This is a genomic window from Metallosphaera sedula DSM 5348, from assembly GCF_000016605.1.
Taxonomy (GTDB): Archaea; Thermoproteota; Thermoprotei_A; order Sulfolobales; family Sulfolobaceae; genus Metallosphaera; species Metallosphaera sedula.
Window position 1 is genome coordinate 1,305,817 of record NC_009440.1, and the last position, 224,399, is coordinate 1,530,215.

Sequence of the window (224,399 nt, forward strand, 5' to 3'; positions counted from 1 at the left end):
ATATCCGTCATCCGACCTTCTGCTAAGGGCATGGATGAAAATTAAATCGGATACCTTGTAGATTATATTGAAAACCTTAGACCCCTTATACCTAGATGGATCGTCTACTATTTCTGGTCTCTCCTCGAGTCCATTTATGTAACTCTGGAGGTACTCACTCATGGTCAAGCCCTCGACAAAGTTAGTGGAACCACTTTGATTCCTAAGCTTGGATCTACATCAAATGAAATAGAATCAGAACCGAAGGTACTTTCGCTAGTTTTTATCTTCTCAATAACCTTAACTCTCCTATTTCCAATTGACGCAGATGATGTTCTAAAGTAGACATCCGCTTCGCTCCTCACTCTAGTCACCATATCCTCACTAAACGCGTTTGGATGAACAGTAATGATGATCTCCTTGCCGTTTGAGACTGCTACACGCAATCCTTTAAGGAATTCCATAAGATCCTCTCCCCTTGCAAAGGTAGAGATAACAGTGAAGCTATCAATTAGTACGAAGTCCTTCACTCTCCTTATGAACTCGAGGATGAAATACAGAAGCTTCTTTGCGAGAGATGAATTCCAACTAAATCTACTGGTGTTAAGTGGGGCCATCCCTAGTTTCCCTCTTAAGAAAAAGGGGATAAGGTCTATCTTAACCTCCCTCATTTTCTTGAGGTAACCGTAAGTTGATTGTTCCGTTGTGATAATATAACCAGACTTTCCTGCAGAAAGCAGACCGTACACAAATTGGGCGCCCATTACGCTTTTTCCCGTCCCATGATCTCCTTCGATCATGATAAGGGCAGGGAATGGTATTCCTCCCAACCTTCTATCTAATTCCTCGTTTGTGGTGGGGATAATCATAGGGTACCCCTCCACACTGCCGAAGTACCATAATTCGTGGATATCACTGCAACCGCAGGGGTATTGGGATATGGTGGATAGGGAAGAACTATCTGAAATTCTGAGCTACCGTCAGGTTCTAGAATCTGAGAGGAAGTCCATTGATAAGAGGAGGGAGAGTTTGAGAAATTATAAAGGGAGACCAGGAGAGTAGATTTATTACTTATATTGGCATAATATTGTATAATTACAGCAAAATGTTGAAAGTCCCAGAGGGGAATTGAGCCGTTATTGGTCACCATGAGGATTAGGTCATTTCCAGATAGGGAGACGCTCCCTATTGATATCTTAGAATTCAACTGATCTAGATAGAGCGATTGCCTTACGCTCTCAGATTTCTCGACAGTACCCACAACGTTCGTTACAACTAGAAATATGGAACCAAAAGTGGCCAAGCCTATGAATATAGTTAGCGAGAATGCTATAACGTTGGAAACCCCCATTACATCACCTCAAACACGTAATCTGTCTCATATCCGTTCTGTGCCACAAACATAGCCTCATAGTACTGATACTGCTGAAGTGGAGCTGGAAGAGTTAGCGTTATCTTTGCAGTACTGCCCGGAGACAGAACCGCGACAGATGAGGTCCAGTTTGGTGGAGAAGAGGTAGAGTATCCTGTTGGTTGAAGTTGATATACCTTGCCAAAATACAGAGTGGATGAGGACATGAAGATGTCCGTTTCTCCCGTATTCTGAATATATATTACCACTGTGGTAGAGGAAACATTGGTTGCATAAACTATCTTCAGATCAGTGGTGAGTTTCTGCGACAAGGAGAGGGACATAGAACTCATACCAGAGCTAATGCTAGTCAGTGAAAAATAGACTCCAGCCACTAAAACCCCTACGAGAGTTATGCTGGCTATAACCAGGATGGACTCACTGATTATCTCTCCTGCCATTTCCATCACCTATCAGGACCGACATGAATTTAACCAGCTCTGAATCCACCGAGTTGTAACTCTTTGCTATATCATAGGCTATTAGGGCAAGTTCTGCAGCATCTACTTTTGGACGGTTCTTATGGATGATGTCCTCTATTTTAGATATCATCTCCAAGTCTTGAGGGGAGATAAGGCCTAAGTTAAGGAGAGCCCTAATCTTCACCTTATCATAGTCTAGAATTGCTAGAAGGATTGATAGCTGTATGAGTTTTTTTAAATTTATATTTGGAAGCTCATTTTGAGAAATATCCTGCGTGATGGACGAGCTACTGTTCGGAATATTCAAACCAGTGAACTTAGCATCCACGCTGTCCCTTGAGGTCTTAGGATCTTGCTCATTTAATTGAATCAAATTGAATGGAGATTCTGCATCGCTTTTAGTAGCTTTAATAGCCAGGGCCAGATCCTCAAGGTTTTTGCCCAGATTTTCTACAGACTGTCTAAGCTCTGTTGAGGTATCAGAGATCATCTTTGCTAAGTCTGCTTCCATCTTGTCCACACGTGATGTTATTTTAGAGATGTCTTGTTGAGGTTGAGGTGTAGAAGTTTGAGTAGGTTGTTGAGGTGGAGGAGGTATAGGTGAAGGAATTGCAGATTGAGCAGAACTGTTTGTGCCAGTTGGCCTTCTGAAATTTATTCTACCTGGTCTTAAAACAAAAAAGAACAATAAAACAAAGAATATAGAAAGAGGGACTCCTACGGAGAAGAAAACAATAAAAAATTGACTTGAAAAAAGGTCGGTCATTTAACTTACCTCGTTGTGCTATTATCCAATCGCGGTAACAGTGCCTTCAGGTTGATATATGTATTCGGATAAAGTCAGTGGCGAACCGATATTTGGCGTTATTTGAATATTGATGGTCTGATATTCGAATACATGCTGTCCCAGATTAGGGCCGAATAATATCATGAAGCCTACTGTAGATCCGGCAGGGGCAATGGCACTTCCAACTAGTGGATCTCCAGCAACAGGATATGAGAACGCGAATGTTTGATTAATGAACACATAGTACAATACTTTTTGCCCAGCTATAGTTAAAGTGAAAGTAAAATTATTATCATTTTTAAGCCATGAAGGCTCTGGGTTGGTGCTGGAGAACGAGGTGTAATTGATATAAATTGGTGAATGTCCGCTAACTTTGGATAGAGATTGATTTAAAGCTAATAATGCTAAATACGGGCTTGAGAAATAATAGTAAGTATTACCTCCGCTAGTTAAATTACTTTCAAGAGTCAGAGAATAGCCACTTGCAGATACAGGAGTTAAATGGGTATCAGTAAGTAGTGTATATTTGTAAATATTAGAAAGTGTAATGCCCTCCTCTGTGGCTATAAATGAAAGTCCAGTTGTGGCAGGATCTAATTCTACGCTAGAAACTCCGGAGGTCGGACTTACTGTGAAATAAATCCAGTAGCTCTTTGTATTACTTGGATAGTTCACTGCATAAAGCACCGAACTAGATACTGTTAGAGCCGTAGAAGCCGTCTCTTCACCCTTATTTATAGTAGTTTTAGCTTTTTGCGTAACGAATAGGCCCATATTTATAGCTACGAAGGCTAGCACGGAGGCGGTTATTATAAATGCTATTAATATTATTGCTGTATCCAATCCAGCTAGCCCTCTTCGCCTTACCAATTTATTATATTTTTGGACCAGACCTCTAATTTTTCCCATTTGGATCTCACTTTCTGATGAACCTCCAACGGACCATCATTTTAAATATGCCCTAGGATTTCGACCCAAAGTCGATGATTTTACCGACGCGGATCACACAATAAAAGGTAGTTTCAAGATTTTATCTTAAATAATATCTAGCTTTAACAATATTTCCACGAAATAAAACATGGTGTCGTCATGTCAGCATAAATGAGTCCGCATGAAGATAGAATCAGGAATCCAATCACGAACCATGAAAATTGTGCCACTGTAATGACATCATGAAATAAAACAAAGAGTGTATATATTTTTAAAAAGAGTGTATATATTTTTAAGATGAGATCCGTAAGAGCTTTCTTAATCCCTGCATACTTCACAGATTAATATCCAGGAAATCAACGGAGAACTTGAAACAATAATGCTCGATCCTTAACAAATATCATCTTCATGCCCAATTGCGACTTAGAGTCGAAACCACAACTTCTCTTTAAATAAACGCTTTACCACAGACTATCATGCCTTACTTTCTAGGATACGAAGTGTTCACAAATGCTAGCAATCCAATTTACATTTTCTATATCTTTAACTTTACAAATCATAGTGTATTAATCAGTACAGTCAATCCTGTTACCCACACTATCCTAAACTATACGTCTGCTATTCCTAGCTTTCTTCTAGTTACTTCCGTAAACGGGACCCCTGTCTCATTTCATCTCCAAGGCCTCTCTATCCCTGCATTTGAGGTAATGAGAAACGGAATTTACATCTATTCCACAAAGGGAGTGCTGCTAGAACAAGTAAATAACAACGGAAACATGACGCTGATTTACGCAAATTTTCCTGGACTTACCAGTCAATCCCTCCCCAGTCTGCACGGGTTAGCTGGGAATATCGTTCTCTTCCCTGTCAATATTATAACCCTTCTTGGGATTGTTCTCTCGCTCCAGCTGTTTTTGATACTTAAAAAGGTGATTAGATGATAGTTGTTAAACGGGATTTCGCGTGGTTTTCAGCTGGTCTGGCCTTCTTGGCAATAGTGTTCTCCCAAGGGATTGACATCACACTAGGTAGAACAACATTTCTGAACGTTTACGAACTACCGATGTATTCCATTATACTTAATATTCTTGCTTCTATTTTCTTGGCATTTAACAAGGGTTACTATATTTACGCGATTCCAATTTCATTTCTGAGCTATTTGATTCATCCTGAATTAATTAGTATAATTATTTTCGGATTAGCGCTGACAGCCGTGAAGGGAATTCCAACTTTCGCTAGGGACGTTCTCCTTGGAATAGATGCCTTTGGGATAATATATGTATTACTAGCCCTCATGTCTATAAAAATAAATTTTCTCCTTCTACCAATCATGGCAATTCAAGCTGGAACCCCCATTCTAATTCCTTTGGTCCTAATCTTCGGGATACTCTACGGGCTAAAGAGAGATACTATAACGGAAACAATGAAATTCCCCATAACCTTAACAGTACTCATTACATTATTAATTACCACCTTACCGCTCACCGCCATCAATTCTCTTGGAAAATCAGAGACTGTGGACTGGATATACTATGCCAGTTGGATATCCTCCCCCTCAGTAGGATGGTTCTTCTTTTCTAGGCCACTATACTTGGTTCTGCTATATCCCTTCGGAAAATTAATTGGCCCTGATATAGTCTCACAGTGGCAAATTCCTGTTCTTTCCTTGATTTTCATCTTTTCAGCCTATTAGCTAGGGAATTCGGTCAAGGAGGGATTAGGTCCCCTAGCAGCTCTCTTAGCTGGAGTGTCTCCTACACTTCTAACATTCCTTTATTCAGGTTTGCAAGCAAATTTCTTCTCATTATCCATGATATATCTGTCCCTGGCCTATCTCCTAAGGCAGGAGACGGGAAGGGCAATACTATTTTCTTACCTATCTTTGCTATCCCACGTGTATGCTTGGGCCCAGCTAGAGGGAGGAATTGTTATCTTTATAATTACCTACTACCTCATGAAACGCGAATTACCAGCCCATTTTAGGAGATACACACTTTTTACAGGACTTCCACTGGTCCTAGGTCTGGTGGTGATGTTTATGGGAATACTTCCTGTCCCACTAGGTTTCTCGGTTAATAGCTACATGAGTCAAATAACTGTGTTAAGTTGGGGAACAATAAACGCATTTCTATACTACGCCATCTCGGTTTATGGTCTAACTAAGTCTCCAAGACTAATTTACGTAATTTTTGCGTCCTCTGTTCTGGCAACCTTGGTTCTTGGGGTGGTCCAGAACTTGATAATCGACATCCCGTTATTCATACCCGCATCCCTGGGAGTACTCAAGTTGAATTCCAAACTGAGGATTCCGGTTCTCGTCCTTTTCGTGATATGGGCGCTAATCATGTCCCTCAACAGCTTCCCCTATCTGTATAATGGGGTGACCATATGATGAGAAAGATCATTATAACGGGGGTAAAGGGAGGTACTGGAAAGTCGCTTATATCTTTTCTCCTACTGAGAGAATTGGTAAATACAAAGAGAGTACTTTTCATTGATCTAGATAATACCCTGACAGTTACTAGATTATTGGGAATTCTTCATCTTGATGACATATTTAATAATGACTATAACGTTAGTTCTTGGACCTACAAAAATGTTAGCATAATACCACTAGGTGTTGCAAATCAAGGAAAATTGCAGGAATTTCCTAAAGCATATATGGATCTCGTAGAAGATAAAGATATTATCATGATAGATTCCTCCAACATCACTAATCCAGTCCTTAGCCTTGAAGCCAAATTGAGCCCCCAAAGCGAATTAGATCTTATCTTGGTTACTACGCCCCAATCTATTTCACTAAAGAGAACCATTGATACCTTACTATCCTTTAAGACGATTTACCCCATAGCACCTTCACAGAAGCTCGTGGTTTTAAACATGACTAAGGAGGAGGTTCAGGAGCTTCAGAACGATATTCCTTTTGTAAAAATACCCTTCATTAAGGAACTATTTCTTAAAGGAATCTCAGCAGAATCATGTGAATATCCATCTATTCTAGCCTCCATAAGAGATATTTTGTATATTTTGGACCTGACCAAGATATTAGGTGATAATAATGGAAATAAAAGAGTTTATTGAGGGGAACAAAAAGACGATAATTCTAGATGAGGACCTTCACAGAATCATTACATTCAGGATCGATAGGGAGACCAACAAACGACTAGAGGAATTATCTGCAAAGCTCAATGTTACTAAAACAAAACTAATATTGAACATGATAATGAAATTTCTTGCTGAAGATGAGCAGAGGAGAATCCTCATTCTTCAATATCCGGTAACCATAAATTCAAACTCCATAATTGGAGTAAGGGTCACTGAGTCGTTACTCTCCATGTTCATAGAAAAAGTACCTACGGAATATCCCTACACAGTAGCTCTAAGAAAAATTGTAACATTCTATACTAATGATATTCGCGAAAATATTTTATGACTTTCTATCATTTCCTCAAGAGGGTTGTTAGCAAAGAGTTTTTAAATTGTATGAAACCAACCTTCTTATATGAGAATAGTTGTAATACTGCCTACGATAGTCTTCTCAATCATGACAGCTGCTGCGTTCTATTTTAACGATATTCTACTAGTACTATTGGCTTTACCATTATTATTTATACAATATTTTGTAACTAAGAGCCATGAAATAGTTGATCAAGAAAGCCTTAATGCATACATAAAACATGCATATGGTATCTCCTGCGAAGGGATCATCTCCTTCACTGAAGACCTTGAGCTATATCTTTACTTCCCTTCTAAAATGAAGGATAATACGGCCATGGTAAGCAGAGATAAATGTGTGATTAAGATCAACGGAACTGTAAAATCAATGGAGGTTTATGAGGGAATAGAGGAAGCTGTCACAAAATTATGTAAACCGAGGATAAATAAGATCTCAAGCTTAAATTAAGATCTCACATTATATTCTCCACTATTTCAACTAATTCGTACAATTCCTTTGGTGGTTCACAATTCTGAAAGCCATTATATAGTAGGTCCCTGTAGAAAGGTACTTTGATAACCCTTATTCCAGGAACTTCTATATCCTGGTTTTTCACCATATTAGCCACAAGAGCCAGTATCTCGAGAGATATTATTTTTGGAATCATCTGCTTAAGTATTTTTCTATATTCCTCTACAAAGGCCAAAGCTCGGTCTAGTTGAAGGGCTGGAGTAGTGACAGGGATGAAATAAGAGTCCGATCCCTCCACGGTCTTATAATAGGCCTTATACTCCATTAGTTCTATCTCGCCTATCCCGCCAGGCGAATTATCAGTTATTACGATATCTGCACCCTTCAAGATATTACCATAGATGGGATAAAATTTCTCCAGAGATGGAATATTACTAGGTTGAAATCTAGCCAGCGATACAACCTTGAGGTTACGATCTTCGTAAACAAATTCGCCACTTATATCATCTGCCAAATAATTGAATAACCCAATTTTTATTCCGAAAATAGAACTTATAGTTGCTGTTAAATCGCGATCTATAAGTACAACTTTATATTTATTACTAAGCAATTTAGATAGATAGTAAGCAATAGTAGATTTACCTACTCCTCCCTTAGGACTCACAACAGCAATACGAATCATGATATAATAATACCGTCTTATTTTTATAAAAGGACTTAGTAGTTTCGACTACCTATCCTCATTTCCTTGTTCCAAGAAATGCCATTATACTAGAAAGAGTGTAAAATACTAGAAAATAGAGCCATATGGTAGCAGCTATATGGTCTATGGGGCTTTTGTAGAAATAGAAAATAATTGGAGATATTATAGCAAATATTATTAAAAGTTTAAAAATAGCGTAATCCAGCCTAGTACTGAGAGTGGAGCGCAAAATGAATTTAAGGAAAATATTGTTTCTCATTTTGTGAATGCCGGGAATCTTTCCCAGAACTTTCTTTCCCTCGTCTGTAATCAGCCATTCTACCTTTAAACCTGAGACACTTTTTCTATTTATTCTCTTAAAGAATTTATAGCGCACAGATAACACTTCTAAGTAATTTATGATAGTTCTTTTAGAGACGCCCAGTTCTTTGGAAAGTGCGGTAACGGGGACTTTACCATCGTTTATCATTGCAGCTTTACCAATTTCTACAAAATAGTAGTAATGATTCAGGTTATGCATTATATCCATTTCTCCATCTATAGTGTTCCGGTCCTGAACAAAATTTGAGTATGAGCTAATATCCTTAGGATTACCGTTGGAACCGTTAAGAGGTTCCCTTAAATATGATAGCGTGGAAAGCTTCTCAAGTAAACTCCTGCCTGTGGCTGACAGGTCATATATATCATATTTAACTCTTTCAACGAGGCCTTTAGCGATAAGCTTCCTAATGGAGTCTATCGAAGCCTTCTTGTTAACGCCTATACCCTTTGATATTTCTGATATTGAGGATGCTCCCTTCTCTGACAAGAAGAGCATTATTTTCCATTGAATCTCGCCCTTAGCAAAATCAATACTTTCGTCCAGCTCCCTCAATATATCCATAAGGTCGTTAGTCCCCATTATCTTCTATATTAAAGAAAATGAGGAATATAAAATATTAAGGTCGTTTTCCGGGAATAATCACGTTAAGTTTTCAAACGATGTTACGCTAAAATCATTTATGAGGGTTAGTATATTACTTTACCGTAATATTTAAACATATTCATGTAATTCACTATTCTCGATCATAAAAATTTAAATATAATCAATTGGAAAAGGAGTTTATGTGCGCTGAATATAGCCAAGCGATCGAAATTTCTGGAGATTCTTAATATTGTTGATACCTATAAACACAATCATGGATTTAATTAATCAGACATTACTTTATGCTGTTAGCACATCTGGCCATCTAGCATACTTCCTGTTGATAAAAATAGTCGCAGTTTCCAATGGATCAATAACGGTAAACGCTACAAACATCCAACCTAATGGTGTTATTTTAAATTACACAACGGGTATGCCCCTATTCCTTGTGATCTATAATGGTAGTGGACAGCCTTCTGGGGAGATATTCAATGTTCCAGTGGATAGGGTATCTGTTCCAGGCTACACGTTATATGTGGATCAATACAACGGCCTCGTTCTCTCCTATATTTCAGCTAATCAAAATTTTACCCTAAACGGCTCCACCATACCCATAGGACCAGGAAAGACTTTACCCATTATTTTGCCTTTTCAAAAACAGACAAACTATACCTATGAGGTTCTTTTGCTAAGTTCTGTTCTTGTTTTATCCTTCTATCTCCTGTTTAGGAGAGGATCGTCTCATGATTAGATACGAGTTAACTTATTTAGGAAGGGCCTTCGTTGCCTCATCTATCATTCTCCTTCTTCTATCTGCTATTTTCTTTATGAGTGATCAAGACTTATCCAATACCATGGGAGACTTTACTTATTTCTTTCTTGTCATAGGAGTGTTATTAGTAGGAGCAGGGAAATTGCCAGACGATGACGAGTCAGAGGATCAGGAACATGAAGATTCTGATAAAATTCCCCAAAAGAGCTAAGTAGTCTATAAGGAAAAATAAATATTGAAACTGAGAGTAGAAGAGATTAGCAATGAGAATCCCAGTACTGAGCGTTAAGGGAGGTATAGGAAAATCAACAATTTCCGTTCTATTGGCCAAAGAACTAGCCTTAAGGGGAGAAAAAGTAATAATTCTAGACAGGGATCAGTTAGGATTTATATCCTCACTTGTAGGAATTGAAAGCAAAGGAATGATAGCAAGTGTAGTTGATGGAGAAAGTTGTGAATGTCATACCCATATCAAAATGGGAAAGGGTCAAGTTCACATCATAAAATTTTACGGTGATGGACCTAGACTAGAATCTGATCTGAATATCATAAAAAGCGACGAGAAACTGACCCGCGAATTAACCGAAAGTTACACCTTGATGTTAAAGTCTATAGAGCATTCATACATGATTCTTGATAATCCAGCATTATCGCTCCCTAACGAAATCGGCAACATGTTGGAGACAACTTCTTATCTTTCACTATATCCAGGTACCCGATCACTACGAGTCATGGTTTCGGATATCACTACACATCACTTTGAGAACACATTGAAATATATCGAAGCATTGAACTTGGGAAGTAGAGAGATACCTCTGGCAAACGTTGTAGGGCAATTCTTAGTAATTAACATGGCCCCACCAGGATGGAATTATAGAGTTGAATTACCGAACCTCGTCACGGAGGTAAAACGAGGGAAATTTTTAGGCGCATATATATTACCTTTTTCTGACGATCTTTTCCAGTTTTCCGGTCAAATTGATGATATGCCTAGAATAAAACAAGTTGAAATTTTGGCTAACCATGTTCTTAAAGATATCACTACAAAGGACGTCATAGAATGAGTCGAGCTCTCCCTCAACGATCCTCCGATTATATATTTGAAACAGAACGTATCAGCTTTAGTTCAGGCACTACGACAAATGGGTATACACTATGGACAAATAATAAATTCTCAATCACCCCCCCCCCCCCGTCACTATCTCCTCAACCACGGATATTAACTCGCTCATATCCGGAATAGTCGATATTCTATTAAATCCTTGAAACAGAAGATCCCTATAGAATGGTATTCCCACAACCCTAACCCCTGGAACTCTAAGTCTTATATTGTCAAGGACTTCTGATATATTTCCTCGTATCATGTTGATTATCAGTGCCGCAGTACGGAAATAGGTAATCCGAGGAACAAGATTCCTCATGGTTCTCCCTATGTCACCTAAATGATTGAGAGTTAGGTCCAAAGCTATCCCAGGAGCAGTTACGTAGAAACCATTACAGTGAACTTCACCTACTGCCTCATAGTATCCCTTAAACTCTAGCCCTGCGATATCATCTATCCCAGGAGGATTATCCGTTATGACAACCTCCATTCCCTTTAATATCTCAGAGTAAACCCCTGCTAACTCTTTGACGGATGGAAGAGATGAGGGAAAATAGGAGACCAGAGATAAGACCCTCAGATTACCCTCATCTGTTATGAACCTACCTTCAGCTCCGTCAGAAATAACGTTGATTAGACCGGTCTCTAGCCCAAAAATCTTACCTATAGTATTTGTATAGTCTCTATCAACAAGGAGTACGCGATACTTCTCCGACAGGTTCCTTGCTAGGAAATACGCAATAGTTGATTTCCCCACACCTCCTTTGAAGCTAAAGATGGAGAACCTGACCTGTTTACTCATCGAATATATATTAATAATATAAAGCCTTAAAAACTTTGAACGTACATGAATAATATTATCTGTCTCGAATAGGAAAAATGATTTAGATGACGTTGAAGTAATGATGTAAAGAGATTCATCCTTTCTGGAATAGACTTCCTTTCTGGAATAGACTTCCTTTCTGGAATAGACTTCATGACATGCCTTTCATACCTGACTCCGCAACCTGAAACCAGTATCATGACTTCATTTTTGACAAAGAGATAATCAATAAAGTGTATAGATTCCATGGCTTTGACATTCAACCTATTTAGGAGCGATTAAAGATAAATTCATTGTTTATATTATTGTTATGTAACTATGAATGCGTCCAACAAGATTTTTATATTTAATCTTCTCCTCCAATATAATATGAGATTTTCAGTTATGAGTATAAAGGGTGGAGTTGGAAAATCTACAATCTCTATATTACTTTCCATAGAATTAAATAGGCTAGGGAAGAGACTTATCTTAGTGGACATGGACCTATCCGGCTATACATCGTTTCTCGCAGGAATAAGAGAGCCGGGGATTTTTTTCGTCCATCGTCGATGGAACGTTGAATAGGGTAGAGTCCTACCGAGACATTGAAAATATTCGAATAATCAAGCTTGCAGGAGATGGCCCAAGAACGAAACTTGACGTTTCTAAAATCCGCAGCAACTCAACTTTTCTTACCCAGTTTCAGAAGGCATATCTTTCCGCGATTTCAATTCCCCATGATTACAGTATAATTGATAACTTTCCATTGTCCAGTTCCATGGATGAGGAGAGCCGTTTAGAAAGGGAAATTTATACAAATGTTCGTAATGATATATGTTACAGTATTCTAGTTACAGATTCAAGCGATTTTGATTTAAATGAAACCTTGGTCTATTCAACTTATTTACGGAAAAACAATGATCCATGCGTGCCCTTTGCTCTAGTTACTAACATGATACCTTCGTCTAGAAAGCAGGCACTTGAGAAAAGGATTATCGAATTAATGAACAGAATAAATACGCATATTGGAATTCTAATTCCATTTATTGATGATCTTTTTGAATATAATGGCCCCATAAATGGGATGCCCAGACTAAGTCAATTGGCGGAACTTGCCAAAATAGTAGTCAACGAATCAGAGAGCAGAGAAAATGTAATTTTGTCCTTCTAATATATAATAAACCCAACAGGACATCCGTATCATGAAATTGTAATTCTATGGCGCTATGAAACTGAGTCTACTATTGCCACGAATTCTCTACCTACATAATCCTAATCAACATATGATAGGAAAAGAAGCTTATTATGACACCGGATTCTTACTGATTATGACCCACGAATTCGTGTTTGAAGACACTGTGAGAATATACGACACGGATGCCCAAGACATTGCACACTACGCGTCTTACTATCGCTTCTTCACCAATACTATTGAGAAATACATGAAGGATAAGGCCGGGATTCCCTACCCTAACGTGAGTGACGAGTTGTGGTTTGTTATGGTAGAGACTCACGCCGTTTACAGGAGGCCGGTAAGATTGGGAGACGAGTTGACCGTGATCATCTCTCCCCAGGTTGTGTCCAAGAAGGTTATCAGATTTGATTTGAAGATTTTGGTCAAGGGCACGGTCACCACAGAGGGTTACGTAACCCAGGTAGCAATAAATCCAAAGGTCTGGAAGTCGGTGGAGATACCAGAGGATATTCTGAAGAGGATAGTTGAGGTTTAGTCACTTCATGTTTCCCTGATTGCCGTGCTGACCCATCACCCTTTGACCAGTTCTAATCCTAGGAATAACAGGAATCAAGGCAAGCACCCCCACAAGGCTTCCGAGAACTAAATAAATCTCAGATGTGGTCACGTTTAACGTATAAAGATAGGCGAAAACGAAACTGCCCAGAACCCCACCAAGTGCCTTTCCCGTATACAGGATACCGCTATTAACCGTGGAGAACCTAGTACCAAAGATCTCTCCTGCAACGTTAAAGTACAAGGTGATCATGGACCCGCCAGCAAATCCCACCAGAACCGTCGTTGGGATCAATTGGCCGACCAGGAGAGTCAAGGAGCCCACCAGCAGGATCGCGTTAAGTATAAGGGTAGTCCTCACTATTCCAACTTTGTCAGCTATCCTTCCCATGATTGGCCTCATCCCACCACTGAGTAAGGGAAAAATCGAGATAAGGATCGTAAGTTCCTCCTGTGAGAGGTTTTTACCTAGAACAGCAAGTTGAGAGGAGATGGCAGTCAGTGGAATAACTGCGCCCACGAAGGAGACGTAGATTAGCCAGAACTTGGTAGTGAAGATCACCTGCCCTGGTGGTCTTCCTTTACTTGATGCGGGATAACTAATAAGGGACATCAGGACCGTGACCACTACGAGTTCAGAGAGACCTATTGTTAGCGTGACTATCTTGTAATTATCCACGTGAAGTATTAGGGGGTTAGCCACCACCGAGCCTAGTCCAAATCCCATGGATACGATACCCGTGGCAAAACCCATTCTGTCGATAAACCATTTCATGGCGAGGTTTGCTGCTATCCCGTAAAGTATTCCCTCACCAATACTTCCAAGGGACCAGAATACGTAGAAGTAGAGAATGTTAGGCGAGAGGTAAGTTCCAAGAAACCCCAGTGAGGCCAGGACCGATGCCACGATGCCCACGTTCCTAGGACCATCCCTATCAGCGAAATGACCTCCCAGGGGCTGGAAGAAGGAGGAGAACACACTGAATAGGGTGAAGCCAAGGGCTATCTGCACCACGGAAACAGAGAAGCCTGTCCTCAGGAGAGGCTCCAGAGCATTCCATGAATACTGATATAAGGAGTTGAAGCACATCACAATGAAACCAATTGCTAGGAAGGTCTCTCTTTTCATTGATTTATGAAACCTGTACGTTTTAAAAAGATTTCTTTCAATTAAGCTTAAATAACATAAACATTACTAAATTATTGATATTAAAAATGATCAATAGGGTGATTGGATCCCCCAAGCTTGACAGAGATGTGGGATCCACGCGATAGATGGAATCACATACACTGTAGAGGTGATATTACTGAGTAGAAGTCCTTATCCATCCATCCCTAGTCTTCCTCAACCCATTGATCCTTCTTAGCACCATTTCCCGATACCGCGTAAATATCGAGAGGTTGTCGCACTGAACCACTCCCTCATAAAACGCATCTATCACCACCGTGTTAAATTCCTGGATTTCTCTTTCAACCGACTCCGCATCAACGAAGTGCAGATCGATCTGCCCTGGTGGAGTGGTAGGTCTGTCTTTTCCCACAACAAGAAGGTCCCAGTCGCTGTAGATCTTGTGGTCACCACGGGCTCTTGAGCCGAAAAGAATCACTGTGTATCCCCTTGTGCATAGGGAAGAGACGTATTCCCTGACCTCTTCCCTCTCCCTTGCGTATATCTCTAGCAAATCAGACGCTATTGAGTAGTCTTTCCATGCATTTGACACATCTCTCACCCTCCTGTCTGTCTAGGTCCACCAGACTCTCTTCCGGGTATCTGGATCCGGTATACAACATTGAGAGAAAGTTTGCACAATCCAGCAATTCCTCGCTCACTTTAACCTCGTTTAATTTCGCGATTTCCTGGAGTAATCTTTTCAGGGAATGAGTGTACATAACTGAACCCGTACGTTGAAGAATGTATCCCTTGAGTTTCAGCTCCACAGCCATATGCGAATGAAAACACGCCTCAGGAAAATAACCCCTTTCCATCAAGAGAATAGCAACCTCTCTTTCCTTCTCGCTCCTTTCAAACCACTTTGCCATAAATGGTTTCCGTGAAACGCGTTATAAAGATTCCACGATGCAAGCGTTTAGGGAATTGGAAATACCATTTCCCTTTCAACGTGAATCGAGGACGGCATTGCAATCCCCTCTAGATTCACCATGCAGAATTCGGGAGATGGACCCAGCGCTAGCAACCTTCTCCAAAGGGATCCCTTAACTTGCAAAGAGGCATAAAACTTCTCATACGGGACTCCACGTGGCTTAGGAAACCAGGTTACAACATCTCGTCTCTGTTTGATGAATTGACCTGCCTTCAGTGCGAGGAGGGTTCCCTTTCCCTCCAAGGAGAGGGAAGCCACCTCATCATGGACGGAGCGAGTATCCCTCTCAACCGCCTCTATTAACCTGTCTAGGGCTCCAGAATCCTCAATGAAGTACCAATCTTCATACACATCACCAGGAGGCATCCATGTAACTCCAGAGACCCTATAGCTAGTAGAGAAGAGAAACCCGTGAACCTTGACCCGATGAAAGCTCTCGTGGAACCTAACCAAGTACTTCTCGTACTCCTCCCTTTCCACTCGCGGATCCCTTCTATGCCAGAAGACGTAAGCCTCCACGTTAAGTCGCCAACTTCTTTATGAGTTCGTAGAAGTTCTCATAGGGATGAATCGGGTAAACCTCTATCTCGACTCCGTACCCCATCTCCTTCATGATGGGAAGATTCTCCAGAATTTCGTCCAGTTGCTCGTGTGTATTCACGTCAAGGACCGCGACAACTTCTCTTTTTCCTGACACCTTCCATAACCCCTTGATCACACCTTGCTTCACCCCAGGTAGGGCTGCCTCTGCCTCCCTTTGCCAGATCTGCATTAGATGCCTCTGAGTGAGAGATTCGGGCTGACGAATCTTAAACCAAACTAGGTATAACATATTGCAATTTCATTATCTAAGTAAATAAACATTCATTGTATTCCTCTGTGGGTGGATACGTGAGTTATTGCATTACTCCAGTTGCCAGGCTGTGAGGGAGCAGGTTAGGTAATTATTGAGCTTCCAGTGACGCCTCGACAGGTGACCTTGTCACATACTCTCTACCAACGATAAATTACTTATTAACTGGGTAATCTAGTATCAGCCATGGCTAGACACGAAAAGTTTTGGGCCTCAATTCACGACGTAATCCAGGAGATTGAGGAACATCCCTTCATTAGAGGGCTTGTTGACGGGTCCCTCCCCATGGAGAGCTTCCAACACTACATAGTTCAGGATGCCCTATACCTCAAAGAGTTTGGGAAAGTGTTGCTCATGGCCTCCGTGAAGGCTGAGAACAACGAGCAGAGGGTTAATTTCCTCACTCACGTCCTCGATTCCATAAGGGTTGAGGAGGGACTTCACTCATCCTTTCTTAGAAAGTGGGGCATAGACCTAGAGGCCCAGGAAATGTCTCCCGTGAACAGGGCATACACCTCTTTCCTTCTAAGTGTTGGCTACTCCTCCCCTTTTCCTGAAGTTCTAGCTGCAGTCCTACCGTGCTACTGGATATACATGCATGTGGGCAAGTCGCTGGTGAAGCTGGGATCTCCCGTGGAGGAGTACAGGAGATGGATAAATACGTATGGGGGCGAAGAGTATGAGAAGGGAGTTACGTGGGCTATTAGCCAACTTGATAAGCTTGATGTGGATGCGAGGACAGAAAAGCAAATGATGGAGAATTTCAGACTTGCGTCGATTTATGAATACATGTTCTGGGACTCTGCGTACAGAAAGGAACGTTTCCCATTTTCAGTCAGAAGAGATGGAAAAAATCTTATATCTTAACTAAACCCCATAGATCATCAAGACATTGGGGCCCTTCCCAGAGGAGCTTTAGCGCCCAGTGCCTCAGCCACAACCTGAGCCAATCCCGTGTACCACGCAGCAATGGCCGTCAAAATACCTACATATCCTCCAGCATGAAATGCCCCCTCGTTCCCTGTCATGGCGCCTATTCCTAGGAGGAAGAAAGTTATCCATAACAACAGGAAAGTCGCAAATAATCCCATGTTCGATTTGAAGGTTCCTAACCACATTACAAAGGTGAATATGCCAAATGCTACCAGTACATATCCTATACCCACTGCAGTAACTCCTCCGTAAATTCCCAACGAGGTAAGGAAGAACCACTCCCAGAAAGCTCCGTATGTAAAGAAGGCCACATAACCGAACGTATTCCCTGCTCTCCACTCCAGTATCCCTGCAAGGAGCTGGGCTAATCCTCCGTAAAAAGCTGCAAGCCCAAGAACGGCATTAACGCCGCTCGAAAGTAGCCCTGCATTATATGTACTTAAAACAAGGGTGGTTAAGGCGAAACCAGATAGACCTAGGGGTGCGGGGTTTGCTCTTTTTTGTTCTGTCATGTGAATTCCCTCTTTCCTGTCTTTTATAAAATTTAAATCTTTTCTAAGACTACCATACTGCAACAAGTTTATAATATAAATTTCGAACTTTATTTGTATGTCTCAACCAGAAAATGAATCAGGTCTACCTTTTCAAGAGAAAGTTGTACCTGAGTTACTCAAACACAGGTTAGTGACACCTGAGGAATACCTAAGAATTCACAAGAAGACCGTAGAGAACTACCAAGAGTACTGGGAATCCGTAGCTAAGGAACTGGACTGGTTCAAGCCATGGGAAAAGGCGCTTGACGATTCGCATCCTCCTTTCTATAAGTGGTTTGTTGGAGGAGAGCTGAACGCGTCTTATCTTGCAGTGGATAGGCACGCCAACTCATGGAGGAGAAATAAGGTAGCTATAATCTGGGAGGGAGAGCCGTGGGAAAACGGTCCCAAGGAAGTCAGGAAATTGACGTACCTTGACCTATACCGTGAGGTAAATAGGGCAGCCTATCTCCTCAAGGAAGTTTACGGCCTAAAGAAGGGCGATACCATAGGGATTTACCTTCCCATGATTCCAGAGCTTCCAATATTCATGCTTGCTGCCGCCAGACTAGGCGTAGCTTTCACTGTAGTCTTCTCGGGATTCAGTGCACAGGCGGTAGCTGATAGGATGAACGATGCCGACACCAAGTTGCTTATCACAGCTGATGGTGGTTGGAGAAGGGGGAAAGTGATACCCCTCAAGGAGATCGTGGATAAGGCGCTTGAGACAGCCACCACAGTGAAGAACGTGTTGGTGGTCAGGAGAACCGGAACAGAGATTAGCATGAAACCCGGAAGAGATGCCTACTTACACGACGTGATGAGTAAGGTTCCGATTAAGGCCTACGTGGAGCCGGAGAGGGTGAAAAGTGAGGATCCTCTTTACATTCTTTACACCTCTGGCACCACGGGGAAGCCTAAGGGCATAATTCACGACACAGGCGGATACATGACTCTCCTTCATAACACCATGAAACTTGTGTTTGACATTAGGGATACAGACGTTTTTTGGTGCACCGCAGACATAGGATGGGTAACTGGTCACTCCTACATCGTGTTCGGGCCCCTTCAGGAAGGAGCGACTGAGGTCATGTACGAGGGAGCCTTGGACTTCCCTGAACCTGACAGGTGGGTCTCGATCATAGAGAGACATCAGGTCTCAATACTTTACACTTCACCCACGGCGATAAGGACGTTCATGAAGCAGGGAGAGCAATGGATAAAGAAGCACGACGTTAGCAGCGTAAGGCTAATGCACTCAGTGGGAGAGCCAATTAACCCTGAGGCGTGGAGATGGTTCCACAAACTAGTGGGGAGAGGACAAGTTCCCTTTGGTAGCACTTGGTGGATGACTGAAACTGGTGGAATAATGATATCACACATGCCTGGTGGATACCTAGTGCCCATGAAACCTGGAACCAATGGTCCTCCTCTTCTTGGCATAGAGACTAACGTATTTGACGAGGAAGGAAAACCCATGCCAGAGGAGCAGAAGGGTTACCTAGTGATTACCAAGCCGTGGCCTGGCATGCCACTCACTATCAACAAGGATCCAGAAAGGTACGTTAAGGTATACTGGAACAAGTTTCCCAACGTTTTCTACGCCGGAGATTACGCGATCAAGGATAGGGATGGTTACTTCTGGATACTGGGGAGAGCCGACGAGGTAATGAAGATTGCCGGACACAGGATTGGAACGTATGAGCTGGAGTCGGCCCTCGTGCAACATCCAGCGATAGCCGAAGCAGCAGTAGTTGGTGTTCCAGATCCTGTCAGGGGAGAGGTGGCTGAGGCCTTCGTCATCCTCAGATCTGGAGTGGAGCCTAGCGCTAAGCTAAGGGAGGAGATTGTGAAGTTCGTGAGAGAAAACTTCGGTCCCATAGCGGTGTTCAGGGAAATCCACTTCGTCTCGAAGCTACCCAAGACCAGAAGCGGAAAGATCATGAGGAGGGTAATCAAGGCGGTTGCAACTAACTCTCCCGTGGGCGACGTCACCACGCTAGAGGATGAGGCCTCTGTGGAGGAGGTAAAGAAAGCCTTCCAGGAGCTCAAGGAACAGGTCGGGAAGTGAAATAAGAGAAATAGATTTTGCCTGCAGTATTGCATATAGCTAAGACATTCTTTTTTAGGAAGTCCTTAACCTCTTTCTTTACTCCATAATACGCCAGGGTGATCTTAGGATAGACAGTGATACCGTTTATTGACGCGTTTAACTGAACGTTGAAGCTGATGGAACTGTTCTTCTCATTTACGTTGCTCTGAAGGGAAATACCGAAACCTGGGTTCTCGAAAGTGATTTCCATTCTTTTCTCCACATCCGTCAGCTTGTCAGGTGGGAACAACACCATGAAGTACCTCAAAAGGTCCTTTCTAGTGAGCTTATACTGTTTGCTTCTCCCAAGTACCATGATGTCCAGATCACATAAACCCTGGCACTGGGAACCATAACATAGTTGGCAATACTTGGAGAGCAATATCTTGGCAAACAGGTCTCCCATTCCCTCTACGTCATAGTAGTACATGAGATCTCCATCCATGATTGCCCTATCGACGAAGTCAGAATATGGAATATCCTGTTCCTTGGCGTTAAGGAACTGAGTGACGTTGGACTTTCCTCTTACCATTATGTAGTCCTTCAGGTCATATTCCATCTCCAGTAGCTTCATGAGGGGAACCTCCCCTCCCTTCTCCTTAACCTGATCCAGTATTCTAGATGTGGATCCCTTCCCCGACTTCCTCTCCACAATGTAACTCACGTCAACACCCTCCCTGTGAAGCGATCGCAAAGCCTCATCCAGATCATCGTACTCGGGAGTCTTGGGAGTTAAGGTCACGACCAGATACTTTACGCCCTTGGATTCGCTCTTCCTTATTAGTCTGCCGAGTCTCTGATAGAACCTGAGTGGACTCTTAGGTACATCTGTCATTATGAGGAGCCTAGCCTCGGGGATATCAATCCCCTCCTCACCCACGTGCGTAGAGATGATCACGTCCACATTACCGCTCTTAGCCTCATTAACTATCTGAAGGCGTTCCTCCTTGTTTAACTCCCCGGTTAAAGTCTTAACTCGGTTCACCCCCATGTTATGGAGTATTACCTCAAACTCGTGGGCCGTGGAACGCCTCGCAGTGAAAATCAAGACCGGCCGATGTTCCTCGACGTCGTAGGCCTCGAGTATCTCCTTAAGACTTCGAGCCTTATGTCCCATACCCTCTGAACTGCAGAGAGTCCTCAACGTAACGTTATCTGAAACCTTATCTCTCACGTTTTCCAGACTTTCGCAGAAGGCCGTCTTTCCGTGACTATACAGGGTAAACCTTAGAAAGCTTAACGTCCTCTCGTCCCCTGGAATCTTCCCCTTGAGGAGGGCATCGTACGCCACGTTCTCAACACCGTCCATCTCCGCATCAAAAACATCCGCGATCGCCTTGGGTAAGGTAAAGGAAGGATCTATTTCGGAGAGCTTCTTGAAGTCATAGGCCAGAAGAGAGGGCACCCCAAAGGCCTCCACGAACCTCGAGTCCATGCTATACCTCTTGGAACTGGGTAGGAGGGCAGTGAAGCCTATCACTATCCTCGGCTTCATGGAAATTAGGCCGGACATGTACCTCGGATCTCCAAAGGCGTGGTGTACCTCGTCCACGATGACCGCATCAACCTTTGGCATACACTTGGAGGAGGTGAATGGAGTTGACACGATCACGCCCTTTCCTTCCTCGAAACTGGTGCAATTTCCCTCATACTCTTCCCCCACATCATCAAAGACTTTGACCCAAAAGTTATGATACATTTGATCGCAGAGAAGTCTCGTGGGTTCCAGGACCAGGACTTTCATCCCCTTCCCTCTTAGGTAGTCAGCTAGGGCAAGCTCCACTAGGGTTTTACCCGATCCCGTGGGCATGGAAACCACAATGAAACGGCTCTTCCTCAAGTTGTCCAGAACGTCCTGCACGACCTTTTCCTGGTAGGGATAGGGCGCGAAACCAAGGGAATCTCTAAGTTTCTCGACGAAGGTCTCGGAAATACTCACAAAAACTAAGCCAGCTGTAGGGTTAATATTATTGATCCGTTATACTAGAGGAGTACCACAGTAGAGGCAAGTAGATCTTCCAGCTGGATTCGACCTTGAACACTTGGGACATATCTTCACCTGAAGAGCGCCAAACCTATTGGGGAGAGTAGCACCACATCTCCTACAGTTGGTAAGAATGTCTGGGTTCATCTCTCCACAGTTGACACACTTAACTTTTCCCATTCGTATCTAATAAAATTCAAGAGAACGGACTTTTAAATTTTTTTGTCATTAAACTATAGAATTTATATAAGACAGACCACCAATCACGAAATTAGGATCTAACTTCCCTGAGCTTAAGGTACCAGAAGGAGGTTATCAGCCTTAAAACGGCCGAGGTTAGTAGAAGTGTCTTTATATCCACAACTAGTCCCAGGAAAGGTATGAGAAGGTTGAGAACAAAACTGGATAACACGGCTCCAGCTAGAGCTCCCAAACCCTGAAGGACAGAGTAAAACCCTAGCGCTACCTTCATGTCCTCTTTGCTGGAGCTGTCGTATAAGTAACTTATGTAAGCTGTGGAGCCTATCATGCTTGTGAACCCTGCGACCACCTCAGCAAGATAAATGAAGTAAACGCTTGGAGCTAAGGCGTACGACAATGGAAAAACCGTGAGGAGTGCCCTTCCTAGGAACATGGCCATTCTCCTGTTTCTAGTTATTAGCCTAGCCACCCATCTTCTCATGACAAGGGAGGAGATGCCCGCGACGACGGAGATTATTGCTATGTTTACGTAGTTCATGTGGAAAATGTATATCTGGGCCAGGGGAAAGAGAGGCCAGGCAAAGGACCAGAAGAAGGTAAAAACCGTGGTCAGGGAAAAGAAGCCCCATATCCCACGCGGTATGTGAAACTTCCTCGCGGGGTCCTCATAATCGACATCAGAGTATCTGAGGACAAGAATGGTGGACAGGGTGATTATTCCGCTTAGGATAAAGGGCACCTTAATGAGCTGTGTCGAGGAACCTGCGAATAACCCAGCCCCAATAGTCGCAATTAACCCTCCAACGTTCGCGTATGCCGTATACTGGGTTAGAATTTCTCCCCTTGATGTGGAGCTAAGCTTCTCCATCACCAGGTTCCATCCCATTAAGGACATCCCGAGACCCAGTTCCGCGATACAGTAGGTCAGGGTAATGTAGGGTCCAGTAAAGGGTAAGAGTGACATAACTATCCAAGCCATCCCCGAGACGAGGTTTCCCCACATCAGCATCATTAACGCTCTGACCCTGAACAGTGCAGTTATGAACTCGGACACGGAAGTTAACACTGTAGAGGCAGAACTTATGATACCTAGATACTCATTCACAACTCCTGAGGACGCTGCAGTGAAGGTAATGAAGGGCTGTGATAGATCATTAGCTAGACTCTTTAGCACGGCGTACGTTCTCAATGGCTTCAAGGTTGGATTCAGATTGGATACAAGGTATTAATTTTCTGTTCTACTTCTAAAGAATCTCAAGATTACATGTAAGTGTGAGGTCTTCCCAGTTTCCACGATTGTATGAGCATTGCGTCCCGAGGATCCACGAGATTCAGGGACAGGTTGTGAGCGAAGCTGTTCTCCCCAAATTTTTCATTGACCATTTCGAGCGTGATCCTTCTGACCTCCCTCTCGTCTGCTATCCCTAGGAGATGGAGATACTCATGAAGAATGACAACATAGAAATATTCGGACAAATTCGATTGGGGCACTTGACTGAGAGGTACCGTATTTACGTAGATCACGTCCTGACCTGCTCTGACAAAGCCTAGAATTGACGGGTTGAACGGTGCCAGCTCTATCTCGGCCTTAGCAGATTTTCCGCTTCTTCTAAGCACATCCCTCATAACCTCGTTTAGAACAGAATAGGGTGTTTCTAAGGTTGGCATAACTTACCTTTCTCATCTACCTTTTTATACCAATGTTAAGATGTAGATCCAGGATAGTTAATTTACTAAATATTGTAATATTTAAATCTTGGCCCATATATGTTCCAAATTAAACCCCGTCAAAATGAACTATAATTATAGACCTAGGTACTACACTGATCATAATTTATTTTAGTTTTCTTTGTAACTTGAAATGTTTAATCACTAATCTTATATATATGATTGATACAATATAAAGTAGATAAACATGTCAGAGTCGCAGAAACTGGAAAGACTCATGAAACTAAAGGGAGCAGTGGCAGCAGGTAAGTATACCATGGATGGGAAACTCGCAGAGTATAAGGGGAATCTGCCCAAGGAGATGGCCGAGATGGTAGCCATGATGTGCGCTGCGAACACAATGATGGGGAGGATGCAGGCCGAGGGATTCAGTAAGTTCTCTGGGATGAAGTGGTCCCCGTTCCACGGCTGGGCGGTAGCTGCTGGAGATTATGCCGTATGCGTAATGGGACAGTACGGAGTTTTCGTGGAGATGGCCAAGGCAGACTTCAACGAGATATTCAAGACCCTAATGGAAGTGGCCAAGTAACCTTTCACTTGGTTCAAGTAAGGTTTTTTTCCTTCCCCTTGTAAGAGCGTATATGAGGCTCTTTACCTTCCTAAAATTCGGTGAAACTAGGGTTGGCCTGGAGAGGGATTCCAGGAGACTCGACCTATACGAGGCCTATAGGCTGGTGTATGGGACCAGGGAAGCTCCGGGTTTTCTTCTAGACATGAAGAAGTTGATAATGTTGGGCAAGCCAGTGATGGACGTACTACACGAACTGGAGAGAGAGTGGCCTAGGGAGGCCGAACTTTCAGGTCAACTGGAGTGGTCTCCCCCTGTACCCTTCCCTGAGAAGATCCTCTGCCCCGCAGTTAACTATAAGGCGCACGGCCAGGAGGCTGGAACTCCGCCTCCACCTAAACCCTACTTTTTCACCAAGTTTGCAAGCTCCCTTGTGGGCCACGAAATGCCAGTTGTTAAACCCAAGGTTACTGAGAAGCTAGATTGGGAAGTTGAGCTGGGGATAGTCATAGGGAAACCTGGGAAGTACGTGGAGCCTGAACGTGCCCTGGATCACGTTTTCGGGTTTACAGTGTTTAACGACGTGTCTGTTAGGGATTGGCAATTCCCTGAGGGATGGCCAAAGATCTTGAACCCATATGGCCAAAACTGGGTTTGGGGAAAGGCAATGGATAGGACTACGCCAGTGGGACCTGTAATTGTGACTAGAGATGAGATAAGAGACCCCAACTCCCTCTCCATGATCCTCAAGGTAAATGGCAACGTGGAGCAGAACGGAAACACTAGGGATCTCATCTTTAATGTCCAGGAACTTGTGAGTTGGGCGTCAAGGGGCATAACCCTTTCCCCTGGTGACATAATCTCCACGGGAACCCCACCAGGAGTCGGTTTTGCAAAGGGGAAGTACCTCAAGCCTGGGGATGTGATGGAGGCGACCATAGAGGGTATTGGAACACTAAGAAATAAAGTGGAACAGGAATAGAATACTTGGTGGATTTTTTGGACTCGTTCAACTGGCTACTTCTTTCTAGAGCTCTTAGAAGCATAGGCATAATGTTCGTGACCATATCGAGTTCCCTTTACCTTTCCACGCTCGGTCTCTCACCCGTGATAATAGGGTTGGTATTCCTGGGAATGACCGGCTATATAGCGGGGTTCTCCCTTTCCCTGGGCATGTTAGGGGACAGGGTAGGTTACAAGAAGTCCCTCATTCTAGGAGACCTAATTCCAGCGATTGCCCTAATACTCCTTATCTCCACCAGGAATCCCCTCGTGGTAATTCCGTCAGCGATAATCACAGGTTTAGGCGGAACCGCAGGGGGAGCTAGGGGGGCCTTCTCCCCTGGATTAACTGCCCTAGTGGCGAGGAACTGGAAGGAAGACCAAGAAAGGGTAAGGAGATTGGGAAAGCTAACCTCAATCTCCGCTTTAGCTGGAGCAGGTGGTGGTATACTGCTGAGCTTTCACGATTACCTGCCCTTCGGAAACGTGAATGACTTTCGATTCCTCTTTGGGGTAGCTTCTGGTCTTCTTTTCGCCTCTGCCTTATGTATTCTTAAGGTAGAGGAAAGGAGAGGAGAGAAGAAGAGTACAAAGTTCATGAGAAAGGGAAGTCTGAGGTACATCTCTAAGGTAATAGTCTCTAACACCTTATCAGGTGCAGGTGTTGGATTGGCTATTCCCCTTCTTCCTCTCTGGTTCAATCTACGCTTTCATGCATCTCCCTTGATAATAGGGGTTATCTTCACGGGGGCGTCCTTGAGCACCTCCTTAGGGTCCTATATTGCCACTCGTATCTCGAGAAATCCCCTTAGGTTGGCATCCCTAACCAGGATAATGAACGGTGGATTTCTCCTGGCCATGGCAATCTCCCCGTTCCTTCCCCTGGCGGGAGCGCTTTACGTAGTGAGGGGGTTTAACGCTGGTGTAGGTATGCCCAATAGGACCGCAATAAACGTAAGAGGGGTCTCAGAGGACGATTTCGGTACCGCGTCAAGTCTTCAAGGAGTCGCCACACGTCTGTCGCAAATGAGTTCAGGATTAAGTGGATACCTTCTTGAGGAAAGCTTTGCATTACCGCTTGAGGTTGGAGGAGTGATGCAAGCTCTAGGTGGGATTTTATACTACACATTGTTAAGGGGAAAGGAGGAGAGAAGGGAGGAGAAACCTAAGACCGTTTAGTTTCCTATTGAAAGGCTTTAACCAGTCTCCTTAACATACTATCATGGAAAGGATATGGATAGTTAGCTATGCCTATCTAGTGTACCTTTTCCTAGCCACGCTTCCTCAACTAACGAATCTTCCAGGATTCAATCTGGGCATACCCATCCTGGTTCTGATTGCGACCTACTTCTATCATTCCTACGTGAAACTGGGGAGAAGATCGGTCATCTTCTTCGTGATAGGATTCTCCATTGGTTTCCTCTTCGAGTTCTTAGGGGTACATACTGGATTTCCCTTCGGGAGATATTACTATACCTCAGGGCTAGGGTATGAGGTGTTGGGAGTTCCAATCATTATTCCCTTCCTCTGGGCAACCTTGGCTTACTTCTCATTTCTCCCTTCAGGGAATCCCTTCATCTCCTCATGGATAATGGTAATAATAGACTTAACGGTGGATCCCCTGTTCTCCAAGTTTGACTGGCACTGGATAACTCCTGGACAATATTTTGGCGTACCCATCTCAAACTTCGTCTCCTGGTATTTCATTTCCCTCCTGATCTACGTAACGTGGAGCAGGAGGGTGACGCTAATATACGACCCCAAGGCATCACTCTTCGCGTACGGACTGATCCTAGATCTAGCTCTTCAGGATTATTTCGCAGGACTTGGACTACCAGCATTAATCTCCTTCGGGGTGGCCTCATTCTCTTTTCTGACTTTACATGTACTTGCTCGTAGGTTGAGGTACACCAAATCTGTCGGCGAACATAAAAATAACTAGAGTCCCCGCATTTCTGACCTTATACATGACATTCATCACGTCATTCTCGGTGAGATCCTCGTCGAGCATTACCCTGCTCACAAACACAAGTTGAGGAACTTCATCGTCAGGAGGAGTGAATCCCACATCTATCTTCATCCTAAGTAATCTGTACCTCATGCTAGTGAGGAACTCCTTTCTTTCGTTAGGAGGAAGGGACTTCAACTGGGATTGATGATACTGATGAATTCCCACGGCCATACCCAGTACGTAGACCTTCGAGTCCTTCTCTGGTTTCACTAGCTCCAGTTGGGGTCCACCCTGCTGAGGGGATATTGCCAGGTGTAGAAACTCCTTGGCCTGGGGGACCTCTCTTACGTTCAATCCCAGGGATTTAAACACCTTAACTGGGTCCATGATCTCACCCATACATTGTGCTGGGTCTATTTTCCCCAGCTCCAAATGCATCCAAGAATCTCATAATCACGTAGGTTCCTGCGTTCCTCACTGAGTAGAAAGTATCGAGGAAGTCGTTTGCCCTAAGACCGTCCTGATAAACCACCTTGCTCACGTTTATTAGCTGTGGAATCTCTTGACCTGGCGGAAGGAAGGCCACGTCAACCTCCATCTCCATGAGGTAATACTTTATCTCGTCAATGAAAGCTTTCCTGCTCGACGTGCTCATTTTCCTGAGCGTGTCCTGGTGAGCCTGATGTACTGCTATGCCCATTCCCACAATGTAGAACGGTGTCATGTTAGTTGGACGAACCACGTCGACCACAGGGGCTCCCTGAGGAGGTGAAGCGCTTACATGAAAGTATTCCTTAGCTCCATCTGGGGTCCAAACCTTCATTCCAAGCGAGGTCAGCCACTCCTTAATCTTGTTCTCCATAGGGGAAGATAAATCCAGGAATTAAAAACCCTGTTGAAGATCCTCTTCCACAGCCAAGGCCACATTGTAACCTGGTATTCCTGTAACTTGTCCTCCGGGGTAGGTTCCTGCCCCTGAGAGGTATAATCCCTTAACTGGCGTCCTATAACCCCATCCCTTTACGGGTCTACCATCAAAGAGGTAGGGATACCTCATGGGCAGATGATTGAGGTTCCCACCCGGTGCATGATAGTACCTCAACGCATAGTCTGCAGTTATCTTCTCCTCATACAGGATCTCCCCGCTAAACATGGACAAGACCTCCTCCCTATCTCCCATGAACTCTAGGACTGGGGCTCCTCTCGTCTCATCTAAGACTGAGGGCATTATAATTTCGCCCACCTCTAGGTCAATTATACCCTGCAAGTATGGCTTGAGATCGTCCCTAACCTTGACTCCATCCCTAAATACCACGTTGTACTTGACCCATCCTCCTTTCCCCGGATCCAGTTTCAGGTCCATCAACGGCTCTGTCATCGAGAAAGTAGCAACGGGGCTAATTGCAGACACGACCAAGTCTGCCTTCAATTCCCTATCTCCAACTTTCACTCCTGTTACCTTGCCGTTCCTAATCACGATTTGATCCACCTTGCTCCTAGTCTTGATCTCCACACCCAGGGATCTAGCTTTCTTCTCTATGAGGCTTGGAATTGTGCCCATTCCGCTTGGAACAAGGGACCACTCGTTATAGAAGTAAGCCACCATATAGGCTGGGGCGTCCTCCATGGAAGGGTATATGAAGTACCTGTGCACCTCCCTTGGGAGATATTCTTTCAGAAAGTGAGCTGAGGTGTCCTTAACCATTTCTGGTACGCCCTCCCTCTCTGCTACCTCGAGAATTTTTTCCCTTGAAGGAGGGCTTGAGGTAAAGGTAAACCATGACATAATCTCTTTCATCTTGAAGAGTTTATCCTCAAACTCGGAGAACTTAGGAAAATATTTACCAAGAACCTCTCTTCTCCTCCTTGGCTCACGATAAAACGGTATGAGTTCTCCGTCATATTCAATGGTCTGAAAGATCTCGCTCTCAATTATGGGTATCTCAAATTCCCTTCGTAGAGACTCAGGCATAATCCCTAGGACGTATGAGGCCCTACTTATCACAGCCTTGGCCTCTACCGCGCTCTCAGTCATTCCACCGATCCTGTGAGATGCCTCAAGAACCGTTACGTCTAGACCTAGTTTTCTGAGGTAATAAGAGGCTATCAGTCCGTTATGTCCAGCCCCTATCACTAGAGCTTTCATTTGAACCCAATACTAGGGTAAAGTAAAATCGCTTTTGGAGAAGAATCAGGAAGGGTATGAGCTTAAAATCCCTTAATCTTCTGGTAAAATGTGAAGATAGGACTCATCTACTTCGGTGGTCAATACAACCACCTCATCCTGAAAAACGTGAAGTATCTAGGGGGAAACATTGAAACCATTGATCCCTCCCTACCCCTGGAGAAGGTTAAGGAGTATGATTGTCTCATCTTCAGTGGGGGTCCCCAATCCGTGAAGGAGGAGCTACACAGGATGGGAAATTCACCCCTGTTCGTCAGAGAGGTAAGCGTTCCGAAGCTGGGTATTTGCCTGGGACATCAACTTATAGCCCATGTACTAGGTGGCGTGGTAGACAAGGCAAGTACCCCTGAGTTTGGACTCGTGAGAATTAAGGTAGAGGATCACGACACAATCCTGAATGGGGTACCCTCCGAGTTTAACGCGTGGGAGAGTCACAACGATGAAGTTAAGACCCCACCTCCGGGGTTCAGGGTACTCGCAAGCAGTGAGACCACGAGGATACAATCCATGGTGAACTCCGATAACTCCATCTTCACAGTTCAGTTCCATCCTGAGGTAAAACACACGGAGCACGGAATACAGGTACTTAAAAACTTCCTTGAAGTATGTAAAGGTAGATGAAGAACAGCGGATCACCTGAGGTGAAAGATTGTACTGGGTGAGGAGAAACAGAATTGGCGGATCCCATATGCCCTCTCACCTGGAGGAGATTCGTGATTGGAAAAGGAAGGGCGTGAGGAAAATACTTGTCCTGGCAGAGGACTGGGAAATAGAGGAAGCATGGGGAAACCCGGAGTACTATTTCTCTCAACTTAGGGAGGAGGGGTTCCAGTTCCTACATGTTCCAGTTCCAGACGGATATGCACCAACCATGGAGCAGTTTCAGGAAATAATGAAATGGTTAGACACGGGAAGTAACGTGGTTCATTGCGTTGCGGGCATGGGAAGAACAGGTACCGTTCTCGCAGGCTACCTGGTCCTGAGAGAGGCGATGAGCCCTGATCAGGCAGTGGAGGAGGTCAGGAGGTACAGGCCAGGAGCCGTCCAAACAATGCAACAGTTCATGTTTCTTCATGAGTTGACCAAGTCTTGAAACTGGAACAGGATTACCTGGTGAATTTTCTCTACCTGGTTCAGAACGTAATAGCGAGACAGGTTAACCTAGCGAAGCTGGAGGGAGAACCAAGAGAGATATGCGGTGTCGATGTGGCATACAAGGGGGAGGTGGGGGTTGCAGTGGTCGTGTGTGATGGCGAAAACCAGCTAGTAAAGAAGGCTACAGGGAGGGTAGGTTTCCCCTACATTCCAGGTTTACTCTTCATGAGAGAGGCTCCCCTCATGATAAGGGCACTACAAGACCTTAAACCAGACCTCCTTCTCGTGGACGGACACGGGATAGCTCATCCCAGGAGGAGCGGTATTGCCACGGTACTTGGGGTTCTCCTGAACATCCCCACGATAGGTGTTGCGAAGTCGAGACTTGTGGGAGAGGTTATAGAGGAGAATGGGATTAACTACGTTGTCCTCAACGGCGAGAAGGTGGGGGTCAAGGTAGGGAAATACTACTATAGTCCAGGCAACCTGGTTAGCCTAGATGACGTAATCAACTTGAGCAGGATGGGTTATCCCAGAGTGCTTAGGGAGGCTGACAGGCTCTCTAAGGTCTATAGAAATGACCTTAAACTCAGCTAAACCCTCGTCGTCACCGATCGGTCGGGCAAGTTTTCATCCCAAAAGGATTAAAGTGTCTGGACTTTAATTGTTAGTCATGAAACGAGTCCTCAGAATACCTAGATTTAACAAGGAGGGAAAGCCTAAGACGCTAGAACTACTGGTGGATTCCCCGATAATGAATGATAAGGGGTTTCCGCAAGAGGGTAAACTGCTTCTGGTGATAGATGACGGTAAGAATAGGGTTGGCTTTCAACTGAGTACCGCAGAGGCTGCCCTGCTCTATCAAAGGTTAAGCTACGTGCTTAATGAGTCCGCTAAGGAATACATCCAGATAGAGGAAAAAAGTAAGAGGAACTACCAGTCGTCTAAAAAGGGGAGGGATGTGGAAGAAGAGCAAAGCGAGGAAGTTCCGCCAGAATACTTCGATGATATGCCACCAGATGATCTACAGTAAGATGATCTTCAGTGAAGCTTACAACTTCCTGGTAGGCAGGGTCAGTTAGTGGTGTAAAACTCCTCTGTATTTTCAGGTAGTAGCCCGTAGCATTCACGGAGCTGTTCTGTCCGGCCATGGCGAAGAAGTTTTCCCTGAACTCGGTTACACCCGGTTCCTGATAGATGAAGGTGAGGTACTTTTGAGTTAGGGCGTTATTGGACGTGAGCTTAACGAGAACGGCTCCGCCATAACTATTGATCACCTCAATTATCCCAGAGAAACCTCCCTGAGCGGTCAAGTTCTCTTGAAGGGATTGCCTCGTGACGTAACCGTTAAGGCTAAATGAGTACAGGTAATTCGCACCCAGTTGAATGGATCCGTTCTGCGCATATGACAGATTGAAGGGTATCACGTTAGGTGAGGTTATTGGAGTGGCAAACGCTGAAATCTGCAGTGTCACGGGGTAGTTGCCCGCCAGATACATGGAGGAGGAGTAGAACCCGGTCTCATTTGCAATTTCCTTGAAGGTTTCGTCCAGATATGCGAATTGATAGATGTTGTTGAAGGTCTGGGAGGCGTAGAATCTTCCTGTCTGGGAGACTGTTGCCATCTCGGTACCGTGAAGGAACCTTAGAATTGAGGAGTAAGTGAGGGTGTAGCTACCTCCCTCCTGATAATGAACCCCTGAGAAACCGCCAACAAAGATGGGCGAGGAGTCAATAAACCTAGTATAGGCCTTCACTACCTGCCCAGAGATTAGAGGATTGCTCTGATTTACCCACAGAGCCAGGAACCCTGATAGGTCCCAGTCGAAGGAGGAACTACCCGTTAGTTCCTTCGCAGTTCCTAAGTTAGAGACTGTCACTGTGACGTTAGCATTAGATCCCAGCGCCAGAAGAGGAGTAAGATCCACCTGATAGGGCGTGTGAAATGCCAGCGTGTTAATGCTGGAAAGTGGCTTCCACCAGAACAGATCAATACCACCAGTGTATATTGTTTCGTAAGGAGGAACTACTCCTCCGAGGAGACCGTCATAGTAGAGCAGGATGTCCCTGGTGGCCGGCTCGTTACTGTACCAGAACTCGTCTAGTCCTCCGCCTTCCTCGTAAAGGAAAGCTGACATCCTATACGTGCCGTTAGGTAACTTAACCGAAGAAGTAATAGTGTCCTGATTAGGGTTAAGAATGACGTACGAGTAGTTGTAGTTGAAAGTCCCATTCACGAAGAGAGGTATGAACTCGTTGGGCAAGTTACTCGGGGCCTGTCCTGGGTAGAGGGACAGAGTTATGTTGACTAGATAGATCCCTGTTATGTTCACCTTTGCGTCGTAGAAATTCACGAGGACAGGTTCAAAGGTTACGTTTCCGTGTAGGAGGTTTTCAAACATGGTTAGGTCTACAGAGGCACTCGAGTTCTGAATCTCCTGTGTAGATCCCCAGAACACCGGTATGCCGTTCACGAAAATGTAGAAGGGGCGATCAAACTGGGTTCCATTCTCTTCCTTCACGCTAACGTTCATGAGGATGAAGCTGTAGGATCCATTGGGAATGTGAACGTTCAAGTAGTAGGGTTTCCACGCCGTATCGTTGAATATTAGGTTCTTGGCTACCGTGACAGTGACAGGAGTCTCGTTGGGTGGGAGATACCCTACAGCCTCGAAGGAGTAGTACTTCGGATCTAGACCCTGCATCGCCGTTATGTTGTATAGGGTGAAGTTGTGAGGCATGGTTGGTGAAGAAAAAGCCCCTACACCTGGGAGTAACCCCAAGACCAGAACAATCAGGAGAATCCAGGACTTCATTTTCTCACCCTCAGAACAAGGATCAACAGGATAACCACCACGATAGCCAGGGCTATTATGCCCACTTCCAGGTAAGTTATTTCCTGATGAAGTACGGCCTCCGGATAAAGATTGTTCACGGTAAAGGAGACGTTGTACTCGAGTCCATTCTTCAGGACTGCTACGTAATGGTAGATTCCGGCGGGCAGAGAGGAGGCATGGAATGGAATATGCAGTGTTAAGGAATTATTGCTCTCGGAGTAGGTAAAGTTCTGAGCCTGTCCGTTCAAGTACACTGAGATTGGCTTAAGGGTAGGCGAGATTGTAACATTCACTACCTCGAAAGACGACGTGACGTTGCTTGTTAGCTCTACAATCCTTGGTGGAGAGCTAGTCGAGAGGTGGGACGAGACTATGGTTGAGCCCTGTAAAACCACATTTCCACCTGTCACGTTGAAGGCGTAGGTCGAGTTAACTAAAGACGAGATCAGGTTCACGTCAGAATTTATCAAGGTAAGGGCAACGTTAGGGTTCCTGACGCTAGAGCTCACAATGGTCAAGGTGGAGTTAATCGCGTATATCTGTCCTATCTCAGATGACGACACCGTGACGTTGGAGTTTATCACCCTCAGCTCACTCACGGTCGATCCCACTATGTTAACCGAGGTTCCGTAAACTGTGAGGTTTGGCGAATACACCTGGTAAAGGGAGTAGGTGTTTCCGTCCTGTACTGCGTAAGGTAATGACGAGTTTCCTCGGATAGTCATTGGTCCCATATAGGTTTGGTCGGTGACGTATAGGTTCTCTGTCGAGAAAGTTGGAGAGCCTAGGGCAGAGCTTCCCTGAACTACCGCAACCCAAGGACCCTGGATGACCCCTGGCTGGCTCCCCCTGAATTGGGCACTGCCTGAGAAGTAGGGAACAGTGAAGTTCCCAACCCACTCACCCAGACTCGCGTTATACTGCAGAGGTACCTCGTAGTTCACCTCATTCAGAAGAGATTCGAACGTGGTCCCAGAGGGCATTAGGGTCAGGGTAAACATTCCTTGGGTGACGGGAGTCCCATTCTGGTAGGTTATCTTGACCTTAATGGGCACGTTTTCACCCTGATATAGGTAAGTTGGCATCAGGATGGTGGATTTAACGGAAGGTGATACGTAAAACCAGGTAGTGAAGTTCCCATCCTCTAGACCCACGGATGTGTTAACCACAGCATGATATACGACCTTGTACACTCCAGGCGTGAAATTGCTAGGTATCGTGAAGTTAGCCTCCTTTAACCCGAAAAGTATGAACACACCATATTGTGCCGTATCAGGGGCAGAGATCATGGGAACTTGAGCAACTAACCTATTCCCTTGGTACACGTATGCCGTTACGTTTGAGGAGAATAGACCTAGCCCGAAGCTACTTATGGTCTCAGCGAAGAAAGTCACGTTCTCGCCAGGGGATACACCTGGCATTCCTGAGATTGTCGATGGATATACTGTCCCGTAAACTGCGTCCCCAAAGTAAAGGTATGTATAAGTTGACCCGCCCGTGGTATTGACCACTAAGAGATATATCCCCTGAGGCATGTTAGGAAGTAGGGAGAACTGACCGTTATAGATGCCAGGCATTTGCGATTGTAGTAGGGTGAAGTTAAGCAGAGCCTTCCCGTTCTTTATGAGATAACCTGTTACGGACATATTCGAAAGCGGTGTCCCATTAGGTGCCGTTACCTGAACCTGGACAGGTACAGGTTCGTTGGGAGGTATGGGGAGGGAGTAGGGGAAGGGAATCGGTTGCGAGATAACCACTGAATCACCCACGTCTACATCGGTTTGTGCTACGCCTGAAATACCGTTAGACGACCCCTTAACCACAATGGACCAGATGTTGGGTGGACCTCCTTGCACCTCAAACATACCGTTCCAGTAAGTCCCGTTAAACTGCAGGGGAACTTTCATGAGTAGGCCATTAGTCGTATAGATGTAGGCAGTAAAGTTTCCGGAGTTCACAATGTCACCGCTCTCATTGGTGATGTATGAAACTATCCTCACTGTGGAATTATAGGGATACCATGGGTAGGTTTGATTGGTAGAGAAGGTGGATACTGAGATCTTGAGCTGTGGCTGTTTCAGATATTCCTTGACAGCTTTGAGAAGTCCCGGATAGTTGGGGGTACCAAGACCTGTCACCATGTTATAACCTGAGGTTGCGGTGTAAATTCCGTTGAAGCCCACCGTCACCTGATGGAAGGCCTGGGAATACAGAGTTGAAGTTGAATTGGAATATATCCAGTATAGTATGGGGTTGAGAAGACCGAGGGACTCATTAAGTTGAGAATCTAGGTCTGCTGTCACGCCAGCCCAGAGAGGAGAGGCTAAGCTTGTTCCACCAATAACCTCCTCGACACCCTCAGCGTAAATCACCAATCCAGTGTAGGGATTTGCATCTGCACTCACGTCAGGGACCTCCCTATAGGAGGCGTTTAGATACTGATTCTGATACCAAGGTGCTGGGAAAAGGGTACTCATCCCCCCTCCTGATGAAACGCTGGTTACTCCTGGCTCAAAGTACTGTGGAAGGACTCCCCAGGCAGTTTCAAATCCATAGGTCACATTCGCATCCTTGTTTTCTAAGGAACCGGACGTGGAGTTAACGTAAAGTGATGTACCTCCCACCGCAGTGACAAAGGGTGAAGATGCTGGAAAGTTAACTCCACCGTAACTTGTTAAGGTTCCGCCATAGGCCCCATTATCACCGGAAGAGGCGAAGAACGAAATCCCCTCTGCAGTCCCAAGTGCGAAGTAGTAGTCTAGGTAAGGATAATTGGGAGTACTACCCTGAAAATACGCGTAAAATCCTGATGCGCCGATCAGGTTCTCGGGGAGACCCCAGCTCATGGATACCACCTGGGCAAGGTCCTGAGACACCACAAGATCTACAGCCTCAAACAGGGCTGACCCAGAGTTGGATGCTACCACTGCTATCACATGGGCGTAAGGAGCCATCGCGTGAACTGCCTCCACATCGAGAGCCGTCTCGACATCCCAGGAGGTGAAAATTCCATAGATAGGGTGATATGGACCCACAGGCAGTATCGTGAGATTTATGGGGGGAAGACCATTCTGCATATCGAATGCCTTAAGGTCCTGAGTTAACTCGGGATCTCCATAGGCATCAATGACAGCTACAGTTACGTTCTTACCTCCTGGCATTGCTCCATAGGCCTGTGAGATCTCCCTTCCCGTATAATATGTCGCGGAGAACTGGAACCCATAGTAGCCTGAAGGTGAGGATAGCCTAAGTCCTCCATTGCTTATGTTTCCCAGGACTACCAGGTCTGGCTTTATCAAGGTGTAATTGGTGAGTCCCATTATGAGAGAGTTACTAAGAGCTCCGGGAATCACTGGCGACGTAGCTGGCCTGTAATAAAGGAGACCTCCAGTTTTATAGATCGAGAGAGAGGTACCGAAGACCCTTTCCACGTTAGATGCGTTAGAGACTGCCATTACAGAGAATGGACTGCTGTACACGACCTGGAAGCCGTGAGCTTCCAGATAGCTCATGATCTGTTTCTCCTTTTGAACGTTACCGAACATGGATATGATCCCTGACCTGTTTAAAGGATGTATCTGATGATTACCTATCTCCTGCACCAGTAGGTACAGGTAGTTCATGTTCTTTGGAGGTATGAAAATAGAAATGCAGACTTGAGCTGTTGAGGGTAACTGTCCTTGAAGGATACCCTGATACTGGGGTCCGTAATATGTAGCATATGATTTCGCTTGAATGGGAACTAATTGGGCAAGAACAATCACGAGCACCAACAATAACGCAAGTTTCATGCGTTAAATAAGTTAAGGACAATATATTAACTTTTTGAAAATATCAACTCAATTCTTGATTTAGGCCCAATAAAGGGTTAAAATCAAACAAGTTCTTCAAAAAAATTACAGTTGACTTAGAAGGCTCTGTAGGTAGGAGAGAAGTAGGGATTGACTGGCAACGTGAGCGTAATTGGTTTCCATCACCAGGTACTGTCCTGACACTGACTCTAATACCAAGGTATTATTGTTGATTGGATTTGGGTTCGCGATAAAGTATGGTGCTCCGTTAAGGTTACCTTGAGCTATCACCGAGTTCATTCCGGTGTATTCCTTAAGGTTTTCATAGAAAGTGAGAGATTCGTTGTATTGTGCCTGTGCCTGAGAGGGGGTATTGAATTGGGTTACCTGGACAGCCAAGACTGAGGAACTATTGGCGTAGATAGCCAAATAACCAGTGCTAACGTTAAGTTTCCATTGCTTGAACATCTGATACTTTGACTGAACGTTACTCATGTTGAAGTTTCCAAACTTGGTCTGGAATTTACCCAGGAATCCACTACCCGCTCCATTGGAAAGATTAAGGGAATCCAATGCCGTATAGTTAACGTAAGACCAGTAGGCCAACTTCATCCCGTTTACGCTTCCAAATATAGATGGTGGCTGTACAAGGGCGGATTGCGAGTTCTGAATGTCTTGGTACTGGTTCATGAACAGGTTGAGGGATGCTGAAGAGGGATCATTCACGCCTGTTACAATCACGCCCACTAGATGTTGTCCGTCATAGCCTAGTGCAATGCCATAACTGGAAATGTTACCGTATACGTACTCCAGGTTCCCGCTCTTATTAACGTTGAAGTTATACCCAGCAACTAGAATGAGAGCAAGTTTCCTGAAGTCCTGGGTGATGTTCGGCGAATTTACCTTAGACACGAAGGTTATGGCAGTAGAAGTACTATTGTGTACCAAGACTTCCGCGAAAGTAGTTCCTACCATCTGGGAGAAATTGCCAAGGTATTGGGAAGTTAAGGTATTCATAGGGGCTAATCCCGATAGATTATTCAGTTCCATCCACGCTCCCACAGTGTACCCAGAGATTCCTGTTGATGCCTGAGCCTGAACTGGGGAAAGTAGAATAGTGCTACTGGGTGCACTCGCTAGATTCACCTTAGCTTGCTGAACCGCTGAATGCTGTGATGTCATCTGCAGAAAACCTACTACTGCGACCGCTATTACAAGGATCGCTATTACTCCTGTCACTAAAGCTTTGTTCATGATAGAGATGTCCTTAGGGTTGTTTAAAAAGATTGTCAAAATAGGTTAGAATTTACGTCCTAGTAAACAGCCGAGTTGTTGTCTCAATTTCACTAAACAATATTCAATCTAAGCTTTGAATAATCATTCTATCCCTTTAATTTCTCAAAGTTCTCTCGTGATGGTCAGAGCCAAAAAGATTTATATCTGTAATCCGATATCGATATTTAGATAGGAAATGTTTCACCACGGATTTGGTCATAGGGGTCATAGGAGAGGACTGAGATTCGTGATCCTATTCTCCCTGAACGAGTCACCCAAGAACGGAATAGAGATAATGAAAGAAATTGAAAGCATGACGAAGGGATGGTGGAGACCCTCGCCCGGCTCCCTGTATCCCATGCTCGCAAAAATGTCCCAAGAGGGGTTCATAAGGAGGAGAGAGGACGGAAAATACGAGTTAACTGAAATAGGTAAGGAGGAAATAGAGATAATTAGACAGAGAATGGCCATGATGTCCAGTTTCAAGGAAAGCATGAGACATGAGGCCTCATCTCCCGAGGAAATTCTAGAGGAGATGGAATTTTATGTGGATTATCTGGAGGATCTAAAGAAGAACGACCCAACCAAGATCAGCAACCTGACAGATAGAATTAAAAGACTTAGCGAGAGATTAATGAAGGTGGTATCATGAAGGTAGCAATTCCTGTGACAAATGGAATGGTTGACGGACCTGGAGAGGGCCTCAAGGTAAGAATTTACGAGGTGGATAAGGAGGTCAAGCTGTTAGAGGAGTACGATAACCCTGCACTTACGGCAATGGCTGCTAGGGGGATATACATGCTTAGGTCTGCTCTGGATAAGGGAGTGACTGCCTTTATCGTCGCCGAGATTGGCCCACCAGGGGTTAGGTTTCTGGAGGGAAAAGCCAAGATATACCTGGCAGAGGGCAAAGTCGAGGGTGTCCTCAACAAATTAATCAAGGGAGAACTAAAGGAAACGCATGAGCCTACACATGGGGAACACCACAGTCACGGACATCACTAACTAGGTTACCTCCTCGCCGTCCGACCTTTTCACCCTGATTTTTCCATTGACCTGCTGCTTTTCATGATGATTGGCTTGGTCATGACTCCCCTGTTGATTTGCCTGTGAATTCCTCTCTGGATAGTCCTCTTCCTTTCCTGATTCGCTCATTTCTATTATTTCAGCAGCTAGGAATCCTAGGATAATGGTTCCCATAAAGAAGTAGACTATCACTGGTGACGAGGTCCTTATTGACTGAAGTAGTTCGTATGATGAGAACGCTATACCTCCCAATGAAAGCACTAACCAGCTTATTCTTTTGTTTATTTTAGAAAGTGAGATCTTGAAGAGAGAGAAATCTGAGGCCAAGTGAACAAATATGTTTGCCAGTAGTGAGACTAAACCAGTTATTGAAAAGGCAAGGAAGGCATTAAAACCCGTAATCAGAATTCCGCCTAGAACTATGATCACGAAACTTACCACAGTGACTATGACCGCATAAAGCGGACCTCTTCCCGTTTCAAGTCTTCCAAGTATCTCTGGTAAAAATCCTCCCCTAGACATAGCGAAAATGGTTCTAGAGGTTGCCATAATATACGTTAAAGTGGCTAGTATACCGTCGTTGGCAGCTGCGAACAGGACAAACGCGAGAGTCAATAGACCGAATCTGTCCTCAATAAGCTGAATTAAATTCAATTGATTAGCCACTAAATGGAAATAGATCACGTGATCCGTTATTCCATAAATGTCAAATGCGGCCAGTAGCCCGCCTAACAATATGACAGTTATTATAGCCCTTGGAACACTCTTTTCTGGATTCTTAACTTCCCCTGATAAGGGAGTTATGGAACCGTAACCTGTGGGAATAGAAGAGCCGAAAAGAATTGCCAAGGCAAGAGTGGACAGATTAATGTTGGACGGAATTGGGTTGTAAAGGTAGAAATGCGTGGAGGCCATAAATAGCACAGCTAGGGCAGCCATCATACCTATCTCTATCAGGCTTGCAACTATGGCGTACTTGGCTGTGGGTTTTATTCCCAAAATTGCAAATATGCTGGAAATAGTGAGGATTATTGCTGCAACCGCGATGGCAGGAACAGGGATTATTGTGGAAAGAATGTAGGAGGCGCCTAATACGTATGCCGAACCGTACATGGAGGAGTAGAGGAGATACAGCCAGCCTGTCTCAAAGCCAAGCCTCTTCGTTAGGGAATAATATGCGTAGGTGTAATACCCTCCAGTTTTAGTAAATTTCCTAGATAAGATATAAACTGACATTCCGTTAACTAGAACCAGGATAGTACCTAGTATAATGGCCAGTGACGCTCCCGTACCCGCGAGAAGGTACGCCTCTACACCGTAGGTTAACACACTGAGGAAAGGCGATTGTCCACCCAAGGAGATAAATATTAAGTCAAGGATTCCTATGACCCGTTTAGGCTCTTCATTTCGCTGCTCTTGAGATCCCTTTGACATTCAGGAAGAAAGATACTATCGTTTAGATTTTAAAATCTTCTTGTAATACACAAATAAAATTGGTGTAACGATACTATAACAGATTATCTCACAAATACTCCTACATTTTTAAGGAAAACCGTCTTTTGATGCCTTTTTAATTAGTGGAAACGAGTTTTCTTCTATGAAAATAATCAGCGTCGAAGACCTACCCATGGATGCTAAGGTGAAGGAGGTCCTGAAAAGAAGAGGGATAGTTACCTTAAATCCTGTGCAATCTGAGGCAGTGGAAAAGGGGCTACTGGAGGGAAGAAGATTACTTCTGACCTCTCCCACGGGCTCTGGAAAAACGCTCATAGCAGAGCTAGGAATGATATCTCATCTTCTCCGTGGAGGTAAGAGAGCAATTTACGTTACTCCCTTGAGAGCACTCACTTCTGAAAAATATGTTACCTTCAAGGATTGGGAGATCTTAGGTTACAAGGTAGGGATGACTTCCGGGGATTACGATACAGATGACGCGTTTCTGAGCAGGTATGACATTGTGGTCACGACTTATGAGAAGCTGGATTCCCTGTGGAGACATAACCCCTCTTGGTTGAAGGAATCGGACTACTTCATCCTTGACGAATTTCACTATCTAAATGATGGAAAGAGGGGTCCGGTGGTGGAAAGCGTGGCCGTGAGATCCAAGAGGAGGAACTTACTGGGGCTTAGCGCAACTGTAAGCAACGCCGACGCCATTGCGGAGTGGTTAAACGCCACACCCGTGAAAACTAACTGGAGACCTGTCCCCCTCAAGGAAGGTATACTTGTAAATGACAGAAAGATAGTCCTAACCTACACTGACGGGGTAAGCATACAGCTCAAGGGAAATGACGGTATCCTAGCATACACCAAGAAGATTGTGGAGGAGGGTGGTCAGGTTCTAGTATTCAGGAACTCTAGGAAGATGGCTGAGACAACTGCAAGGAAGATAGCGGAGCTGAATTTCCCCCTGAAGAAAAAGGAGGTTGAGGATATAGTCTCTAGGCTCAGAGAAGTTGAGGACGCTGGATCTGAGGAGAGGAACACCCTAGCTGAGCTAATGAGTAGGGGGGTTGCCTTCCATCACGCTGGTCTATCTAAGGGATTGAGAGACTTGATTGAGGAGGGGTTCAGGAGGAGAGTGATCAAGGTGATAACGGCAACTCCTACGCTGGCTGCTGGCGTAAACTTACCAGCAAGGGCAGTTGTGGTAGGGGATATTTACAGGTTCAACAGGAAGATCCTAGGTTTTCAAGAGGAAATCTCTGTGATGGAGTACAAGCAAATGAGTGGAAGGGCAGGAAGACCGGGTTATGATAGTGAAGGCGAGGCAGTCATAGTTGTGAGGAACAGGAAGGACTCCGAGAGGATAGCGAAGAAGTACATTCTTTCCCCACCTGAACCACTTGAATCCAGGCTAGGTAACGAGTCCGCGTTTTACTCCTTTCTGCTGGGGTTAGCGTCAGAGGACGGAGCAAACGAGGAGTTCGTAAGAACTATGGCTCAAGAGACCTTTCTAGATCACGAGCTCGTGAAGACATACCTTGAGACGGGGCTGAACTGGTTGAGAGAGAACGAGTTCCTCAGCGATGGCGTCAAACTGACCAAGTTCGGAAGAAGGGTTGCAGATCTTTACATCAATCCATTCACAGCGAAGTTAATCAAGGATACCCTATCCATGAGTGAGGCCGAAAACTGCGACATTCCATACCTTCACATGTTAGCATTAACGCCCGATGGACCCATAGCTAACGTGAGTAAACCTGAGGAGGATGATCTCTTGGAGTGGGCGCCTTGTCCTCCCTTCACGGATGTGCCAGATGACGAGGATGAAGCCTTTCAATATTTCTCCGCCCTTAAGATCGCGCTCATAGTTCACGACTGGATAGAGGAAGTGGATGAGGATGCGATTCTATCAAAGTACGGAATTGGGTCTGGTGACCTCAGGTCCATAGTCGAAACCATGGAGTGGCTAACCTACTCGGGATATCAAGTGAGCAAGGCCCTAGAGTGGGAGTCGCATGCTGATATCATGTTCCTGCTCAACAGGAGAGTATCAGACGGCGTTAAGGAGGATCTGCTAGACCTAGTGAGAGTTCCTGGAATTGGAAGGAAGAGGGGAAGGTTACTGTATCAGAACGGCTTAACTAAGCCGGAGGACCTAGTCATGAACCCGGAGAAAGTTAAGGCACTCATAGGAGAGAAGGTAGGTGAGAAGGTTGTCAAGGACGCTGCAAGAGTTATTGGAGGAGTTCTTTAGGGCTAAGGACGGAGAGGAACTTGTGTTTGAGGGAGATCAGGATACCCTGAAAAAGCTGGAGCTGGTGTTAAGGGTCTTAGCCCAAGAAACTAGAATTGAGGGAAATAGGCTCTTGGTAAAGAAAAGAAGGCCTTAGAGGGGTATATTTCCATGCTTCTTGGGGTACCTGAACTCCCTCTTGTTCTTTAACATCTTCAAGGCTGACGCTATTACCTTCCTCGTATCCTTGGGCTCTATTACGTCGTCAATCAATCCCTTCTCAGCTGCCCAATAGGGGTTGGCGAACAACTTCTTGTACTCAGCTATTCTCTCCTTGATGAGATCGTCAGGAGACTTGCTGTTCTGAATTTCTCTCCTGTACAGGATCCTCACGGCCCCCTCAGGCCCAGTCACCGCTATCTCTGCAGAGGGCCAAGCATATATGAGATCCGCTCCAAGGCTCTTTATGCTCATGGCGATGTGAGCGCCACCGTAGGACCTTCTAACCACCACAGTGACCTTGGGAACTGTTGCCTCAGCAAAGGCGTACAACATCTTTGCTCCGTGCCTAATGATGCCCTTATATTCCTGGTCTGTTCCCGGCATGTAACCAGGAGTGTCCACCAAGCTAATCAAGGGAATATTAAAAGCGTCACAGAACCTTATGAACCTGGCCGCCTTGTCTGAGGCGTCTATATCTATGGCTGCCCCCAGATGGGCGGAGTTATTTGCTACTATACCTACCACGTTCCCGGCTACCCTTCCAAATCCAACCACCATGTTCTGAGCCCAATGCTTCTGCACCTCCATGAACTCGCCGTTGTCCACAGTCCTGTATATTACCTCTCTCATATCAAAGGGCTTGACGGTGTCAGTTGGAACAACGCTCTCCACGTCCTTCATTTCCCTGTCCGCAGGGTCTCCCGTGTCCATGAAGGGTGGCTCCTCCATGTTGTTAGAGGGTAGGTAAGAGAGCAACCTCTTGGTTATGTTAATGGAATCTTGTTCGTTCTCCGCAATGAAGTGAACCACGCCTGATTTAGTTGCGTGAATTACGGCTCCACCTAGGTCTTGGAATGAAACGTCCTCACCCAACACCACCTTTGTGATCTCTGGACCGGTCACAAACATGTAGTAGGCGTCGCCCTTTATCATGATTATGAAGTCAGTGAGGGCTGGTGAGTAAACTGCACCTCCCGCAGCTGGACCAGCCATTATGGTTATCTGGGGAACTACGCCAGATGCCATCACGTTGGCCTTAAAGACCGTACCGTAACCCTCTAGTGCGACTGCGCCCTCTTGTATTCTGGCTCCTCCAGAATCATTTATCCCAACTACAGGTGCTCCAACCTTTAATGCGAGCTCATAAACCTTAGCTATTTTAGACGCGTGAGTCTCCCCTAGCGTGCCTCCTATAGACGTGAAGTCCTGGGCAAATGCAAATACAGTCCTTCCCTCGACCTGTCCCCATCCAGTTACTACGCCGTCTCCGTAGACCTTGCTTTTATCCAATCCAAACTCAGTAGCCTTTGTCGTGGCAAAGGTCATGACCTCGTTAAAGGTCCCCTCATCGAATAGGAGATTTAACCTCTCCCTCGCTGTCAGCTTGCCCTTAGCATGTTGAGCCTGTACTCTCTCCTCTCCTCCACCCATGTAAGCCTTGGCCTTTAGGGCTCTCAATTCCTCAACTAGTTTTGACATATCCGGTTTTTCAAAAGTTGCAGTCATGTCTAATCAAGACCTATTGTAAGTTCTCTCTTAAAATTTTTATCATTTAAACTTTAGTTAATATTGACATACTGATATTTTATAATTATAACGGACTTTTTACTACACCCTCAGAGTTCGCGTATGGGCCCTCACAGATCGGATCCCGGATTCCTCATCACTGGTGAGAACAAGATGTAAAGTAGCGTTAAAAGTGTGAGCCTTGGCATGAAGGGTTAGGCAGCGTATATCCCTTCCTCAGCCACGTATTTCTGTCTAGCTAGATCCATGAGCTTCCTAGTGAAGAAGAGGGAGTATATAACCACAACAATGGCGAAAAGGATTGAAAGCCAACCCACTAGAGCAAGTTTGCCCTGACTATCTGCTAGTGCCAGCTCCCTCATTAGTCCCTGATGTACCTCGAGGGTTCTCCCGTCATATATATCTGGCCAGTACTCTCCTATGGCCAGGCCTCCCCATGCACTGTTCACCGTACTCGTTAACCCTGCCACTATGTATGGCATGGCTGAGGGGATTACCACCCTTCTCAACCTTTGCCAAAAGGTTAAGTTCAAGTTATCCATCACTTCCCAGTACTCCTTGGGCATGTTCTTTATCCCCATCCAGTAACTATAAAAGACGTAATAGAAGGTGGAGATGAAGCCCAGCAGGAGGACGTAAAACTCGCTGGTGAAACCGCCTAAAACCGGTCTCAGGATTGGGTATGTTGCCCCGTATAGAAGAGGGAAATATGCTGGTGCCGGGAAGGAGGCCACGGTCTGAATCATTGGGATGACCACTCTCTCGGTTCTCTCGTGGACAGAGAGCCAGTATCCCACAAAGATGGCGATCAACAAGGAAACGACAGATATTACCCCGACTCTCATGTAATCTATTCCTATTAGGACTAGGTCGTACGGAGTTGAAGAAATTAAGAAGCTCCAGGTTTGAGGAGATACGCTTCGTATCACTGTGAACACGGAGTATGATATTCCTAGGAGGAAGAGAGCCGCAATCACTATCCCGATCTTTCCCCATTGGCGTACTTTCTCCTCCTCTTCATCTACATCTACAGGAACTGTTTTGCTCCTTGTTACATATCTAGCTAATTTGCTTACAGGGGCTATGGCATTGCTTACCTTCGCAGAATATCTAATCCTAAACCTCCCTCTCCTCAAGGCCTTGTTGGAGGATTCCGTATCAAGGCCATATCTTTGAACCGAGAAGGAGGCAAATTCCCTAAGGCCAAAGGTAATGAAAACTACAACCACCGCTAGAATTCCCAGGGCGTAAAGGGCCTGGTTGTAGAGTCCAAGCGTGGTTAGCCTAGAGATCAGGGACCCAATACCGAATACTGCGTAATTACTATTGCCTACACTGAAGACCTCACTCACGGTTATGTAGAACATTGCGTCCGCAAAACTGGGGATCAGGTTAGCTGCAATCCTAGGAATCGAGAAGGGGATGTATAGTTTGGACATCTTGCCAAGAAACCCAAGCCTTAAGTTCTCAGCTACCTCGTTCAGGTTCTCAGGAACGGTCTTGAAGGCTTGATAAATTCCCATCCATATGTTCCAGACTACGGCAGTGAATACGAGGAATATTACAGCTAGTTGAGTACCGAGAAACCCTCCTATATCCGAGACAAAGAAGATGAGTACAACGGGGAAGAAGGAGATAACGGGGACTGACTCCAGGACCTCTGACAGGGAAATATACACGTTCTCGAAGGCCCTATTCTTTAAGGCCAGATAACCTAGGAGCCATCCAGTTACAATGGAGAGAATGATCGTGATAAATACTCTCCCCACCGTAACTCCAACGGCGAGTAATGCTAGAAGCGGAAAAATCAACTCTCCTTCACCCTTTTCTTAACGGGGGTGAGAAGTTTATACAACGTGTCCAGATATTCCTGGAATCTCGGATCCTTAGGGTTTCTAGGCCTCTCCAGGTCTATGATCACCTCTCCCACGACTGTAGCTGGGCTTCCATTCAATACGTAAACCTTGTCTGATAGCTCCACAACCTCATTCATGTTGTGGGAAACCATGACAGCGGTCTTGAGAGAGGTGTCCTCACTGAATATGGTGGAGTAAATCTCCTGCCTCAGACCTTCGGCAGTCAATTCGTCCAAATGAGCAAAGGGCTCATCCATGAGAAGAACATAGGGATCGGCTGCCAGGGCCCTAGCTATGGCTACCCTCTGCCTCATTCCTCCACTCATCTGCTTAGGGTAAAAGTCCTCAAATCCCTGAAGCCCAACGAGCTCAAGCATCTTTCTGGCTATCTTCTCTTCCTCCTCCTTCGGAAGTTTCCTGTACTTCAGACCAAGCTTAACGTTTTCCAAAGCGGTTAACCAGGGGAAGGTTGCTATGGACTGGTGAATGAGGGCTATCCTGGGGGTAGGATGTAGAACCTTCTTTCCCATTAGCCTTACTTCCCCTTCGGAGGGTCTTATGAACCCACCTAGTATCCTAAGCAGAGTCGATTTTCCCACTCCAGACGGTCCAACTATGGCGGTAAGTTGATTCTCCTCCGTCCTAATAGAGACGTTCTCAAAGACCCTGTAATTGTTGGGATACTGAAATGCTAAATTGATTCCCTCTAGGATTGTTCCATCTGACCATCCCCGATCAACGTTAAATTCAATTCTTAAAAGCTTATTCTATCATAAAGTAATATTTTGTGCTCGAGAGTTTGACTTATCCCGTGGTGTCACGTTCCAGATCTCGTATTATGTACTTATCCCCTCTCTTCCTTAGAACTCGCAACCTCACCATCTCTCTCAGAACATCCTCTCCAAACTTGGAGGATACCTCCCTGAGACTAAATTCCCTTTGCCGAAATTCCTGTATTGCCCTCCTAACATCAAAGGTTAGGGGGTCTTGGGAGTAGACGCTCCTGCATAGCACCTCGATCTGAACATTGGACCTTCTCAGTTCGTCCCTGAGCTCCCTGTAACCTACCTTCATGCACAGTTCCCTCAGATCCTTGACGTCCAGGGAGATCAAGCTCATCACGGCATCTCTAGGTAAACCTGATCTAGCCAGTTTCACGCCCTCCGAGGGCACTCCGTACTTGAGGCTGTCGTGAATTTCCAGAGCCTTGCGATACCTGTCATCCCCTAGAGCCCTCAAAACACGAAACAGGGCAAAGGAAATCCATTTGGCATTGGAGATCACCTCCATGAGATCCTTCGACGTCAGTTTCTCGCAAATTCCATCTAGACTATTTCCATTCATCCATCTGTTGAGAAGCTCCCTTCCCTCTTTGCATCCCCTCAAGGCCTGTGCAACCGCAGGGGAACCTGCTATCACGGACACTAGGTCGGCGTCCTTGTTATCTATGGGAAAGCCTGACAGGGCCTTTACATCAATGTAGCTCACTGCTACTGCCCTTCCCAAAGGCGTTACTGTAACTCCTCGGTCCGTCATGACCAGCTTCATATCCCTTAGTCTCGAGATCGAGGACTCGACGAGAGTGTACCCTACCCCCCTGAAGTTGAAGGTAGAGTTTATTGATCTTCCAAGTTCATCCATTTCAACGCCGTCATTCCAGGACACAAAGGCCAAGGAAAGAGTGTCCAGATCCGGTTTCACTCCCTCACCCCTAGTACTCCCACGGTAGTACCTCTCCTCTAGTTGGGTCGCAAACTTATCGGAGTTGGCTATGATGATAACCATTCCCTCCTTGTCATACCTGGGCCTCCCTGCCCTTCCAGCCATCTGCCTGAACTCGGATGGGGAAATGTCTTTCCAGCCCTTGAATTCTCCCCTCTCATCAACGTTTGGCAACTTTAGCTCGTAAAAGACGACGGCATAAACTGGGAGATTGACCCCCTGACCCAGAGCGGTGGTGGATACCACGACGTTGAGGTTTCCCTCCAATAACATGTCGAGAACCTTCTTTCTGTCCTCGTGAGGCATTCCGCTATGGTAGTGATGAGCCCTGAAGTCCCTCCTCTGAAGCTCCTGTGCCAGGGTTTCTGCAGACCTCCTGCTCTTCACGAAGACCAGAGCATTCTTTCCCATGGAGACTATCCTCTGGAGAACTAACACCAACAACTCAAATCTGGGACGAGTGAGCCTGGACGGTTTCAGGTTCTCCTGCCAATTACCGCACTTGAGAACGTAGGGATAGGCCACGCACTCGTGGAGGGGAACTACCCTCTTCTCGTGCGAAATTAGCTTTGCATTTAACCAAGTCACGTATCTCTCAGGGTCGCTAAGGGTCGCGCTCAGGGCAATCACGGGGACTCTCCTGGACTTGGCCCAGAGGACAAGGTTCTCAAGTGCCAGCCCCCTGTCGGTCTCGACGTTATGAACCTCATCTATGACGATTCTCGAGACGTCGTTGAGCCAGGTGTAGTTATGGCGTATTGCACTGTCAAACTTTTCATAGGTAGCGAGGAGGACGTCTCCCTTCATCTTTCTTAGGTCGTCCTCATAAACGTCCGAGTCAGCCATCACGGCGTTGGTTCTGTCCCTAACTGAGAGATATACCTCCCTGGACAAGGCCTTCAAGGGAGAGACGTAAACAGATATTCCCTCGTCTTCGACTAGAACCCTCTTGGCAATGTGAGTCTTCCCACTACCGGTGGGCGCGGAAATCAGGTAATTGATATCCCTGTTGCTCTCGTACTCCCTGAAGAACCTCTCGGCCAGTGGAAAGTCCATTCACAGGAGTTGAACCAGACTAAAAATAACGTTTTCCTTAACTATTACCTCTCCTAGTTTCTCTTAACGTAGTCCCAACACTTCACCTGCGCGTCTTCTACCTGGACCATGGGAGGCTTCTGTAATCTGCATAGCCTCTGCAATTCCTTTTTCCTTCTCATTACCTCACAGTAATCGTGGAATCTGCACCCGCTGAGGCTCCCTCGTCCAACTTCACTCACCCCAACCTTTTCGCCCCTTTTACCAAGGCGTATTGCGGAGTTTGCTAGGACCATTGAGTAGGGATGAATTAGACGAGCCCCCGTCTCAACTACTTCATCCTCATACATCACTGTGACGGAGGTGCAAGGTGATATCAGGTCCACCGAACTTACGAAGAACAATGAGTCTAGTCTTCTGGACCTGATGATCTTGGCTAGGAGCCTCTCCACCTTGAGCCTCCCTTGCTCCTCAACTTCCTGGAAGAAGTCCTCAACTATTACGAATCTTGTCTTCTCCATGAAGAGAGGAGCAAGGTAAACCTTAACCAGGTTCAGGTCGCTCAGGTTATCCAGAAAATCGTCCGAAATTCCTAGGAGGAACATGATCTCCTGTGCTCTCTTGCTCGTCTTCAGCCATGCAGAAAGTAGATCCTTTACCCTTACCCTTCCCCTTTCGAGGTGACTGGGGATGAGATAGGTGGATCTCAATCCGTCCTTCTTTGACATGTACTCGCCGGTGAACGGGTCGATGTACTGGGCTTCAATGTCGCCCCTTTTCAGGACTTGGGAGAATCCTCTCTTGTAATCGTCCCATTCTCCCAGAATACAGGTAATATCTCTTATCACGGGTATTGGGCCATCCTTCAGGACTATCATTATGCCACCTCGATGTCGTGAAGGTCATATCCCACAGGCATAGGCAATGCACCTTACCCTATGATTCCCCATGGAGACCCAGTTCACGTTTTCGAAGCACTTGGGAGTGGAGTGCTTACATATTCCCGAGTAGACGCAACCCTTCCCCTCTACTTTCTCCTCCTGGATCTCCCCGTTAATTAGATCTATAGTGTAAGGATGTAAGGGAGACTGAAGGACGTCTTGACCCTCCTCAACGGTCTCGCCACGGTACAGCACAAGGACATAGTCGGCCAACCTGGAGAGAATCCCAGGATTATTTTCGAGAAACATGAAAGAGCTCCTGACCGAACCCATGAGATCTATTATTGAGTTCATGACCGAGGCACGTCCTATATCTCCCAATCCAAACTCTAGGTCATCGAAAATTACGTATTCTGGTTCCAGAAACACGGCGAGCGCTATGGCTACCTTCTTCAGTTGAAGTGGGGTTAGTTGATATGGTAATCTCTCCATTACGTCAGCGCTGAGCCCCAGAAGCTTCAGATACTCAAGCCCTACTTCGACGCCGTACTCCGCATTTCCGATTTCATGTGAGACCACAATCTCAGCGAAGTGGGATCCGATCGTGTATAGCGGATTAAACATTGTTGAAGGATCATAAAATACTGCAGATATCTTCTCCCATCTAACCTTATGTAGAAGGTCCCTGGACTTTACCAAGTCTACGCCATCAAGGAGAATAGAACCAGATACGTTGTTCAGAAGTCCCAAGGTTGCAGGAATTATTGCCTCTTTTCCGCTATCCTTTTCGCCCAGAATTCCCACGGACTTCTTGTCCAATCTTACGCTAAAACAGTTAAGTGACCCCTTCACTGTGACACAGTTATACTCGAGCACCTATCTCACCACCGTATCGGAGACCAGGAAGATTAAGACGAGAAGAATTGCCCTGAAACCAGCTGGGGGCAGAAACAGCCACCAGAAGTCAAATAGACGAGAGCTATTAAGAAGGGTCGTCAGGGTCGGGAAGTTGGGATCTCCTACCCCAGCTATTACGCCTAGCGCCGTGTAAACTGCTATCCCGTCAACCACGGAGGGCAAGAAGAAGCGCTTGGATAAGGCTTTAGCTATTTCCGAGGAACTTCTTACCCTTTGGGTGAGAGATATCTCGGGGATCCTGGACAGTGGATTCCCCTTACATACTGCCTCCGAAACCTGTCTTGAGATCACAGACCATCCAGTTAAACCCACAACTAGGGCAGTGAGGAAGAAGTTGGCCTTAACGAAGGTGACCTCTGGCGTCGCAAATAGGATGATAATGGCCATGAGGATAGGGACCCTCGGAAGTGAGGTTATGCCGTCAGAAATCCTCATCATTATGGACCTCACAGTACCGCAAGAACTCCCAGCTAACATACCGTATGAAACACCTAGGCCTACCTCTATGAGTGAGACCATTATCCCGAAAAGGAGGGTGTCCACAACTGCCCTAGCGTTTACGTTAATCATGTTGGCACCATTCACGTAGGTTCCCAAGGGATACTCATGAGAGGGAGGGAGAAGTGGCGAACCTCCAGGTAGCTGAAGGAAGGTGAAGAGCAGAGCCCACCCAAAATAGGCGAGAAACGCAATCAAGGCCCATTTCATCTTCTCACCCTTGGATCAACGTAACCGTAGAAGATGTCTCCCACAAGCCCTGAGAGGAGGACAATCGTGGAGTAGAATATCAGGACCCCCTCAACCACCTTAAAGTCTCCATAAACTGCCCCCTCCCTCAGAAGGAATCCCAAGCCTGGCCAATAAAATATTGACTCCACCAGGAACTCCGCGACCAACATATCTACGAAGGCTGCTGAAATAGTGGACAGCGCCACTACGGAAGCGCTTCCCAACATGTGTCTGTAGACTAATACTGCCCTTGAAAGCCCCTTAGCCTTGAAAGCGTCATTAACTCCATAGGGTAGAATTAGCCTGTTGGCGTAGGTTCCAATGAAGGGAAAGAAGAGCGCGACTACTGGGAAAACTATGTTGACGCCGCTCTCGACTTTTAGGTGAAAGGCGTAAATTAGAGACAACGCAATAACCCAGGAAGCCAATGCATTCCCTATGTATTTCCACCTCCTCACAATCTTGGTTAGCAGACCTTCCTGCGCAACGCTCCTCACAGCCATGAAGGAGCCAAGGTAAATGGACAGCGAGAAGGATATCCCGGACAGTAGGCTGGTGTAGGGTAGTGCAGACATCAGCAGAGAGTCCACGTCAAGACCGTAATGCTGGCTCAATCCAAAATTAAAGGTTAAAAGTTCAAGGATAACCCTGAATAGGTTCTCCCCATGAAGCATCTCTAGAATAGCCGTAATGACTGAAATGATAAGGATTGAAACAAGGAATGACAGAAACCTCTTTATCACGTACCCGGAGAGCGATCCAGTCCCCCTGGAACTGGCTAAATCTCCTATGGCCCTTTCCTGAACCAGGAGAACTGTCCCCCTGAATCCCATTGCAGAACCCACAAATACCAGGAGAATTCCTGGCAAAGATAGGGGGGCCAGTTCCTCAACGTAACCGTGAATTACGTAAACATAAAACGAGGTAGAGTTGAGGGACACATTTTCCACTTGCCTTAGAATCAACGTCTTACTCCCATTCAGTATCACAGTAGCTACGGGAGGCCCCTTATTCATTACAGACCAGTATTGGCTCTGCCAGTCACTTGGTGGCACTGCACAGTTACCCTGTCCATAGGACACCAGAGAGATGTACTGACTTTCTGTGGCCAAGAAGGAGAGATATATCCCAGCTACGATTAATATCAATGATATTATTACTAGTGCTCTCGCTCTCATTTTGGAATGGTAGGCCAATCAACTTAAAAGACTTTCTCTTTATTTAAAATTTTCTAAAAAAAAAAACTACTTTTTGATTTGACTGATATGTAGAGTTGGTTGAGAACTTGAGAGGGATAGACTTCATCTTATTGCAAGAATTGGAAATAATATGGCAAAGTTTAAACGTCGCGATAACTATTTTGTTCCATGGGACTTTCAGTACTTTTCAACGTCAGCCATAGCAAGAGCTTTACCCAGGAAATTAGAGCAATGTTCAGAATTGTCCTTGTTCCTGAATCGAAATTTGAAGCTAAGAACCTCCACTATGTGATCCTGATTGATAGGAGTTACTCCATGAAGGGTGAGAAGCTGGAGATGGCCAAGGAGGGAGCTAGGTTACTTGTTGATAACCTGCCCAAGGATAGTCGTTTCTCCTTACTGGCCTTCAACGAAAAGGTGTCGATAATCAAGGAGCATGAACATCCTTCAGAGATGGGGAAGGAACTTGAGAGCCTTAAAGTTGGAAGCGGTACCGCAATGTATAAGGCATTACAGGAGGCATTTAACCTAGCTAGAAAGTACGGCGAACCAACATACGTTATATTGCTCACTGATGGGGTTCCCTCAGACATGGGATGTATGCCTGGGCTATCTAGGAAATTTGACCTAAACAGATGTCTTCCCGTATATCAGGGATTGTCAGTACCTGAGAACGTACAGATCATATCCTTTGGAATTGGAGATGACTACAGCGAAGAAATACTCACTGAGGTTTCAGAAAAGGGAAGAGGCTTCTTTTATCATGTTACTGACCCTGCTCAAATCCCTGAGAAGATGCCCAAGCTGGTAAAATCTGAGGTTGCTGCTAGTGACGTAACGGTGGATCTAGTGTCCGAGTCCCCTGTGAAATTACTGAACTATGATTCCCTGCCTGTAAGGATAAACGCTGTTGAAGGCGTGGTAAAAATTTTTGGAGAAACGGTAATTCCCAAGGAGTATACGGGAAAGTTTATGACGCTTAAGGTGAAGTACAGGGATGAGAAGGGGATTCGGGATAGGACACAGGAGTTCTTCCTGACCCGCGCACAGAACCAGCAGGACTTCATCTCAGCGATCGACAGAGACGTCATCATGGAGTATGAATATCTGCAAACGCTTCAGAACTACTCCAGGGATCTAGAGGCTAGAAACCTGGTTGAGGCCACGAAGAAGTTGGATAGGCTAAGGGAGATAGCGGAGCAGACCAGGAGACAGGACCTTCAGGAGGTGGCGGAGGAACTCACGAGAAAAATGACAAGCGGAGAGGGTAACCCGAAGGAAATTGCGAGCGAGGTTACAAGGAAGATGAGGGGTGCGGAGTAGAGCTATTTATACTGCGAGGAGAGTTCTCTATTATGATAGAGTTTGAGGTTACGAAGGGGTTTCCACCAGGCCTTCGTGAGAGGGTTTGGGAGATAGTCAAGGACGTTAACTCGATGCCCAACTACTGGAAGGGCATAAGGGAGCTTCACGTAAACAGGGTGTCAGAGAACGTGTTTGAGGGCGAGGTTAGGTTTGCGTTTCCTTCCACATCTAGGGTGAGGATAGAGGTTCTCGATCACGCAGTGGTTCTCCATTTTCTGAGCGGTATCCTCAAGGGAACAAACAGGATTGAGGTTAGGGACTCAGCCATAATCTCGACGTGGAAAGTCGAGATGCCCCTTTACATGAAACCCTTTGAGGGAAGGAACAAGGATCACTTCTCCCAGGGGACCGAGCACGCACTTGAGAGGATAATCGAGGCCGTGAAGTTACCCTCGGTCTCGTAATAATAAGGCTTGAGTAACGGAGAGATGGCTAATCCCTACTTGGGGACAAGTTACCCCGGCTATTCCAGTAGGTTTACCTCGACACCCTGCCTTGATAGGAAAGCCTTGGCCCTGAGAAACTCCCTGTCAGCTGTCACAAGTTCACTTGCCCCCAGAAGAACGGCATAGCTAACGTGGAGAAGATCAAGCGTCCTCAATTTCACCTCCTCCGCTATCCTCAACGCGAAATGAACCACCTCCGTCGTCTCCCCCATGGGCGAGGACCTAATCTTAGGGAGACTCCTCACTGATATGTTGAACCTATTAATGATGCTCACGGCGTTGGGCAAAGGGTCTGTCATATTCCTAGAAAGGTAGCTAACTAGTTCCACGAAACCCAACTCTGACGTGATTCCGCCCTTCTCTAACTCCATTATGGCCCTTTCTCTTCTAGGATCGTTAAGGATGGACAGAAGAATAACGCTAGTGTCGAAATATTTCAATACCTATCCCTTTCGCTCAGGAAGTCCTCTAATGGCTTGTCCAGGAGGGGAACGCCCACCTTCTTAGACCTATCTAGGACCCGCCTCCACTCCTCAGCCTCCTTGAGCCCCTCAGAGATGATGAAGCTCAGCGCCTCATTCCTCGAGCTAAACAACCCTAGGGATACAAGTTCGTCTATCTCCCTGATTACCTCCCTCTTCAGCCTCACAGAGACTACTTCACTCATAGTATACTAGACGTAGTACACGATTAAAACCCTTTCGTACATGGCCTCTCCAAACTTGGCTCGTAAAAGAGTATCTCCAACTTGTTAGGCTCACGTTTATATTTTCGGAATGTCAATCTATTTGTGGTACTTATGGACGTTCTCATCTTCTCATCCAGCCGTGAGGCCGAAATGGAGGAGCCAGTATTCTGTGACAGGGACACAGTGAAGGTCGACGAGAGCAAGTGCAAGGGGAAATCCCTGGGCGTGGCACCGACAGTTTCCAGGATGTTGAAGATGCTTGGATATAAGGTCGTTATAGTGGATCCCTTTGCCGAGGATGGAGACTATGAGGCCGACCAAGTGATTAGGGGTAACACTTTTCAGATTCCCGACGAACTAGTGAAGGACAAATACGTTCTGGTCGCGACAAAACATGTTTACGACACGTGGGCTTTGATGAAGGCAATCCTTGGTGGTGCCAAGGAAGTTGCAGCAGTCATGAGCGTAAGGAGAGCAAAAGTAATCCTAAAGAGGTTACTGCAGGCTGGGATTCCAAAGGAAAAACTGCTCTCCCTTAGGATACCTGCGGGACTAGATCTAAATGGGGATCAGGAGAACGAGATTGCGCTAAGTATAGTTGCGGAAATAGTTGCAGTCTCAAGGGGAGGGACAGGGATACCACTTAGGGATAAAAAGGGACTTGCCAAAGTAGTGGAGGAACTTTGATAACTTACGAACCCATAGGTTTTATTGAAGTAGAGGGTGAACCGTCCAGGCAGAAGGAGTCCTTTGTGGTTGTAAGACCAGATCTAGCGGAAGGTTTGTTGGGACTAAATGAGTTTTCTCATGGGATAGTTATTTATCACCTTCATCTTGCCAGTTTTAACGGTCCAATTAAGGTTAGGTCAGGTGAGAGGGTGGGCATATTTGCCACTAGAAGCCCCAATAGGCCCAATCCCATAGGTATATCGGTAGTAGAGATTCTAGAGGTTGAGAGAAACAGGGTTAAGGTTAGAGGATTGAATGCATTCAACGGAACTCCAGTCCTAGATATCAAGCCGTACGACAAGTGGGACTCTGTGGCTAATCCGAGGGTGCCTAGGTGGCACCAGGTCCAACATTAGAAGAGTAACCTGGCAGTCAACCTCACAAATGGTGCTAGGGCTCCGTGATCCTCATCTAGGTAAACGAACCTTGTATCTGACGTTATTGCATCCAACGTACTAAGTTCTGAAAGGGGAATAGCGATCTCCCTGACCAGTACTTCCCCACCCCCTAACTGAACCACCTTCCTAGGCTTTATCCTCACACTTTTTTTCACAATTTCTGACCTAGTTGCCCCAAGTACCACAAAGGCATTCCTCGACTCTTCCATTAGTTCCCTGAACTTCCAGTCACCAGGTTTGAGGACAGCATTGAAGAAATCGGGTTGCGGATACATCCCTCTACCGTTACCGGGAGAACCCGTGTAAAGGGTCCCCAGGTAATTTAGTATCTCTCCATTTCCAATGAGTTCCTTCCTTTCCGTCTTCACTCCCTCATCGTCAAAAGTATAATATACGTGTGAATAGGGGATGAGAGGATCATCGTAAACCGTTATGTCAGGAAGGCCTCTCTCATCCTTGTTTAGAAGGGGTGAATTTGCCCTCAACATGGACATGAGGGCCTGCAAGAGGTGAGAAGTAGCTTCAGGGTCTAGGATCATTCTTCCCTTCTCCACGAAGGTTGGAGTTGGCTTAAATCCTGTCTCCTCCTTAAGAAACTCTAAGACGCTAGGGATATCCATTGGGTCTCCCGTGAAGGCGAACTCTCTATCCTCTGACTTGACAAAGTTCACGATCTTCTCCTCTAGACAGGAGTAATCATCCCACATGATCTCCCTCCTCACTTTCCTGATCTCTATCCGATCGCCCGACTGAATTCTCTCGAGAATTTCCCTTGCCCTCTCCCACTTAGCGAGAGAGGGGTGAGTGAAGGAACTGCAAAGAGGCTCAGGTTTTTGATCTTTCCCTGAACTGCTCCATCCAGAGTCCGTCAAATATCTGGTAACACTCCACTCGATACTCTTGGTATATATCAACGAGTTGCTCCCCTTCCTCTCCTTTATTATGGACTCCTGACGGACGCTTATCTTCATGGGTCATATTTAGACGGCTCAATTGAAAAAGGTTCCCTACGCTTGAGGAATTGATGATGTTGAAGAATGTACTATCCCTTAATGTTTAAACCTAGGAAATCCTGTTATACTTATGATAGTAGTTGGAGTTGACGGTGGAGGAACCAAGACAAAGGCAATAGCCGTAGAGTGTACCAACGGGATAGGAAAAATAATTTCGGAACATGAGACTGGTGGATCGAATTTTCACAATGTGGGAATAAAGAAGGCAGCTCAGAGGATAAGGGAGGCAGTTATGGAGAGCACAAGGGGAGTCATCCCTGACCTGTTGGTGATGGGTCTAGCTGGTTTGGACTCGAGGTATGATTACGAAGTTCTCTGGGAAAACCTTCACGAACTGGGTAAACAGGTAATCATGGATAATGACTCCTTCTTTCTTCTGTACAGCGAAACTAGGGGAGGAAAGGGAGTCATAGTGATCTCGGGGACGGGTAGCGTAATCCTAGGTTTAGACGGGAGCAGGAAAGTTAGGGCAGAGGGAGCAGGATGGTTCCTCTCTGACACGGGTTCCGCATACTGGATTGGAAGGGAGGCACTAAGATATCTCACGAAGGTTCTTCAAGGAGTAGAGAAGGAGACAGAGATGACGAAAGTCCTCATGAAATCGCTCAGGATAAGGGATATTGACGACCTAATATACTGGGTCTATCATAAAGGCCATAAAGTGGAAAGGGTGGCCTCTGTGTCCAAGATAGTAGACAAGGCATCAAGGAAGCGAGATGATGTGGCCACCTCGATTCTGAGTAGGGCAGCAAATGAATTGGGCGAGATAGCATCACGTGTTGCCAGAGAAGTTAGGTCCGACTCCGTTTATGTTGTGGGAGGAATGTTTAGGTCTAGGACCTACTCGAGGGAGTTCGAGAAGGTCATGTCGAAGTGGAAAATTAAGGTGCTAAGAATAGACAAGGATCCCACAATGGGTCCTCTTATGTATGCCCTCGACAAAATCAACTGTAAGTTGTCTGTGAGTTGAAGTCTCTCAAGAAAGTTTAAGTCCTATAAAGCTAGAGTTTTTAGATGAGCCTTCCGCCCTGATATTTTCCTTGATACACCTTTTCCGTGGGTGAGTCAAGCCTCGAGAATATGAGATGGATGACTCCCATTCCCTTCTTCAGTTTTCCTCCCCTCAAGGTACTTATGGAGATGATAATCTTTCCATGATAACCTGCATCTATCACTGTCGGAGGTGCGATAAATCCATTCCTAGCTAGTGTACTCCTCAAGGTCATAATGGCAATGGTATCTGCAGGCATATTTACCTCTTCACAGCTCTCAAACAGGTAAGTATTTCCAGGTTCTAGGCTAGCATAATCTGAAAAACTTAGCTCTTCCAGTTCAGATTTGACTTCAGGTAACTGAGAGTCCCCCTTAACCCTCCAGTACTTTTCACCACAGATTCTGAGATCGTATCCATTTTCCTTAACGTTTTCCCTAGAATAGTTTAATATCATGCTTCCCAGGGACTTGACAATTGATTGATGAGCGTAAATCATAGAGTTCTCATTGTTATCTAGAATTTTTAAGGAATCCCGCTTACTCCCCGTTTGAATTAATCTTCCTTATTCTTGCCTTCAGCATCTCCACGCTAAACCTCAAGTTATCCACTGCCTTTCCTAGATCTCCCAAGTCTGTGAGAAAGGGAATTGCCTTAAGGAAGAGGCTTTCAATCCCCTCCATCAAGTCCAGAGCTGAGGACTTAAGGTCAATATCTAGGTTAACCCTCTCCCTCCTAATGATGGAGAGAACGTACGCGACGGTTATTGTCTTAAACATCTCTTCCAACCTGTTTATCTCCTTCAAAGACTCCAAGATCTGGGATACCTGCTCGACTAGTTCTAGATTTCCTGCTTTCATGTATTCATGTAACTTAGCTGTCAACATCTCACTTAACTCTGACCTAGCAAGTTCACTCGCCTTGATTATATCCTCCGCCTCAGGAATCTTAAGATAAATTACCGTGCCGAAAACATCGTCGCATGTGTTAAGCGGTATATCCTCGAGGTACTCCCTAGAACCTAAGTAGTGCTCAGCCCTTCTTTTGTACATAGATAGATCCTTGAAAGCCGCTATACTCATTAATAATCATTTATGAAATTCTTACTTATAAAGATGATTAGTGAGTCCTTTTTTGTAAAATGAACAAGCGCTAGAAACTAGATTCTTTTAAACTTGGTAGTCAAGGTTGATGGATCTGGAATCAGTGCCCCCTCCCTAGTATCCCCAGTGTAACCGGCGAGTTTAGCATGTCTAAAGAATTCTTCATCGAGCCTGTCGCTAGGGGTAGAATCCAATTCCCGCAAAGCCTCAACAAGACTTTTCCTCAAAACTTCAAGGTACTGGGGGTCAAGGGGAGTTGGAACGTCTGCATCCGAGTGGTAGACTGTGGTCATGTCATCATTATAGAGCACGAGACCGGGGATCCCCCTCTGTACGAAGGGATAGTGATCAGAGAACGGTGTAGGCATTTCCACTCGCTTCAAGGGAAAATGTTTAGACAGGAACCATAGGTCAGGGGTTCCTGAGAATACAACCCTAGATGGATAGATAGCGTCTAGGGATATCACCGCAAATGCGTCCTTTACAGGAAACTGTGATGAACCTGTACAGCATCTTGGCCCTTCCTCTGAGGAGAAGAAAACCAGCTTGACCCCATGCCTTAGGTTAGATCTTTCCAGGTCTTTCTTCATGTCCACCAAGAGTTGAACGGATAAGATATTGTCGTGAAAACCAGATAACCAGTGATCCACGTGAGCGCCAAGCAGAATGTAGGAGTCTCCCTCCCTTAAGGTGATCTCCAGGTTTCTGGAGTTCGCCTCAACAAGCCTTGTATCAGAGCAAAGCTCGACATAACCGTCTACATTCCTAGACGCAAAGAACGTAGGAGGTGAGCCTTGCGGAAGAGTTATTCTTCTCAGCTTTCCCTCCTCCACAATTATCACTCCCTCATACTGGGAAAGCGGTAAGTTCTTGAGATCAAAAGGATGGGAAGGCATTGGAAACAAACCTATCTCTCTTCCCACTCTACCCTTAACACAGCCTGAGGTGTAGGGCATTGCTACCGAGGGTATGTTTTGACCATTAGCTAGGATCTCAGAGAATCTGACATCCCAGAACTTTGTATTGACGGGGATTGATTCGTAGTCTGGAAATAACTCCTCAAGTTTTTCGAGAATCTTCAATTCCTCAGGCCCGCCATGGATCGCTTCACCTAAGTTGAATAGTTGTCTGGCCAATTCCATGAACATCTCCTCTACAACGATGAATCCTTGTCTTCTACCTCCATTATCTTCACGAACCTTCTAATTGTCCAATATGTAACAGGTTCCCTATTTCTCCTTAACTCCCTAACCTTACTGAAAAGTTCACAAATTTCATCATTCCCTATACCCTTACAGCACGCGATCACCTCTTCGTCAGATAATGGGATTTTACCTTTGGTACAACACTTGGACCTTATGAACGACCTTATACCCCTGTACAAGTTATTGACTGAGGATATTTCGTCTCTTCTCGCTATTCCTTCAAGACTCATTTTCGCCTGGGTTCTAGAGTAACGGAGGAGCTTACTGCACGTCTTATCGGTGAAAATAAATGTAAAATTGGGCAGTGATCCACATATGAGTTTGGAGTCATTTAGAACGTAATAACATAGGGGATCTCCGTCTTGACATAACTTGTTTAAGGTTTCTTCATCGATCACGACAGGAGAGAGATCCATTGAGGCCAAGTCCATGAGAACGCTCTTGTCGTTGGTAATTGCAATCACGTTAATATCTGAAATTCCATCTACGTAATCCTCCCTAGTATAGGAGCCAAAGTACAGGAGAGCCTTAACCTTACCGCAAACATCTTTGAATTGCGAGTCAGATATCACAGAAATACTTAGCGGGAAAAGATATTTGTGCTCTCCTACAGGGTAAGCAACGAAGAGTTTTAGTCATACGTGATTGAACGTCTAGGGAACGACCCGCTGAACTAAGATGAGTTGAATATATGATTACGAAATCACTTAAAATAAACTAATAGTGAATCCTGATCCAATTTGTGACTAAACAGCACATTCACGCTGGCACTAGGGAATATACTCTTTGTAGACTCCACAAAACTTTTTTCAGAACCTAGGTAATCCTTTGATACGACTATTACAATTTTCTCTACATTTTTAGGTAAAATAAGGGAAAGCATCTTCCCAAGATTTGAGACAGCTTTCATGGGGATCTTCTTGGGGGTAGAATTAACTCTGAACGATGATATTAACACCTCTAACAGCTCCGGCTCTATCTGCTCATTTCCCCCTCTCGCCATGATATCAGCCATCATTACTCTTCACCACGAGTGAAGGAATCGACATGTGTGCTGAAAGAACCCCCACTTAACACCTTATTTGTAAAATAAAATTTTAAAGATTATGCTCATGTTCAATCTCAAGACAGGGAAGAATCGCCGTCAGTATTAAATTCCAATGTTCCAGCAGATGGCCAAATTAACTTAAGGATGATTGCTTGTCACGCTCTTACTTATGCTACCTCTATTTGTATGACTTATATCTCGATATTACGTAAAAAATGACTAACCCTTCACTAGACCAATTACCAACCCTATAATGAACGCAATGGAGTTGTAGGGGAGTAAGTCCAAATAGGCGGACACCTTAGACTCTGCTTGAGTTGCAGTCTGCCCCAAGCTCATCAATGCGTGTTCCACAGAAGTAGGAGTTATTGCACCTACAGCAATTAAAATAATCACTATGGCTAGAATAATTATCCCAACCTTAATCACATTCTTTATAAGGAACCCTATAAGTAACCCTAAAACAAAGGCCACTATCAACGACACGACAGAAGTTTCAGTAATTCCAGGAATTGATGTCATAATACCTGTGAGAAAAGGTGACTTTTAATGTTTGTGACAATAAACTGAATCCATGAAAGTCGTAAAATATGAGCTAGAGGGAAAACTTGAGATTAATGGGAAGATAACTACATTTAAACGAAAATATAGACATCTTAAGTTCGCCAAGGACTATATCAGGTCGCTGACTGGTGCCGAGGTTAAATGGAGCGAAGATAAAGATAAGATCACGGCGGAGTACAAGAGTCAGGGAATTTCCTATCAATTTGAAATAAGGAGAAATAGGATAGTAAAGCCTAAGAAAGAAAGTCAAGAAAAGAAGGAAGAGAAACAAGCTAAACAAGAAAGCAAGGAAGGGAAGGCTGAGGAAAAGAGCTCAGAAACTAAATCTCAGGCTGGTACCACTGCTAGCTGAACGTGTGCCTTAAAGTCGTTTTTCATCGTGTTTGCTAGGCTTATCATGTCAGCAATTACCCTTTCATATAATTCTTCCTTGTTGACCCAGTACACGTATGCTGGCCTTCCCTTTCTCTTCTCGTCTTCTGTAACTTTCTCCCTGTTTATCAATCCCTTGTAAAGCAAATTATTGATTGACTTGCTTATGGAGGCCTTAGTTACCTTTAAAGCCTCAGCCAAATCCTCAGTGGACATTTTCTCTCCTTTGCAAGTCAGGACATGCAATACTTCAACGTCACTCCTTGAAAGACCGTAGAGGAATCCTATGACGTCCTGTATATCAACTTCCCTTCCATCAGGGAATCTTATCTTATTTGTCATCTTGTTCATTTCTTTCTCACTAAACTCCATATGGGATAACTTGATTAAAAAATGTATATATGTTAATGTTCAGAACAATATGAAAGTATACACTTATATATAAAAATGTACATCTTTGTTTGAACTCCTGAACAAAAGTGGTAAAGGTTGTTAAAGTCGAGCTAGATAGAGGAAAGGGAAGGCCTAGTTTTGTCATTGTTTTAGGATTTCTTTTTGCATATTGTGCTGGTACGCAACTAGGATTTTCCTATTTGGCACGTGTCGAATCATATATTTTCAGGATATGAGAAGGGATATTTAACAGGGTTAATATAACGAATCTGGGTATCATATACCAAATGTATAACTCCCCTGAAAGAGATTTGATATTATGAAATGGGAAACCCCGTGCGAGCAAGCGTTTAACACTGTGGTCCCGTACCTCAGAGTTGCTATTATGAGGAGATTGGTTGAAAGGAAGGTTCCTGTGAAAAGGGCTGCTAAGCTCATAGGCTTATCTGCAACCTCATATGAGAAAAGGGTGAAGGATGAATCCAAGCTCAAATCCCTCCTAGGCAACCCTGACATCTCGGACATGATAGATGGGGTTGTGAGCAGAATCATTTCAGGCGAGAGGGTAGAAGAGACCACCTTCTGTCTCCTCTGTTCCAAGTCTAGGGAGGTTTTCGGGTTACCTCCCTGTATGATCTAACTAAAACGTTACCCTAACGTCAACCGCAAAGGCTCCCTTCTCATTGACCATTAGAGGATTTATGTCCATCTCCTTCACATTTAGATCCAAGATGAGCCTCGATATATTGGAGACCGTTCTTATCACAGAACCCTCGTCATAGCCCCTCTTTCTTGCCCTAATCATGTCCAGGAGCTTGCTTTCCCTTAACATTTCCAGAGCTTCATCCTCGTACACTGGGGCGATACCATAGCTAACACTTTTCAGGACCTCTACATATATTCCTCCCACGCCGATCAGGACTGTGTGACCAAACACCGGATCCCTGATTCCACCCACATAGGCCTCTAGACCTGTTAGCTGTTCCTGAATCATTACCCTCTTGGAAATCTTGGAGAGAAGATCAAACTTCTCCTTAACCATGTCTCTTTCCACGTTCATGTAAACCCCCTTGAGCTCGGTCTTGTGTACCGGCTGATCTGTGGAGATTTTCATGACCACAGGGTAACCAATAGAATCCGCTAGCCTCTGCGCCTCCTCCAGCGTGTTAGCAATCCCCCATCTTGGCGTCCTTATTCCATAGAGTTCCATGAGCTTAAGCCCCTCATAATCTGCCAAGAAACTTTTACCCTTGCTTAGTTCCCGTGCGCTGTCAATGGGTTGGGTAACCCTAACCTTTCTTCTTGGTGAAGGTCTCTTCACTAGCTTACTTATCGCGTTCACGGCCTCCTCCGGGAACGTGAAAACGGGGATTGAGGCTGACTCAAGAATTCTCGAGGCTGAATCTTCGTCATATCCCATTGTTACGCCTATGATTCCCTTTCCTTTGAAGTTGAGCAGGACCTTTGCCACCTCCGTACAGCTTATAAATGGCAAGGACTCCACAATTACTAGTTTGGTGCAATCTAGGTCTGATACTATCTTGAGCGAATTTAGATACCTGTCTCTTCCTGCATCTCCGGATAGGTCAAGGGGATTCTTCGGTATGCTTTGGGGTGGAAGGACCTTTCTGAGTTCCATGTTTAGCCTTTCAGGAATTTTTACGAGGGATAGTCCAGCCCTACTTATGGCATCTGAAGTCAGTACACCGTGACCTCCTGAGTTGGTCACCACCAGGATCTCTTCCCTGATAGGTTCCGAGGAGTTAACAAGTTTTGATAGGTTTAAGAAATCCTTAAGGTTCTCAACAAATATCCCTCCCACTGTCTTTATGGCTGCCTTAAAAACCTCATAAGATCCTGCTAGACTCCCAGTGTGGGTCTTTACGGCCTCTGCGCTCTGGGCCGAGGCACCCCCTTTGATGAAGATGACCGGTTTCCTGGATGTGGCCTCTGGAACCACGTTGAGAAACTTCTCTCCGTCAGATACTCCCTCAATGTACACAAAGATTGCCTTAGTTTCAGGGTCCTTCGCTAAATAATCTATAACCTCGTACTCCTTCACGTCAGTCTGGTTTCCTAGACTAACGAGAAAACTTACACCTGTCCTAGATTTCTGAGCCCAGTTAAGCATGTAAGCACCTATTCCACCGCTCTGTACCACGAGGGCAATTTCTCCACGTTTAACGTCTGCGAAGGCGAAGGTACCGTTATAATCAGGAGTTAGAAGACCCATGGTATTTGGCCCAAGAAACCTTATCCCATACTTGTTAGCAATTGATGCGACTTCCCTCTCTAGCTTTTCTCCTTCCTCTCCTACTTCCCTAAAGCCGGAGGTGATAACTATGGCCGACCTTACGCCTTTCTCACCAGCCTCTTCCATAACCCCTGGAACTGACTCCCTTGGCACAGAAATGATGGCAAGATCAACGTCGTCTTGTATATCCTTCAAGGACTTATAAGATTGGACACCCTCGATGGTTTCTGATTTATTGTTGACAGGATAAACCTTACCGCGAAAAGTAGATGCGACGTTTCTAAAAATCACGTTTCCAACTTTCTCCCTGTTGCGTGAAGCTCCTACGACCGCTATGGTTCTAGGCCTAAAGAGGTAATCTAGCGACATACCAGAAATTGAGCCTCATGGTTAATAATAGAAATGGTGATCGTATCATCTTATTAGAAGTCAGTGAACTACTCCGCCCTTACAGACGGAGTATCCCTACCCTCGCGGATAGGGAGTTCCGCCCCCTAACCCCCATGAAGGTTAAAACACAGGAGTTCAACATCACCTCATGAGGGTTAAATGCATAAAATGTGGAAGGGAGAGGGAAGGCGTAGAGGTTAGGTGCAAATGCGGTGGAGTCTTCAAGGTAGAGGTGGACGTCCCATTTTCTAAAAATCTTAGGGAAAACTTCCCTTACGTTAAGAGATGGATTTCCCTAGGTGAATGGAACACCCCGTCCATTAGGGTTGAAGGCTTTACATATAAGCTGGATTTCCTTAATCCCACCGGTTCATACAAGGATAGAGGATCGGTAACCCTAATTTCTCACCTTTCTCAGCTTGGGATAAGGGAGATCTCTGAGGACTCATCTGGTAATGCAGGCGCCTCTATAGCTGCCTACGGAGCTATGGCTGGGATGAAGGTGAAGGTCTTTGTTCCCTCAACTGCAAGGGGAGGGAAACTGAAACAAATTGAATCTTACGGGGCTGAAGTAGTCAGGGTGGAAGGCACAAGAGATGACGTATCACGGGCTGCAGAGAACTCTGGAGCCTATTATGCGTCCCACGTCCTTCAACCTGAGTTTAGGGACGGAATAAGGTCCTTAGCCTACGAGATAGCGAGGGATCATGGATGGAAATCCCCAGGAGAAGTATTTTTGCCCACGTCAGCAGGTACTCTACTCCTAGGAGTTTATGAAGGGTTTAGACACATGGTCAGCGAGGGAGTCCTAGATAGGATGCCCAAGTTAGTTGCAGTTCAAACGGAACAAGTGAGTCCAGTATGCTCCAAGTTCCGTGGAATAGAATATAGACCGCCAAGCAGGGTCACCTCCATAGCTGATGCCCTTGTTTCAACGAATCCCGTACTCATGGATGAAATGATTAGGGTTCTTCAAGAGACGGGTGACTGCGTAGTTGTTAGTGAAAATGAGATCATGGACTCTTGGAAATACCTTTCCAGGAAAGGGATACTTGCCGAGTATAGCTCTGCGGTGGCACTAGCCGGAGGAAGGAAATATGAGGTGTCAGACCCTGTCATAGTGCTAACAGGCAATGGACTTAAGACTTTATAGAAATAATCATGAAGATGATATAACAACATGATATAACTGACTTTATTTTATTTAAATAAAATTCTAAGATATGATCTATACCTCCTTTATATTCTTTACAGAACATTCAACCCCGTTAATTATAATATGATCTTTTAAACTAGGAAAATTAACATAGTAAGATAGAATAAAGATCTTGGCTGATTTAAATGATTAGATTTTCGGTTTTGGGATTCAAGGGAGGAGTTGGTAAGTCCACCATTTCGCTCCTCCTTGCAAAGAAGCTAGCTGAAACTTATAGGGTTACCCTAGTTGACAGGGACAACACAAATACAATTGGCAGGCTTTATGGACTTAATAATGGTCTGATTAACGCTTTAAGTGAGGGTAAAGAGGATAACTTCCTTACTAGAGATGGAAACTTGCAAGTTGTAAGTATGGTGAGATTCTTCCCAAGAAGAATACCTTCTCCCGAAGAATTAGCACCCATATACAGGGATATCCTGAAAGACAGTGACGTTCTCATAACGGACAACCCTCCTAACCTTGATGAGCTATGCGAGATCGAATACAAAGCTTACAGACTTGCTACTGGAGAGGCCCATTGTAACAGTATTTTCGTTACAACTCCAGGAGTCGCCCTTAGACTTACTCTCAAACATATGAACGAAGTTCCTGGTCTATTGAGAGAATGGGTTCCAGATACTCGTTACTTCAGGTTGACCGCTCTTGTCATAAACATGGTCAAGGGAGAGGTCGAGGATGTACCAGTTGAGAGAAAAGTAGTAATCCCGTTCCATAGGGAGATGTTTTACAGTGGACTCCAGGTTGACTCGTACCTTCCAGGCATTGAAAACCTAGTCGAACTTACTAAAAATACAATTCAACTTGAACTAGTTAATGAGGAGGAGAGGACACAGCTTAGTAGAAAGGCTTAAAATGGTCTAATTGACACTATATGTTTTAAGTGATAGCAAATGCTATACAGAAAAGTCTTTGAAGGCATAGCCTACTCCATAGTGGAGGACGATGAGGCATCGATAGTGTTCTTGGAGGGTAAGCCCGTAGCGGGCTCCTGCATAGAACACGGGAATCATGAACTATTTGACGTCAATTGTCCCCACATGGAACAGCTACTAAAGAAAGTTTTTTCCTAAAACTTGTAAGCTATAACCGCTATTTCTACCAAAGATCCTCTTGGTAAATCTCCCACCTGCACTGTTACCCTTGCGGGAGGTTTTTCCTTGAAGTATTTAGCGTAGACCTCATTGAACTTGGGAAAGTCCTGGAGGTTCTTGAGGTAAACGAAGCTCATGGTTACATTATCTAGGGTCATCCCAGTAGACGAGAGGATTCCCTTAAGGTTTTCCATTACCTGTTTAGTCTGCTCCTCTATTCCCCCCTTCACCAACTCATTAGTCTTTGGATCTAGTGGTATTTGACCGGACACGAAAAGTATCCTATCAACTAACACGGCCTGGGAATAGGGACCTATGGGCTTGGGAGAGTTTTCCGAGTAGATTATTTCCTTCATGGGGTATGATCTACGCTGGAATTAAAATGGCTTCCCTCTCACTTCCCCAATCTATAACTTAAAAATGGCTTCCAAATCATACCATGTGCAATTGAAAATATCATGGGCTGATCTTCCCTCTGACGCCATTCCCCATTCAAACAAGGATAGTGATGGAGATCTAGATGTTATATCCTCGGCTTTGGCTGAGACTCTTGTTCAGAACATGCCAAGTGAAATAGTTGAGCTAGACCCAGGGAAGATAATGATGGCCTCCCTACTCTCTAGTAAACTCGTGACGGGGATCTTGGGACACTTGGATGAGCAAAGATGGGGTGGAAAATACTACTCCGGTGACATATCAGCATCGTTGGGAGAAACCATGGCATACGCTCTCCTAGAGAAGAAATTTGAGGTAAAGTTTCTTGATATTATTCCACTGAGACAGGTCAAATACCTAGGATTTTCTCCCGATGCAGTGATAGACGTGAGCAGGTATCCGAAACTCATTTCGTTCCTAGGCGGAAAAGGATTACTCTTCCTTAATGCTAGGGGGTCATATAGATGGTCCCAGGCATGGCTCCACAGAAATCTAAGGAGAGATATAGTGCAGGTGGAGAAGGTGAGATATCCGGATAATTTCGCCATACTCACCTACCTGTATAGAGATCAGGAATGGAAAATGATGGCTGTGGTGATAAGACCTTGAATTGCATAGAGGAGATTGGAAAAGCATATTTCCTTTCCTGGATTGGGGACAAGGAGTTCGTAGACAAGGTAAAGAGGGAGTGCCTTAAGCAATTTGAGGAACCAGGACTGAAGGAGGAGCTAGCTAAGATAAGCGAGATGACGAGGCGAGACTGGGAGCTACCAGCACTCCTTAGGGATCACGGAGTCGATAGTGACAGGCTGGTCAGGGCGACAATACATGAGTTCTTAGAAAGGCTTAGTTACACCACAGAGCCAAGGGAGATTGAAACTCTTGGGAAAGTTAGGTTTAGCGTGAGCAATCTCGAGTTCGTAAAGGTGGTAAGGGGTTATTGCGAAAACTGTGTTGGATACAAGTTTGAGATGGACGCATACGGATTTGGGATTAGGTATGAGAAACTAATATACATAGAGACAAGGGGAGACGCCAAGGAGATGATACGAAAGTTAGTTGAAAGCCCGTAGGGACTCATACTTTGACTAGACAGGTAAGCGTGTAAAACATCTCAGCTCTTGCAACCTGAACATCACCGTTCACTGAGCCTGGAAGCTCATCATCATTCACGATAGTGATAATCAAATATTTCTCTTTACCTCATATGGATCCATGAGGATCCTGGAACTTACAAAGGATGAGCTTTCCTCGCCCATAGGGGTGATTCCTGTGGGAAGTATAGAGCAACACGGCCCACATCTCCCCTTGGGTACGGACTCCATGATAGCTGAGGCCGTTGCGGAGAAGGTGGCTCAGATCGAGGGGCTCCTACTCTTTCCTACAGTGTATTATGGTTGTTCCGTGGAACATGGGGACCTACCACAGGTGTCCATTGGGGACGTAAATTTTCTGAACATGATGGGAGATATCCTTGAATCGTCTGTAAAACTCAACATAAAGGGTCTCGTCCTCGTTAATGGTCATGGGGGAAACACTGACCTCCTGAAGGTTGTCACAAGAAGAGTTAACTTCACGAGGCCTAGGCCCAAGGTCATGTTAGTTGATCTTCATGAAATAGGGATCTTCTCCCAATATAGGGACCTTCATGCTGGGACCGTTGAAACTTCCCTTCTCTTGTATCTAAGACCGGAACTGGTGAGATTGGACAGGATACCGTCCAACATTAGTTTCTCTCCGTTCACCTTCACTCTCATCACCTCTGAGAAGGGAGGGAGTAACGGAGTTGTTGCGGAGAAGGTTGAGCCGAGCAAGGAACTGGGTGAAAGGGTATTCAAGGAGATGATTAACTTCGTCATGAACAGGGTTAAGGAATTTAGATCTGTGATAACCTAGGGTGTCTCTCTTCCCACGAGGATCTTGGAACAGTCCCTAACCCTAGGCCTGAGCTGAAGGGAAAGGATCCCTTCATAACTCGCCTCTAGAATCGTCCCCTTAGTTATCTTTATTCTGCCAATTCCATCTGGACTTCTAAATCTAAATTCTATATCCGTGACAATTCCAGGATTAACCCTTAGAATTCCAGATAACATGATAGCATCTCTAAGCTTAAAGGTCCACTCTAAGTCAGTTACTCTTCTGATTTCTACAACCTTTCCCATGCACCTCAAAAAATCCTCAATATCTATCATAACATAACCACCACGTCCTTACAGTCATACTTTCGTTGAATCAAAGGCCTTAACTTGGTCTGAAGAGTATTAGCAATACACTCAAGGTACTTTGTGTTCTCCTCATCAACCTGGCCAATTCTATACGAATATCTAAAGATGGACAACTGTGACGGGGGTTTGTATCTTCCCAGTTGATCCCTCCACGCATCAACCACGAAAACCTTGGTAGGATTTTCCAGAATTACTATCACATCCCTCCAGTAAATGTAAGGAGCGGTGAGAGATGACACGGAGGCCCACTGTATGGAAGGTTTAATGATCATCCATACATCTTCCTCTCTATACTTCTCATTCCTAAAGACGTGACTATTGCAACTCCATTGAAAACCATCGCAACTACACCACTTCCCACGAAAGGTATCTCTGTTGCGGCGTCGAAGGGATTAGCCGGCTTATGCCCTAGGACCGAACCAAATATTATTCCCATGAGAACAATAACCAAAACCGACTTAACAACGTTCATCACGTAAATCCTGTTGAGCATGAGTTGAATTCCTAGTATCACTACGGCGTCAAACATCACCGAAAATATGGTAGTCCCTACCTCCAATGCAAGCAGTACAATATTTGGTACCTCAAAGGAGCCAGAAACGTCATATACATAGGCTGCCTCGAATGTAGAACGGATTATTGCCAATGTCATGAAAACGACTGCAGCCACAGACGAGAAGAAGTATGATACAATTGTCGCATATCTAAAATAATTAAATCTAGGATCTGGATTTTGAGCCATATGTATCGTGTATAATCCTTTAAAAATCTATAAAAATTTTTCCTTCAAATCAAAAGATATTTCGTTCTTCTCTTTCAAGAGATAAATTCCTTTTAAATATGTAGGTTCAATAATTATAAGGATTATAGATCAAGTATTTAGATCTCTAAATCTAGGGAAGATCGCTCCGCAGTCAGCATTTTATCATGTCATCCTCTTTCTTCCCATAACTCAGGAATTATGTCTCTCCTAGGAATTTCTAGTTGCTCTAAACTTTAAAGTGTGTTAAAGGGATTATTATTTATGGAAAATGAGTCAAGAAAACTTATGATTCCCTGTGAAACGGCTATGAGAGAAGTGATACCAGCAATAAAAGCGCTTCTAGTAAAGGAGTTAGTTAAGCAGGGAGAATCTCAATCACATACTGCTTCCCTTTTAGGTCTCACTCCGGCTGAGGTAAGCTATTATCTAAAGGGGAAAAGGGCCGAGGGAGAGTACAAGACAATCCTCGAGAATGACGAGGAATTCATGGAAATGATAAGGCATTACACAAGCAGGCTTCATGAGGCAGACCGGGTAAATATTTGCCCCCTGTGTAGCTTAGCCAGGAAGAAGTTGGGAATTATGGATTACTCCTGCCCCTATGACTGGTAAACCTGGCAGGGCTAAGACTTAAAAGGACTGGTTTAAGACCCTTGACCTAGTTCTAAGACCCCCTTGACCTGATCTTCATCGTACTCCAGCTTAAATCCTAGTTTCTTGCCTATCCTTATCATCGGGTAATTCTCTGGAAGGGTGTAGAACTTGACCTTACTTATGCCCATCTTTTTCGCCCTCCTTATGAGTTCTGCAACCAATTCAGTTCCTATTCCTCCTCTCCTCTGATTGGGTTTCACCGCAACTGAGAACTCACCATCATCGTAGAGAGTGGCCTCGCCGACTATTTCCCCATCAATCTCTGCCAGCAAGGTGATGTGATCCTGTCTACTGAAGAGTTGCTCTATCTCCTCGTGGGATACCCTATGGAACGAGAAAAAGCGCATATAGAGATCCTCAGGAGTCAACGACTGGTATAACCTGTACACCCCCTCTATATCGCCTCTAGTGGCCTCCCTGATGGTCAAGGGCAAGCTTATACTCTCCGACATAAGTTTATGTTTCTATTCTAGAATTTAAACCCTTGCCATTTTCCTCATAGGCATTAGTCGATTGAGTGAAGCTTCAGCAGGTTGGTCCTACCTGACTCCATCTTAGGATCCCCTGCTACAATGACCACATTACCCTTAACTCCCAGTTCCCTACATTTTCTTTCGAGGATAGACACTAGATCATTGAGGTCACTGGCACCCTCCTCTAGGGATATGGGAGTAACTCCCCAACATATCTTGAGCCTTCTGGCTACCTTGATATCTGGAGTGAAGGCTAGAATCATGGCCTTAGGCCTAAGCCTTGAAACCCTTATGGCTGAGAGGCCACTCCTGCTATGAACAACTATTACGTGGGACTTGGAGAGCTCTGATAGCGACGAGGAAGCATAGGCAACTGCGTCGTCTGGACTCCTCATGGGTGAGGGACTTAGGGGTTTAACCTTGTCCTCTGATGAGGAAATTATCTGATCTAGGTATTGGACTGCCTCAACGGGATACTTGCCTACTGCGGTTTCGTCGCTAAGCATTATGGCGTCCACACCCTGGTACACCGAGTTGGCGATGTCAATTACTTCTGCCCTGGAGGGTAATGGGTTGCTTACCATGGACTCTAGTACCTGGGTGGCAAGAATGACCGGTTTTCCCAGTTGTTTTGATATCCTGATGATCTTGCGTTGAACATATGGCAGATTTTCCAAACCAATCTCGACCCCTAGATCCCCTCGAGCCACCATAACTCCATCGCTTTCCTCCACAATCCTGAAGAGCCTCTGTACAGCTTGACCTTTCTCGATTTTAGAGATAATCCACGCTCTTCCCTGTATCTTTTCCTTGGCCTTCATCACGTCATTTTCACTGAGCACGAATGAGAGTCCAACGTAATCTGCTCCTAGGGATAGGGCCTCCTCCATTAGCTTAAAGTCATTTTCGGTAAGTCCAGAATCAAGGGCCATGTCGGGGATGTTAATTCCTTTCCTAGAGGTGAGAGTCCCTGGAGTTAACACTATCCCCCTTACCTGGTCTCCAGAAACCTCCTTGATCCTTATCTTTATGAGACCATCTGCCAGAAGAATGATAGAGCCCGGTTTTACGCTCCTATAGAACAGCGGTTCCTGAACCACTATCCCTTCGTCGGGAGAGAAGAGAACCTCCTGGCCCATTGTAAGCTCCATTTTTCCTATATCCCCTACCCTCAGTTTAGGACCTGGAAGATCAGCAAGAATGGAGGAATCGGGAGCCCCAGACCTCAAAAGTTCAAAGTACCTGGCATGGGAGTCGTAATCCCCGTGTGCCAAGTTAACTCTAAAAATGTCCACCTTATCCTTAAGCTTGGGGATCAAACCCTCAGTGGAAGGACCTAGTGTGACGACAATTTTCGTCCTTCGAGTCATGTTATTCTTGGGAAAATCTGGTTAATATCTCTGCAAGCCTCCTTAAGTCCCTTTTCGCATGCCTGTTTCAACAGTTCCTGTTCCTTTTTCCTATTCCCGATCTTCCCGTATGCAGAGGCCAACTTGAGAAGGAGAGGAGCAGGAATCTCGCCAGTCTCTGCCAAGATCTTGTCCAGCTGATCCTCCCTTCTTTTCTGCACTAGGGCCGAAAGGGCCAAGTCAACGAACTCAGAGTCCTTACCAGCCCTCATGAAACAGGAGATCACTCTCTTCAGATTGCCACAGGCGGTCACATCAAATATCTTACCTATGGCGTTTAGCGTCTCCACCACGTATGCACAGTCCGCTGCATCAATTACGTTACAGATTACCCAATTTGCCTCTTTGATATTGGAGGAGTTCACAGTCTTTTCGATTATTTCAACTCCTCGCTTCACATCTCCTGAGATAATACTTTCCTTTGCTTCCATGAGAGATTTAACAAGCTCCCTACTCTCGGTTACCATGAGTAATATGTTTCGCCAAGGCTTAAATGGTTATACCAGGATCTTACTCGCTAGAGCGTAACCTGTCAACGTACCTTGAAACGTATCCGAGTGTGCTCCTCTTCCCTAGCGCCAGTTCGCTGGCGTAATAGCCCATAGCTGGGGCATAACTCCACCCTAACCTGCATGCTCCAGTTGCAACCACAACGTTATCCAGCCTGCCCATTATAGGAAAACCGTCCGGCGAGCAAGGTCTGAAACCCATGTTCCTCTCCATTACCTCCTCCACCTTTACAAGGCTTGTGACCTTAGACAGGATATCTGTCCTCCATTCGCTTCCGTAATCAGCTGAGAATCCACCTGTAATCTTGACGTGGTCAGATAACGGAGAGACTGCAACGCCTTCGTCCACGGTTACGAACGCGTTCTTTATCTTTGAACTACCCTTAACCCATGCCCCATAGCCCTTAAACGCGGTAATTGGCAACTTCAAGGACTTGGTGATCCACACTCCGTTGGCCAGGATCACAACATCGAATTTCTCACCATTCAAGGTGTAGTCCTTAAGATTGGGTTGAGCCTCCATTCCCTGAAAATTGACCTTCAGCTGGGTTAGCTCTCGTGTTATCCTTTTCACGAACTTCTCGGTTGCGATTCGGCTCAGCTCTGGAAAGAATATTCCTCCAGCAAACCCTGGAACTTCGGTCACCTCGAACTTGGGCGAAAAGGGACTCTGTTTCTCCTCCTTCTCTCCCTTCTCCAGCTCTTCCTCACTTGTATAAACCTCTAGGAGACCGTCGTTATGATAATCGAAATCGTTTCTTTCCTCTGCCATTTGGGCGTAAGTGTCCAGGGATAGTCTCGCCATTTCCCTCATTAGGTCCCATGCCTCCTGAGGGGGTGACTTGTTTAGGGAGGAAAGAAGCTCGACTACCCACATTTTATTAAGTTGCCTTACCTCTGTGACCCCCCTCCTCATGAAACGTAACATCTTCGCTATCATGGAGGTTGTGTTAATCCTGTCAAAACGGTATGGCTCTATCAGCCCTGCTGCATGAATAGAGTACTTACCAGGAGCAGGGTCATATACCGTGACGGAGACTCCCTCCTTAGCTAGAAAATAGGCTGACATTAACCCAACAATACCGCCACCCACAATTCCTACCTTCATTTCATCTCCTCCAGGATCTTCCTCGCCCTTAACGAAACCGTGGTCTCACGTTCTGTGAGCTCTTTCAAATAAATAAGATTTTGCTCAAGGTCGTCCCGCGTGAGCACCCCCTCGTTAACAAGAAACTTCGCGAGGTTCCAGGCCATTAACCTTATGTTAGGCTTCTTATTCATCAGGAACTCCACCAGCCTCTCCCTATCTCTAGGACCTACTATACCCAGCTTCACAAGGGTGGGAAGGAGTTTCCATGCCTTCTTCCTCACTGTGGGATAATAGCTCCTTAACATTCTCCAAAAATGTTGCCTTAGTCCAACAATCTCCTCCCTGGAGAGCAGGCCAAGCTCCATCACCTCCTGCACATGTTGCCATGCCGTTAACTTTATCCTGTCAGACTTGGAGGAAAATGCCTTTTCAAGCCCCGTAATCCCAAGTTCCCTATACACGTGGAGGTGTCTCCAGGCTTCCTCCCTCACTCCCTGAACCCTACTCCAGAGGAGGGAACGAAGGTAGAACCTGATATCCTGAAGCCTCTTGGGCTCCTCCTTAAGGACCTCCTCCACTTTCCTCCATTCAGATTCCCTGACCTCTGGGTTCAGACTCTTAAGATTCCTTGGATTCAGTTCAACCACCTGAAGCAGTCTGCACGACGGTAAGTTTCTCGCCTTCTTTGATCCTCTCGTCTTCAAGGAGAGGAACTCCATCCCTTAAAACCACTGAACCCTGTACCGTTAACCCTAGCTTCCTCACCAGATCCCTCACAGTGGAATTGGGGTTCAGTTCCACTTCCTTCTCCCTCTTTTCCCTAGGTAAGTACACGGTCACCTTCATCTCTCTCGCCTAAAGGTAGGCTGAGCCCCTATATTTAGCCATGACTAGCGCCCTGGAATAGCACTCAAGAGCTTGATTGGTGATGGCGTTCCACCTGAAGGTTGTATCCACTTTCCTTATGGCGTTCTCCCTTACCTTATCCCAGGATTTCTCCTTGATACTGGAGGATACTTGATTGAGTAACTCCTTATCTCCACTTTCGCTCGCCTTGGATAGCAGAAGAGCCTCCGTGAGACTTGACCTTAGGGAGTCTATATTTTCCCTTTCAGTGAGGAACCCATTTCCGCTTTGATCAGCTCTCACGTCGTCAACGATCTCGATAAGCCCTCCTACGGCCGAAGCCACAAGTGGCGTACCTAAAGCCATGGCCTCTATGGCCGTGATTCCAAAGGGCTCCCATCTCGAGGGCATGGCCATAACTGAGGCTGAATAGTGCCACAGCTTAAACATGTTCTGGTCCATGGTGCTAACTGCAAGAATCCTCACGTTATCCTTGAGCTCTGATGCCCTGTCCACTATGTCCTGTAGAAGACCGTAGTCATCTGATGGAATTCCTATTACCACTAGGCGAGCGTCTGGGATCCTGTCAACTACTCCCCTAAATGCCCTGAGTAGAAGGTCTATCCCCTTCTGGTAAACCAACCTTCCAGCGAAAAGAACCAACTGACCCTTTTGAAGTGGCTCGTAACTCCAGTCATCCCTTATACCAAGTCTGTGCCTATTGGCCCACAACACGCTTCCAGTAGTATAATCGGATGGGACATACCTGTTCCCTGATAGTGAAGCAAGTAGCTTCTCCCTTACACTTGCCCTATTATCTGTCCCTATCACTGAGCTGGCGTAAGCTTTAACCTGGTTCACATCCCAGTCTGTCCCGTTATATATTACGCACGACTTGTTTTCAGCGAAGCTTCCCGAGAACGGAAGGACGTCGTTGAAGAGGTAGTTTTTACTTACGGTTGTGATCAGGTCAGCCTCATAAAACCCAAACCTCTCAATCTTTCCATCACATGAGTCCCAAAGGCTCCTGGTACTATTGAGCACATGTTTAGAGACCATCCAAACGTAGTGGGCGTAGTTCTCAAGTCCTGCCCAATCCTCTGAGGCAAAGTGCCATGGTGCCCCAACCCTGTTCAGCAGATGAACAGTGTACACCAGGGGAACTATTACTCTCCTCTCCTCTAAGCTCATCTTGGCCCTCACCCCAGGAAGAACGGCGTGCCAGTCGTGGGCATGAATGATGGAGGGAATATTCTCGAGACTTAAGGTAGAGACTAAATGCTCGATCCCCCTGGTTAGGAGGGCTGACTTCTCCATGGCGTGGTCGTAAACTCCCCAGGAGTCTATCACCTTTCCTGTGTCGTAGTCTAATCCCTTTACTAGGATTAACTCGACACCCTCAACCTCTCCCCTTTCAAATCCCAGCCTGAACGGGTAATTTCCACCATCCATTCCCTTCCTGTTCCCCATGACCGAGGTGGGAATCTCCTGAAGTTTCAGTTTACTCCTGTAGATCCCATCCAGATGTCTTCCGTGACTCGGCATTATTACAGTGACCTTTTTACCCATCTTAACTAGAGACGTGCTCAAGGCGTAGACCGCTGAACCAAGTCCGCCAGAACTCGTTATCCCCCTGAACTCAAATGAAATCATCCAGACGCTATCCACAGATTCAGGGATCCAGAAAGACTCAATCCTCCTCATTGCAACCACTCCTTCAAGTACTTCAGGTGATCCTTAAGTGATTCATCGCGCCTCACTATTTCCATGAACTGGTTCTCATCCCAAGCTACCCCAACTCTCTTCCCATCCTTGTAGAAGAAGAAAGGCTCATTCTTGATTCCTAGATTTTCAAGTTCGTCATGAAGAAAGGAGTTAATGGCATAGAACTCGTTTAGGAAGGCATCTATCGGGGAATTATAAGCGTTGAAATACGAGTGAACCTCGCCTGGACCACCACCCTCAGTGAACAAATAGTAGTAGTTATCACTCGTGGTGAAGTATCTCCACGCCCTTAGAAATTCTCCTCCTAGTTCCTTCGAGGTCATCTCAGATCTCCTAACTGCCTCGTCGTAGGCCCACTGCATTATGTTACCCAACCAACTTGTGTGATCCTTTCTGATGTCTGCCCATGAGGATATTCCGCTAACCTCAAGGTCATAGTAGGGACTGCCCTCTACCTCCCTTGGTAGGGTCATCTCCACTCCCTCCCTGTTGAGTTCCCTGGGCAACCATCTTAGGAACTCCAGGATTCCACTCTCCTTCCAGTGATGCTCTCCAAATGTCTCATAATCCACGAAAATAGTGACTACCTGACCTGGGGAGGCCTTAACCCACGAGGAGTACTTCTCCGCGGTTAAGGGATACTGGTCCCAGTTGGGATTGGAGAACCTGAATGCGACGTCATCACTCAAGGTGAAGTTTCTTGGTAGGATCGAGATTTTACCTCCCTTTCTCCTGTAGACGAAGTTTGGTGATCTCCCCCTCAACACGGAGTCCTTTCCCTCCATCATGATACCATTGAAACCCATGTTCTCTGCCTCCTCCACTATCACGGGACTAGTGAGTAGCTCGGTATTCTCGAACGTAACTGGGGTCTGACCTAAGAGTGACTTAACTGTTTCAACGTGAAGCTTTACCTGTTCCCTCCACTCTGTCCTATCCTCCCACAGCGAGGTAACGGAGTGATAGTAAGTCTGAGCTAGGAACTCGACCTTTCGCGTGCTCGAGAGCAATTCGAGTAAATCTAGAAAATCCCTCCCCCATCTCTCAGCCTGTTCCAACAGGGTCCCAGACACAGAGAAGAAGAACTTGACCTCCCTTCCCTCATCTTCTCCCGCCTCGATCTCCTCAAGGATGATGTTTGTTGCGGGAATGTAGCACTTGGCCCTCACGCGCTCAAATATTTCCCTGTTTAATTTATCGTCGAAGTATCTCTCCTGCGGGGATCCCTTAAACCTAGGATTCCAGAAGGCGTCTTTCCTGATTCTGAAGGGTTGATGAACCTCAAAGCCCATTATTACCTTGCTAGTCATAATACACTTAAGTGAGATCTGATAAATAAAAGACATGCAATGGTCTCCTGAGGATATAAAGGTTATCATTCCCATTGGGGGAGAAGCAACGAGAATGCGCCCTTTAACCGTGGAAACCTCGAAAGCGACCGTGAGGCTTCTGAATAGACCCCTCCTCGAGTTTCCGATTCTCGAGCTCGCAAAGCAGGGAGTAAAGGAGTTCATTTTTGGCGTTAAGGGGTACGTTAATTACAAGTCTCTCTTTGACACCTTCAAGGAGGGTATAGGATTTTCAGCTAGGTACAGGATTAAACCAAGGGTGCACTTCAAGTATCAACCTAGAGTCGACAGCGTTGGTAACGCGGACTCCGTAAGGATCAACATGGACTATTACAGGATAGATGACATCACGCTCGTGATCCAGGGAGATAACCTGATCAAGCTGGACCTAAAGAAGCTAGTGGACTATCACCTGTCAAAGGGAGCGATAATGACTATCGTGCTCAAGAAGTGGCACGACGTGAGGGAATTCGGGGTTGCGGACCTTGGGGAAGACATGAAAATAAGGAAGTTCGTTGAGAAACCCAAGGAAGGAGAGGCTCCATCTAACCTGATCAACACGGGAGTCTACGTCTTGTCTCCTAAGATAAGGGATATCTTCGCGAGTGATGAGGTTTCGGCCATGAGAGAGGAGGGAAAGATGGACTTTGGGAAGGACATAATTCCCTGCCTAATCCAGAAAGGCTACCCAGTTTACGGTTACGTTACTGACTCTCTCTGGTTTGACGTCGGGACTCCTGAGAGGTACTTGGAAGCCATGAGGGTACTTCTAGAAAGCCTGGACGAACATGAAATGGGTGGGAAGAGGATAGACCAGTCCAAGAGGATATTTGTCCAGGGAACGAGCCCTGACTCCATAAGGAGGAGAAACGTGATAGCCATGAAGTATAGAAAGGGTAGGATGAAAATAGAAGGGAGCGTGCTCATAGGAAGGCACTGCCAGATCGGGAACAACGTTTACCTAGAGAACTCCACGATTGACAACTTCTCGATCCTAAGAAATAACGTCAGGGTTGTGAGGAGCTCCATCATGGACAGGGCATTCATTGGCGAAGGAGTAGTGATAGAGAACTCGGTCATAGCTAGACATGTGGAAATTAGGGGAGGGGCTAGGATAATTGGGAGTGTCATAGGTGACGATGTGGTGATAGATGCTGACACTGAGATAGTGAACTCGAAGATATATCCGCACAAAGTTATTAACGCGAATAGTAAAATACACGATACTGTACTGACTTAACATGAGACTTGCCAGCATTGGAAACGGAAAAATGCTAGTGAACTTTGATGACCACGGGAGGATTATTGACCTCTATTACCCCTATATAGGAATGGAGAACCAAACGTCTGGTATTCCCATAAGGGTTGCGCTCTGGGATGGGAAGAACGTTTATCTGGATGAGTCATGGAAGACCGAGGTCTCGTACGAGGACGGAACCAATCTTGTGGAGGTCAAGTGGACCCTAGATAACCCAGGACTTGAAATAACTTCCTACAACTTCGTCGACGTGAATGAACCTGTGATGAATTCCATAATAAAGATACTATCCAGGGATATTGAGGGAAAGCTCAGGCTCTTCTTCGTTCACGACCTAAACATTTATTCCAATCCCTTTGGAGATACTGCACTTCTGGACCCTGTTACCTGGTCCATGATTCACTACAAGTCCAAGAGGTACCTAGGAATCAAGCTCATGTCCACTGAAATGAACAACACGGAATTCTCCGCAACCAAGGGCGATCCCTTGGAGGATATAAAGGACGGGAGATTGGATGGTAGCCCGATCTCTCACGGAGACGTGAAGTCCGCGGTGGGGGTGGAACTAAACCTCAGGAGTAAATCCTTCGTGAAGGCCTATTACGTAATAGGGGCAGCGAGGAATCTCGAGGAGTTGAGGAGACTTCTCGGTGAGGCGAACCCAGCCAAGATAGAGAGCAACTTCGTCTCAGTGTTCCAGTTCTGGAAGAGCTGGCTATCTAAGGGTAGCTGGACATCTGATCACGAGAGCTGGATATACAACGTTAGTCTCCTGACCGTGAAGAATCACATGGACATGAATGGATCGATCATAGCCTCCTCAGATTTCTCCTTTGTGAACATCTATGGGGACTCTTATCAATACTTCTGGCCTAGAGACGGGGCCATAGCTGCGCACTCGCTGGATGTTGCGGGATATGGAGAACTGGCCATGAAGCACTTCAACTTTGTGAAGGAGATTGCAAATCCCGAGGGTTATCTACACCACAAGTACAACCCCAACAGGACGCTTGCAAGCTCGTGGCACCCCTGGCTCTATAACGGGAAGAGGATCCTGCCAATACAGGAGGACGAAACTGCTCTCGAGGTCTGGGCCATAGGAAGTCATTACAGGAGGTATAAGGACTTGGACGAACTCACAGAGATTTACAGGAAGTTTGTGAAACCAGCTCTACAGTTCATGATGAGGTACACCGAGGACGGACTTCCAAAACCGAGCTTTGATCTGTGGGAGGAGAGGTATGGAATTCACCTCTACACTGTGTCAACGGTGTATGGAGGGTTGGTCATGGGAGCAGAACTCGCCAAGGGAATGGGAGACGAAAGCCTTTCAGAAGACGCTCTAGACGTGGCCAAGACCATGAAGGAACAGGCCCTTTCCAGGTTGACCAATGGGAGGAGATTCATCAGGAGGCTAGACGAGAACTATCAGCCCGATCAGGTTGTGGACGCAAGCATGTATGCCCCGTACTACTTTGGGATGGTGGAACCAAATCATCCCATTATGATCTCCACCATGGAGGCCATAGAACAGAGGTTAATGATAAACGGTGGAATCGCGAGATACGAGAACGACATGTACCAGAGGAGAAAGGCTCAGCCCAATCCCTGGATAATCACAACCCTATGGGTTGCTCAATACATGATAGATACTTCCAGGCTGGATAAGGCCAAGGATCTCCTGACCTGGGTTATGAAGAGGGCAACCCCCTCTGGTTTCCTTCCTGAACAGGTTGACCCAGAGACGTGGGAGTCTACCTCCGTCATCCCCCTTGTGTGGTCGCATGCGGAACTAATAATTACATTAAATAAATACCACGGCAAATACTAACCGCATGCTCGACCCGAAGGAATGCGAGGACAGGGAGTGGATAATACCTACTGGGACCGGAGGTTATTCGTCCTCAACCTTCTGCGGAATAAACTCCAGAACTTATCACGGCCTGCTAGTTATACCGCAGGATCCACCTCACAGGAGATACATGACCCTGGCCAAGGTGGAGGATTTCGTTATAACTGACGGCCAAGAGTACCCCATGAGCACGAACCATTACCTGAACGACGTGTTTTATCCGGAGGGGTACAGGTTCCTGAATCACGTGGAGCGGGGAGAGAACTTTGTTAGATGGGACTTCCTTTTTGGGAATTCAAGGGTCGAGAGAACCCTGGTTGTGCACAGGGGTTACAACGCCATAACCCTGTCCTACGCTTCCCAGAGGGGAGTTTTCAGGATATGTCCCCTAGTCACGTACAGGAGTCATCATGTGGCTCTGAAGTCGGTTCACCCCATCTTCACGTACAGGCTTCTTCAGGACCACATTCTCCTTCTCGCGAATGGGATACCCTTCCTCAGGGTCAGGATAAGGGGAGACCACGTCCTCGATAAGACGGAGTACTGGTACTATAACTTCTTTTACCGTTTAGACTTCGAGAGGGGAACCAATTACCTGGAGGACCTGTACAATCCCTTCTGCGTGATCAGCAAGGGGAACAAGATTGAGATGGACTTCTACTGGGGGGAATTTGAGCCCGAGCAGAAAAGGGTTGGGTCCAAAGAGATCATGGACCTTCTTTCAAGTGCGGGGAAAAGCTTCGTCGTGAGAAGCGGAGACAAGTACGCGATCATTGCAGGATATCACTGGTTTGATGAGTGGGGAAGGGATACCATGATCTCCATGGAGGGGATCCTGCTCATGAACGGGTTGTATGAACAGGCCAAGAGCATCCTCTTGAGGTATTTCAATGCAGTTAACAGGGGCCTGATGCCCAATAACTTCCTGGGAAACAACGAGACCGCCTACAAGGGAGTCGACGTTTCGCTATGGGGAATCAACGCCGTGTACAAGTACTATCAGTACACGAATGACGTTGAGTTCCTGAAAAGGATATTCCCAAGAATGCTGGAGGTCGTGGACTCTTACTGGAAAGGAAACGGAGTTGTGGTGAACAAGGACAACCTCTTGTATCACGTTGGAGCACCTAGGACTTGGATGGACGCTCAGTTTGACGGTGAGGTCGTGACTCCAAGGGAAGGAGCAGCTGTCGAGATCAATGCCCTATGGTACAACGCGTTAATGATCATGGACCAGATCTCCAAGAGGTTGGGAATACATGACGACGAGTTCGTAGAGAAGGCCGAAAAGGTGAGGTCGGCGTTCCTGGAGAAGTTTCCTTCGGAGGCTGGGCTATATGACTACATTGGATGGGACGATAAGCCGGGGAAGGAGATTAGACCCAATCAGCTGGTTGCTCTTGGCCTTCCTTACCCTGTGGTCTCCAAGGATATCGCCATGAGGGTACTGGAGGTGGTGGAGACGGAACTGTTGAGGCCATACGGGTTGAGCACCCTCTCCAAGCGGGATAAAGGTTACACACCCTTTTACAGGGGCGATAGGGCCAGTAGAGACAGAGCGTATCATAACGGCCCGATATGGCCATGGCTCGTGGGAATCTACGTTGATGCTAAGCTCAACTTTGAATACGATTCCCTCAGAATCAAGAACCTGCTGAACCAATTCAGTCCCCTTCTAGGAGTGGCCGTGAGGGAAAATGGATACGTTCCTGAGCTCTTTGAGGATATTCCTCCCTACAAGAAGGGCGGATGTATTGCTCAAGCTTGGAGTGTCGCAGAATTGAACAGGGCAATTAGAAATATCATCAATTACTCGTGAGGAGTCACAAAAAGTAAAAAGACGTCTCACTTCTTTCTCTGGTCCAGAAACACCTGCAACTTATAACCTGTCCAGGCAGTCTTACCTGGTTCCACCCACTCTATCTCCACATCATCCTTGTTGAGCCCTATTCTCTCTGCGAGTATCTCCCTTGCCCTAGAGTCGTAGGTAGAATCTACCATGTTTCTCCTCGTCTCAACCCTTATCTTCAGTTTATCCATCTCATTACCGTAGATTATCACGTTAAACATTCCGGTTGTGTCTGGTATCTCGTTCACTGCATCCTCCACGTATATTGGGAGCAATAACTTGCCCTTGACCTTAAACATCCATTCCACTCTTCCGGGAATTGGCTCCACGAACCTGGCGTGGGTTATTCCATACGTGGGATCTGGATCTGTGGTAAACTCATTCTTCACGTAATCGCCTAAACTGTACCTGATTAGGGGCATGGTAAAGTGGTTGAGAAGGGTAGCGATAAGCTCTCCCCTCTCTCCTGGTGATGCTGGCTCGTCGGTCTTGGGATCGACGATATCAAATATCTCCATGTCCTCCCAAATCACAAGCTGGCCATCTAGGCCAGGCACTTCAACGGCCATGTGTCCGTCAGTCGTGCCCCACACGCTGATCGCTAGCTTCGCGTTGGGATGAACTTGGAACAACTTTTTCTTCGTGTTCTCGGCCGCGGCCCCGCCGTGAAGGAGAAGAACCTTGAACGGGGACTCCCAACCCTCCGCCTTTGCTTCCTCTCCTATGAGCCTGTGAAGCCAGGGAGTGGTAGCCAGGACGTCTACTTTCCAGAGCCTGAATATGAGGTTATGCCTTGCCTTCCACGAGAAGTAAGTCTCACCTCCCCCCGCAATAGCCGTCGCTCCGCATCTCCACATTGCAGTCTCGACCACTGGAGGACCCCAGCTGTAGAAACCTGACATGTTAAGGTAGTTTGCGTAAACAGTCGTAGGTTTAACTCCGGCGAAGGTCCAGAGATACCTAGCTTGTGCCTCCTCGAAGTAGTCAAGTTCGAGGGCACCCCAACCTTGGAAGGTGGGTAAACCTGTGGAACCAGAGGTTGCACTCACAAATCTAATCCTCTTGGCTAGCTCAGGAACCATAATGGAACCGAATGGAGGGTTAGCTGACAGGTCCTTCCTGAGTTCGTCCTTCCTTAGAATCGGTATCTTCACGATATCCTTCCAATCGCGTATTTGATCTGGTTCGAAACCCTTGGACTTCCAGAAGTTCCTGTAAAAGGGCACGTTGTCCCATGCCCACTTAACTATCCTCTTGAGCCTGAAGGACTTTACCTTCTCCAACTCCTCCCTCTTCATGGTCATTATCTTCTTGTTCCAGAGCGTCTCGGAGGGATTCAAGGGATATTGGGTGTTAATGTAACCTTCCCTTCTAAGTTCCTCGTGGATCCTTTCATATTCCTGTAGAACCGTCATGGTTGTAAAATGTTTAAATAATTTAAAAACTTTAAGTCTTACCGTACGTGTAAAATCCCCTTCCAGAACTCTTGCCAGTTTGGCCTTGGGATACCATCTTGACCAGGAGGGGATTCGGTGAGTAGGCCTCATACCCTCTAGAGTGAATTTCCCTTAATGCGTTGAGGATCTTGTCTAGTCCCAGCTCGTCGGCCATCTCAAGGAGCCCCTTGGGGAAGTTAAAGCCAAGTCTCATCACCGTGTCTATCTCCTCTGCGTTGACTATGTTGTTCTCTATTAACCAGGCACCCTCATTCACCGCGAGAGAGATGATCCTTTCCGGGGGAACCTTGCTTTCGGGAGGCAGCGATACCTTGCTGTATTTGCCCGGTGCTGGGTAAGTGTAGAATCCCTTTCCCGTCTTGACCCCAAGCTCCTTTCTGTCCACCCTCTCCTTATAGCTTGAGCACTTAACGTCTGAGGCTCCCCTCTCCACTATGACCTTCCACAGGTCCACCGCCACGTCTAGACCAACGTAATCTGCGAGCTCGAAGATGCCCATGGGTAGCTTTAACTTGTTCCTGGCTGATGAGTCAACTTCCTCAATCGTGGCCTCACCGCTCTCAACCTCCCTGCACGCCTCTTGCAGTAGCCTCAGAAAGATCCTATTACTCACGAACCCTGGTACCTCAACCCTAAGTCTCACTGGAGTTTTCCCCATCTTCTTAGCCAACTCCACCGTGTACCTAGTTACATCCTCTGAGGTGTACTTGCTGGGAATAACCTCAACCAGCTTCATGAGGGGCGGTGGATTGAAGAAGTGCATCCCTATGACCTTCTCCTTCCTCGAGGTGATCTCGCCGATATCACTGATAGGGATTGAACTAGTATTAGTTGCCAGGATCGACTCCTTGGGCACCACTCTGTCCAGTTCCTGAAATACCTTTCTCTTCAACTCCAATATTTCCGGAACAGCCTCGATCGCAAAGTCAACGTCCTTAGCTACGTCATAGCTCACGGATATCTCTATTCTACTCATTACAGTATCAGGTGTTTCCCTTATGGTACCTCTCTCGTGCAATCTCTTGAGCGAATCATACATCCTCTCCTTGGCCCTGTTCAGGATGTCCCAGGATATGTCGATTAGCTTTACCTCCATGCCCGCCATGGCAGCCACTTCGGCTATGCCATGACCCATGGTTCCCGAACCAACAACAGCTATTCGCATACGAGTATGAGCGAAAACCAATTTAAAAGAGTGCTACTTTTACACTTTAAACATTTTAAACCCGAAGTGCTACTTCACATTATGAAAGCTGCAGTACTTCATACGTATAAGGAACCGCTGTCCATTGAGGACGTGAATATCTCCCAACCTAAGGCTGGGGAAGTCAAGATCAAGGTCAAGGCAACCGGGCTCTGTCACTCCGACGTCAATGTCTTTGAGGGGAAAACCCCAGTTCCTCCCCCAGTGGTTGCTGGACACGAAATATCAGGGATTGTGGAGGAAGTGGGACCTGGGGTGACCAGGGTTAAACCAGGTGATAGGGTGATTTCAGCGTTTATTCACCCCTGTGGTAAATGCGGTAACTGCGTTGCAGGAAAGGAGAATCTGTGTGAGACCTTCTCCCAGGTCAGACTCAAGGGAGTAATGCCAGATGGAACGTCAAGGCTGTCAAAGGACGGAAAGGAGATAAGGACTTTCCTTGGAGGCGGTTTCGCGGAGTACGCCATTGTGGGAGAGAACGCGCTAACCAGGGTTCCAGAGGACATGGACCTAGAGAAGGTAGCTGTCCTAGGTTGTGCTGGGTTAACAGGGTACGGTGCCATATCATCATCCAAGATTGAGCCTGGAGACACTGTGGCCGTGATAGGCGTAGGAGGAGTGGGTTTGTCCACAATACAACTCCTAAGGGCCTCGGGTGCCGGGAGGATAATCGCCGTGGGAACGAAAAAGTGGAAACTTGACAGGGCCATGGAGCTAGGTGCAACTGACGTGGTAAACTCGAAGGAGATAGATCCCGTCAAAGCAATAAAGGAGATCACGGGTGGAGGGCCACAGGTGGTGATAGAGGCTGGAGGAAATGAGGATACGATTCATATGGCGCTGGATTCAGTTAGAATTGGAGGAAAGGTGGTTCTGGTAGGGTTACCTCCAGCAACGGCCATGATACCCATCAGGGTAGCGTCAATAGTTAGGGGAGGCATAGAGGTTGTGGGGAATTACGGAGGAAGACCTAGGGTTGATATGCCCAAGCTTCTCGAGCTAGTGAGGCAGGGAAGATACGATCCGTCTAGGCTTGTGACGGGTAGATTCAGGTTGGAGGAAATAAATGAGGCAGTCAAAATGCTTGAGGAAGGAGAGGCCATAAGAAGTCTCATAATCCCGTAAGCTAGGTAAAGGTAGCTCTATCTTCTTCAGGACTTTTTCTTCACCAGATAGTGAGGTCTGTCGCAATCAGGCCTAGGCTTCTTGCAACATCCCTAAGCGACACTACGCCAATGACTCTGCTCCCCTCCTTCACGACGAGATGCCTAATCCCCTTACCCACCATTAGGATTGCCGCTTCCCCAACGTCAGTCCCTGCATCAGCCGTCACCAAGTTGGTGCTCATAACTTCCCTTACCTTGGTGGTCAAGGGAAGATCTGAGGCTATGGCATACACTATATCCCTTTCAGAGATGATCCCCTTAGGTTCTCCTCCCTCAACTACCAGAAGTGAGCCCACTATCTCCTTTTTCATGAGCTTAGCGGCCCTAACGAGATCTGACTCAGGATCTATGGTTACTGGTTCCCTCCCGATTAATTCTTTCAGAATCATTAAGTAATATATTGTCGTGAAGGATAATAAAGTTCCCAACCTCATCTAGAGATTTTAACACCCGTAATGATCAGGGAAGAAAATTCGAATATCGAATAAAAAAAGACCGGAATAATCTCGATTAAAAACCAGTTATTTTTTAAGTTATTTAAATGCATTTAAAGTGATGAAAGCTGTCGTAGTGAAAGGACATAAACAGGGTTATGAGGTCAGGGAAGTTCAGGACCCGAAACCTGCTTCAGGAGAAGTAATCATCAAGGTCAGGAGAGCAGCCCTGTGTTATAGGGACCTTCTCCAGCTACAGGGGTTCTACCCTAGAATGAAGTACCCTGTGGTTCTAGGACATGAGGTTGTTGGGGAGATACTGGAGGTAGGTGAGGGAGTGACCGGTTTCTCTCCAGGAGACAGAGTAATTTCACTCCTCTATGCGCCTGACGGAACCTGCCACTACTGCAGACAGGGTGAAGAGGCCTACTGCCACTCTAGGTTAGGATACTCTGAGGAACTAGATGGTTTCTTCTCTGAGATGGCCAAGGTGAAGGTAACCAGTCTCGTAAAGGTTCCAACGAGAGCTTCAGATGAGGGAGCCGTTATGGTTCCCTGCGTCACAGGCATGGTGTACAGAGGGTTGAGAAGGGCCAATCTAAGAGAGGGTGAAACTGTGTTAGTTACGGGAGCAAGCGGTGGAGTTGGAATACATGCCCTGCAAGTGGCAAAGGCCATGGGAGCCAGGGTAGTGGGTGTCACGACGTCGGAGGAGAAGGCATCCATCGTTGGAAAGTATGCTGATAGGGTCATAGTTGGATCGAAGTTCTCGGAGGAGGCAAAGAAAGAGGACATTAACGTGGTAATAGACACCGTGGGAACGCCAACCTTCGATGAAAGCCTAAAGTCGCTCTGGATGGGAGGTAGGATAGTCCAAATAGGAAACGTGGACCCAACCCAATCCTATCAGCTGAGGTTAGGTTACACCATTCTAAAGGATATAGCCATAATTGGGCACGCGTCAGCCACAAGGAGGGATGCAGAGGGAGCACTAAAGCTGACTGCTGAGGGGAAGATAAGACCAGTGGTTGCGGGAACTGTTCACCTGGAGGAGATAGACAAGGGATATGAAATGCTTAAGGATAAGCACAAAGTGGGGAAAGTACTCCTTACCACGTAATCTAGGATAGTACAATCAGTAGCAAAGTATTGTCCACAACTCCAAGTAGACACTGACGATATTTGCCAAGATAGTTAACTCAAGGTATAGATAAGGTAAAAGAAGATCCCAATTAGCTAAACAAACCTTGAGAGGATAAGGAGTCACTTAATCATGTTGAAGGTTTCCAACGATGAAATCGTTTAACAATGTTGATACGGATTGGACAAAGGATTGAAGCAGGAGACTCGAAGCTACTCCGCCCTTACGGACGGGGCATCCCCACCTCGCGATGGGGATTTCCTGCTTCTTTGGGGGAACTTACTATACATCACCTCATGGAAGGTGACGTACAGTAGGGGTTCCCCCTCCACAGGCAGAGGGGCAGTCCCAACCCCATCCCTCAAGATGTTTAGGGACGCGTTGTAATCACGGTCGATAACAAGGCCGCAACTGGGACAGTGAAATAACCTGTCAGACAGGCCAAGTTTTACCCTGTACCCACACCTGGAACAGGTCTGCGACGTATATGCTGGGTCTACCTCGACCACCCTCCTACCAGCTCAGCCTTGTGGGAGAGGTGATGGAGGAAGGTGGAGAAACTGGAGTAGAGGATGTGCTTCCTCAATCTACCGAAGGAGTCCTGTACCATTTCTCGTGTGTTTAGCTTCTCAACAACTATTACGTCATGATCCTTGACTAACCACGTGGTTATCTTGTGTATGTAATCGCGTAGAGTGTTCTCAAGCCTCTCATAGGCCTTAGCTAGCTTCAGTCTAGCCTTTTCGCGGTTCCTTGAACCCCTCCTCTTCCTCGACAGTCTCCTTTGCAACAATTTGATCCTCTCTTCCCTCCTATCTAGGAGTTTAGGGTTCTCGATTACGTCACCGTCACTCGTGGTAACGAATTTTCCTATTCCTAGGTCAATCCCCACGACTCTACCGGTCCTTTCTAGGGGTTGTTTCTCTTGTTCGACTTGAAATATTGCGTACTACCTGTTTGTCTTGCTTCTCTTCACGATTACTCCCTTCACTTCTCCCTGTGTTGGCCTATGAAGAAGGAGCTTGATCTCTCCTATCTTGGATAGATGGAGCTTATCGCCTCGCAATTTGAACCCAGATTGGTTGTACCAGACTATCTTGAACGCCTTCCTGTACCTTAGTTTCCCCACTTTCTTTTCGTTCCTCTTTAGTTCTGATAACACCTTGATGTTGTACCATAGGACGTTGTTTACCATTTGTAGGGCTTTAGAGTACACCTCGTGTTTCTCGTCCATGTCCTTGAGTAGCTTTTGAGTGTCGAACTGTGTTGCCTTCATTCCCTGTCTTCTTCTCTCCGTGATGTAGTCCAGTAACTTGTTGTACACTTTCGCCTCTATTTCCATCGTGTTGATGAGTTTTCTCTCTATCTCTGGTGTCGGGTATGCCCTGTACTTGAATGAGAGGGTTACCTTGCCATCTTTTGATTTCAACGCTGTATAAAAACCAGTTTCTTTTGGTACAAAATCTTTTCTGGGGGCTATCCATCCCCACGCGGATGGAGACTTCCGCCCTCTTAACCCCCGTCAAGGTTAAAAACAGGAAAAGACTAGGAGGCCGATCAAGGAGAACCAACAACATTGCTCATATCTGATCACATTGGAAAGTCATTCCAGGAAACGACTAGTCCTCTAGTAAAAGGTAACTTCACACTATCGTAAATAAGGCTTATAATCCAGTTACTTTGTAGGTTACTGGGGATGGCGTCCCCCAGGGCTTGTTCCCGAACCGCCTGATACATGAAGGCTGATGACGCCTATCTCTTGCCTAGGTGAGATAGGATGACTGGCCTAAACCTAGTGGGATGGATAATACTAGTTCCCATTTTGGGAAGTGCAGTAGTTTTTAAGGAAAAGTACTCCACGGTAGCCTCTGCTACGATCACCCTAATTCTCGTGCTAGCTCTCAAACCATTTTTACCCATAGTCTCCCAATTTTACGTTAGTAACTTAACTTGGTATTTTTTGGTCATGGTGGCCGGTGTCTATCTGCTCTCATCCATTTACTCCCTCTTCTACGTGGAGAAGAGGGGAGTTCAGGAAAGGAATTACTATTATTTCCTCAATCTATTCGCCGCCTCCATGTTGTTCACACTCTCCGTCAACAATCTTGGACTCATGTGGGTTGGATTAGAGGCCACTACGATATCGTCCGTGCTTCTAGTAACCTTTGAGGGTACTTCAACTGCACTTGAGGCAGGATGGAGGTATCTCCTTCTTGTTTCCTCCGGAGTGACTTTCGCATTCATCTCTGTCATCCTTTTCTATTTCGGCCTACACACCTTAACCATAAGCGAGGTACTATATCCTCACTTTTCTCCATTATTCTCGTTGGCCTCAGCCATTGCACTATTGGGTTTCGGGACAAAGGCTGGAGTATTCCCAGTAAATACCTGGCTACCAGATGCTCATTCGGAAGCTCCTTCACCTGTGAGTGCACTTTTTTCAGGAGTCCTCCTGCCAGTATCTATCTACATTCTTCACACAATTTTCATCATAGCACCCCTTCCGGGACTGTATAGCTGGCTAGCTACTATCTCCATTCTCATTTCCTCCATAATGATGGCTAGCCAACGATATTACAAGAGGCTATTCGCCTACTCCACGATCGAGAACATGAATTTTGCCCTTCTTGGGGTTGCAGTGAACTCGTTAACAGGTTTAGTTATACTCTTGGTGACTCACGCATTCGCTAAGGCTGGGGCGTTTTATGCGTCTGGATCCCTGCTCAAAAGCCAAGGGACCAAGGAGATCAACGAACATGGACTCTATGGAAGTCCCTTACTAGCTTCTTCGCTCATCCTTTCATCTCTAGCAGTAACGGGTGCACCTCCCTTTGGCAACTTCATTGGAGAGTTCCTGATTCTCTCCTCAGTCCTCAAACATGGACTTGTCCCCCAATTCTGGATTGTAATCATTTCCTTGATAATATCATTCGTCTGCGTTAACTATCATGTGTCTAGGATGATCTTTAAGGGAAAACCATTTCGGGAGAGATACAAGGCACTCTCGATCATTGCCATAATTTCAGCTCTGATTTCCTTAATCGTTGGTGTAGTAGGGGTGGTACTACTATGAGAGTTATAGGAGATATAGGGCCTTACTGCCTGACCTCAGACGGGCTCAGAGAAGGACCGTGCATTAAGGACCAGAGCGAAGAGGAGAGTCTGGGCTATGGTTCATTCAAGTTCGTTTATGGCCCGTCAGCTGGGGGTCTACTGGAGTCAGTGGGATTTGAAATTACAACTTATGGAGAAAGCATAGAGAAAATAAATCATTTACCATATAAGGGTAGACAAATAACTCTCTCCGGGCTGACAATTGGAGATGCCCTCCTTAGAGTTGAGAGAATTAACGGAGCGTTCACCGCATCTCATTCCATCTCTTTTCTTCAGGCAATTGAGAGTGCCTTAGAGATAGAGGTGCCTCACGACGTTGTTATTTCTAGGATGGCTCAGCTCGAGCTTGAAAGGATAAGGAATAATCTACTCGTGATTCAGAGGGTATTGGAATCGGCATCGTTCCTGGTTCCATCATTTCTTCTTCTCCAGCAGATAGAGGAGGTTAACAGGGCCATAGCGAGGTCTTGCGGTCATAGATATTTCTTTGGGGCTAACTACCCAGGAGGAGTTAGATGTGAGCTTAAGCTTCCGTCTCTTAAGATTTCGGACATAGAGAGAACGCTAGAGAACAGGATCTTCATTGACAGACTCCAAGGCAATGGAGTGGTTAAGGATAGCTTCTCCATTGGGCCTGTCGCCAGGGCCTCTGGGTTCAAGTACGACGCAAGGCTAGACTCGGATTTTCTAGCTTACAGGAACTTTGACCTGAGAATCCCTACTCAGGATCAGGGAGATGCCTTCTCCAGGATCCTAGTTCGTCTGGAGGAGATTAAGGAATCGCTTAGGCTACTCCAGGAGCTCAAGGTAAAACCCTGTAGTTTCACCATGAAGATAAGGGATGGAGAGGGAATAGGAAGAGTTGAGAGCCCATCTGGAGATCTGGCTTACCTCACAAGGGTGAGGAGTGGCCACGTGGAGAGAGCATACCTTTTAGCTCCATCAAAGGTAAACATGAGACTTTTCCTCAAGTCCATGCCTGGAAATATCTTCACTGACTTTCCCTTCAACTGGGAAAGTTTCGGGATCTGGATATCTGAGCTCGAGGTCGATCTGGAATGAATTGGTTTATAAAGGGAATTAGGATGGGTGTTAAGACCGAGGACGATTATCACCACGAAACTAAATGGCCATCCAGGCTCACGAGAGTTAAAGGAGGAGAAATTACCTGTCCCACTGACGCCATAGGTGAGGAATGGAAACAGGAGAGATGCATTTTCTGCAGGGCATGTGAACCCGTATTCTCGCCAACAGGGGAGACCTTGACACCTAGGGTTGAGAGGTCAGATGTTACCTTCAAAAGATCATTCTATCTGTATCCGTTAGATGCTGGAAGCTGTGGCGGATGCAACCTAGAACTAAGGCTGATTTCCTCTCCTCAGTATGATATGACTAGATTTGGTATTTTCTTCACCAATACCCCCAAGCACGCCGACGCACTACTAATTATGGGGAATCTGGGCAAGAGAATGGAAGAGGTTATAAGGAGAGCTTATGATGTAATACCTTCCCCAAAGCTAGTGATTCTCTTGGGTACGTGTGCCATATCAGGTGGAGTGACCGGAATTCCACCAGACATAAGGGGAGACGTCATTGTTCCAGGCTGTCCCCCAACCCCTGCCTCAATACTTGATGCATTGATAAAGGCCAAAGGAGGTGATAGGAAGTGATTCTAGAACTCGACCTAATTTACATACTATCTGCTCTTTCCTTAGTTACATCCCTCTTCAGCAACAGAATATCTTTAGTGCTTCTCGTGTTAGCTTCTGGGATACTTGCCTTTTACGGTGTACAGGAACTACCCATGGGTATATTCTACCTAGTCGCGGGATTGGTATGGGTTCTGGTCGCTTTACACTCCTTGTTCCACTATAGCGATAAGTGGCTCACTATGACCCTAAGTGGTACTGTACTAGGGATCATTGTGGTTCTTACCAGCACGAACTACATCGAGTTTCTCGCGGGATGGGAAACCATGACGCTTTTCTCGTTCGTTGGAATAGCGATCTACAGAAAGGACTGGAAACCTGCATTAACTTTCCTTGCGTTCGGGGAGCTGAGCACTGCATTACTGCTAGCCGGTTTCGCCCTTGCCTACTCTCAGACAGGTAGTCTAGTATTCGAGAGGTTAAGCACTCAGCTCCCCCTCATTATAACGTCAATGGGTTTCATCGTCAAGATGGGAATATTCCCATTCCTTGTCGTGGAGTGGTTGCCCATAGCCCACGGAAACGCCAGGTCGGATCTATCAGCAGTTCTAAGCGCAACGGTAACCATGACAGGGATTTACGGAATATTGAAGATGGAGTCCTTGAGTCCCGTTTCGACGTATCTGGGAATATTCCTTCTCGCCGTGGGAGCCTTCTCCAACCTGTTTGGTGCCCTATACTCCTATGTCTCCGATCATGTTAAGGGATTGCTAGCGTTTAGCACCATCGAAAATAATGGTGCCATGCTAGCTCTGTTGGGAAGCCTAGAGCTTGTGAGCGGAGACTTGAAGGAGTTCGTCACGTTTAGTCTTTTTACTTACGTAATAGCTCACTCCCTCGCTAAGACAGGGCTTTTTCTTTCAACTGGATATGTTGAGGGAGAATCGCTGACAACTGCAAGCTCCTTTAGATATGGTCTCTCAGTTCTAGGAGCAGTCCTGATGGCCATGTCGTTATCGGGGCTTTTGCCTACCATAGGGGGAATCGCGACGTGGTCATTGCTGGAGTCGATGTTCATGGAAGCTATAACACTACCGCACTTCATCAACATTGTCCCAATAGTGGCAGGTGTCATGATAGGCATGGGAGAGGGATTTGCCACCGGATCCCTTGCGAAGTTCGTATCATACACTCAACTGACAAAACCGATCAAGGACAAACAGGGACTCATCCTTGCAGTTTCTGGGATCCTCGTCTTAGTTACTGTGGGCCTGGCGTATCTTCTTTCTCCCTTCAGAACAGAGGTGTCCCAGCTTGGGGTTGGGCTAAATTCCCTTATCTCCTCGCAATATCAAAGAAGTTTTGGAGGGATTGATCCGCTTTATATCTTAGTTTCATGGCCGATTATCGCATTAATAGTGTACCTGTCCCTAGGTAAGAGAAAAATAAGAGTTGTAGACCCTTGGGATAATGGATCTGCTCAAGGATTTAGATACACCTCCTTTGGCATGGCAAATAACGTGAGACTGATGTTAAGGGCTTTACTTAGAACCAAGACTGGATCCCTGGAGACTAGCGCTGACATCTTCTGGCAAGCCATGTTAGTTTTAATCAGATGGTATCTCAAATTCTCTAGAACCTTCTCCAGGAGCTTCATGAATGGCTCCCTGAGATGGTACATGGTTTACATGATAATTGCCATTGTCGTCATAATGGTGATCACGTTATGATTAACACGTTAGTGGAAACACTTATCCAGGTCTCTGCAGTACTTGCCCTCTCTCCTCTCTATCCCGGCATCCTTGAGAAAATGAAAGCTAGGGTGGAAGGAAGAAGAGGTCCTAGCATATTTCAGCCCTACTACGATCTACTAAAACTTAACAAGAAGGAGATGACCATTCCGAGAAACGCAGGATGGCTCTTCGTCAATGGACCATACCTTGTTTTCTCGATTTATGTCCTTATCTCCTTTGTAATTCCTGTTGTTTACCCAGAACCTGTCTATCTTACCCCAGTGGTGGACTTTTTAGGAGGAGCTCTCCTTTTCTCGCTTTCAGGTTTCTTGAAAGTCTATGAGTCCATGGAAAGCTCTAGTAACCTAGTAACTCTTGGGGTATCGAGAAACATTTCCTTTGCCTATCTTGGAGAGGCCACCCTGCTAACAGTGTTCATAGCAGTTGCGTTGGTAACTGGAACTAATAATCCCTACATTACAATGGAGGCTATTCAATCGCCGACAGAATATCTCTTCCTGCCTCATATAACAGCCAGTGTGGCCTTTTTCATGTTATGGTTGTACGAGACTGGGAAACTTCCGTTGGAGAGCTCAGGGATGTCGGAAATGGGAATGATCGATGATTCTCTAGTATATGAATACAGCGGAAAGGGTCTGATGCTATTGAGATGGGGAAGCTACGTGAAGTCTTACCTTCTTGGGTCTGTGTTGTTAAACGTCTTCCTCATACCCTGGGGAATGCAGACGGGTGTACTTGGGGCCATGGCGGATGTGGGAATAATGTTCCTGAAGTGGTTAGTTCTCCTTATGATAACCGTGGTAATAGAGACAAGCCTCGCGAAGTTCAGGCTATTTAAGATACAGGACTTCCTGATTGTGGCCTTAGTGCTCTCGGTGTTTTCGGTTATCCTGACGGTGACCTTGAATGGTTGAACTTATCCAGGAAATAATACTGTTGCTCTCCTTCCTGTTACCTGTCACTGCCTTGTATATACAGGGTCAAGCCTATTTCAATCCTGCAATAAAAGTGGTTGGGGTTCAGTCCCTTATCATTGGGACTATTTCTCTTGTTTACTATTTATTTACGGATAATATTGAGTTCATAATATTAGCTGGGATAATATTTTTTACGAGAGTATTCCTTACGCCATATATTCTACTAAGGACGGTAAAGTATAGAGAATGGGATAGGGAAAAAGTAAAGGTTTTATCCAGTTTCGTTTTGAACTTAACCTTCTTCTTCTCGGCAACCCTCCTTGTAGCTTATGCGGTATTCACAAGGGCTATACCAACGGAATATGAGCAGGTTATAATGCCCATGACGCTCTTTTTCCAGGGTTTATTTCTCATAGCATCACGTAAGTCAACCGTAGCTCACATACTAGGGTATATAGAACTTGAAAATTCCCTTGTGATGCTGGGCATATTTCTCATACCTCCACCGATCCTGATAGATGCTACAGTATTTCTAGATGTCTTGGCCCTAGTTGTCATATCGTCCATCATTATCGTCGAGAAGAGAGACCACGAGCCTCTTGAAGAGTTAACAGGATGAAAACACCAAGGTCTAACAAGAAATGGAGTTGCTTAACAGCGTGACTCATTCACGCCCGGCATTAGTTAGAGAAGCGAATGGTGACATGTATGTTATCTTCACATGAAACCTTCGGAACTCGTCTTGAGCGAGTCTGAAGGAAAAGAGATCTTAAGAAGTTTTAAACAACAGACTTGTCATGAAGATCCTTTCGTGGAACGTCAACGGCCTCAAGGCGATACTCGGTAAGGGCCTTCTTGATCTTGTAAAGAAGCAGGAATACGACATCTTGATGTTCCAAGAGGTTAAGAGTAGCCAGCTACCCATTGACTTCCAACTACTTCCATATAGGTCCTATCTTTATCCAGCTAAGAAGAAGGGTTATAGCGGAACACTTACCTTAACCAGGATAGAGCCAATATCAGCGAAGTACGGAATAGGAGATGAGGAGTTTGACTCCGAGGGCAGGGTTATCGCACTTGAATTTCAAAAGGTTTACGTTATCAACGTCTATTTCCCGAACGCAGGAGAGGAACTTAAGAGGCTAGATTTCAAGTTGAGGTTTAACCAAAGGTTCCATGAATTCGTGAAGAACCTTGGAAAGCCCTGCGTGATCTGTGGGGACTTCAACGTAGCGCATGAGGAGATAGATATAGCAAGACCAAAGGACAACGTTAACCACGCAGGTTTCACTCCGGAGGAGAGAAAGTGGTTTCACGAATTCCTTGCCTCTGGGTTCGTGGATACCTTCAGGATTTTTGTGAAAGAGGGAGGCCATTACTCATGGTGGTCCTATAGGTTCCATGCCAGGGAAAAGAACATAGGCTGGAGAATAGACTACTGCGTTGTATCCAAGGAGCTAGAGAAACATGTAAAGAAGGCCGAAATTCTGGAGAAGGTGATGGGGTCTGACCACGCTCCAGTCACCTTGGAGCTTGATATTTAACCTAGGTCCGTGATGAAGGTTAAGTCTGCGCAATTACAGAATCAAGATCAAGTAAATCGTTTCCAGTAACTCATAGATGCCGTAATACGTTAGACCGTTCGCGATTTGCATTTTGCTAAGGCCACCCCTCACATAGTAGGCCCCACCGAGCACATGGATTACGAGATAGAGAAGCCCGAGATAATATAACACGCCAGCAACTGCATGTAACGCGATCAAGACTATGTAGAATACTGCTTCGTAGACGGCGATGAGATTTCCAAGTCTCTTCGGGAACGTCATTTTCATGAAAGAGACAACTGTCCCGGTAAGATGAATAAGTATCATGACCAAAATCATGAAAAAGATAAATTCCATTTAACCACCTCACATGTACTTGGGCTTCCATCCTGCCGGCAAGATACTATCCCTTAGCTCGAAAAGTATGTTCGGATTCCAGGCCAATTCCTTGTCCAATTCACGGTAAATGCTGTGTTCCTCGATGGAGTTATGTGCCTTAAGCAGTTGCATAAGGAGAATGAGTTTCACTTCAGTTTCGTTGTCTCTTTCCTCTACGAGTCGAAGAATATTGTCCAACAGGTTCCAGATCGCTACGTGTTGCATCATTAGCTCACTTATCCAGTTGTCAAGATCTGGACCCTTTAGGTAAGGAAAGAGAACCTCTTCCTCCAGGAAGATATGTGTCTTTATCCTGGCGCTTGCTATTTTCGCCTTATTCCACGCTCTCTCCCAGTCTCTCCTTTTAACCTCCTTTAGGGTTTCTTCCAATTCGTTATCTCCACTTACATGGTCCCTAGTCATGAACAAGGAGATAGTCTCGACGTTCTGCAATATCCTCACCTAGGGAGGCTTCACGTCGATAGCTGCCACTGGGCATACATTAACGCATGCCATGCAAAATATACATGCGTTCTCGTTAACTGGATCGGCCTTCTTTTCCGAGACTGGGTTGCCAGGAGTATCAAACCATTGAAACACGTTCACTGGACATGCAGTTATACATGAACCGTCAGCAATGCAGATGTCAAAGTCCACTCCGACAATGGTTCCATGGACTCCCAAGACTTTAGGCGAATCTACGTTTCCGTAAACCTTGTGGCCCACATGTTCCCCCGACACTGGCCTTGATCTGTAGTTGGGATCTATTCCCATCAGATCACCGAGAGTCTTCTCTCGAGACGCTAAGAAAAATTAATACCCTAAACATTAAGGGTTGATCCAGAACCAATAATTTTACATTAACAAACAAATATAACCTTTCTCTCAGGAAACGATTTTAGCTTTACATTGATCCTCACTAGCTTCACTGGCTTAACCTAGTAGTACAATGTATTGAAGTAGTAGATATGGGATTCCATGGCATCATGCCCTCTTTGAACTAAACTTCTAGAGAGAACGTCCTCTTTACGAAAGATTTCACTCTTCTCAGTCAGACTTCTATTTTCTCTTACCTATATAGAGATTCTGCTAAATAGAGACTCGTTTTCCAGTAATCCCACAGAAGAGTCTTAGCTCCACAGGCAGGGTAATCTCGACTCAGACAACTATATGCATCCACTTATCTACCAAGAGCGTGTAACCATGAAATCGTTGGATTTTGTCTAACTAATCCCGATTGATCGCCAAATCTACTGTTAATTTGCGATATGCTTCCTCCATGTCATTCCAGAATCTCTCTAGTAACTTTGACTTATTAACATAGTATTCAAATTGAAAACGGCCTTTTCCGCGTTTTATCGTACCGCTTCTTCTTTGTCTCCTCTCAACTAAACCTAGCTCGTACAATCTTTTTAAAGAGAGGCTTAAAGATACCTTAGGTACGCCAATCAACGGTATTAACTCCTCAACCGTTATCGGCTTTTCGGACGTCCACAATCTCCATAGGACCTCGGTGGTTGTGGGGCTAAGTCCATAGATGCATCTTACCAATTTTGCTGCAACTCTGTCTGCCGTGTTATAATTAGTTTGGGTGATTTGATCCATAAAAACAATGATTATTTCTTGATTTTAATTATAGACCCTAAATATTTAGGCCTTTATAGTTATCTAAACACCAACGGAAAACTCCCTAAGCATTTAGGGTTCATCCTTTTTTGTAGTTAGACACATTAGATCCTATGACCACACTGGATTTGAGGGAGGTAGATCCTCCTCTTAGACATAAGCTGGTATTAGAAACTTTTCACAAGATGAGGCCTGGAGAGGAACTGGAAGTGATAGCTGACCACTATCCGGCTCATCTCCTCCAACTAATCTCGGGCAAGATTAAGAAATACGAGGTCAAAGAGAGCGGCGAGGGCATCTTTGTGCTAAAGCTAATCAAGGGTGGAGAAGAACCTAGACCTATAGTATCTCGCCTGTCTGATTATAGAAAATCAGGGGAAACATTTACTCCAATACCAGTTATCAGAAAGGACGAGTATGGAGCCATTCTAGTCTTCTTCAAACCTGGACAGTATATTCCAATACATGCCCCCGACTCAGACCTTATTTTCTACGTAATTGAGGGAAAGGGGAAAGCGCAGATTGGGGAGAACCAAGTTGAGATAGATAAGGGTTCTATCGTTGTTGTTCCAAAGGGCGTAAAGAGGGGAATAACGGCGGAAACATACATGGAGGCGCTACATGTGGTGGTTCCAGCTCCATCCCCAGAGGACCATGAAAAAGTGATGGAGGCCGCAGCTAGGGGAATTAGGGAAGTTCAGTTAAAGGGGTAACCAGGTTAGCTCCATTACTCGTTAGTAGTTTGGATTCTCGACCAAAAAAGTTTCCCTGAGAAATACTTGGGACAGATAATAACTCCATCTTGTCAATCCTCATACGAATTTCCATAAAATGATCACACTATAGATAAACTCGTTACTGACGACTTAACGTCCTAAGGTTTTCCTTAAGCTTATTTTAAGCTACAGTAGCAGGTTGTGTCATGGAAATCGAATACCTAGAAATTGAAAGCGATTATCTCCGTGACAATCCTTGGAAGGACACGTACAAGAGGAAGGTGGCTGTGGTGACCACTGGATCCACCGAGGATATCCCTGGTATTCTCTACCTCAGCGGCTATTTCTCAACGTCACTGACCCAGTTAAACCTGGACCCTCTCTCAGAGTCCCTAAAGGACAGGGTAGGAAGACTTTACGCAGAGAGAAACATTGGCGACTTGGCCCTCATCCTTCCAGACACCTTCACCTCTCTGGGAGGCAACCAGTACCTGGACTCGAAGGCAATAGGTCTATATGAATCCTTTCTCATGAAGGAACTTGTTCCGCTCGTGAGGGAGAAGTACCAGATCACATCCCTAGGTGTCATGGGAAAGTCCTCGGGCGGATATGGAGCCCTTCACCTAGGAAGTAAGTACGACTTTCAGGCGATAGCGATTCATTCAGCCGACGCCTACTTCGAGTACGCCTACCTTCCTCTTTTTCCACGGGTGATCCAGACTCTAAGAAGAACCGGTACCCCCAAAGACTTCGTGAGCATGTTCTGGGCTCAGCAGGACCGTAAAAGGAGAGACCTGTTGGACGCAATGATGATCATAGGACTTTCAGCCTTTTACTCTCCCACGGAAAATGTGGAGTTACCCTTTGAACTTGAAACTGGAAGGATTAGGGAGGAGGTTTGGAGGCACTGGCTTTCCTTGGATCCAGTTAGGTTCCTTGAAGAACGAAAGGAAAAACTTAGGGGAAAGTCAATCTACATAGACGTTGGAGATAGGGACGACTTTCATCTCCAGTATGGAAATAGGATAATACACGAGATGCTGAACAACTGGAAGATAGCTCATGTCTATGAGGAATTTCATGGGGGGCACATGAACACATCGTATAGGTACGACGTCTCCCTAGTTTACCTCTACGAAAACCTGAAGGCCAAGTAAAACTTGCTAATGCCTTTACCTTTTATGAGGTTGTCCCTTGATAATGGAAAGAGTTACGGTTCATGTGGACCAAAGATTCATAATCCTTTTTTCAACTCCTTTCTGAACTATTTCATTACCGTGTATTATTCTATATAAATATATCATTCTCTATGGGCTAGAAGAAAGATTATTTATCTTCTATAACAAAGTCATTAATAATGATAGAAGTCGTATTGCTAACAAAAGTGGTCCTGACGATGGTTGGAGTCATTTCCTCGGTGTATGGCATAAGCTATGTGATTCTAGGAAGGTTTGATATACCCTTCATACCTAAGAAGGACTCAACTATGGTCGGTTCGATGCTCATAGGGATAGCGTTAGCTCTATTTATTATTTCCGCGTTTATTCCATAAGATGAATGTGCTAGTTGGATTAGAGGATGGGCAAGTTTTTTCCCTTGAAGATACAGGAGTGATAAGGAGGTCTTCAGGGCTACCCTCTGTCATGATTGTCAGGGAATTAACAAGGGAGAAACTTCAGGACTATGCAAGTAGAGGAGTCAAGGTCTTTGTATGTAACTCGGATGAGAAGGAGTGTCTATCCCAGGTACTAAACAAGATATTCCCACAATGCAAAACGTGTAAGTTCGCTTAACACTTTCTCTGCAGGACAAGACCAAAGTGATAGTGGCCAGGAGAGAACTCTGTCACTACCTGAAAATCCTTGAACGTGGCAAGGTAATCTTCACGCGACATCCTAATATGAACCGGTGGTCCAAAGGGGGCATCTTTCCTCCAATCCACGATTATTACCCTACCACAAGGTTTAAGGATCCTCATGACTTCCTTGTAGGCTCCCTCCCTGTCCATGTCATGAAAGGAGCTTGAGAACACCACTACATCCACTGATGATGATGGAAGAGAAGTATGTTCCGATGGCTCGTTGAGAAAAACGGTGGAGCTTTTCTTCACCCTAGTTTTAGCTATATCGAGTGCCTCCTTACTTAGATCAATACAGTACAACTTAAGGGAGTGTTCCTCAAGTACTGGACAGTAATATCCTGGACCGCATCCCATATCCACTACTACTTCATTTCCATGAAGTAATGACGGAACAAACTTCTCTGGGTCCTCAAATTTCTTCCTTTCTGGATCTAAAAGCCTCCTAAAATGATGATCCATGATCCTATTACATATTCCAACACTTAAATCGCTTAATGATTAAGTTTCTATTACGTTGCAACAAGAACATAACCGTCCCACTCAAAAGGATTCAGCTTCCTATCTGCATCATCGGAACAAAAATCCCTAGATTAATATTCGGTGTTCTTAACATCCTTTGTAGTTTCAACATTCTTCAACGCATACTCTGTACTATAGTCTAGGATACGCTCCATGTCAACTTCAAGTGCCACAGCCACAGCTTGGCCAGATTCCAGTATAAGGTTTGCTAGAACGTCATTACCAGTTATTACTTGATTTCCCCTTATCATTTTCATGTGACTTGGCTTCCCGTCCTTAACCTGAATGCTTGCTCTTAGATTCTTACCTTTGATTACAATAGCTCCTGTCTTCATGTTGGTCATAAGTTGCCTTATCTTGGTTGCTATCTCTGAGATTTCTCCCTCTACCCTACCCACTTCAGTCATGGGTAACCCCTGGGGTTCTGGGGCTACAACTTGTTCCTTCTCTAAATACAGCTTTACATACGGTAATATATGGTCTTGGATGAAATGTTCTGCAAGCTGAAAGGGACTTCTTCCCATTAACTTGTCCAATGTAGAGCTCTTGTAGGCAACGTCTAGACCCACTCTAATTTTCGACCCAACTGCTGAATCCTCAACTATAAATTCGGCTCTCCATTCAAACTTCGCATCGTCCGATTTTCCAGCATAAACTATGGCTCCCCCGGATAGATTAGGGCCATTCATATACCCTATAGTCACGTGTAATTTTGTGTCTGGCGTACCAAAGATATAGAGAACCCTTAGTCTCTTTCAGGGCTAGTTAGTTTTCCAGGAGCGACGTATTGACCTGTTGCCTTATCCAGGATCTACAGAATGTTAACATGGCCCATCACTCTTGAGAAGAGGAAGGGATCCATTAATCCTGACTTAATCACTGATTTAGGCGCTTTAACATCAATTTCATAGGTCTGTAACATACCTATTAGTTGTGTTAGATTACTTGTCTTATTAAAAATTTTTCCCCAGATATGCTCAATATTACTACTCCCTCTTAACTGATAGTAATCTAATGACGTTTAATATTCTTCGCTCCAAGGTCTGATAAACCAGTTCGCTTATGGAATCAGAGCTCAGTTTCACTCCACCGCGTGTCCCTTTTCTAGAGGGAAGATCATTGAAACTAGTATTCCACGAACTGATAGTAATGGAATAGGTGATGACATGGAAGGTTACGTAATAGATGCCGTACCATACAGGGGTAGAATAAAGATCGTGCTGGACTCCTTCAGAGAAGCGTGGATTAAGACAACCTATCCCATTTACGTCATCACCGATAGACCTGACCTCGTGATGCAACATCCCTCGGTGGTGTCCCACGAAGAGGAGGAGTGGAGAACCCTATCTGGCGAAAGGATTACCTTACACAGGTATGAGCTCCTTGACCTTGAGGCGAGGTCCTATATTTCTAGGAGAACGACCGTGGTGAACCAGCTTCCCACCACACTTTCCCTTGTCCTGGACAGGTTAGATGCTAGACCCTTCAGAAGGGTCAGGATAGACGAAGGTAAAGTCCTCGAATTCTGGGATCTGGGCCTATCCTTTCCGCCCGTGAAATATGCCACGGTGATAACACATGACTGGTATGGCCCTTCAGAGACGGGGAACATGTTTGAGGCTGACGTGAACGGAGAGAAGTGGAGGGGGTTACTGAGAGACCTGGACCTCGAGGTAGACGTCGCTGGCTGTTTCGGACGTGCGTGCGACCACGTGAAGGCGCCAGTTAAGATAAAACTTGAACAAAAGAGGTCTCCGGTCTCCATTAAGGGGTTAATTGAGTGGTCCTACACCTGCAAGACACCCGTAAGGGAATTGGTGGACGCTACCATAGGGAAAGCGCTGACCACAAACGAGGCCTGGGTCGCATTCGAGAAGAAAATAGTTGTTCCCAACAAGGTCCCGAGGGTAGAGAAGCTCAGGGATATGGATGAACTGCTCCTCAACGATAAGGGTGGACTGGTCCTGTTTCCTAGAACCGGTTGCTTCGACGATGCCTGGCAAGTTGACTTCTCCTCTATGTATCCTTCTCTCATAGTTAAGCATAACATCTCCGGGGAAACCGTTGACGCCTGCGATGACGTAGTCACAGAGATAGGCCATACCATCTGCAATAGCGAGAGGGGGATAGTACCGGAGGCGCTATCCTGGTTAATAAGAAGGAAAGAGGCCCTAAAGCCCGTGGACCCTGAAAGGGCAGAGGCGATAAAATGGATACTTGTTGCCTCCTTTGGGTATCTAGGATACAGGAACTCTAAGTTTGGGAAGATTGAGGCATATGAACTGGTGACCTACTACGCGAGGAAGACATTGAGGAGAGCCTTGGAAATTGCGCAGGAAATTGGGGTTGAAGTGCTTCACGGGATAGTGGACTCCCTCGTGATTAGGGGGGATGCTCCACAGCTAGTGAGGAGACTGGAGGAGGAGACTGGGTTACACCTTCGCTCCACCAGGCTAAAGTGGATAGTTCTTGGGGGGAGAAGGGATGGACTTCCTTACCCTATGAGGTACTTTGGAATGACGGAGGAAGGAATGAAATACAAAGGAATCATCAGGAGAAACATGCCGAACCTAGTAAGGGATTTCCTCGAGAGCTCCATGAACATCCTTTCCAGGGCGGAGACGTGTGAGGACCTGAAAAGGCTTAGGTCAAACCTACTCGAGAACCTCAGGGAGTATGAAGAGAGGGTAATTCATGGGGAGCCCAGGGACTTCGTTATGTGGGTGAAGGGAGAGCCATACGTGAGGGGAGTGAGGGGGTTCTACAACGCAAGGAGAGGGTTCATGGGGAGGGATACGAAGTACTATCTGGAATATCTTAGGAGAACGGCGAGGGAGGTCCTGGGAATTGGATGAGAGACTACTCACGGGGTTTCAGGAACTCGACAGGATAACCCGAGACGACGAGTTCGTGGAATTCTACTCAACTGATTGGGAACTATTGCGAGTATTCTACCATAGGGTCATAGCACTATCGTCCCCTATCCTAGTAGTGGTGGTCTCGGAGAGGGGCGGACTTGATCCAGTCCTGGTGAGGAGATTCCAACGCATATTCAACGTGACTGGTTCAGTGAAGTTGAGGAGGGCGTTCAAGGCGGAGGACGTGGAACCCACAATAAGGGCCATGGGGGACATGGAGTTGATCGTGATTGATCCATATCATCACAGGAACGGGAGGGAATACTCGAAAATAGTTGGGGCACTGAGGGAGAGAAGGGGGAAGCGTTTCCTGTTCAGTTACATGGATAGGCAGAGAGAGGGGCCAACCTTTGGGCTCCACTCTGCCCACAGCGTAATCAAGCTCGAGAGAACGCGAACCGGTTTCAGGGCAGTGATAATGAAGAGTGTCATCGTCGATAACGTGGAGATACCCTACGGGCTCTGGGACATTTACGGAAGGGGAGACGAGGGGTTAATGAGGTGGCTTCTTTAGGACCACGTGACTAGATATTTCCCCCTGCTGACTATTCTAGGAAATGGGACATCGCGATCCAGGAGATGTATCTCCCCATCCCCCGCCCTAAAGACCAGGGTTTTACCCTTCACCCAGAGGTTTGCGGTTAAGGCGCACACCACTGCGTCAGCTTCGTCCTTGCTCGGAGAGAGTTGTCTCCAGTCCCATCCAAGTAGTTTGAGGGACGACGTGGGATGGGTCTCAATTGCCCTTAATTTCCTGGACAATCTTATTCCCCTCTCGGTGAGGCTCGAGATAAAGGAGGGAGGGAAAACCCTCAGACCCCTGGATAGGAGAAGTCTATCCACTTCCCTATATCCCCTCGCTGACGTGAGGGGTGCGTCTAGGGCAACCACAGTTGCCCCCTTACATTTCTCCAGGATCTCGTCGTCGGTATCGAGAAAGGATACGGCAATTACATTGTCCTCGATAGTGGCCACTGCCGACTTACGTTTCACTGCCAGGTCTATCCCGCACTCCATTACTCTTCCTCCTTAACCATTTCAAGGCTCTCAGCTAGGAGAAAACCTAGAATTATCCAACCCAAGAAGAAGTAAACCACGTACTTCTCTAGCTGAACCAGTGAAATGAGCAGGACCCAGGCCGAGAAAGCTAGGGAAACAACGGAGAAGGCTATTTCGTGGAGATGCTTCAGGGGCTTTTTCCTTCCCATTCTGGCGAGAGAGACCCCAGCCGCCATATGGATGTAAAGGTTACTCATTCCTGATACCCCTCCAATCAGGCCTAGCGCCACCAGAGGACTGAAGTTCATTGAGAGAAAAGAGAGTGAGAGTATCACCAACACCGAGATTAGTACCTCGGCCACCTTGGGCTGACCCTTATACTCCCTCGCGAGATAACTGATTAGATGGCCATTTTTGGACATGTTGTAGAGAGTCCTTGACCCAGCCAACAGGTACGCTATTCCTCCCAGCACAGCATCACTCAGGGCTATGGCGGATATCAGGATACCCCCTACAAGTCCGAACTCTGAGGTGAGCAACTCAACTAGATTACCCGTGAAACCTAGGGCCGCTAAAGCGTAGAAGAAGAAGGATGCCAATCCACCTCCTATGACTGGAACTAAGAGGGAAATTCTGCTCACTGTCTTGGAAGCGTTCTCAATCTCCTCGGGGTAGCTGACTATGCTGGAGTAGCCCGATGGTATTCCAATACCGAAAAGTATTGCCTCTGGCAGGTTCATTGGAAGAGAAGTGGGAATAGGATTATAGAACGCAAACCCAGATCTATACATGAAGAAAATCGAGAGACCTAGGATTGCTATTATCTCCAATATGCCCACGGCCACTGCGTACTTGGCTGAAAGCTTCACTCCAGCAATAACTATCGTGGAGGCAAGAATTGAAACTATAAGGGTAAGGTATAGGGGACTAATACCTGTTAACAGGTTAAGTACATAGACCCCACCCATCATCAAGGTACCACCGTAGCTTAACGAGTAAAGAATATACATCCAGCCCGTAGTTATGCCCAAGTTATTGGTCAGCGTGTGTAGGGCATAGGTGTAATACCCACCTCCTTTGTTGAATCTCTTTGAAAGTGAATAAACCACTGACGCGTTAGCCATTACCACGAGGGTAGTAACTATCATCGCGAACCCAGAATGGATACCAACGTAGGAAATCATCACTGTGCCGAACGCCATGAGTGAAATGAAGGGCGATTGTCCGCCAAAGGACAGGAAGAACACCTCAGTGGGTGAGATTTTTGGTTTACTGCCCATCGTAACTATTACTGAACGGAAGTATAAATCACGCACTCTTGAACAACTCTAAACATAAGAACTCAGATTCACAAACTCCCCTTAAGTTAAACGTTATGTACTAGTATTCTCCTTACTTAATCATGCCACTCGTTGGAGTAATAATGGGAAGCAAGAGCGACTGGGAAGTCATGAAGGAGGCCGTGGATATCCTGAAAAACTTCGGGGTTAGTTATGAGGTCAAGGTTGTTTCTGCCCATAGAACACCTGAGTTCATGATGAAATACGCTAAGGAGGCTCATGAGAGGGGTATAGAGGTTATTATTGCGGGGGCTGGAGGGGCTGCCCATCTCCCTGGTATGGTGGCCTCACTAACCCATCTCCCCGTTATAGGAGTACCGGTTCCATCGAGGAACCTTAACGGTCTTGATTCCCTTCTTTCGATTGTGCAAATGCCCTACGGCGTCCCCGTTGCGACTGTGGCCATCGGAGGGGCAAAGAACGCTGGCCTACTGGCGGTTAGGATACTATCCGTGAAGTACCCTGAGCTGGGAGAGAAGATGAGAAAGTTCATGGAGGAGATGAGGAATGACGTACTCTCCACGGAACTCGTTTAAGTTCTGTATCCTTGGGGGAGGACAACTTGGCTGGATGATGGTTCTTGAGGGACTGAAGTTTCCAATCTCCTTCCACGTATACGGAGAGAAAGAGGATCCAGCCTGCAAGATTGCCAACTGCTTCAAGGAAGAGTACAGGAAGGTTATTGAGGAGTGCGACGTCGTCACATACGAGTTTGAGCACGTGGATGATAAGCCACTTGAACTAGCTAGGGACCTTAACAAGCTAATGCCTGGAATGAATGCGGTCGAGCTCAAGAGGGTGAGACATCTAGAGAAGGAATTTCTTAGAAGAGAAGGATTACCGGTACCGCGTTTCGTCACTGTGAGGGGTGGAGATGAGGCACTTAGGGTTCTCAAGAACGAGTTCAATGGCACGGGAGTTATAAAGAGATCCAAGGGTGGTTACGACGGAAAGGGGCAGTTCTTCGTGAGGGGAGACCCTGAAAAATACTCTTTCCTTAGGGATGAGAACGATTACTTCGTTGTTGAGGAACTGGTCAACTTCGACTATGAGGCCTCAATAATAGCTGTGAGGAGGGGGAACGAGTTCAGGGCCTATCCTCCGACGTTCAATTACAACGAGAAGGGAATCCTCGTCTATAATTACGGGCCCTTCGGTAACGAGGAGATGGTGAAGATTGCCGAGGAACTCACGAGAAAGTTAAACTACACTGGCGTAATAGGAATAGAGTTCTTCGTTAAGGATGGAAAGGTTCTCATCAACGAGTTTGCTCCCAGGGTTCATAACACGGGCCATTACACCTTGGACGGAGCTGAGGTATCCCAGTTTGAACAACACGTTAGGGCCCTGGCTGGATTGGAACTAGGGAGTACCAAAGTGCTTACCTTCTCGGGGATGATAAACATACTGGGCATAGCCTCTCCTCCCATGGAGATCCTAAAGCTCGGAACCCTATACTGGTATGGAAAAAGCGAGGCTAGGAAGAGGAGGAAGATGGGGCACGTGAACGTTCTAGGAGATGATCTGGCTGAAGTTAAGGAAAAGATTGAAAATGTTATGAATATATTATATCCCAATGGGCCTGATCTATGAAGTTTAATTTCAAGATCTGGATTGAGGACGATGAGGGAAAACCTGTGATGGGAAAGGGCGGAGTTGCCCTGGTCAAGGCAATTGTGGACTCAGGCTCCATAGCCAAAGCCTCAGAGGAGATGAAGGTATCGTATAAGTTTGCGTGGCAATACGTCAGGAGGATCAATGGGGAAATCGGTGGAATACAGATGAAGAAGGGAGGGAAGAACGCGGGTGGAACGAATATTGATCCCAAGGTGATCAAGGCCGTAAGAATTTACGAACAGGCGCAGGAGGAGGTCAGAAGAGTCCTAGAAAAGTATTCGAAAATGCTGGAGGAGGAAATGGGTTAACGCGTATCGCAACTTGTGTTTTTATCTTTCCTCAAGCGCCCTTATTGCCCCATTTACGAAATCAAGGAGAACCTTTTGGGGTTCCTTTGCCTTCATGATGGCACTGGCAGCTCCAACTCCATCAGAGCCCAACTTCATTGCAACATATACATCCTCACCTGAAGTGATACCTGCGCCCGCAATGAGGTAAACTCCCTGCACCTTTCTTATCTCGTCCACTGCGCTCGTTATGACCTCTGGTCTAGCCTTGGACACAGACACGCCCGTGCCTATTAACTCGGGTGGTTCCACCAAAACTGCTGTGGGTTTAAGAAGAGCCATGGGAGCAACCAGTTCATATCTATCCACGCAGATCACTGATTCTAGACCCAACTTTTTCATCCTCTTTAGGGCGTCGTCCATCTCGTCCATCCTTACCCTCCTTTCACTATGATTTAGTAAGCTTCCCTTGGCCCCAGCGTCCTTTATCAGCTCTGGCGTCACCGCTCCCGTATGGGCACCTTCGGGAACCCCATCCACATGCTGGGCATATACGGGTATTGTGACCGACTCGGCCACTCTAGTTATCATAGTGGCTGGGACCGCAATGATTATCTCAGTTGACGTCTCCAGTGCAACCTTCTCAACAATCTTGGCCATTTCCAGACCTCTTCTGCCGTAAGAGGTTTCGTAGACCTTAAAGTTCACAAGGATGATTGGAACTTTCATGGATAGAGGAGAACTAGTTTTAAATTAAGTTTTGTTGTCTAAACTCCCCTAAAGTCTACACGTAGAATATGAACTCACTAGCTCCTAAGGACTCACGATCATATAAACTTTTCATGTTTAAAGAATTTAAGTAAGGATTTCGCATGGTTAATATGGAAGTTTTTCCCGAATCATTAAGGGGGAGACTCTCTTCTTCAATGTTAAGCAAATTAAATCAGCTTAATAATAATTACCTTGTTACCTTTTTATCTAGCATAGTAGAATTATGTGAACCAGATAGCGTTTATCTAGTGGAGGGAACTGGGGAGGACTTGGAATACGTGAAGAGGAGGGCCTTGGAAAACGGAGAGGAGATACCCCTGCGTAACAGAAACCACACAATTCACTTCGACCACCCTCTGGATCAGGCACGGGCCAGGGAGGACACATTTATTCTGAGCGGAAAGATTCCCTTCGTGAACACTAAGCCCAAAGAGGAGGGACTGAAGGAAGTTCTGGGAATCCTCAAGGGGTCCATGCGGAACAGAGAAATGTTTGTGGGTTTCTACTCGCTGGGCCCGGTTAACTCGAAGCATAGAATCCTTGCTGTTCAGGTCACCGACTCGGCTTATGTGATACACAGCGAACTGATGCTATACAGGAGTGCCTTCAAGGAATTCCGCGGTAACGTAAATTTCCTGAGGTTTGTTCACTCTAAGGGAACGCAGGACATCAAGAAAAGGAGGATAGCCATAGATCTTGATGGGACAGTTTACAGCGTCAACACAACTTACGCTGGAAACAGTGTGGGACTCAAGAAGCTGGCACTGAGGTTGACCCTGAACATGGCAGTTAAGGAGGGGTGGCTCTCTGAACACATGGCTATCATAGGAATTGATGGTGAGAGGACACACTACATTACTGCATCCTTCCCCTCAGGCTCGGGTAAGACCAGCACCTCCATGTTGGGCAAGTTGATAAGTGACGATCTGGCCTTCATTAGGAACGTGGAGGGAAGCCCAAGGGCGTGGAACCCTGAGTCGGGAGTTTTCGGTATAATTCACGGAATCAATTCCAGAGACGATCCCATAATCTGGGAAGTCCTACATCAAAACGACGAAGTAATTTTCTCCAATGTGCTGTTGAAACCGGACGGTACGGTTTACTGGGAGGGGAGTGGAGAACCTGAACCTGAAAAGGGAGTAAATTTCGCCGGGGAATGGTGGAAGGGGAAGAAAGACGAGAATGGGAAACCCATCCCAGCAAGTCACCCCAACGCTAGGTTCACAGTTAGGCTCACATCATTTAGAAACCTTGATCCGAGATATGAGGATCCTAAAGGAGTTGAAGTTGAGGCCATGATATTTGGGGTCAAGGATTACAACACACTTGTCCCCATAGCCGAGGCATTTGATTGGGGCCATGGAGTCATAACCATGGGAGCTTCCATGGAGTCAGCCAGAACCAGCGCTGTTCTAGGGAAGTCTGACGAGATGGAGTTCAATCCCATGGCACTCTTAGACTTCATTTCGGTGTCGCTGGGTAAATACCTTAGTAACTACCTTGATTTTGGAAAGAGATTGAGCAAGACTCCCAGGATATACAGCGCTAACTACTTCCTGAAGGACGAGAAGGGTTTCCTGAACAGCAAGGAGGATAAGAGGGTATGGTTGAGGTGGATAGCAGACAGACTTGAGGGAAAGGCTGACTCTATACGGACCCCCATTGGTTACATTCCCACATATGACGATCTATTCAGGTTGTTCTCACAGGTGCTGGGTAAGGGTTATTCGAGGGAAAGCTATGAGGCCCAATTCACTATCAGGCTCAAGGGGTATAAGGAGAAGTTCAAGAGAATCAAGGACATCTATCTGAGCATAGAGGATACGCCTAGCGAGGTCATAGAGATACTGGACAGGCAATTGCTAGAGATTGACAAGTCCATGAGAAAGTTTGGTGAAAGGGTTACCCCATCCCAGCTTGAATGAGTTCAGTTTTCTATCTCGAGGATCTCTCTGTGAAGCAGGTGAATTAACCCTTCCCCGCCAATGAGTACTAGACCAAGTCCAACCAACGTAAATAGCCCTACAGGAAGAAGGAAGGGTATCGTCTCCAGCACTCCCACCCTCGCAACATTGGTCATTAACTCGTCAACGCCCAATATACTTGTTAAATAGTCATCCCCTGCTCCCTTCCTAAGTGCTCTGAACCACATTATCTCGAGATTAGCATCGGCGAAGGTCAAGGCGAACATGGAATAGAGGAGGGCCCACGGTGTGTGGAGGAGAAGAGGAGGAAAGAGTGAAACCTTGAGTACCAAGTTGATTATGTCCATCACGGCTGAACTCTTTAACTTTGTGACAACGTAGGACCCGGAAAGTATTCCTAGATAAAAGGCAGCCTGAGCTAGGCTGTAAAAGATCTCCGTGCCTCCCTCAAGCGAAACCAGGAGAGGAGTGTAGTTAACTAGAAAGGAGATTGCTCCCTGATCAATAGCTAAACCCAGTATGGCTCCCCTAGCCTCAGACTTGGAGAGAAATAACCTGAACCCTGTGAGGAGATTCACGTCTTTCTTTCCTTGATTTATCTTTAGGTTACGTATTAGGGGAAGAGAGACGGCTAGGGCTGTGGCTGAGATTAAGAGTACGTATGGGCCTAACACGTTGAGGAGAAAGGGCCAGGCCAAGGTACCGGCCAAGGTTGACGGTTCCTTGAATGACCTGTTTATGAAGATTGCTCTTGACATCATTTCCCTGGGAACCATTGTCACAATTGACGCCGAACCAGTCTGAGTAGTTATCTCGGAGTTGAAGGCCCTCGCATACACGACCAATATTCCCAGTAAATACGCGTGAAAACCCATGAGGAGAGCCAGAGCGACAAGAAAACCTGGTGATATGGCCTTGGTCAGGAAAATAACTCTTCCCCTGTCGTATCGATCCCCCAGATACCCAGCAAGCGGAGAGACTGCAATCCTTGCTATGACCCTTGAGGAGGCTACCAGCGAGTAGAGGAGAAGATTGTGCAAGTTTAGATAAAATAGCCACATCACGGTCATTTCGCTTAGCGGAAAGACCCCAGACGTGATCGCGTTATTAATGACAAACCTCTTGAAGTCAGGATAGTCTAGGGGTGATGGCATCACAAATAGAGAAAACAAACAATTTTAAGCCTTTTCCTGTTAGATTTAAGAAAAGGATCATGGGTTTGAGGAGCTATCCAGTGAACTATAGGCCTCCTCCAGCCCCTTGTAATTTACCTCTAGGTGTTTGCTCAATATTTGCTCCGCTATCCCCCCTAGGTCCACGTTAACCTTGTAGTTCCTGCTTAATATCTGGTTCAGGTGCTCTTGAAGATGCGATGGGGAAACTAGACCACCATGAGCTAGTCCTACAGCTCTAGGATAGAGAGACATCTGGAGCCTTAGGCTTTCTAGGTAGCTCTTTAGGTCAAGTGGCGGAGGTGTTGTGGGAATAGGAACTCCATTATACCTTCCTCCAGCCGAGTCCCCGGAGTAGAGAATACCGTCTATGAACACTGATATGTGATGTCTTGCGTGACCCGGGGTGTAGATGATCTTCATTTTCCTTTCTCCAAGGTCAATCTCCTCCCCTCCCTTAACCTCAAGGAAGTTAGCCTCCGTTGGCGCAACTTCCCCGTAAATTTCCGCCACCTCTCCTAACACGAGTTTTGCATCCCTATTGATCTTCGTGGGATCTCTTAGGTACTTGGAATAGCCCTGGTAAACTATGACTTTTGACTTATACCTCTGGACTATCTCTGAGAGGGCTCCCACGTGATCTATATGAAGGTGAGTGACCACAACATAATCTAGCTTGTCTAGAAAGCTAGCGTCCATGACAGAATTCGCTACACCCGCATCTATCATGACGTTCATCTTATCGCATACCACAAAGGAGTAAACGGCCTCGGGGAACTCTCCAGGACCTGAAGGTATAGCATGTATGCCAGAACACATGAAGAAGAAATGGAATAGAAAGGATAAAAAAGAATCTATTAGGGTGGGGTCTCCCTTGTTTCCTCTAGGATATCTTGTATGGCCTGAGTTCTAAATCCGCTTTTCACTGCCCCATAGTGGGCTGCTAGAGTAACCACTGCAGCCACAATGGTGTCCTCGGGGAATGGAATCACCGGATTTAGTCCGAAACCTCCAAAGTATGAAATGATGGCTACTACGAAAATGTAGGCTAGCAACCAGTAGCTAGCAGTTATCTCCCTTTTCACATCTTCACCCTTGCCAAATGCATGAAGCACTCCCACATCAAACGCTACTAGGCCTGCCATGACTAGGATATAGATCAAGAACGCCACATTGTTCGCTGCAGTTAGACCGGAGGTGGCACCGTAGAATTCAAAGGCTAACACTAGGGTCACCACTATGTTTACCAATCCTACGATAGCGGAAAACGCCTTATTAATTCCCATAACCTTGAAGGCATAGTAGCCAAAAAATAAGGCAAATCCCAAGAATATCCCAGTGATAACGTAGAACAGGGTGGCAAAACCTGACCAATACACTATCAGGCCCGCCGCAAGTGTAGCAATTGGCGCTATAACCCTTGCTAAGGGCAACTTGTACGGCCTATTGAGTTCTGGGGCGGTCTTCCTGAGAGTCTCAAGCCCTATCCCTCCCATTATGTAGGTAAAGACTGTGGCCGAACTTATGAAACCAACCAGCGATTGCCAAGATGGGAAGGGTAACATGAATATTGCGGCAATGATAGTCGCGGCTATCAAAGAGTAAATTGGAATCCTAGTTTTACCCACCTTTAGAAAGATACCAGGCAAGTAGCCGTTTGTAGCGAAGCCATACATTGTCCTAGTACTGGTACCAGTATAGATCCACCCTGTCCCGCTCGGAGAAATCACAGCATCTAGAAGCAGTATGTATGCCCATCCACTGAAAATTAATGATAATAGACCTAGAGGAGCCGCTAGTTTGAAAATCTGATAGAATGGTCCCGATGAAATGGCAGTTTGACCTAACTCTGTCCAGTTGCCTGGCGTAACAGGTACTGTTGTATTTCCCCTTGTAACAGTGAGCGCGTTCCAGTTTATTGCTCCTATAAATGCTACCTGTAAAAGTGTGTATAGAATAAGCGCAATTACTAGGGAGCCCATGACCGCAAAGGGAATATCTTTCTTTGGATTTCTACCTTCACCACCATATTCTACTGCCTGTCTAAAACCTAGGTAGGAAAATATTACACCGGTAGTCGGAATTGCGTAAAGTACTGCAGAAAATCCATAGATCCCTGATGAACCAGCAGCAACATTAGAAGCAGAAGGGAAAAATCCTCCGCCAAGAGTGAAGTTAGCTGGATGGAAATAAAATATAAGAAGAATTACTACGGTTATTGAGGGAATCAGTAACTTCCACCAACCTGCACCGTGTGTAACTTTTCCTAGTATATTTACACCGATGTAATTAAGGAAGAAGAAGAATAGAAGGAATAGATATGCTGTCAGTATGCCCAGTGGAGTTAGCACTCCGTTTACTGTAAGTGCTGGAACCAAGCTAGATAGATAGGTTACTGTGGCTGTGGCCTCTATGGCAGGAACCGATGCCGCGGAAAGAAAATAGGTCCACGTGATAATATATCCAGCTACACCTCCATGAGAATAATGCGGATACCTCACTATACCGCCGGACTTTGGTATGGCAGAACCTAATTCAGAGTAAGCTAGACCGACGAAAAGAACGAGTACTCCTGCGATTATCCAAGACAATATAGCAGATCCACCAGCATCTTCCGCGGTATATAGGGCTCCGAATAACCATCCTGATCCTATGATTCCTCCCAGTGAAAGATATAGCAACTCGAACTTTCCTAGAGATCTTCTTAGTTGCTTATCGGATTCTAACCCAAAATCCCCTGCTTTTTGAGACTTTTCTCCTGACATATCAAACTCTAGACCGAAATTAATTATTAAAAATCTTTCTACTATCTATCACTTTACTTTATCCTTTTTTCAAGGCGATAAGGAATTACCATAAGTCTTTTTCATTTTAGTATGCTAAAATCATTGTTATATTGTAAGTGTTGGGAGTAATATAATTAGAAATAATTTGGTATAATGCCATATATTGACAAATAGTTTTATGGGGTTTACGTGTGGATGAGCAGTCTAAGTTAAATGAAGATGAGATGAATGAATTGAAAATGATCTCACTATACCACGAAGTAATTATGTTTTCATCGTGATGAGCAATTCATAAAGAAATAAACGCTAGTGTACTCGAGTAAAGGTTAAACCACAGAAAGTCAAGCCTCATTTTACTATGCCTTAGAGTTGAGGGTAATCCTTTTTAATATTGTATAAGCATGTTTATGCGATATATTATGGTTGAGGAACAGACCCTGAAGACCGGGTCACAGGAACTAGAGGAGAAGGCAGACTATAACATGAGATATTACGCTCACCTCATGAAGTTGAGTAAGGAAAAACCTGCAGAGTTCTGGGGATCTCTAGCACAGGACCTGCTAGACTGGTATGAGCCTTGGAAGGAGACCATGAGACAGGAAGACCCGATGACAAGGTGGTTCATAGGAGGTAAGATAAATGCCTCGTACAACGCTGTCGACAGACACCTCAACGGCCCCAGAAAGTTCAAGGCTGCGGTCATCTGGGAAAGTGAGTTAGGGGAAAGGAAGATCGTGACGTATCAGGACATGTTCTATGAGGTTAATAGGTGGGCCAATGCGCTCAGATCCCTAGGAGTTGGTAAAGGGGATAGGGTGACCATATACATGCCCCTGACCCCAGAGGGAATAGCTGCAATGCTGGCCTCGGCCAGGATAGGTGCAATTCATAGCGTAATATTTGCCGGCTTTGGTTCGCAAGCCATAGCCGACAGGGTTGAGGACGCCAAGGCGAAGGTAGTGATCACTGCTGACGCCTATCCCAGAAGGGGAAAGGTTGTGGAGTTAAAGAAGACTGTCGACGAGGCCTTAAACTCCCTTGGAGAAAGGAGCCCAGTACAGCACGTGCTCGTGTATAGGAGGATGAAAACGGATGTAAACATGAAGGAGGGAAGAGACGTTTTCTTCGACGAGGTCGGCAAGTACAGGTACGTGGAGCCTGAAAGGATGGACTCCAATGATCCACTCTTCATTCTCTACACCTCTGGGACCACCGGTAAACCTAAGGGAATTATGCACTCTACCGGTGGTTATCTGACCGGGACAGCCGTTATGCTACTGTGGAGCTACGGCCTTAGCCAGGAGAACGACGTTCTCTTCAACACCTCAGATATTGGTTGGATAGTTGGCCACTCCTACATTACCTATTCCCCCCTTATCATGGGGAGAACGGTTGTCATTTACGAGAGCGCCCCAGACTATCCCTACCCAGACAAGTGGGCTGAGATTATTGAGAGATACAGGGCAACCACTTTCGGCACCTCAGCTACAGCCTTGCGTTACTTCATGAAGTATGGGGACGAATACGTGAAGAACCACGATCTCTCGTCCATCAGGATAATTGTGACGAACGGGGAAGTGCTTAACTACTCTCCGTGGAAGTGGGGGCTAGAAGTGTTAGGTGGAGGAAAGGTATTCATGTCCCATCAGTGGTGGCAAACTGAGACAGGCGCACCGAACCTGGGCTACCTTCCGGGTATAATTTACATGCCAATGAAGTCGGGTCCAGCCTCAGGCTTCCCTCTACCCGGTAACTTCGTGGAGGTTCTGGACGAGAACGGAAATCCCTCTGCCCCTAGAGTGAGAGGATACCTTGTAATGAGGCCACCCTTCCCGCCTAACATGATGATGGGGATGTGGAACGATAATGGGGAGAGGTTGAAGAAGACGTACTTTAGCAAGTTCGGTTCCCTGTATTATCCAGGAGACTTCGCCATGGTGGATGAGGATGGATACATCTGGGTGTTGGGTAGGGCAGACGAGACTCTAAAAATTGCAGCCCACAGAATTGGAGCTGGGGAAGTGGAATCAGCAATCACTTCTCACCCATCGGTTGCCGAGGCAGCAGTCATAGGCGTGCCAGACTCAGTGAAAGGAGAAGAGGTTCACGCGTTCGTTGTGCTAAAGCAAGGTTACGCTCCTTCCTCTGAACTGGCTAAGGACATACAGTCACACGTTAGGAAGGTCATGGGGCCCATTGTTAGTCCGCAGATTCATTTCGTGGATAAGTTGCCTAAGACAAGGTCTGGGAAGGTCATGAGAAGGGTGATAAAGGCAGTGATGATGGGTTCGAGTGCTGGCGACTTAACCACCATAGAGGACGAAGCATCAATGGACGAAATAAAGAAGGCTGTCGAGGAACTAAAGAAGGAGTTAAAGACCTCCTAGACCCATTCAATTTTTGTTATAGTTATCTCAGTGTACTTATATCTCGGAGTTTTAGTTTCTGGATCCAGCTCATCACAGACTACATTATTGATACTGTGGACGTGCATATACGCGAAAGTTGTTCCCTCTAACACGTCGGGGGAGATTTTGGCGCTTAGGATTGCCATACCACATCTTGAGGATACCTTTACCAGGTCATTATCCTTGATACCCAGGTTTTGTGCGTCCCTTGGATTAAGGTAAATCACGGGTGTAAGTTGGCCGAATCCAGGTGTTCTGCTTATCATCTCGTCTGTGTTGTACCTAGTTACCGCTCTGCCCGTTATCAAGATGAGACCTTTCTTGGGTTCTGGTTGTTCCTCAAACTTCAACTTAGCCTTCCCACTTGCAGTATAGAACCTTGTTCTGTAGAGAACTGGGTCGTTCTCTGGGTATCTTGAGGGGGATGAGTAGTCCATGACCTGATCCAAAGTTAAGTTAGAGTAGATCTTGACCACGCTCCTCAATTCCTTGAATACCTCCTTTGGATCCCTGGAAAATCCCTTGAATCCCAGTCTATCTGCGAGGAGGGACAGGATCTCGAGCTCTTCCTTCGCCTCTCCTGGAGGAGATACTGCCCTAAACCTCCATTTCACAACTCTATCAAGGCTGGTGACGGAACCCTCCTTCTCGGTCCACATAGCCGACGGCAGGACGTAGTGTGCAAACCTTGCGGTCTCTGTCATGAAGGGATCCATAACTACCAGAAGCTCTAGGGACTTCAAGAAATTCTCAACCTTCTGTCTGTTTGGGAAACTCACTGCAGGGTTGAAGTTCATGAGTACCACGGCCTTCATGTCCGACTCAAGGAGGGCTTCAGTTACAGTTTTACCTTCCCATGTGGGAGGCAAGAAACCCCATAGCTTCTCCAGCTCCCTCGCCGTTTCCAGCGTCATGGGACCATTGGGAAACACGTTGGGCTTAATCATATCTCCTGATCCTTGTACATTGGTCTGTCCCCTGTATACTAGGAGGCCCGCTCCCTCGAAACCCACATTGCCTGTAAGCAGGGCGAGGTTAATTAGGCTACGGACTGCCTTAGGCCCTCCAGTCTGGGTAAGCCCCAGACCCCAGGAGAAGATGACAGGTTTCTGCGATATTAGTTTGGCAAACTCGAGGATAGCGGACTGATCTATCCCCGTTATTTCCTCTGCTCCTTGGATTGTGTAGGACTTAACAAGCCTAGAGAACTCAACGAATCCTTCCACCCTTTCCTCAACGAACTTCTTGTCGTAGATGTTGTTGGAGATCAAGTAGTTGGCAACGGCATTAAACAGGTAAATGTCTGTACCAGGTCTAACCCTGAGGTGAAGGTCAGCCAACCTCGCAGTTCCTGTTACCCTAGGGTCTATCACTACTACCTTGCCGTTATTTTTCTTCAACATCGAGAGATACTGAACTAGGACGGGATGGCTCTCGGTTAGTGATTCTCCAACTATAACCAAGACCTTGCTTTTGGGTATCTCCGTAACTGAGGTTGAGGTTGCACCGAGGCCTACCATCTCCTTTAGGGCTGTAGCTGAGGGATCGTGACAAACTCTCGCACATGAATCCACATTATTGGTTCCTAAGGCCCTTGCTAGCTTCATCATGGTATATCCCTCCTCAAGGGTGTTCTGGCAACCTCCGTAGAATCCTATGGCACTAGGACCGTACTTGCTCCTTATCTCCGAGAGTTTTGACGCGATCTCTCGGATAGCTTCGTCCCACGAAATCCTGACTAGGATGTCCTTTTCTCTTTTCAGGGGATACAGAAGCCTGTCCCAACTATTTCCAGGTTCGTGGGCTGTACTCCCTTTACCGCATATGTGACCCTTGCTAACCACGTGATCGCGGTCTGGATACACTCTCGCAACTACGTTATTCTCACCCTCAAGTATAAGACCGCACCCTACTCCACAGTATGGGCAGATACTTTTCGTTTCAAGCATAAACTTACGTAATGCTCTATTCAATTAAACTGAGGTATTATAGAAATCTTAGAAACTAGTAAACGGAGTTAACTTACATGTTACTTTTTAGTTTAGGTCCGCTATTTCATACATGCAGGTAAGGATATCTTCGGGAGAGTTGGAGGCAATAATTGACCAGAGGGGGGCATACCTTACATCCTTCAAGATGAAGGGAAAGAACGTGATCACTGAGGGCCAGGAAAGACAAACTAGGGGAGGAATGGCGATACTTCTTCCGTTTGCCAACAGAGTTAAGGGGGGCAGATATGAGTGGAAGGGAAGAGTTTACAACCTTCCGCTGAACAGGGAGGGAAATGCCATTCACGGTTTAGTAATGGACAAGACGTTTCAGATCCTCTTCAGGGATGACAGGGAAGTGAGACTGGGCACGGAACTCCGGGATCAGGGCTATCCCTCCAGGTTAAACGTGGAGGTGAACTATTCTCTGAGGAGCGAGTTAAGGTGTACAATCTCAGTGAAAAATGAGGGAGATGAGGCTCCCCTAGTCGTGGGGACACATCCATACTTCATCGTGAAGGGGGACTGGAGGATCTCACCTAGTAAAGGCAAGAGATGCGTCATGAGGGAGAAGATACCTACGGGAGAGATGATAGATTTCAACATCACGCAAGGAGATTACGACGACTGCTTCTATTTACCGGGAGATGTGATCCTTTCGTCCAATTACTCGAGGGTGAAGATCTCCAAGCCTGGAATGGATTTCGTTCAACTATACACTGGAATTCCTGGTGCAGTCGCCGTTGAACCCATGAGTGGAGCCCCCAACGCCTTCAATAACGGGATAGGCCTAATTACCCTGGCCAGTGGAGAGAGAAGGGAGTTTGAGATTGAAATACAGGTCTCCCTCGTGGAGGAAGGCTAAGCCATTCTGTGACTCATATTTGTACTCAACAACCAAATCTCAGGCAAAGGACCTGCTCTATTTCCTCTAGTAGATCCTTGAGTACTGGATATTCCCTCATTAACTCCTCTATTCCGCTTTGTGTTATACTGAGGATGAGTTCTCCGCCTATTATGGCCTTCTGCTCAATTAGATCCCGCCTCATGAGTGCATCCAACTCTCTCTTCAAACGTGGTCCGCTTATTCCCGTATATTCCTCGATCTCTGATGTACTTAGTTCCCCCTCAAGTAAAAGGGTCAATATCCTCAGTTGCCTTATGTTCATTAATCAACTAATCAAAAACATAGTAAAAAACCTAGTTTAGTAACCGGTATTACCCAGAAAATTTGTCCAAAGGTGTAGAGGAAAAGGATTATGAGCTCATATATTCAGGTCGGGCTTTCTGAACCTGTTAATGAGCACCCATATTACTATCACGACGATTACGGCAATCACTAGCCCAGGTAGAAGGTAAGGGGGAAGCCCACCCTTCTTCGTAGGGGCGCTAGAAGTCTGGCTAGTGTTACTTGGTGGAGGTACAGTATTCTTGGTAACATTGGAACTGGTGGAAGTTGATGTGTTCGTATGAGTTGTAGTAGTGGTAACGTTAGACACAGAGCTCTTGTTTTGAACATGATTAACGACAACTCGCAATACCGGTATGGACGCATTAAACTGGTTCGTGAGAAAGACTGGGTTGTCCTGACCCTTAGAAACGGAAACCAGACCATTCATTAATGACACGTGTAAGTCGCTCGTGCCCTCGGCAGTATCTGCGCCGAAGCTATACACACTTGGGAAGGGATGAAGAGATCCGTTATAGTAGAAGATGGCAAGGGTAGCCGAAAGGTTCTGGAAATATGCCACCTCTCCGTTTCCTCCGCCTCCAAAAACTAGTTCAGCATCATAGAAATTCAGGGTAGATGGGGAGTTATATCCATCCACGTAAAGATAGGCCTGTGACACTCCCGAGTCTAGAATGAGAGGAGAATCAAACTGGTTCCAGCTACCGTTAACTACCGAACCGTTCTCAAGCACCTTATAATCGAAGCCTATTCTCACTCCAAGTTTCTTTATCACTGATACATTTATGGAGATCAAGAGAGATAGGGGCGTCTTGTACTGCACTCCCTTAGTCTTGTAGGTATAGTATATTCCATTATTGAAGGGCGGATACACTCCGCCTCTCCCTTGTATAGAGATGTTTGTTAAGGTGGCATTCGCGTTAGTCACGTTTAAGACGGAGGACTCGTAGCATAGGGTCGACTCATTAGTCATGAAAACTATCACGTTCTGTACCCAGTAAGTCTGGTTCTGCTTTCCGTTTATCACGACCAGTGGGACATTTAACTGTAAACTCGCCGAATAGGGGGAGACATTCAGTTTCTCAGCAGTCTGATTATAAGCAAAGATAGAGGAAATATTTGCAAACCCCACTACGGAGGATGCCTTGACCACGTACGGGACTGGTACCCCTGACCTGTTAAATAGGCCATAACTTGCCACTCCCATAGGGTAATCTGTCCTATTCAAGGATAAGGGATCTGGATAAGTGGAGGCGTACAGCACTGAGGAATAAACGGCTATCGTTGAGGATCCAGGATTAACCACAGTAATGGAATAGTTGCCTGGGCTGAGGGTTAACGTGTGATTGACGAAAGTAAGAGGAGTATCCCTGGAGGGAGCTGCACTGAAGTAAGTAACGTTGCCTGAAGTGACCCTCACAGAGAACGAGTTATTGGAAACTAGATAGAGGTAAAGATGAAAGGGATAGCTTAGGTTCAACTGATAATTTTCCTGATACCCCACCGGAAGGGTATAGGACACCTGAGCTGGAACCAGTTTCAGGCTGTACTGCAGGGTTACCTGTTGTAGGTAGGCGTAGAGCACAAAGTAATACTTACCGGGAGTTAGCAGAACTTGATTGCTGAACGATGAATTCAGGATAACCAACCCCTTGTAGGGGCTTCCTGTACCATTGAGAAATTCTTGAAGTTGGGTCTGGTTCATTACCATCACTGCAACACTACCTGTTGAATTCCAGGAGTAGGAAAGTATCTCTGTTGTGTTAACGTTGAGCGGGAAATACTCGTATTGACCTGCGCTAAGGGTGGTAGAGGTGTTAGACTCATACAAGTTCATGGGAAAAAGTGATATTGCTAGCAGTATTGTAAATAATAGCCATTTCACGACTGAAAATTTGTTGAAAAAATAAAAGTCTTTCCTTTACTTGTCGCTCGTTATTTTCTCTTCATAAAGATTGCTATTGCTGCCACAACGATTATTACAACTACAACGATCCCGATATATAGCGGCGTGTTTCCTGAGCTTGGAGAAGTCGAGGAAGGAGACGTAGTGGACGTGGATGTACTGGATGTTGTAGATGTGCTAGATGTGGTGGTAGGTGTTGCCCCGTAAACTGCATAGTAGGTATTTGACGGATCGTCATAGACCACGAGCTTACCGTTCACCACGAAGTAGTTGGTGGAGTTCAAGGCAACCAGAGTCCCATTAACCTCCTTGTAGACCGCAACGCTCTCATTCTTCAACAAAGTGACGTTAAACAATATACTTCCATTGGCATTTACCACTATCTTCTGGGCTGGATACTGATGACCGGTCATGTTGATTATTGTTTCAGTAACGTTCTCTGGCCTGACTACGGTTACATTAATGGTTCTTCCGCTGGGAGTAATCACAAAGAAATCATACGTGCCGTTGATTGATACCTCGACCAGGTGAGCGCCATTACCATGACCATGTTCCACTACGTATACTGGATGAGTTAGATTAACGTAGGCGGTAGACTCAGCGGAATCATTGGAAGTTATCACAACCACCACTGGTACGCCATGAACCTCTACCTCGGCCTCTGTCTCAGCTTTAGGCGGAGTCACGTGGCCTGTAACCATTTTTAGTTCTCCAGCAACTAAGCTTGAGAAAGAGTTAGACACAATCCCGTGCCTGCTCCCTTCCTTGGAAAGGTAACTGTTGTGGACGTAGCCTAGCACTGTACCGTTCACTCCAAAGAACTCGATTGTGGAGAATTGGTAGTAGGAGTTTCCTGACACACCGAACTTACCAAACCCTAGATCCATTAGGGCAAATCCTTCACCCTTCCAAACCAGGGCTGGAACCAGTGAACCGTTAAAGTAGGCTAGGGTGGTGTTGTAATTGGTTGTGGCATTTACGCTTTCATTACTTACCTGTAGCTCATCCTCCTCTGGTGCATACCTCCTTGGGAAGTTTTGCTGAACCTCGACTTCCCTAGTGGAGTGAGCTATTGCGGTAGGGGTTACCTGGACTAAGTTCAGACTCTCGCTGAACTCATGGTTGCCCAAGGCGAGCGGTAGTGTGACGTTAACTAGGGATGTTCCATTACTAAAGACTAGGGTAAGAGTGCCTGTTTCGTTCACGTAGGCCTGTGTGGTGATAGAGGAATTGGAGCTTGCGAATCCAGCCCAAACCAATTCCGTCATTCCAGAGGTGTTCACTATTAGTCTAATGAGCTGAGGTATTTCTGACGTCACTGTCAGGGTCCCGGCTTGAGAGAGACTAACACTGATATTGCCCTTGTAGTTCTTTACGCTACCGAGATTGAGCTGGTATAGCGTTGAACTGCCCTCTGCCTTAACGCTTTCGCCTGAGTAAGTGGAAGTGTAGGTCGCGTTAGATACGTAATAATAAACTGTACCATTTAGATCTTGAAGCCCACGAATTCCGTGAAGTGAAAGTCCTACGTCGTAGACGCTGTCGTATCTCTGGTAAGCTACAGTCAGGTTACTCTGACCAGAACCTGAGATCGTGGATACTGCAAAAATTGATGCAAATAGTCCCAACATTAGAAGGGCTAGTGCAGGGATTAGGAGTTTTTTCATCTTTATCCAAGAGGAATTCAACATTCCTCTATTTAAGACTGTTCCGATGGCTATACGTTCCACTTAACTGAAACGCGAGAATAATTGAGTTAATTAATAAAACGATATAAAAATATCTAATTTTTATCTTAAGTAGGAAAAATAAGAACTATTTTATTCTTCTACTTAGTTTGTATCCCAGGCTTGATAAGTTTACTAAGATCCAGAATATCATCTATTTGTTTATCACTAAATCCTAGTTCCTTTAGGGCCTCCCTGATCGACATCCCACGATTTAGCATTTTCCCTATTTGAGACGCCTTATCATATCCCACAATAGGGGAGATCACAGTAACTAGAGCCGGGCTACTCTCAGCGTATCTCTTCATCTTTTCCTGATTGGGAACCATGCCCTTTACTAACAGGGAGGAGAACTTGTTTAGACCTTCGGAAAGGAGATCAACTTGGGTCACGACGTTTTGGCCTATCAAGGGAACTCCCATTGCTAGCTCGAACTCCCCAAGGTTAGACGCAAACTGGTTGGCTTGATCTAGGCCCACCACCTGGGCAGCGATTAACATTGAGGCCTCTGCAGTAACCGGATTTGTCTTACCCGGCATAATGCTACTCCCAGCAATTTCCTCCTGTGTGGGAAGGTCTATCTCGCCTATGGCCGTCATGGGTCCTGAGAACATTAACCTAAAGTCCTGGGCCATCCTGTAAAGTTCTACAGCGATTGTTCTCATGATCCCGCTTAGGGTTAGGAGGTCTGTGAGAAATCTTAGGCCCCTGAATGGGTTGGCCAAGGTGAATCCTAGCCCTGTAACCTGATTGATAACCGTGATAACTGTTTCCCTGAACTTGGGATGGGAGTTTACACCGGTGCCTACCGCAGTCCCTCCAAGGGGAATCTCCTTAACGTACTCAAGAACAGTTTTAAGCATGTTAAGATCGTGAGATAGGGCATCGGCATAGGCATGAAGTTCTTGGCCAAGGGTGACGGGCATCGCATCCCTTAAATGTGTCCTACCTGACTTTATCACAGATGAGTACTTATCTCCAGTCTCTCTTAGAGAGCTGATTATTCCCTCTAGGGCTGGAATTAACTTGTCCTGAACTTGCTTCACTGCGCCGATCCTGATAGCCGTGGGGACCGTATCGTTGGAGGATTGACTCATGTTTACGTGGTCGTTGGGATGGACCTTGAGGCCCGAAATTTGAGAAGACCTCTCGGCTAGGACCTCGTTAACGTTCATGTTAAGTCCTGTTCCAGAACCAGTCTGAAATACGTCAAGAACAATCTTATCATCGAGTTTACCCTCCATGAGTTCCATGGATGCCTGTTCAATGGCCTTTCCTATCTGCTGATCCAGAATTCCCAAGGTCGCGTTAGCCCTGGCACACGAATACTTTACAACGCCCATAGCAAAAATTAGAGATCTGTGAAACTTTGTTCCTGTGTTCATGAAAAGTTTGGGAGCACTTTCTGTGTATTTCATGGGATAGAAAGGTCAAATGAACATATAGGTTTTCCTCAGCCTGTGAGAAAGGTAAGGTAGGGATTGATAGTTTCCAAGCTGAGTCTTGTTGACTAGAAGGAACACTAAACCAGGATACTCCAGTGATCCAGAATTCTCTTTAACTTCTTCACAATACTAGGTACATCCGCAGTAGGGAAATACTCCCATCCGTGGAGCTCGCTCTCCTCCGATGTATAAACCTTGCTCCACTTGACTCCGTGTATATAATATGCGTAAATTGGTTTGACCGCTTCCATGAGTTTCATGAAGGAGCTCAGATCCTCTGTCTTCACCATGTAGCTCCCCTTATCACTCTCCTCAACCACGGGAACCCCCTCATAGGACTCTAGACCCTCAAGTTCGCCCTCCGCTAAAGACACGTGTAACCTGTACCCATTATCATACTCGACCAGGAACGCGAGGGGTTTCATCCCCACTGCTTGGCTATACAACTTGATAAGTTCCTCGGTTTCAACCCTCTTAGTGAACGTAACAACCTTGTGTGGGCGGGGGTAAAGTTTCATCGAGGCCTCGGTGAACCCTCCAAGAAGACCCTTTGAACCAATCAACCCCTTCCACTTTAAGATTCCCACAGGGGTTACTATCTTAGCCCATTGTGTGAACATGTAGGGAGTTCCGTATCCGGTTGAAATTGGATATGCCTCATTCAGGGCAAGCAATCCCCCTACGGTACCGTCATACAGTGACGGGAAAAGAAGATCAGAGGACATAGCTTCCTCCCTTATCTTGGTAACAGAGGACCCAGCCTGAGCAATTACTTCCTGCCCCTTTATCTCAAAGTCTGCCATCTTTAATGTGGACACCACTACGTCAGCCGTCTTATGAGAATGGGTTCCGGTTCCTATTACGGATACCGTTTTACCCTCGGCCCTAGCGCTTCTAAGGATTTCCAGAAGTTCCATGTCATTGTTGATTTCCATACTAATCACTTTCTTCGCGTATTCCTTAAAAGGGAAACCGCATTTTTCAACTCCTAAAGTCTCCTAAAGCGTGTCAGAATCTTCTTGCCATGGAAAACTAATTGTAAACCGATAGCCTGAACATTTGTCTCATTAACATGATACTCTGTCTTGATCAGAGTACAACATACTGAAATTTCCATGGGCTTTCCCATGCCATCTCCTAAGAGTTCTCCAAACAAAAAGGAAAGATTTATATTCTTTAGGGTTACCCTAATATTTGATGGAAATGAATCTGATTGAACTTGTCCTGAACCCTCCACAGAACCTTACTATCACCGAAATTCTAGTTATCTCTTTTATTCTAGGTCTAATGCATGGAGCGACCCCTGATGAGCATACTTGGCCCATTACCTTCAGTTACGCAGTGGGAAAGTACAGCACCAAGGGAGGTATGAAGGCAGGGTTCCTATTCTCCCTGGGCTTTACCGTTCAGAGAGCGCTCCTGACTACTCTAGGATTCTTGGGGTTAGCTGAAATTTACAACAGGTATAACCTTGACGGACCAGTATACATTATCGTGGGAATAGTTATGGCCATAGCCGGATCCTACATCCTTAAGGGAAGGTACATTCACCTACCCATAGACAAGTTGCTAGGTAGTGAACATCACGATCCCATGGCAGAGAGGAACGAATTGAAAGATCCACCAATAAAGATGACCATTGTACACGGATTGATCGCTGGGTTCGGTTTCGGAGCATATGCCTCCATCATTACCTTCGTGCTTGCACCCAGAATGCCAAGCGTGCTATTTGCCCCCTTACCTGGAGTGATGTTTGGTCTAGGCACCATGACCATGCAGATAATCTTTGGGGCATTGTTTGCGAATCTAATGAAGGTGAAAAAGCTCACTGAGGATGACATCAAATACGTAGGTAGTAAAACTGCAGGAAGGGTTCTATACTACGGTGGGTTCACTTTCTCATTGGTTGGTCTACTGATCGTGCTCTTTCCTAGTATTGATAACTGGGCAGTATCCACCGGAATCTCGATACCTAACCTCAATGCGATAGATGTGGGATTCCTCCTGGTCATTACTGTGGTTGGAGTGTTAGGTGTGATGAGCATGGTCATGAGTTACAGGGAAGTCACCAAAACCAAGGGAAGACTAAGCAAGGAAACTAAAGCCTGACATATTTACCAGTTCAACTACTATGATTTATGGAGAGCCTTAGATCCTTTCTCAAGCAAAGCCTGGATAAGTATGGAATGCCCTTCCCCGTGGACAAGAGAGTTTGTTCAGGCTGGGCCAGAGACCTTCCACACGGTGGGGAGACCATAATTTTCACGTCATGTATGTATCAGATTGAACCAGTAGTCCCTACGTTAAGTAAATTTTCTTCCATGGCGGGTGCCCTCACCGGGGCCCTCAAGGGACTCTCATCCTTCGCAAAGCTTGTTAAACCTCCCAAGGAGGAGATGGAGAGGGCGTACACGATCTTAAACAATATCGTGAATGCCCTCAGGAGAAGGGGAATCAACCCTGGGTACCTGTACGAGGATGAGCCCTATAGTGGCGCCCTCCTGTTGGAGTCAGGTCTGCTCGAGGATTTCGCAGATCACGCAAGAAAGGTGGCGTCGATGCTGAAGGAAAGGGGGGTAAAGAGAGTCATCACTGTTGATCCCCACACGCACAACGCCTTGACCAGATATGGCGAGTTCATCCCCTTTGATGTAGAGGTCGTGAACTATCTCCAGCTAGTGGATGTGGATAGGAAAATAGATGGAGAGTTCACGATCCACGACTCATGCCTCTACTCTAGGTTCCTGAACCTTAGGGATAGGTATAGGGAGCTCATGTCTAAGTCCGGGATCAAGTTAAACGAAGACTTCCTTGTAACTGGGAGGGAGACCTCCACGTGCTGTGGTGGTCCCATAGCGCTAATCAACAGGGATCTAAGTGAATCCATAGCGGAGAAGAGAGCTCAGGACCTGAACAGACTGTCTAACAAGCTCCTGGTTATGTGTCCAATCTGTTACGTTACACTCTCACCTCACTTTAAGGGAGAGGTAAAGGACCTTGCTGAGGTGATACTATGACCTGGGAAATCGCCATTGAAAGGACGATAAGGAACAACGTTCCCAGAGTTTACAATGTCTTAGAGAAGTATCCCTACATACTAGATCTTGCAAAGGAGCTGAGGAAGGCCAAGCTTGAGGTCCTGAACAATCTCGAGATGTACGTGGAACAGACGGTCGAGTCTATAAAGAGAATTGGTGGGGTTCCACACGTCGTTGGGGATTCTACGGAGGCGAGAGAGGTCATCTCCAAGATAATTGGGGATAGGAAGAGGGTTGTCATGGGCAAGTCCATGGTGGCCTTCGAAGTTGGATTAAGGGAACATCTCAAGAGCCTAGGAAAGGAGGTGTGGGAAACTGACCTAGGCGAGTTCCTGATACAGCTCGCCAACGAGCCACCCTCTCACATCATAGCCCCTGCGGTTCATATGTCAAAGGAGAGGGCTGAGGAACTGGTTAGAGAGGCGCTCGGTGGTCTTCCTCCCAATTCAACTCACGAACAGATCGTGGCAAGGGTGAGGGAGTTCCTGAGGGACAAGTTCGTCAACGCTGAGGTGGGAATAACGGGAGCAAACGCGATAGCTGCCGATACTGGGTCAATCATCCTCGTGGAAAACGAGGGAAACATAAGGTTTACCACAGTGTCTCCTCCTCTTCATATTGCAGTGGCCGGTTTCGAGAAAATCGTACCTACCCTTCCACACGCTATGATGGAGGCCATGGTCCAAGCTGCATATGCGGGATTATATCCGCCCACCTATGTTAACCTGACCTCTGGACCCAGTTCCACAGGTGATATTGAGATGAAGAGGGTTAGCCCAGCACATGGGCCCAAGGAGTTCCACCTTGTCCTGGTGGATAACGGGAGAGTGAAGGCGTCCAAAGATCCTGACCTGAGGGAGGCCTTACTTTGTATTAGGTGTGGTAGATGCCATCTACACTGCCCCGTGTATAGGGCGATGGATGGAAAATGGGGCGTTCCTCCCTACTCGGGTCCCATGGGCTCCATGTGGTCATATGTCGTGTTCGGCGATCCTAAACCCTCGCTACTCTGCACACACTCTGGGGGATGCAAGGAGGTTTGTCCCATGAAGATAAACATACCGAGGGTTCTAGAGAAGATAAAGGCTCGGGCGTGGAGCTAACTTTTAAGTTTTATTACTAATCCTTTCCCATAGAAAAATCTCTTATTGTCGCAACGCTATTAACTTGCATGAAAATCGAGAAATCTAAGATAGGAAACGCTTACTACTACCCTCTATCTCAGCTCAAGGAGATGGGGTTTAACGTTGAAAAATATCCTTACTCTATTAAGATCCTGATAGAGAACGTACTCAGAAACCTTGACGGCGAGAAAATCACAGAGGAGGACCTTGAAGTTATAGCTGGATGGAAAACTGGTAAGGACTTCGCGTTTTCTCCCACTAGGGTCATAATGCAGGACTATACAGGAGTTCCTCTTCTGGTGGATCTCGCGGCAATGAGGTCAGAGCTACAGAGAAGAGGCAAGGATCCATCTCGCGTTAATCCAAGGTTACCCTCGGATTTAGTTATAGACCATTCCGTGCAGGTAGACTACTTCGGGACGGAGTACTCCCTGTCCCTTAACATGAAGACAGAATTTGAGAGAAACAAGGAGAGATATAAATTCCTGAAGTGGGCCCAGGGAGCTTTCAGCAACCTTAGGATAGTCCCTCCAGGAAATGGAATAATCCACCAGGTAAACCTGGAGTTCCTAAGTAAGGTTGTAGACCTTAGGGAACATAACGGTGTTCTCACTGCGTTCCCAGAGATAGTGATTGGGACGGACTCCCATACAACCATGGCAGACGGTATTGGGGTTCTAGCCTGGGGGGTTGGAGGGCTTGAGGCAGAGGCTGTCATGCTCGGGGAACCATACTACATGACAGTACCTGAGGTAGTTGGTGTTAGGCTCACCGGAGAAGTGAGGGAAGGGGTAACTCCCACAGACGTAGTCCTATACATAACAGAAACGCTCAGGCGTAAGGGGGTAGTTGGGAAGTTTGTAGAGTTCTTCGGTCCTGCCCTATCCCACTTATCTGTGCCCGACAGGGCCACCATCGGAAACATGGCTCCTGAGTACGGCGCCACCGTTGGTTACTTCCCCATAGACGAGGCGACCTTAAACTACCTGAGGGCCACGGACAGGGACGCTGAAATCGTGGGAGAATATGCTAAGGCACAAGGCATCTTCTACGGGATTGAGCCTAACTATAGTGAGATGGTTAACATTAACCTCTCTGATGTGGAGCCATCCCTAGCAGGACCCAGAAACCCCGACGAAAGGGTACCCCTCAAGAAGATGGCCGAGATTAAAACCGGTAACAAGAGAGGGAAAAAGATTGCTGACGGTAGCGTAGTGTTGGCCTCAATCACGAGTTGTACCAACACGTCAAATCCCACAGTGATGTTGGGTGCAGGGATACTCGCGAGGAAGGCCGTTGCCATGGGCCTTAGGTCCATGAACTACGTCAAGACCAGTATGGCGCCTGGATCCCCCATTGTGGTGAAGTACTTGAACGAGGCTGGTCTAACTCCATATCTGGAGGCCTTAGGTTTTCACGTGGTGGGATTTGGGTGCACCACCTGCATCGGTAACGCCGGGCCCCTACCCAGCGACGTCGAGGAGGACCTAAAACAGGGGATTGAGGGATATGCAGTTATAAGCGGAAACAGGAATTTCGAGGGCAGAATAAATCCCCTACTGAAGGGAACTTATCTGGCTTCCCCGATCCTGGTGGTAGCCTATGCCCTCGCAGGAAGAATAAACATTAACTTCGAGACCGAGCCTGTGGGCGTGGACCCCAACGGGAGGCCGGTTTTCCTAAGGGACATCTGGCCCACAATGAAGGAGATCTCCTCTTACATTACACTGGCCTTAAACCCAAAGTTCTACAGTGAGCAAAAGGGGAGAATATTCGAGGGAGATGAGAACTGGAAATTATTACCTGTTGAGGGTGGTTTAACCTTTGCTTGGGATCCCAAGTCAACGTATATAGTTGAGCCTCCCTGGTTCAAGGAGAGCTCTGAATTCAAGGAGATAAGGAACGCAAGGATACTAATGGTTCTGGGAGATAAGGTGACCACGGATCATATATCCCCAGCTGGTCCCATTGCCAAGGATTCAGACGCAGCGAAATACCTTGAGGAGAGGGGAACAAAGGAACTTAACACATATGGTGCCAGGAGAGGAAACCACGAGGTTATGTTGAGGGGTGGATTCGCGAATCCTAAGGTCAAGAACCTTCTTGTAAACAAGGAGGGAGGGTTTACAGTGCATTACCCAGACGGTACTGTGGACACGGTTTACAGGGTTGCGATGAGGTACAAGAGCGAGGGAGTACCTCTGGTAATATTTGCCGGGAAGCAGTACGGGACAGGTAGTTCTAGGGATTGGGCGGCTAAGGTGACTGCACTCCTTGGAGTGAAGGCAGTGATCGCGGAAAGTTTCGAAAGGATACACAGAAGTAATCTAGTGGCCATGGGTGTCATACCGATTGAGGCGGATTGGAAGTCCCTCAACCTTAAGGGGAACGAGGTTGTTGATGTGGAACTGGATGAAATGAAACCGAGAACCACAGTGACCATAAAGATTAGAGGAGAGTCAGAGAGAACAATAAAGGGAATAGCTAGAATTGATACAAGGACGGAGCTGGAATATGTAAAGCATGGGAATATACTCAACTACGTCTTCAAGAGACTTGTGCAGGACTAGTTCTATCAGGAACCGCAACTATGCATTAACTAGACCGGCTCTGTCTGCATGACTCTAGGCTGTTTTTCTTCCATATATTAACCCACAAGGAGAAAAGAGAAAAAGTAAAAACGGAGTATAACTTAAATAGGTTTGACTTTACTGCTTCATTGGCAAAATTTTCACAGAGTTTTCATTTTCATCGAACACTACTCTAACCAGGTCTCCCTCCTTTATCTGGAACTTCTGCCTGATTCTAGCTGGTATAGTAACTTGATAGTTTCTACTAACTTTAACTATATCTTCTACTGCCATTTTTATCCATATCCATTACTTACTCAGCATTAATAATATTTTCTATATACTTCCAACGGAGGTGGCAGGCAGTATAAAAAAATTTGGTGAAAAGTTCTATTTGAATCTTCATTAGATTTTCTTTATCTCGGTGGCTTCAAAGTTGTTTACGGCCTGAAAATTATCCCGAAGCGTGATCACCAGAATTTTAAGGAAAACTCCTTAAATCTCATAGATATACTTGATTCTTGGACGAGCCTTAGGTAAGCAACTGCAGGAATCTGGGATAGATACTCTATACGTTAGGGGTTTGAGAAGGCCATTTCTTCAGCATACCGCTCTAAAACTGGTCCTTTACAACTGGGGAATAAGGCGCGGAATTTTTTACGGAAGAAAGATAGTTGAGGAATACGGTATCTCTTTCCTGGGGGGAAAGGGGACTGAAATTGCCACAGACACGCCCCATCCACAGGGAGATAAGTTCACCTTCCAGTTTCCAAGCTCCCCGCTGTTTGTGATAGACTTCTCGCTTTGGGATAGGCACTCTCAAGACGAAAAGAGAAAGTTGGTGAGCCAGGTCCTTATGATAATCTCCACTCTCAGAAAGTATCTTTGGGATTACAACCTCTCCCTAAATCACACCACGCAGGAATTGGAGGAAATGCTCATGGAGGTTTCCTTCTTTAACAAGGTGAGAAGAAACGTTGAACCCTTTAACGCGGTAGTGCTAGATCCCTATGCTGAGAGGGAGGCGACCGAGGATATCCTGAGGAGTGCAGATACATTCATCTTGGGAGGAATTGTGGACGACTCTGGATGGAAATATGCTACGCGAGAGTTGACGGAGATTGCAGGATATCACCAACCTAGGGTGAAGATCGTACTCCGCGGATCCAGGGTTGGGGTTCCAGATAGGTTAAACAGGATAGTCTCCATAGTACTTAGGGTGAGGGAAGGCCAAAGTCTAGAGGAAAGCATACTGGCTGAGCAGTCGAACGCGGACAAGTTCGCTCGACTTCTGCGTGACACCACCCTAAACGGGGACTTGGAGGGAAACGCCCAGTGGCTCAGGGCTGGAGACAAGCTTAGGGAGAGAGTCAAAAAGATCATTAGTCGAACTCAGCCTGGATCTTCTTCTTCCCCTCGATAAGTGATCTGGGGAAGGGAAAGTTCCTTACCTCCTCGAGCGTTATTCCCTTGGATCTAAGCTCAACCACTGCCTTCTTGAGGTCGTCCCTATGTGTGGCGTACTTTACCGCATCTCTGATTGCCGTTAGATCCGGATCCTGAGGCCTGAACCTCTCAGCACTTATCACGTCCCACCTACTTCCCTGTTGTTTGATGAAAACCACGTCCTGGAAGTAGTCTGGGACTACGTGGTTTACCCCTGCAACGAAATAGTCGCGATATTTGTAAACTGAGAACATACAAACATCTTATAACCACGGTTAAAGAAATTTCCCCCATGAAGGTAGATTATGTCATAAAGGCCATGGCTGAACTCATTGGCTATGATGAAACTGTTTACGTAGGTCTGAACTCTATTCCTGCGTTGTTAGCGGCATTTCTTGCGAGGGACATGATGAACAAGGAAATAAGAATAATTGGGGTAGCAGAGGCTGACAATCCTAAGACGATTCAGGTATCTCCATCCACAGGTGATCCCTTCTTCTTGGATGGAGCCCCTGTGATGATTACGGCAGATTCCTTTGATCTAGCGCAGAAGGGTGAACTTGACGTTATGTTCCTTGGTCCGGCCCAGATAGATCAGGAGACTAACGTGAACTTGACTGCCATAGGAGATTATAGGAGGCCTTCCGTGAAGCTTCCAGGAGGGGCAGCTACAGCCTATCTTATGCCCCTGGCCAATAAACTGATTCTTTGGAACTTGAAGCACTCCAAAAATACCCTAGTTAGCAGGGTTGATTTCGTAACAGGAACGGCCAAGTACTCCAAAAACAAGGTGTTTCTTGTAACCAATCTCGCGGTAATGAAATTTGATAGGGAGAAAGGAAAATGGGTAGTAATAGCTGTACCGCCGTGGTCATCAGAGCAACAGATTATACAGAATACTGGCTTTCCGGTGGAAATAGAATCCCTCAGAATAGTAACATTGTATCACGATGAAATGGAATACCTTGACATGCTAGACCCACAAAACCTAAGGTCTGCCTTGGAATTCTAATTCCTCAAGCCTCACCTATCAGTTTCATTATCGCCTCGTAATCGGCGTCGTAGAGGGGATACATGCTAGTTGGCTCCGCTCCCCTTGGAGTATGCACCACTGCGTCAACATAAATGGAATTTATCGTAGGTCTCCTCCCATAAAAGTAGCTTTCATCGACTATCTCTTCCGCTGTGATAATAACCTTCTTAGCTGCCTTGGCCTTGTATTCGTCCTCGTATAGTGGACCTAGTATCTCCGCGTTCCCATTCTCGTCTGCCCTGTTAACATGTATTATCGCAACGTCTGGCACAATGGCCTTTACCAGAAGAATCTCCTCTCCAGTGAAGGGATCCTTTGAAACCCTCCAAGTACCAGCTTCTTCATGGATCTTGACTAGATCACTACCAATCACTCCCTTAACGGGCATGAAGGGAAGCCCACTAGCACCTGCCCTGATCCCGGCTATGAAGGCCCCACAAGTATCCTCAAGGAGCTCAATCTCACCCTTTTCCACCTTCTTCCTGAAAGTTGGCAACATACCGAACCATTCGAGGGTAGACATGGCAACCCTGACCCTGTTAACTACGTTATGTTTCAACAATACCTCTAGCGCTACCCCAGGCTCCCTATCGACGAACTCAAGTTCCTCATACTCGTATTCCACAAGGATGTTAACGAACGCCATGGGATTTCTGTGAATAGAAATTCCGCTCATGGTAATCGTATCGCCTATCCTAACAAGGGACATGGCCTTCTCTAGGGAAACCAGCTTGGACATAACAAAAAACTAGATATTTATCGTAATTAACTTTTCTAGAGTGAGTCGGGACTCGTGAACTATCTGATCTTCTTGCTCTCCACGATCCAGAAGCCATCCCTAAGAGCAAGAGATATCACGTTAAACTTCACGAGAAATTTAAGTGCCTCCGAAGGTTTCACGCCCCCAAAGACCTTATCCCTGAATACAAGGAAGAGCTTTCCTCCCCTTTTCACAACCCTATGGGACTCCCTTATTACATCATAGTCTAATATTTCATATACGATCACATTGTCAAAAACGCCTTCACGAAAGGGAAAGGGATAAAGGCCGTTCACTACGTTTCCAGACATAGACCCTGACAAGCAAGCAACGTGACTCTCATCACACCACCCGACTCCCAGAGTTTTTCCCCCAGGTAACAATTCTGGGAATTTCCCAGCTATTTGATCGAATCTCACTATTCTGTCTCCATTCACAACAATGGGATAAACTGAGGATAGGAGACTGATCTCCCCCCTGAGCATATCGCGACCCACAACCAGATCTGCATACGGGAGAGCAGAGGATCTTCCTAGACTAGCACTGACTCTTTCAACCGTACCGTCCACGGTTACTATGGATATGGACCTCCATAGGGGAGCAATGTCATCCTTATCGTCCATGAGGATAGCTAGCTTCACACTTAAGGGATATGTTTCAACCAATAAATATTTTCATCTAAACTAATTAGATGGAGAGTTGAAAAACGTTAAGTTAACAACGATAGAGACAGTGGCCTGCCCTATTGCGCTTGCATTTCCTTTAATTCTGCCGAAAGGTCAGTAACCGAAATCATGCCGACAATCTCACCGTTACTGTTGGTAACTGGCAAATGTCTGATTTTCTTTTCAGCCATCAGCTTCGCAGCCTGTATAATGTCAACTTCCTCGTTCACCGTAACAAGGTCATGCATTGTTGCCACGGTCCTCAATTCATCCATCGCGGAGGCACCATTGGCTATCGCCCTTACTGCATCCCTATCTGTGAATATTCCCTTTGGTTCGCCGTTATCTGTCACGATCACGGAGCCTACTCCTTTCTCCAGCATTAGTTTACAGGTCTCCTGAAGCGTTGTATTTGCCTCAACCTGAAACACTGGAGAGCTCATTATGTCCTTAACTCTCTTCATAGGTAATTATTAGTCCAGCATGGAAATAAGCTTTGTTGAACGGCCTATAAGCTAACTAGTTGCCACGCGTGTTGAGGGCTCACTGCTCCCAGTAGGCCTTCAGTTCTATCTTTTTGGGTTCTCCGTAGTGTAATACATCATCTATTACCTGCTTGAGATATTCCTCTGTTTGAACGCCCCTAATGAGCCACTTCTCGTTGATCAGAAGGGCAGGGACTCCCTTAATCCCCATGGCCTTAGCTTCTTCCTCATCCTGTATCACGGCGAGCTTAGCCTCCTTTGACTTGAAATCCTTCTTGAACCTGTCCATGTCAAGGCCTATCTGCTCAGCTATGGAGAGCAGGACCTCGTCGTCGTTGACATTCTCCCCTTCCATAAAGAACTTTTCTTGAGCTAAAGTGAAATATTCCCAGTGACCCTCATCTCCCCGTTGGAATTCAGCCGCCTTGCAGGCCATAAGTGGTGGCATTGACCAGATGTGGCCTATCTTGCCTTTCTCGATTACCTTCTTAGGATCATAATCGGGGAAGTACCTAGTTAGAATCGAGAACTCGTTCTTGAACAGTTCCCTCGCATCCTCAGGAGTTGGTGCCGCAGCCAGAAGATCGTCAAGGGAGGATATTATCATGAACGCCTTATGCTTCACATGCACGTCCTTGTACTCAGAGAGGACTTTCTTTAACCTCTTGTTGGTGACGTAGCAGAAGGGGCACAACACGTCATGGAAGAACGTTATCTGCATCAAGTTACCTCTTTTACCCTTATTTCCCCACGCTTTTAAAACGATCGTACTAATTCAGAGAAAAAAACAAAAAATCAATTTAGATCTGAAGTCCTGCCAAAGAGGCCAACTCCTTGATCTTTTGAACGTCCTGTAGGACGTCCCCTAGCTCCCCCTGTATCTCCTGTAACTGGGACATGCTGTTTATTGTCTCTTCCAACTGTTTCCAATAGTACTTCATTACTAGCTCTATCTGATACCTTTGCATGGTTATCATTCCCAGAAGGACAGCGAGCTTGGGCATTATACCCTTAGATGCAAGTAGCTTCTCATGTTTCACGGAAATGTCGTTCAGATTATCCAGCAGATCAAAAAGGTACCCCCTGATCTCCTCCAGTTGCTTCTCCCCAGGTTTCATGAGCTCTTCTGCCATTATTTATCGAAAAAAGTTAAATAAATGAGGCTTTAAGTCTTTCTGATTTTCCAGGTAACGTCGACGTCAACGCTTCTCATGAGAGTGTCCTTCAAGGGACACCTCCTCATAGACAGTTCCATGACCTTGCCTATCCTTTCATCATCTGAGAAGACTGTGAGGTCATACTTAACTTGAAGGAGACCTGGAGGTACATTCGGGTCACCCTGAAAGCCCTTGGGATCCAGGTTTCCCTCAATGTAACCCTCCACTCCCTGAAGCTTGACCCCCATTTCCCTTGAAATATAATAAATCGTGAGTATCATGCAGGATAACGCTGCCCCGAGCATTAACTCCTCTGGAGTTGGGTTCTCCGATCCAATGAGACCGATCTTCAGTTCCAAGTCCTTAACGCTAACCACCGCAGTCTCTCCTTCTAGCTTGGCCTCAGCTGTGAAAGTTATCATTTAACCACCTAATTGATCAGGCCAAGATCCCTGAATATTGCAGCTTCCGTTGCAAACCTCACGTAAAGTCTAGTCCTTTCCTGCTCCGATAAGGGTCTTCCCAGTTGCCTCTCTATATCATCTATCTGCTTACTTATTACAACGCTGATGTTCGTCTCAATTGACGGCTTATTGACCTTGAACATGACGTAAATATCCATGAGAAACTTGTACATTTCCTCATCCATATTGAGCAAATACTGGCCCACTGCTGGGATTTGCTGGCCATTGAAATCGACCATCTTCCCCTTAAAATATGGTCTCCACGTAAGCATATTTGACTTGACGAACTCCCAAGAGGGAGGAAATCCCCTGTATTCGTCAGCTGATGGGACGTTAACTACCTTATACTCATTGCCATCTATCTCCACAATCGCCTCGACTTCCAGTTCAAGGTTTCCTACTTTCTCAATCAAAATTTCACTCGAGAGAGAGTAGACTTTCTCCCGTAAAGGTTTTTTCCTTTTGTCTGAAAATGATATCGGTGGAAAATATGCAAGCTCAGGTTTCAGACCCATGTGTAGAGGAGTGCTTCAAGCCAAAGGGAGAATGGAAGTTCACGGATATCTCAGAATGTCTTTCCAGGTGTTCCTCAGTCAAGGTAACAAAGCCGTGATTCCATGAAGATAAGCGACGTAATGACGAGGAACCTGGTTAGAGTAGACCCTAGGAGCTCCGTGAAGGAAGCCCTGACGCTGATGCTCGAGAGGAATATAAGGAGACTCATTGTCGGAGATGCGCAAGGGATAGTGACTATGAGAGATTTAGTGTATGGATGGGATAACGGTAACAAGCAAGTGGAGGAAGTAATGAACAGGGACCTCCTCATGATCTCCCCTGAGGCTGACGCGAAACAGGCCAGCAAAATAATGACAAAGAAGGGGGTGGGCTCACTGCTAGTAGCTAGAGATGAAGAGGTAGTTGGAATAGTCACAGAGAGGGACCTCCTTCGGGTCCTCATTGTGAGTGAAGGGGTTAATGTTGGTGACGTAATGAAGGTAGACCCTCTCATCTCTGCCCCCGAGACCACAGTATTAGAGATCATCAAGGCCATGAAGGACAATTGGGAAAGACACGCCATAGTGGTGGAGGATAATCTGCCTTCCGGGATTGTGTCAATCCGCGATGTGGGTAGGGCCATCCTTGAGGGTAAAGTGAACTCCCCGGTCTCAGGAATAATGAAGAGGCCCGTTTTCAGGACTACTCCTGACTCCTCCCTAGAGATCGCTAGAAAGATAATGGTACAGGAAAACGTTGGTTTCTTGCCTGTGGTCGATTCCAGAACTCTCTTGGGTAGCGTTGAGGAAAGGGAAATATTAGCTGTGATTTCAATCTAGTTTTTCCTTATGTGACCTCTTGAACCTCTGGCTTATTCAGTATCTCTTCGAACGCCTTCTTTAGGTCGTCCGCGTTAAATCCAAAGATTACCGGCTTCAACTCAGAGAACGCTTTATCAATCACTTGCGATATCTCATCAGGCGAGGTCCCGCTAAGCCTGTCCTCAAGCTTCTCTATAAAGTCCCTGGGCGACATTACGAAGAAATCACCTGAAATGGAGACCTCCTGTAATCTCTTCTCCACGAACTTCGCGGTTATCCTGACCAGTTTTCTGGCCTTATAATCCAGGTGACATATGGCTACGGCGGAGGAGATCTTAACGCACCTATCGGTCCTTAAATCGGGATGCCTCCTGTCCTTATAGTAAATCCACTCCTCGTTCCTCTTTTCACTCGCCAACTGTTCCCATCTTTCAATCTCCTCTGGGGTTAACATGGAATCTTCAAACTTAATTCCCAGATGAGCCTCGAAACTTTGCTTCAGTTTCTTGTCTAGTTCCTCCCTAGGTGGAACATATCCGAGCTCTCGTTCCAGAGAGGTTATCCATTCCGACATATCCTTCGCCATTTTATCCCTGAACTTCTCGGAGGGGACCTTGATGCACTTGCTCATCAGTTGTGTGTCAGCCCTCATGAGAATATTTCCAGCAATAACCACAGCCTTACCGTGAGTCATGGCTCCATTCCCGCTAATCTTTCTCCCATTGACCACTATGTCCTGGTCCCTTAGAGAAGCGTTTAAACCGTAGTCCCTGAGCACGTTAACTACGGGTGTAAGAAATTTCTCGTAAAGAGCCTTAGGATCCGAGGGAGCCTCCTCTTGCCTCAACACGATAAAATAGTCGTGCTCCCCCTGAGTTATGACCACAGTACCTCCGCCCAAGTCTCTTCTCACTACTGGTATCTTGTTCTTCAAGGTGTAATCTAGATCTACCTCCAGCCAAACCTCCTGATGAACTCCAACGTTAACGAATGGTTCCTTAACAGAAAAAACTAGAAATGTGTTTTTTCCTCCCCTTGTAACGTACTCAGCAACTGACACGAAGGAAGTTACCATGTGATAGCCGTCCTGTGGAGGGAGGGAAACAAACCTCCACGACATTTCACAGCCTCTTGCAGGATATTTTCTCCGCTGCAACGAGCTCCTTTAGTTTTTGAACTGCTTGTGTCCCAGTGTAGAGCTGTTTCAACTCCTCTGGGTTAGCCACCTTCATCCTAACAAGCCAACCGTTTCCGTAGGGGTCTCTGTTCACTAGGACTGGGCTCTTCTCCACTTCCCCGTTGACATCAACAATTTCACCTGAAACAGGAGCTGGAACTGGACCTGCCCACTTACCGCTCTCCATGGTAGCGACTGGCTTTCCCTTCTCGACCTTAGTACCCTTTTTCTTTATTCTGACCTTTACTACCTTACCGGCCATGGTTTGGGCTATGTCAGTTATCCCGACAAGAATGGTATCAGCAGATTCCTGCTTAGCCCACACGGTGTTTTTCCCATCGATGTAATATAGAAGGTTTTCCGGAATCTCACAATTCGATTCCACGACCATTTTATCACTGGTTTCCTAATAAGAGTATACTAAACTAAAAATCTTTCCAATAGAATAGATGAAATAAATGAAATGGAACAGGAAGGGATACGCAATTCTCTTCGATTGTGAAAATGGGGAAGTAAGGACTTCGGGGAGGGTATTCAGTATTACGAGGGGGACTTACGCCTACGTTGGATCTTGCGGGGTCAACTGCGGGAAAAGAGTTGGAAGACATCTTAGCGATAGCCTAGCAAAGAGGAGATGGCACGTAGACTACCTTAAGGACTTATGTAAACCCCTTGGGGCACTGGTTCTCCCGCTAACAGAGGAAGATATTGCCAATATCCTCACTGACCCAGTGAAGGGGTTCGGGTCGTCAGACTGCAGGAAACATAAGGGCGACCTATTCAGGGTTGAGATTAAAACCTTACTTTCGCGTCTGGCATAATCCCAGGTCTGAAACGTAAACTATGTCCCTACCCTCAAGCTTGAACGACTTGACCACAAGGTTAACTCCACTATCCATAGCCTCCCAGAAGGCCTCAGAAAATCTAGGATCGGTTTCCTCGTTGGGAAGGAAACATGTTGCAGGCCTCATGACTAGGACCATGAGCATTGAGCCATGACCCTCCTGCCTCAACCTAATCAGCTCTCTGAGATGTTTCTCCCCTCTTTTAGTGGGTGCGTCAGGAAATAGGGCGATCCCATTCCGAACTAGGGAACATCCCTTCACCTCAACCCAGATGCCATCGAAGTGGAAGTCGAGCCTACTCTCACCAGCCCTAACTTCGCCCTTCGCGTCTGGCGGAAGAAATCTTCTGGCAATGACTGGATGAAATCTGCTATCAATTATCACCCACTCACTATCCCAGCCAGCGAGGACCGAGCACGACGTCTTTGCTCCCCTAGTCTCCCTTACTAGTACTCTGTTGCCAGGGTACATCAGCTCCTTGAGTCTACCTGGATCGTGAAGGTGACATGTGTTGCCAGACTCCATCCTTACCATGAACCTATTTGGCCTGGACTCAACCCTCTCCTCCCAGATTCTCCCATCCACAGTGAATACAGTGAACATTTTACCCCGAGCACCATCCTGATAATGATGATGAATTTGCCGAGTAAGGAGTGATGACCTAAAAACTAAGGCTGAGCTAAGTGCCTCACGAAACTCTTCATCCACTCCTTAGCCTTCATATAATCATCTACGTATATGTTCTCGTTAAAGGAATGAATATTTGAGCCCGGATGCTCCACTCCAACTCCATCGGCTATTTGATTATTCTGCAAAATCCTTGCGAAGGACTCCATGGGCCCAGTACCGTAACTGTTGGGTATGACCTCAGGATCAACACCATATACCTTCTTGGCGGAATCCATCAGCGATTTAGCAATCTTACTATTGATTGAGGTCCTATAGGGCCTTACCTTACCCCAGACCTTGATATCCACTCCCTTTAGATGGTCCTGAAGTATCTTCAGGATTTCGTCAGGGTCCTGGTCTGGTACAAGTCTAAAGTCCAGTTTTGCCATGGCATAGGATGGAATCACCGTCTTAGATCCCTCACCTGTGTATCCCGAGTATAGTCCCGCAATGTTACACGTAGGTTCCTCCACTAGTCTCCTCTGAAAATCGTCTGGGAGTTCCTGTCCCAGTGCGTCCTCCATGGACCTCTTATTTCCCTTAAGATATCTCCTTTCCTCTTCCGTGAGCCATTTGACCTTGTCATAGAAACCAGGAAGGTTAACCCTACCACCACTCTTTAGGGAAGACAGCAAGTAAACTAACTCCCAGGCCGGGTTCTTGGCCACAGGGGCATACATGGAGTGAAGGTCCTTTTGTGTTCTTACCGAGATTTCAACGTATAGTAGGCCCTTTACTCCAAGGACTATGGTGGGTGCGCCACTGGATCCCCTTCCTGCACCTTCCCAGAGAACGTAATCTGAGGCTAGTAATTCCCTGTGCTCTGCTAGAAATAAGTCTATGTTGGGACTACCTATCTCCTCTTCCCCCTCATAAATGAACTTAATATTCATCGGAGGCTTCCCCATCTCGATCAACGCTTGCAGTCTAGCCATGAGCGAGCCCTTATCATCTCCAACCCCTCTTCCCACTAGCTTACCGTCCTTAATCACGGGATCGAAGGGATCGCTGTTCCACTTATCGAGTGGCTCAGCCGGCTGTACATCGTAATGGTTATAGATTAGCAATGTCTTAGTGGCCCCAACGTTGATCTCCCCATAGACATAGGGATTCTTAGATCTGTGCCTGATTATCCTTGCCTCGATTCCGTGCTCCTGCATGTAATCTCTTATGAACTTCGCGCCCTCCTCTCCTTTCCCCTTGGCCGAGGTCGTGTCTATCCTGGCAAACTCGATGAGGTCTTGAATAGAGTTCATGTTTTTTAAATGACAGTTCCATTAAATAAGCCATGATAAAGTACGCCGAGTATACCAGGCACTCCATGACTGAACCTCTCCTCTTAGTTTACGTATACAAGAAGGTAGAGGACGGGAAAGTGATCTCAACTTTCAGGGTAAACGTGTACAAGAATATGGCAGTCGCAATTTACGAAGACGACAAATTACAGGGAGGTGAAGTGGTCGATGTCTTCCCTGGAACCACTGAACATGTGCTCAGGGTAGTTGAGAGGTACTATCAGAAGGAGGTTGATGACCTAGTGGTTTTCGGGGAAAAGAGCTACGTGGACAGTTTCCTGGAAAAGGCAGAGGAGAGACTAGGTTAGAGAGCCATTCTCCCAAACTTGGTTCTCAGAAAGATCCCCACAAGTAGGAAGAAGACCCCAAAACCCAATATCACGGGGACCACAGACCTCCACGGACCGAACTGGTTGATGTACGCAGACAGGATTAAGGTCATGATGAAAAAGCCCACCAGTGGGGTCACAACGGCAAACCAGGTAAATGTATCCCATCTCTTTTCTGATGTCATATCTCTATTTTTAGATAGTACGTTATAAAGTTTTAATACTATTTTCTTTCTAAAACAGTCTTAATTGCCTGATAGAGTTCGCGATCCTTCAACTCAAGGGACTTCAGGGAGGGAGGCATTAATCCCTTACTCTTGACTCCCCTAACCACGGATCTAATCCAGGTCTCATATATCTTCCCTCCGCTCTTGTAATAGAATTCCTTCAATTTCTCGACAGCCTCATCCTCTGGAAGTTTCTTGACGTTAACAAGATATCTGGAGCCCACGTAAAGGATAAACCTCTTCCTGCAGTCGGCTAGACCTCTCTCGAGCACCTTTTCGATCCAGTCCATGGAAGTCGTTCTTGGCCTGGGCGGGAAAATCCCATCTACCTCAAAGAGGAACTTTCCAGTCTCATCGTAAACCCTGGAGATGCCTTCCTCGTACTCTGACTTGCCTGCAGGACTTCCATCGGGATAATGTAGCAGGATCGTGAACTTAGTTTCCCTTGACAATTTGACTCTCTCCCCCAGTCATTTTGATCTTGACCGCACAGAAGGAGCAAATTTCCCTATCACTGTTAGTGGGTCTACCGCAGATCTTACACTTACCCAAGTTAAACTTGGGAAGATCCTCGAAGAAGGGCCTTATCTTGGTCTCAAAGTTCTCGACTAACCTTAACATGAAGCCAGGTATCTCATCCTCGGCGTTCTCTATTATCCGCCTTAGTTTATCTGAGGTAGGGCCTCCAACCCTTGGATTATTGGGGCAGGAGTCCATGATGAAGGGGATACCGTTGATCAAGGCATAAGTGGTGGTCTCCTTTTCTGATACCAGGAAAAGTGGTTTTATCTTTCTGATGTACCCATTCTCAGCAGGTGAAACCGCCCTCAGCCTAGCCAGATTACTTAAATCTCCTGAGTGATAGCCTGATAGAACGAATACGGCCATATCATTCAAGTTATGCCCAGTGGCCAGAACATCTGCTCCCAGCTCTTGGGCCGCTTCCTCTAGGACGTATCTCTTCACAAGCCCACAAGTGCTACACACCGGTCTCTTGATCTTTACCTTGGCTTCATCGATAGTGAATCCGTGTTTTTCCTTAAGAGAGACTACCTTGTACTCGACCCCTAGTTTCTCAAAGTTCTTGACTGCAAACTCTGTGCTCAGTGAAGAGTATTTGGTGCCCCTGTCTATCCCGAGGTCTATGTTTATCCCCACAACCTCGAAACCCATCTTCCCAGATAGCTTCGCAAGGACATGGAGCAACGTTGTACTATCTTTACCCCCTGAGACTGCCACTGCTACTCTCTCCCCGCCACGAATCATGCCGTAATCCCTAATGGTCCTTTCAACCCTGCCCTCTAACCACTCCGTGAAGTGGGAGGAACAGAGGGTAAGATTAGCTGAGGTTATCTTAATTATGGCCTTGGAACCGCACTTCTTGCAGTACACACGTATAAATGTTTTTAAAGAGATTATTAAATAGAGCGCGGAATGGAGATCTTAGCAGAACTGCATCCCAAGCGAAAGATAGACAAACTAAAGAGGGAGATATCTTCCTTGGACAGTTTTGACGGTTTTGATATTCCAGATGCTCCCCTAGGAGACCCCTCTGTGATTCCAGTGGCGGTGGGAGTGCTGGCTAGGGAAGCGAGCGAGGGTAAGAGGATTATAATTAACCAGAGGCTAGCTGACGTCAATGAACTGTTCGTCAGATCATTATCCATAACCGCCAAGGCATTCAACTTCGATATTGCCTTCACACGTGGAGATAGGCCAAGATTTGGAAGGGAAGTAGACCAAGTTTCAACAGATAGGGCCATTGAGATTTCAAGGAGCTATGGGGTCAAGGCTGGCGGGATGTTGAGTTTAAGGAAGACCAAGGAGGAGATATTTTCTAGGTTAGACTTGCCCGCGGACTTCTTTCTAGGGCTCTATTTTGGGGGAATTAGCTCCTTGGAAGGACTACCCCTAGAGAGGATCATCCCCTACATCATAGTGAGAACTGAGAAGAACAAGGAGATACTGAAGACGTTAACTCAACCAACCTTTGATGCCGAGGGGGTTAACGTGGTGATAGAGGAGCTAAAGGGAATAGGGGCAAAAAGTGTTCTCTTATCCTCCCCTGGAGATCCGGACTTTTTACAAAAAATAACAAAGAAGATCTAGTTTAGAATAGCTGAGTTCCACAGCTCATACAATATCTAGCCGTGCCAGGATTGGGCGTTCCGCAAGATGGACAGTACTTCTGTTGAGGTTGATACGACGGCTGGTTAGGAGGCTGAGCTTGATATGGGTAGGGTTGAGGATACTGTGAAGGCTGATTCTGTTGCGGATATTGATATGGGTTTGGCTGAGAATAGGGCTGATACATGGGACTCCCAGATCCCTGGGACATGGAATATGCCAAATTCTCAACCTCCTTTATGATATCCTTCTCCAGCTTTAGGTCGTACAGCTCCTCTATTCCCTCCACTACTGCGAGCGGAGTGAATACAAGTGCAGCTATAACATCCTCCGTCACATCCGCCGCCTTTAACCAGTCAGCTAATCCCACGTCCACATTGAGAAAACCTTGACCGCCCATTAGCCTCACAGTGAAGGCCCTATCCGCGCCGAATATCGTTCTCAGAAAACCAACTTTCTTGGCCTGAACCACGTAGCTTGCGCCCATCCCTAGAACCTGAGTCTGATAGTGTTTCTTGGACCTAAACCAGTTCTCTAACTGATAGGCAATTTGCTGAGGGTTTACATATACTCCCTGGATTGTCTTCTGCATTACATATGAGAAATTTAGTCAAACTAAAAACTTTTTGATGATATTTCTTGGTGAAGACAAGATATTTCCACGGAGAAGTCAAAAACGTTAGAACTTCTCCATTAGCGAAAATACTTAATAGGTTTCTTGATCTACAATATTACCATGACATGGAAATGCACGGGATGCGGAACAGAGAATCCTGACGATGCAATGTATTGCACCACCTGTGGGTTAAAGAGACCTGACGAGCCAGTAGGAGCACAATCTAGTTCACAAGAACAGCCAGCTGAACAACAGGTACAAGAGCAACAACAAGCGGTTCCTCCTGCCGAAACACAGGTCCAGACTCAGGAGCCACCAGTCCAACAACCAGTGCAATCAGCAGAAGCGCAGTTAGTACAGAGTTCAGCACCCGCTAGTCCAACTCCTCAAGAGCAGGCAAGTACAACCCCACAACCTCAAGTTACGCAACCACAACCCAGTAGCCAAGAGGGCAAATACTATATTCAGTTCATTGCAACTCCAGTCTCAGCCTTGAACAAGACGAAGGTTCCGCTAGATTTTGACGTATTCGAAAATATTTCCTTAGGAAGGAGTCCTGAAAACGTATTGATGATCCCAGATAGCGAGATTTCAAGGAGGCATGCGATCCTATCTAAGGAAGGAGACACGCTTTACATAGAAGACCTAAACAGCACCAACGGTACGTACATCTATGACGGAAAGGTCTTTCAGACGGTAAAGGGGAAGGTCCAGCTTCCTAAAAATGCGGTAGTGAAGCTTGGCAATAACACCATTATCAAGATTGTGAGAGAATGAGTTCATGGCCTCAAGAGAGGAGGGACAGTCTCCTCGAGCTGGTCAGAAAATCTAGAGAGATATTCTCGTCGATGAAACCTCTCTTGAGGGTTGGGGATAGACCTAGGGCAGTTTTTGTTGGAGACACCCACGGAGCTTTCATGGTTACGAAATATGTTTTCGAAAATTTCTCGGATTATGACGCCATAGTCTTCCTGGGAGATTACGTAGACCGCGAACCTTATGGGCTCGAGAACTTAGAAATAATTCTCTCTCATTTCGTGGAAAATAAGGATAAAGTGATTGTTCTAAGGGGCAATCATGAGAGTCCCCTTACAAACGAATATTATGGATTTAGGGCAGAAGTAAGGGAGAAACTAGGAGATGAAAACTACAAAGAATTTGTGGATCTGTTCTCGGAAATGCCCTACGCAGCCATTGTAAATAACTACCTCTGCGTCCATGGAGGTATTGCTAGAAACTTAAAAAATGTACAACAGATTGAGGAACTTAAGAAACCTGACATAATACCAGAGGACGAGATAGCATTTGAGATGTTATGGAATGATCCTAGAGAGGAACTGGACGGCTTCGTTCCCAATATAAGGGGTGAGGGAACCTTCTTCTACGGAAAGGACGTAACGCTTGAGTTTCTTAAAGAGAACTCACTCAAGGGAATAATCAGGGGACATGAGGTAGCTGACGGTTTCAGATCCGAGATAGATGAAAGGGTTATTACAGTGTTTTCCAGTAGATACCACAAGATGAGGGCTGGAATCTTACTTCAAGATGGAGAAAAGTTCAACATGGTTTACTTGGACGAGGAATTCCTTCTGAAAGGTGATAAATCATGACACTTTCCATGAAGGTAGAGGTAAGCCACAAGTACTCTTTCAACAGCGACCTAAAGATGGCTTTTAAAATTCTCCTAGTCCCAGAGAAGATATCTACAGCCACAGGATTTCACTATATTGTTCTCCTGGACACCAGTGGATCCATGGACGGTCTTAAGATTGAAAGTGCTAAGAAGGGGGCAATAGAGCTACTTAAAAGGATACCACAGGGCAATAAGGTGTCATTCGTCACCTTTTCCAGTAGGGTTAACATCGTGAGAGAGTTCGTGGATCCGGAGGATCTTACGGCAGAGATTTCGAGCCTATCCGCTGGCGGTCAAACAGCCTTCTTTACCGCTCTTCTCACCGCGTTCAATCTTCACAACAAGCACGGAATTCCAAGTTATGTGATCTTATTAACGGACGGAAATCCCACTGATGATACAAACGTTGAGACATACAAGAGGATAGCCATACCCAATGGCGTTCAGACCATATCCTTTGGACTCGGTGATGATTATAACGAAACCATACTCAAGTCTCTAGCTGACAGATCAGGTGGAGTCTTCTATCACGTAAATGATGCCATGGAAATTCCAGAGAAACTTCCCAAAGCTGCAAAAACCAAGATAGCTGCTAAGAACGTTACAGTGGATATAGTCGCTGAGTCCAATGTGAAACTGCTAAACTATTCTGGTCCTCCAGTACAATTGAACGCGGTTGAGGGAGTAGTCAAGATACTTGGCGAAGCTGTGGTTCCTCCCAACTATAGTGGAAACTTTATGACAGTTAAGGCAAACTATGAGGAGCCAGTAGACGGGAGAAAGCAAGCACTTCTGAGCGTAGTTAACATAAAACCGGCAGATAGTCAGGCTACCTTCGTGAGTGGAGTGAACAAGGATGTTCTCCTAGAGTACGAGTACTTCAACAACCTTCAGAAGATATCCAGCGAAGTACAGGCTGGTAACCTGGTGGAGGCAACCAGGACACTTAAGAGGATGGAGGAAATAGCTGGCCAAACAAGAAAGATTGAACTCATGGAGACCACGCGAAGGTTATCAGATAGCTTAGAGACCACAAAGAGGTCAGGAAATGCCACGGAGCAAACCAGAAAGCTGTCGAAGGAAGTCTCGAGCGAAGTCACAAGAAAGCTCAGGGGAGAGAGTTAGCGGTTAGAAAGTCTATGTCAATAACTTTAGCCTTGACCTTTTCGAAGGTCCTCATGTTCCTCACTATTGTTGGCAATTTCCTGGTGTGAATTCCCCACTCTTCCAGGAATTTCTGTAGTTGCGCTATTACCTCTTTCCCTGAGTTACCCAGTGCGGGTATGTCGTGAAAAATCAAGATTCTTTCAGGATTAGTCTTTCTTCCAAGTACAAGTAGCTCTCCCCTAAACCATTTATCTCCCTTTAGAACCCTAGGTACCAGAGTGAGTGTGAACATCCCAGATAAGCTTGCGAGCCCTCCATCACTTGAAGACGAGACCTCAAGTTTATACCCAGACTGAATCCTTCTTCCTGGAAGCATAGGTTCCCTGAGTAGGATAAGCTCCCTCAGTACCCGACCATCCACGTCTAGGGCAAATATCTTTGGTCTCTCCTCTCCGTATTCTGGAATGAATTGCTTCATGGTGGCCAAGTATTTCGTCTGAGGAGATAGTAAAGAATCAACCTTTACTCCGAAAAGTCTCATGTGTATAAGTTATACAAAGTAGTTAATTTGTTAGTTATTAAATTTCACTTAAATCTGTCTAAAATATCAAATGAGAAATTCAAATGCTTAAACATGTCCGTGAAATAGATTCAAAATAAGATTAACGAAGTATAGCATAACGTATCATGAGTTTTACATTAACGAAAACTATAATTATCTTTCTACCTTCAGGTCTAAAAACTTTTTAAGGTTACGTCAACCTAGAATTCTTCTAAAAGATTTAGAACGTTTAGATTTTTCAAGTGAATTTATTAACTCAGAAATTTACCTTCGCCTCATGTTTGATCAGTTAAGCGATCAACTCAAAAGGGCACTGGCTGACATAAATTACCAGCGTCCTACTAAGGTACAAGAGATAGCCATCCCCGTCTTCATGAATGGGGAGAGCGTAATAGTACAGGCAAAAACAGGATCAGGAAAGACTGCGTCTTACCTGATACCAGTCCTGGAGAGATACCACAACGCACTCATTCTAGTTCCCACGAGGGAGCTGGCTGAGCAAGTTGCATATGAGGCTAAAAGACTTGGAAAATACAAGAGGACCTCTATTGGGGTAATCATAGGTGGAGTAGGTTATGACAGACAGGAGCGAGAGTCCGATAGTGACATCATAGTCGGAACTCCTGGAAGAATCCTTGATTTGTGGGGCAGGGGTACTCTTGACCTCTCCAGGTTTAAGCTGGCCATCGTGGACGAGGTTGATAGAATGCTCGATATGGGGTTCATTGACGACGTGAGAATGATACTCTCCAAGACCAGTGCTGAGAATTTCGGCTTCTTCTCTGCAACAGTACCTCCAGAGGTCAAGGAGTTAGCTGAGGAGTTCTCACCCAATGCTAGATTTCTCAAGGTTGATGAATATAAACCGGTTGAAATAGATCACGAATTTTATCCGGTCCGCGATAACTGGCACGAGAAAGTAACCAAACTGCTCAAGGATGTAAATGGAAAGGCCATAGTGTTCACCAACACAAAGGCTAGAGCAGAGGCATTGTACGACAATATCTCAGATAGGGTAAGCACATCACTACTTCATGGCGATATGTCTCAGGGCTCAAGGAGGAGAAACCTGATGAGCTTTAAGAGAGGCGACAGTGACATCCTAATATCCACAGACCTAGCAGCTAGGGGGATAGATGTGATAGATGTGGAGCAGGTAGTTAACTTTGACTTACCTAGGGATGTTGAAACATATATCCATAGGGTAGGAAGAACTGGGAGGATGGGAAGGAAAGGGAGGGCAGTATCATACTACACGAGGAGAGAAGAGGAAATGGTCCAGAGGATTAGAAGCATTATCAAATCAACTATCATCTCTCAATGAGAGAAATAAGAGCCTTAATTGACTTATATTTCTACCATTTAATAGATCGGATGTTTTTATAGTTAAAGTATTCTCGACAAAGAATAAATATGTCTTCTATAATAAGAGATATAGTTTGTTTTGCAATAAGATTGACAATGATAGTTTCCGCTTAAATTATAAAATTTATAAGGGCGATTATGATGTAGTATATGAGATAACGTATGAACAAATATTATTTGGCAATGGGTATTGCGTTCTTGATTGATATAATTATATATTCATTATATCCAGTTTTTAATAACACCATACCATCAATAGGAGGTTTAACCACTTTCTACTCATATCAAATAATTCTACTTATAGTTTCGACTATTCTATTCGCAGGAGTAGTGCTTGCAGTAAAGGAGAACGGAGGTAGGTGAGAGAGTTGGCATTCGGGAATATAGACGGAGTTACCCTTGGTGTTTTCGTGGTTTTATTTGCAATTTTTGCCTTTTTGGGTTTTTGGGCATCTAGATGGAGGAGAGGAGATCTCTCCAAAATTGACGAATGGGGGCTTGGAGGAAGAAGACTAGGCTGGCTGTTAGTGTGGTTCTTGATGGGGGCAGATCTGTTCACTGCCTACACCTTCATAGCCGTACCCTCAAGTATGCTGGCTGTAGGTTCGTTATACTTCTTCGCTGTGCCTTACGTGGCATGGGGGTTCGGAGTTGCCCTTTTAACCATGCCTAGATTATGGACAGTTTCTAGAAACAAGGGATATGTGACGGCCTCCGACTTCGTTAAGGACAGATTCGACAGCAGATGGCTCGCCATTGCGGTTGCACTAACTGGAATAGTTGCTGAGCTGCCATACATTGCACTACAGATAGTGGGTATGCAGGCAGTGCTTGCAGCTATGCTTGCTGGCTTAACTGGAGTAGTTTCTAAGACAGTGTCTGACATTGCCCTGATAATTGCGTTCGCCATCTTGGCCTCGTTTACCTTTACCAGCGGTCTAAGAGGGGCAGCAATTACTGGAGTCTTTAAGGATATACTTATCTGGATTACAGTGCTTGCTGTGATCATTATAGTCCCGCTAAGTTACGGAGGATTCGCAAGTGCATTTCATAATGCAGCTATCCAATCTGCAACGGTAAATCAAGCTCTGAATCACGCTAAGGGTCCCATAAATTACGGCGCACTATCTCCTAAACTCATCCCTGCGTACTTCTCACTATCCCTTGGATCAGCACTTGCACTTTACCTATACCCGCATGCCATAAATGGTTCACTTAGCTCAGAGGACAAGGGGAAACTGAAGCTAGGTACTTCACTATTACCAATTTATGGTATTGGTTTGGCTTTACTAGCACTCTTCGGGATCTTGGTATATGCAGTTCCAAATGCCCTTAGTGCAGTAATTAAGTTAGGTGCTGGCACTTTCGTGGTTCCTTCACTCATTGCATATACGATGCCCGACTGGTTTGTGGGGCTGGCTTACCTAGCAATTTTCATAGGAGGACTCGTCCCAGCAGCAATCATGGCCATAGGAGTAGCTAACCTTCTTGTAAGGAACGTGATCAAGGAGTTCAAGTCCCTAGAGCCTAAGACTGAGGCTACACTAGCTAAGGTTATCTCCACAGTCTTCAAGTTCGTGGCCTTGGGGTTCGTGTTTGCGGTCCCCGCTACCTACGCAATCCAGCTCCAGTTACTAGGCGGAATCCTGATAACGCAAACTTTACCCTCGGTGTTCCTAGGACTCTACACCAGGAATCTTAATGGAAAGGCTACCCTTGTAGGGTGGGCAGCTGGAATTCTGTCAGCCTTAGCCCTCGTTATTGAGGCTAACGCAAAGTTCGGAGTAATAAAGACTAGCCTTTACACCACGCCCCTAGGTCCACTCTATATAGCGATCCTTGCACTACTGATCAACCTAGCGGTGACGTTGATAGGATCAGGAATAGCATATGGAATGGGATGGAGACCTTCACAGAAGATAAAGGAAGAGGAGATCACTAAGGAGATGTAACTTAAAGAGAATCATCTATTTTTCTTGCTTCAAGAATTCCTTTTTCTGTAAGGGTGTAAAAGGTCTCCTTCTTTAGGACACCCTTTAACTTTTTGGAGATAAGACCTTCCAGCTCCATGGGTCTTAATACGCTGAGTAGATCGTCCTCATCTACTCTGAATTCTTTCATCAACCTTCCTAGCCTGGCCTCTCCATGGAAATATAGGTAGAGGAGAATCTGATCCCTAAAGCTCATACTCTGATTCTTATGATCGGGGTTAAATATTTACAACAATTCTCTGACAGATAGGGACTCCCAACATAACCCTAAAATGCCTTAATCGTAACCAAATAAACTAGTTTTGCAACAATATCTATGTGGAACTTAAAGTAGAGATTCCTGAGGACGTACTTTTCCCACCACTTCCTGAGCTTTCCTACGTATGTTCCGGGAGAATCACAGACTCTAAATGCTCTGGGCCCTCCATATTTCGCGACCAGGATTTCATTACTGCCACCGCATCTGATCTCATCGCATCCATGAGCATTTCAGGATTAATTAGGACGAGGCTCAGGGGGAGAAAGAGGGAAAGATGGCTCAACTACATGGCAAAATATGGAATTGAAATTGAACCCAGGGAGTTCACTGCAGTCCTGAAGACGGGGTCGTTGGTTACAATTTATGCAGATGGACTTGACTTCGAAGACGTTGCTGGAAACACAGTGTTCAAGGAGTTCAGAGTTACTGGAATGGGGAACATGTACAACGTGATTGAGAAGTTGGCAGAAATTGAGCCAAGACTGATGATAGCAGAAACTAGGGGAAACCTTTGGTTTCTGGTAAGCGCGTTCAAGATAATTGGAATGGATCAGGGTATTAGGAAGGTGCTGGAGAAGCTAGTTAATGTCACTAAGACTGAATGTGATGAGATAACCCAGATCAAGAGTGGGAGGATTTGCCTAAAAAGAACTAGTTAGCCTGTTAAATTCTAGACCGTATCTTTAAAAGGTATTGTAAGAATTTTGAAAAAAGTTTAAATGCAGACCTGGTTAAATCATGGCAATGGCTAAGGGAAAAAAGAAGAACGAAAAGGAGAGCAGGCTTATTTACATACCGTTCATCGCCCTGCTGTTAGTTATAGCTCTTTTCATAGGGCTAAGCTTTAGGACCAGCGTCTCTACCTCTGCCCAAAGTGCCTTCACTAACCTGGTTAAGGTTTCGTCCACAGATTATGCTCCAAATGGGACGACGCAGGTATATTTCATTAGTTGGTACGGTTGTCCATACGGTGCCACGTTGTCGTGGCCTTTGTACGTAGCCTTGAGCAACTACGGAAATCTCACGGTGATTCCTCACTACTCCGTGGCGGAACCAGACTTAGCAAATGGTGCACCAATTCCAGGCCTGCTGTTCCAGCGATTCACTCCAAGTTCTAATGTACAATTCCACTTCTATTACATTTACAATCAATATCTGAATGCTACTCCCTCAGGACAACCCGTTAACAACGCTGATAGGGTTCAGGTAGGGCTGAATGAGTTGGAGAACATGACACCTAGCTGGGTAGTTAATCTAGTGGAACAATATCAGTTAAGCGAGACTCAGGTGGTTTACAATGGGAATCAGGTTCCTATAGCCATGGGAAGCAGTGAACCTCACCTAGTTACAACCCTAATAATATCGGGACCTGGGGGAACATGGATAATGTTGGGCTACCCCAAGTCGTTACCTCCAAGCGAGGTGGTAAGCATAAACGGCAACTCGACCCAGCTTCTTAACGAAATAGAAAGCGGTCACGTTCCCTCTCCAATAGAGTCTACAGCACAACAGATCTTGCAGATCATACAGCAGGCCTCAGGATCTTAACGAAGTCTGTCTCTTTCTCCACCTTAAATCTCTTTACCCATGTCAAGTAGTCCAGTCTTTCCAGGGACGGAGTTTTCTGGTCCGTCAAGATTATCAACTTTTCCGCGTTAAAGGTATACCTTTCGACCAGAGCATTTATGGTCTCCGCATTGTAAAGAATTGGGCCTACCTCGATCTCATGATACTGAGCTTGCCTTAAGAGCTGAGAAAAGGCTTCATTACTGTTCCAAGCTTCCATAATGGAAATATTGCCCACAATCTTGCTCTTGGGATAGACGAAGAGTGGCAATATCACAACATCCGCACTCGGAGAGTTAGTTACCTTGGAGTTTATCATGGACTTTATGACTGAGAAGAGCCTAGTCATGTATGTTCTTCCCAGGTCTGCGTCATATTCTTTGTCCTTATCGTACTTCTCATGGAAGTTCTTGTTTAACCAAATGAAGGCATCCACTATCTCGCTTTCCCTTGATGACACGAAATCAAGAATCTGAACAGATGAGGCCTTCGCCAATGCGGAGTTTGTGTTCACTGATTGGCCTGCAAGTGCGGGGGTAAGAAGTAAAACTCTTTTCCCTGAGATCTCCTCCACAACTTCCCCAATCCTGAACGCGTCCTGCTCCAGCGATGCTAGAGGGTTAGCTGCAATCCCTACCCTCATTCCCCCCTCCTTTGTCATGGAATAAAACGTGAACCTGAAGTGATCTATCTCCTCTGCAGTTGGATACCAGGCCTTGTAAGTCTTCATCCCTTCATCCTTTATCGCGTTGACCTCTTCTAGAATTCTCTCAAACGCCTCGTGTGTATCCTTAAACTCATCGTCGAGTCTGCCATATGGAACAAAGATTGGTTCTCCAATCCTGGGGAATAGATATCTAAAGCCATAAAGCCTCGCCACCTCAGGAATTCCGGAATCTACGAGTGTCTTTATGGCCTTTTTCATGACAGGATTAAGATGGTCAATATGAAGAATATTCTTCTCCTCTCTCTTCCTGAAAATTGACATAAACTAGATTAATGTTCATAGCTATAAAAGTCAATGGCTTGGCATGAATTCTGATCAAGTGTACTTGGCACTGCTGGAGATATTCATTCTAGTGACAGTTGCCCAAGCACTGAAGGTGGGCTCCAGCAAGGCGAGGATACCTCCCTTGATCATGGAACTGTTAACGGGACTCATTCTTAGCCCCTTCGCGCTAGGTTCGTTTCTGAATGCAGTGACCGGTTATCAGATATTCACCATAAATACCTATCTTATCCTGTTCTCCGAATTCTCAGTAATCTTGCTTATATTCGCCTCTGGATTGGAGCATGGATTCAAGTCGCTAAGAACCTCAGGGACTCTTGCATCCCTAGCTGCCACGTTCGGTGCCGTTCTACCCTTCATGGGTGTTTTCCTGTACATGTCTAGGTTTGTTTCATTCAATGTGGCGATCTTAATGGGTGCCGCAAGCGCTGCTACAAGTCTTGCAGCTGTGGCCTCAATCATAGAGGGTGAAAAGCTGGAAAATGAGCGATACGTAAAGATAACGCTGTCGGCTGCTGCCATAGATGACGTTGTGGCCTTCATTATTCTATCGGTTTCCTTGGCCATAATAGCTTCTGGTGGACTGTCGTTCTTTGATGTGCTCAAGATAACCTTAACCGTAGTTATATCGTGGATCATCATCTTCTTGGCTTCAGTCTTCATCATTCCTAGAATAATTTCCGTTGTGTCGGATTCGCTAGTTGTTGACGTTTCACTCCTAGTTCTATTCGTCCTCGTGACCATAATGATTACTCTGGGTTTCTCACCAATTATAGCCGCGTTCATAGCAGGGGTAGCCATAGCTGAGAGTAGGAAGGCAGAGAGGATAAGGGGTATGGTCAAGACGATGATAGGAATATTTGGCTCGCTCTTCTTCATCAGCATTGGGGCTCAAACTGACGTTTTCACGTTTATTTCCCCTGGTGTTCTAGTTCAAGGGACCATTATTACGCTAATTGCGATGGCATTGAAGTTTACTGGTATATTTCCCTTTGCCTACCTTTACAATAAGGATGGGAAAAAAGCCCTTGCGTCATCGCTTGGAATGATACCTAGAGGAGAAATGGGTTTAGTGATCTCCTCCATCGCGTTCTCAAGTGGAATATTTGACCAAGCAGATCTTTCAGAGGTGATCTTCATGAGCCTCATCACGACTGTGGTAGGGGCAATAGCCTTTGAGAGAAGTGCCAGGAGTATAATGAGAACTGAAGCCTGAACCTCAGATGTTGAAGGTAGATCTCAATAGCCTGAATAGGACCACCACAAACACGGTGGTCATAATACCAAACATTGTTAGACCTGTCACTATTTCCTGGCCTACCGAGTATGGGGAAAACGGGTAAACTTGGTTAGAATAAGGTGGCCAACCCACTATGAGAATAACGGAAAGGACACTATCAGCTCCCATCCAGCCCACGAAAAGAAGAAGTTTCATGGGAAAGGAAAGGGAACTTGATGAACCTCCAGCTAGAATACCTGCAAGCAGAAGACTGAGATCATTGATTATTCGATAAATCGCAGATCCTCCCGCTAACGCATAGAAATACGGCACGTGCCAGAAAACCACTAGGAATATTGCAGGTACAACCAGAAGGCGAGAGTACTTCCTCCCCATAGTAAGTAGGAACCCACCTATGAACAATGCGTAATGAGATGCCATGAAAAGTGGTTCAAGCTTAAACTCCTCAAGTTCTGTAAGAGGGTTAAGGGCAAATACGAGCAATAATATTCCAGCGACGTCTCTAGGTGATAACAGATTAGAAGAAAATCTCATGAATAACTTATTTTTAAAAAAACTTATAAATCTACTCTGGAGGAATTTCCTTGAACACTAGAGAAATATCTATTCCCTTCTTCTTGTTTCTGTAGTTAGATACCAGGTAAACCAGGAAGCCAACTACGAGTACCCCTACCACGAATATCAATGTGGTCAAGTTGACCGAGCCTGTTGATGTGGTAAAGCCAAACAGTGGGTTAGTGGCAGCCTCATATGTAAGGAAGGCAAAGTAGAGGGCCGAGATTACACCAGCCACGGATATCGCCTTGGCCCTGTTTCTTAGACCATAAATTGCACCTGCTGTGCTGGCCACTAGGAAATAGATTGAGCCAAGGATAGTTGCTCCATAAAGCGAGAGGGCAGCATTGAGTGAGAACACTGGAACCAGGAGGAATAGTAGGGTTATGGTTAAATCGAGGGCATGGGCGTAAACGGGTGAACCGAACCTGTTTACCTCCGCGAACTTCTCCGGAAGAATCCTGTCAAAGGAGAGCGCGAACACGTACCTGGAGAACACTATTATACCATACGCTAAAACGAAGAAGTTCCAGGCTATGGCACCTATGCCAATGAGCCATTGAAGGGCTGGATTTCCTGCCAGTGCAATGGCAACAGTCCAGAAATTGTAAATGAAATAGGGATAGGCAACAAAGTTGAAGGGATATCCCGCAACCAGATCCATCTCCAGGAAGCCTCCCGTAACAAGAATAGCTGTGAGAAGAAGGGCAAACACTAGGTTGAACTTGGCGACCCTATCACTTTGCTTAAACTCAGCCGATACCGCAGGTCCAGCTTGCATCCACGGGTATGTGTATAGGGCGAAAAGCGGTAATAGTAGCACCGTTGAAACTATGCTAAAGTTCGTGGGGAAGGCCGTGTGTGGTGAGGATTGATAAACGTTAACTAAGCTTGAATTGATAGAGTTAAGGAACGGGGTTATGGCTGTTCCAAATCTCCCAGCCGAGGCTCCTATCACGATCATCGCTATGACAAGGGTTGAAAGCGATACTATACCGAAACCTGTCACAATGGAGTAACCCCATCTGGATCTGAAAATGTTCAGCAGGATGACGATCACGAAGAACGCCGCAGCTATTCCGTAGAATAGGGCCTTCTGCTCAAAGGTGAGACCGCCGTTATAGGGGTTAACAAACACGTTGTTTGAGAGGGACACTAAGCTTGGGGAGTTGTCCACACTGCCAATGGTATATAACACTGCGTTAATGCTGGACGCCGAGAAGAAGGCCACTAATGCAAAGTAGGCAACCGACTCAAGCATGAGCGCTATCGCCATCGTGGATCCAATAGCCCCATTCAAGTTCCTGCTTATCCAGACATAATCACCGCCAGTCCTTCCCATCTTTCGTGTCATGTAGGTATAAACCAGGAGCTGTGGAAACGCAAAAACCAGGCCTATTATTGACGCGAGCCATAGGACTCCACCAGGGTAGTTGTTTATGTAAGGGGAGATCGACTCAAATAGCGTGACGCCAGCTGACATATTACCAATGTTGAGCATCACAGCGTCAAGAAGATTGACCTGCTTAAGGAGACCAGAACTTTCCCTTATAAAGACGTTTCTTTTACTGCTCACGGCTCTTTATGGACAGCTCAGTTTAAATTTTTTACTCAGTCAAGTATAAGCAAGTACATCACACTTAGCTAAAATTTACATGACCAAGTAAATGAAGCGGAATGGGAGAGTGAAGTTGCGATTGAAGAGCGAGGTATAGAAACATTGCTCCCGTCAAGATTGCCAATCCATTCACAAAGATATTATCGTAGGAGAAGTGGGCGAGGGCGAACCTGGTCCACCTCCTTCCCTGCCTCACGTAGATCCCCCTCTCTGTGAATACGTCAAGGAGAAGGTGAGATGGTCCCGCCAGGACACCCAGGACTAGGAGAATTGGGTAACCCTCGAAGAGGGCGAGCGGGATAGCTGGTATCAAGCCCCAGGGGATGCTCCTGAAGAGAGTGTGGGTCCTGGGAGTCCTGCGTATGTACCCTCCCCTGATTTCGTGACCCAGTCTGTCTATGAGGGTGTTCGAGACCCACGAGATAAGGAAGGAAAGGACAAGGGAGGTATAGAAGCTTAGAAATGGAGAGGAGATTAGGGTTAGTAGACCGGCTGTGAACACGTAATGAGAGACTAACTTCATCTAGCTAAACAAGGTGAGGGAATATTTATGCATAACACCATGAAATTATGATTTTTAAGTTGTTTGTATAGCTACCAATTTTGGGTATGATTATCTGAAATATTATCCCCTGCTTGCTATAAACCAAGTTAAAACGAGTGTATTTGTAGACCAACTGTAAGGAAAGACTTTTTAGGTCATTGTTATAAAAACGATTATGACCTTTTGGCTAGTACCGATACAAGAAGATATGTGGGATAATATTCAGTATGACGGCGTGTATGGATATAAAACGAACCTAAGTAAATATATTAAGAAAGGCGATAACATCATTTTCTACGTGAGCAAGTATTATGCCACAAGGTATGGCGGAAAGATAGTGGGCATTGGTAGAGTTATTTCAGATTGGTATTATGACGAGACTCCACTGTATCCTGAGGAGAAGGTGAGAAACAGAGCAATCTTTCCCCATAGGGTAAAGGTGGAGGTATGGATAACTGGGGCATGTGACGTAAAGAGCCTAATCGGAAAGGTCAAGTTCGTGGAGGATGTGGTCCAGCTACCCAAGTACCTCAGGAACGCACCGGCCAATCTGGGGAGACCAATTCTAGACTCGGATGCGAAAGTAATGGAGGAATGCCTTAGACAGACTATGTACGACTGAAACACTCCTTTACCTTCTCTAGCAGTTCGTCGTTATCCACTCCTAGAATTCTGGCATCGCTAGACCTCAAATTGGAAAGATCCCTCTCCAACTTCTCTAGGTCCTCCTCTGACCCGAAGAAGTCTCCCGTGATCTCTACCCTGCCTTCTGTAACCCTGAGCACAATGGTTTTCCCTGCCCTAGACCTGAATATCTTTTCGCAGATCATACTACCTCACGAAGGTCCACTTATCATTGGTGTACTTGTAGCTGAGCTGTTTCGAGAGTTCGATTTCCAGGGGTGTCAGTTCCCCCTTCTCCGCCTCGAAGACTGAGAGGAAACCGGAGAGCAGTGCGTTGAGCGCCTCTTCCCTAGAAACTTTCCTATTAAGTAGGAGAGAAAGGTTTGAGACCCTAGATGATGGGGTTCCCCTCACCAACTCCTTGGGTTTGGGAACCTTGATGACTGACATTAGCGAAAGATCGGTGGCAAACATAAATGTTCCGTGGACCAGAACAGCGTTACCCTTCTGTGCACCCGCCATTCCAACCACTTTCTTGTCCTTCACCACTACGTCATTTATGGGAACGAACTCCCCAGTTAAGCCCAACTGCTTCAGGGCCATCACGATAGCCTCACCTATTCTCCTGTAAACTGCCATCATTTCATGCGACCTAACTGCGACGCTCCAAGTAATCTCCCCAAGCTCGTCATGAAGGGCGGGACCACCTCCCGTGAACCGCCTTATTAGGGGTATTTTCTTCTGCTGAAGAAGGTCCATGTTAACCCAGTCGTGAACGGATAGGAACCTACCTATAGACAGCGTGGTGGGAGAGAAATTCCAGAACCTGATCATCTCGTCTACCACCCCCTGGTTCAGGAGCAACAGCGTGGCCTCGTCTAGGGCCATCTGCCTCTCTCCAGGGGCACCGCCCTCCACAACTAACCTCATGTCCTGAACTCCTCCAGGTATTTTTCAGGCAGACTACAACAAGCATCGTAAATTGGGAGATTAAATTCTCTAATTACCCTGTGATGGGGATTAGCAATTCTCTGAACTAGGCCCTTAGACAACACTGCCCTGTCTAGCTCTTCCTTTATGGCGTATGGCCTCATGCAACCCATGCTGGTCCTTCCTGCCATTAACCGGGAACCGTACTCTATGAGCGAGATAACCTTGTTCAGGTCCACCTTCAAGGCTCGAGAGGGTGTACCAGGGGTAGGAATCACGACCAGAAAGTTCATGAGATAGGGCTTGAAAGTGGAGACCAGTTCCATCTCCTGTCTCAGGTCCTCCTCCGAGTCCCTGGGGAGACCCAGCATCAGATGTGGGACAATGTATTCTGGACCACGGTCAATGAGGTCCTCCAGGGTTTTCACGTAAGCCTCCCTCTCGGCCCGAATTCCCTTGGCGTGATAGGAGCCAGGGGAGTAGGCAAACTCGAAGTCCACTATGTCTACCACATCCCTCATCTCCTCAATGGTTTCCCTATCCTGTAATCCTGGGTGAAGGTTGAAAACCAGGTTGAGTTCCCTCTTGAGCTTTCGCATGACTGGAAGAAAAGGAGCTACGGGGAGCTTTCCATCACGATCAAATCCTCCACTCACCAGGAAGCCCTTGACACCACGGGAATGAAGTCTTCTCACCGTCTTCTCAAAAATTTCCGGGGACATTGCCCCTTCCATTGAGGAAATATACTTGGTTCCACAATAGAAACAGTTAAGTGAACACTGTCCCCCAGTGATACTGATCGTTGTGAACTTCGACTTAGAGATAAAACCTGCCATCATTCCCTTTTCACCATGATGGGTATGTTGTATAGTTTTCCCCTTGGGTCCTCATTATAGAAGGGCCTGTCACAGGATGGGCATCCTGAGGTAAGGTAGGATAGATCTCCTCCATCGAAACCGTGGGATAGTGAGAACCTGATTCTCTGTATCCTCCTGTAGTCCTCCAACCTAGGTGGAGGTCTAGACTCCATGGGGGTCCCCTTGACAGGGGTGAAGGCAAATAGTGCCACCTCAGCTCCTAGGGAGTAGAGATGTTTCATTAGTTCCACGAACTCATCCTCTCTTTCCCCCAGACCATAGACTAGGTGAACGTAAACCTTCCCTTTTCCAAATACCTGGATGGCGCGCTTAACAAAGTCCAGATAATCGCTAAACTTCCCTGGTTTCGCCACGTTCTCCCAATTTCCCTCCGTTGTGTCCATTCCAACGCCCAAGTAGTCCACTCCCCTCTCCTTTAGTAACTTCAGGTACTCCGTAGATATGGGCACAGTCGTGACTGATTTTCTAGTTTGGACCTCGCTTACTATCTTGACCACCTCATCCTCGAAGCCTGGCTTAACCACAGTCTGTAAACAAAACCTCTTGAACGTGGATAACTTTTCCTTAACAGCCTCAAGCGAGACGCTGTACCACTTTACCCTAGATAGGTAGCTCTTATCGGCGTTGTTGGATAGGGACTGGGAACAGAACTTGCATTGATTAACGCATCCACCCTTCATCAAGGCATAGGCAGTTTCACTGTAGTAGGTCCCTTTGGTTATTGCATAATATGTGCCTGCAGAGAGCAGAACTTCCACAAGTCTGTGTGAATGGCCTAGGTAATAAGTTTCAGCTCGTGTCTTTTTACTCGAGAGCTTGCGTTGAGGTGGATGGCTCCATCAAGATATTATGATGATAAAAATCACAATCTTAAAACAGTTATTAATATACCGCAGAAACGGTTTAAATCATGGTGTATAAGGTATGGCTTGGTAATAATGAAAGTAGTTGTACTTGGAGGAGGATTCGCAGGCTTATCTGCACTTAACTTTTACAGGGATGCCATAGTCATTGATTCTAAGGAATACTTTCTCCTTACACATAGACTTGTGGATGTAATTGAAACAGGCAACCCTTCACTCGCTACGATTCCTTACCCCAAGGGTATTGTGAAGGCTAACGTCATGAGTGTTGATTTCAAGAACAAGGTAGTTAGGACATCCGATGGTGACTTCAGCTATGACAAGTTAATAATTTCCTTAGGATACGAGCAGGACACAACAAGGGTTAAGGGAAATGTCCAGAAGCTCGAAAACCTAGAGGATGCGTTGGCCATAAGAACGAAGTTGCCCCAAGTTAAGAGCGTGGCAGTTCTTGGAGGAGGAAATTTGGGAGTGGAATTGGCAGGAATTTTAAGGGAAATGGGTAAGGAAGTTCACCTCATTGAGTTACAGGATAGACTCCTCTCCTTCATGAGTAAAGAGTCTTCAAGGTTCGCAGAGAGTAGATTGAAGGAGATGGGAGTGGACGTCCTACTAGGGACGAAGGTAGAGGAGGTGACCCCAGAGGGAGTGAGGACAAACAAGGATCTGGTAAAGGTTGATATGGCCATTATGGCTGCAGGTCTTAGAGGGCCAAAACTTATTGAGAACTTGGGACTGAGCAACAAGAATGGCAGAATGCTCGTTAATGACTATTTAGAATCGATGGATTATGAGGACGTTTTCGGTGCTGGAGACTGTATGACCACCAAGTCCTTTGTCCCCATGTCTGCACAGGTGGCTGTACAATCGGGAAGGACAGCCATGGAAAACGCCCTTGGGGGAAATGTTAAGTTCGCTTATAAGCAGGCTGGAATAGTCTTGAGGATAGGGTCAGAGTACTTCGGTGACCTGATGGGGAGGTTTGTCAGGGGATCCATGGCGGAACTGGCCAAGAGGGTTGGAATTTATAGGGCAATAAAAATGGTTGAGTCTCTCTAGTATCTCTTGAAGGCAGTCACCACGAAGTTATCTTGGTCCTGTTTAACCGAGTAATCCATGTCGTTAGTTGACAGGAGAGGAATTATATCCCTCTCGAGGACAACTTTGTCGTCAGTAATTATCCTTATCTCCATTCCAGGTTTCAGCTTTTTTAGGGCCGAGTAAAGGGTTAGTTGAGGCACGGCGCAACATAGCCCGGTCAAATCTAGTTCCATAAATAACATGAGAAGTACCAATTATTAAACAAGGAGTTTTTGCTTATCGAGATAGGTCATCGCTTCGTATAAGTTCCTCACCTTGTTTACCTTTACGTCCTCGTAGAATCCAAACCTGTCAAGGAGTAGGGATTCGAGACCAGCCCTTTTAGCACCAATGTAATCCAGTTCGTATATATCACCTATGTGTATGGCTGGTTGTGCAACGTAGTTAAGCGCGTATCGGAAAATCCTGGGATGAGGCTTCACTACACCAACGTCGCATGAGGCGATGACTGCCTTAACGTACTTTTTGATTCCCAAGGAATCTATTACGTCATGCATTCTTCTAGTTGCATTTGTAATTAGAACCACATCTACACCCTTCGAGTTTAGGTACTCGAGGAACTCCTTGGCATCCTCATATAGAAAATAATCCTGACTCGGGGTATAGTCTCCACCCAATTGACCAAGTATTTGGCTCGATGGATATATCCCAAGCTCATATAGAAGTTCTCCCACGTCCACTGGATTTAACCCTACCTGATTTGGAAAATTACTTTTTCCCATTACCTTAGTAACTGCCCTGAATACTTGCTTGGCAGTCACCGGGTAACCAGCCTTTCTTAACCTGACCACTAGCTTTTCGAAGGACATAGGTCTAAATCCTACCAATGTCTCCCCTACATCAAGGAAAACCGATCTGAATTCCATAAAATATATAAAAAGAAGAAACTTTTAAAAATAACCTCTTTAAACTATATAGCTTATATATCTTTATTTAGTTTCCTGAGATTGCTCAAGTACAACGGAGTCCTGGGAAACCTCCTCAAGACTCTTGAGTTTAGGTTCCTTAACGGCTATCAAGGTGAGAACTGCACCCACGACGCTTATCACTGCAAGCATTTCCAATATGCCCTTTATTCCTAGTGAGGATAGTAGTGTAGGGAAGTAGAAGGTGGTTATGGCAGCACCAGTCTTCCCAGCTGCTGCTGAAATACCGTGTCCAGTTGTCCTATAACTGGTTGGATATACCTCAGACGGAATAACGAAGGTTGTAGTGTTGGGACCAAAGTCAATGAAGAAGTACGAAAGGGCATATAGAGCAAACGCTTGCGTAGAAGGAATCAAGAATCCTTCCAATTTAGCCCCCTTAGCTACAGCCAGCAACGCTACCACTCCATAAAGCACTGCCATCATTACGAAACCTAAGGTCTGTATGGGTTTTCTACCTAGCTTATCCATTAGTGCAACTGCAGTAAAGTAACCAAAGAAACCCACCATGAATGGAATGCCTGCGTACACTATTTCCTGCCCCACTGATGCCGGCTTCCCAAGTACCGAGGAAACTATGGGACCGGAGTAAATACCTGTTCCATAGAAGGCTATATCCAGGATAAACCAAGTTCCTGCTGTTCCAAGCAAGAGTAACCAGTACTTCGAGAAGAACTCAGATACGCTCTTTCTCTGTATTCTAACCCTTCTCACTTCGGTCTTGGGTGTATCCTTAGCCACAAACTCAACAGATTTCTCCACATTGTTTGTATCTCCCTTGAGTGCTGAGTATCTAGGCGTTTCTGGGACCTTTCTTCTCAGATAAATGACTGTAGCTGCCGGTATAGCCCCAACGAAGGCCATTACCCTCCAGGCAAGATCTGGAGGCAAGGTAAATGCTGAAATGGCACCTACTGCTACCGCAACTAGGCTCCCAATTCCTTGGTTTGCAAAGACCAAGGCCACAAGTTTACCCCTATCCTTTACGTTTGCGTACTCACTCATTATGGTAGCTGAGATGGGATAATCACCTCCAATACCAATTCCCATTATAGATCTGAAAATTATGAGCCAAAGTACATTAGGTGCGAAAGCAGATAAAGCCGCACCAGCAGTCAGTAAAGAGGCTTCCACACCATAAACAGTCTTTCTGCCAATAAGGTCCCCTAGTACACCAAAGACCAACTGCCCAATTATTGCAGTGAAGATTGCTGAAGATGCTAAGAGACCTTCATACAAAGGTGTTAAGGTAAAGCCAGGCAAGTGATAGGCGTTGAATATGTCAAGGATCGCACCTATAATAAAAAGATCATAGGCATCTGTGAAGAAACCCATCCCAGATGTGTACCAGATCTTGATGTGATTGAAGTTAAGCTTCACACTATCCAAAGACTTGAAAGGTTCCATGTCTTTTCTGTGCTACTCTACCCTGAGATACCTTATATAAATGACCCATATATATTATGTAATCTATGGAGATCTATATATTCTACATAGTTGAGGTTTAACCTTGGGGGATTGGGGGGCGGAAGTCCCTATCCGCGTGGGGATGGATAGCCCTTATAGAAAAGATTTTGTACCAAGAGAAACTTCTATACAGCGTTGAAATCAAAAGGCAACAAGGTAACCCTCTCATTCAAGTACAGGGCATACCCAACACCAGAGGTAGAGAGAAAACTCATCAACACAATGGAAATAGAGGCGAAAGTGTACAATAAACTACTGAACTACATCGCAGAGAGAAGAAAACAAGGGATTAAGGTAACACAGCTGGACACTCAAAAGCTACTCAAGGACATGGACGAAAAACACGAGGTGTACTCTAAAGCCCTACAAATGGTCAACAACGTCCTGTGGTACAACATCAACGCGTTAGCTAAACTGAAGAGAAATGGAAAGAAAATCGGAAAACTTAGACACAAGAAGGCATTCAAGATAGTCTGGTACAACCAATCTGGGTTCAAACTACAAGGGGATAAACTCCATCTATCCAAGATAGGGGAGATCAAACTCCTTCTACATAGGCCAATACAAGGAGAAGTGAAAGGGGTCATCCTGAAGAGAAGCAAGACAAACAAGTGGTACGCTATCTTTCAAGTTGAGCAGGAGAAACAACCCCTAGAGAGGACCGGTAGAGTCGTGGGGATTGATCTAGGCGTGGAGAAATTTGTTACAACGAGTGATGGTGACGTAATTGAGAACCCGAAACTCCTAGATAGGAGGGAAGAGAGGATCAAATTGTTACAGAGGAGACTATCGAGAAAAAGAAGGGGTTCAAGGAATTACGAAAAGGCCAGGGCAAAGCTCGCTATGGCTTACGAAAGGCTTGAGAACACTCTGAATGATTACATACACAAGATAACAACGTGGTTAGTCAAGGATCATGACGTAATAGTTGTTGAGAAACTGAACACACGAGAAATGGTACAGGACTCCCTCGGCAGGTTGAGGAAGCACATCCTTTACTCCAGTTTCTCCACCTTCCTCCATCACCTCTCCTACAAGGCTGAAAGAGCTGGTAGGAGGGTGGTCGAGGTGGATCCGGCATATACATCGCAGACCTGTTCCAGGTGTGGGTACAGGGTAAAACTTAGCCTATCTGATAGGGTGTTTCGATGCCCTAGCTGTGGCCTTGTAATTGATCGCGATTACAACGCGTCCCTAAACATCCTGAAACGCGGGGTTGGGACTGCCCCTCTGCCTGTGGAGGGGGAACCTCTACTGTTCACCTTTCATGAGGTGGTGTACAGCAAGTTCCCTCAGAGAAGCAGGAAATCCTCACCGCGAGGTGGGGATGCTCCGTCCGTAAGGGCGGAGTAGTTCACCTCAGTTACATTTTAATTTGATTGTGGAGACGTGAAGTCTATGGACATTGGAGTATTCTTAGCTGCATTGGCCATGGGAACCCTGGAGCTATCTGAGGCAGGGGCAGTTTCGGCTATATACGCTGGGGCGTACAAATCGTGGATTCCATACCTTTATGGGGCATTGGGTGTCTCAGTAGTTCTACTACCCACATTCACACTAGGAAAGTTCATCGAGTTACTTCCAATTCAATACGTTCTAGTAGTTGGTGCCGTAATACTGGCATATTTCGGTTATAGGCTAATAAGAAGTGCTAGGAGATCGTTCAAGGGTATACGTAAGCATCACGAGGAGAAGGAAGGAATGGGCGTGGTTCTGGTAGTGGCAATAACTGAGGCATTAGAGGACGCGTTAGTTGCCTTAGCACTAATACCACAGAGCTATTCCTCAACCCTGTTGGGAACAGGAATATCCGCTATCCTAGTTCTAGGGTTAACTGCCCTACTCAAGAACCAAATCGCGAGAATTAGGCTTCCGCACCTTAAGTTCGTTCTGTCGTCATTACTATTCTCACTTGCGTCGTTGTGGATACTCGAAGTAGCCTTGGATGTTACGGAATTGGTTATACTCCCTCTGTTCCTGCTTTATTTGGGAGTAAACTACTTGATTATAAAGATCTGAAGCCTCTGCATCATGAACCTCTAGTTTTTAATTTATGTGAAACAGGACTCAATAAATGAAACTAAGCAGGGCTTTCTACGACCTTGTTGGGGCCTCGGTACTTTGGGGGACCATTGGAATAGCTGTACAGGAAGCCTACAGATTTGGGGCCAATTCCCTGGGAATAGTCCTATTTAGAACGCTTTTCTCGTGCCTTATACTATTTTACCAAGGAAATAGGAAAATCTTACTCAGATGGGAGTCCATAGCTATGGGACTCATAGCTGGCACATTTTACGAGATATATGCATTCACCATCATTCTAGATGGTGCACCCCTATCATCTTTCCTGCTATATACCGCTCCACTCTTCGTGATATTGTTCTCATACGCACTGTTCAAGGAGGAGTTAAATCTACGTAAGGTTATAGGGTCCTTCATAGTTATTGTTGCACTCTATCTGGATTATCTGGGCACGCCCACGCCCGTGGAGCTGATTTGGGGAATTTTATCTGGAGTTTCATACGCTGGATTAATATCATTCTCAAAATTTCTTCAGTTAAGGAGATTTTCTGGCTGGGACGTCCTGAGCGCGCAGTCTGTATGGTCACTCCCCCTCTCCCTTGTAGTGAGTCTTCCCTTTTCGAGATCCATATCCGTTGGTTCAGTGGCAGGAGGGCTCTACATGGCAATTCTTGGGACTATAATTCCCTATTACCTCTTCTATAGGGGAATCAAGCTCATGGATTCAGCGATAGCTACCGTTATATCGGCGCTGGAACCGGTGGTCACGACATTGCTAGCGTATCCCCTTCTCGGGCAAACCCTTACACCGCTACAGATATTGAGCGCTTCCATGATTTTAGGAAGTTCCATTTGGCTTAGCCTATCTAGGTAGACCTTAATATTTAGGCCTTGGTTTTTAACTATGCTAGAATAGTCTCTCCTAATGAGGAATGTCATAGAGCCCTGGGGAGTCTACGTTCCCTTCATTTACAGCGCGGTAGCTTATTGGAGCTTAGGAGCGATGCAGATTCTCCTAAGGGGAGGCCTTCATCCTATCTTCATGATGGATGGCGCCTATCTCTTCTACGTGGGAATGATGTTCAGGCTTTTCGCACCTGCTAGGAAGTACGTGTTTGGACATCTTGTGAGCTTGATCCTGCTTCTTTCCTTAACGCCACAAGTCATAGGAGTTGGTATGGGAGTGGCCTTCCTAGTGATGATGTGGGCCGTAAGGGATGTCAGAAAGTACGGGTCGAAATTTCCCATTAATTACCTTGTCCTAATCTCCCCATTAGCTGGGGCCGTATCGTGGCTGACGTTTAATCTTTTTCATGATTTCTACACGCTTGAAGTCCCGCTACTGCTCTACGTCTTGGGAGTTAACGTTGGCGTTTTCTCTGCAACCTTGGGTGGTAGGGCACTTTTGGGCAAGAAGCAGGTTCCGTTAATCGTGACTATCCTAGCCAGTTACTTCTTCCCTCCACTAGTTAACCTCGTCTCGATTGTGTATCCCTTCCTCCTTCTTAGGAGAAAGAGTTTTATCGCCAAGTTGAATCGCAATGCTATCTCTGCGTTAGTGAACGTTAGCGCCGTGATCTTTTCAGGAACTTTTGGGCTCCTGATGGGAGGGCTATATCTACTCCATTCTTTCACGGTAGGCATAATGACGGTTCTCCTCATGAGTTGCTCCACATATTCTCTAGCTAGGTATAATTACGGATGGGAATGGATCGTCCCTATACTCCTTTTAATCGACATGGTAACCTTTTCAGGAATTCCGTGGGCATTAGCCCTAGCGATATACCTTTACTTGATCAGGAATGCACTGGGTCCTTTTTCCCTGAAAAACGGGGTATCCTCAAGGTTCATAAGCCCAGGATACTCTTCAGAACGCCAAAGGCAGCAAGAGACGAAATAATTGCTATCACCGGAGATGTTAGCCATCCCTTGGTAACCTGTTTCAGTTGGGTTTTAACGTCCGGACCATAACTTCTGAAACTGAGCCCTAGTATTCCCCCCCATTACAGTTTGGGTTATGGAGATAGGAACCCCAAACAACGTGAAAATCTCGGATATTATATCGCTTCCTAGCAAGGCGGAGGTGGCACTCAAGTATCCCATTCTAGTCAATCTAAATCCCACCACTAATGATGCCTTCCTGGAGCTAAAGTAGATCCCCAAGGACGCAGCAAGAGCGTAGAGCGGAAACACCACATAGGCCGGCTCCGACAGTAGTCCCTCGGAAGTTATTATTCCAATTGCGTTAGCACCTGTAACAAATGACGTAAACACGGCAGACGAGATTATCAAGAACTTATATATTTTCATTTCTCTTATAATTTTTTTCTCTTTAGTTGTTATCCTTACCAAAACGTAATAGAGCACAAGTGAAGAAACTATCGCCAACAAGGGTGTGAAGGCCCATGAAATAACGGTGAACCAGAATTTTCCCCAGTCAAAGGAGAGCTCCTTGGACAGGATCACCAAAATCGCTAACGATGGGTAAATCATCTGGCTTAACGAAGACGGAATACCGGCTCGATTGAGATAATAAAAGGATACCACAGAGGCCAGGAACACGGAAAGCACTGCTATACTTAGATAGGGCTGTAACCCAGTGACTGCTCCCCTAATACTACCTTGAAGTGAAATTGCACCACAGAAACGCCAAGAAACATGCTTACAGCGCTAATTAAATAGGAATATTTTCTTCTCATCGAGTTCGTGGATATAAGTATTCCTAGGGAAGTGGCGGAATTATTTCCTCCAACAACAAAAGACGAAATTAAGCCAACTAGAAATAAACCTAAACTTAATAAATTCATTTAAATTCAGTTCCACTTCTACTCCTGAGCTTTTGAAGTTTAAAGTCTAAGGCATGCCTTATAAAATCACTTCTGGATACGAAGGGATTGTTCAATGAACGGTTTAATCGGTTAATTACTTCATCTATTCTCTGAAGAAGTGGCACGTCGAGCTTGAAAGTGATAGTCTTTGTCTCCTTTTTCTCTATTTCTATAATAAATCCATCATTTTCTCCCTGTTCCCCTTTAGACAAATTCATAACCATGGCCATAATTCTGTATTAGCATTGATAGATAAACCTTTCTAGGCCATTGCCTTTTGAATTGTTTAAATAGTTTAAGCCCAAGATCATTAAACAGTGAACATAAAATACCTAAAAGAATTGTACAGTATAAATACAGTATAGGGACAGATGCTACATAAAATAGCAAAAAGGCTAACTTTACTTCTAAGTTTTTACAATCGCGAGTTCAGCGGTCTTTAGGCTGTTTTGGTGGGAATGGACTAATTCAGCTCGGACGTAAAACTTCCTGTTTTCAGTGAAAACTTTTATCTGCATGTATCAACTGGTTATTTTAGGCCTCATATGCAGGGCTTTAGAAGAGTTAGATCCTGGACGCTTCTGTTGATCCTTGACACAAGATCCACGTTTATCTATCGAATATACGCTTAGTATGTTAGATTTTAGCGTCCTTTCTTGCAGAGTTTGCCCCTTTACATTTCTTGACGTTCTAGTTCTCGGCCTCAAACTGCTATTTTCCGGTTCTTTAACCAAGAGGATTCTCTGTGATTGGAAGAACATTTTTAGAACTTTGTTTCTTTAAACTCTCGTCTCTAATTTATTTGTAATAAATTGAGATAATATTACTGGGATATCCTTCATCAAAGAGGCACATTGTATAGGCGTTTGGCCTAACTCTCTGAACTGTGTTCTTCACCTGATCACAGGAACCAGTATCTGGATTTAGTACAGCTATCACGCCAACTACCGATTTGGGTAGTGCGGTATTAATAACGGCGTCCATATTGGACACCATCTTAATTGGCAACGTGACTTTACGGTCGAATCCGTGGGTATTTAGCATCTCCCTAACGTGAGGCGCTATTTGTATCGTTGCCATAGTAACACCATGTATCCAATATCCCCAATTACGCATTTAAGCTTTTCTTACTTACTAGATAAAAATTCTAGAAGATTAAGGATAGATTTTCTATCATCTATAACAACTTCATTTCTATATAAGTCTTCATGAAGATAATCTGAGAAATTCAAAGACCCTCGAAAAGTTTTTATGCTTTCATGTATAACTAGAAATCATGTCAGACTCCTCAAACACAGATAACAAGGAAAATAGAACGGTAACCATTAGGGGAGTTGATTCAAAACTCTACGAAAGACTGGTTAACTTGGCCCGGGAGACAGGGAAAACTGTTGGAGAAATAACCAATCAGGCGATTGGAAACTTCCTGAGCGCAATATCGGAGGCCGAAATGATCACGTACAACGTTAAGGATAGCATAAAAAGTACAGGTAAGGCCTTTATAGACGGATTCAATGAGACCAAGAGAAACGTTTTCGTTGTATCCAACATTGGTGAAATAACAGTGTTTAAGTCAGAAATAGTCAGTGCAGGTAAGCCAGTCTCGTTCAGGAATATAGGAAAATTAATACTGCCAGACATTGACCAGGATACCTTAGACAAATACGTGGACTCCATTATATCTGTGGACGAACTCATTATTCCACCGTCGATCAATAAATTAGTGTTGATACGTAAGGCAAAATTTGTTAAAAGGATAATTCAACAATGACGTGTGAAATACTCAAACACTAATTTCTCTATTTTAGCCTCTTTTTAGGCCTTCAAGGTGGCGTATAGGGTTTCTATACTTAATGTTGCCTCCTCCATGTAATCTAGAATATCATCCATGAAGATAATTACGTCCTTGAACTGAAGTACGCTAATGACGTCAGCAATCCCCTCAGAGTCGTATAGCTTCTGTATGAGAACGTCCTTAATGTCGTCTCCATTCCTTTCTAGCAACTGAATCTCCTTCCCGATCCTGATCGCCTCTTTCATGTCTGTTTTCATGTAAGAGATCATCTCTGTGAGCTTCTCTCCTCCCTCAATTACCGTGGAAAGATAGGTTAAGAGGCCGTCACTTAAGGCCTTCAGTAATCCTTCATTGGGCTTCCTAGAAGAGATTGCCCTCCCCGAGTCCTTGATGGCCTTCATAGTGTTATAAAGTGCTTGATTTAACATCATCATGGACTCCTTGAAATCTGGGAGGAAAGCCTCACCGTAAAGCATGGAAACTATCTCCTCTCTGACCATGGCCACTCTCTCATAAATTGCCTTGATTCTGATGACCTCCGACATCACGCCTTCCCTGTCTCCCCTTATTACCTTCCTAACAAGCTCGTTTAACCTCATAATGGCTTCGTTGATGTTCTTAGTCATTTCAAGGGTTTTTGAAAACAGTATCTCCTCTTTGTTAATGGTGAACTTTATCATGGCGATATTTAATCCCCCTTCAATATTAAAACTATTACCTTTCTTCTATGGGAACATACCTTTTTCCTAGATCCCCCACGTATATGGCCTTGGGCCTTATGAGCTTGTTGTCCTTCAGGTATTCATCCACGTGGGCTGTCCATCCTATGACCCTGGCAGATGCAAATATCGTAGGGAACAGGTCAGGGTCAAAACCCATGGCGTAAAACACGAGTCCAGAGTAGAAGTCCACGTTGGGATAGATTCCCCTCTTACCCAGTATTTTTATACCAATTTCCTCAACCCTATTCGCGATCTCAAATAACCTCTTGATTTCCTCGTTCTTGGAGAGCTGATTCGCGTACTCCTTGAGTATCTTGGCCCTTGGATCCATGGTCTTGTAAATCCTGTGTCCAAATCCCATCAACCTCTGCCCAGAACTGAGCTTGTTCATCACGTATTTCTCCACGTTGTCTGGGGTTTCTATCTCCATGAACTGCTTCAAGGCCTCCGAGTTGGCTCCACCGTGAAGGGGGCCCTTTAACGCAGAAATTCCAGCAACGACTGAGGAGTAGATATCGGAAAGGGTAGAGGCTACAACCAGGCATGCCATTGTTGAGGCGTTCATTTCATGGTCCATATGTAGCATCAAGGAAACGTCCAACACCCTGGTGTCTGAGGGGGATGGCCTCTCTCCCCTAATCATGTAAAGGAAATTTTCGGAGTGGGAAAGAGAGGGATCAGGCTCAACGAACTCCTGGTTCCTTCTAGTCCTCTGGATGAGAGATATTATGGTTGGGATCTTAGCAGTCATCTTTATTGCCTTTCCTATGAGGTCTCCCTCACTCCTATCCTCTAGACCCATCATGCTAACGGTAGTTCTAAGTATATCCATGGGGTTGCCAAACTTTGCGGTTCTTTTAACGAAGGTAGAGATGTCCTCAGAGATGGATCTCTCCTCAGCCAACCTTGACTTGAAATCGTCCAACTCGTGTCTAGTGGGTAATTTACCATACCACAGGAGATATGCGACTTCCTCGAAATTCGAGAAGCTGGCCAGATCAAAGATGGAGTAACCCCTGTAGTAAAGTCTGCCAAGTTCACCGTCAATATAGGTTATTGAAGTCTCCTTTATTGCAATGTCTTCAAGTCCCTTCCTTAACTCCAAGTTTCATTTCCCTCAGCTTATTTAATGCAACGGCTTTATCTTTTTTCTCTAGCTTGGCTTTCATAGCAAACTCTTCAAGGGTATGAATGACCTCAAAGGCGATCTCCTTGTGCACAGGGAAGGGGATTCCATCCTTCCCACCTATCGCGAAGGCGTACTTGAAGGGATCGTAGGGCACGTTTACGGGATCCTGGTATGAGGGAGGTTCGTTATAAATGAGGTCAGATATCAAGCTTAACGCCCTCATGGTTGAGGGACCTATACCTAGAAGGAGAGCTTCCTCTAAACTGGTAGGTGACTTCTCCCTTACTTCCGAGAGTGTCTTCACCACTCTCCTCACATCCACGGGCTTCATGTAGACCATCTTTGCCTCAGACGAAATGGCACCCACGGTTCCAAGACTGATCCAAGAGTCCAGAGAGGTGCCCCTGATCAAGGCCATTGACCTGAGGTATTGTTTCTCTATCTTGGAAGGATCCTCTCTTAGCAGATCCATTATCACCCTCTTGGCGTTCACAGACTCGTGGACGTTAAGGACCGCCTTCTCCTTTCGTCCAGCTAATCCCGCACGTTTCTCATTTACCGGGTCTTTAATGGAGCTCCAGTGATATCTCCTAGCAAACCTCGTGGTGGGATTCATCCCCTGCTGAATTATTGCCCACTTACCGGACTCTGAAACCAGGAGGGAGTGATGATATAGTTCGTGGCCGTCTTGAAGAAGGGTGGTATCAGTCTTAGCCACAAGCTTACTAATCCTGGATAGTCGCTTAGCGTCAACGTTGAAATTGGATGGAAGAGCCTCCAGTTCCTTGGGTACATTCAGCGAGTTCTTTCCCTTTCCGCCAGTCACGGCTAATCCGTCTTGTACTGGGTTTATCACCTCCTTCAAGATACCTAGCGTTACAGTTGTTGAACCTGAGGAGTCCCAGTCCATCCCTATAACGTTGTTAAAACCCTGAAACCAGAGAGGATTAGATAACCTCTCTATCACCTTATCTGGACCCCACTCTAGAAGCATCACGTCCACTATGGCTCTCGACAACCTCTTCATGATAGGGATAAGCCATTGCGGAACTCTGCCATAGTGAAGCGGTAGGTCGCTGATGCCCGTGATCTCCATGAAATATTTATTGGTTACAGTGATTAAAAACCCATGATACTTGGAGCGATCTCTGACATTCACTCCCCCAGATATCTAAACGATTTCTTCATGGCCTTCAGGACTGCACCACTATACGACCTTTACATTCTAGCGGGAGATCTAGTGGACAAGGGAAAGGTTCTGCACTTCGATCCGATCTATAGACTCCTCTCATCTAGAAAGGTCGTCGCGGTATTTGGCAATGACGACTTCAGGGAACTTCGGGACGAGTATAGGAGACTCTACCCCAGCATAACCTGGCTTGAGGAGGAGGCCACTTCGCTGAAGGTGGGGAATTCCACGATCTACTTAGTGGGAAGCGAAGGCGTGATTGAGAGACCCACGAAGTGGCAATTCGAGAGGGGTATTAACAGGGAGTTCTACATGAAGAGAAAAGAGAGACTCGAGGATCTTCTTTGCAGAAAGGAAGGCGACTTAACAGTTTTGATCACCCATTACTCCCCTGCATATGAGACCTTGAAAGGAGAGAAGACCTGGGCTTATCCAGAACTAGGTTATCCACTCGTTAAGGAGTTGAAATGCAAGCCTGACATCGCGATACATGGACATGCCCACAAGTCCACTATCACTCACGCAGTTGTAGATGGAGTGGAAGTTTACAACGTTGCTTTACCAGCAACTAGAGGATTCACAACCATAAGGCTTGAAAAAAGTTAGACTCTTTGATCTGGGGGTAGCTCATCATACTTCTTGAACATTAGATACCAAGCCTTCGCGTTGGGTAACTTCATCCTCATTTCGGCTTCCATGAGAGTGGTTGGGGCCCCAACTACTACTTCCTTCCCTGGCTCCCAGTTCACTGGAGTGGAGACCTTGGCCTTATACGAAACTATTAGGGCCTTGGTTATTCTGATCAGCTCTTGTATATTTCTTCCAGCTTCTATGGGATATTGGGCCATGAACCTTATTGTGCCCTGAGGATCCACAATGAAGACTCCCCTCACGGTTAACCCAGAGTTCTCCTCAACTAGATCCAGTAACCTCGCTAGTTTCTTCTCAGGATCCGCTATCACGGGGAAGGGGATCTTTAGACCATATCTCTGCTCTATATCAGTAAGCCAGGCAATGTGCGAGTAGATACTATCAACGCTCAGACCCACCAACTGTACCCCTAACTTCTCAAATTCCGAATAGTTCCTTGCAAACTCAGCAAACTCGGTGGTGCAGACTGGAGTGAAATCCGCTGGATGAGCGAATAGGAACAACCACTTCCCCTTTCCAAACACATCCTTGTAAAAGTCTATTGGGCCAGCCGTTGTCATAACTTGAACGTCCGGGAATTTCTGATATGTTTTGACCATTTTAACACCTGAGATAAATGACGCTGAGAAGATTAAATCGTTGTCGCTATTAACTAGAAGTTACTTTTTATAGAGACTCTGTCCTGATCTTCACCACATAGAGACGAACGTTCTGCCAATTCCTATATTTTACGGTAGCAAAAACGACCTAGTTGGATTGGCAATCATGGTCTAATGGGCTGGTTTTCTCTCGTACTTAACTAGCCCCTCCTTCCTTATTACGTCAATTACTACTCTTGAGACCCAATCGATCACAGGCCCTCTAACGCCTATCCATCTTAAAAACCTATAGAGCAGGGGAATTCTAAGGGATGCTCCTGCGGCAAGAGGATGTCCTCCGCCACCTAGTCCAGCTGCAAACCTCCTCACATCTATCGTATTGCTCCTGAACGAAACTGCCTTCCCATTAGCTGAAACGAATATGTCTGCCCCTGTTCTCGTCATAAGGAACTGAGAGGCATAGCTTATGTCAGGCGGACCCTTCCACCTTATCGCAACCACTACCTTAGCACCTTCAACGTCCAACACCTTCACATATTTCCAGATCCTTTGATATCCTTTCAATTCCTCGTTAATTCTAGTCTCCAAGATTTTTTGGAACTCGTCGTTCCAAAGGGTTCCACCATAAAAGGTCTCAAGCAATTTCTTCTTCCATTCAAACCTTCTGTCATTCTCCACAATCCTTCTCAATTTTTCACCAAGTGGATCGTCATGAAGCCATATATCCACGGAGCAGTCCGCAGAGGCTAATCTCCTGGATACCTCGTCATTGGGGTTCATGACCTTGTTTACCACGCCTGCACCGCAGGTAGTAACATCGTGGTAGACTTCTACCCCTACCTCCTTGAGCTTCGATTTCCACTCCTCCTTCCAAACATGATGATCAAACCATTGTATTGTGGCACCTTCACTTCTAAGACGTTTCACAGCCTCAACTATCGAAGGAAAGGTGGACTCATTGATACCTAGGTCTGCTATCATCACGCTGGAGACTCCCCTCAACTCTAACTTGGCTAAAACCTCGTGAAGTTTAGTTGGCTCAGTGAACCAGATGTTTCTCGGGAGGGAATTGACAGCTCTCGCGTAAACGCTGGCCGAGGCAGTCCCATCAAAGTCGTTATGCACTATGGCGTAGTAATCCATTTTCTCAGGTTCCAGTAGTGGTTGTTACTTAAAAGTAATTCCTTGAGTTGTTGTTATCTTCCCTCTATAGAGGAAGTCGACTTGCCTTAGGGTAGCGTAATAATCGAATTCCGTTATGGCCGATATCCCGTCAGTAGGTACAACGATGTTGTACCACCGCAATGCGGCGCTCCCAGCTGTGTGAAGAACGCAGATATTGGCCACCGTTCCAGTGATCACAAGCGTATCTATTCCCTTGACCCGGAGGTAGTAATCCAGGGAGGTCCCAAAGAACGCATCATATCTCAATTTTTTGACGACATAATCATGTTTTTCCGGCTTCAGTTCGTCTACTATTTCTGCTCCCCAGGAGCCGGCAACGGCGTGCTCGCCCCAAATCTTAAACTCAGGATCGTCCTTAAGGTGCCAATCTTGAGTGTATATAACGTGGGCACCCGAATCCCTTGCCTTAGATATCAACTGCCTTATGGGAGAGATGGTGGACTCGGCGTCAGGAACGTAAAGTTTCCCCTCTTTTCTGACGAAATCATTTTGCATATCCACGACTACCACTGCACTTTTTGATGGATTTATGGACAGCTTATCAAGGACAGGAATTTCAGGAGTGAGAAGTTCTTTTCTCACAAGTAAAACAGTGAATGGCCTTTAAAAAAGATCTAGCTCTACACTTCATATCTTAATGCCACAGCTGGTTCGATTCTGGACGCCCTATATGCAGGGATGATTCCTGCGAAGAGACTGAAAATGACTGTTATAAGTATCACTTCCGCAATGAATGTTGGTTCAAATACTGGAGTAATATGTGCGCTGATTCCGAGGCCACCGGACGCTGCAGCGCTTCCTCTTCCAGCCCCAGGTCCTCCAGAATTGGTAAGTGTGGTAAGAAGGTATCCCATCCCAACCCCTGCACCCACTCCAGCTGTGCCTCCAAGTAGGCCCATCAATATGGCCTCAGTCACGAATATCACCATTATACCTCTCCTGGTGAAGCCTATTGCCCTCAGAACTCCTATTTCCCTTGTTCGCTCCACCACTGTGGTAAACATAGTACTCAATATTCCCACGAAGGCCACAATGAAGGACGATGCGCCTGCTACGAAAAGAAGACCATTAACCGCAGATAGGGAGTTATTGATGAGAGTGATGAACTGCTCCACGGATGTAACACTTACTGATCTTCCGAGCTCGTTATGTATGGAATTTACAACATTGTTTACCTGTGACACACTACTTGCCTCCACTATTAAACCACTGTATTGATCCCCATAGTACTGTGAGCCCACTATATTCTGCACAACTAAGGCCTTATCTATATCCGCGAAGGCACTACTAAACTCGTTAAAACTACCAGTGACCAGGAACGTCTTGGTAATTTTCCCGTTTGGGGTATTCATCACCACGGTTATAGTTTGACCTACCTGATAAGTGGGCTGACCTGGATACTGTGGATGTGCAATGTAATAACCAACTACTGCTCCATATGAGGAGTAGGGTGAGGGATATTGACCTTGCTGCAAGGTTAGTCCAGGAAACACCTCAGAAGCTTGGCTAGTGCTAATAGAGAGAATTTCTGTAGCCATAGGACCACTAGGCGTTTCAATTGTACCAGAGATAAGATAAAACGGAACTACTGCCTTAACTCCTGGTATGTGTGATATCTCCTGTATGGTATAGGGGGTAATTGTGCTTGTACCCGGAGTCACAAAGATGTCGGTAGGAGATAGACTGGAGAAGAGCTGATGAGTTAGAACCGAGGAAAATCCTAGGGTTAGACCCGTTAATCCCACAACTATAGCTGGCCCAATAAGTATTCCTAAGATTGTTAAGCTCGTTCTTAGCTTCTTCGAGGTTAAGGCTTTAAAGGAAAAGTTCACAACATCTGAAAGTTTCATCTCGAAACCCTCCTTGCTATTCTCACTTTTTCCCCTTCCTAAGGACTAAGAGGATAGCCAGAACTATAACTATTACAAGGAGGATAGCTATCACGATTTCTGGTAGAAGGGAATTGCTACTTCTGAAGTGCCTGAAATTGGTGAACGTGGTATTAAAATGGGTCGCAGATGGTGAGAAGCTTAGAACGTAAGTCAAGTTATGGGTTTGATATATGGAGTCCTCGTAGGACACAACTATCTTAACTTGGTGAGGTTTCGCTGTAGAGGTATTTCCACCCGCGAAGGGTATAACTAACGTTGTCGAGAAGGGTGTAGGGCTATTGGGCGGTACGCTTCCTATGTAAGTGGAATTGCCATCCACATATACTGTAACGAAGTTAGCTGACGCTGTGCCGAAATTATTTAGAACTCCGGTAACTGTAAGCGTGCCGTTTGAGAACGATATTGTGGGTTGCTGTAGAACCAGATCCACTAGTCCGGTGGCTATCAACGAGAAGTTATAACTCTGCGTAATGACGCCACTTCCGGGTAAGAGATACTGTACCTCTACAGAAAGGGGCAGTGGTGTAGTTGAGGAAACAGTTGGTAACAGGTTCAAGGTTACGGTATAACTCTTACCTGGAGAGAGGGTCCCAATATCCACCGTGTTCTGGGATAGAGAAAATTCAGAGGATGGTCCAAACAACTTTAGTACGACATTATTAAGCGGAGTTTGAGCCGTGTCGATTAGCCTTACGGTAACATTATTGATCGTACCATAGTAAACCTCAGTTGGAGTAATGGAGACGTCCACTATATTTTGAGCTGGAAGCACGTTAATTGGAATCGTATAGGTTACGGTCTTGGTAACGCCCTCGTAATTATACACGAGGGTCAATGTAGCTGGATAGCTCCCTGCACCGACTCCCTGAGCGGAAATGGTGAAAACTACTGTTGCGTTAGAATTGGGACCCATGTTAAAAGTCTGATTTGAGAACCCCACAACGCTAAGACCTGTAAGCCTCAACTCTGCAGAAACTGAAGATACTGGTACGGGATCATAATTCACCAAGACAATGGGTAATTCAGCCTGAGTTCCCTGATAAACTGTGACGTTACTAACTAAGGCAAGAAGCTGGCTCTGCGGGTAAACATAAACGGGTATCTGGGATCTCACTTTATGAAAACCGTAGCTACTGAAGTAGCTTACCACGAAAGGTATCTCATGATACCCAGGTGTTACGTTCTGTGCTAAGGTTATGGTGAAGGGCACTTGGGCATAGTTTATGCCCTGTCCTGAGGCTGAGAGCGTGGGAACGACGTATGAGATATAGGTTGAACTCATTCCCGCTGGTGGAAGAATTGTTACATTAACGTCTGAAATGGGATAAGGAAGTGGATTGGTAAGCAGAAACGTTAGCGTAACCCCCGCAGTCCCAGGAGAAGCTAGCGTGGACCAGGTAGGATCAGATAGGGTAGGCATTGCGTTGTAATAGTTAACCTGTACGAAGGTGGTTACGGCGGTTTCTTGCTGTTGTCCGAAGATCTCATACGTGATTGTGAAGGTTATGGGATAAGCTCCTGGCGCTAGCGTTTGCGGGACTTCAAATGTGTAGTTGAAGTTGGCAGTTCCCTGAAATGTCGTGGGCGTGAAGTTAGAACTGAGAAGGGTTAAACTAGTCTGTGGAGTTACGGATTCTATGAATGCGTTGTATGACGAGTTGGCCCGTAAAGTAATAGAGACAAGCGAGGAGGGAGTAGCTGAGGTAGAGGTTACGTAGAAGGTTATTGGCGTTTTCGGATAGATAGTAAGGGTTAAGGGTATGTTAACCAGAGTTACGTTGGCGTTGCCTGAAGTTATATTGGAGTTAGTTGCGTAATACCTGTATCCGAGGTAGTTGGTAAATGTTACTGAATAGTTGAGAGAATAGGTACCAGGGATAGCATTTTGCGTAACGTTAACTAACTGAGTGGATTGAATGGTCTCCTGAGGAGGGATTGAGGGAATCGTAAATATAAGGAACTTCTTTCCCGTCTCGCTCATCAAACCTGAAGGGAGCGTCAGGTTAACCAGAACGTTGTCCACTATGTTGTTGGAGGGATTTGAGACCGAGATGGTTAAGGGCGAGGCTCCCTCTCCTGTAACCAAGGGTTGCGAAACCCCACTTGTTCCTCCCTGAATTCCCACAGGTATTGGAAAGTCGACAGCTGACACTGGAATCTGAATATTGAACGTTTTACTTTCAACGCAAACCTGGTCTGCTATGGGAACGCTATAGTCCACTGTGACCTTTGCAGAGTAATAACCGGGGGTTACTGAGCTAGGAATGGTTAAGTAGAAGATGGCGAGGTAATATCCGCTTCCTTGGATAACGCCTGCTTGATTCCCTCCCACTGTAATAAACGGAGATCCTGAAGGGAAGGAAATGGATGCGCTGAGTGGAGTCGCAGAACCAACTGCACCTATTTCCACATAGAATGGGAAGTCAGTATATCCTGGATAGGCGCTCGTGGGCGAACTGGGACTACCCCAACCATATCCCAAGACAGAAACTGTTGGAGAGGCAGGAGTAGCAGTAGCCAAAAGAAAAGAGAGCGGTGATAAGAATATCATTATAAGTAGTAAAACTATGAAATTTTTCATACTCGGTTATTCGATATGTCTTTTATAAGACTTTTCCATATAATGTTTAATATCGAATATCTTTATAAGCCCTGACTATCTAGCATGTGGTACATAAAAAACTTCAACATTAGCAAGTGAGTGTGGAGAGCTTAATAAACCTATAGATTAAGTTCAGGATTCCAGCTTAAGTAGCACACGAGAGCTATACGGTTTCATGGGAACATTTATACTAGCTAAGCAATCTCAGGAATATCTTTTTAAAGATAGAGCTAGACCCATGCTTTATGGAAGTTATAAAGCTTGAGAACGTGAGCAAAATTTATGGAACCAAGGTTAAGGTTACAGCACTCAAGGACATTAACCTTAGCATAGAAGAAGGTGAGTTTGTAGCAATAGTTGGGCCTTCTGGAAGTGGGAAAACTACCATGCTTACGATTATGGGCACCTTAGCTAGACCAACTACAGGTAAAGTCTATATTTATGGTCATGACACGACATCACTAAACGATGACGAACTTTCAAAGATAAGGAACACATACATTGGGTTTGTATTTCAGAATTATAACTTAATTGATAGGATGACTGCTCTGGAGAACGTTGAGTTGCCCCTGGTAGCCCGTAATTTACCGAAAAAAGAGAGGAGAGAGATAGCACTAGACATACTTTCCAAGCTAGGTCTAGGGGAACTGGCTTACAAGAAACCCACAGAACTTTCTGGTGGACAACAACAGAGAGTATCCATAGCTAGGGCCTTGGCGCAAAGCCCAAAGATAATTCTTGCCGACGAACCAACAGCGAACCTCGATAGTAAGAGCGGTGAGGCGGTGTTAAAGACCTTTCAGCAGGCAAATAGGGAGTTCAAGACCACTGTTGTTATCATCACACATGATCCAGACGTGGCTGCCATAGCAGGGAGAAAGGTACACATTAGAGATGGTCAAATAGAGAAGATAGAGTGAACACTAAAAACTAATCGGGTTAGAGGAGCCGTTTTCACGGACCTTGAGTACCTTTTTCAGATACAATTTCACATTTACAAGCACATGATGAAAACTGAAAGACCTTAAACTAACCTCTACGTGTGGGTCTAAAGGAAAACCGCTATTAACACGTGAATCTCCTTTACACTGAAGTTGAACAAGTACTACTTTATCCTTATCTTGGGCGGAATAACCTTCGGTACTGCTGCAATATTCATAAAACTTTCAGGAATGTCGCCGGGAATGATTGCCTTCACCAGATTCTTCATTGCCGGTCTCATATTATCAAGGGGGAGGCTACACCTTAGGAGGATCCTTTCGCAATGGAAGGTCGGCCTCCTCCTATCAGCTCACATGATACTTTTCATTTTTAGCGTCTATTACACTACAATCATCGATTCCACGGTCTTGGTTTCAACGTCTCCTCTTTTCTCGTTAGCCCTTGCTCCATTGGTTGGGATACCCACTACCAAGAAGGAAATCATAACGGGGGCTGTGGCATTCATGGGGGTTATTCTGATGAATTTCCCAGTAAATCAGGGTTATCTACTGGGAAATGTGATGGCAATAATCTCCGCCCTAACCATTGCTCTTTACACTATTCTACTATCTAAAACCAAGAACGAGGATCCGCTACTCCTAACCTCCTACATTTACCTTATGTCGAGCGTGTTCAGCTTTCCAATAGCCCTAGTTGAGGGACCAGGAAGGGTGGACCTGGTTTCAATTCTTTCACTTCTAGGGCTCATAGCCTTACCAACGCTTGTGGGACATACCTCAGTGATATACGCCTCAGGACACGTTAAACCTCAGCATATCGAGGTAATTGGACTTCTGGAGCCGGTCGTTGCGACACTTCTGGCATTGCCAATATTTAATCAAGTCCCCACTCCTCTTGAGATAGTGGGGGGAGGGATGATCGTACTCTCTGTCTCCATCCTGACTTGGAGGAGATAGCTAGTCCACGTTTATAAGAAAGCTGGACAAATTAATCTTCAATGGATATATCAAATCTGTTACAGTCGGGTAACCTGAATCTGGCCCTGTTAAAACTAAGAGAAATGGTAGAACAAAATCCCTCCAAGGAGAACTATCAACTCCTTGGTAGAGTCCTCCTCGAACTAGGAAGAGACGAGGAGGCAATTGATGCCTTCATTAAGGGAGAAGACTACGTTAGCGCTTCCAGATTGTTAGCGCTCAAGGATCCAGATACAACCCTGGACCTTCTAAGGGATAAGCAGAGTAAGGAAGCTAAGATAATTCGTGCCATGTTACTTCTCAGGAAGGAAAGATACGACGAGGCTCTTAGGGAGATAGAAAACGTAGAGGACAAGGATGCCCTTCTCCTAAAGGTGAAGGGAATTTCCGAGTACTTTACCGGAAGATTTTATGAGGCACTAAGGGACCTTAGTAGAGCCATCTCGTATTATCCCTTGGATGCGGATCTATTCTATTTCAGAGCCCTCACCAGGATATCGCTAGGGGATGAACAAAACGCTGAGAAGGATCTGGACATTGCCATAAACCTTAATCCCTATTACGCTGAGGCCTACTTAAACAAGGGAATCCTCACGGAGAAGAAGGGAGACATTCAAGGGGCCATCAAGCTCTATACCAAGAGCATAGACCTAAAGCCAAACTACAAGGAGGCCTACATTAGAAGATCCAAGGCCTATCACCAACTTGGGAGGGAGGAGGAGGCAAAATCCGATCTCGCGAAATCGGAGAAGCTAGACTAGCCCTGAACCTGTGCATAGGTATAAATAACCGGTTCCAGTTGAGAAGATGTGGTTATCGTCACCTTAACTAGTGTCGAGTTAAGGACTGACGTCCCTTGGCCTTGGAACTCCACGTGTAATGCGGTAGTGGAACCAGCCGGTAACACGAAAGTCGTCGTGTTCACTAGGTTACCCACACTTATACTTTCCACTCTTATTGTAGTAGTTCCCATGCTCTCAAGGGTCAGATTTAGTACAAGTACTCCGCCGTTTTCAGATAGAGTTGGGACTCCCTTAACATACACATAGCTCTGAGACCCATAGGACTTGAACAGTGTAAAGCCAAGAAGGGAAACTGTCAAAGTCAGTGTAACTGCTACCACAACTAAGATTAACACCACTATTGAATCTGAGAGACCGCGCTTAACTTTTTTTCATACAGAAAAATAGGTAATATTTTCTATATAAAATTTTCGATCATTCTTAGGCTTATCTTCATGTTCACGAACTCCGATGAGAAGTTTACTCTCTCGCGAACTAGATCCTCTAAGGACCTCTTGAGTGGTATGGCCAACTCCAATTCGTGTACGCCAAGTCACGAGCTCTGAATGAGAAAAGGAAATTACCTAGTGATAATTCCTTGTACTTACCAGGACGATGAGGAGTAATAGAGTGGCATTGTGCTTGACCTAAAATAATATCTCCTGGCAACTTGCGATGTGCCAAGTTAAGGCAAGGAGGGAGGTAAAACATTTACGTCTAGATAAGCATCAGGGCAGGTATAACAACACGGAGATACATTGACCTTCTACAAGTAATGATGTTGCACTGAGGAGGGGTAGTGATGATCTCGTTTCCAACATCACCATCACCCCTTGGTCATTTAACGTGGCGCCGTTTAGACATGATAAGAGGCCAAGAGAGTGAACCTGAATCGTGTTGAACTATCGTCCTCTCACTCTGCCCTTTTTATTAACATCTCTGCATCATGTCTTCCCTTGAAATTATCTGTTGCCGATCTAAAACACCTTTTTGCTCTTTACTCTATGCTAAGCCCGATATACCAATCAATGTACCGGTCAATCCACTTATCTCCTCCATCATCTCGTTCCATTAATAAATTGAGCTAGATATTAACAATAAAATGCTATCACTTTCTGGGGATAGCCCAAACAAACAATCTCTAGGGGTAATACTAATGAAGCGTAATATCCTGGTATAGCCTCTAGTTAACAGATTGATGAAATATGATGAATAAAAGTATTTTACAGACTAATATATTCTAATAGCAATATAAATCTACTTGATTTCAGATCATAACCAGTTGAGGTTAAATATGGAGAACTTGTATTCATCGGCCCTGAACCTACTCCCTAGGAAAGAGGTACAAAGTCTACCTTATAGTCTCCTGATACCCTTTCGGCTACCTCGTGATCTGACGTTACAATAATCCCACCCATCTTGTGGGCTGTGGCCACAAGGAAGGAATCCCCTAAGGACAGGTTGTACCTCACCCTTGCCTTATATGCTATTTCAGCCAACTCGCGATCCACGTTCACCGGTTTAACAAATGTTAAGAGATAATTTAACCTGACACCCGACGCCTTTATCCCGAATTTCCTTGAGTAGTGATAAGCGAACTCTGAGAGGTTAACTAGATTTATGACCTTCTCGTCTGAGCTAAGGAAGTACTTCCTGACCGATGGGGAACCTGAAAAGAACTGAAAAATGATGTTAGCGTCAAGAATGTACCTTTGCACGTTCCTCTTCCCTTTCCTTAATTTGCTCCTTAGCTAGCTCCTCCAAACCCAGTCCCTTGTCCATTCCAAAGAGCTCCTCAGGAGTTTTCTTGGGAAGGATATGCACGCCGAATTCGTCACTGTAGATCATAACCTCGTCACCTTCCCTTATGTTGTGGAGTTCCCTCATTTCCTTGGGAATCACCACTATCCCCTTCTTATGGACTTTCGTGAGTACCATATGAGAAGTTTAACTCGTAGGCTAATAAGGTTTAACTTAATTCACTGAGAGTTCCTTCTTAGAGCGTCAATAACGTAACTCATGTGAAAAGCGAGTAGTCATCGGCAATGATAACCTTGTCCTTAAGGGCCTCCCTCCATCCAATCTTGTTCCTCATTTTCGAAAATTCCTGAGGAGTGTATGGCTTCACCTCAAATCCTTCCCTCGCCTTGAACAGCTCATATCTATCTAGAAAACGTATCCCATCAAACCTTTCCGAGACCAGGAGAACGTCCACGTCGCTCCAGAGATTGAAATCTCCCCTAGCGTAACTACCATAAAGCACGACTGTAACCTTACCTAGATTTCTTCTCAGTTCTTCGGCAAATTCCCTAACCTGATTGAGAACTTCCTCCCTCTGTTTTCTCCTTTCCTCTAAGATCCTCTCCAGCCTCTCTCACCAGATTTATTATTTTGGATGCACAGTCAATAGCTTTTTGCTTATCCCCCTCACTGTAGGACTCCTGAGGAAGGGCTTCATCAGGGAGAGCATCAGGATACCTAGATGGAACGTAAACACGGGCTAGGAACTGAGCGCACTCAAGAATCGAAGTTGGAACTGGGAGTTCCGATCTTTTGAGAAGGGAAGGTAAGTCGTGCCCGAAGTACTGTTTGCCACTAAGATAAGGTAAGCCTTAACAGAAAGTTGCGCAGCCTACTCTGCCTTGAAGCACGCCCAGTTATAGTCGTTATCTTTCTCTGCACTCTTCAAGGTGCTAAGTGACGCCCTCATCCAACGCTCGTACTCGCTCCAATCTAACATGTTATTCAGGTAGCCTAACGCTCTTAAATCTCTTCATTGATCCCAGGACGTTTCCACTCCACTTAGTTAGCTCCTCTTTTAGTTCGTAAATAAAGAATGAACGTGTTTTTCTTCCATTCGTGTTTTTAACTCAACAATGGAGTTGCTCTCTGGATATAGCTCCTCTGAGCACTGTGAAGGGAGTAACACCCATTAACGTAATACTTTCAATTTTACATTTGAATCAGAATACCAAGGCTTCATGTGGAGATCACGATAAATCCAGGGCTTGCCTTGACCCCAGTAATATTTGGTATAGTTAACTCGAGATTAACTTGACAGTGGAAGGGGTTAAATAGCAGTGTGGTAAAGTGAGGGGGTAACCGGAAAGCACGTCGGTTAAGGAGATTTTTCGCGAGGGAGCTATTTCCTATGGACAACGTAAAAAGAGTGAGAGAAGAGAGATTTATTGATTTATACTCCAGCTGCGAACTACAACGATATAAAACTTGAATGCATCCGGATTTAACATATTTCACAGCACTCATCACGAGATAAACTCCCTCCATTTCTAGAGTGAAAAGTCTAGAGACCGTGCTGATCCGTTCCTGTTCAGCGACTAAAAGGAAATATTTTATCGATTCTAAAATAATGACATCAAAATCAGACAACTTAGAAACTCCCGGAACTACGTATCTAGGAAGTAGCCTAAATTTTAGCCTTGATTCAAACTGGTTTATTGAGTCTCCCGGAGATCCCTTCCCGTTGGTTGAATAAAAAGTGGTCAAATATAATGATAGATAACAGGGAAATAAGATGTCTATTTTTTAATTATCTATTCTTATGATTGATCGTTTTTAACGCAGAAAACCATCAAACTTATATGATAAATCTAGAGTTTAAGCTTTATGGCGTTGGGAAACCTAGCGACGTATCCCCCAGCGGCGGTACCCCAATGGTTGAGTTTGGGGTCTAACTCATGGATACTAACTGCTACAACTCTAGTCATGATACAATCGGTTCCAGCGTTAGCCCTGTTCTACGCTGGCATGACCAGAAGAAGATTTTCCATGAACACGGTGATGATGGTTCTGTACTCCTTTGCCTCCACTTTCCTTGTGTGGACCATTCTGGGTTACTCGCTCAGTTTCTACTCGTCCTCCATACACGTGGGCGGACTAAATTTCCTGGGGTTGCCTCTCCCAATCTGGAATTTGCCCATGTTTGGGGAAACGGTATACGGGCCTGCAGGGACTCAGCTCAACATTCCCTTCCTCACATTCGTTATGTTTCAGTTTGCCTTCGCTGCCATAACCCCTGGACTTATGGTAGGGGCGATTGTGGAGAGAACTAACTTCAAGGCGTGGATGCTGTTCTCTCCCATCTGGATTATCCTGGTGTATGCGCCCGTTGCCTACTGGCTTTTTGCCGGTGGTTGGTTAAATCAGCTGGGAGCAGTGGACTACTCTGGCGGGTACGTGATCCACATGACAGCAGGTTACTCTGCTTTAGCCTTAGCCATGGCAATAGGGCAAAGGCTACCGCACGAAAGAAAGATCGAAGCTCACAACCTTCTCTTGACTGCCCTAGGTTTCGGACTTGACTGGATGGGGTGGAACGGGTTTAACGGTGGAGACGCCGGAGGGGCTACCATAGATGCGGCCATAGCAGTGTTCAACACCAACTTAGCTGCAGCTGCCGCAGCGATAACCTGGATGGCAATAGATATGAAGGTGTTTGGGAAATCATCCTTCACCGGTCTAGCCAATGGGGCCTTCGCAGGTTTAGTGGCAATAACTCCCATGGCAGGAATGGTCAATCCCAGCGAGGCATTGGTAACTGGGGTAGTCACGGCACCAGTGGTCTGGTTGGGCCTGTACAAGTTACTGCCTAGGCTCAGGGTAGATGATGCGTTAGGTGTGTTTCCTGTTCACGGTATTGGTGGGACTGTAGGAGGTTTGCTAACTGGTCTCATGATAGATCCTGCGGTATCTCAGTACTTCCTTCCTGGATACAGGGGTGCCCTATTTGGAGACTGGCATCAGTTTCTGGTTCAGGCATTGGCGGTTGTGGTGGTTGGGATTTACTCCTTCATGGTGAGCTTTGGCCTAGCTAAATTGGTAGGAAGGATAACTCAGTTGAGGTTGAGCAGAGACGAGATATTGCAAGGAGATTACGCTGTTCATGGAGAGACTGCCTATCCCGAGCTCGTGAAAGAAAAAGTGCAGATGAGGAAAGTCGAGAAAACCAACCAGAAGATCACAGAAGAGAAATGATCTCCAACAATCTAATTTTCATCACCGGTATCCAGGCTTTCTGTTACTGGCGAATTACTAGAAAAGGCTAAATCGAGGAAAATTGAAAGATGAAAGCTACGTACAACATTGCAAAATATATAACCGACAACAATAACCCCTCGGTGAAGGTCAATTTCCCGTCCTTCACTATTGCTATTCCGATCAGGTTTGAGATCAGGGCTAACAGTAGAAACGGTCCCCTCACGTTAACAAAATCTAATCCAACTAGTCCCAGGAGAAGAGTAGCGTTCTGTATTTTGCTACCAAAGTAACTTACCACGGCTGTGGAACCGCCAGCAGGATACTTTAGAGCCAACCTTATGGAGGAAATTCCCTCTTCCAGCTCAGCCACTATTGGGGTGAGTGCGAGGGATATCCAGGCTTGAGAGATCCCGCTGTAGAGAGCAAGCTCTGAGATAATGTTAACGAAATAGGGTGAGAGTACCACCACAATGGATCCTCCAACTATTACCTGAATCATGCTCTTGATGTTGATCTTTCCCCTTGATCCCTTCCTTATCCTTGAAATGACATAGTAGGCATAAATGGAAAAAAGTGCCACTGAAATCAGGGGATTTAGGTTACCCAGTAGTAGGGGTATAACCAAGACAGCGGAGGTAATGCCCATGATCGTGAGTTCGTGTCCATAATCGCCCTTCATGGTTAATGGCCTACCCCACTTCCATTGATAGAGCATGGCAACCAGGCCAACGCCTAACGTAAATAGAACTACGTTACCGCCAACGGCTGATCCAAGGGCCACTTCACCCTTATTTTCCAATACCGCCGTTATGACAATCAGGGTTTCAGGAAGCGCCGTAAGGGTTCCCAGTACCACTCCACCTGCAAGGCCTTGACCCATTACTTCTTCTAGTTCCTCCACACCCTTTGCTAGGAGTTCAGCTGATAGGGACATTAGAGCTAGAACTATTACGAGGTCTACTATCAAAGTGGATAGTAACATTACCCCAAATTGAAATCGTGTATGTAATAAGCCATTGCAGAGGAGTGGTTGAGTGCACTACCACTGCGGATGTTAATCTACATCCTGTCTACATGGTAAATGTACTGATCAGTACACCAGTGCACCACAAAATAGTAAGTCCAAGAAGTCTATATCACAAGAAGTGCTAGGCTTACTGCGACTATGAGTACCACTGCCGCGAAGACTGAGTTGAGAACGTGCCTCGATCTGTACGTGTTGTTTTCCAAGTCCCTTTCCGTGAGATGATATATTAGTAGTCCATACACTATTACTGCCGCTCCGAGAACAATCATTACTTCTCCGAACAACACCGACTGCCCCACTCCCTTTACGCCTTTCAGAATCTGGAGGAAGAGAGCGAATTTGGCTATCACAAACCCGAATCCTATAAGAGCAATTCCCGTTCTTACCCAGGCCAAAAACGTTCTCTCGTTTGCCATATGATCCGATGGAGAAACCATGAGAAAAAGTATGAGGGAAAGAAAAAAGCTTAGAGATATCTCTTAAGGACAGACATGGGGTTCGAGAGATTAGCAGTTAGTAAGGCCTCGTCTGGGCTATGGCCGAAGGCGAAGGCTAACAACTGGGTGAAGTAAACCAGTGGCATTCTCAAGTCCTCACCGTACTTCTCAGCTATTTTGTTCATGTTGGTCTCTATGGCCACGTGTCCCAACGGGCAATCGGTTATTAGGAGTTCTGCGCCATTCCTCTTAGCATCCTTCAGTATTCTGGCCTCGAGATGCAGTGAAGTGGTAACGTCGGAGTAAACGTGGGGTCCTCCGCAACACATTGTCTTGGACTCGAATGGAACTACCTCAGCGCCGAGAGCCCTAAGCAACTCATCCATGAAGACTGGTCTCTCCGGATCATCCTTCATCTTCATATATCCAGTGAGAGTGTAGGCCTTTGGCCTCGAATATAGACAGCCGTAGTATGGAGCTACCTTGAGTCCTTGCAATGGTCTCTTAACTCTAGCCTTCACACCTTCTGGTCCCACGGTGTTGTAAATGAACTCCACTGCGTGGATCATGAGCAATTGCATGTCGTACTGCTTCTCACCCATCTTCTCTAGATAGGAGTTGACCTTCTCCCTGAGCTTAGGATACCTGGTCATGAAATACTGGGTCCTTGATAGGGAGTAGTGACATCCTGGGCAGGCTGACATGACAGCGTTGGCTCCCATCTGCCTTGCTAGGGATAGATTTCTGGCAGGAAGTAATAGTCCTGCCATGGTATTTACGTTCTTAACCTCTAGAGCTCCACAGCAGTTGTAGTCCTCAATCTTCTCATAGTTAATTCCAAGATCCCTCGCTACCAGCTGTAGTGATACGTCGTAAGACTTTCCTAACCCGTCAAGGGCACAGCCTGGATACAGTGCTACTTTACCGTAAGGGTTAGCTATCTCGGTCATTCTGGGGTCACCTCCTCCTTCATGGCCTCCTCAAGGACAGGCTTTATCCTGTCCCACTCCTTAACCCTACTGGGCTTCATGAGGTCCTTTATTAACCCTGATTTAAGCAGTGGTCCCATCATGGTGAGCAAATCCCTTAGGCTCATGGTAACAAACCCAGCCTTGGCTGAGGCCCCTCCTAGCAGAAGTTCGCTTATCCTCCCTCCGTTCTTCATTACTGTATCCAAGAAGAGTTCATCGAAAATGGTGCCTGGATCTGTCTTCACGAGTCCATGCTTCAGCAAGTAGTTGTGAATACTGTGTACAACTTCCTCCACTAACACTCCCTTGGGGCATCTATGGGTGCATTTCTGACAAGACACACATCTCCAGATACTGTCCTGTAACTCTATTAATGACTGCTTATCTCCCTTCCTGGCTAAGTCGATAAATCTTCTAGGGCTGTAGTTTGGATCGTACTCCCTCATGGTACAACCGGAGGTACAGGTTCCACATTGCCAGCAGAGGCTTATTGTGGCGCCCTCAACTGTGTTGGCAATCTCGTCCCACACAGACTGATCGTAGCCAGTCTGGGTTCTCTCTATCATGAAGGCATTCCATGTGCCGTCTAACTCTACTCCATCTACTATTACCTTATCTTTTTGAATTAAACCCTTTATAATGGGTTTTTCTAAATTAGGTATGGGCAAGTTTTATCACCTTTATATATGGTTTTAGGCCCATAACCAGGGCCGTGGTTGTGAGGTGTGTGGGGATTAACCCCGCAGCCTTTTTGTCGACTGCGAGGTGTGTGGTATAGTCTAAATACCTCACATACGCGTATACAAGAAAAATAGAAGTTGGATAATAGTTGCCTGTGGACAGACCGAAAACCTCAAGGACCTTCTTGAGCTCGTTTACCGAGGAGAGGAACTCCTCCGTGGACTTGAGCGTTAGGTTTTCCTTTAGGACATAGTTAATGGAACCAGTGTTCCTCTTCGGATTCCAGATCCATCTAGTCCATAGGGGATACTCCTCAGGATATAGGTAGTGAATTATCTCCCTGGCCATATCCTCAATATCCTCTTGGTCAGAGGCCTTCACAGCAGAGACAAACTTCTGCACTCTCTCCTGGTAAGAGACGTTATCATCTCTAAGGGTCTCTAAAGCCTTGGAGAACGCAGTTACACCGGTGTTTCTTAACACGTCATCATAATGCTTCCTAGCGTAGAAGACAGAATCGAAAACCTGCTTCATTTCCTCCTCAGTATCAACCTTTACGGTCCTGAGGAATTCGGTCTTTAATTTCATTGCCTCAAGTATGAGATTGAGGGACTTCTTAGCGTCCCCTGAGGCAGTGTTATTTACATCTACATTCAACATTGCATTGTAAATTTCACGAACGAAATCGACGCTCAAAAAAACTGTGCTAATGATGGGCCACCTCGACCCTCTTCTTCGCGAAGTCCGACTCGTCCCATACGCCCTTTGTTACGTACTCATAGGCCTTCATGGCAGCTGCATATCCCTCAGTAATGGAGTCTGAGATGGTCTTGGGACCTGTTATGGCACCTGCCAGGAATATTCCCTTCCTGGTGGACTGTACTGGTAACCTGTCTGGGTCGATGGGCTTCACGAACCCGTGCTCCTCTAGCTCAAGGCCTAGGGCCTTAGCTACCTGCTTTGAGCCTAGCCCTAGCTCCATACCGTTTGCCAGGATCACCATGTCATATGGAACCACGAGAGCCCTATTCAGGTTCATTGTGTCCTCACCCTTGATTATCACTGTGTCATTTGGTCCCCTCATGAACTCAGATATCCTGCCTCTTATGTAACCAACCCTGTACTCCAGCTGAGACTTCCAGTACAACTTGTCTTCCATGAGACCATACGTCCTGATATCCATGTAGTAAATGTGAACCACCGCATCTGGTACTCTCTCCTTTATCTCCATGGCCTGCTTCGTGGACACTGCACAGCAGACCCTAGAGCAGTAGGTGTTGCCTACAGTAGCGTCCCTAGATCCTACGCACAGAAGAATAGCTACCCTCTTGGGTGGCACACCCTTAGTTGTCACGAGCTTGTTCTCAGACAGCATTCTCTCAATATCGGAGATCTGGTAGATGTTGGGAATTATACCGTAACCATACTCGTACTTTCTCCTGGAATCGAAGTGCTCGAAACCAGAGGCTGCAATTATTGCGTTTACTTTCTCATTAGTTATTTTTCCCGATTTATCTTTAATGGAGACGGTAAAGCCTTTTCCCTCATCCTTAACTCCCTCAACTATGCTCTCCATGTAAGTTTTTACTCCACTGGACTCAACGCCCTTTATCAGGGGGTCTAATACCTCTGAGGCTGGCCTAAGTTCTGGGAAAAGTAAACTGTACTTTAGCTTCTTGGGAGTCCCTCCCAGATATGATTCCCTTTCAACTAAGACAACATCTACGCCAAGGTTTCTAAGCTCCTTAGTTGCCGAGAGACCGGCTGGGCCTGACCCTATTACAAGAACCCTTTCTCCTGCCAAATTCCCACTCTCAGATCATTTTTAATAAAAATAATTAAAAAGGTTTACTTAGAAGTGTTTGGCACCTGGGCCTTATCGCCCTTGTACCACTTGACCCTCTCTGGGACTGAGAGATAGAAGTCAATCTTCCTGTGGGGCTTGTAGAGATACTCGGGCTCGGCTTTACCTTCTCTTAGATCGGCTAAGTACTGAATGAACTTCTCCTTGTAATCGTCCACGTTCACACCTATCTTCCTCATGAATCCTTCTACGTCAGTGGCATGCCAGTGAACTTGGGCAATTGTGTAGGGATCAGCGCCCATTGCAATTGCCGCGAACTGAGCATCTGCCAATACTGGTAGGTTATAGTTGAAACCGTGAGCCTTTCCCGCCCACTGGCTCTTGTCTAGGGTTGTCACACATCCAGTGTCTGAGGTCACGAATATGTCAGCCTTTCCTTCCTCAACTGCAGGAATAACCTTCTTGAATAACGCAAAGCTTCTCGAGAACTCCCTCTCTGTCAGGATGTGCCTGAAACCGAAGCCGCAGCAGTCCCACCATGTGGAGTAATCGACTAGCTTGGCACCAAAGTTCTGGGCAGTACCGCTGGGAGCTGCCGGCCTCCTACCCTGGAATACCTCGGGGTCATATATTGTGTCCTCGGGCACCAACTTGTAAACGTGGCATGGAGTGTGAACTGCAGCCCTTATACCGCTAAGGTCATACTTCTTCTGCTGGGCTGCCTTCTTGCTCATGGTGTATAACCATTCTGAGTAGTGAACTACCTCCTCTGGAATCACTATGTCCATGTCCATTTTCCTCATTATGGGCCTTAACTTGTCCCTGATCTCCTTGTGAAGGACTAGCATGTTCCTGATCTCCTTATAGTGACCGAATGAAGTTCCACAGTGAATGAGTGGGAAGTAATCTATTTCGTAAGCCCTCCACATGTTCCTAACATAGACTCCAGCCAGCGCTACTGGGTTGGAAGCACCGGAAGCGTGATAGTTCCATCCAGTACATGAGGTTTGGTGTGGCTCGTCCATGTAGTCTATTTCCATCTTATTCATCATCCAGAACACAGAAGTTGGATAACCTGGGATGTGACCACACTGACCACAGCTCTTGTGTTGCCATAGCTTGGTGGTTGGAATGACCTTAGGGGTGCCGTTGAGGGTCTGCATCTTCACGGGGTTGTTATAGGGCTTTATGTGATGTACTATTATTTCGCCCTTGTCCTCTAGCTTGTAAAGCTCTTCCTTTACGTGTTGTAGGCCGTGAGGGGTGCTGTACCTGTATATAATCCTCTGATATACCTCGTTCCAGTCGACGTTGTCAGCCATGGGGAAGGCTTCCTTGAGCTCTTCCTCCATTTTCTTATCCATTTCCTGTGTAGCCAAACTTTACACCTTCAATCATTATTATTCCTCAGGGTTATATACTTTACTTATTAAACATTTTATGTAACTATGAAAGGTTTTTCTATACTCTAGCAAATAGCGAGAAAAAGGGAAAATAAGGTAAAAAGAAAGATTAAAGATCTAACCAGCTGTCTGGAAGTTCGTTCTCGTCCAGTTCCCCTTTCTGCCACTTCTCCTTAATCTCCTCTAACTGGGATTTCCTGTCCTCATAGATGTCCATTATCATGTCGTAGAGGTCCTTGTCAACTCCCCTGAGCGAATCCATAACTCCCGACTCAATCATTATTGTCATCATTTCCACTGCGGTCTGAAGTGAGGGGTGCCATCCTATATCTGTCCTCTGCATCAAGTCCACTGGAATGGCCTTCCTGTAAACATCCATGTTCTTGGACTCCTCGACTGCCTGTGGACCCCAGTCTGGGAAGGCATCCGGCTGGATCATGTCTGGAGTTACCTGGTTACCCATGGTTAACACGGTGTAGAGGACCCTTCTATACGGGGCAAGGATTTCCTTCGCAGAGGGTAGTGCGAATTGAACTGAGTACTCCCTTAGGAGCATAATGAGCCCAGCTATTTCGTTGTTGAAGGGGCATCTCATGGAACACGTGTAACACTGTACGCATGCCCATACCTTCTTGTTTGTGAACTCCCATATCTTGTCTACCTCATCCCTCATCATGTACTGTATCATTTCCCTGGGACCGAAGTCGTAAAACTTGGCTGCGGGGCAACCCGAAGTACAGACCCCACAGTTCAGGCAACCTCTTAGATACTCATCATATCTGAAATCTGACTTTACGGCCTGCCAGAACTTTATGGCAGTCTCCCTATCCTGAGGCGATAGATTCGAGAGAAGGTTTCTATCCTCCTCCGGTACCGCACCTTGAACTTCGTATGCCATGTCTAGAAATCTTGGATCATCGGGTAGTTGGAGTATACTCTTTGCTTGAGCCATCTTTCCACAGGTAAATAATGACAAAAGGTGACTTATAAGTTTTGTTAAAAAAAATCTAAAATAAAATAAGTTACTTGGCCCTCTTCACGAGGATCCTAGTTACACCGCCCTGTTGTTGAATGTCCAGAATCTGGTGTCCTGTTCTCCTCGCCCATGCCTCAATATCTGGCTTAGCAGCTGGATCAGTTGCTAGGACCTCAAGGACTTCGCCCACATTTATTTGCTTTATTGCCTTGGCTGTCTCCATTACAGGGCCAGGACAATACATTCCCTTTACATCTAGGGTTTTGGCTATTTTTGTTTCTTGTGACATTTATACCACCTTAAGAGTTTAGATAAATAGGGTTGTCCCTCCCTCGGCTCTATCCAGGAAGGTTGCAACGCCAACCACGTCGTCCACGAAGTCAGCTAGATCTTCCTTCTTTAGACCGAAGAATTCCATGGTTGTGGAGCATGCGTAGACCTTTACCTCACCAACCTCCTTGGCTTCTCTAACCATCTGATGCCACATGGGGAACTTCATGTCCATCATTCTCTTCATCATCATCGGACCCATTTGCTCGTAGTTTTTATCGACTTGCGGTTGTGCCTGCATTCCGTTCTTGCTAATTGCGTTTAAGCCCCAGAAGGTGAAGAAAAGGTTAACCTCATATCCTGAGGCAGCTGCGCCTGAAGCGAGAATACCCACAGGCATCAGCTTGTCTACTGTTCCTGAGAAGACTATTATGGATAACTTCTTTCCTGCCAAACTTTCACCAAAATATCTTTTATATCAAAAATATTTAAGCTTTGTGGTGTTGTTTATAATTTGTAAAAACATTCTTTAATTATCAATTAGATAGGTATGTAAGATACTTACCCTCTTTTCCCTAGAGATCCCTAGATGAATATGTTTGATAAAAAATATAAGTAAGCTAAATTAAATAATCATGAGGGATAGACTTGGCGCAAACCCAAACTGAACAAACACAGGAGGAACAGAAAAAGAAAATACTCATAGTTGTGACCCACGGACCGGAGGATTTGGACAGGACCTACGCCCCCCTCTTCATGGCATCAATCTCTGCCTCAATGGAATATGAGACATCCGTGTTCTTCATGATAAAGGGCCCATTACTACTATCAAAGAAATGGCAGGAAGACGAGAGAAAGAAGGGAGGAAACCCGTTCATACACTTCTTCGATATGGCAAAGGACAACAACGTAAAGATGTATGTGTGCGTCCAAAGCCTTAAGGACATGTGCCACATGAACGAAAGCGACGTTGTGGATGGAATAGAGCTTGTGGGAGGATCAACCCTAATAGATTTAACACTGGATGCGGACAGAACACTATTCTTCTGATTCCTATGAAATTTGACGTCGTGATAATAGGCGGTGGCTCTAGCGGTTACGTAGCGGGATCTGTACTAGCTAGACATGGGAAAAATGTGCTCGTGGTCGAGAAGGAGAAGTTCGGAGGGGTCTGTGTAAGGTCAGGATGCGTTCCAAGTATTTTTTTATATGATGTTTCTTTTTCCCTCTCTAGGTCCTCAGAGATTGGAAATTATAAGGGATTGACAATAGATGTTGGAGCGAGGGATATATTTGCCTCTAGAAACACGTTAATAGAATACCTTTCTGATGCTGGACAAAAACTGGTGGAAAACGCCGGTGGAACTACGCTGATCGGGGAAGCTAGGGTTAAGGGTTCGGTGGTTGAGGTTAACGGGAAGGAGATAGAATACGATAACATGATTATTGCCTCGGGCTCTTCCCCTCTTCTGCCCAGAATCAAGGGAGTAGAGGGTGGGATTACTGAGGACCAGGCAGTAAACCTGGATTACGTCCCTAAGGAGATGGTGGTGGTTGGAGGAGGATTTGCAGGCGTTGAGATAGCCCAGTTCTTCGCCAGGTTAGGATCCTCTGTATCCCTAGTTACACGAGGGAGAATTCTCCAGGAAATGAGTGAAGAAGCAAGGAAGATCATCCTAGATTCGCTGGAATGGGATGGAGTTACAGTGAAGGAAAATTGCGAACCTGTGTATCAGGATGGCAAGCTTCTGAAAACCACCTGTGGGGAGTTTAGGGGGGAGGTAGTTTACGCCACCGGGAGGAGACCAAACATTCCCGAAGACGTTAGTTCCGTTGGAGTGAAGGTTAACTGCAATGGGATAGTGGTCGACAGGTACATGAGGACCAGCAATCCAAGGATTTGGGCCGTAGGTGACGTTGTGGATAAGGAAAGGAAGGTAGCCCACTCTGCGATGATGGAGGGAATTGTTGCGTCCCTTTCTATCCTTGGACAACCTGTGGAGGTTGATTACTCGGTTGTACCGCAGGTAATCTACACAGATCCTCAAGTTGCAGTGGTGGGGAATAGGAGAAACGTAGTTAAGTTTAGTACTTTCCCGCTTAGTGCCTCGACCAGAGCCATCATCCATGGTATCAGGGAAGGGTACGTGAGGCTGGGTTTTGACGAGAAGGATAGGATATGTTTTGGCGAAGTGGTGTCTCATTATTCGGAAGAAATAATTAACATCGTTTCGATTGCAATTAAGGCCGGAATGAGGGCAAAGGATTTAGCCCTAGTTCCATTTGTTCATCCCTCGATCTCAGAGAGCGTAAGCAATACAGCTAAAGCATTATTTAACTTGGATGTAGATGTATTCAAGGATAAAAATGGAACTTAAGGAATACCTAGAGAAGAAGAACTTCTCATACTCAAAGAGCGGTGACGTTGAAATGATAACTATGGATGACTATTCCTTTTACGTTAAGGGTACAGACGTTCATATACCCATACCACTTCCTACAGGCAAGGAGAAACTTGACGATCTAGTAACCATGGGAACGTATTACGCTAGGGCATCAAGGTTAGTTCAAGGAATAGGCATGCCGGTAACCTATGCGCTAAGGGAGACAACTGTGGAAGTGATTGTTCACTTTAATGATCGAAATGAGTTGGAACAAAAGTTAATTAAAGCCCTTGAGGGAATTGAGAGTTTGAGGTATTTCATGTGAGTTACGATAGCATTGTTAAGCAATATCTCAAGGTTATAAAGGGTCTCAAGATAAACCACTGTAAGGCCTCCGAACTAATATCTCAACTTAGCGGGGCCAATATTCAGGTAGAGGAAAATGAAGGATGCGAAAAACCTCAGATTCATGTGTGGTCAAATGGCAGAAAGCACTTCTCATATCTCGGTATTCCAGCAGTAAATGAGCTGTGGCCTTTCCTGAATGCCCTAGTCAGGATATCCACCAACACTGTTCAACTGGATCCGCAGGAGCTGGACATGGCTAAAATGGTAAGAGGTAACGTGAAGCTGTTTGTTACACCCGATTGCACCAAGTGCCCCATCGCAGCTGAGCTTCTCTACCAAGTTGCCCTGGTTAACCAGAACGTAGAACTGGAGATCATAGATAGTGAAACCTACGACGATTTAGCTAAGAAATATCACGTCTTAAGCGTTCCAAAGATAGTCCTTAACGACAAGACCGAGATACCTGGCGGATTTCCTCCCAACATTGTCCTGAAGATGCTAGTTAAGTCGAGCTCTAGTCAGGGGACACAACCTTAACCCCTAGCCTTTCGGCCTCCTTCTTTACCTTTTCATCTGAGGCAATCAATATTGCCTGTAAATCTGACGCAACCATTATGGCCTCTGCCTCATGCATGGGTAACCCGGAAAAGGTCCCAGGTTTATGCGAGTAAGCTCTGACCCATACACCCCTATCCAGAGCGTAATCGATGTTAATGTGATTCTGGAGTGCGTAGGAGACACCGTACGTGGTGACAATTAACTTATACCCTGAAAACTTCTCGAGGATAAGTGCTAGCTTAGGGTAGGAACTCGGTGAGATTACGGCAAACATATTCATTAAAATTATTTAAGTAATGATATATAAGGAGTAGTGAAACAGTATGTCGCAACAGGACCCATTGGAAATTTTGCTCAAGGAAGAAAATTTACAAAAAATCACTAAACTAATGGATGTTCTACCTGCGTTCGAGAAGGTCGCTGAGAAACTAAGCGAGATGGACAAGAAAGGGGAACTAGACTTCATGTTGGATATGCTGGGGCAGGTTGTGAGCATTGCTGATGCGATGCAGAAGGCTGACCTGATGAATACGTTAGTTTCATTTGGTATGGATCAGATAGGGAAGGTTCAGGCTCTGTGGCCTCTCCTGGAGAAGATGACCAGTGATAGGGTAATTAACATTATCCAGCAACTCGATATAGACTCCACCCTAGGAGCTCTTGAGAAGCTCACCCCAGTACTTAACAAGCTAACTAGCGATAAGGCGATAAAGGTACTACAAAGTATAGACTACGACTCCCTCCTGGAGTACATGGGATCCCTGACACCGCTACTTAGTAAGCTGACGAGCGAGAAAACCTTGAAGATAATACAGAGCCTAGATATGGACGCGCTTCTGAGCGCTGCTGAAACCATGACACCAACGCTCGCCAAACTTGCTAACATGATGAGCGAGATGCAGAAATCCGGCCAACTGGATAATCTCATGAACCTAATGCAACAGGGACTTGCTCTACTTGACACTGTCCAGAAGACCGACCTAATAAATACCCTGATAGCCTTTGGTATGGATCAGATAGGGAAGGTTCAGGCTCTGTGGCCTCTCCTGGAGAAGATGACCAGCGAGGATACAATTAACATGATTCAGAAGATGGACATTGACGGTTTACTCAAGGCTATGAATTCCTTAATGCCCATGATGCAGAAGCTCACAAGTGATAGGGCAATTAAGCTGATCCAGCAACTGGATGTAGAGAGCATGTTGGGAGCCTTTGAGGCGTCAATGCCCATGTTGAAGAAGCTGACCGACGAGAAAACAGTTAAGGCACTCGCTCAGATGGACATGGATTCCATGATCAACCTAATGATGAAGTTTGCTGAACTGCAGAGAACTGGAGTTATGGATAGGATGTACAAACTCATGGACGTAATGGCAGATCCACAACTGGTGGATACAATGGTTTCAGTCATGGAGAAGTTCGCCAAGGCCATGAAGATATGGGCTAGCGATCTGCCTAACGTGAAACCTGTGGGTATAGGAGGACTAGCAGGCCTGACAAGGGATCCAGATTCCAAGTATGCCCTTGGAATAATGACCTCCCTACTCAAGGCTACTGGGAAGGCGTTCAAGGAGTAGATCCACTAATTTTTTCACGTAAGCCTTTTTCTCCTCATCTTGTGTGGGCATTTCATCCTCTGACCTGTTTCCCATGAGTCCCTTCACAAAGGAAAACATAGAGGGTGCTGAACCTGGACCGTAGCCTCCTCCTCCAAAGGAAATAATCCTTGCGTTAACCCTCCTAGCTAACCTGCTCACCTTTAGGCCCAGTAAATTGAAGGAGTTCGTGGTCAGATTGAGGGATTTGAGTCCGTCATCCTTATGCCCATCTACCCCGGCAACCACGAGTAGGACTGATGGTTTGAAGTCTTCAACCACATCGAGCAACCTTAATGCCTCCTGAAACGAGTCGTCAGCAGAGCCCAGAGGTAACCCGACATTGAAGTTATAACCCGTCCCTTCTCCTTTCCCCCTTCTCCTGTAATCACCGGTTCCCGGGAAGAATTTGCCATCATAAGCGAAAATATTGATCTTGAGCACTGGTTTGTCATAGAACATTTCCTCCACTCCATTCGCGTGGTGGGCGTCTACGTCAACCAGTGCGACCCTTTCTCCCATTTTCATGAGTCTCGATATCGCTAAGTTAACGTCGTTTATGGGGCAAAAACCCATGGATCTTGATCTAGTGGCATGATGAAATCCCCCCAGCGGAATGTAAATTGAGTCAAAGAACCTTGACATGAAGATTGCCGTGAGAGTCGAACCCGCAACTAGAAGAATATCGTCAAACATGCCAGGGTAATGAACCGTGTCCCCCGAATCTAGGAAGCCAATGTAAGGGAGGGAACTAACTTCCTTGATCTTTCTTAGAAGGCTCTCATCGTGAACCTCGAGCAGATCCTCGTACGTGGCAGGTTTAGGAGATATGAAGTAGACATTGAGAGTTGAGACCAGCTCCCTGAACCTCACGATTCTGCTCTTGGAAACGTCCCTTATCATGGGGTGGGAGAAGGAGATCTCCCTAAACCTTTCATCCCAGACTATCCCTAATGAGTCCCCATACGTCAACTTCGTCTCCCTCCTTAAGGTCAAGTTTACCAAATATCCTGACCATGGGTTTTCCCCTGAACGCGAGGATGCTCTCCAGGAGAGGCAGACCGTCTACAGGTTTGTTGGCCATCACCCTAAATACTGAGTCATATTCCCAGTTCTTAATGAGTCCTCTCCTTCCCTCAAAGAGGCTGAGATTACGCCTTGTTCTAGCTATGCGGTACTCCCTCTTCCCCACAAGGATTTTCCCTCTACGTTCGATCCCAATTAACCCACCGTAACCAGCATATGGAAGACTAGCGTTTAGTATGCCACCGCAACAACCTAGACCAGTGAAGTCACCAGCACTGGCGTAGGTGGATAGCCTCACATCGATGAAATTTTCGGAGACTGTAACAACGTTACCTATGGCCTTGTCCTCTGGTGTCTCAACCGCAGGAAAGGAGAATCTGAGACCTTCTATGTGGGCGTGCCTGAAGTCTCCCCCCGTGTAGGGGGAGGATATCATCTTCCCCAGTGCCTCACCTGGTTTAATTTCCTCCCCCGGTTCAAGGTAGGGATCAACGTGAAGTATCTTTAGGGTCTTGGAATTACTTTTCACCAGGATAAGGAAGTCGTGGTCCGTCTCCGCAAATCTATTGGGTCTCCCCACCTTAAACTTCTCCACGGACAGAACTACCCCGCTAAAAAAGGAGATAAACTCCAGTTTATCGTAAAAGCCCACATCCACGGCAGACACATTCACGTGAGAAGGAAAACCACTGGTGAAAAAACTGACTAAGCTTCCCTCAGGAAAGTTCATTTAGTTCAGGAACCTCTTCGCTAGAGGTAATCTTGAGGACTTAATCGCATTTAACGTCTGTTTCTCGTTTGGATACCATGGAATGTTCCTCAACCTATCTCCAGGTCTCTCGTTCGAGTAGGGCCTATTGCACCCAGGGCATCCGCTAGTCAGGAATGCACCTGATAGTTCTTGGAGAGTGATATCGGAACTCAGGTTGATGTCCACCAGCTGTCCCTTTTCGTCGAAAACGAAGTCCTCAGGCTTAACCAAGTCGTTCTCTATTAACCACCTGGAGATCTGCATCCTCCTGTAAACGTGGACTGGGACTGGCTTCCTATTCTCCATGGGTGTGGATTCCTCCGGATAGAAGGCAAAGAGGCTTATCTTGGCACCCCTGGAATGGGCGTAGAGCATAAGGGAAACCGCCTCCTGCTCGGTTTCGCCAAGCCCAATTATTAGATGTATTCCAGCGTTCTTCTTACCAAAGACCTCAACTGCGTCATCTATGGCGTGGATATATCTTTCCCAGCTGTGCATGCTTCTCACGGGTTTTCCTCTCACGGCATCAAATACCCTCTTGCTAGCAGCGTCTATGGCAACGTCTATCATGTTTCCACCTGCCTCCTTCATCTTGCGCATATCGTCCTTGCTTGTGTAGGTGGCTGTAACTAACTCGGAGATTTGAAGTTCTATTCCCTTCTCCCTGATTCTCCTTGTTATCTCCACAGAGTCGGGAGATGCCCTGGGATGAGCTAGTTGGCCAACGCAGATCCTCTGTAGTCCGTAGTTCGGATCTCCCTGTCTCTCCTTTATCCTATCAAGGACTGCATCCAAGGGACGCAATGGCCACTCCACCCTTATTAGGGTCTTGCACTCAGGGCCTTGGCTGACCTCCCTGGCTTGACCGCAATAGATGCAGTTTGCCTTACAACCATCTGGATAGTACTGGAGAAGGTTTATGGTAGTGTTCAGAGCTCCCTTCAGAAACTTTCCGGGTGAAAAACCTAGTACCATGTCTGCCCCGAAGCTGAGCCTTACCCAATCAGGACTGCTTATGGATTTTACTTCATTTATTCTCAGATTCATAGGGACACCCGTAATAGGAAGTCATGTATCACATTGCCACAACATGCGTGGCTAAGAACCACCTCCCTCCTCCCCATGGCGTATTCTATGGTCTCTTGCGAGGGGAAAGCCATACCGTCTATTCCCTGATCTACTGCCATTTTCTCCACATCAAGGTAGGCTTTCCCCCTAGGTCTGGCACAGCCTAACATAACGGGGGAGGAGAAGAGCTCGCGAGCCCTCATGAGAACCTTTCCTAACTCCTCCGGGGAGGGTTCCTTGACTCCCCTGTAGGGGGTTCCTACCAGGGGCATCAGGCCCACAACAATCACGGCATCCGGATTAACTTCCTGCAGGAGTTCCAGTGCGTGAAGATCTCCTTCTACTCCCCTCTTGCTAAGTCCAACTATTACGTGAGGCGCAATCTTTATTCCTACCTCCTTAAGGTACTTAAAGGAGTTAAGATAGTCGTCAATCGTGAAGGGTTGACCTAAAACTTCGTTTATGGTCTCTTGGTCCCCGACCATATCCAGTAAGGCAATCTTTACCCCGCTATCCCTGAACCTCTTAGCTATTTCTCTGGATTTCACAACTCCAGTGTGAGCTATCACAGTGACGTTTGGGTACTTCTTGAGGACGTCGCTATACTTCCACACGGGGACGTCCCCCCTTGGTGAAGATCCTCCAGACAGGATTACGCCCTTGTGGCCTGCCTTACTGACGCTTTCAAGTATTTTCTCGAACTTCTCTCTCGTGGATCCGTCCTCCATTCCCTCAAGGACCCTAGTTTCGCAATGTTTGCAACTAAAGGCGCAGGATGTGCCTGTCACGGAGATGGGTTTCCATCCTTCCTCCGAGCTAAGGTAATCAGTCTCGTACCTCTTAAGTGATGGGGCATAGAAGAATATGGGTTTCATCTCACTAATCCCTCCAGAAATTGAATAAGTTGCTCCTTGTCCACCCCTAGAAACTTAACCCCTTGAAACCAATCCGAAACCTCTTTCCTAAGGTCCTCCACCCTGGACCACTTCAACCTAGCCTCAAGGTCGTAAATGCTCCTCCTAGGCTCAACGAAGAAGTCTCCCGTGATTAGAACCGACTGTATTAGTCCCTTCCCCGCCATCTTAACCTGAACCCTGAAGAGCCCTCCCGGAAGCTTAATCTCTCCCTGCCTAACGTCCTCCCCTTCCAAGGTTTTCCTTAGACCGAAAACCCACTCCTGCGATCTATACTTTAACTCGAGTTCCCTGATATTTTCTTCCTCTCTGGGTAAGTATTTCCCGTCGAGAAGTTCCACACCAAGCGACTCTTGAAAGGCTAATCTAGCCTCCTTTATGAGTTCCTCCATGGGAACAGAGAAACCCAGTTCCCTATTTAACCAGGTTATTCTCTCCCTGAAGTCCTTTGAGACCTTGTCCTTCATCTTCTCGGTGCTCAACTTTAGCGTATCCACCATGGCCTGTACATCAAAGTCCAGTAGAATAGTTCCAGTCACCGAGATGTACTTCCCCACGGAGAACGCTCCCAAACCTGAAATCTTTCTACCATTTATTTCAACGTCGTTTTTAGGCCTGAAATTAGCCTTGATCCCAAACCTTGAGAGGGTTGATATGACAGCGTCAGCCGAGCGCTTAATAGCCGATTCCACTGAGCCTCCCAAAAGTGATGACTCCGAATATATCTCCCAGCCCAGCTGATCGGGGCCCATGATAATTGTTCCTCCGCCCGTAGGTCTTCTACCCACATCCCATCCCCTCTCCCTTACCTTATCCAAGTTAACCTCCTGCTCTGCAGACTGGTGATATCCCAAGAGGACAGCAGTGGGATCAAAGATTACAAATCTGAGGATGGGATCTGATCCCTCAGCAACGGAATCCAGTAGGGCCTCCTCGCCGGCAAGGATCTTGTGCTGAGGTCCCCTCTCTACAATAAACCTAAAATTGGGCATTTCGTTTACTTAATGTAGGATATTATATATAAAGATTTTCCCCAAAAAACTTATTATAAGTATCTTTTTACTTTTTGTTTATTTTAAGCAAGGGGTGGCAATAGTTTAGGGTGAAGGTGTCAACAAGGTATTTTTTAAGGTAAGACTAGGGAAAGGCGTGATAAACGTTATAGGGATACTGGTGACCGTGGGTTTAATCGCTATAGCTCACGGCCTCGAACCAGATCACATCTCGTCAGCAAGGTTGGTTAAAAAGAGTAGGAAACTGGTGGAGATGGCAGTATTTCACTCTGCAGGTTTCGCCTTGATAGCAGTCCCAATTTCTCTCGTTCTAATCTACTTTAGTTACGCGAAAGCTGAGATAGAGGTAGCGTCTGACCTAGTGGGGATAATATTTGGCGTTCTTCTCTTGGTTTCAGGAATATTCGGAATGGAGTTTGAAGTTGAACCCAAGAGTACAGGCCTTCTTCAGGGCATGTTTAACGTTACCCCTTCCAAGATAGTTACCATAATTCTGGCCATGAATACTGGGTCAATCCCTCTAGGAGCGGGAGTGATAGCCTGGTTCGCCGTGGTGACTAGCCTCTCAATCATACTTGTTGGTGTGATAACCTTGCGTGTGCCTAGAAACCTCGATAGGGTACTGGACGTCATTATTGGAACCATAACCATTGCGTTCTTCATTTTCCTGCTGAGCGAAAGGTAACCTGTATCCCTTCAAATACCGTGTAAAATTCGATATTTGAATTGGAAACAAGTATTAACTTTTAAAATGTTAGACCCTTATATGAATTGATGGAAGAAAGCCAGATAAGATATGTGTTAACCAACTTCAAGAGAATCGCTACAATTGGATTTTCCAAGGATCCAGAGAAACCATCGCACAGGGTTCCCAAGTTTCTCATGGAACATGGATACGTAGTTTACCCCGTGAATCCCACTGTAACAGAGATCCTCGGAAGGAAGTCCTATCCTTCACTCAAGGATATCGAGGATGAGATAGAAGTTGTTCAGGTGTTTAGGCCCTCAAAGGATGTCCCTGTAATTATTGACCAAGTACTGGATAGGAAGAGGGAAAGAAATGACGTAAAGGCGATCTGGCTCCAAGAGGGAATAAGGGATGATAAATCCGCCGAGAGGGCCAGGGCCGAAGGTCTGATAGTTATCCAGGATAAGTGCATGTACAAGGAGTACGTAAAACTCTTTGGAGAATAATGTCGCGGTTTTGGGATGATGTCTGAAAAAATAGAAAAAGTTTTTAATGGACATACTTTATAAATATTTATGATGGAAGCTTTCGACACGTTCAAGGACACATTAAAAGAAAGGAAAGAGAGCATAAGATGTTGCTATAAGATTAGCGATACCGACGTTGAGTGCCTGTTTAAACTAATTGAACTTGGCGAGCCAAAGACGTCAGTGGAGCTCGGAAAGATAATGGGGCTAAGTAAGACTACGGTGGAAAATAGTATGAAGAAGCTAATAGAACTTGGATTAGTTGAAAGGATCAAGGTTGATGGCAAGAAGATTGGAAGGCCAAAATTCCTTTACGTCATTTCAGACAGCTTTCAGGAGAGAGTCAAAGCGGACCTCAAGAGATGTGCTGAAAAAATACTGTCAGCAACCTCCTAACTCCTGGACTTTACCTTCATTTCCGGATGAGGATCTCTTTTCGAGAACTAGGGTGTAGGTTCCATTCTGAGAAACGTGCTCTATAACCTTGCAATCCATCAACTTAACAGCCTCCATTATCATGTCGTCGCATTTGGGATCCTTAAACATGACCTTTAGCCTGCCCTCTTTCATTTTCATTAACTTTGCAGCTACTTTCATGAATGGTTCAGGACATTCTAGATCCAAAAGATTTAGCTCCTCCATGCAACTTAATGAATCCCAAAAAGCTAAAAAGTCTTCTTAATCATGAGAGAAACCATGAAAGTTGTATGTCCTGTCTGCAACAGGCTATTTGAAGCTGAATGCACTCCCTATCAGCAAAAGTATGAGGAAACTGTATACTATTTTGATACTGAGATATGCCAGCTCACTTTTATGAGAGAGCCCGAGAGATTCCGCTACAAGTGCCCTAAGGCTTCGGAAAGCTCTTGAGCTCTGCAGGAGTTAGACCACTAAAGAGCTGAGCGCAGTACTCGAAGTCCTTTACTATCTTATCAGTAAGAGCTTCCGCATCAACTGCTTTATATATGTACCTAGGCCTGCCTCCCTTAGATCCTTGATCCTTAACCCTCTCCACGAATCCAATGGAGATTAATTTATTCACCGACCTATTTATGGACGCCTTGCTGAGCTTCAACACTGAGGCTAAATCATCCTCGGTCTTTGGTCCCATATTTATCAGTGCCTTAAGTATCTGAAAATCCGTGTCAGATATATCGTAGCAGAAGCTTAGTGCCTCCACCAATCCTACTTCCCTTCCGGAAGGGAGTCTAGCTTTTAATTTTTGGACTTCCATTCTAACTCACATAATATGTGGTAAAAACGTATATATAAATCTTTGCTTATTTTAGCAAAAATGTATCTCGTGATTATTGCAAGAATAAAATATTCAGATCAAGCCCAAAGCCCCCTCTTCATGTCCTCGAGCTTAGTAAACAGTGATATCTGAAAGTATCTCATTACCTCAATTGTAAAGTTTATAGCTTCCTGGTCAGGCATTTGAGATATTTTATTTCTAAGTTCGTTAACGAACCTAGTCATATCGTTGAAAGTTTGTTTAGTCAACTCGTACTTGGATAGGTCTAAGATTTGAATCAGTTCCTCCTTGGTCTTAGCCTGCTTTATGGCGTTATACATTTGCATCACGACGCCTTTCCCGGTTTTCCCAAACAGAGCTTCCTCTGGATTTCGCAGCCACCTGGCATATGTGGCTGCAAGTTTTTTAGCCTCATTCTCCTTGCTTTCCATTAACTTATTTTCGTTTCATATTATTTAAAAAAGCATGAAGTCCCTTTTCCTGGTATCTGGTGGTCTCGATTCAACAGCGGGAATGTACAGGTTCAGGGAAATGGATTACGATTGCATGACTATCGATTACGGTCAGAGAGCATTCAAGGAGCAAGTGAAGTACGCGAGGATTAACTGCGAGAAACTTGGAAAGAGATTAATCGAGGTGAACATGAAAAAGGTGGGAGATCGTTTTAGAGAAGGGAAGTCCCTTATTCCGCATGAACCCATCAGGCACAGGAATGCCGTGACCATCCCCTTCGCCCTAACATATGCCTCGGAAATGGGTTACTCGGCTGTTTACGTTTTCACAGTGAGTGAGGAGTGCCAGTATGAATCAAATAAGCCTGAGATTATATCTGCTCTACGGAAACTTGCCGAGGCTCTCCGCATAGGTCTGATCTTCCCATTCTTGGGGCTATCCAAAGCCCACGTCTTGAGGATGGGGATTGAGCATGGTATGGATCCCCTGAATACCTATTCATGCCTACTAGGTCATAGGGCTCATTGCGGAAGATGTTCCCAATGCGAGTCGAGAAAAATGGCATTTAAGATCGCAGGAGTAGATGATAAGACCAAGTACCTATGGCAGTAATTTCAGCCTTTCTAGAGAACTTAGAACCTCGTTAAGATTCTTACCCTGAATGAAAGGACTGTACCTAGAACAATCTGCCCTTCTCACCACACATACTACCTTTATTCTGGAGTCGTAGAATCTCGCTGAAAGGAGATCCAGAGGAGACGAGCCTATAATCACTAAGTTCAGGGGATCCAGCCCGTTCTCCGTTACAAGCCTCTCCGTTGGTTCCTTGGATGGCTTAGTTCTTCCTGTGTTACACACAAATTTCTCGGCCAGCCCCACTTTCCTCAATATCTCTTGAGTGTCTTCACATGAGTAAGGGGAGAGAAGGTAAATCCGAGCCCTAGACCTAACCTTCTCGTAAAACCCAGGCCAATCTACGTTCACTCTAGTGGTCATGGGGACTGGTACATTACCGCCCTTGTAATTGGAATAGAGGGAATCCGTCGTATCCACATCTAGGACGATACCGTCAAGCCATATCCCAAAATCCATGGGTTTTTTAATAAATTAAGATTTATAAGTATTGATTACCGTAAATTCCACATGCAAATAAATGGCTTTTCATTCCCTGATGACCTTCTCTACGATCCGGAGAAACATGTGTGGGCAAAGCTAGAGGGTAACATTCTAACTCTTGGTGTTACAGACTTAGGACAATACATGACTGGAAAGATATTCCAGGTATCTGCTAAAAACGTGGGAGATAAGATCAATCCTAGGACGCCAGTATTCACGGTGGAAAGCGCCAAGTGGATAGGTAAGTTCAGGTTTCCGGTCCATGGCGAGGTGATAGAGGTAAATAGAAAGGTTTTGGATAACGCTAGCTTGCTTAACGATGATCCATACGGGAGTTGGATTGTGAAGATCAGGGTTGACGAGATGGACAGGAATGCCTTCAAGCCCTTAAGTGAAGTGAAGGAGATATTCGAAAAGGAGGCCAGCAGAATTGCTAAGTGACAAGGAGGTAGTGCTTCAGGCTATTGAGATGGTAGGTAAATGGGATGTGATGCTTGCTGGAATAAATGGCAATGAAATACTTATTGTCTCGAAGAGGGAGTGCCCTAACTCTCTGTCCATAGATGGTAGAAATCTTAATGTTAAGAGGTATGATCCAGATACCTACATCAATATTCTCCAGGAAGACGAGAACGTTTTTAGAAATTACAAGGTATATTACTTCGTCAAGGTCTACATGAGGAAAATTCTAGATCTCCTCGCCTATTTAGAGGTCTCAAGACTCTCTATGGACTTTAAGACGTTAGAGTAATCCCTTGACAGGGATATATACAGGAAGATTGATAGAAAGGTGTAATAGAGCGCAACTAATTCGATTCCGTAGATCAGTCCTAGGTCCATCAGTTCGGCGTCATAGGGCAACAAGATCACAAGGGCCAAGCCAAGTATGCTGATCATAATCATGACCCTTACCTGAAAAGATATTGTCAATATTCTCGAAATTGTCCTATGGGCCTTCTCGAACCTGTTGATGCTATCCCCGATCTCACTAAGCTGGCTCCTTATATCTCCAATTCTAGTTCTCATGAAATCCAGCAGGTCCCTATCATTCATTCCAACCAGTGACCCAATTAGGCTCTGTTGAACCAGGTCGTTATCTGAAACGAAACTAACAATTTGCTTGAAGGTGTATAGTAGAAAAAGATCTTCAACCTTCTGCGACGCCGGTTCTAGTTTCCTCACAAGTCTTTGAAGACCGTAGTATGAGAGCGTTAATTCCAACAGGATTATTAGCGAAAATAAAAGCGCCTCCTGGACAAATGTTGTAGCCATCTAAGATAATTCGTTCAGCGTTGAATTTAAGAGTTCATCCAATCTCAGCTCAAGTTTTCTGATTTCCCTGAAGTTAGAAAGGATCTGCTGTCCCTTCTCGGTAAGCACAAATGAACTATCTTTCTGTTTAATCAGTCCCTTATCCTTTAGTATGGATAGGTATTTCTCTGTTAGCCCTTCGCTCAGATTTGCATTCTTCATGATTGAGGACTTACTACCGCTACCACTACTAACAACCTCGAGGATATCGGCAATTATTTCTATAGAAGTCCTTCGTGATCTCATGAATGAATATTACCTTTGTTCTTTTTAAGTATTTCCATTACACATCATGATTGGCCAGGCTAACAAGATGTAAAAATTCAAAAGGACTAGTAGATCTTGATTGGCCAGTTTCAGCACAAGAAGGGGTTAGACTGGTTATCCAAATAAGGATATTTATGGGGAAAAACTGCATTGAAATCTTTAGACTTGTTCTAATCTTCGATCAAAATTGCTATCTATTTGACAGAAACAAGCTCGACCTGAGAATCTCTTACGTCTTCGATGATCCTGATTGGGATTGATTCTGTTTCGCTGTTAAGGACATTAGGTTCTTTATTACCTCTGCGTCTTTCTCTCCACGATATTTACCGATCAACTCCACTAATTTCTCTAGTTCATCATTCGACGTCTCCTTCTCAAGTGTCTGAATCAGTTTCCCGAATAACTCCTTGCTTAGAAGCTCCATCATCTCGGTGTACTCAGGAATGGTGAGCTCAGGGACTTCGGAAAGAAGCTGAATGTAACCTGTGGACACTATTCTAAGCCCCTTTTCCACAAGGTTAGATATCTCCTCAGGCTTAGGTCTCTCTTGAGTTGAACCGAGGGATTTAAGCGATTCGAGAAATTTGGTTAACCTATACCTCTGGAACTCCAGCGAAATCATTGCGTTCCTGACGTTCTTACTCGCTATATACCTTATTTCGCCTGAATCCCTCACGACCAAAACGTACTGGGAGAAGTATAAATCCTCAATAAGTTTCACGATGGAGTCCCTACTAAGAAATGGAGATAGCGTGGTAAAGAGTTGATCAATGGATACTCCTCCATAACCCTCCTTAGCTATTGCCACCAGAACTGTCCTGTGCTTCTTGTCAAGAAAGTCCATGTGAAAATTCTATAATCTTGAATAAAGAAATTAGCTATTTCCCGAGGAAGGTGCTCTATCCTAAAACGCGGAAAGTGTAACTGGAATAGTTTTATCGCCTAAGCGAGCTACTACACCTGATGCAAAGCTTTGAAGTGAGTGCTCCGGGGAAGGTCCTGTGGATCGGGAGCTACTCGGTGGTATTTGGTGGGATATCGCATGTCATTGCAATTGACAAGAGGGTTAGGTGTAGATGTGAGGAGTCGGAAAGACTAGAATTTATAACGTCGTATGGTAACTTCTCCGAAGGCCAGAACGAACTCATAGACAGTGTGCTCAACGAGGTTAGAACAATCTACGATATTCCCCGCTTGAGGGTATATCTCATAAACGATCCTGCATTTCAGATAGATGGGAAGAAAACTGGGTTAGGGAGCTCATCTGCAGGGACAGTGGCATTGACGGCTTGCCTCAGTTACGCCGTAACTGGAAAGTTTGATGTGGACCTGGTGTACAAACTTTCACAGAGGGCGAACTATAGACGACAGAAGGGAATTGGTAGCGGTTTCGATATAGCTGCGGCGACCTACGGTAGCGTGATATACAGGAGATACAATGACATCAACAAGGTTGATTCTGTGGTGGAAAGGCTAGACATCCCACAAAACATACAGATACTTCTAGGTTTTACGGGAAGGAGTGCCAGCACAGTGAATCTAGTAAGGAGGTTTGAGGACACCAAGAACAATCCAAGGTTTAAGGAACTAATGAGTGAGATTGAGATAGATAATGAAATCGCAATAAAGCTGTTGAGGTTAGGGAAAATTGATGCTGCAGTTCCACACATAAAGCTGGCTAGACAGAACTTGAACCTGCTTTCGAAAGAGGTGGTAGGAGTGGAAATTGAAACAGAAGAGGATAGAAAGCTCATGAGCTTAGCCGAGAAAAACGGCGCCTTGATATCCCTGATGCCCGGGGCAGGTGGAGGAGATCTCATACTAGCTCTAGGGGAGAACCTTGCGAGAGTCAAGGAGACTTGGGAGAGGATGAGCATTAGAACCATTAATGTGAAACAAGATGAAGGTGTGAAAATTGAAGCTAGAAGCTGAGGCAGTAGCGCCATCCAACATTGCCATAGTAAAGTACTGGGGAAAAAGAGATAGGGAACTAAACCTACCCTTAAACTCCTCCCTTTCCATATCCCTGGACTCACTGTGGGTTAGATCCAGGGTGATATTTGATGAGTCCCTTGATAAGGATGAGGTAATCATAAACGGTAAAAGGTTAAGCGAAAACGAGGTAAGGGAGTACGCTGGAAGAGTCTTAAGGAGGTTCAGGGACCTATACGGAAAAGAGTTATTTGCAAGGGTAGAGTCCACAACCAATTTTCCCAGCTCAGCTGGATTAGCGTCATCAGCGGCAGGAATTGCAGCTCTGACCTATGCCTCAAATGCAGCCTTGGGACTTGGATTAAGTAATCGAGAACTTTCCAAGATTGCCAGAGTTGGATCAGGGAGTGCTTGCAGGAGTATGTTCGGCGGATTTGTAAAGTGGAATAGGGGTGAGCTAGAGAGTGGAGATGATTCTTTCTGCGAGGAAATTTTCCCTCCTGATCATTGGCCAGATCTTGTGGATATTATACCTATTTTCGGAGAGGAGAAAAAGAAGGTGTCCTCGAGAACGGGAATGGAGAACACTGCTACTAGTTCTGCTCTAATGAGATGCAGACTTCAATTCATAGAGGAAACATTCAACGAAGTCATTGACGCTATTAGAACTAAGAATGCGGGTAAGTTCTTTCAACTAACAATGAGACACAGCAACAGTATGCATGCAGTAATCCTAGATTCGTGGCCTCCCATGAACTATCTTAACGAGAAATCGTTCAGGGTGATGGAATGGGTGGTTGAGTTCGGTAAGGCTGCATATACCTTTGACGCTGGGCCTAATCCTCATATATTCGTACTGGAAAAGGACGTGGATGAGGTCTTGAAATTTTTAAACGAAATTGGGAGCACGAAGACCATTGTAAGCAGGGTAGGCAAAGGTCCCTATCTGATCTAGCTCCCTAGAGTTCTGTTAACCCAAGGCATATATCTAGTCCTTACATTCGCTCAATATCTTCTCATATTTTCTTCCCAGATCGTCTCTGCTCACGTGATATCCCACTACCACTTTCCTTATTTCGCTCAGTGAACCAATCAAGGGAGATACCCTTTTCAACCTTTCCACTCCATGAGGGGTGAGTATATAAACAGCCTCATCCTTCTCCTCCCTATATGGAACATCGTTGAATTCGTGATAAATGAGGAGACCACCCGACGATCTCATATCCTCACGTATCTCCTGTTTTATCGACTCCAATTTCTCAATGCAGTTAGGACTGGGTTCTATCTTGATTCTCCTGAAACCTTGCCTATACATTATGGCATCGCGTAACTCACGCCTGACATGTTGTAGCTTGGAAATCACAAAATTATCATCGAATACTAAAAAATCCTCCACTTCCACTGGCATCTCTATGATCCCATCCCTAAGTAACTGGGCTATAGCCTGTGAAAGAATAGCGTTATACATTCCAACAACACTGTGGAAATACACGTTCTGAAACATGTACATCCTTGCAAGGAGAAATTGCTCCACTATGGGCAAGACTTTGCCTAGAACAACCAACATGTCATTCTCGAAATATAGAAATCTCTTCATTCTCTCGATGTCGAACTGCCCATATTCCACGCCTGCATAATATGAATCCCTGAGAAGGTAATCGCTCCTATCTGCGTCGATGAAATTGGAAATTATTAGATGAGCTAATTTCTCTTCCCTGTTACGCGGTGTCTCCATCAGCACTCTAGTGACGAACTTGACGGGGTCCTCAAATGTCTTGAAATTCTTCTCCAGGTCAGATGCGAGACCCTTCTCAATCAGTTGAGTGCCTAGAATTACGTGGGTTTTCTTATCTTTCTCAAACACATCTACGCCATAAACCTGCCTCGCGACCTGAAGGGCGTTCTCGAAGGTGTGGGAGAAGGGAAGGTGACCCACGTCATGGAGCATCGCAGTTACAGCTATCAGTTCCATGACCTCTTGGTCTAACTCGAGGGAGGAATTTTCCCGGATGTACTTTAGGAACTCAAGGGAAAGGTGCATGACCCCGAGGCTATGCTCAAAACGCGTATGGTTCATCCCGGGGTACACCATGTAAGCTAAGGCAGTCTGCTTCACGTATCTTAGACGCTGAAAAAGGGGATTTGATACGATGGGAAGTAGCCTATCTGGTACCTCTATGTAACCATGAACTGGATCTCTTATTAATTTCATTATTTCATTTCCGAAAATACGGTTAAAATCGATTTTGCACCGTTGACAACGCTTCTTTCGAGGTCCTCCTTGGAAATCCAGTTACCGCCAGTAGCTAGGTTATCGCTTACTACCACCACCGCGGCAGACTTAGTTCCCCTCAATCTACTCAGGAAGAAGAGGGTGGCACATTCCATCTCCACGCCAATGTTCCCCCTATCGGACCACCTCTTCACGAAGTGCTCATCTTCAGCATAAAATGCGTCGCTACTGAAAATATTTCCAACATGGAATCTGTATCCAGCTGAGGAGAACTGCGTAATCAGCCTAGACACAAGGTCGTGATCAGGGGTCGCCGATACTGATGTGAGATCTCCCACATACTGGAAGAAAAGTCCTCCTGGATTGTACGACGCTCCGGTTGGGATAATGTACTCCCCTAGGCCTATTTCGGGCCTCAGTGCTCCGACCGTACCGAGCCTAACGAATGTACTGCCCCCTAGCATGTGTAACTCCTCAAAAACTATGGCCATTGATGGTCCTCCTATACCGTGGGTTGCAATGCTTACCCTAGTATCACGGTACAGACCAGTATATACTAGGAAGCCCCTGTTCTTGTTAACCAGTTTGGGGGACTCCAACAATGAAGAGAGTAGCTCCGCCCTTCCGGGATCTCCTACAACTAAAACCTTCTCTGCGACGTCTCCCTTCTTTGCGAGGATGTGTACGGGGTTCATCTAGCATATCCCTTCATGGAACTTTTAAGATTAGCGTAGACTTGATATGGCCATTCCCATCGTGTCTTAGAATACGATTTTATACAACCACGTATAAATCTAATTAGTGATGGAAAAGAATGAAAAGGTTGTCGTAGATCTTGAGGGAAATAGTGTTAGATTTAACGGAGTTCCAGAGTCCTTTAGGGTTAACTCCATCCACGTTTCACCTCCCATGGACGGGTTAGTTCATTTTTACATCGAGGACAAACAACTGGTTCTCTCGCTTACTGAAGAGGAGTTAACCGAGGTCCTCTCCAGAGCAAGAAAAGAGGAGATCACTCCCTCACAAAAGGATTTTGAGATATCGCAGATAGGGCTGGTATATAAACTTCTCGTGGATTCACTTGAGGTGATCAATGTCTCCGATTGGTCCTTACAGACAATGTTCACCATAGTTAATGGGGAAAGGGCAAAGCTCACAATAGGCCCAAATTGCGAGTATAACGACTGCGTCTACCTAGCTCTCTTCTCGGCAAACGGGTTCATCTACTATCTTAAGATAAGGTTCTCAGACGGCTCCTTTGAGGTCTCAGTCTTCAGGATTACCCCATCGGTTCTGGAAAACGAGCTTGTGTTCCATATGCTTAACAAGACGTTTAGATTATACTAGCTTTACTTTTACTTTGGAACTAAAGAAGGAACTGCATAAAGAAAGGTTTTAAAAAATGAGACCTTACTATTATCTTATGAAAGAAAGAGAGGTCGAGGCAAAGAGGCTCGTGGGAAAGAAACAGGTTAGAGGAAAGGTTTATGAATACGAGTACTACACTCTTCCTCTAAACCTATATATTCCAAAGTCAATGGTAGAAAAATTCGGAAAAAGATACATGCTACAGGTGGACGAGGACACAGGAACAATAACAATAAAACCTAGAACCAGCTGAGCTCATTTCCTCACTATTTTGGTCAAGATATCTCTTATTTCATACGGTGTCTTAGCCACAGGTATATCGGCTTTCTTGAATGCCTCTATCTTGCTTTCAAATGTTCCCATCCCCATGTAGACCACTGCCCCTGCATGACCCATCCTTTTCTCCCTCGGGGCAGTTAGCCCGGCGATATAACCCACGATGGGTTTCTTGATCTTTCCCTCCTTCTTCAGTTGTGCCACCCTTTCCTCCATCGTTCCCCCTATCTCTCCTATGATCACGATGGCCTCAGTGTTATTGTCCTTGTCGAACTCTTGAACGACCTCCTGAAGCTGAGTCCCAATTATGGGATCTCCCCCTATTCCTATGACCGTGGACTGGCCCAGATCCCCAACAAGATGGGATACCTCGTAGGTTAGGGTACCAGACCTGGACACTATACCCACTGTACCTTTTCTGAAATATTTCGCTGGCAATATTCCTAGCAATGACTCACCAGGTACTATGAGCCCTGGGCAGTTAGGTCCAATTATCCTAGTACCCCTAGCCCTAGCATACCTAACAAATTTAGCCACGTCAACGACGGGTATGTGTTCTGTGATAACCGTGACCAACTTTATCCCAGCATCTACTGCCTCATACACGGCCTCACTGGCGAAACGTGCAGGAACGAAGATTATTGACGCATCTATTTCATGCTCCTTGACAGCTTCCTTGACAGTGTCATAGACCGGAACTCCGTTCACCTGGGTTCCTCCTTTCCCCGGAGTGACTCCAGCTACAATCTTCGTTCCATACTTCAGCATCATTGAGGTATGGAAGCTTCCTTCCTTCCCTGTGATTCCTTGAACAAGAACCCTAGTCTGTGAATTTATGAACGTAGGGCATCACCTA

General features: G+C 45.7%; 259 protein-coding genes, 3 pseudogenes and 1 riboswitch (2 of these 263 only partly in view). Of the genes and pseudogenes, 110 read left to right on the plus strand and 152 right to left on the minus strand.

From position 1 onward, the window contains the following. The 6 genes in view from MSED_RS06715 to MSED_RS06740 are tightly spaced (at most 21 nt apart) and all read right to left on the minus strand, a layout consistent with a single transcriptional unit that may run on beyond the window. Positions 1-162 carry the 5' portion of a type II/IV secretion system ATPase subunit gene (locus MSED_RS06715; protein ID WP_012021270.1) on the minus strand. Its footprint begins 1,377 nt before the window's first position, so the window shows 162 of its 1,539 coding nt (coding positions 1-162); it begins with the start codon at positions 160-162; its stop codon lies beyond the left edge, outside the window. A 2-nt stretch (positions 163-164) separates the two neighbouring features. Beyond that, entirely contained in the window at positions 165-863 is a 699-nt protein-coding gene (locus tag MSED_RS06720; RefSeq protein WP_048060086.1) for an ATPase domain-containing protein, read from the minus strand. Further along, the gene (locus MSED_RS06725) at positions 845-1,330 is read right to left on the minus strand and encodes a hypothetical protein (protein ID WP_012021272.1); all 486 of its coding nucleotides are present in this window, start codon (positions 1,328-1,330) and stop codon (positions 845-847) included. Before MSED_RS06725 ends, MSED_RS06720 begins: the two co-directional genes overlap by 19 nt. Next, positions 1,330-1,791 (minus strand): hypothetical protein, encoded by a 462-nt coding sequence (locus MSED_RS06730; protein ID WP_012021273.1) that lies wholly within the window; start codon positions 1,789-1,791, stop codon positions 1,330-1,332. Before MSED_RS06730 ends, MSED_RS06725 begins: the two co-directional genes overlap by 1 nt. After that, entirely contained in the window at positions 1,769-2,578 is an 810-nt protein-coding gene (locus MSED_RS06735) for a hypothetical protein (protein ID WP_012021274.1), read from the minus strand. Before MSED_RS06735 ends, MSED_RS06730 begins: the two co-directional genes overlap by 23 nt. Before the next feature lie 21 nt (positions 2,579-2,599). Further along, on the minus strand, positions 2,600-3,508 hold the full coding sequence (locus MSED_RS06740; RefSeq protein WP_012021275.1) for an archaellin/type IV pilin N-terminal domain-containing protein: 909 nt from the start codon (positions 3,506-3,508) through the stop codon (positions 2,600-2,602). Between the two features lie 497 nt (positions 3,509-4,005). Here MSED_RS06740 and MSED_RS06745 point away from each other — a divergent pair, with 497 nt between their 5' ends. The 6 genes from MSED_RS06745 to MSED_RS06770 all read left to right on the plus strand — a co-directional run bounded on the left by MSED_RS06745 (position 4,006) and on the right by MSED_RS06770 (position 7,433). Then, positions 4,006-4,470: a hypothetical protein gene (locus MSED_RS06745; RefSeq protein ID WP_012021276.1), complete on the plus strand. Its 465-nt coding sequence runs from the start codon at positions 4,006-4,008 to the stop codon at positions 4,468-4,470. Beyond that, positions 4,467-5,222, plus strand: a complete 756-nt coding sequence (locus tag MSED_RS06750; RefSeq protein ID WP_012021277.1) for a hypothetical protein — start codon at positions 4,467-4,469, stop codon at positions 5,220-5,222. The genes MSED_RS06745 and MSED_RS06750 overlap by 4 nt, the downstream gene beginning before the upstream one ends. A 117-nt stretch (positions 5,223-5,339) precedes the next feature. Further along, positions 5,340-5,921, plus strand: a complete 582-nt coding sequence (locus MSED_RS06755) for a hypothetical protein (RefSeq protein ID WP_048060087.1) — start codon at positions 5,340-5,342, stop codon at positions 5,919-5,921. Continuing rightward, on the plus strand, positions 5,918-6,610 hold the full coding sequence (locus MSED_RS06760; protein WP_012021279.1) for a nucleotide-binding protein: 693 nt from the start codon (positions 5,918-5,920) through the stop codon (positions 6,608-6,610). Before MSED_RS06755 ends, MSED_RS06760 begins: the two co-directional genes overlap by 4 nt. After that, complete coding sequence (locus MSED_RS06765) at positions 6,588-6,962, plus strand: CopG family transcriptional regulator (protein WP_012021280.1); 375 nt, start codon at positions 6,588-6,590, stop codon at positions 6,960-6,962. The genes MSED_RS06760 and MSED_RS06765 overlap by 23 nt, the downstream gene beginning before the upstream one ends. 69 nt (positions 6,963-7,031) lie before the next feature. After that, the gene (locus tag MSED_RS06770; RefSeq protein WP_012021281.1) at positions 7,032-7,433 is read left to right on the plus strand and encodes a hypothetical protein; all 402 of its coding nucleotides are present in this window, start codon (positions 7,032-7,034) and stop codon (positions 7,431-7,433) included. 4 nt (positions 7,434-7,437) lie between these two features. Here MSED_RS06770 and MSED_RS06775 read toward each other — a convergent pair whose 3' ends face one another. After that, positions 7,438-8,118 carry a ParA family protein gene (locus MSED_RS06775; protein ID WP_012021282.1) on the minus strand — a complete coding sequence of 227 codons (681 nt, stop codon included), beginning with the start codon at positions 8,116-8,118 and terminating at the stop codon, positions 7,438-7,440. A gap of 58 nt (positions 8,119-8,176) precedes the next feature. Continuing rightward, the gene (locus MSED_RS06780) at positions 8,177-9,022 is read right to left on the minus strand and encodes a MarR family transcriptional regulator (protein ID WP_012021283.1); all 846 of its coding nucleotides are present in this window, start codon (positions 9,020-9,022) and stop codon (positions 8,177-8,179) included. Positions 9,023-9,317: 295 nt separating this feature from the next. Between MSED_RS06780 and MSED_RS06785 the strand changes: the two genes are divergently transcribed. From MSED_RS06785 to MSED_RS06795, 3 genes are read left to right on the plus strand one after another with little or no spacing between them, the layout of a single operon-like run. Continuing rightward, on the plus strand, positions 9,318-9,794 hold the full coding sequence (locus MSED_RS06785) for a hypothetical protein (RefSeq protein WP_144418768.1): 477 nt from the start codon (positions 9,318-9,320) through the stop codon (positions 9,792-9,794). Next, on the plus strand, positions 9,787-10,026 hold the full coding sequence (locus tag MSED_RS06790; protein ID WP_012021285.1) for a hypothetical protein: 240 nt from the start codon (positions 9,787-9,789) through the stop codon (positions 10,024-10,026). Before MSED_RS06785 ends, MSED_RS06790 begins: the two co-directional genes overlap by 8 nt. Before the next feature lie 52 nt (positions 10,027-10,078). Continuing rightward, positions 10,079-10,879: an AAA family ATPase gene (locus tag MSED_RS06795; RefSeq protein ID WP_012021286.1), complete on the plus strand. Its 801-nt coding sequence runs from the start codon at positions 10,079-10,081 to the stop codon at positions 10,877-10,879. Between the two features lie 114 nt (positions 10,880-10,993). On the opposite strand, the gene MSED_RS06800 is transcribed toward MSED_RS06795, so the two are convergent. Next, entirely contained in the window at positions 10,994-11,719 is a 726-nt protein-coding gene (locus MSED_RS06800; protein WP_012021287.1) for a ParA family protein, read from the minus strand. A 405-nt stretch (positions 11,720-12,124) separates the two neighbouring features. Here MSED_RS06800 and MSED_RS12580 point away from each other — a divergent pair, with 405 nt between their 5' ends. The 3 genes from MSED_RS12580 (at position 12,125) to MSED_RS06815 (ending at position 13,449) form a co-directional block, all read left to right on the plus strand. Next, complete coding sequence (locus MSED_RS12580) at positions 12,125-12,304, plus strand: P-loop NTPase (protein ID WP_404802720.1); 180 nt, start codon at positions 12,125-12,127, stop codon at positions 12,302-12,304. Further along, the gene (locus tag MSED_RS06810; RefSeq protein WP_012021289.1) at positions 12,297-12,890 is read left to right on the plus strand and encodes a hypothetical protein; all 594 of its coding nucleotides are present in this window, start codon (positions 12,297-12,299) and stop codon (positions 12,888-12,890) included. The genes MSED_RS12580 and MSED_RS06810 overlap by 8 nt, the downstream gene beginning before the upstream one ends. Before the next feature lie 157 nt (positions 12,891-13,047). After that, entirely contained in the window at positions 13,048-13,449 is a 402-nt protein-coding gene (locus MSED_RS06815) for an acyl-CoA thioesterase (protein WP_048060089.1), read from the plus strand. Here MSED_RS06815 and MSED_RS06820 read toward each other — a convergent pair whose 3' ends face one another. The 5 genes from MSED_RS06820 to MSED_RS06840 all read right to left on the minus strand — a co-directional run bounded on the left by MSED_RS06820 (position 13,450) and on the right by MSED_RS06840 (position 16,403). After that, on the minus strand, positions 13,450-14,598 hold the full coding sequence (locus MSED_RS06820) for an OFA family MFS transporter (protein WP_012021291.1): 1,149 nt from the start codon (positions 14,596-14,598) through the stop codon (positions 13,450-13,452). A 175-nt stretch (positions 14,599-14,773) separates the two neighbouring features. After that, positions 14,774-15,190: a nucleotidyltransferase domain-containing protein gene (locus tag MSED_RS06825; protein WP_048060090.1), complete on the minus strand. Its 417-nt coding sequence runs from the start codon at positions 15,188-15,190 to the stop codon at positions 14,774-14,776. Further along, positions 15,153-15,509: a HEPN domain-containing protein gene (locus MSED_RS06830; protein ID WP_012021293.1), complete on the minus strand. Its 357-nt coding sequence runs from the start codon at positions 15,507-15,509 to the stop codon at positions 15,153-15,155. The genes MSED_RS06825 and MSED_RS06830 overlap by 38 nt, the downstream gene beginning before the upstream one ends. A 47-nt stretch (positions 15,510-15,556) precedes the next feature. Next, positions 15,557-16,090 (minus strand): hypothetical protein, encoded by a 534-nt coding sequence (locus MSED_RS06835; protein ID WP_048060091.1) that lies wholly within the window; start codon positions 16,088-16,090, stop codon positions 15,557-15,559. A 1-nt stretch (position 16,091) separates the two neighbouring features. Continuing rightward, positions 16,092-16,403 (minus strand): muconolactone Delta-isomerase, encoded by a 312-nt coding sequence (locus MSED_RS06840; RefSeq protein WP_048060092.1) that lies wholly within the window; start codon positions 16,401-16,403, stop codon positions 16,092-16,094. A 207-nt stretch (positions 16,404-16,610) separates the two neighbouring features. Between MSED_RS06840 and tenA the strand changes: the two genes are divergently transcribed. Then, positions 16,611-17,291 carry a thiaminase II gene (gene tenA / locus MSED_RS06845; protein ID WP_012021296.1) on the plus strand — a complete coding sequence of 227 codons (681 nt, stop codon included), beginning with the start codon at positions 16,611-16,613 and terminating at the stop codon, positions 17,289-17,291. Positions 17,292-17,308: 17 nt separating this feature from the next. On the opposite strand, the gene MSED_RS06850 is transcribed toward tenA, so the two are convergent. Continuing rightward, the gene (locus MSED_RS06850; RefSeq protein WP_012021297.1) at positions 17,309-17,869 is read right to left on the minus strand and encodes an acetate uptake transporter; all 561 of its coding nucleotides are present in this window, start codon (positions 17,867-17,869) and stop codon (positions 17,309-17,311) included. A gap of 97 nt (positions 17,870-17,966) precedes the next feature. On the opposite strand from MSED_RS06850, the gene acs (MSED_RS06855) reads away from it, so the two are divergent. Then, the gene (gene acs, locus MSED_RS06855) at positions 17,967-19,961 is read left to right on the plus strand and encodes an acetate--CoA ligase (protein ID WP_012021298.1); all 1,995 of its coding nucleotides are present in this window, start codon (positions 17,967-17,969) and stop codon (positions 19,959-19,961) included. Here acs (MSED_RS06855) and MSED_RS06860 read toward each other — a convergent pair. The 4 genes from MSED_RS06860 to MSED_RS06870 form a co-directional block, all read right to left on the minus strand. After that, the gene (locus tag MSED_RS06860) at positions 19,939-21,921 is read right to left on the minus strand and encodes a DEAD/DEAH box helicase (protein WP_012021299.1); all 1,983 of its coding nucleotides are present in this window, start codon (positions 21,919-21,921) and stop codon (positions 19,939-19,941) included. The two genes, acs (MSED_RS06855) and MSED_RS06860, sit on opposite strands and share 23 nt — an antisense overlap. A gap of 39 nt (positions 21,922-21,960) precedes the next feature. After that, the gene (locus MSED_RS12015; protein ID WP_080512769.1) at positions 21,961-22,146 is read right to left on the minus strand and encodes a zinc-ribbon domain-containing protein; all 186 of its coding nucleotides are present in this window, start codon (positions 22,144-22,146) and stop codon (positions 21,961-21,963) included. Between the two features lie 91 nt (positions 22,147-22,237). Next, the gene (locus MSED_RS06865; protein WP_012021300.1) at positions 22,238-23,365 is read right to left on the minus strand and encodes an MFS transporter; all 1,128 of its coding nucleotides are present in this window, start codon (positions 23,363-23,365) and stop codon (positions 22,238-22,240) included. A gap of 62 nt (positions 23,366-23,427) precedes the next feature. Beyond that, on the minus strand, positions 23,428-23,835 hold the full coding sequence (locus tag MSED_RS06870) for a hypothetical protein (protein WP_012021301.1): 408 nt from the start codon (positions 23,833-23,835) through the stop codon (positions 23,428-23,430). 247 nt (positions 23,836-24,082) lie between these two features. Here MSED_RS06870 and MSED_RS06875 point away from each other — a divergent pair, with 247 nt between their 5' ends. From MSED_RS06875 to MSED_RS06890, 4 genes are read left to right on the plus strand one after another with little or no spacing between them, the layout of a single operon-like run. Further along, a complete protein-coding gene (locus MSED_RS06875) occupies positions 24,083-24,424 on the plus strand; it encodes a DUF2173 family protein (protein ID WP_012021302.1) in 342 nt (113 codons plus the stop codon). 52 nt (positions 24,425-24,476) lie between these two features. Beyond that, positions 24,477-25,385, plus strand: a complete 909-nt coding sequence (locus MSED_RS06880) for a fumarylacetoacetate hydrolase family protein (protein ID WP_012021303.1) — start codon at positions 24,477-24,479, stop codon at positions 25,383-25,385. Between the two features lie 17 nt (positions 25,386-25,402). Beyond that, a complete protein-coding gene (locus MSED_RS06885) occupies positions 25,403-26,584 on the plus strand; it encodes an MFS transporter (protein WP_012021304.1) in 1,182 nt (393 codons plus the stop codon). A gap of 43 nt (positions 26,585-26,627) precedes the next feature. Next, positions 26,628-27,347, plus strand: coding sequence for a carotenoid biosynthesis protein (locus MSED_RS06890; RefSeq protein ID WP_012021305.1), 720 nt, complete (start codon positions 26,628-26,630; stop codon positions 27,345-27,347). Here the strand turns inward: MSED_RS06890 and MSED_RS06895 are convergent. Genes MSED_RS06895 through MSED_RS06905 form a run of 3 tightly spaced genes read right to left on the minus strand, consistent with a single transcriptional unit; the run spans position 27,285 to position 29,502 of the window. After that, positions 27,285-27,743, minus strand: a complete 459-nt coding sequence (locus MSED_RS06895) for a DUF2299 domain-containing protein (protein ID WP_144418769.1) — start codon at positions 27,741-27,743, stop codon at positions 27,285-27,287. The two genes, MSED_RS06890 and MSED_RS06895, sit on opposite strands and share 63 nt — an antisense overlap. Before the next feature lie 4 nt (positions 27,744-27,747). After that, the gene (locus tag MSED_RS06900) at positions 27,748-28,218 is read right to left on the minus strand and encodes a DUF2299 domain-containing protein (RefSeq protein ID WP_012021307.1); all 471 of its coding nucleotides are present in this window, start codon (positions 28,216-28,218) and stop codon (positions 27,748-27,750) included. Positions 28,219-28,239: 21 nt separating this feature from the next. Then, positions 28,240-29,502 (minus strand): phytoene desaturase family protein, encoded by a 1,263-nt coding sequence (locus tag MSED_RS06905; protein ID WP_012021308.1) that lies wholly within the window; start codon positions 29,500-29,502, stop codon positions 28,240-28,242. 90 nt (positions 29,503-29,592) lie between these two features. On the opposite strand from MSED_RS06905, the gene MSED_RS06910 reads away from it, so the two are divergent. The 4 genes from MSED_RS06910 to MSED_RS06925 all read left to right on the plus strand — a co-directional run bounded on the left by MSED_RS06910 (position 29,593) and on the right by MSED_RS06925 (position 31,669). Continuing rightward, entirely contained in the window at positions 29,593-30,162 is a 570-nt protein-coding gene (locus MSED_RS06910) for a GMP synthase subunit A (RefSeq protein WP_012021309.1), read from the plus strand. A 28-nt stretch (positions 30,163-30,190) separates the two neighbouring features. Further along, positions 30,191-30,634: a protein-tyrosine phosphatase family protein gene (locus MSED_RS06915; RefSeq protein ID WP_012021310.1), complete on the plus strand. Its 444-nt coding sequence runs from the start codon at positions 30,191-30,193 to the stop codon at positions 30,632-30,634. A 2-nt stretch (positions 30,635-30,636) separates the two neighbouring features. Next, a complete protein-coding gene (locus MSED_RS06920; protein ID WP_048060321.1) occupies positions 30,637-31,233 on the plus strand; it encodes an endonuclease V in 597 nt (198 codons plus the stop codon). A 76-nt stretch (positions 31,234-31,309) separates the two neighbouring features. Continuing rightward, complete coding sequence (locus tag MSED_RS06925; RefSeq protein ID WP_012021312.1) at positions 31,310-31,669, plus strand: hypothetical protein; 360 nt, start codon at positions 31,310-31,312, stop codon at positions 31,667-31,669. Here MSED_RS06925 and MSED_RS06930 read toward each other — a convergent pair. The 3 genes from MSED_RS06930 to MSED_RS06940 all read right to left on the minus strand — a co-directional run bounded on the left by MSED_RS06930 (position 31,581) and on the right by MSED_RS06940 (position 38,518). Continuing rightward, positions 31,581-33,452, minus strand: a complete 1,872-nt coding sequence (locus MSED_RS06930) for a peptide-N4-asparagine amidase (RefSeq protein WP_012021313.1) — start codon at positions 33,450-33,452, stop codon at positions 31,581-31,583. The two genes, MSED_RS06925 and MSED_RS06930, sit on opposite strands and share 89 nt — an antisense overlap. Continuing rightward, positions 33,449-37,264, minus strand: a complete 3,816-nt coding sequence (locus tag MSED_RS06935) for a S53 family peptidase (protein ID WP_012021314.1) — start codon at positions 37,262-37,264, stop codon at positions 33,449-33,451. Before MSED_RS06935 ends, MSED_RS06930 begins: the two co-directional genes overlap by 4 nt. A 105-nt stretch (positions 37,265-37,369) precedes the next feature. After that, entirely contained in the window at positions 37,370-38,518 is a 1,149-nt protein-coding gene (locus MSED_RS06940) for a hypothetical protein (RefSeq protein ID WP_012021315.1), read from the minus strand. Between the two features lie 268 nt (positions 38,519-38,786). Between MSED_RS06940 and MSED_RS06945 the strand changes: the two genes are divergently transcribed. Continuing rightward, on the plus strand, positions 38,787-39,191 hold the full coding sequence (locus tag MSED_RS06945) for a PadR family transcriptional regulator (RefSeq protein ID WP_225938844.1): 405 nt from the start codon (positions 38,787-38,789) through the stop codon (positions 39,189-39,191). Beyond that, positions 39,188-39,544 carry a NifB/NifX family molybdenum-iron cluster-binding protein gene (locus MSED_RS06950; protein ID WP_012021317.1) on the plus strand — a complete coding sequence of 119 codons (357 nt, stop codon included), beginning with the start codon at positions 39,188-39,190 and terminating at the stop codon, positions 39,542-39,544. Before MSED_RS06945 ends, MSED_RS06950 begins: the two co-directional genes overlap by 4 nt. On the opposite strand, the gene MSED_RS06955 is transcribed toward MSED_RS06950, so the two are convergent. Further along, the gene (locus MSED_RS06955; protein ID WP_012021318.1) at positions 39,545-40,999 is read right to left on the minus strand and encodes an APC family permease; all 1,455 of its coding nucleotides are present in this window, start codon (positions 40,997-40,999) and stop codon (positions 39,545-39,547) included. 163 nt (positions 41,000-41,162) lie between these two features. On the opposite strand from MSED_RS06955, the gene hel308 reads away from it, so the two are divergent. Continuing rightward, on the plus strand, positions 41,163-43,265 hold the full coding sequence (hel308, locus tag MSED_RS06960; protein ID WP_012021319.1) for an ATP-dependent DNA helicase Hel308: 2,103 nt from the start codon (positions 41,163-41,165) through the stop codon (positions 43,263-43,265). Then, complete coding sequence (locus MSED_RS12365) at positions 43,216-43,401, plus strand: hypothetical protein (RefSeq protein WP_230842334.1); 186 nt, start codon at positions 43,216-43,218, stop codon at positions 43,399-43,401. The genes hel308 and MSED_RS12365 overlap by 50 nt, the downstream gene beginning before the upstream one ends. On the opposite strand, the gene MSED_RS06965 is transcribed toward MSED_RS12365, so the two are convergent. The 8 genes from MSED_RS06965 to MSED_RS07000 all read right to left on the minus strand — a co-directional run bounded on the left by MSED_RS06965 (position 43,398) and on the right by MSED_RS07000 (position 53,312). Further along, a complete protein-coding gene (locus MSED_RS06965; protein ID WP_012021320.1) occupies positions 43,398-44,972 on the minus strand; it encodes an acyl-CoA carboxylase subunit beta in 1,575 nt (524 codons plus the stop codon). The genes MSED_RS12365 and MSED_RS06965 overlap by 4 nt on opposite strands. A 215-nt stretch (positions 44,973-45,187) precedes the next feature. Next, complete coding sequence (locus tag MSED_RS06970) at positions 45,188-46,804, minus strand: ABC transporter permease subunit (protein WP_012021321.1); 1,617 nt, start codon at positions 46,802-46,804, stop codon at positions 45,188-45,190. After that, on the minus strand, positions 46,801-47,496 hold the full coding sequence (locus MSED_RS06975; protein ID WP_048060094.1) for an ABC transporter ATP-binding protein: 696 nt from the start codon (positions 47,494-47,496) through the stop codon (positions 46,801-46,803). Before MSED_RS06975 ends, MSED_RS06970 begins: the two co-directional genes overlap by 4 nt. A 157-nt stretch (positions 47,497-47,653) precedes the next feature. After that, positions 47,654-49,627, minus strand: a complete 1,974-nt coding sequence (locus MSED_RS06980; RefSeq protein ID WP_012021323.1) for a DEAD/DEAH box helicase — start codon at positions 49,625-49,627, stop codon at positions 47,654-47,656. A gap of 53 nt (positions 49,628-49,680) precedes the next feature. Further along, positions 49,681-50,484 carry an ABC transporter ATP-binding protein gene (locus MSED_RS06985; protein WP_012021324.1) on the minus strand — a complete coding sequence of 268 codons (804 nt, stop codon included), beginning with the start codon at positions 50,482-50,484 and terminating at the stop codon, positions 49,681-49,683. Positions 50,485-50,508: 24 nt separating this feature from the next. Further along, positions 50,509-51,363, minus strand: a complete 855-nt coding sequence (locus MSED_RS06990; RefSeq protein ID WP_012021325.1) for an ATP-binding cassette domain-containing protein — start codon at positions 51,361-51,363, stop codon at positions 50,509-50,511. Beyond that, positions 51,364-52,113, minus strand: coding sequence for a peptide ABC transporter permease (locus tag MSED_RS06995; RefSeq protein WP_012021326.1), 750 nt, complete (start codon positions 52,111-52,113; stop codon positions 51,364-51,366). Beyond that, complete coding sequence (locus MSED_RS07000) at positions 52,110-53,312, minus strand: ABC transporter permease subunit (protein WP_012021327.1); 1,203 nt, start codon at positions 53,310-53,312, stop codon at positions 52,110-52,112. The genes MSED_RS06995 and MSED_RS07000 overlap by 4 nt, the downstream gene beginning before the upstream one ends. Positions 53,313-53,501: 189 nt before the next feature. On the opposite strand from MSED_RS07000, the gene MSED_RS07005 reads away from it, so the two are divergent. Next, the gene (locus MSED_RS07005; RefSeq protein WP_048060095.1) at positions 53,502-54,656 is read left to right on the plus strand and encodes a VWA domain-containing protein; all 1,155 of its coding nucleotides are present in this window, start codon (positions 53,502-53,504) and stop codon (positions 54,654-54,656) included. A 32-nt stretch (positions 54,657-54,688) separates the two neighbouring features. Beyond that, positions 54,689-55,102, plus strand: a complete 414-nt coding sequence (locus MSED_RS07010) for a hypothetical protein (protein WP_012021329.1) — start codon at positions 54,689-54,691, stop codon at positions 55,100-55,102. A gap of 59 nt (positions 55,103-55,161) precedes the next feature. On the opposite strand, the gene MSED_RS07015 is transcribed toward MSED_RS07010, so the two are convergent. Then, on the minus strand, positions 55,162-55,584 hold the full coding sequence (locus MSED_RS07015; RefSeq protein WP_012021330.1) for a type II toxin-antitoxin system VapC family toxin: 423 nt from the start codon (positions 55,582-55,584) through the stop codon (positions 55,162-55,164). Continuing rightward, the gene (locus MSED_RS07020) at positions 55,581-55,811 is read right to left on the minus strand and encodes a ribbon-helix-helix domain-containing protein (protein ID WP_012021331.1); all 231 of its coding nucleotides are present in this window, start codon (positions 55,809-55,811) and stop codon (positions 55,581-55,583) included. The genes MSED_RS07015 and MSED_RS07020 overlap by 4 nt, the downstream gene beginning before the upstream one ends. Before the next feature lie 132 nt (positions 55,812-55,943). Between MSED_RS07020 and MSED_RS07025 the strand changes: the two genes are divergently transcribed. Together MSED_RS07025 and tsaA are read left to right on the plus strand one after the other, a co-directional pair. Further along, a complete protein-coding gene (locus MSED_RS07025) occupies positions 55,944-56,519 on the plus strand; it encodes an XdhC family protein (RefSeq protein WP_012021332.1) in 576 nt (191 codons plus the stop codon). Beyond that, positions 56,516-56,917 carry a tRNA (N6-threonylcarbamoyladenosine(37)-N6)-methyltransferase TrmO gene (tsaA, locus tag MSED_RS07030; RefSeq protein ID WP_012021333.1) on the plus strand — a complete coding sequence of 134 codons (402 nt, stop codon included), beginning with the start codon at positions 56,516-56,518 and terminating at the stop codon, positions 56,915-56,917. The genes MSED_RS07025 and tsaA overlap by 4 nt, the downstream gene beginning before the upstream one ends. On the opposite strand, the gene MSED_RS07035 is transcribed toward tsaA, so the two are convergent. Continuing rightward, on the minus strand, positions 56,914-57,930 hold the full coding sequence (locus MSED_RS07035; RefSeq protein ID WP_012021334.1) for a metallopeptidase TldD-related protein: 1,017 nt from the start codon (positions 57,928-57,930) through the stop codon (positions 56,914-56,916). The two genes, tsaA and MSED_RS07035, sit on opposite strands and share 4 nt — an antisense overlap. Positions 57,931-58,042: 112 nt before the next feature. Between MSED_RS07035 and MSED_RS07040 the strand changes: the two genes are divergently transcribed. Beyond that, positions 58,043-58,942, plus strand: coding sequence for a BadF/BadG/BcrA/BcrD ATPase family protein (locus MSED_RS07040; RefSeq protein WP_012021335.1), 900 nt, complete (start codon positions 58,043-58,045; stop codon positions 58,940-58,942). Between the two features lie 40 nt (positions 58,943-58,982). Here MSED_RS07040 and MSED_RS07045 read toward each other — a convergent pair whose 3' ends face one another. The 6 genes from MSED_RS07045 to MSED_RS07070 all read right to left on the minus strand — a co-directional run bounded on the left by MSED_RS07045 (position 58,983) and on the right by MSED_RS07070 (position 62,841). Beyond that, complete coding sequence (locus MSED_RS07045; RefSeq protein WP_012021336.1) at positions 58,983-59,462, minus strand: dCTP deaminase; 480 nt, start codon at positions 59,460-59,462, stop codon at positions 58,983-58,985. A gap of 40 nt (positions 59,463-59,502) precedes the next feature. Continuing rightward, positions 59,503-60,045, minus strand: coding sequence for a hypothetical protein (locus MSED_RS07050; RefSeq protein WP_012021337.1), 543 nt, complete (start codon positions 60,043-60,045; stop codon positions 59,503-59,505). 77 nt (positions 60,046-60,122) lie between these two features. Continuing rightward, positions 60,123-61,208 (minus strand): M28 family peptidase, encoded by a 1,086-nt coding sequence (locus MSED_RS07055; RefSeq protein ID WP_012021338.1) that lies wholly within the window; start codon positions 61,206-61,208, stop codon positions 60,123-60,125. Positions 61,209-61,219: 11 nt separating this feature from the next. Further along, positions 61,220-61,843 (minus strand): hypothetical protein, encoded by a 624-nt coding sequence (locus MSED_RS07060; RefSeq protein WP_012021339.1) that lies wholly within the window; start codon positions 61,841-61,843, stop codon positions 61,220-61,222. Positions 61,844-61,974: 131 nt separating this feature from the next. Next, on the minus strand, positions 61,975-62,289 hold the full coding sequence (locus MSED_RS07065; protein ID WP_012021340.1) for a DUF4898 domain-containing protein: 315 nt from the start codon (positions 62,287-62,289) through the stop codon (positions 61,975-61,977). A gap of 249 nt (positions 62,290-62,538) precedes the next feature. After that, entirely contained in the window at positions 62,539-62,841 is a 303-nt protein-coding gene (locus MSED_RS07070; protein ID WP_012021341.1) for a hypothetical protein, read from the minus strand. A 52-nt stretch (positions 62,842-62,893) separates the two neighbouring features. Between MSED_RS07070 and MSED_RS07075 the strand changes: the two genes are divergently transcribed. Continuing rightward, a complete protein-coding gene (locus MSED_RS07075) occupies positions 62,894-63,235 on the plus strand; it encodes a hypothetical protein (protein ID WP_048060096.1) in 342 nt (113 codons plus the stop codon). Here MSED_RS07075 and MSED_RS07080 read toward each other — a convergent pair. Further along, the gene (locus MSED_RS07080) at positions 63,211-63,597 is read right to left on the minus strand and encodes a MarR family transcriptional regulator (RefSeq protein ID WP_048060326.1); all 387 of its coding nucleotides are present in this window, start codon (positions 63,595-63,597) and stop codon (positions 63,211-63,213) included. The genes MSED_RS07075 and MSED_RS07080 overlap by 25 nt on opposite strands. 370 nt (positions 63,598-63,967) lie before the next feature. Here MSED_RS07080 and MSED_RS07085 point away from each other — a divergent pair, with 370 nt between their 5' ends. After that, positions 63,968-64,288: a transcriptional regulator gene (locus MSED_RS07085; RefSeq protein ID WP_012021343.1), complete on the plus strand. Its 321-nt coding sequence runs from the start codon at positions 63,968-63,970 to the stop codon at positions 64,286-64,288. Here MSED_RS07085 and MSED_RS07090 read toward each other — a convergent pair whose 3' ends face one another. After that, entirely contained in the window at positions 64,289-66,271 is a 1,983-nt protein-coding gene (locus MSED_RS07090; protein ID WP_012021344.1) for an acetate--CoA ligase family protein, read from the minus strand. 169 nt (positions 66,272-66,440) lie between these two features. Between MSED_RS07090 and MSED_RS07095 the strand changes: the two genes are divergently transcribed. From MSED_RS07095 to MSED_RS07105, 3 genes are all read left to right on the plus strand, one after another. Then, entirely contained in the window at positions 66,441-67,445 is a 1,005-nt protein-coding gene (locus MSED_RS07095; RefSeq protein ID WP_012021345.1) for a pyridoxal-phosphate dependent enzyme, read from the plus strand. A gap of 188 nt (positions 67,446-67,633) precedes the next feature. Further along, complete coding sequence (locus MSED_RS07100; RefSeq protein WP_012021346.1) at positions 67,634-68,362, plus strand: ParA family protein; 729 nt, start codon at positions 67,634-67,636, stop codon at positions 68,360-68,362. 39 nt (positions 68,363-68,401) lie between these two features. Beyond that, positions 68,402-68,581 carry a hypothetical protein gene (locus MSED_RS07105; protein ID WP_012021347.1) on the plus strand — a complete coding sequence of 60 codons (180 nt, stop codon included), beginning with the start codon at positions 68,402-68,404 and terminating at the stop codon, positions 68,579-68,581. On the opposite strand, the gene MSED_RS07110 is transcribed toward MSED_RS07105, so the two are convergent. Beyond that, complete coding sequence (locus MSED_RS07110; protein WP_012021348.1) at positions 68,578-68,958, minus strand: RidA family protein; 381 nt, start codon at positions 68,956-68,958, stop codon at positions 68,578-68,580. The genes MSED_RS07105 and MSED_RS07110 overlap by 4 nt on opposite strands. Before the next feature lie 85 nt (positions 68,959-69,043). On the opposite strand from MSED_RS07110, the gene MSED_RS07115 reads away from it, so the two are divergent. The 3 genes from MSED_RS07115 to MSED_RS07125 all read left to right on the plus strand — a co-directional run bounded on the left by MSED_RS07115 (position 69,044) and on the right by MSED_RS07125 (position 70,933). After that, a complete protein-coding gene (locus tag MSED_RS07115) occupies positions 69,044-69,646 on the plus strand; it encodes a hypothetical protein (RefSeq protein ID WP_144418770.1) in 603 nt (200 codons plus the stop codon). Continuing rightward, complete coding sequence (locus tag MSED_RS07120) at positions 69,643-70,110, plus strand: hypothetical protein (protein WP_012021350.1); 468 nt, start codon at positions 69,643-69,645, stop codon at positions 70,108-70,110. Before MSED_RS07115 ends, MSED_RS07120 begins: the two co-directional genes overlap by 4 nt. Before the next feature lie 142 nt (positions 70,111-70,252). Next, the gene (locus tag MSED_RS07125) at positions 70,253-70,933 is read left to right on the plus strand and encodes a creatininase family protein (protein ID WP_012021351.1); all 681 of its coding nucleotides are present in this window, start codon (positions 70,253-70,255) and stop codon (positions 70,931-70,933) included. Here the strand turns inward: MSED_RS07125 and MSED_RS07130 are convergent. The 3 genes from MSED_RS07130 to MSED_RS07140 are packed head-to-tail and all read right to left on the minus strand — an operon-like array spanning position 70,930 to position 72,004. Further along, entirely contained in the window at positions 70,930-71,229 is a 300-nt protein-coding gene (locus MSED_RS07130; RefSeq protein ID WP_012021352.1) for a hypothetical protein, read from the minus strand. The genes MSED_RS07125 and MSED_RS07130 overlap by 4 nt on opposite strands. Continuing rightward, a complete protein-coding gene (locus MSED_RS07135) occupies positions 71,226-71,534 on the minus strand; it encodes a hypothetical protein (protein ID WP_012021353.1) in 309 nt (102 codons plus the stop codon). The genes MSED_RS07130 and MSED_RS07135 overlap by 4 nt, the downstream gene beginning before the upstream one ends. After that, on the minus strand, positions 71,531-72,004 hold the full coding sequence (locus MSED_RS07140; protein WP_012021354.1) for a hypothetical protein: 474 nt from the start codon (positions 72,002-72,004) through the stop codon (positions 71,531-71,533). Before MSED_RS07140 ends, MSED_RS07135 begins: the two co-directional genes overlap by 4 nt. A 282-nt stretch (positions 72,005-72,286) precedes the next feature. Here MSED_RS07140 and MSED_RS07145 point away from each other — a divergent pair, with 282 nt between their 5' ends. After that, the gene (locus MSED_RS07145; protein WP_012021355.1) at positions 72,287-72,637 is read left to right on the plus strand and encodes a transcriptional regulator; all 351 of its coding nucleotides are present in this window, start codon (positions 72,287-72,289) and stop codon (positions 72,635-72,637) included. 32 nt (positions 72,638-72,669) lie between these two features. Here the strand turns inward: MSED_RS07145 and MSED_RS07150 are convergent, their stop codons facing one another. From MSED_RS07150 to MSED_RS07185, 8 genes are read right to left on the minus strand one after another with little or no spacing between them, the layout of a single operon-like run. Next, complete coding sequence (locus MSED_RS07150) at positions 72,670-73,131, minus strand: GNAT family N-acetyltransferase (protein WP_048060097.1); 462 nt, start codon at positions 73,129-73,131, stop codon at positions 72,670-72,672. Between the two features lie 53 nt (positions 73,132-73,184). Continuing rightward, positions 73,185-74,522: a pyruvate kinase gene (gene pyk, locus MSED_RS07155; RefSeq protein ID WP_012021357.1), complete on the minus strand. Its 1,338-nt coding sequence runs from the start codon at positions 74,520-74,522 to the stop codon at positions 73,185-73,187. Continuing rightward, positions 74,519-75,028, minus strand: coding sequence for a DUF1955 domain-containing protein (locus tag MSED_RS07160; RefSeq protein WP_012021358.1), 510 nt, complete (start codon positions 75,026-75,028; stop codon positions 74,519-74,521). The genes pyk and MSED_RS07160 overlap by 4 nt, the downstream gene beginning before the upstream one ends. 43 nt (positions 75,029-75,071) lie before the next feature. Next, positions 75,072-76,178, minus strand: coding sequence for an FAD-dependent oxidoreductase (locus MSED_RS07165; protein WP_012021359.1), 1,107 nt, complete (start codon positions 76,176-76,178; stop codon positions 75,072-75,074). Then, positions 76,175-76,807, minus strand: coding sequence for a hypothetical protein (locus tag MSED_RS07170; RefSeq protein WP_012021360.1), 633 nt, complete (start codon positions 76,805-76,807; stop codon positions 76,175-76,177). The genes MSED_RS07165 and MSED_RS07170 overlap by 4 nt, the downstream gene beginning before the upstream one ends. After that, positions 76,800-77,006: a MoaD/ThiS family protein gene (locus MSED_RS07175; protein WP_012021361.1), complete on the minus strand. Its 207-nt coding sequence runs from the start codon at positions 77,004-77,006 to the stop codon at positions 76,800-76,802. The genes MSED_RS07170 and MSED_RS07175 overlap by 8 nt, the downstream gene beginning before the upstream one ends. Before the next feature lie 9 nt (positions 77,007-77,015). Beyond that, positions 77,016-78,710 carry a glycosyltransferase gene (locus MSED_RS07180; protein WP_012021362.1) on the minus strand — a complete coding sequence of 565 codons (1,695 nt, stop codon included), beginning with the start codon at positions 78,708-78,710 and terminating at the stop codon, positions 77,016-77,018. Next, complete coding sequence (locus MSED_RS07185; protein ID WP_012021363.1) at positions 78,707-80,041, minus strand: glycoside hydrolase family 57 protein; 1,335 nt, start codon at positions 80,039-80,041, stop codon at positions 78,707-78,709. Before MSED_RS07185 ends, MSED_RS07180 begins: the two co-directional genes overlap by 4 nt. Positions 80,042-80,075: 34 nt before the next feature. Between MSED_RS07185 and MSED_RS07190 the strand changes: the two genes are divergently transcribed. From MSED_RS07190 to MSED_RS07200, 3 genes are read left to right on the plus strand one after another with little or no spacing between them, the layout of a single operon-like run. Continuing rightward, positions 80,076-81,320, plus strand: coding sequence for a nucleotidyltransferase family protein (locus MSED_RS07190; protein WP_012021364.1), 1,245 nt, complete (start codon positions 80,076-80,078; stop codon positions 81,318-81,320). 1 nt (position 81,321) lies between these two features. Further along, the gene (locus tag MSED_RS07195) at positions 81,322-83,169 is read left to right on the plus strand and encodes a glycoside hydrolase family 15 protein (RefSeq protein ID WP_012021365.1); all 1,848 of its coding nucleotides are present in this window, start codon (positions 81,322-81,324) and stop codon (positions 83,167-83,169) included. A 4-nt stretch (positions 83,170-83,173) separates the two neighbouring features. Then, a complete protein-coding gene (locus MSED_RS07200; protein WP_012021366.1) occupies positions 83,174-85,009 on the plus strand; it encodes an amylo-alpha-1,6-glucosidase in 1,836 nt (611 codons plus the stop codon). A gap of 26 nt (positions 85,010-85,035) precedes the next feature. On the opposite strand, the gene MSED_RS07205 is transcribed toward MSED_RS07200, so the two are convergent. Both MSED_RS07205 and MSED_RS07210 read right to left on the minus strand, forming a co-directional pair. Next, positions 85,036-86,454 (minus strand): acyl-CoA synthetase family protein, encoded by a 1,419-nt coding sequence (locus MSED_RS07205; RefSeq protein ID WP_012021367.1) that lies wholly within the window; start codon positions 86,452-86,454, stop codon positions 85,036-85,038. Positions 86,455-86,485: 31 nt separating this feature from the next. Next, a complete protein-coding gene (locus MSED_RS07210; RefSeq protein WP_012021368.1) occupies positions 86,486-87,661 on the minus strand; it encodes a 3-hydroxyacyl-CoA dehydrogenase in 1,176 nt (391 codons plus the stop codon). 81 nt (positions 87,662-87,742) lie between these two features. Here MSED_RS07210 and MSED_RS07215 point away from each other — a divergent pair, with 81 nt between their 5' ends. Beyond that, entirely contained in the window at positions 87,743-88,825 is a 1,083-nt protein-coding gene (locus MSED_RS07215; protein WP_012021369.1) for a succinate-semialdehyde dehydrogenase, read from the plus strand. A gap of 40 nt (positions 88,826-88,865) precedes the next feature. Here MSED_RS07215 and MSED_RS07220 read toward each other — a convergent pair whose 3' ends face one another. After that, positions 88,866-89,255, minus strand: coding sequence for a CBS domain-containing protein (locus MSED_RS07220; protein ID WP_048060098.1), 390 nt, complete (start codon positions 89,253-89,255; stop codon positions 88,866-88,868). A 166-nt stretch (positions 89,256-89,421) separates the two neighbouring features. On the opposite strand from MSED_RS07220, the gene MSED_RS07225 reads away from it, so the two are divergent. Continuing rightward, positions 89,422-90,420, plus strand: a complete 999-nt coding sequence (locus tag MSED_RS07225) for an acryloyl-coenzyme A reductase (protein ID WP_012021371.1) — start codon at positions 89,422-89,424, stop codon at positions 90,418-90,420. A 233-nt stretch (positions 90,421-90,653) separates the two neighbouring features. Here MSED_RS07225 and MSED_RS07230 read toward each other — a convergent pair. Continuing rightward, a pseudogene (locus MSED_RS07230) lies at positions 90,654-91,870 on the minus strand (RNA-guided endonuclease InsQ/TnpB family protein). A gap of 254 nt (positions 91,871-92,124) precedes the next feature. Beyond that, a riboswitch (Fluoride riboswitch) is annotated at positions 92,125-92,203 on the plus strand. A gap of 15 nt (positions 92,204-92,218) precedes the next feature. On the opposite strand from MSED_RS07230, the gene MSED_RS07235 reads away from it, so the two are divergent. From MSED_RS07235 to MSED_RS07265, 7 genes are all read left to right on the plus strand, one after another. After that, a complete protein-coding gene (locus MSED_RS07235) occupies positions 92,219-93,514 on the plus strand; it encodes a hydrogenase 4 subunit F (RefSeq protein WP_012021372.1) in 1,296 nt (431 codons plus the stop codon). Continuing rightward, entirely contained in the window at positions 93,511-94,617 is a 1,107-nt protein-coding gene (locus MSED_RS07240; RefSeq protein WP_012021373.1) for an NADH-quinone oxidoreductase subunit D-related protein, read from the plus strand. Before MSED_RS07235 ends, MSED_RS07240 begins: the two co-directional genes overlap by 4 nt. Further along, positions 94,614-95,225, plus strand: coding sequence for an NADH-quinone oxidoreductase subunit B family protein (locus MSED_RS07245; protein ID WP_012021374.1), 612 nt, complete (start codon positions 94,614-94,616; stop codon positions 95,223-95,225). Before MSED_RS07240 ends, MSED_RS07245 begins: the two co-directional genes overlap by 4 nt. Next, positions 95,222-96,934, plus strand: a complete 1,713-nt coding sequence (locus MSED_RS07250) for a proton-conducting transporter transmembrane domain-containing protein (RefSeq protein WP_012021375.1) — start codon at positions 95,222-95,224, stop codon at positions 96,932-96,934. The genes MSED_RS07245 and MSED_RS07250 overlap by 4 nt, the downstream gene beginning before the upstream one ends. After that, entirely contained in the window at positions 96,931-97,872 is a 942-nt protein-coding gene (locus MSED_RS07255; RefSeq protein ID WP_012021376.1) for a respiratory chain complex I subunit 1 family protein, read from the plus strand. Before MSED_RS07250 ends, MSED_RS07255 begins: the two co-directional genes overlap by 4 nt. After that, the gene (locus tag MSED_RS07260; RefSeq protein ID WP_012021377.1) at positions 97,865-98,494 is read left to right on the plus strand and encodes a hydrogenase; all 630 of its coding nucleotides are present in this window, start codon (positions 97,865-97,867) and stop codon (positions 98,492-98,494) included. Before MSED_RS07255 ends, MSED_RS07260 begins: the two co-directional genes overlap by 8 nt. 178 nt (positions 98,495-98,672) lie before the next feature. Next, the gene (locus tag MSED_RS07265; protein WP_012021378.1) at positions 98,673-99,419 is read left to right on the plus strand and encodes an exodeoxyribonuclease III; all 747 of its coding nucleotides are present in this window, start codon (positions 98,673-98,675) and stop codon (positions 99,417-99,419) included. Positions 99,420-99,452: 33 nt separating this feature from the next. Here the strand turns inward: MSED_RS07265 and MSED_RS07270 are convergent, their stop codons facing one another. From MSED_RS07270 to MSED_RS07285, 4 genes are all read right to left on the minus strand, one after another. After that, positions 99,453-99,776, minus strand: coding sequence for a hypothetical protein (locus tag MSED_RS07270; protein ID WP_012021379.1), 324 nt, complete (start codon positions 99,774-99,776; stop codon positions 99,453-99,455). 9 nt (positions 99,777-99,785) lie between these two features. After that, entirely contained in the window at positions 99,786-100,250 is a 465-nt protein-coding gene (locus tag MSED_RS07275; RefSeq protein ID WP_012021380.1) for a hemerythrin domain-containing protein, read from the minus strand. A 9-nt stretch (positions 100,251-100,259) separates the two neighbouring features. Then, entirely contained in the window at positions 100,260-100,571 is a 312-nt protein-coding gene (locus MSED_RS07280; protein WP_012021381.1) for a 4Fe-4S dicluster domain-containing protein, read from the minus strand. A gap of 453 nt (positions 100,572-101,024) precedes the next feature. After that, entirely contained in the window at positions 101,025-101,402 is a 378-nt protein-coding gene (locus MSED_RS07285) for a MarR family transcriptional regulator (protein ID WP_012021382.1), read from the minus strand. A 134-nt stretch (positions 101,403-101,536) separates the two neighbouring features. Here MSED_RS07285 and MSED_RS07290 point away from each other — a divergent pair, with 134 nt between their 5' ends. From MSED_RS07290 to MSED_RS07305, 4 genes are all read left to right on the plus strand, one after another. Continuing rightward, entirely contained in the window at positions 101,537-102,136 is a 600-nt protein-coding gene (locus MSED_RS07290; protein WP_012021383.1) for a DUF2249 domain-containing protein, read from the plus strand. A gap of 209 nt (positions 102,137-102,345) precedes the next feature. Then, entirely contained in the window at positions 102,346-103,296 is a 951-nt protein-coding gene (locus MSED_RS07295) for an alpha/beta hydrolase-fold protein (protein WP_012021384.1), read from the plus strand. Positions 103,297-103,496: 200 nt separating this feature from the next. Beyond that, positions 103,497-103,691: a hypothetical protein gene (locus MSED_RS07300; protein ID WP_048060099.1), complete on the plus strand. Its 195-nt coding sequence runs from the start codon at positions 103,497-103,499 to the stop codon at positions 103,689-103,691. 1 nt (position 103,692) lies between these two features. Then, positions 103,693-103,932 carry a hypothetical protein gene (locus MSED_RS07305; RefSeq protein ID WP_012021385.1) on the plus strand — a complete coding sequence of 80 codons (240 nt, stop codon included), beginning with the start codon at positions 103,693-103,695 and terminating at the stop codon, positions 103,930-103,932. Here the strand turns inward: MSED_RS07305 and MSED_RS07310 are convergent. Next, a complete protein-coding gene (locus tag MSED_RS07310; protein WP_012021386.1) occupies positions 103,929-104,459 on the minus strand; it encodes a class I SAM-dependent methyltransferase in 531 nt (176 codons plus the stop codon). The genes MSED_RS07305 and MSED_RS07310 overlap by 4 nt on opposite strands. 131 nt (positions 104,460-104,590) lie before the next feature. Further along, positions 104,591-105,208 carry a hypothetical protein gene (locus MSED_RS07315; protein ID WP_012021387.1) on the minus strand — a complete coding sequence of 206 codons (618 nt, stop codon included), beginning with the start codon at positions 105,206-105,208 and terminating at the stop codon, positions 104,591-104,593. A 477-nt stretch (positions 105,209-105,685) separates the two neighbouring features. Between MSED_RS07315 and MSED_RS07320 the strand changes: the two genes are divergently transcribed. Next, complete coding sequence (locus tag MSED_RS07320) at positions 105,686-107,374, plus strand: DNA polymerase domain-containing protein (RefSeq protein ID WP_012021388.1); 1,689 nt, start codon at positions 105,686-105,688, stop codon at positions 107,372-107,374. Beyond that, positions 107,367-107,951 (plus strand): hypothetical protein, encoded by a 585-nt coding sequence (locus MSED_RS07325; RefSeq protein ID WP_012021389.1) that lies wholly within the window; start codon positions 107,367-107,369, stop codon positions 107,949-107,951. The genes MSED_RS07320 and MSED_RS07325 overlap by 8 nt, the downstream gene beginning before the upstream one ends. Here MSED_RS07325 and MSED_RS07330 read toward each other — a convergent pair. Then, positions 107,948-108,454, minus strand: coding sequence for a DUF429 domain-containing protein (locus MSED_RS07330; protein WP_012021390.1), 507 nt, complete (start codon positions 108,452-108,454; stop codon positions 107,948-107,950). The genes MSED_RS07325 and MSED_RS07330 overlap by 4 nt on opposite strands. Then, the gene (locus MSED_RS07335) at positions 108,454-109,716 is read right to left on the minus strand and encodes an APC family permease (RefSeq protein ID WP_012021391.1); all 1,263 of its coding nucleotides are present in this window, start codon (positions 109,714-109,716) and stop codon (positions 108,454-108,456) included. The genes MSED_RS07330 and MSED_RS07335 overlap by 1 nt, the downstream gene beginning before the upstream one ends. A gap of 122 nt (positions 109,717-109,838) precedes the next feature. Here MSED_RS07335 and purE point away from each other — a divergent pair, with 122 nt between their 5' ends. Genes purE through MSED_RS07350 form a run of 3 tightly spaced genes read left to right on the plus strand, consistent with a single transcriptional unit; the run spans position 109,839 to position 111,701 of the window. After that, a complete protein-coding gene (gene purE, locus MSED_RS07340) occupies positions 109,839-110,312 on the plus strand; it encodes a 5-(carboxyamino)imidazole ribonucleotide mutase (RefSeq protein WP_012021392.1) in 474 nt (157 codons plus the stop codon). After that, positions 110,284-111,369: a 5-(carboxyamino)imidazole ribonucleotide synthase gene (locus MSED_RS07345; protein ID WP_012021393.1), complete on the plus strand. Its 1,086-nt coding sequence runs from the start codon at positions 110,284-110,286 to the stop codon at positions 111,367-111,369. Before purE ends, MSED_RS07345 begins: the two co-directional genes overlap by 29 nt. Beyond that, complete coding sequence (locus MSED_RS07350; RefSeq protein WP_012021394.1) at positions 111,366-111,701, plus strand: winged helix-turn-helix domain-containing protein; 336 nt, start codon at positions 111,366-111,368, stop codon at positions 111,699-111,701. The genes MSED_RS07345 and MSED_RS07350 overlap by 4 nt, the downstream gene beginning before the upstream one ends. 21 nt (positions 111,702-111,722) lie before the next feature. On the opposite strand, the gene tpiA is transcribed toward MSED_RS07350, so the two are convergent. Next, positions 111,723-112,409: a triose-phosphate isomerase gene (gene tpiA / locus MSED_RS07355; protein ID WP_012021395.1), complete on the minus strand. Its 687-nt coding sequence runs from the start codon at positions 112,407-112,409 to the stop codon at positions 111,723-111,725. 152 nt (positions 112,410-112,561) lie between these two features. On the opposite strand from tpiA, the gene MSED_RS07360 reads away from it, so the two are divergent. Continuing rightward, positions 112,562-114,376, plus strand: coding sequence for a phosphoenolpyruvate carboxykinase (GTP) (locus MSED_RS07360; protein ID WP_048060328.1), 1,815 nt, complete (start codon positions 112,562-112,564; stop codon positions 114,374-114,376). Positions 114,377-114,378: 2 nt separating this feature from the next. Here MSED_RS07360 and MSED_RS07365 read toward each other — a convergent pair whose 3' ends face one another. Genes MSED_RS07365 through MSED_RS07375 form a run of 3 tightly spaced genes read right to left on the minus strand, consistent with a single transcriptional unit; the run spans position 114,379 to position 118,313 of the window. Next, the gene (locus tag MSED_RS07365) at positions 114,379-115,530 is read right to left on the minus strand and encodes an MFS transporter (RefSeq protein WP_012021397.1); all 1,152 of its coding nucleotides are present in this window, start codon (positions 115,528-115,530) and stop codon (positions 114,379-114,381) included. Between the two features lie 57 nt (positions 115,531-115,587). Beyond that, the gene (locus MSED_RS07370; protein WP_012021398.1) at positions 115,588-116,367 is read right to left on the minus strand and encodes an MBL fold metallo-hydrolase; all 780 of its coding nucleotides are present in this window, start codon (positions 116,365-116,367) and stop codon (positions 115,588-115,590) included. Between the two features lie 38 nt (positions 116,368-116,405). Beyond that, positions 116,406-118,313 carry an APC family permease gene (locus tag MSED_RS07375; RefSeq protein ID WP_012021399.1) on the minus strand — a complete coding sequence of 636 codons (1,908 nt, stop codon included), beginning with the start codon at positions 118,311-118,313 and terminating at the stop codon, positions 116,406-116,408. 440 nt (positions 118,314-118,753) lie between these two features. Here MSED_RS07375 and acs (MSED_RS07380) point away from each other — a divergent pair, with 440 nt between their 5' ends. Then, complete coding sequence (gene acs / locus MSED_RS07380) at positions 118,754-120,721, plus strand: acetate--CoA ligase (protein ID WP_048060101.1); 1,968 nt, start codon at positions 118,754-118,756, stop codon at positions 120,719-120,721. Here acs (MSED_RS07380) and fdhF read toward each other — a convergent pair. Then, on the minus strand, positions 120,718-122,691 hold the full coding sequence (gene fdhF, locus MSED_RS07385) for a formate dehydrogenase subunit alpha (protein ID WP_012021401.1): 1,974 nt from the start codon (positions 122,689-122,691) through the stop codon (positions 120,718-120,720). The two genes, acs (MSED_RS07380) and fdhF, sit on opposite strands and share 4 nt — an antisense overlap. Before the next feature lie 112 nt (positions 122,692-122,803). On the opposite strand from fdhF, the gene MSED_RS07390 reads away from it, so the two are divergent. After that, entirely contained in the window at positions 122,804-123,595 is a 792-nt protein-coding gene (locus tag MSED_RS07390) for an aldose 1-epimerase (protein WP_012021402.1), read from the plus strand. Positions 123,596-123,620: 25 nt separating this feature from the next. On the opposite strand, the gene MSED_RS07395 is transcribed toward MSED_RS07390, so the two are convergent. The 5 genes from MSED_RS07395 to MSED_RS07415 all read right to left on the minus strand — a co-directional run bounded on the left by MSED_RS07395 (position 123,621) and on the right by MSED_RS07415 (position 129,932). After that, on the minus strand, positions 123,621-123,899 hold the full coding sequence (locus MSED_RS07395; RefSeq protein WP_012021403.1) for a helix-turn-helix domain-containing protein: 279 nt from the start codon (positions 123,897-123,899) through the stop codon (positions 123,621-123,623). Between the two features lie 96 nt (positions 123,900-123,995). Beyond that, positions 123,996-125,804, minus strand: coding sequence for a thermopsin (locus MSED_RS07400; protein WP_053094467.1), 1,809 nt, complete (start codon positions 125,802-125,804; stop codon positions 123,996-123,998). 50 nt (positions 125,805-125,854) lie between these two features. Beyond that, complete coding sequence (locus tag MSED_RS07405) at positions 125,855-127,492, minus strand: hypothetical protein (protein WP_225938842.1); 1,638 nt, start codon at positions 127,490-127,492, stop codon at positions 125,855-125,857. A 161-nt stretch (positions 127,493-127,653) separates the two neighbouring features. Next, a complete protein-coding gene (locus MSED_RS07410; RefSeq protein WP_012021406.1) occupies positions 127,654-128,970 on the minus strand; it encodes a class II fumarate hydratase in 1,317 nt (438 codons plus the stop codon). A gap of 104 nt (positions 128,971-129,074) precedes the next feature. After that, entirely contained in the window at positions 129,075-129,932 is an 858-nt protein-coding gene (locus tag MSED_RS07415; protein WP_012021407.1) for an FAD-binding protein, read from the minus strand. Between the two features lie 268 nt (positions 129,933-130,200). Between MSED_RS07415 and MSED_RS07420 the strand changes: the two genes are divergently transcribed. From MSED_RS07420 to acnA, 4 genes are all read left to right on the plus strand, one after another. Then, complete coding sequence (locus MSED_RS07420) at positions 130,201-131,106, plus strand: hypothetical protein (RefSeq protein WP_048060330.1); 906 nt, start codon at positions 130,201-130,203, stop codon at positions 131,104-131,106. Between the two features lie 29 nt (positions 131,107-131,135). Beyond that, complete coding sequence (locus tag MSED_RS07425; protein ID WP_012021409.1) at positions 131,136-132,014, plus strand: (Fe-S)-binding protein; 879 nt, start codon at positions 131,136-131,138, stop codon at positions 132,012-132,014. Then, positions 132,011-133,138 (plus strand): LUD domain-containing protein, encoded by a 1,128-nt coding sequence (locus MSED_RS07430; protein ID WP_012021410.1) that lies wholly within the window; start codon positions 132,011-132,013, stop codon positions 133,136-133,138. Before MSED_RS07425 ends, MSED_RS07430 begins: the two co-directional genes overlap by 4 nt. 68 nt (positions 133,139-133,206) lie before the next feature. Further along, the gene (gene acnA, locus MSED_RS07435; protein WP_012021411.1) at positions 133,207-135,729 is read left to right on the plus strand and encodes an aconitate hydratase AcnA; all 2,523 of its coding nucleotides are present in this window, start codon (positions 133,207-133,209) and stop codon (positions 135,727-135,729) included. A gap of 138 nt (positions 135,730-135,867) precedes the next feature. On the opposite strand, the gene MSED_RS07440 is transcribed toward acnA, so the two are convergent. After that, positions 135,868-136,023: an AbrB/MazE/SpoVT family DNA-binding domain-containing protein gene (locus MSED_RS07440; RefSeq protein WP_012021412.1), complete on the minus strand. Its 156-nt coding sequence runs from the start codon at positions 136,021-136,023 to the stop codon at positions 135,868-135,870. A 220-nt stretch (positions 136,024-136,243) separates the two neighbouring features. Here MSED_RS07440 and trm10 point away from each other — a divergent pair, with 220 nt between their 5' ends. Further along, the gene (trm10, locus tag MSED_RS07445; RefSeq protein ID WP_012021413.1) at positions 136,244-137,152 is read left to right on the plus strand and encodes a tRNA (adenine(9)-N1)-methyltransferase Trm10; all 909 of its coding nucleotides are present in this window, start codon (positions 136,244-136,246) and stop codon (positions 137,150-137,152) included. On the opposite strand, the gene MSED_RS07450 is transcribed toward trm10, so the two are convergent. Then, entirely contained in the window at positions 137,112-137,429 is a 318-nt protein-coding gene (locus MSED_RS07450) for a hypothetical protein (protein WP_012021414.1), read from the minus strand. The genes trm10 and MSED_RS07450 overlap by 41 nt on opposite strands. A 29-nt stretch (positions 137,430-137,458) precedes the next feature. Between MSED_RS07450 and MSED_RS07455 the strand changes: the two genes are divergently transcribed. Next, on the plus strand, positions 137,459-138,187 hold the full coding sequence (locus MSED_RS07455) for a CoA-transferase subunit beta (protein ID WP_374108051.1): 729 nt from the start codon (positions 137,459-137,461) through the stop codon (positions 138,185-138,187). Between the two features lie 4 nt (positions 138,188-138,191). Here the strand turns inward: MSED_RS07455 and MSED_RS07460 are convergent, their stop codons facing one another. The 7 genes from MSED_RS07460 to MSED_RS07490 form a co-directional block, all read right to left on the minus strand. Next, a complete protein-coding gene (locus tag MSED_RS07460) occupies positions 138,192-138,947 on the minus strand; it encodes a CoA transferase subunit A (RefSeq protein ID WP_012021416.1) in 756 nt (251 codons plus the stop codon). Positions 138,948-139,006: 59 nt separating this feature from the next. Next, positions 139,007-139,609, minus strand: a complete 603-nt coding sequence (locus tag MSED_RS07465) for a class I SAM-dependent methyltransferase (protein WP_048060102.1) — start codon at positions 139,607-139,609, stop codon at positions 139,007-139,009. Positions 139,610-139,710: 101 nt separating this feature from the next. Then, entirely contained in the window at positions 139,711-140,097 is a 387-nt protein-coding gene (locus MSED_RS07470; protein WP_012021418.1) for a CBS domain-containing protein, read from the minus strand. 79 nt (positions 140,098-140,176) lie between these two features. Beyond that, a complete protein-coding gene (locus MSED_RS07475) occupies positions 140,177-140,839 on the minus strand; it encodes a DsbA family oxidoreductase (RefSeq protein WP_012021419.1) in 663 nt (220 codons plus the stop codon). A gap of 79 nt (positions 140,840-140,918) precedes the next feature. Then, positions 140,919-141,251, minus strand: a complete 333-nt coding sequence (locus MSED_RS07480) for a hypothetical protein (protein ID WP_012021420.1) — start codon at positions 141,249-141,251, stop codon at positions 140,919-140,921. A 32-nt stretch (positions 141,252-141,283) separates the two neighbouring features. Further along, positions 141,284-141,697 carry an OsmC family protein gene (locus tag MSED_RS07485; protein WP_012021421.1) on the minus strand — a complete coding sequence of 138 codons (414 nt, stop codon included), beginning with the start codon at positions 141,695-141,697 and terminating at the stop codon, positions 141,284-141,286. 8 nt (positions 141,698-141,705) lie between these two features. Next, the gene (locus MSED_RS07490; protein WP_048060103.1) at positions 141,706-142,152 is read right to left on the minus strand and encodes a hypothetical protein; all 447 of its coding nucleotides are present in this window, start codon (positions 142,150-142,152) and stop codon (positions 141,706-141,708) included. A gap of 77 nt (positions 142,153-142,229) precedes the next feature. Between MSED_RS07490 and MSED_RS12515 the strand changes: the two genes are divergently transcribed. Both MSED_RS12515 and MSED_RS07495 read left to right on the plus strand, forming a co-directional pair. Further along, a complete protein-coding gene (locus MSED_RS12515) occupies positions 142,230-142,352 on the plus strand; it encodes a hypothetical protein (RefSeq protein WP_256464105.1) in 123 nt (40 codons plus the stop codon). Positions 142,353-142,356: 4 nt separating this feature from the next. Beyond that, positions 142,357-143,073: a CBS domain-containing protein gene (locus MSED_RS07495; protein ID WP_012021423.1), complete on the plus strand. Its 717-nt coding sequence runs from the start codon at positions 142,357-142,359 to the stop codon at positions 143,071-143,073. Between the two features lie 7 nt (positions 143,074-143,080). Here the strand turns inward: MSED_RS07495 and MSED_RS07500 are convergent, their stop codons facing one another. After that, positions 143,081-144,175 (minus strand): lipoyl protein ligase domain-containing protein, encoded by a 1,095-nt coding sequence (locus tag MSED_RS07500; RefSeq protein ID WP_012021424.1) that lies wholly within the window; start codon positions 144,173-144,175, stop codon positions 143,081-143,083. A 1-nt stretch (position 144,176) separates the two neighbouring features. Beyond that, positions 144,177-144,623: a glycine cleavage system protein H gene (gene gcvH / locus MSED_RS07505; RefSeq protein WP_012021425.1), complete on the minus strand. Its 447-nt coding sequence runs from the start codon at positions 144,621-144,623 to the stop codon at positions 144,177-144,179. 67 nt (positions 144,624-144,690) lie between these two features. Here gcvH and MSED_RS07510 point away from each other — a divergent pair, with 67 nt between their 5' ends. Continuing rightward, complete coding sequence (locus MSED_RS07510) at positions 144,691-145,053, plus strand: DUF123 domain-containing protein (protein WP_012021426.1); 363 nt, start codon at positions 144,691-144,693, stop codon at positions 145,051-145,053. Here MSED_RS07510 and sfsA read toward each other — a convergent pair. Together sfsA and MSED_RS07520 are read right to left on the minus strand one after the other, a co-directional pair. After that, positions 145,033-145,680, minus strand: coding sequence for a DNA/RNA nuclease SfsA (sfsA, locus tag MSED_RS07515; protein ID WP_012021427.1), 648 nt, complete (start codon positions 145,678-145,680; stop codon positions 145,033-145,035). The two genes, MSED_RS07510 and sfsA, sit on opposite strands and share 21 nt — an antisense overlap. Before the next feature lie 65 nt (positions 145,681-145,745). Then, complete coding sequence (locus tag MSED_RS07520; RefSeq protein ID WP_012021428.1) at positions 145,746-147,002, minus strand: M20/M25/M40 family metallo-hydrolase; 1,257 nt, start codon at positions 147,000-147,002, stop codon at positions 145,746-145,748. Positions 147,003-147,034: 32 nt separating this feature from the next. Here MSED_RS07520 and MSED_RS07525 point away from each other — a divergent pair, with 32 nt between their 5' ends. Continuing rightward, a complete protein-coding gene (locus MSED_RS07525) occupies positions 147,035-147,349 on the plus strand; it encodes a hypothetical protein (protein ID WP_012021429.1) in 315 nt (104 codons plus the stop codon). Here the strand turns inward: MSED_RS07525 and MSED_RS07530 are convergent. Genes MSED_RS07530 through MSED_RS07540 form a run of 3 tightly spaced genes read right to left on the minus strand, consistent with a single transcriptional unit; the run spans position 147,346 to position 148,989 of the window. Then, positions 147,346-147,555 (minus strand): hypothetical protein, encoded by a 210-nt coding sequence (locus MSED_RS07530; RefSeq protein ID WP_048060104.1) that lies wholly within the window; start codon positions 147,553-147,555, stop codon positions 147,346-147,348. The genes MSED_RS07525 and MSED_RS07530 overlap by 4 nt on opposite strands. A 38-nt stretch (positions 147,556-147,593) precedes the next feature. Then, entirely contained in the window at positions 147,594-148,049 is a 456-nt protein-coding gene (gene priX / locus MSED_RS07535; RefSeq protein ID WP_012021430.1) for a DNA primase noncatalytic subunit PriX, read from the minus strand. Next, a complete protein-coding gene (locus MSED_RS07540) occupies positions 148,033-148,989 on the minus strand; it encodes a tRNA lysidine(34) synthetase (protein ID WP_012021431.1) in 957 nt (318 codons plus the stop codon). The genes priX and MSED_RS07540 overlap by 17 nt, the downstream gene beginning before the upstream one ends. Positions 148,990-149,031: 42 nt before the next feature. Between MSED_RS07540 and MSED_RS07545 the strand changes: the two genes are divergently transcribed. After that, a complete protein-coding gene (locus MSED_RS07545; RefSeq protein ID WP_012021432.1) occupies positions 149,032-149,706 on the plus strand; it encodes a hypothetical protein in 675 nt (224 codons plus the stop codon). A gap of 1 nt (position 149,707) precedes the next feature. Here MSED_RS07545 and MSED_RS07550 read toward each other — a convergent pair whose 3' ends face one another. Continuing rightward, entirely contained in the window at positions 149,708-150,316 is a 609-nt protein-coding gene (locus tag MSED_RS07550; protein WP_012021433.1) for a zinc ribbon domain-containing protein, read from the minus strand. A 144-nt stretch (positions 150,317-150,460) separates the two neighbouring features. On the opposite strand from MSED_RS07550, the gene MSED_RS07555 reads away from it, so the two are divergent. From MSED_RS07555 to MSED_RS07565, 3 genes are read left to right on the plus strand one after another with little or no spacing between them, the layout of a single operon-like run. Then, positions 150,461-151,117, plus strand: coding sequence for an FHA domain-containing protein (locus MSED_RS07555; RefSeq protein WP_012021434.1), 657 nt, complete (start codon positions 150,461-150,463; stop codon positions 151,115-151,117). Continuing rightward, the gene (locus MSED_RS07560; protein ID WP_012021435.1) at positions 151,114-151,950 is read left to right on the plus strand and encodes a metallophosphoesterase; all 837 of its coding nucleotides are present in this window, start codon (positions 151,114-151,116) and stop codon (positions 151,948-151,950) included. Before MSED_RS07555 ends, MSED_RS07560 begins: the two co-directional genes overlap by 4 nt. Continuing rightward, positions 151,947-153,098, plus strand: coding sequence for a VWA domain-containing protein (locus tag MSED_RS07565; protein ID WP_012021436.1), 1,152 nt, complete (start codon positions 151,947-151,949; stop codon positions 153,096-153,098). The genes MSED_RS07560 and MSED_RS07565 overlap by 4 nt, the downstream gene beginning before the upstream one ends. On the opposite strand, the gene MSED_RS07570 is transcribed toward MSED_RS07565, so the two are convergent. Beyond that, positions 153,082-153,621, minus strand: coding sequence for a hypothetical protein (locus tag MSED_RS07570; protein ID WP_012021437.1), 540 nt, complete (start codon positions 153,619-153,621; stop codon positions 153,082-153,084). The genes MSED_RS07565 and MSED_RS07570 overlap by 17 nt on opposite strands. A 298-nt stretch (positions 153,622-153,919) precedes the next feature. On the opposite strand from MSED_RS07570, the gene MSED_RS07575 reads away from it, so the two are divergent. Together MSED_RS07575 and MSED_RS07585 are read left to right on the plus strand one after the other, a co-directional pair. Next, positions 153,920-154,966 carry a DEAD/DEAH box helicase gene (locus tag MSED_RS07575; RefSeq protein ID WP_012021438.1) on the plus strand — a complete coding sequence of 349 codons (1,047 nt, stop codon included), beginning with the start codon at positions 153,920-153,922 and terminating at the stop codon, positions 154,964-154,966. A gap of 424 nt (positions 154,967-155,390) precedes the next feature. Continuing rightward, complete coding sequence (locus MSED_RS07585) at positions 155,391-156,959, plus strand: sodium:solute symporter family protein (RefSeq protein ID WP_374108052.1); 1,569 nt, start codon at positions 155,391-155,393, stop codon at positions 156,957-156,959. A 1-nt stretch (position 156,960) separates the two neighbouring features. Here the strand turns inward: MSED_RS07585 and MSED_RS07590 are convergent, their stop codons facing one another. Further along, a complete protein-coding gene (locus tag MSED_RS07590) occupies positions 156,961-157,194 on the minus strand; it encodes a hypothetical protein (RefSeq protein WP_012021441.1) in 234 nt (77 codons plus the stop codon). A 122-nt stretch (positions 157,195-157,316) separates the two neighbouring features. Here MSED_RS07590 and MSED_RS07595 point away from each other — a divergent pair, with 122 nt between their 5' ends. Both MSED_RS07595 and MSED_RS07600 read left to right on the plus strand, forming a co-directional pair. After that, positions 157,317-157,916 carry a hypothetical protein gene (locus tag MSED_RS07595; protein ID WP_012021442.1) on the plus strand — a complete coding sequence of 200 codons (600 nt, stop codon included), beginning with the start codon at positions 157,317-157,319 and terminating at the stop codon, positions 157,914-157,916. An 85-nt stretch (positions 157,917-158,001) separates the two neighbouring features. Further along, on the plus strand, positions 158,002-158,805 hold the full coding sequence (locus MSED_RS07600) for a DUF929 domain-containing protein (protein WP_048060105.1): 804 nt from the start codon (positions 158,002-158,004) through the stop codon (positions 158,803-158,805). Here MSED_RS07600 and MSED_RS07605 read toward each other — a convergent pair. Beyond that, positions 158,780-159,811 (minus strand): hypothetical protein, encoded by a 1,032-nt coding sequence (locus MSED_RS07605; protein ID WP_012021444.1) that lies wholly within the window; start codon positions 159,809-159,811, stop codon positions 158,780-158,782. The genes MSED_RS07600 and MSED_RS07605 overlap by 26 nt on opposite strands. 43 nt (positions 159,812-159,854) lie before the next feature. On the opposite strand from MSED_RS07605, the gene MSED_RS07610 reads away from it, so the two are divergent. After that, positions 159,855-161,048, plus strand: coding sequence for a cation:proton antiporter (locus MSED_RS07610; RefSeq protein ID WP_012021445.1), 1,194 nt, complete (start codon positions 159,855-159,857; stop codon positions 161,046-161,048). Between the two features lie 3 nt (positions 161,049-161,051). On the opposite strand, the gene MSED_RS07615 is transcribed toward MSED_RS07610, so the two are convergent. The 3 genes from MSED_RS07615 to MSED_RS07625 form a co-directional block, all read right to left on the minus strand. Further along, entirely contained in the window at positions 161,052-161,606 is a 555-nt protein-coding gene (locus MSED_RS07615) for a DUF1404 domain-containing protein (RefSeq protein WP_012021446.1), read from the minus strand. Positions 161,607-161,637: 31 nt separating this feature from the next. Beyond that, complete coding sequence (locus MSED_RS07620; protein ID WP_012021447.1) at positions 161,638-163,203, minus strand: APC family permease; 1,566 nt, start codon at positions 163,201-163,203, stop codon at positions 161,638-161,640. Positions 163,204-163,267: 64 nt separating this feature from the next. Continuing rightward, positions 163,268-163,768: a DUF1286 domain-containing protein gene (locus tag MSED_RS07625; RefSeq protein ID WP_012021448.1), complete on the minus strand. Its 501-nt coding sequence runs from the start codon at positions 163,766-163,768 to the stop codon at positions 163,268-163,270. Between the two features lie 196 nt (positions 163,769-163,964). Here MSED_RS07625 and MSED_RS07630 point away from each other — a divergent pair, with 196 nt between their 5' ends. Continuing rightward, positions 163,965-164,411 carry an EVE domain-containing protein gene (locus MSED_RS07630; RefSeq protein WP_012021449.1) on the plus strand — a complete coding sequence of 149 codons (447 nt, stop codon included), beginning with the start codon at positions 163,965-163,967 and terminating at the stop codon, positions 164,409-164,411. Here MSED_RS07630 and MSED_RS07635 read toward each other — a convergent pair. From MSED_RS07635 to MSED_RS07650, 4 genes are read right to left on the minus strand one after another with little or no spacing between them, the layout of a single operon-like run. Then, complete coding sequence (locus MSED_RS07635) at positions 164,398-164,619, minus strand: hypothetical protein (RefSeq protein ID WP_048060106.1); 222 nt, start codon at positions 164,617-164,619, stop codon at positions 164,398-164,400. The genes MSED_RS07630 and MSED_RS07635 overlap by 14 nt on opposite strands. Before the next feature lies 1 nt (position 164,620). After that, positions 164,621-165,343: a lipoate--protein ligase family protein gene (locus MSED_RS07640; RefSeq protein ID WP_012021450.1), complete on the minus strand. Its 723-nt coding sequence runs from the start codon at positions 165,341-165,343 to the stop codon at positions 164,621-164,623. Then, positions 165,340-166,182, minus strand: coding sequence for a radical SAM protein (locus MSED_RS07645; protein WP_012021451.1), 843 nt, complete (start codon positions 166,180-166,182; stop codon positions 165,340-165,342). Before MSED_RS07645 ends, MSED_RS07640 begins: the two co-directional genes overlap by 4 nt. Beyond that, entirely contained in the window at positions 166,179-166,979 is an 801-nt protein-coding gene (locus MSED_RS07650) for a radical SAM protein (RefSeq protein WP_012021452.1), read from the minus strand. The genes MSED_RS07645 and MSED_RS07650 overlap by 4 nt, the downstream gene beginning before the upstream one ends. A 180-nt stretch (positions 166,980-167,159) precedes the next feature. Here MSED_RS07650 and MSED_RS07655 point away from each other — a divergent pair, with 180 nt between their 5' ends. After that, positions 167,160-168,143, plus strand: coding sequence for an NAD(P)/FAD-dependent oxidoreductase (locus MSED_RS07655; RefSeq protein ID WP_012021453.1), 984 nt, complete (start codon positions 167,160-167,162; stop codon positions 168,141-168,143). Here the strand turns inward: MSED_RS07655 and MSED_RS07660 are convergent. From MSED_RS07660 to MSED_RS07670, 3 genes are all read right to left on the minus strand, one after another. Next, positions 168,140-168,358, minus strand: coding sequence for a sulfurtransferase TusA family protein (locus tag MSED_RS07660; RefSeq protein ID WP_048060107.1), 219 nt, complete (start codon positions 168,356-168,358; stop codon positions 168,140-168,142). The genes MSED_RS07655 and MSED_RS07660 overlap by 4 nt on opposite strands. Before the next feature lie 24 nt (positions 168,359-168,382). Continuing rightward, positions 168,383-169,051, minus strand: coding sequence for an HAD family hydrolase (locus MSED_RS07665; RefSeq protein ID WP_048060108.1), 669 nt, complete (start codon positions 169,049-169,051; stop codon positions 168,383-168,385). Between the two features lie 63 nt (positions 169,052-169,114). Next, positions 169,115-170,518 (minus strand): MFS transporter, encoded by a 1,404-nt coding sequence (locus MSED_RS07670; RefSeq protein WP_012021456.1) that lies wholly within the window; start codon positions 170,516-170,518, stop codon positions 169,115-169,117. Between the two features lie 195 nt (positions 170,519-170,713). Between MSED_RS07670 and MSED_RS07675 the strand changes: the two genes are divergently transcribed. From MSED_RS07675 to MSED_RS07690, 4 genes are read left to right on the plus strand one after another with little or no spacing between them, the layout of a single operon-like run. Next, positions 170,714-171,931 (plus strand): RNA-guided endonuclease InsQ/TnpB family protein, encoded by a 1,218-nt coding sequence (locus tag MSED_RS07675; protein ID WP_012021457.1) that lies wholly within the window; start codon positions 170,714-170,716, stop codon positions 171,929-171,931. 45 nt (positions 171,932-171,976) lie between these two features. Beyond that, positions 171,977-172,597, plus strand: coding sequence for a membrane protein (locus MSED_RS07680; RefSeq protein ID WP_012021458.1), 621 nt, complete (start codon positions 171,977-171,979; stop codon positions 172,595-172,597). 55 nt (positions 172,598-172,652) lie between these two features. Continuing rightward, positions 172,653-173,474, plus strand: coding sequence for a DMT family transporter (locus tag MSED_RS07685; protein WP_012021459.1), 822 nt, complete (start codon positions 172,653-172,655; stop codon positions 173,472-173,474). A gap of 51 nt (positions 173,475-173,525) precedes the next feature. Beyond that, positions 173,526-174,500, plus strand: coding sequence for a hypothetical protein (locus MSED_RS07690; RefSeq protein ID WP_012021460.1), 975 nt, complete (start codon positions 173,526-173,528; stop codon positions 174,498-174,500). Here MSED_RS07690 and MSED_RS07695 read toward each other — a convergent pair. From MSED_RS07695 to MSED_RS07705, 3 genes and pseudogenes are all read right to left on the minus strand, one after another. After that, positions 174,448-175,407: pseudogene (locus MSED_RS07695) on the minus strand (inorganic phosphate transporter). The gene MSED_RS07690 and the pseudogene MSED_RS07695 overlap by 53 nt on opposite strands. Further along, positions 175,404-175,658 (minus strand): ribbon-helix-helix domain-containing protein, encoded by a 255-nt coding sequence (locus MSED_RS07700; RefSeq protein ID WP_012021461.1) that lies wholly within the window; start codon positions 175,656-175,658, stop codon positions 175,404-175,406. The pseudogene MSED_RS07695 and the gene MSED_RS07700 overlap by 4 nt, the downstream one beginning before the upstream one ends. 568 nt (positions 175,659-176,226) lie before the next feature. Beyond that, entirely contained in the window at positions 176,227-176,508 is a 282-nt protein-coding gene (locus MSED_RS07705; RefSeq protein ID WP_144418771.1) for a hypothetical protein, read from the minus strand. Between the two features lie 196 nt (positions 176,509-176,704). On the opposite strand from MSED_RS07705, the gene MSED_RS07710 reads away from it, so the two are divergent. Next, complete coding sequence (locus MSED_RS07710) at positions 176,705-177,199, plus strand: ribbon-helix-helix domain-containing protein (protein ID WP_012021463.1); 495 nt, start codon at positions 176,705-176,707, stop codon at positions 177,197-177,199. A 44-nt stretch (positions 177,200-177,243) separates the two neighbouring features. Here the strand turns inward: MSED_RS07710 and MSED_RS07715 are convergent, their stop codons facing one another. From MSED_RS07715 to MSED_RS07725, 3 genes are read right to left on the minus strand one after another with little or no spacing between them, the layout of a single operon-like run. Then, the gene (locus MSED_RS07715) at positions 177,244-177,903 is read right to left on the minus strand and encodes a DUF47 domain-containing protein (RefSeq protein ID WP_012021464.1); all 660 of its coding nucleotides are present in this window, start codon (positions 177,901-177,903) and stop codon (positions 177,244-177,246) included. A 34-nt stretch (positions 177,904-177,937) separates the two neighbouring features. Then, on the minus strand, positions 177,938-179,050 hold the full coding sequence (locus MSED_RS07720) for a citrate synthase/methylcitrate synthase (RefSeq protein ID WP_012021465.1): 1,113 nt from the start codon (positions 179,048-179,050) through the stop codon (positions 177,938-177,940). Next, entirely contained in the window at positions 179,028-180,170 is a 1,143-nt protein-coding gene (locus MSED_RS07725) for a DUF763 domain-containing protein (protein ID WP_012021466.1), read from the minus strand. Before MSED_RS07725 ends, MSED_RS07720 begins: the two co-directional genes overlap by 23 nt. Positions 180,171-180,203: 33 nt before the next feature. Between MSED_RS07725 and MSED_RS07730 the strand changes: the two genes are divergently transcribed. Further along, complete coding sequence (locus tag MSED_RS07730) at positions 180,204-180,869, plus strand: metallophosphoesterase family protein (protein ID WP_012021467.1); 666 nt, start codon at positions 180,204-180,206, stop codon at positions 180,867-180,869. On the opposite strand, the gene MSED_RS07735 is transcribed toward MSED_RS07730, so the two are convergent. From MSED_RS07735 to MSED_RS07755, 5 genes are all read right to left on the minus strand, one after another. Continuing rightward, positions 180,866-181,513 carry a peroxiredoxin gene (locus MSED_RS07735; protein WP_012021468.1) on the minus strand — a complete coding sequence of 216 codons (648 nt, stop codon included), beginning with the start codon at positions 181,511-181,513 and terminating at the stop codon, positions 180,866-180,868. The two genes, MSED_RS07730 and MSED_RS07735, sit on opposite strands and share 4 nt — an antisense overlap. A gap of 171 nt (positions 181,514-181,684) precedes the next feature. Continuing rightward, the gene (locus tag MSED_RS07740; protein WP_012021469.1) at positions 181,685-182,656 is read right to left on the minus strand and encodes a DHH family phosphoesterase; all 972 of its coding nucleotides are present in this window, start codon (positions 182,654-182,656) and stop codon (positions 181,685-181,687) included. Positions 182,657-182,680: 24 nt separating this feature from the next. Continuing rightward, the gene (locus MSED_RS07745; protein ID WP_374108053.1) at positions 182,681-183,253 is read right to left on the minus strand and encodes a cysteine hydrolase family protein; all 573 of its coding nucleotides are present in this window, start codon (positions 183,251-183,253) and stop codon (positions 182,681-182,683) included. A 65-nt stretch (positions 183,254-183,318) separates the two neighbouring features. After that, positions 183,319-184,548: an ABC transporter permease gene (locus MSED_RS07750; RefSeq protein WP_012021471.1), complete on the minus strand. Its 1,230-nt coding sequence runs from the start codon at positions 184,546-184,548 to the stop codon at positions 183,319-183,321. Positions 184,549-184,570: 22 nt separating this feature from the next. Then, positions 184,571-187,171, minus strand: a complete 2,601-nt coding sequence (locus MSED_RS07755; protein WP_012021472.1) for a COG1361 S-layer family protein — start codon at positions 187,169-187,171, stop codon at positions 184,571-184,573. A gap of 266 nt (positions 187,172-187,437) precedes the next feature. On the opposite strand from MSED_RS07755, the gene MSED_RS07760 reads away from it, so the two are divergent. The 3 genes from MSED_RS07760 (at position 187,438) to MSED_RS07770 (ending at position 189,872) form a co-directional block, all read left to right on the plus strand. Continuing rightward, a complete protein-coding gene (locus MSED_RS07760) occupies positions 187,438-188,112 on the plus strand; it encodes an ABC transporter ATP-binding protein (protein WP_012021473.1) in 675 nt (224 codons plus the stop codon). Positions 188,113-188,286: 174 nt separating this feature from the next. Then, positions 188,287-189,090, plus strand: coding sequence for a DMT family transporter (locus MSED_RS07765; protein ID WP_012021474.1), 804 nt, complete (start codon positions 188,287-188,289; stop codon positions 189,088-189,090). Positions 189,091-189,131: 41 nt separating this feature from the next. Then, a complete protein-coding gene (locus tag MSED_RS07770) occupies positions 189,132-189,872 on the plus strand; it encodes a tetratricopeptide repeat protein (RefSeq protein ID WP_012021475.1) in 741 nt (246 codons plus the stop codon). Here MSED_RS07770 and MSED_RS07775 read toward each other — a convergent pair. From MSED_RS07775 to MSED_RS12585, 5 genes and pseudogenes are all read right to left on the minus strand, one after another. Then, complete coding sequence (locus MSED_RS07775) at positions 189,869-190,252, minus strand: hypothetical protein (RefSeq protein WP_012021476.1); 384 nt, start codon at positions 190,250-190,252, stop codon at positions 189,869-189,871. The two genes, MSED_RS07770 and MSED_RS07775, sit on opposite strands and share 4 nt — an antisense overlap. A gap of 972 nt (positions 190,253-191,224) precedes the next feature. Further along, positions 191,225-191,611: a type II toxin-antitoxin system VapC family toxin gene (locus tag MSED_RS07780; RefSeq protein WP_012021477.1), complete on the minus strand. Its 387-nt coding sequence runs from the start codon at positions 191,609-191,611 to the stop codon at positions 191,225-191,227. Then, the gene (locus MSED_RS07785; RefSeq protein ID WP_012021478.1) at positions 191,592-191,831 is read right to left on the minus strand and encodes an AbrB/MazE/SpoVT family DNA-binding domain-containing protein; all 240 of its coding nucleotides are present in this window, start codon (positions 191,829-191,831) and stop codon (positions 191,592-191,594) included. The genes MSED_RS07780 and MSED_RS07785 overlap by 20 nt, the downstream gene beginning before the upstream one ends. A gap of 79 nt (positions 191,832-191,910) precedes the next feature. Beyond that, positions 191,911-192,261 carry a nucleotidyltransferase domain-containing protein gene (locus MSED_RS07790; RefSeq protein WP_048060110.1) on the minus strand — a complete coding sequence of 117 codons (351 nt, stop codon included), beginning with the start codon at positions 192,259-192,261 and terminating at the stop codon, positions 191,911-191,913. Further along, positions 192,203-192,424: pseudogene (locus MSED_RS12585) on the minus strand (HEPN domain-containing protein); the annotation flags it as partial. The gene MSED_RS07790 and the pseudogene MSED_RS12585, both read right to left, overlap by 59 nt. Positions 192,425-193,520: 1,096 nt before the next feature. Between MSED_RS12585 and MSED_RS07805 the strand changes: the two are divergent. Continuing rightward, on the plus strand, positions 193,521-194,888 hold the full coding sequence (locus tag MSED_RS07805; RefSeq protein ID WP_012021481.1) for an ammonium transporter: 1,368 nt from the start codon (positions 193,521-193,523) through the stop codon (positions 194,886-194,888). A gap of 67 nt (positions 194,889-194,955) precedes the next feature. Here the strand turns inward: MSED_RS07805 and MSED_RS07810 are convergent, their stop codons facing one another. The 10 genes from MSED_RS07810 to MSED_RS07855 form a co-directional block, all read right to left on the minus strand. Then, complete coding sequence (locus MSED_RS07810; RefSeq protein ID WP_012021482.1) at positions 194,956-195,873, minus strand: sodium:calcium antiporter; 918 nt, start codon at positions 195,871-195,873, stop codon at positions 194,956-194,958. 149 nt (positions 195,874-196,022) lie between these two features. Further along, a complete protein-coding gene (locus tag MSED_RS07815) occupies positions 196,023-196,355 on the minus strand; it encodes a YidH family protein (RefSeq protein ID WP_012021483.1) in 333 nt (110 codons plus the stop codon). 29 nt (positions 196,356-196,384) lie between these two features. Further along, positions 196,385-197,305, minus strand: coding sequence for a CoB--CoM heterodisulfide reductase iron-sulfur subunit B family protein (locus MSED_RS07820; protein ID WP_012021484.1), 921 nt, complete (start codon positions 197,303-197,305; stop codon positions 196,385-196,387). After that, positions 197,302-197,994, minus strand: a complete 693-nt coding sequence (locus tag MSED_RS07825; RefSeq protein ID WP_012021485.1) for a 4Fe-4S dicluster domain-containing protein — start codon at positions 197,992-197,994, stop codon at positions 197,302-197,304. The genes MSED_RS07820 and MSED_RS07825 overlap by 4 nt, the downstream gene beginning before the upstream one ends. Next, the gene (locus MSED_RS07830) at positions 197,981-198,667 is read right to left on the minus strand and encodes a hypothetical protein (RefSeq protein WP_048060112.1); all 687 of its coding nucleotides are present in this window, start codon (positions 198,665-198,667) and stop codon (positions 197,981-197,983) included. The genes MSED_RS07825 and MSED_RS07830 overlap by 14 nt, the downstream gene beginning before the upstream one ends. Positions 198,668-198,713: 46 nt before the next feature. After that, entirely contained in the window at positions 198,714-199,811 is a 1,098-nt protein-coding gene (locus MSED_RS07835) for a CoB--CoM heterodisulfide reductase iron-sulfur subunit A family protein (protein ID WP_012021487.1), read from the minus strand. Between the two features lie 44 nt (positions 199,812-199,855). Beyond that, positions 199,856-201,175 carry a CoB--CoM heterodisulfide reductase iron-sulfur subunit B family protein gene (locus MSED_RS07840; protein ID WP_374108054.1) on the minus strand — a complete coding sequence of 440 codons (1,320 nt, stop codon included), beginning with the start codon at positions 201,173-201,175 and terminating at the stop codon, positions 199,856-199,858. 148 nt (positions 201,176-201,323) lie between these two features. Further along, on the minus strand, positions 201,324-202,166 hold the full coding sequence (locus MSED_RS07845; protein ID WP_012021489.1) for a 4Fe-4S dicluster domain-containing protein: 843 nt from the start codon (positions 202,164-202,166) through the stop codon (positions 201,324-201,326). Between the two features lie 70 nt (positions 202,167-202,236). After that, a complete protein-coding gene (locus MSED_RS07850) occupies positions 202,237-202,479 on the minus strand; it encodes a sulfurtransferase TusA family protein (protein WP_012021490.1) in 243 nt (80 codons plus the stop codon). Between the two features lie 18 nt (positions 202,480-202,497). After that, positions 202,498-202,914, minus strand: coding sequence for a DsrE/DsrF/DrsH-like family protein (locus MSED_RS07855; protein ID WP_012021491.1), 417 nt, complete (start codon positions 202,912-202,914; stop codon positions 202,498-202,500). Positions 202,915-203,108: 194 nt separating this feature from the next. Between MSED_RS07855 and MSED_RS07860 the strand changes: the two genes are divergently transcribed. From MSED_RS07860 to MSED_RS07875, 4 genes are read left to right on the plus strand one after another with little or no spacing between them, the layout of a single operon-like run. Next, a complete protein-coding gene (locus MSED_RS07860; protein ID WP_012021492.1) occupies positions 203,109-203,510 on the plus strand; it encodes a DsrE family protein in 402 nt (133 codons plus the stop codon). Between the two features lie 5 nt (positions 203,511-203,515). Continuing rightward, positions 203,516-204,838 carry a dihydrolipoyl dehydrogenase family protein gene (locus tag MSED_RS07865; RefSeq protein WP_012021493.1) on the plus strand — a complete coding sequence of 441 codons (1,323 nt, stop codon included), beginning with the start codon at positions 203,516-203,518 and terminating at the stop codon, positions 204,836-204,838. Continuing rightward, on the plus strand, positions 204,828-205,169 hold the full coding sequence (locus MSED_RS07870; protein ID WP_048060113.1) for a hypothetical protein: 342 nt from the start codon (positions 204,828-204,830) through the stop codon (positions 205,167-205,169). Before MSED_RS07865 ends, MSED_RS07870 begins: the two co-directional genes overlap by 11 nt. Beyond that, a complete protein-coding gene (locus tag MSED_RS07875; protein ID WP_012021495.1) occupies positions 205,166-205,729 on the plus strand; it encodes a thioredoxin family protein in 564 nt (187 codons plus the stop codon). The genes MSED_RS07870 and MSED_RS07875 overlap by 4 nt, the downstream gene beginning before the upstream one ends. Here the strand turns inward: MSED_RS07875 and MSED_RS07880 are convergent. Continuing rightward, positions 205,707-206,030 carry a PIN domain-containing protein gene (locus tag MSED_RS07880; protein WP_012021496.1) on the minus strand — a complete coding sequence of 108 codons (324 nt, stop codon included), beginning with the start codon at positions 206,028-206,030 and terminating at the stop codon, positions 205,707-205,709. The two genes, MSED_RS07875 and MSED_RS07880, sit on opposite strands and share 23 nt — an antisense overlap. A 43-nt stretch (positions 206,031-206,073) precedes the next feature. Here MSED_RS07880 and MSED_RS07885 point away from each other — a divergent pair, with 43 nt between their 5' ends. Beyond that, positions 206,074-207,327: a DUF1641 domain-containing protein gene (locus MSED_RS07885; RefSeq protein WP_012021497.1), complete on the plus strand. Its 1,254-nt coding sequence runs from the start codon at positions 206,074-206,076 to the stop codon at positions 207,325-207,327. On the opposite strand, the gene MSED_RS07890 is transcribed toward MSED_RS07885, so the two are convergent. From MSED_RS07890 to MSED_RS07910, 5 genes are read right to left on the minus strand one after another with little or no spacing between them, the layout of a single operon-like run. Further along, positions 207,292-208,317, minus strand: coding sequence for a histone deacetylase family protein (locus MSED_RS07890; RefSeq protein ID WP_012021498.1), 1,026 nt, complete (start codon positions 208,315-208,317; stop codon positions 207,292-207,294). The two genes, MSED_RS07885 and MSED_RS07890, sit on opposite strands and share 36 nt — an antisense overlap. Next, complete coding sequence (locus tag MSED_RS07895) at positions 208,280-209,101, minus strand: hypothetical protein (protein WP_012021499.1); 822 nt, start codon at positions 209,099-209,101, stop codon at positions 208,280-208,282. Before MSED_RS07895 ends, MSED_RS07890 begins: the two co-directional genes overlap by 38 nt. Beyond that, the gene (locus MSED_RS07900; protein WP_012021500.1) at positions 209,102-210,169 is read right to left on the minus strand and encodes a radical SAM protein; all 1,068 of its coding nucleotides are present in this window, start codon (positions 210,167-210,169) and stop codon (positions 209,102-209,104) included. It abuts the gene before it with no gap. Next, positions 210,166-211,065 carry a radical SAM protein gene (locus tag MSED_RS07905; RefSeq protein WP_012021501.1) on the minus strand — a complete coding sequence of 300 codons (900 nt, stop codon included), beginning with the start codon at positions 211,063-211,065 and terminating at the stop codon, positions 210,166-210,168. Before MSED_RS07905 ends, MSED_RS07900 begins: the two co-directional genes overlap by 4 nt. Further along, positions 211,062-212,096, minus strand: a complete 1,035-nt coding sequence (locus MSED_RS07910; RefSeq protein ID WP_012021502.1) for a lipoyl protein ligase domain-containing protein — start codon at positions 212,094-212,096, stop codon at positions 211,062-211,064. Before MSED_RS07910 ends, MSED_RS07905 begins: the two co-directional genes overlap by 4 nt. A gap of 157 nt (positions 212,097-212,253) precedes the next feature. Here MSED_RS07910 and MSED_RS07915 point away from each other — a divergent pair, with 157 nt between their 5' ends. The 3 genes from MSED_RS07915 to MSED_RS07925 all read left to right on the plus strand — a co-directional run bounded on the left by MSED_RS07915 (position 212,254) and on the right by MSED_RS07925 (position 213,728). Further along, positions 212,254-212,802, plus strand: a complete 549-nt coding sequence (locus MSED_RS07915) for a hypothetical protein (RefSeq protein ID WP_012021503.1) — start codon at positions 212,254-212,256, stop codon at positions 212,800-212,802. 89 nt (positions 212,803-212,891) lie between these two features. Then, a complete protein-coding gene (locus MSED_RS07920; protein WP_012021504.1) occupies positions 212,892-213,311 on the plus strand; it encodes a CoA-binding protein in 420 nt (139 codons plus the stop codon). 69 nt (positions 213,312-213,380) lie between these two features. Beyond that, entirely contained in the window at positions 213,381-213,728 is a 348-nt protein-coding gene (locus tag MSED_RS07925; RefSeq protein ID WP_012021505.1) for a helix-turn-helix domain-containing protein, read from the plus strand. On the opposite strand, the gene MSED_RS07930 is transcribed toward MSED_RS07925, so the two are convergent. From MSED_RS07930 to MSED_RS07940, 3 genes are all read right to left on the minus strand, one after another. Then, positions 213,714-213,974, minus strand: a complete 261-nt coding sequence (locus MSED_RS07930; protein WP_012021506.1) for a sulfurtransferase TusA family protein — start codon at positions 213,972-213,974, stop codon at positions 213,714-213,716. The two genes, MSED_RS07925 and MSED_RS07930, sit on opposite strands and share 15 nt — an antisense overlap. Before the next feature lie 205 nt (positions 213,975-214,179). After that, a complete protein-coding gene (lrs14, locus tag MSED_RS07935) occupies positions 214,180-214,566 on the minus strand; it encodes an HTH-type transcriptional regulator Lrs14 (RefSeq protein ID WP_012021508.1) in 387 nt (128 codons plus the stop codon). A gap of 98 nt (positions 214,567-214,664) precedes the next feature. Then, complete coding sequence (locus tag MSED_RS07940) at positions 214,665-215,018, minus strand: hypothetical protein (RefSeq protein ID WP_012021509.1); 354 nt, start codon at positions 215,016-215,018, stop codon at positions 214,665-214,667. 34 nt (positions 215,019-215,052) lie between these two features. On the opposite strand from MSED_RS07940, the gene MSED_RS07945 reads away from it, so the two are divergent. Next, positions 215,053-215,652 (plus strand): 7-cyano-7-deazaguanine synthase, encoded by a 600-nt coding sequence (locus tag MSED_RS07945; protein ID WP_012021510.1) that lies wholly within the window; start codon positions 215,053-215,055, stop codon positions 215,650-215,652. On the opposite strand, the gene MSED_RS07950 is transcribed toward MSED_RS07945, so the two are convergent. Further along, positions 215,641-216,132: an aminotransferase class IV gene (locus MSED_RS07950; RefSeq protein WP_012021511.1), complete on the minus strand. Its 492-nt coding sequence runs from the start codon at positions 216,130-216,132 to the stop codon at positions 215,641-215,643. The genes MSED_RS07945 and MSED_RS07950 overlap by 12 nt on opposite strands. Before the next feature lie 51 nt (positions 216,133-216,183). Here MSED_RS07950 and MSED_RS07955 point away from each other — a divergent pair, with 51 nt between their 5' ends. Further along, positions 216,184-216,597, plus strand: a complete 414-nt coding sequence (locus tag MSED_RS07955) for a glycine cleavage system protein H (RefSeq protein ID WP_012021512.1) — start codon at positions 216,184-216,186, stop codon at positions 216,595-216,597. Continuing rightward, a complete protein-coding gene (locus MSED_RS07960; RefSeq protein WP_012021513.1) occupies positions 216,587-216,907 on the plus strand; it encodes a hypothetical protein in 321 nt (106 codons plus the stop codon). The genes MSED_RS07955 and MSED_RS07960 overlap by 11 nt, the downstream gene beginning before the upstream one ends. Here the strand turns inward: MSED_RS07960 and MSED_RS07965 are convergent. The 3 genes from MSED_RS07965 to MSED_RS07980 all read right to left on the minus strand — a co-directional run bounded on the left by MSED_RS07965 (position 216,859) and on the right by MSED_RS07980 (position 218,578). Further along, positions 216,859-217,428, minus strand: a complete 570-nt coding sequence (locus MSED_RS07965) for a hypothetical protein (RefSeq protein ID WP_012021514.1) — start codon at positions 217,426-217,428, stop codon at positions 216,859-216,861. The genes MSED_RS07960 and MSED_RS07965 overlap by 49 nt on opposite strands. Continuing rightward, positions 217,429-217,713 carry a winged helix-turn-helix domain-containing protein gene (locus MSED_RS07970; RefSeq protein ID WP_012021515.1) on the minus strand — a complete coding sequence of 95 codons (285 nt, stop codon included), beginning with the start codon at positions 217,711-217,713 and terminating at the stop codon, positions 217,429-217,431. A 250-nt stretch (positions 217,714-217,963) separates the two neighbouring features. Beyond that, positions 217,964-218,578, minus strand: a complete 615-nt coding sequence (locus MSED_RS07980) for a hypothetical protein (RefSeq protein ID WP_012021516.1) — start codon at positions 218,576-218,578, stop codon at positions 217,964-217,966. A 119-nt stretch (positions 218,579-218,697) separates the two neighbouring features. Between MSED_RS07980 and MSED_RS07985 the strand changes: the two genes are divergently transcribed. Together MSED_RS07985 and mvaD are read left to right on the plus strand one after the other, a co-directional pair. Beyond that, positions 218,698-219,666: a phosphomevalonate kinase gene (locus MSED_RS07985; protein ID WP_012021517.1), complete on the plus strand. Its 969-nt coding sequence runs from the start codon at positions 218,698-218,700 to the stop codon at positions 219,664-219,666. Next, positions 219,650-220,621: a diphosphomevalonate decarboxylase gene (mvaD, locus tag MSED_RS07990; protein WP_012021518.1), complete on the plus strand. Its 972-nt coding sequence runs from the start codon at positions 219,650-219,652 to the stop codon at positions 220,619-220,621. Before MSED_RS07985 ends, mvaD begins: the two co-directional genes overlap by 17 nt. Before the next feature lie 33 nt (positions 220,622-220,654). On the opposite strand, the gene MSED_RS07995 is transcribed toward mvaD, so the two are convergent. Both MSED_RS07995 and MSED_RS08000 read right to left on the minus strand, forming a co-directional pair. Further along, complete coding sequence (locus MSED_RS07995) at positions 220,655-221,878, minus strand: HD domain-containing protein (protein ID WP_012021519.1); 1,224 nt, start codon at positions 221,876-221,878, stop codon at positions 220,655-220,657. Continuing rightward, positions 221,878-222,594: a purine-nucleoside phosphorylase gene (locus tag MSED_RS08000; RefSeq protein WP_012021520.1), complete on the minus strand. Its 717-nt coding sequence runs from the start codon at positions 222,592-222,594 to the stop codon at positions 221,878-221,880. Before MSED_RS08000 ends, MSED_RS07995 begins: the two co-directional genes overlap by 1 nt. A 109-nt stretch (positions 222,595-222,703) precedes the next feature. Between MSED_RS08000 and MSED_RS08005 the strand changes: the two genes are divergently transcribed. Both MSED_RS08005 and MSED_RS08010 read left to right on the plus strand, forming a co-directional pair. Beyond that, entirely contained in the window at positions 222,704-223,246 is a 543-nt protein-coding gene (locus MSED_RS08005) for a hypothetical protein (protein ID WP_012021521.1), read from the plus strand. A gap of 76 nt (positions 223,247-223,322) precedes the next feature. Beyond that, positions 223,323-223,520 (plus strand): hypothetical protein, encoded by a 198-nt coding sequence (locus tag MSED_RS08010; RefSeq protein ID WP_048060116.1) that lies wholly within the window; start codon positions 223,323-223,325, stop codon positions 223,518-223,520. A 2-nt stretch (positions 223,521-223,522) separates the two neighbouring features. On the opposite strand, the gene sucD is transcribed toward MSED_RS08010, so the two are convergent. Next, the gene (sucD, locus tag MSED_RS08015) at positions 223,523-224,380 is read right to left on the minus strand and encodes a succinate--CoA ligase subunit alpha (RefSeq protein WP_080512770.1); all 858 of its coding nucleotides are present in this window, start codon (positions 224,378-224,380) and stop codon (positions 223,523-223,525) included. Further along, on the minus strand, positions 224,377-224,399 hold the 3' portion of the coding sequence (locus MSED_RS08020; protein WP_012021524.1) for a succinate--CoA ligase subunit beta. 991 nt of this gene lie beyond the right edge of the window; the window shows 23 of its 1,014 coding nt (coding positions 992-1,014); its start codon lies off the right edge, out of view — the gene reads right to left on this strand; its stop codon occupies positions 224,377-224,379. Before MSED_RS08020 ends, sucD begins: the two co-directional genes overlap by 4 nt.

Bases quoted from the DNA above. Each gene is read 5' to 3' on its own strand.
- MSED_RS06725 (WP_012021272.1), bottom strand. From the start codon at position 1,330: ATGGGGGTTTCCAACGTTATAGCATTCTCGCTAACTATATTCATAGGC.
- MSED_RS06730 (WP_012021273.1), bottom strand. From the start codon at position 1,791: ATGGCAGGAGAGATAATCAGTGAGTCCATCCTGGTTATAGCCAGCATA.
- MSED_RS06735 (WP_012021274.1), bottom strand. From the start codon at position 2,578: ATGACCGACCTTTTTTCAAGTCAATTTTTTATTGTTTTCTTCTCCGTA.
- MSED_RS06740 (WP_012021275.1), bottom strand. From the start codon at position 3,508: ATGGGAAAAATTAGAGGTCTGGTCCAAAAATATAATAAATTGGTAAGG.
- MSED_RS06745 (WP_012021276.1), top strand. From the start codon at position 4,006: ATGCCTTACTTTCTAGGATACGAAGTGTTCACAAATGCTAGCAATCCA.
- MSED_RS06750 (WP_012021277.1), top strand. From the start codon at position 4,467: ATGATAGTTGTTAAACGGGATTTCGCGTGGTTTTCAGCTGGTCTGGCC.
- MSED_RS06755 (WP_048060087.1), top strand. From the start codon at position 5,340: ATGATATATCTGTCCCTGGCCTATCTCCTAAGGCAGGAGACGGGAAGG.
- MSED_RS06760 (WP_012021279.1), top strand. From the start codon at position 5,918: ATGATGAGAAAGATCATTATAACGGGGGTAAAGGGAGGTACTGGAAAG.
- MSED_RS06765 (WP_012021280.1), top strand. From the start codon at position 6,588: ATGGAAATAAAAGAGTTTATTGAGGGGAACAAAAAGACGATAATTCTA.
- MSED_RS06770 (WP_012021281.1), top strand. From the start codon at position 7,032: ATGAGAATAGTTGTAATACTGCCTACGATAGTCTTCTCAATCATGACA.
- MSED_RS06775 (WP_012021282.1), bottom strand. From the start codon at position 8,118: ATGATTCGTATTGCTGTTGTGAGTCCTAAGGGAGGAGTAGGTAAATCT.
- MSED_RS06780 (WP_012021283.1), bottom strand. From the start codon at position 9,022: ATGGATATATTGAGGGAGCTGGACGAAAGTATTGATTTTGCTAAGGGC.
- MSED_RS06785 (WP_144418768.1), top strand. From the start codon at position 9,318: ATGGATTTAATTAATCAGACATTACTTTATGCTGTTAGCACATCTGGC.
- MSED_RS06790 (WP_012021285.1), top strand. From the start codon at position 9,787: ATGATTAGATACGAGTTAACTTATTTAGGAAGGGCCTTCGTTGCCTCA.
- MSED_RS06795 (WP_012021286.1), top strand. From the start codon at position 10,079: ATGAGAATCCCAGTACTGAGCGTTAAGGGAGGTATAGGAAAATCAACA.
- MSED_RS06800 (WP_012021287.1), bottom strand. From the start codon at position 11,719: ATGAGTAAACAGGTCAGGTTCTCCATCTTTAGCTTCAAAGGAGGTGTG.
- MSED_RS12580 (WP_404802720.1), top strand. From the start codon at position 12,125: ATGAGTATAAAGGGTGGAGTTGGAAAATCTACAATCTCTATATTACTT.
- MSED_RS06815 (WP_048060089.1), top strand. From the start codon at position 13,048: ATGACCCACGAATTCGTGTTTGAAGACACTGTGAGAATATACGACACG.
- MSED_RS06820 (WP_012021291.1), bottom strand. From the start codon at position 14,598: ATGAAAAGAGAGACCTTCCTAGCAATTGGTTTCATTGTGATGTGCTTC.
- MSED_RS06830 (WP_012021293.1), bottom strand. From the start codon at position 15,509: ATGGCAAAGTGGTTTGAAAGGAGCGAGAAGGAAAGAGAGGTTGCTATT.
- MSED_RS06840 (WP_048060092.1), bottom strand. From the start codon at position 16,403: ATGTTATACCTAGTTTGGTTTAAGATTCGTCAGCCCGAATCTCTCACT.
- tenA (WP_012021296.1), top strand. From the start codon at position 16,611: ATGGCTAGACACGAAAAGTTTTGGGCCTCAATTCACGACGTAATCCAG.
- MSED_RS06850 (WP_012021297.1), bottom strand. From the start codon at position 17,869: ATGACAGAACAAAAAAGAGCAAACCCCGCACCCCTAGGTCTATCTGGT.
- acs (WP_012021298.1), top strand. From the start codon at position 17,967: ATGTCTCAACCAGAAAATGAATCAGGTCTACCTTTTCAAGAGAAAGTT.
- MSED_RS12015 (WP_080512769.1), bottom strand. From the start codon at position 22,146: ATGGGAAAAGTTAAGTGTGTCAACTGTGGAGAGATGAACCCAGACATT.
- MSED_RS06870 (WP_012021301.1), bottom strand. From the start codon at position 23,835: ATGCCAACCTTAGAAACACCCTATTCTGTTCTAAACGAGGTTATGAGG.
- MSED_RS06875 (WP_012021302.1), top strand. From the start codon at position 24,083: ATGTCAGAGTCGCAGAAACTGGAAAGACTCATGAAACTAAAGGGAGCA.
- MSED_RS06880 (WP_012021303.1), top strand. From the start codon at position 24,477: ATGAGGCTCTTTACCTTCCTAAAATTCGGTGAAACTAGGGTTGGCCTG.
- MSED_RS06890 (WP_012021305.1), top strand. From the start codon at position 26,628: ATGGAAAGGATATGGATAGTTAGCTATGCCTATCTAGTGTACCTTTTC.
- MSED_RS06895 (WP_144418769.1), bottom strand. From the start codon at position 27,743: ATGGACCCAGTTAAGGTGTTTAAATCCCTGGGATTGAACGTAAGAGAG.
- MSED_RS06900 (WP_012021307.1), bottom strand. From the start codon at position 28,218: ATGGAGAACAAGATTAAGGAGTGGCTGACCTCGCTTGGAATGAAGGTT.
- MSED_RS06905 (WP_012021308.1), bottom strand. From the start codon at position 29,502: ATGAAAGCTCTAGTGATAGGGGCTGGACATAACGGACTGATAGCCTCT.
- MSED_RS06925 (WP_012021312.1), top strand. From the start codon at position 31,310: ATGAAACGAGTCCTCAGAATACCTAGATTTAACAAGGAGGGAAAGCCT.
- MSED_RS06930 (WP_012021313.1), bottom strand. From the start codon at position 33,452: ATGAAGTCCTGGATTCTCCTGATTGTTCTGGTCTTGGGGTTACTCCCA.
- MSED_RS06935 (WP_012021314.1), bottom strand. From the start codon at position 37,264: ATGAAACTTGCGTTATTGTTGGTGCTCGTGATTGTTCTTGCCCAATTA.
- MSED_RS06940 (WP_012021315.1), bottom strand. From the start codon at position 38,518: ATGAACAAAGCTTTAGTGACAGGAGTAATAGCGATCCTTGTAATAGCG.
- MSED_RS06950 (WP_012021317.1), top strand. From the start codon at position 39,188: ATGAAGGTAGCAATTCCTGTGACAAATGGAATGGTTGACGGACCTGGA.
- MSED_RS06955 (WP_012021318.1), bottom strand. From the start codon at position 40,999: ATGTCAAAGGGATCTCAAGAGCAGCGAAATGAAGAGCCTAAACGGGTC.
- hel308 (WP_012021319.1), top strand. From the start codon at position 41,163: ATGAAAATAATCAGCGTCGAAGACCTACCCATGGATGCTAAGGTGAAG.
- MSED_RS06965 (WP_012021320.1), bottom strand. From the start codon at position 44,972: ATGACTGCAACTTTTGAAAAACCGGATATGTCAAAACTAGTTGAGGAA.
- MSED_RS06980 (WP_012021323.1), bottom strand. From the start codon at position 49,627: ATGGACTTTCCACTGGCCGAGAGGTTCTTCAGGGAGTACGAGAGCAAC.
- MSED_RS06985 (WP_012021324.1), bottom strand. From the start codon at position 50,484: ATGATAGTCCTGAAGGATGGCCCAATACCCGTGATAAGAGATATTACC.
- MSED_RS06995 (WP_012021326.1), bottom strand. From the start codon at position 52,113: ATGAAATGGGCCTTGATTGCGTTTCTCGCCTATTTTGGGTGGGCTCTG.
- MSED_RS07000 (WP_012021327.1), bottom strand. From the start codon at position 53,312: ATGAGAGCGAGAGCACTAGTAATAATATCATTGATATTAATCGTAGCT.
- MSED_RS07005 (WP_048060095.1), top strand. From the start codon at position 53,502: ATGGGACTTTCAGTACTTTTCAACGTCAGCCATAGCAAGAGCTTTACC.
- MSED_RS07010 (WP_012021329.1), top strand. From the start codon at position 54,689: ATGATAGAGTTTGAGGTTACGAAGGGGTTTCCACCAGGCCTTCGTGAG.
- MSED_RS07020 (WP_012021331.1), bottom strand. From the start codon at position 55,811: ATGAGTGAAGTAGTCTCTGTGAGGCTGAAGAGGGAGGTAATCAGGGAG.
- MSED_RS07025 (WP_012021332.1), top strand. From the start codon at position 55,944: ATGGACGTTCTCATCTTCTCATCCAGCCGTGAGGCCGAAATGGAGGAG.
- MSED_RS07035 (WP_012021334.1), bottom strand. From the start codon at position 57,930: ATGAAGATAAGCGTCCGTCAGGAGTCCATAATAAAGGAGAGGAAGGGG.
- MSED_RS07040 (WP_012021335.1), top strand. From the start codon at position 58,043: ATGATAGTAGTTGGAGTTGACGGTGGAGGAACCAAGACAAAGGCAATA.
- MSED_RS07045 (WP_012021336.1), bottom strand. From the start codon at position 59,462: ATGATTTACGCTCATCAATCAATTGTCAAGTCCCTGGGAAGCATGATA.
- MSED_RS07050 (WP_012021337.1), bottom strand. From the start codon at position 60,045: ATGAGTATAGCGGCTTTCAAGGATCTATCTATGTACAAAAGAAGGGCT.
- MSED_RS07055 (WP_012021338.1), bottom strand. From the start codon at position 61,208: ATGGAATTGGCCAGACAACTATTCAACTTAGGTGAAGCGATCCATGGC.
- MSED_RS07065 (WP_012021340.1), bottom strand. From the start codon at position 62,289: ATGATGGCTGATATCATGGCGAGAGGGGGAAATGAGCAGATAGAGCCG.
- MSED_RS07070 (WP_012021341.1), bottom strand. From the start codon at position 62,841: ATGACATCAATTCCTGGAATTACTGAAACTTCTGTCGTGTCGTTGATA.
- MSED_RS07075 (WP_048060096.1), top strand. From the start codon at position 62,894: ATGAAAGTCGTAAAATATGAGCTAGAGGGAAAACTTGAGATTAATGGG.
- MSED_RS07080 (WP_048060326.1), bottom strand. From the start codon at position 63,597: ATGACAAATAAGATAAGATTCCCTGATGGAAGGGAAGTTGATATACAG.
- MSED_RS07085 (WP_012021343.1), top strand. From the start codon at position 63,968: ATGAAATGGGAAACCCCGTGCGAGCAAGCGTTTAACACTGTGGTCCCG.
- MSED_RS07090 (WP_012021344.1), bottom strand. From the start codon at position 66,271: ATGTCGCTAGATTACCTCTTTAGGCCTAGAACCATAGCGGTCGTAGGA.
- MSED_RS07095 (WP_012021345.1), top strand. From the start codon at position 66,441: ATGAGGGTTAAATGCATAAAATGTGGAAGGGAGAGGGAAGGCGTAGAG.
- MSED_RS07100 (WP_012021346.1), top strand. From the start codon at position 67,634: ATGATTAGATTTTCGGTTTTGGGATTCAAGGGAGGAGTTGGTAAGTCC.
- MSED_RS07105 (WP_012021347.1), top strand. From the start codon at position 68,402: ATGCTATACAGAAAAGTCTTTGAAGGCATAGCCTACTCCATAGTGGAG.
- MSED_RS07110 (WP_012021348.1), bottom strand. From the start codon at position 68,958: ATGAAGGAAATAATCTACTCGGAAAACTCTCCCAAGCCCATAGGTCCC.
- MSED_RS07125 (WP_012021351.1), top strand. From the start codon at position 70,253: ATGAGGATCCTGGAACTTACAAAGGATGAGCTTTCCTCGCCCATAGGG.
- MSED_RS07130 (WP_012021352.1), bottom strand. From the start codon at position 71,229: ATGATAGATATTGAGGATTTTTTGAGGTGCATGGGAAAGGTTGTAGAA.
- MSED_RS07135 (WP_012021353.1), bottom strand. From the start codon at position 71,534: ATGATCATTAAACCTTCCATACAGTGGGCCTCCGTGTCATCTCTCACC.
- MSED_RS07140 (WP_012021354.1), bottom strand. From the start codon at position 72,004: ATGGCTCAAAATCCAGATCCTAGATTTAATTATTTTAGATATGCGACA.
- MSED_RS07145 (WP_012021355.1), top strand. From the start codon at position 72,287: ATGGAAAATGAGTCAAGAAAACTTATGATTCCCTGTGAAACGGCTATG.
- MSED_RS07150 (WP_048060097.1), bottom strand. From the start codon at position 73,131: ATGTCGGAGAGTATAAGCTTGCCCTTGACCATCAGGGAGGCCACTAGA.
- pyk (WP_012021357.1), bottom strand. From the start codon at position 74,522: ATGACTCGAAGGACGAAAATTGTCGTCACACTAGGTCCTTCCACTGAG.
- MSED_RS07160 (WP_012021358.1), bottom strand. From the start codon at position 75,028: ATGGTAACCGAGAGTAGGGAGCTTGTTAAATCTCTCATGGAAGCAAAG.
- MSED_RS07165 (WP_012021359.1), bottom strand. From the start codon at position 76,178: ATGAAGGTAGGAATTGTGGGTGGCGGTATTGTTGGGTTAATGTCAGCC.
- MSED_RS07175 (WP_012021361.1), bottom strand. From the start codon at position 77,006: ATGAAGGTGACCGTGTACTTACCTAGGGAAAAGAGGGAGAAGGAAGTG.
- MSED_RS07180 (WP_012021362.1), bottom strand. From the start codon at position 78,710: ATGAGGAGGATTGAGTCTTTCTGGATCCCTGAATCTGTGGATAGCGTC.
- MSED_RS07185 (WP_012021363.1), bottom strand. From the start codon at position 80,041: ATGACTAGCAAGGTAATAATGGGCTTTGAGGTTCATCAACCCTTCAGA.
- MSED_RS07190 (WP_012021364.1), top strand. From the start codon at position 80,076: ATGCAATGGTCTCCTGAGGATATAAAGGTTATCATTCCCATTGGGGGA.
- MSED_RS07195 (WP_012021365.1), top strand. From the start codon at position 81,322: ATGAGACTTGCCAGCATTGGAAACGGAAAAATGCTAGTGAACTTTGAT.
- MSED_RS07200 (WP_012021366.1), top strand. From the start codon at position 83,174: ATGCTCGACCCGAAGGAATGCGAGGACAGGGAGTGGATAATACCTACT.
- MSED_RS07205 (WP_012021367.1), bottom strand. From the start codon at position 86,454: ATGACGGTTCTACAGGAATATGAAAGGATCCACGAGGAACTTAGAAGG.
- MSED_RS07210 (WP_012021368.1), bottom strand. From the start codon at position 87,661: ATGCGAATAGCTGTTGTTGGTTCGGGAACCATGGGTCATGGCATAGCC.
- MSED_RS07215 (WP_012021369.1), top strand. From the start codon at position 87,743: ATGAAAGCTGCAGTACTTCATACGTATAAGGAACCGCTGTCCATTGAG.
- MSED_RS07220 (WP_048060098.1), bottom strand. From the start codon at position 89,255: ATGATTCTGAAAGAATTAATCGGGAGGGAACCAGTAACCATAGATCCT.
- MSED_RS07225 (WP_012021371.1), top strand. From the start codon at position 89,422: ATGAAAGCTGTCGTAGTGAAAGGACATAAACAGGGTTATGAGGTCAGG.
- MSED_RS07235 (WP_012021372.1), top strand. From the start codon at position 92,219: ATGACTGGCCTAAACCTAGTGGGATGGATAATACTAGTTCCCATTTTG.
- MSED_RS07240 (WP_012021373.1), top strand. From the start codon at position 93,511: ATGAGAGTTATAGGAGATATAGGGCCTTACTGCCTGACCTCAGACGGG.
- MSED_RS07245 (WP_012021374.1), top strand. From the start codon at position 94,614: ATGAATTGGTTTATAAAGGGAATTAGGATGGGTGTTAAGACCGAGGAC.
- MSED_RS07255 (WP_012021376.1), top strand. From the start codon at position 96,931: ATGATTAACACGTTAGTGGAAACACTTATCCAGGTCTCTGCAGTACTT.
- MSED_RS07260 (WP_012021377.1), top strand. From the start codon at position 97,865: ATGGTTGAACTTATCCAGGAAATAATACTGTTGCTCTCCTTCCTGTTA.
- MSED_RS07265 (WP_012021378.1), top strand. From the start codon at position 98,673: ATGAAGATCCTTTCGTGGAACGTCAACGGCCTCAAGGCGATACTCGGT.
- MSED_RS07270 (WP_012021379.1), bottom strand. From the start codon at position 99,776: ATGGAATTTATCTTTTTCATGATTTTGGTCATGATACTTATTCATCTT.
- MSED_RS07280 (WP_012021381.1), bottom strand. From the start codon at position 100,571: ATGGGAATAGATCCCAACTACAGATCAAGGCCAGTGTCGGGGGAACAT.
- MSED_RS07285 (WP_012021382.1), bottom strand. From the start codon at position 101,402: ATGGATCAAATCACCCAAACTAATTATAACACGGCAGACAGAGTTGCA.
- MSED_RS07290 (WP_012021383.1), top strand. From the start codon at position 101,537: ATGACCACACTGGATTTGAGGGAGGTAGATCCTCCTCTTAGACATAAG.
- MSED_RS07295 (WP_012021384.1), top strand. From the start codon at position 102,346: ATGGAAATCGAATACCTAGAAATTGAAAGCGATTATCTCCGTGACAAT.
- MSED_RS07300 (WP_048060099.1), top strand. From the start codon at position 103,497: ATGATAGAAGTCGTATTGCTAACAAAAGTGGTCCTGACGATGGTTGGA.
- MSED_RS07305 (WP_012021385.1), top strand. From the start codon at position 103,693: ATGAATGTGCTAGTTGGATTAGAGGATGGGCAAGTTTTTTCCCTTGAA.
- MSED_RS07310 (WP_012021386.1), bottom strand. From the start codon at position 104,459: ATGGATCATCATTTTAGGAGGCTTTTAGATCCAGAAAGGAAGAAATTT.
- MSED_RS07315 (WP_012021387.1), bottom strand. From the start codon at position 105,208: ATGAATGGCCCTAATCTATCCGGGGGAGCCATAGTTTATGCTGGAAAA.
- MSED_RS07320 (WP_012021388.1), top strand. From the start codon at position 105,686: ATGGAAGGTTACGTAATAGATGCCGTACCATACAGGGGTAGAATAAAG.
- MSED_RS07330 (WP_012021390.1), bottom strand. From the start codon at position 108,454: ATGGAGTGCGGGATAGACCTGGCAGTGAAACGTAAGTCGGCAGTGGCC.
- MSED_RS07335 (WP_012021391.1), bottom strand. From the start codon at position 109,716: ATGGGCAGTAAACCAAAAATCTCACCCACTGAGGTGTTCTTCCTGTCC.
- purE (WP_012021392.1), top strand. From the start codon at position 109,839: ATGCCACTCGTTGGAGTAATAATGGGAAGCAAGAGCGACTGGGAAGTC.
- MSED_RS07345 (WP_012021393.1), top strand. From the start codon at position 110,284: ATGACGTACTCTCCACGGAACTCGTTTAAGTTCTGTATCCTTGGGGGA.
- MSED_RS07350 (WP_012021394.1), top strand. From the start codon at position 111,366: ATGAAGTTTAATTTCAAGATCTGGATTGAGGACGATGAGGGAAAACCT.
- tpiA (WP_012021395.1), bottom strand. From the start codon at position 112,409: ATGAAAGTTCCAATCATCCTTGTGAACTTTAAGGTCTACGAAACCTCT.
- MSED_RS07360 (WP_048060328.1), top strand. From the start codon at position 112,562: ATGGAAGTTTTTCCCGAATCATTAAGGGGGAGACTCTCTTCTTCAATG.
- MSED_RS07365 (WP_012021397.1), bottom strand. From the start codon at position 115,530: ATGCCATCACCCCTAGACTATCCTGACTTCAAGAGGTTTGTCATTAAT.
- MSED_RS07370 (WP_012021398.1), bottom strand. From the start codon at position 116,367: ATGTGTTCTGGCATACATGCTATACCTTCAGGTCCTGGAGAGTTCCCC.
- MSED_RS07375 (WP_012021399.1), bottom strand. From the start codon at position 118,313: ATGTCAGGAGAAAAGTCTCAAAAAGCAGGGGATTTTGGGTTAGAATCC.
- acs (WP_048060101.1), top strand. From the start codon at position 118,754: ATGGTTGAGGAACAGACCCTGAAGACCGGGTCACAGGAACTAGAGGAG.
- fdhF (WP_012021401.1), bottom strand. From the start codon at position 122,691: ATGCTTGAAACGAAAAGTATCTGCCCATACTGTGGAGTAGGGTGCGGT.
- MSED_RS07390 (WP_012021402.1), top strand. From the start codon at position 122,804: ATGCAGGTAAGGATATCTTCGGGAGAGTTGGAGGCAATAATTGACCAG.
- MSED_RS07395 (WP_012021403.1), bottom strand. From the start codon at position 123,899: ATGAACATAAGGCAACTGAGGATATTGACCCTTTTACTTGAGGGGGAA.
- MSED_RS07405 (WP_225938842.1), bottom strand. From the start codon at position 127,492: ATGAAAAAACTCCTAATCCCTGCACTAGCCCTTCTAATGTTGGGACTA.
- MSED_RS07410 (WP_012021406.1), bottom strand. From the start codon at position 128,970: ATGAAATACACAGAAAGTGCTCCCAAACTTTTCATGAACACAGGAACA.
- MSED_RS07415 (WP_012021407.1), bottom strand. From the start codon at position 129,932: ATGGAAATCAACAATGACATGGAACTTCTGGAAATCCTTAGAAGCGCT.
- MSED_RS07420 (WP_048060330.1), top strand. From the start codon at position 130,201: ATGAATCTGATTGAACTTGTCCTGAACCCTCCACAGAACCTTACTATC.
- MSED_RS07425 (WP_012021409.1), top strand. From the start codon at position 131,136: ATGGAGAGCCTTAGATCCTTTCTCAAGCAAAGCCTGGATAAGTATGGA.
- MSED_RS07430 (WP_012021410.1), top strand. From the start codon at position 132,011: ATGACCTGGGAAATCGCCATTGAAAGGACGATAAGGAACAACGTTCCC.
- acnA (WP_012021411.1), top strand. From the start codon at position 133,207: ATGAAAATCGAGAAATCTAAGATAGGAAACGCTTACTACTACCCTCTA.
- MSED_RS07440 (WP_012021412.1), bottom strand. From the start codon at position 136,023: ATGGCAGTAGAAGATATAGTTAAAGTTAGTAGAAACTATCAAGTTACT.
- MSED_RS07450 (WP_012021414.1), bottom strand. From the start codon at position 137,429: ATGTTCTCAGTTTACAAATATCGCGACTATTTCGTTGCAGGGGTAAAC.
- MSED_RS07460 (WP_012021416.1), bottom strand. From the start codon at position 138,947: ATGTCCAAGCTGGTTTCCCTAGAGAAGGCCATGTCCCTTGTTAGGATA.
- MSED_RS07470 (WP_012021418.1), bottom strand. From the start codon at position 140,097: ATGAAGAGAGTTAAGGACATAATGAGCTCTCCAGTGTTTCAGGTTGAG.
- MSED_RS07475 (WP_012021419.1), bottom strand. From the start codon at position 140,839: ATGCAGATAACGTTCTTCCATGACGTGTTGTGCCCCTTCTGCTACGTC.
- MSED_RS07480 (WP_012021420.1), bottom strand. From the start codon at position 141,251: ATGGCAGAAGAGCTCATGAAACCTGGGGAGAAGCAACTGGAGGAGATC.
- MSED_RS07485 (WP_012021421.1), bottom strand. From the start codon at position 141,697: ATGATAACTTTCACAGCTGAGGCCAAGCTAGAAGGAGAGACTGCGGTG.
- MSED_RS12515 (WP_256464105.1), top strand. From the start codon at position 142,230: ATGCAAGCTCAGGTTTCAGACCCATGTGTAGAGGAGTGCTTCAAGCCA.
- MSED_RS07495 (WP_012021423.1), top strand. From the start codon at position 142,357: ATGAAGATAAGCGACGTAATGACGAGGAACCTGGTTAGAGTAGACCCT.
- MSED_RS07500 (WP_012021424.1), bottom strand. From the start codon at position 144,175: ATGTCGTGGAGGTTTGTTTCCCTCCCTCCACAGGACGGCTATCACATG.
- gcvH (WP_012021425.1), bottom strand. From the start codon at position 144,623: ATGGTCGTGGAATCGAATTGTGAGATTCCGGAAAACCTTCTATATTAC.
- MSED_RS07510 (WP_012021426.1), top strand. From the start codon at position 144,691: ATGAAATGGAACAGGAAGGGATACGCAATTCTCTTCGATTGTGAAAAT.
- sfsA (WP_012021427.1), bottom strand. From the start codon at position 145,680: ATGTTCACTGTATTCACTGTGGATGGGAGAATCTGGGAGGAGAGGGTT.
- MSED_RS07520 (WP_012021428.1), bottom strand. From the start codon at position 147,002: ATGAACTCTATTCAAGACCTCATCGAGTTTGCCAGGATAGACACGACC.
- MSED_RS07525 (WP_012021429.1), top strand. From the start codon at position 147,035: ATGATAAAGTACGCCGAGTATACCAGGCACTCCATGACTGAACCTCTC.
- MSED_RS07530 (WP_048060104.1), bottom strand. From the start codon at position 147,555: ATGACATCAGAAAAGAGATGGGATACATTTACCTGGTTTGCCGTTGTG.
- MSED_RS07545 (WP_012021432.1), top strand. From the start codon at position 149,032: ATGGAGATCTTAGCAGAACTGCATCCCAAGCGAAAGATAGACAAACTA.
- MSED_RS07550 (WP_012021433.1), bottom strand. From the start codon at position 150,316: ATGCAGAAGACAATCCAGGGAGTATATGTAAACCCTCAGCAAATTGCC.
- MSED_RS07555 (WP_012021434.1), top strand. From the start codon at position 150,461: ATGACATGGAAATGCACGGGATGCGGAACAGAGAATCCTGACGATGCA.
- MSED_RS07560 (WP_012021435.1), top strand. From the start codon at position 151,114: ATGAGTTCATGGCCTCAAGAGAGGAGGGACAGTCTCCTCGAGCTGGTC.
- MSED_RS07565 (WP_012021436.1), top strand. From the start codon at position 151,947: ATGACACTTTCCATGAAGGTAGAGGTAAGCCACAAGTACTCTTTCAAC.
- MSED_RS07570 (WP_012021437.1), bottom strand. From the start codon at position 153,621: ATGAGACTTTTCGGAGTAAAGGTTGATTCTTTACTATCTCCTCAGACG.
- MSED_RS07575 (WP_012021438.1), top strand. From the start codon at position 153,920: ATGTTTGATCAGTTAAGCGATCAACTCAAAAGGGCACTGGCTGACATA.
- MSED_RS07590 (WP_012021441.1), bottom strand. From the start codon at position 157,194: ATGAGCTTTAGGGATCAGATTCTCCTCTACCTATATTTCCATGGAGAG.
- MSED_RS07600 (WP_048060105.1), top strand. From the start codon at position 158,002: ATGGCTAAGGGAAAAAAGAAGAACGAAAAGGAGAGCAGGCTTATTTAC.
- MSED_RS07605 (WP_012021444.1), bottom strand. From the start codon at position 159,811: ATGTCAATTTTCAGGAAGAGAGAGGAGAAGAATATTCTTCATATTGAC.
- MSED_RS07610 (WP_012021445.1), top strand. From the start codon at position 159,855: ATGAATTCTGATCAAGTGTACTTGGCACTGCTGGAGATATTCATTCTA.
- MSED_RS07615 (WP_012021446.1), bottom strand. From the start codon at position 161,606: ATGAGATTTTCTTCTAATCTGTTATCACCTAGAGACGTCGCTGGAATA.
- MSED_RS07625 (WP_012021448.1), bottom strand. From the start codon at position 163,768: ATGAAGTTAGTCTCTCATTACGTGTTCACAGCCGGTCTACTAACCCTA.
- MSED_RS07630 (WP_012021449.1), top strand. From the start codon at position 163,965: ATGACCTTTTGGCTAGTACCGATACAAGAAGATATGTGGGATAATATT.
- MSED_RS07635 (WP_048060106.1), bottom strand. From the start codon at position 164,619: ATGATCTGCGAAAAGATATTCAGGTCTAGGGCAGGGAAAACCATTGTG.
- MSED_RS07640 (WP_012021450.1), bottom strand. From the start codon at position 165,343: ATGAGGTTAGTTGTGGAGGGCGGTGCCCCTGGAGAGAGGCAGATGGCC.
- MSED_RS07645 (WP_012021451.1), bottom strand. From the start codon at position 166,182: ATGATGGCAGGTTTTATCTCTAAGTCGAAGTTCACAACGATCAGTATC.
- MSED_RS07655 (WP_012021453.1), top strand. From the start codon at position 167,160: ATGAAAGTAGTTGTACTTGGAGGAGGATTCGCAGGCTTATCTGCACTT.
- MSED_RS07660 (WP_048060107.1), bottom strand. From the start codon at position 168,358: ATGGAACTAGATTTGACCGGGCTATGTTGCGCCGTGCCTCAACTAACC.
- MSED_RS07665 (WP_048060108.1), bottom strand. From the start codon at position 169,051: ATGGAATTCAGATCGGTTTTCCTTGATGTAGGGGAGACATTGGTAGGA.
- MSED_RS07670 (WP_012021456.1), bottom strand. From the start codon at position 170,518: ATGGAACCTTTCAAGTCTTTGGATAGTGTGAAGCTTAACTTCAATCAC.
- MSED_RS07680 (WP_012021458.1), top strand. From the start codon at position 171,977: ATGGACATTGGAGTATTCTTAGCTGCATTGGCCATGGGAACCCTGGAG.
- MSED_RS07685 (WP_012021459.1), top strand. From the start codon at position 172,653: ATGAAACTAAGCAGGGCTTTCTACGACCTTGTTGGGGCCTCGGTACTT.
- MSED_RS07690 (WP_012021460.1), top strand. From the start codon at position 173,526: ATGAGGAATGTCATAGAGCCCTGGGGAGTCTACGTTCCCTTCATTTAC.
- MSED_RS07700 (WP_012021461.1), bottom strand. From the start codon at position 175,658: ATGGCCATGGTTATGAATTTGTCTAAAGGGGAACAGGGAGAAAATGAT.
- MSED_RS07705 (WP_144418771.1), bottom strand. From the start codon at position 176,508: ATGGCAACGATACAAATAGCGCCTCACGTTAGGGAGATGCTAAATACC.
- MSED_RS07710 (WP_012021463.1), top strand. From the start codon at position 176,705: ATGTCAGACTCCTCAAACACAGATAACAAGGAAAATAGAACGGTAACC.
- MSED_RS07715 (WP_012021464.1), bottom strand. From the start codon at position 177,903: ATGATAAAGTTCACCATTAACAAAGAGGAGATACTGTTTTCAAAAACC.
- MSED_RS07725 (WP_012021466.1), bottom strand. From the start codon at position 180,170: ATGGAGATCACGGGCATCAGCGACCTACCGCTTCACTATGGCAGAGTT.
- MSED_RS07730 (WP_012021467.1), top strand. From the start codon at position 180,204: ATGATACTTGGAGCGATCTCTGACATTCACTCCCCCAGATATCTAAAC.
- MSED_RS07735 (WP_012021468.1), bottom strand. From the start codon at position 181,513: ATGGTCAAAACATATCAGAAATTCCCGGACGTTCAAGTTATGACAACG.
- MSED_RS07740 (WP_012021469.1), bottom strand. From the start codon at position 182,656: ATGGATTACTACGCCATAGTGCATAACGACTTTGATGGGACTGCCTCG.
- MSED_RS07750 (WP_012021471.1), bottom strand. From the start codon at position 184,548: ATGAAACTTTCAGATGTTGTGAACTTTTCCTTTAAAGCCTTAACCTCG.
- MSED_RS07755 (WP_012021472.1), bottom strand. From the start codon at position 187,171: ATGAAAAATTTCATAGTTTTACTACTTATAATGATATTCTTATCACCG.
- MSED_RS07760 (WP_012021473.1), top strand. From the start codon at position 187,438: ATGGAAGTTATAAAGCTTGAGAACGTGAGCAAAATTTATGGAACCAAG.
- MSED_RS07770 (WP_012021475.1), top strand. From the start codon at position 189,132: ATGGATATATCAAATCTGTTACAGTCGGGTAACCTGAATCTGGCCCTG.
- MSED_RS07785 (WP_012021478.1), bottom strand. From the start codon at position 191,831: ATGGTACTCACGAAAGTCCATAAGAAGGGGATAGTGGTGATTCCCAAG.
- MSED_RS07805 (WP_012021481.1), top strand. From the start codon at position 193,521: ATGGCGTTGGGAAACCTAGCGACGTATCCCCCAGCGGCGGTACCCCAA.
- MSED_RS07810 (WP_012021482.1), bottom strand. From the start codon at position 195,873: ATGTTACTATCCACTTTGATAGTAGACCTCGTAATAGTTCTAGCTCTA.
- MSED_RS07815 (WP_012021483.1), bottom strand. From the start codon at position 196,355: ATGGTTTCTCCATCGGATCATATGGCAAACGAGAGAACGTTTTTGGCC.
- MSED_RS07820 (WP_012021484.1), bottom strand. From the start codon at position 197,305: ATGACCGAGATAGCTAACCCTTACGGTAAAGTAGCACTGTATCCAGGC.
- MSED_RS07830 (WP_048060112.1), bottom strand. From the start codon at position 198,667: ATGTTGAATGTAGATGTAAATAACACTGCCTCAGGGGACGCTAAGAAG.
- MSED_RS07840 (WP_374108054.1), bottom strand. From the start codon at position 201,175: ATGGATAAGAAAATGGAGGAAGAGCTCAAGGAAGCCTTCCCCATGGCT.
- MSED_RS07845 (WP_012021489.1), bottom strand. From the start codon at position 202,166: ATGGCTCAAGCAAAGAGTATACTCCAACTACCCGATGATCCAAGATTT.
- MSED_RS07850 (WP_012021490.1), bottom strand. From the start codon at position 202,479: ATGTCACAAGAAACAAAAATAGCCAAAACCCTAGATGTAAAGGGAATG.
- MSED_RS07865 (WP_012021493.1), top strand. From the start codon at position 203,516: ATGAAATTTGACGTCGTGATAATAGGCGGTGGCTCTAGCGGTTACGTA.
- MSED_RS07870 (WP_048060113.1), top strand. From the start codon at position 204,828: ATGGAACTTAAGGAATACCTAGAGAAGAAGAACTTCTCATACTCAAAG.
- MSED_RS07880 (WP_012021496.1), bottom strand. From the start codon at position 206,030: ATGAATATGTTTGCCGTAATCTCACCGAGTTCCTACCCTAAGCTAGCA.
- MSED_RS07885 (WP_012021497.1), top strand. From the start codon at position 206,074: ATGTCGCAACAGGACCCATTGGAAATTTTGCTCAAGGAAGAAAATTTA.
- MSED_RS07895 (WP_012021499.1), bottom strand. From the start codon at position 209,101: ATGAACTTTCCTGAGGGAAGCTTAGTCAGTTTTTTCACCAGTGGTTTT.
- MSED_RS07900 (WP_012021500.1), bottom strand. From the start codon at position 210,169: ATGAATCTGAGAATAAATGAAGTAAAATCCATAAGCAGTCCTGATTGG.
- MSED_RS07905 (WP_012021501.1), bottom strand. From the start codon at position 211,065: ATGAAACCCATATTCTTCTATGCCCCATCACTTAAGAGGTACGAGACT.
- MSED_RS07910 (WP_012021502.1), bottom strand. From the start codon at position 212,096: ATGCCCAATTTTAGGTTTATTGTAGAGAGGGGACCTCAGCACAAGATC.
- MSED_RS07920 (WP_012021504.1), top strand. From the start codon at position 212,892: ATGGAAGAAAGCCAGATAAGATATGTGTTAACCAACTTCAAGAGAATC.
- MSED_RS07925 (WP_012021505.1), top strand. From the start codon at position 213,381: ATGATGGAAGCTTTCGACACGTTCAAGGACACATTAAAAGAAAGGAAA.
- MSED_RS07930 (WP_012021506.1), bottom strand. From the start codon at position 213,974: ATGGAGGAGCTAAATCTTTTGGATCTAGAATGTCCTGAACCATTCATG.
- lrs14 (WP_012021508.1), bottom strand. From the start codon at position 214,566: ATGGAAGTCCAAAAATTAAAAGCTAGACTCCCTTCCGGAAGGGAAGTA.
- MSED_RS07940 (WP_012021509.1), bottom strand. From the start codon at position 215,018: ATGGAAAGCAAGGAGAATGAGGCTAAAAAACTTGCAGCCACATATGCC.
- MSED_RS07945 (WP_012021510.1), top strand. From the start codon at position 215,053: ATGAAGTCCCTTTTCCTGGTATCTGGTGGTCTCGATTCAACAGCGGGA.
- MSED_RS07950 (WP_012021511.1), bottom strand. From the start codon at position 216,132: ATGGATTTTGGGATATGGCTTGACGGTATCGTCCTAGATGTGGATACG.
- MSED_RS07955 (WP_012021512.1), top strand. From the start codon at position 216,184: ATGCAAATAAATGGCTTTTCATTCCCTGATGACCTTCTCTACGATCCG.
- MSED_RS07965 (WP_012021514.1), bottom strand. From the start codon at position 217,428: ATGGCTACAACATTTGTCCAGGAGGCGCTTTTATTTTCGCTAATAATC.
- MSED_RS07970 (WP_012021515.1), bottom strand. From the start codon at position 217,713: ATGAGATCACGAAGGACTTCTATAGAAATAATTGCCGATATCCTCGAG.
- MSED_RS07980 (WP_012021516.1), bottom strand. From the start codon at position 218,578: ATGGACTTTCTTGACAAGAAGCACAGGACAGTTCTGGTGGCAATAGCT.
- MSED_RS07985 (WP_012021517.1), top strand. From the start codon at position 218,698: ATGCAAAGCTTTGAAGTGAGTGCTCCGGGGAAGGTCCTGTGGATCGGG.
- MSED_RS07995 (WP_012021519.1), bottom strand. From the start codon at position 221,878: ATGAAATTAATAAGAGATCCAGTTCATGGTTACATAGAGGTACCAGAT.
- MSED_RS08000 (WP_012021520.1), bottom strand. From the start codon at position 222,594: ATGAACCCCGTACACATCCTCGCAAAGAAGGGAGACGTCGCAGAGAAG.
- MSED_RS08005 (WP_012021521.1), top strand. From the start codon at position 222,704: ATGGAAAAGAATGAAAAGGTTGTCGTAGATCTTGAGGGAAATAGTGTT.
- MSED_RS08010 (WP_048060116.1), top strand. From the start codon at position 223,323: ATGAAAGAAAGAGAGGTCGAGGCAAAGAGGCTCGTGGGAAAGAAACAG.